Genomic DNA, 230,686 nt, shown 5'->3' with positions numbered 1-230,686 from the left:
AAAGACATGTTAAGAAACATTCTTCCGAGCAGTATCTTTGCTCTGTTTATCTTAAGTTCATGACGATTAAACGCTCTTCAGTCATCTCATCCACCGAATATTTTGGTCCCTCTTTCCCATTTCCACTATCCTTCAAACCACCATATGGCATTAAGTCTACACGATATTGGGACCCATCGTTGATCATAAATCCACCGACTTCAACTCGTTTAGCTGCATAGAAAGCTGTATCAATATTTTGGGTGAAAATTCCGGATTGCAAGCCATAATTTGTTGAATTAACCTCATCTATGCAATCATCCAAATGAGAAAACGTAAGGACACTTACCACAGGGGCAAAGATTTCTTCACAAACGACCCTCATGTCCTTTTTTACATTTGTTAACAAAGTAGGTTTGAGTAATGCTCCTTTCCTTTTCCCGCCATAAGCGATTTTGGCACCATCAGCAACGGCTTCTCCGATCCATTGTTCAGCACGTTCTGCTTCACTCTCAGAGATCATCGGACCAACATCTGTTGCTGGATCGGCAGGATCACCAACATTCAACTTCTTTATACTACTGATTAATTTCTCTAGAAATTGTGTTTGAATCGATTCATGAACATAAATTCTCTGCACTGAAATACATACTTGCCCTGCATAGGCAAAGCTTTGAGCGGCTAGTGTTTGAGCTGCATGGTCGAGGTCTGCTTCCTTATCAACAATAACCGGGGAGTTGTTTCCAAGTTCCAGAATCAATCGTTTTAGCCCTGTATCTTGTTTTAACTTTAACCCAGTATGGGCACTTCCTGTAAATGTGTAAAGTTGAATTCGGTCGTCTTTCATCATTTGCTTGCCAACTGTTGAGCCGGACCCGACAACTACTTGCAATAATCCTTTCGGCAAACCTGCTTCTTCTATGATTTCCGCTAATTTTATCGCGGAAATTGGTGTATTACTTGCAGGTTTTAATACGACAGCATTTCCTGCCGCAAGTGCTGGCGCCACTTTATGTGATACTAAATTTAACGGAAAGTTGAATGGACTAATTGCCCCGACAACACCTACTGGTACTTTGATCGTAAATGCCATACGATTTTCAGAACCTGGTGCGGCCTCGACCGGGACACCTTCACCATAAATGCGTTTTGCTTCTTCAGCTGCTAGTTCGAATGTTTGTGCAGAACGTTCAATTTCTGTTCTTGCTTGTTTTAGCGGTTTACCTGCCTCTTGTACAATAATCATCGCTAAGTCCTCTTGATTGTCCAATAGCAGTTGTGAGGTTTTATGTAAGATGGTGTATCGTTCGTATGGTGAGAGTTTGTTTTGTCTGAATGCTCTGGATGCACTTGAAATAGCATCATCAACATCTTGTTCACTTGCTTTGGATACGCTAGCAAAAACAGTCTGTGAGTATTTATTTAATACGTCTAATGTATCCTCTGTCTTACGCCATTTTCCATCTATATATAGTGAGTAGCTTTCCAACTTCTAACACCTCTTTTTCAACTGTTAGTTAACCTATTGCACTGGTCATTTGCTTTACACTTCAAGCTGTTGTTCCAATCGATCTAAAAGGATCGACGATTGTTCTTCCAAAATAGACAGTGGCCGAAATTGCTCTTTTAAAAATCCTTCTGTAACCATATGATCAAGCAATTTTGAAAGTGGTGCATAATAATTATTTACATTCAGTAACCCAATAGGTTTAGAGTGGATGCCGATTTGTGCCCATGTGATAATTTCAAACAATTCTTCAAGTGTGCCGGCACCGCCTGGCATTGCGATAAAGGCATCTGCTAAACTAGCCATTTTTGCTTTTCGCTCATGCATTGTATGAACAGTGTACAGTTGTGTTAATTTCTGATGGGCAATTTCCTTATCACTTAATACAGTTGGAATGACACCAATTACTTTGCCCCCCTCTGCTAACACAGTATCTGCAATCACTCCCATCAAACCAACACTTGAACCACCGTAAATCAATGTAATATCTCGTTTTGCCATTTCCTTCCCTAATTCAACCGTACCCGCTTTATATACGTCAGAATTACCTATACTTGAGCCACAGTAAACAGCAATTGATTGAATCATTCGTTCTCCTCCTTATAACCATCTATTACATTATATACAATTCGATAAAAGATAAAAAGCACAAGCTCATACGAGTTCTTGTGCTTTTATTTTACAGGAAGAGACCTGCCATTGTTGCGGAAAGGATAGAACCAAGTGTTGCACCAATCAATAATTTCAAACCGAACTTTGAAACAGTTGCCCCTTTTTTAGCATCAATGCCTTGAACCGTTCCTGCAATAATACCAATGGAAGAGAAGTTTGCAAAACTAGTTAAGAATACAGAGACAATGCCGACTGTTTTCTCTGATAATGTTCCTACTAATGGTTGTAATTGAGTCATCGCAACAAATTCATTTGTAATAATTTTCGTACCCATAATACCACCTGCTTCAATAAGCTCGCCTGGTGTAATACCCATAAGAAATCCAATTGGATACAGGACATATCCTAAAATTTGTTCTAACGTTATTCCAGCAAAAATGAACTGAATAATAAAATTTACTAAGTTAAGTGCTGCGATAAATGCAATTAACATTGCTCCAACAATTAAAGCAATTCTCCCGCCATCTAAAGCACCATTTCCCATTGCCTCAAAAAGACTGTTAGCTTCCGAAACTTCCTTTACTTCAATTTCGTCATCTGTTGATTTAATGTCAACAGGAGCAATTATCGACGCAACAATGAGTGAACTGAACATATTTAATGGAATGGCAACCAACACATAATCTGCCGGTAACATTTGCATATATGCACCAATAATTGATGCAGATACAGATCCCATTGCCGATGCACTTACGATATATAAACGATTATTATTTAAATAATGAAACTGTGATTTAATGGCAATTAATGCTTCTGATTGACCAAAGAACATACTATTCACGGCATTAAAAGATTCCACTTTTGGCAGTCCAGTAATTTTAGAAATAATAAAGCCAATATATTTTATTATAAATGGTAAAACGCGTAAGTATGTTAAAACAGATAATAGTGTCGAGAAAAATATTATAATAAGCAAAACATTAAAGAAAAAGACCCCTTCTCCTTCAATTCCACCAACAACAAAATTGACACCTTCTGTCCCAAACTCGATTAACTTGTTAAAAATCGCCGAAACTCCGTTAATAATCGCATCACCAATAGGTGTCATAAACATAAACCATGTTGTAACAACTTGGGCAAGTAACATGATTCCTACGCCAAGAAAGTTAATCTTTTTCCTGTCATTACTCATAGCATAGGCGATTGCCAGAACAAGGATAATTGCTAATATCCCTAATATAATTCCCATATAGCTTCCTCCTTCTCTATTATATTTCCATTTATACCCTTCCCTTTTCTTGACGGATATAACCGCATTTCTATTTTTTCACGAACTTACCCATTTTATTATGATTTAATTAATTTTTCAATCATTTATTATGAAGGTTGAAAGGACTCAGCAACTTTTATTAAATCAACCTTAGATAAGGTGTGTTCCCCACTTCTGAATGTTAACTTATAAGTAATTCCATCTTTTTCCCATATTAAGGATTTTGAATAGGGCTGATCACTGTAATAAGCACTATTGCTGTCTGCTAACTCTACTTCTTGATTGGTTGCCGCACTATCTGTTTTGTCTGTATCAAAAATTTGAATGGAAAATATATCATTTTCTGTTGTAAACATCGTAATATCGAACGCCTCTTGCTCTGAGTGAATATCTACAAACCGATCTGTTACAACAATTTCCGCAGAAATAGGGACATATTGAGGCAATTCTGGTGTGAAATGTAATTGTTCCATAGCTGTTTTTACTTCACCTTTTTCATAACTGTGAAATCCATCTGGAATGGCTGCCTGATTGCTGCATCCCATAACCGTTAAACTAAGCATCAAAGACATCATCATCAGTATTTTCCTCATTTTCTTTCCCCCATTCGTCCATATATCATATTAGACGCTTGAACAGTGGAAAAGTTTCACCATTTATCTGCCAATTTTTACTTTTTTCTGCTTTCTTATATAAAAAAAAAGCTACCCTATAGAGTAGCTTTTTTCTTGAAAAAAATGTTTCATTGCATAGAAAACATCTTCTTTATTCCGAAGCACAAATTGCTGGAATTTTGGGTGGTCAATATCTTTAAAAGCTTGGGTTAAGGTGGAGTATCGATTGTATTGATTTACTTCTCCATAGCCAAACATACTTGCATATTCCAGCAACTCATAAACAGCTTCTAGTGACCTTCGATTATCTGATGTTAAATTGTCACCATCCGAGATATGAAAAGGATATATATTGTACCGACTTGCTGGATACTTCTCTTTAATCAACTCTAATGCTTTTCTGTAGGCTGAAGAACAAATTGTTCCACCACTTTCGCCTTTTGTAAAAAAGGACTCTTCATCAACAACTTTAGCTTCTGTATGATGAGCGATAAATTCAACATCTACTGTCTCATATTTTTTTCTCAAAAATCGCATTGTCCAAAAATAAAAACTTCTTGCAACATATTTCTCAAATTGTCCCATACTTCCACTTGTATCCATCATTGCAAGTACTACTGCCTTAGATTCTGGTTTGATCACATTATCCCAGGTCTTATATCGTAAGTCATCCGGGTATATTGGAGTGAAAGATGGATTTCCTTCCAATGCGTTTCTGCGGTAAGAGGCAAGCATCGTTCTTTTTTTGTCAATATTCCCTGTCAGACCTTTTTTTCTAATATCTTTAAACTCTACATCTGTAATGGTAATATTATCTTTCTCTTTCTCTTCTAAATTCGGCAAAGTCAACTCAGAAAAAAATGCTTCTTCAAGGGTTTCAAAGTCGACTTCAGCCTCATAATAATCCACACCTGGCTTATTGCCTGCTTTGTCTCCGCTTTCACTCTTTTTAGACTTCCCGTCTTTCGCGATGACATCACCTACCTTACTGTCACCATTTCCTTGGCCAACATGTTTATTTTTAGACTGGCTGTATCGAATCTTGTACTCATCCAATGAACGAATCGGAATTCTAACAATTTCTTTCCCTCTCGACATAATGATGCTTTCTTCACTAATGATATCGGGCAGACGTTTTTTTATCGCATCCTTTATTTTATCCTGGTGTCTTTTTTGATCATCGTACCCTTTTCTATGGAGGGACCAATCTTCCTCAGCAATTACAAAATTAAAATCAGTCATCCTATCCCCTCCTCTGCTTGTATTATTTTATTGTATGCAAGCAAAGATAAAAAGATAAATAAATGGGCAGAATTTTTACAATTAGATTGATTCACTTGCGGGGCATTTTTGTGATCGAATGAAACAGGCATTTCTCCTTTGCATTGCAAGTTGATATTTTTCCTTGCCGGTATTTCCAACTCTCTGGTTCGTTTTAATGGCATGCTGTTTTCATCGCTGTATATCTTCAAAAAATTTCCCTCACATGTACGAATTATGAGGTAGAGACAAAGAAAACACCCGCCAACATTTTCAATGTCAATGGGTGTTCCTGGTTTATTAGCCTTCTAACAATAAATCGTATGGATCTTCTAGTAATTGTTTAATTCTTACAAGGAATTGTACAGCATCTTTACCATCTACAATTCTATGATCATATGATAGAGCAATATACATCATTGGTCGAACTTCAATAGAATCGTCCGGCATCACAATTGGCCGTTTCTGGATCGTGTGCATTCCTAATATACCGACTTGTGGTGTATTAATGATCGGAGTTGATAGCAATGAACCAAAAATACCACCATTTGTAATGGTAAATGATCCGCCTTGCAAATCTGCAAGCTGTAATTCTTTATTACGAGCTTTCGTACCAAGTCTTGTAATCTCTGACTCTATACCTGCAAAGTCAAGTCTGTCTGCATCACGCACAACTGGTACAACTAATCCATCATCAGTCGAAACAGCAATTCCGATATCATAGTATTTCTTCAAGATAATTTCATTTTCTTGAACCTCTGCATTAATATAAGGGAATTCCTTTAATGCACCGACAACAGCTTTTGTGAAAAATGACATAAAACCAAGCTTCACGCCATGCTTATCTGCAAACTTCTCTTTCCTTTCACTGCGCAGCTTCATTACTGCCGTCATATCCACTTCATTAAATGTTGTAAGCATTGCAGCAGTATGCTGTGCTTCAACTAAGCGATTCGCAATAGTTTGACGTCGGCGAGTCATTTTTTCTCTTTCTACAGGTTTATCAAACTCCTGAGAATTACTAGAACCTTTGGATTTTGAATTAGTTTCTGCTTTTGAATCTTTTTTCTCTGCTTTCGCAGCTTTTGATAGATTCTCTACGTCTTCTGGACGGATACGACCTAAAGGATCACTTGGAACAACCTGCTTCAGATCAATGCCCAGCTCTCTTGCTCGTTTTCTAGCTGCAGGTGATGCTACGACTTTTTGATCTTTCCCTGCAGTTTTAGGTTCTGATTCTTCCACTTTTTCCTGTTTAGCAGCAGACTCAGGTGCCTCTTCTTTTTTCTCTTCTTCTTTAGGTGCCGGCGCTTCGTTCTTACTACCGCTTGCTTCGCCATTTTCATCTATTTTAGCAATGACCTCGCCAACTTCTACGTCATCGCCTGTAACTCTCACTAATTCTGCTACAATACCAGCATAGTCAGCATTTACTTCTACATTTACCTTATCTGTTTCCAGTTCACAGATAGGATCACCTTTTTCGACCGAGTCACCCTCATTCACTAACCATTCCGCAATTGTACCTTCTGTAATAGATTCTGCTAATTCTGGGACCTTAATTTCCTTCATTGGATTCTCCTCCTTCAGACAGCTCTAATGCTCTTTTTACTAGGCGTCTTTGCTCCGCTTTATGGATATGTGGGTCACCTACGGATGGTGATGAGCGCTCGCATCGACCAACATAATGCAATTCAATCGATTTATCTTCCATCATATGGAAAAACAATTCTTTGACAAAATTCCAGCAACCCATATTTCGTGGTTCTTCTTGGACCCAAACTACTTCTTTTAAGTTTGGACATTCTTCTATTACTTTCATTATTTCCTCTTCAGGGAAAGGATAAATCTGCTCTAAACGCATAACATGGATATCTTCATAAGCTTCTAGATTCTCACTCATTTTCTCTTCAATGTCGACCATAACTTTTCCAGTACCAATTACTAAGCGCTTCGCTTTCTTGGAGGACCACGCTAATCCCGGCTGCTGCATCAATGGCTTAAACTTTCCTGAGGTAAACTCATCGATAGTTGACACAACTCGTGGACTTCTTAATAAACTTTTCGGTGTTAGTACAATTAATGGACGAGCTGCTTCACTATCCACTAAAGCCGCTTGACGTCTCATTAAATGGAAAAATTGCGCACTTGATGTTACGTTTGCAACAATCCAGTTATTTTCTGCGGCCATCGTCAAGAAACGTTCCACTCTTGCACTAGAGTGTTCTGGACCTTGGCCTTCATAACCATGCGGCAACAGAATAACCATATTAGAACGTTCATCCCATTTTGCCCTGCCAGAAGAAATAAATTGATCAAAAATAACTTGACCAGCATTGGCAAAATCACCAAACTGTGCTTCCCATATAACTAGTGTCTTTGGTGCTTTTACACTATAGCCATACTCAAATCCCAGCACAGCCGCTTCAGATAACGGGCTGTTATGCACATCAAACGTTGCTTTTGCCTCATCTAATCCATGTAATGGGCAATATGTTTTATTTGTCTCTACATCATGCAGCATTAGATGACGGTGTGCAAATGTTCCACGCTCTGAGTCTTGGCCCGACAGACGAATAGGTATGCCGTCTTGTAAAATAGACGCATATGCTAACGCTTCACCTACTGCCCAATCTGCTTTTAACTCTTTTTCAAATGTACTGTGACGCTTCTGCAGGATTTTTTCAAGTTTTTTGAATGCTTGAAAACCTTCTGGTCGCTGTAGCATGCCCTTATTTAAAGCTAATAATAATTCTTTGGACACAGCTGTTTCTATATCACCTAAACCATTACGCAATGCCTGAGGTACTGGCAATGCTTCCGGGTTTTCATTAACATTTTCAGTCATTTGATCGTAAATACCTTGTAATTTATTAAAAACAGCTTCATTCATTTCTTCTAACGTATTCTCACTAATCACACCTTGCTCTTGAAGACGCTCTGCATAAATAGCGGCACATGTTTTATGTTCATCTATTGCTTTATATAATTTAGGTTGTGTCGCCCTTGGTTCATCCATTTCATTATGACCATAACGACGGTAACCAACCAAATCGATCAATATATCTTTTTCGAATTTATTACGATAGTCATATGCTAATAATGCTGCTGAAATACAAGCTTCCGGATCATCCGCATTTACGTGAATAATTGGCACTTCAAATCCTTTTGCTAAATCACTGGCATATCGGGTGGAACGGCCTTGTTCTTGCCCTGTTGTAAAACCAACCAGGTTATTTGCAATAATATGCAATGAACCACCAGTTTTGTATCCAGGTAAAGCACTTAAGTTAAAGGTTTCTGCTACAACTCCTTCACCAATAAAGGCGGCATCTCCATGAATTAAAATACTGAATGCTTTTTTGGTATCTTGTACCGGCTTGCCTTTTTGAAAACGGAAATCCTGTGCTGCTCTTGTAAAACCTTCCACTACAGGATTAACAAATTCCAGGTGTGAAGGGTTATGTGCCAATGTTATTTTAGTTGGTGATGGTTTTTCTTCGCCAAGCTCACGTTTGGCACCAAAATGATACTTCACATCTCCGGTCCATCCATATGTTATCGCACGTGAACCTGGTGAAGTAGGTATTAATTCCTTATCTGCTGATGGGTGAAATTCAGAAAACAATTTATCATATGGTTTACCTAAGATACTTGTCAATACACTTAGTCGTCCACGGTGCGCCATACCCATCAGTATCTCTTCTGTTTCATCATAGAAAGATTTCTGGACAATGCGGTCAAGTATTGGAACCATCATTTCCAGCCCTTCAATTGAAAATCGCTTTTGTGCGACAAAAGTTTTAGCAAGGAAGTTTTCAAAGCCTTCTACATCTACAATTTTCCCGAGTAATTGTCTTTTCTCTTCATCACTGAAGTTAAAACGATATTCCCCGGATTCAATGTTGCTTTGGAACCAGTGACGTTCATCGTCATTGTGCACATGATCATATTCAAACGATATTGTCCCTGCATATTGTGACATTAAATAATCAACCACATCTTGTGCAGTAGTGATTCCTTCTACTGATCTATCCCAAATCCAATCAGCCGGAATCGCTTCCAAAATCTCTTTGTTGAGTCCGTAATGCTCTGGATCTACTAGAGTTGTGTCACTGGACTTCCCTTCTCCGACTGGGTAAATAGTAGCTTTCAAATGACCATAACGTCTAATAGCCTCAACAAGTTTGATTGCTGAGGTTAAATGTTTTGCACTTATTTGAGACGACAGTCCACTTCCATTTGCGACCTCTTTTGCATCATTACTTGATAATTTTGGAGCTCCATGTTGATCAAACAACTCTTGAAGTGTCGAATCAACAGAATTCCTGTCTTCTAAATAAAGCTCATATTGTTCTTCTAAGTATCCCATATTAGGACCGTAAAATTTTTTCCAGAATATTTCACTGGATCCCTGCTGTATCACGTCTTATACCCCCATTAGAAGTCACTTTCTTCCGCTTAACTTAACTCCCATCCAAATATCTGTAACAATAAATCATTACATCCATAAATATAACCTATTTTACTATGGGAAACAACAGAAAAGTGAGGATTATTTTATATTTTTTCCAATTATTTTTGTTAGAAATAAAACGCTTTAAAAAGCCTTGTTCTTTTCAATAAAAAGTACGTTTTTAATCTTTATTAAGAACATTTTCCCATATCATAATTCCTATTACGGCAGCCAAATATAATCATACATAGGATTCATAAAAAAGACCTCTAAAAATAGAGATCTTTTATCTATTCAATAAACTTCCAACATATCTTAATAAGTCATTGGCTGATTGTGTATTATAGCCATATTCATCTACTAATGTCGCAACAACCTCATTCATCTTTTTTAATTGCTGTTCATCCGGTGTTTTTGTTGATGTGGTAATCTTCACAACATCTTTCAAATCTGCGAACAACTTCTTTTGAATCGCTTCACGTAAACGTTCGTGTGATTGGTAATCAAACTTCTTCCCTTTACGCGCATATGCGGAAATACGAATTAATATTTCCTCTCTAAACGGCTTTTTCGCATTCTCAGAAATACCAATTTGTTCTTCAATCGAACGCATCAGCTTTTCATCTGGCTGCATTTCTTCACCAGTTAGCGGATCTTCCAATTTAGTTTTATTACAAAACGCTTCAACGTTATCAAGATAATTGTTCATAAGTGTTTTTGCAGACTCTTCATAAGAATAAACGAAAGCTTTTTGTACTTCTTTCTTCGCCAGTTCATCATATTCTTTCCTTGCAACAGAAATAAAATCAAGGTAATCTTCTTTTTGCTCTTTCGTTATAGAAGGATGATCGTCTAAACCATCTTTCAATGAACGTAATACATCTAAAGCATTTATCGCTTGCATCTCTTTACGAATAATAGTTGATGAAATGCGATTAATGACATAACGAGGATCAATTCCTGACATTCCCTCATCTGAGAATTCTTTTTTCAGTGCAACAACATCTTGATCACTAAATCCTTCTACATCTTGATCATTATACAGATATAATTTTTTCAATAAGCTTATATTACTTTGTTTCGAATCTTTTAATCTCGTTAAAATTGTAAACATTGCAGCAATTTTTAAGGTGTGTGGCGCAATATGAACATCTTTCATATCACTCTCTTCAATCATTTTGCGATAAATGCGTTCCTCTTCATCTACTTTCAGATTGTAAGGAATCGGCATAACAATCATTCTTGAATGGAGTGCTTCGTTTTTCTTATTGGAAATAAAAGAGCGGTATTCTGTTTCATTTGTATGTGCGACAATCATCTCATCTGCTGATATTAAAGCAAACCTTCCTGCTTTAAAATTCCCTTCTTGTGTCAAGGAAAGTAAGTGCCACAGAAATTTCTCATCACATTTCAACATCTCTTGAAATTCCATTAGTCCTCGATTCGCTTTATTTAATTCCCCATCAAACCGGTAAGCACGAGGATCAGACTCCGATCCGTATGTCGCAATTGTAGAAAAATCGATCGAACCAGTTAAGTCTGCGATATCTTGAGATTTCGGATCAGATGGGCTAAATGTCCCTATTCCGACTCGTTTGTCTTCTGAGAAGAATATCCTTTCAACCATAACATCCTCAATTTTCCCATGATAGTCTTCTTCTAATCGAAGCTGGTTTAATGGTGACAAGTTCCCCTCAATTTTTATCTTGTATTCATCCTCAAAGTCTGCGCGTAAATGTTGTGGAATGAGATGCAATGGATTTTCATGCATTGGACAATTTTTTATTGCAAAAACCGCCCCCCGGTCTGTTAATGTATATTTCTCGAGACCCCTTTTGAGCATTGTTACTAACGTGGATTTACCACCACTAACAGGACCCATAAGCAATAAAATTCTTTTCTTTACATCTAGTCTTCTTGCCGCAGGATGAAAATACTCTTCGACAAGCTTCTCCAAAGCCTCTTCCAATCCAAATAATTGTCCACTAAAGAAATTATATTTCCTCACACCATCTGTATCCTCTATTCCTTCATCCTTAATCATTTGATAAATTCGGGAATGCGCCGATTGTGCTAAATATGGACGTTCTTTTACTAAATCTAAATACTCCGCAAATGTTCCTTCCCACTTTAAAGCATCTTGTTTTTCGCGGTAGTGCTGAACTTTTCTTAATATATCCATGAGATAACCTCCCAATAGCGAACGAGATTTTCGTATGCTTTCTCTATATGTATGTAAATCATTAATAAAAAATGATTCAGAATTTGCTATTGGGCTAAAGATAAAATTTAGAACAGAACTTCACAAATAGAGTGACATTCGTTATAATAAATAAAAGCATGTAATCGGCAATTACTTATAAGGGGGATCATTCATGGGCATTGCATTAGTTATTGGTGTATGTATAACATTTTTCGCAGCAATTTTCGCTTCAGGTTACGAATCTAAATAAGTAAAAGAAGAAAAGCGAGTGATTATTATCCACTCGCTTTTCTTTATCTTTCGTTATGTACTTTTTTATACGACTTCATACGAATTTCCTGCTTCGGCCAGCTCAGCTTCTCCCCCAAAATGGTTCTTTGCTTCCTGTAATAGATCTTCTAAGTTACCAAAGTGGGGCAGGTGTGTAAGAATCATTCTTTTGACATCAGCCTTTTCTGCAAGTTTCCCAGCTTGTCTCCCACTCATGTGTCCTGAAATTTGCCCTTCAAGATTTCTGTATAAATTGGCTTCACAAATGAATATATCCGCATCTTGAGCAAAAGAAACCAATTCATTTTTCCAGCCGGAATCCGCTGTAAACACAATCCTCTTTCCACTCGCCTCTAACCTTACTGCTAAGCAATAAGCTGGATGATTTGTTCTTAATGTATGTACGGTGAAGGGGCCTATCTTTAATTTTTCATCTTCTGTTAAAGCAATTCCTTTGGTATGTTGTTGAAAAGTTAATTGATCAAAAGCTTGTTTATCCTGGTTATGTGCGTAAATTGGCAGTAATTTATCCGTTTCATTTAATTGGTTCTGGATTAATTTTGCATACTGTAATGGACCGATATCTGCAATATGGTCATGATGATAATGGGATAGGATAACTGCATCCAATTCTTGAACGGATAAATAATTTTGTAAGGAAGCTAATACCCCGCTGCCGCAATCAAACAATAAACGAAATCCCATATGTTCAACTAAAAAGGAAGATGTAGCACTGTTTGCTTTCGGATAGCCACCCCAAATTCCAAGAGCAGTCACTTTCATTCTCAAACTTGGCCTCCTTTTTCTAACTCTATCTCCTACTACTTATTCACTATTAACCTTACCATGATTAAATAATACAACTAAAAGCTGTCAAAAACACATGGTAGCCTGACATAAAATTCCGTTTCAGCGGCTTCTCTTTTCTATACTCGCCATTTACGTACTTCGGTAATCTTCTGGTCAAAAAATGTCATTACATCTTCGACTTCCTGCCGTAATAACTTTATATCTTTGGACAACCAGCGAATCAGGAGCCCTTTTCCATCTAAATCGGTCATACCTGCACGATGATGTTTTGCTTGAGATAATCTTTGCTGTACATCCCATTCGTCAAATGGGAATTTCTCTGCAATATACCAGATGGAAGCTGTGTATTCAAAATCCTCAATCATCCCATGATGATGAATTAAGTCATTTGTTGATGAAAATGTTAATGGATCAAATGCTACGCATTCTTCATCCACCCAAATTTCCATTAATGAGGAATAAAAGAAATCCTGCTTCTTTGAAAGATGCGTAATCTCCGCCCAGAGAAACTCCCCGTCCCCTTCTAACGATACTTTAATCTGTTGTGTGAAATTAGAATCGGGGTTAAGAATGATTTCCTGATTGTTCCACATAAGTAATGCTTCTTCTTCAATATGAAGAGAAATATGCTGTGAATGTTTCTGTTTATGTTCTAACTGTATTGGTTCTTCAGTAGAAATTGCAGTATTAGAACCTTTCATCACAATAAATTCTAGTTCTACAGGTTCCTTTTCCCCTAGTTTATTTAGACCTGTTACATGATAGTTTGTGAATACCCGATGAGTTTGGTCTGTCTTTTCCAGTTTCAAAGGATCCGTTCCACTGTATTCGATTAGGTTTACTTTTTGAAACCTTCCCTTTAATTTACTTATTGAATTCACCCATGCACCTCCCCATATTATAGAAAAAGTTTCGATAATAAGTACTTATGTTGCATTGCAGAAATTTCTAACCCTACTGCAGCATTGATCGAATCTTTAAACTCTAGATCGATGGCAGTGTTCGTTGTCTCATTTATTTCTTCAAGTAATTCAAAAATAACCATTTCGCCATCTTTAGGTGCCAATGGAATCACACGAGTTGCATGCTCAACAAGATTGGTTAAAGCAACGTATAAATATGACTGAATTGTCAAAAAGAGATCAAATTCGTTTTCATATGCATATATACTATAAACAAATAAATAATGATTTAAATGTTTCTTTTCCTTAATTATCTTCGCCCATTTTTCAAGGAGCGGTGATTTGATAATGGACTGCATTCGTTCTAAGAGACGATTCCCTGCTTGTCTGCTTGATTTTTTCATTTCTAACACGTTTTTTCTTGCATTATAAATACTTGATAAGTAGATGATCCTATTCCAATCTTGCTTTCTTAATCCAAGGAAAATTTCCTTTATAATAATTGCATCATTATATAATAGATAGTTACCTGTATAACTTTTACAAAAGGATGCTAAATCTTCTTTTGAATTGATTTGCTTGGATCGGATATACATTTCCATTCCAATAGCATGTGCTACTTGGCTTTTTAAAAAAGATGAATGGTGTATATGTGATAATTGCAATAAATTATTCGAATTTCCTAGACTCATCCAATCCCCCCACTTCCATGTTATTATATCATAGCAATATGGGCAGAATTTATGATAACTTTCGATAGGTTTATTGCTGATTCTAGATAAAGAAATATCTGCATCAATAACTTTTGCTATCAATGCAGAAAGATCTTATACCGCCACTGTATGTTCCAATAGAGATTTTTTCATATATTTCTTTAGTAAAGTAGCCTCTAACCCAATAATATATTGCCTATCCTAATAATACCTTAGACCATGCGATCCTTAGCTACAATCAAAGTACTGCCAAATAATGCTTCACAAACATCTTCTCATTAGAGATGGTATATATAGCAGCATAAAAGAGAACCAATAATTCGCTTATCAGCCGTAATATAAAATGGCGTATGGAGGGTACTAACATTTCTGACTAATCGTTCGCATTAAATATCGTTTAACGTAACATAAAAGAAAAAAAGGAGAAAACAGCACTTGCTATTTTCTCCTTTCCACCGAACAACAATTATTTTTTTAGATAGTTCATTATTAAAAATCCCCTATAGCATAAAACTTCTCGACATGTAAAGGTTCTAAAAGAGCGTTGTGGGTGTAATCTATAAACTGGGTAAGATGTGAAGTTCGTTTATGTGCTTCTATAGCTTCTTCTCCCATCCATTTTTCAATCATAATAAATAAATTCGCTTGGTTAACATCCTGGTATAGAGAATAACTAATATTGCCTTTTTCTTCTTGAGATGCTTTTATTAAAAAATTTATATTCTCTCTGAAATCGTTTAAATACAGCGGATCTACTTGCATCCGAGCAATTATAACTATCATCATTTCACACTCTCTTTTTTTTTTGTTAAATAAATTTAGAAACCTTCTAATACCACCTTACCGATCATATTCCCTTTTTCCACCATAGCGTGTGCTTTACGTAAGTTTTCGGCATTGATCGGAGAGATGCATTCTTTTAACGTTGTACGAACTTTACCCTCATCAATTAACTGGCTGAGTTTTGTTAAAAGTTCATGCTGTTTTACCATATCTGGTGTATGGTACATAGAACGCGTAAACATAAATTCCCACACAAATGTGATACTTTTGCTTTTTAATACATTAAGATCTAAGGGATCACTATTTTCCACTATGGAGCAAATCTTTCCTTGTGGTACTATGGCCTCGCCCATGCTTTCCCAATGTTGATCCGTGTTATTTAGACAGAAAATATAATCTACATGGTCGATGCCAAATTCCTTCATTTGTGGAAGAAAAGATAAATGGTGGTTAATAACATAATCTGCTCCTAGTTCTTTAACCCATTTTTTACTTTCATCTCTAGAAGCTGTTGCAATTACAGTAAGACCTGCTATTTTTGCTAATTGAATAGCAATTGATCCTACTCCCCCTGCTCCTCCAATAATAAGAATCGATTTTTTTCCATTTTCTTTTTTATTATTTAAGTCAATTTGTAATCGATCAAATAGACCTTCCCATGCAGTAATTGCAGTTAGTGGCAAAGCAGCTGCTTCCGCATAAGATAATGACTGAGGTTTCTTTCCTGCAATTTTTTCATCCACTAAATGGTACTCACTATAAGTACCTGGTTTTGTGATACTTCCAGAATAATAAACTTCATCACCTGGTTTGAATAAAGTACAGTTTGATCCTACCGCTTCCACTACACCGCAAGCATCCCATCCGAGGATTTTTGGGGCAGTTTCCTGTTTTTCTTTCGGTGACCGAACTTTAACATCAACAGGGTTTATGGAGACAGCCATAATTTTTACGAGTAAATCATTTTCACTCGGGACTGGTTTTTCAAGGTTAACCTCAACCAGACTTTCCTTGTGTTCAATTGGTAAATATCTGTATAATCCTATTGCTTTCATTCCAATCTCCTCCTACAAAATTTATTGTACATAATGTATTATAAACAGTAATAATAAATATGGTAAGTAGGCACATTCTTGTAATTAAGAACCATTTATGTTATTTATATTGAGTATGATTACAATAAATTTACAGTTAGGTGGTTAATCAATGAGAAACAGAAAAAGTGGATACGGGTGCCCGGAAGGTTGTCCAGTAGAAGGTACTCTGGACGTTATTGGCGGGAAATGGAAAGGAGTTATTTTATTTTATTTAATTGATGGAAAAAAGAGATTCAGCCAACTTAGAAAATTAATGCCTGGAGTTACTCAAAGAATGTTGACACTTCAATTAAGGGAACTAGAAGATGATGGTATTATTCAGCGACATGTGTATGCTGAAGTTCCACCAAAAGTAGAATATTCCATGACTGAATTTGGAAGTACTCTCGAGCCTATCATTCTCTTAATGAGGGATTGGGGAGAAAACTATAAAAAGTTCGTTAAAAAGGAAACATCAGAAATGAATTAATGCACTAAATCCCTATATTATAGGCCTTCTCTCTAAATATCTTACTTTTCTTTTATTTTTTCACACAAATTAACATGGGTTGCTAAAAGCATGGATTGTAAACCAGGAGACGAATTTCAGGGAACCAAGCAAGCATACCATCCATGCTCAGACCTACTTGTTAAAATTATTGGGTTATTCCCTTTTCTCTGTAACGATAAATATATATTGCTAATTTTCATGAAGTCCACAAATAATGTTATTAAGTCTTCTCTTTTAATTCTCCCACTTATCTCCCCAATTTTGCATTTCCTCAAAGAGAATCTGTAATTCATATCCTTTCTTAGTTAGTTCATATTCAACATGTGCCGGAACTACAGGATAAATTGTTTTCTTAACAATGCCTTTTTTTTCTAATTTTTTTAAACAGTACGTAAGGGTTTTTGCGCTAATTCCATTAAGGCACTCTAATAATTCACCAAATCTTTTAGATCCATCATTTAAACGAAGGATAACTTTATAGTTCCATTTTCCTCCTATCACTTCTAACACACTGTTAATAGGACATTTGTCTTTCCCCCTAACTGGTTCAAAGATTTCCTTTTCTACACACATAAAGTGCCTCCTTTAAAAATTTATGAAAATAGACAACACACCAGAAAACCATATATCTAATAAACATTAGTTCATCACAAATGTCTAGTTACTCATAAGTAACTAGGTATAACAATTGTAATTATAGTAGAAGAATGTACCTACTTTTCAAAATATTACAATAGAACTATAATAAACATGTATTTTCTAATAAGGAAAAATTTCCAAGAAAGGTGGTGCTGATGAAAAAAACTATTTAAGAGGAGGGATGATCATATTAAAGGGTTTTAAGGAAAAAATAGAATGTGTCGTTACCTTCAAATGTTTGGCCGCATAAGAGATAACGACTAAGAATACGCTTTCTTTCATTCTGTTTAACATCATTCTATTATTTTTGAGATTCATTTGCAAGGTTTTTGCTGTTAGATTTATTTTAAAATATTAGGAGGGTTTTCATGAATACAAAAAAATATGCTTTCAATGGTTTACAAAGTAACTCATTGAAAGCAGGATATTTACAGTTTAACGAGGGTTTATTAAAACGAGCAATTTGTGCCGATCTTTTGGATGCTATGGAAGAACTAAGGATAAAAAAAATAAAAGATTTATCACCCACAGATGAACAGTTCATAAAGAATACTCCATATTCTATTAGTGAATATTGTACACTAAATGATTTTTATATAAGAATTCAAAGTGAATTAAAATCATTAGTACAGGAATTTCCTGAATTAGAGACATTTCAGACGCTTTTTCTCCATGAAATAAATCAAATACTGGAACAAAATCAAGATTCGAAGACTTTATTAAATAACATTTTTCACATCTATTCATTACTTAACCTCCACTTAGAAGCATGGGAAGAAAGACAAAATTCCAGTAAGCTATATATGAAAGATGGCAGATTCTATATACACATAGAACTAGAAGGTGATTTAGATAACATTGAACCGCCAGAGCTAACAAATTCTCAATATTTACATGTAATCAGTAATCTTATTACAGACTTACGGAAGCAAAATCGCTTACCAACTATTGATGAACGAATGGCAATTCGCTTTGCCTATGTACTATTAGAAAAAGGGCATCGTTATAATGGTCCTATTATTCCTTGGGGAAATTCAGGCTTCCGTGATGTTCAAACTTATGCTTCCATTACTGATCCAGGATTAGGACATTTGTATGGAACCTTAAAGTCCAACGATAATTTAAAAGGGGTGATTGTTCACATTGAACACCTGGAAAGAGGTAGTGATCAAGACCGTGAATTAGTTGAGCCGTACCGCATACCCAATTTCAACATTATTGGGAGAGTTAAGTTGAATGTTGGTGGTGATGCACCATCCTCATCATATGTCGGGAGACCATTATTTGAAAGTGATTTTAAACCTTCTGCTGTAAAAACTGTACATACATGGTCTGCAGCATGTTCAGCTATTTTTATGGATGGTTTAACCGAATGCAAATTAGCAATTGAGAGGATGACAGCAACTGAGGCAATACGATTCATGAAATACATGGCGGGTAATGTTCGAAGAGATCCACATACCCAAGCATTAGCGGCAGCTTTCAACATAAACACGCCTATTTTAGATGACCGTGAGAAAACTATAAAAGAAAATAACGGCAAACCGAAGCTAATTACAGATCGCTTTGAAATTGGAATGTTAGGCATTGAAATAGTTAAAGAAGGCGGATTTGATAAAGTTACTTGGGATGGAACAGCTAATACGTATCCAAGTAAGTGTGTAATTGAGCAACTTACCTTCTCCGAAGCACTTACAATGGTTCATAAAGCACATGAAGAAGGTTTACTTACTTATTTTTCTGCTGGATTCAGGTTCAAGCACTTACCTCAAGTCATCTATACAGGTACGGATGGTATCGGATTGGGCGGCGCTCAAATTCTTCGTTACATGGACTCAAATACAGGATTCCATGGGCCTTTTAAAGAAGAGAACATATCTAAAATTATTGATATCAGAGAGAAAGCAACCAAAGATACGAAAGGAAAAGCTGCTATTTTATTAAGTAGATTAGACCGTTTGTATTTTGAAAAGAGCATTACACCTAATGACAACAAGAAACGTCAATTACTCTTTACCCAATTAAAGAACAATGAAGTAGCTGAACTAGCAGAGACTATTCAAAAGTTGGCTCATATTGATGCATTACCTCATGATACTTCACATCCGTTATACAGCTGGGCACAACGCTTGATTTCAGCTAATACTACGTGTATGGCTGCGCAAATTTTCGAAGAAACAAAACAATGGGGAGAATTTCTGGATTCTCTAAGTACTGCTATGGATAACCAAGATTACGAAAAGCTGTCTGAACTTTTGTTCTCCATAGAAAAAGTGGAAAAATCCAATACAGGAGAACTAGTAACTGTTTAATGTAACTTTAAAAGCGGAGGGTTTCCTTAGCGATATACTTACTCTAATCACCATTTTCTCATCATTGTTTTTCCCTTCTTTTCATTTTTATTTAGAAGAAATGAGTGCAGTAATGAATACATTGATGAACAGTAATGAAGAGTAAGCATACGTACTTGATGGAACAGTGAACATGCATTTCCAGAAAATGAAAAGACTATCACTCTGTTGAGCGATAGTCTTCTATTATTTTATCCCCAAATCTCTTTTGATACATCAACAATAAATTTTAATTTCTTCCATTGCTCTTCTTCTGTCAGGATATTTCCATGATGTGTTGATGCAAAGCCACATTGTGGACTTAAGCAAAGTTGATCAAGAGGAATATATTCGGACGCTTCTTTAATTTTTGCTTTTATTGCTTCCTTATCTTCCAGTTCACCTGTTTTAGAAGTCACAGCACCCACAACCACTCTCGCTCCACCTTTTGGAATTTCAGCCAGTGGTTCGAATCCGCCTGATCTTTCATCATCATACTCTAAGAAGAAACCATTTACCTTTTCTTTTGCAAATAAAGTTGGTGCAATTAACTCATAACTGCCCTTAAATGCCCATGATGATTGATAGTTCCCGCGACATAAATGTGTTGTAACAATTAAATCTTCCGGCTTGTCTTCCAGGACACCATTTACCACCCTTAGTGCCAGATCGATATATTGTTCCCGATTATAGATATCTCCTTCAAAACTCATGTCTGGTGAAGAAAGTCCAGCAATATATACATCATCAAATTGTAAATAACGGCAACCTGCATCATAAAATGCTTTCACAGCATCCTTGTATGCTTGAATGATATCTTTAGTGAATTCTTCCATATCGGGATAGAAATCATGGTTTCTTAAATTAGGATAAAAGAATTGGTTTGGACTAGGTATTGTTTGCTTAGCTACAGCCCTGTTGCCAACAATCTCCTTGAAATCTTTAAAGTGTTGAATAAAAGGATGATCTGGATTAAAAGAAATCTTCCCAATGTTTCTAACATTATATGGTTCTGTTTCTAAGTCAGCAAATTGATACCCATGGTCTGGTACATACCCCTCGTAACCATTCAAGTTTTCCATAAAATCAGTATGCCACCACAGCCTTCTAAACTCTCCATCAGTAACAAGCTCTAAACCAGCTTCAATTTGCTTGTCTACAATTCTTTTTACCTCTTCTATTTGAATCTCATTTAACTGATCCTCTGTTATTTTTCCTGCTTTAAAATCAGCTTGTGCTTGCTTTAATCTTTCAGGTCTTAATAAACTTCCTACATGGTCTGCTCGAAATGGTGCTACATTTGTAATTGTTGTCATAATTATCCTACTCTCAATATGTATTTATCTATTCTTATGATAACATGAGAAAATGAGAAAAAACCTCTTCTTACAAATAAGAAGAGGTTGAATGCCGTTTCACTGCTCTTCTTATCTTCAGCAAACGCTACTGGAATTAGCACAGTACAATATGTCTGTTGCTGAGGCTTCAAAGGGCCAGTCCCTCCACCTCTCTGGATAAGAATAGATATGTAATTATTAACTATGGTAATCTAGCAATTGGAAAATGTCAACAATATTATTCGTTTTATCACTTTTTTATCATGTCTGTGCTATATTATTGAAAAGAAGGTGGTGAATCAGGATGTCGTCCATATTGATTGTTGAAGATGAAGAGAAACTTGCAAGAGTATTGGAATTGGAATTAAGTTATGAGGGATATGAAACAGAAACAGCTTTAGATGGACAACATGCTTTTCAGTTATTGCATTCAAATACTTACCAATTGGTATTATTAGATATTATGTTACCAGGAATGAGTGGTCTCGAAGTGTTAAGAAGATTTCGCAAAATAAATAAAGATACACCTATTATTCTATTAACAGCAAGAGACGAAGTGCATGATAAAGTATCAGGTTTAGATCTTGGTGCAAATGATTATGTAACAAAGCCGTTCCAAATCGAAGAACTGCTGGCTAGAATTAGAGTACATTTAAGAACAAATACTAATCAACAACAGGAAACAGACATGCTGCTATTTGATGATCTTCTGATTGATTTGAAATCGAGAAGTGTAAAAAGAGGCACACAGTCAATTGAACTGACACCAAGGGAATATGATTTACTAACATTTTTACTTAAAAATAAAAACCAAGTCTTCCAAAGAGAGCAACTGCTCGATAAAGTTTGGGGATATAACTATGCTGGTGATACAAATGTAGTAGATGTATATATTCGTTATGTCCGAAATAAAATCGACAAACCATTTAATAAGTCTACCATCCAGACGATTCGCGGTGTTGGTTATACTATAAAGGACATAAAGATATGAAACTGGGGACAAAAGTACAGTTATTTTTAAGTATAGGAATGGTAATTGTTGTTGTGTTCGTCAACAGTGTTGTCTATTTTTTATATGAAAGCAGAGTTAGTGAGAACGAGATAGCTCGTGTGAAGGAAGATGCGCTATCCATTATGGAGGCTATTGCTCAGCAAGATGAAATCAATGTAGACAGTTCGCGCCTATTAAAGGCATTCTTACCTGCTAATGGAATGATTCGTATTATTGATGAAACAAACCATCCGATCCATAACTATGCCAAAGACGCAAGCTACCATAATTGGCCAGTTCAATATACCGACAAAGAGATGACAACACTAAACCATTCATCAGATGATATACCATATGTACAGGTAGCCATCCCTGTTATTTGGAATGATGGATCCATTGTTACTCTTCAAGTAAGTGAAGCTTTATATTCCATGAAAGATGCACTCAACAGACTCCAAGTTGTTTTATTGATCACTTCATTATTTATGATCATACCAGCTATTTTAGCAGGCATCATGATCGCTCACTATGTTACTAAACCGATAAAGAGGCTAACAAGGGAGATCAACAGTAATCCAAAGAATGGAAAATGGGAAAAAATATCGATAACAGCAAATGGGAAAGATGAGATTGCTGAAATGCAACTAGCATATAATCAAATGATTGATCGAATTGACGAGAATATGGCTAAACAAGCCCGATTTGTTTCAGATGCGTCTCATGAGTTAAAAACACCACTATCTGTGATAACCAGCTATACAGAGTTACTACAGAGACGAGGTAAAGAAAGAACAGAAATATTTGATGAAGCTGTTGATGCCATTCTTTCAGAAGCTGGTAGAATGAAGCATATAACAGAGCAAATGCTCATGTTGGCAAAGAATGAAACGATCGAGAATGTCCGCTTTGCACCAGTTAATATTACTGATTTGATTCGTGAAGTGGTTCGCTCATTATCTATTGCATACAATCGTGATATCCACTTATATGAGGAATCCCCTTTGTCTCGAATGGTTAGTGCAGACAAGCAAAAACTATACCAGGCAATCTATATATTAGTTGATAATGCCTGTAAATATAGTGATAAAGAAATTAACATCTATTTAGTAGATAAAGAGGAGCATGTGCTTATTTCTGTTCATGACTTTGGTGATGGTTTAAGTGAAAACGATCAAAAACTAGTTTTCGATCGTTTTTATCGAGTAGATAAAGCAAGAAGCAGAAAAGCTGGCGGGAGTGGCTTAGGCTTGGCGATTTGCAAAGCCATAATCGATGCACATGGCGGTTATATTACGATAGACAGTCAACTTAAAAAAGGCTCTACTTTCTCCATCCATATCCCAAAATAAGAAAGATGAGAGGATTTCTCATCCATTTCTCATTTTTCTCTCATGAGGTACTCATTATCGAAGTCTACAATAAAAGTATCGAATAGAAAGGAGTACTTTTCATGAAAAATAAAACATTTTTTATTGTATTAACAAGTTTACTTGTTGTCGGAGGAATTTTAGCAATTCTGCAGTTTTCACCAAATAAAGCAAGTGCTTATTTATCTGAACAAGAGGCTGAGGATAAAGTAAAGAGTCAATTTTCAGGTGAAATCGTTGAAATTGAATTAGAAGAAAATGATAATCGCAGAGTCTATGAAGTGGAGATAAAAGGAACAGAATCACACTATGAACTTGAACTGCATGCTGAAACTGGGGAAATTTTAAAATTAGAGGAAAAGGTCATCGTAAAAGCTGCTTCTGATAATAATGAAACAGATGATGACAGGAAAACTGACCAATCTAACAGTGCACAACAAACCACTTCTACAAAATCAGCAAGTAATTCAAACCATACTGTAAATTCAAATGAGAGTAATGCAGATGACCGCAATGAAACTACTTCAACAAACACAAACCAGGTTGATGACGGTACTAGTAAACAAAGCCAAACAAAAACCACAACGAAAACGTTAATTTCATCTGAGAAAGCGAAGTCGATTGCGTTAGATCAACATAGTGGAACAGTTAAAGAATTGGAGTTAGATGAAGATGACGGTCATATGGTATATGAAATAGAAATCCATACAACAACTAATGAAATTGAGATAGAAATTGATGGATATACTGGTTCTGTTATTTCTGTTTCTAAAGATGATTTAGATGACGATGATGAAGATTAATCCTCCTATCATATAAGACTTGAAATGGAAAAGCAACGCAGCATATTAGTGCGTTGCTTTTTCTGTATTTGCATGCATATGTTCCTTTGCTTCATGCCATGGGACAGAATAACTCTCCCCTTTGGCGCAAAAAACGGATGAAGACCGGTAAATTGGATCCTGATTTTTATCATAAGCTAGCTTCTCCATAACCTCTATTGGATTATGGCACTCATAATAGCCTGCATAACGCAGCTGTAACGAGCCTTTACCTTTTGTAAAGGAAGCGAAGGTTATCGGATAATCCCGAAATGTTGAGACAGGGACTTTACCAGTTAAAATTGCTTTTTCTCCCTCTGTTACCGGGGCATCAAATAAACCGTTAGCCTTCTCAATATCTGCGATTACCCGGCCAATTAAATGGGAAGGTACCTTTATTTTCACCTCATAATAAGGTTCAAGAAGTAACTTTTCTGCTTGCTCTAAACCTTGGCGTATTGCTCGATAGGTAGCTTCTCGAAAGTCCCCGCCTGATGTGTGTTTTTCATGTGCACGGCCATTTATCAGAATTATATGAATATCTGCCAACACAGCCCCTGTCAGTATCCCTGTATGAGCCCTTTCAAAAACATGCTGTTCTACTAATCTTTGATAATTTAATGGTAAATCATCAACATGGCATCTATTTTCAAATGTTACTCCATTTCCTCTTTCTGCTGGTTTTAATTGCAGATGAACTTCTGCATAATGTCTTAACGGTTCAAAGTGCCCATACCCCATGACTGGAAATTTAATCGTTTCCTTATAAAGAATTTCAGGGGGAGTAAAATCGATCAACTTATTAAAACGCTCAAATACCAATTGTTTTAACACTTCTAACTGAATTACACCTAAAATATGCAAATGAATCTCTTTTAATTCATTATCCCACTCTACCTGTAAGGAAGGGTCTTCTGCATCTAGCAACTCAAACAATTGCAACATATCTCTGTCACTTTCTTCCTTACCATATTCCACTTTCACTCTCATTGTTGGCACCATCGTATAAGTTGCAGATTTCTTACCTTCTCCTGCCGTATCCCCGATTGATAATGTACTAGAACCGGCAACAGCGAATAATTGGCCTGCCTCCACTTTATCAACAGATGAAAAATTTTGGCCGTCATAAATTCTTAATTCATTCACTTTTTCGCCATTTAATTGTTCACGAACAGACATTTGCCCTTGTAATGCTTTTATAAATGTTAATTTATGGCCATCTTTATCATGTCTGATTTTATATACAGTTCCAATAAATTGTCTGGAATTATCCCATGTTTTACCTGCCCACTCATCTAGCGCCTTAATAACATGATCAATTCCTATACCTTGTAAGGCGGATCCGCAGAAACACGGGAATAGGGTCCTTGATTGAACCATTGCAGCAACCCTTGCCCTCCATAACTTTTCATCAGAATTCCCTTCTAAATATTGTTCTAATAAAAAATCATCCTTTTCGGCAATTTTCTCCTTTAAATCATCATCTAGGCAATCTGATTGAAAGAACTTCATTGCATCAAAAATGGAACCAGCAAAATCCTTTTCTATTTCTTGCATAACGGCTTCCTTATCCGCGCCTTCTCTATCCATTTTATTAATATAGAAGAAAACAGGTTTATCGTGCTCTCTTAATAACTGCCAAACTGTCTCGGTGTGACCCTGAATCCCTTCCACTGCACTGACAATAATTATCCCATAATCAATCACATGGACCATCCGTTCCATCTCAGCAGAGAAATCTACATGGCCTGGTGTATCAATTAATTGATACATAGATTTGTCCGTTTCCATTAATGCTTGTTCACTGAATACAGTAATGCCGCGTTCCCGTTCTACTGTATGATGGTCAAGGTACGTATTTTGATGATCGACACGTCCCGGCTGATGAATATGATTAGTATGGAATAGAAGTTGTTCGGCAAAAGTTGTCTTACCTGCATCCACATGTGCAAATAATCCAATTGTACTTGTCATATATAAACTACCTACTTTACTAAACGAAAATGAGATACAATGTATATACGCCCATTAAATAAATTAATGAACTAATAAATAATTGATCTGCCCAGCTTTTCATTTTTTTTGTTTGAAAGCCTTTCAGACTAATAATAAACCATGCTAGGTTTAATATACTTATCAATAGATAAAACATGACACTAAGATGATTGATCATAAATGGAACAAAGAAAAGTAATGCAATGTAAATACTTGTTCTGCGAATAGTTGTTTGATACCCTTTTACAACTGGCAGCATTTTCAGACCTGCTCTAGCATAATCATCATACTTTCTAATAGCAATAGCATAAGTGTGCGGCATTTGCCATAAGAACATAATCAAAAATAAAGAGAGCGGTATGACATGAAATGCTGGTTCAATAACGGCCCAGCCCATCAGTGGTGTTACCGCTCCGGATAAACTTCCAATATGCGTATTCCACGTTACACGTCTTTTCGTCCAAATTGTGTACACAACAACATAAGTAAACCAGCCAATCCAGCCGTATAAGGCTACTTCAAAATTGATAAAAAGCAGGATAAGCTGACCGGAAATACTTAAAGTTAGTCCAATGCCAAGAACTGTTTTTAACGACATGGTTCCAGTAACTGTTGGGCGGTTTTTTGTACGCTCCATTAATTTATCCACATCTGCTTCCAGCCAATTATTACATGCCAAAGCTCCCGCAACTAGCATCCCGCTCCCAATAATAAGTAAGAGGAATGAAGGAAAATAATTAGTAAAAGACACTTCGTAATATTTCCATGCTAGCAAAAAACCAAATAATGTTGGCAGCACGTTTGCAATTAATACAAAACGTTTAAATAAATATTTTAAATCTTTGAAAAAATTAATCTTGATCACTTCCTCTAATTAAAACCGGTAAAACTTCAATGCTGCATGTATATATGCATTAACTTTTTCTCATTGTAATTCTCCAACTGGCACCTGTTCCGATATTATAAGCTTTTGCAAATGAACCTTGGTTTATAGCAATTGCCATATTGTCTAATGAATTAACATAGACTAGTGGCTCTCCGATATGAATCGAAGCAAATGAACGTCCAAATGTCATCACATTATTATATACTTGACGACTTTCATTTTGAATCGTAACTTCTACATGGTCTCCATATTCACATTCCAACGCCAGGAACATTTCACGACTTATATTTGTCCAAAGGTTTCCAAACCGAATATCAAGTATGTCGATTGAACCTTCTATTTTGTTCTCTGTTAACACTGGCTCGTAGAATGGAGATACCACAACCTCTTCTGTATTCAATGCAGGTCCTACCTCTTCAAACATTATTACACCGGCTGCTAATCTTGAACCAGTATATGCATAAACATCTCTGCCATGAAAAGTATGGGACGCTCCTGACTGCGGTAAACGATTGATCTTTTCATCAATTTCCCGCATTGCTTTAATGCCGACTTTCTTGGCGATATGTGTAAGTGTGCCATTATCTGGTGTCACAATATATTGGTCATCATTCGTCTTTACTACAACACTTTTTCGATTGGTCCCGACACCAGGATCAACAATGGAAACAAAAACGGTTCCTTTGGGCCAATATGCTACTGTCTGCCATAGTCGATAAGATGCTGCCCAAATATCAAATGGCGGGATATCATGGGTATTATCATAAATTGGAATTACTCTGCTGACAGAATGTGCTACACCTTTCATTGCACTCACCGCACCATCTTCTATGCCAAAGTCAGATTGTAATACCAATGCATTCATCATCATACATACCCCCTTGATTTCTTTTCATATATTATACTATTTAACTCAAATGAATACTATTTTAAATAATTATCTCATTTGAAAAAGGAAAAGAAGCAAATCCTTTAAAAACAGATTTTGCTTCTTCTACTGGAAGGCAATTCCTCACTTCCCGTCCACTACCTCTTTTAATATTTGATAAGATCGTTTCTGTTTGTCTGTATCATAAATGTACGATACAGCCATTATTTCATCTACATGGTATTTCTCTTGGAAATTTGTTAACTGTTCCCGAATGGATGCTTTACTTCCAAGCAGTGTAACACTGGACATAGAAGACGCTACATGTTTCTCTTGCATTGTCCACAACTCCTCCATATCCTCAACTGGGGGACTTAATGGATTTCTGGTACCACGAACAATATTTAAAAAGAACTGTTGCATTGTCGTTAGTTCAAATTGTGCTTCTTCATCAGTCTCTGCAGCAATCACATTCAAACACACCATCATATAAGGCTTATCTAAATAGGAAGATGGTTGAAACTCCTTCCGATATATAGAGATTGCTTCTTCCATATGTGCTGGAGCAAAATGTGATGCAAATACGTAAGGCAAACCTAATTTTGCTGCTAAATGGGCAGAATCTGTTGATGAGCCAAGAATATATACAGGAATATTTGTACCAATCCCCGGGAATGCTTTGACATAGCCTTGTTCCTCTTCAGGTCCGAAGTAGGTTAGTAATGATTGAACATCTTTTGGAAATGTATAGACAGGATCATCTTTTGATCGCCTTAACGCACTAGCTGTTAATTGGTCTGTACCGGGTGCTCTGCCTAATCCCAGATCTAATCGTTCAGGGTAAAGTGTTGCCATTGTACCAAATTGTTCTGCTACCGCTAATGGTGCATGATTTGGAAGCATTACCCCGCCAGAACCTACACGGATATTTTTCGTATTCTCAAGTGTATGTTTCATTAGAATGGTTGTTGCAGAACTGACTAATGTTGTTGTATTATGGTGCTCTGCAATCCAATACCTTTCATAGCCCATTTCATCCACTGCCTGGGCAAGATCAACCATCTGGTCAATTGCCTCTTTCGGACCAGACCCTTTTCTAATTGGAACTAAATTAAGAACGGAAACAGGTATATTTATATTTGTCATATGTCAATTCCTTTCTTCTTTCACTTTCTGTTCTATCGTAACAATTTCTGTTAAACAAAAAAATTTATTTGCTTACATTAAGTCATATTGGGAATTATAATTCATGTTCGAGCAAATAAATGTACATTTCCCAACAAATTAACTAACATATTCTCTACATTCATTAAAAAGGTGGTATTCAAATGACAAATGACTTATTATCTTCCTATACATTACCTAATGGTGTAACATTGAAAAATCGCATCATTATGGCGCCAATGACGAACTTTTCGTCAAATGATGATGGTACCGTATCAGAGGCAGAAGTAAACTATTATTCAAGAAGATCACATGGTGTTAGTATGGTTATTACTGCATGTACTTATGTAACACCTGATGGAAAAGGATTTCCTGGCGAATTCGGCGCTGACAATGATGCTATGATACCCAGTTTAAAGAAATTAGCTGATGGTATTAAAAAACAAGGAGCAAAAGCAATTTTGCAGATTTTCCATGGAGGGAGAATGTGCCCGGCAGACCTTGTACCAAACGAAGATGTGGTGAGTGCAAGCAATATTCCGGCTAGTGGTGAAGGCAATCCTGTTCCTAGACCGTTAACGGAAAACGAAATTGAAGAAATCATTCATGCGTTTGGAGAAACTACTCGTCGAGCAATAGAAGCAGGATTTGACGGGGTAGAGATCCATGGAGCAAATGGGTACTTAATCCAGCAGTTCTTTTCACCACATTCTAACAGAAGAGAAGACCGCTTTGGTGGCAGCCTTGAGAAGCGAATGACTTTTCCGCTGGCTGTAGTAGAGAAGGTTACGGAAACGGTTAAGAAACATGCTACTGTCCCGTTTATCGTCGGTTACCGTTTCTCACCAGAAGAGGCCGAAACACCTGGAATTACGATGGATGAAACTTTACAATTAGTCAATACCCTTGCTGATAAAGAGCTTGATTACTTACATGTATCATTAAATGATTATAACTCTAAACCACGCAGAGGTGTAGGAGATTTGGATAAATCCCGGCTTGAATATTTACTTGAAATGATTAATAACCGGATTCCTTTAATTGGAGTCGGCTCAATTTATTCAGCAGAAGATGCCGAAAAAGCATTCGCAACAGGTGTGCCACTGCTTGCACTTGGCAGAGAATTAATCATGGATCCAGATTGGGTAGAAAAACTAGAAGCTGGAAAAGAAGAAGAGATTATTACAGAATTAAATACAAACAGGCAACAAGAATTAGTTATTCCAGATCCATTATGGAATATAATTACTAACACTCCAGGGTGGTTCCCGGGTATTGATTAAATAGACAGGAAGAGAGCTTTATGCTCTTTTCCTGTTTTTGCTTATTCAGGCTTATAACCAATTTCTGAAATCGCATTCGATAGATCCCAAGGTTTACCTTTATTATCAGAAACACCATAATAAGTTCCATACTTTCTATCTGTCTCAATTGCCGCTTCGAATAGATTAATCAGATCACTTTCTGATAGTAACGTCCTTTTTAACCGGTCATCTTTTTCTAAAGCATCTTTCTCATTGGATGGGACTGAACCAATTCGAATATTGATCACAGAGAGGTTTGTATTATATGAGAAAATGAAACCCGCATGCTCAGAGGCTAATTTTAACACACCATACAATCCTTTCGGTGCGGGATAATCGGTGGTTGTAATTTCGCGGTCTAATTTAGAGAAGCCATTCTCTTCATAATAATCTGTTACATGATTTGTACTTGCAAAGATTACCCTTGATATATTATAGTTTTTTGCTATCAGCATGAGATAATAGCTTGCCTTGAAGAAAACATCCGTCATTTTATTAAAAACATCTGCTTCCTCGATCGCATTGTTCGTCTCTATTCTTAGTAAATTAATTAAAACATCTGTATCTTGCGGGATCTTATCCAGAAGTTGATCGTAATCCGTTGCATCAACATAACGATAGGTAGATGTTTCCTCCTGTATGGAGTTGTCTAACACCAATACCTGATAGTTCTTTTCCAAAGCAGTAAATAACTTTTTCCCAACAGTTCCACCGCCGCCAATGATCACTAATTTCTTCATTTGTTTTTCGAACCCCTTCCATTTAATGAATAGTTTTACCAATCTATTTATAAATATAAGATAAGCCGTAAAGTGGATCTCTGACTAATTAATTTGCATTCAATAATACCCTAAATATGGATAGAATAAACAAGTTCAAATTCTTAACATTCGCAAAAAAAAAAGAGCTAAGTTTTCACCTAACCCTCTAATCTTTTCCCTTTATTATTAGAATGTCGGCCAATCATCTTCCCAGTTAATTTTTCTAATTTGCATCCGGATGGTTCCGTTTGCATCTCCGTCATAATAGTGATAAATCATATAATAATTTCCCGACACTTCAATCACATCTTGTCCACCAGGTCCAACTTGGTTATCTTCTGCTTCTAGAATAATGTCGCCGCCGCCATCTAATAATGCAACACCATTCGAATCTACATACGGGCCAATGATTGACTCTGAGCGCCCAACAGCAACCTTGTAAGTACTGTTTACACCTTGACAGCATTGATCCCATGATGTAAGTAAATAATAATAATCATCCTTCTTAAAAATGGTCGGCCCTTCAATAGCGTTATGCTCGGTTGTTGCTTGTCTGGAGGCCAGAACGTATTCTTCCCCTCTAGTTTCCGTCATATTAACTAATTCTTTTAAGACGATTCCACCAAAATGTGAGCCATATAAAATCCACCATTTTCCCTCATCTTCAATTACCATTGGGTCAATCGCATTAAAACTATCTCTACTTGTTGTTTGCAAGATTGGCCCATGATCTTCCCAGCTTTCTGTGTCTTCTGGGGTTACAGTTGATGCCACACCAATCGCTGAATTATTTGTACCGAACATGGAGGCAGCATAATATAAATAATAGGTATCATTATTTTCTATAACGTATGGTGCCCATAGATGAGTTATCTTATATTCTTTCACCCATTCAGGTACAGGTATTTCACCAATTGACTCCCAGGGACCTTCCAGATTTTCTTCTGATTTCCGTATAAAGATACCGCCAGGATTTTCTTGATCTCTTGAAATTCCAGTCGATACAACATAATACGTATTATCTGCTTGGAAAATGGAAGGGTCATGTGTTGGATCATCTATTGCTTTTTCAGCATCAAATCCCCCTGTATCTCCCGACATTTCTAATTTTGTTTCCTTTACACTTTCTGTTGTTCCACCAGTTACTTTTGCGATCGGTTCATAAAATACAATTGTACTTACAAGTAATGCAACTGAAAATAGTAGTGCTACTATACCGCCTAAGTTTTTCATCATATTCCCCCTTTTACTTGTACGTACATTATACCATAACCATAATCGTATTATCTATCTTCAAATTAAATTAGCTACAGAAGCAGTTCAGTTTGAGATCTGCTTAACTTTTCTCTCACCAACGAGAACAGCGGAAATATCTTCGCTGATATTTCCGCTGTTCTATACTGCTTAACCTCTTGCTCAAATAATTATTTATTTCTAATTACTTTCACTATCTCCATTAAAATGACACTGCCAAGTGCTAATCCGGCTGCAATTAACCCTTGATTCCAGCCAAAGTCTGACGGGATATGAAAGATATCTCGTGCGAAAGGCAAAATGGTAATGATATAAAGGACAAAGCCAACAAATACTGCGCCGAGCACATATTTATTGCTAAAGAAACCTGCCCCAAATGCTGTTTGGACATTAGATCTCGCAGGGAATGTTTGCAATGTGCGTGACAAAATTAATGTCGTAAAGGCCATTGCTACCCCCATTTCATCCGAATGCTGTAAACCGATATAATGTGCTGTGATAACTGCTATACCAATCAATAGTCCGCGGATAATCACAGACTTTAATGTACCACCGGCAAAGATACCTTCGCCAATATCTCTAGGTTTGCGCTTCATTACATTCGGTTCTGATTTTTCCACACCTAAAGCGATCGCTGGTAAAGAATCATTAACCAGGTTTATAAATAGTAGTTGCAGTGCTGTAAATGGGTTGGCCCAATTCATAATAACTGCGAATAATATCGCAATGATCGCACCTAAGTTTCCTGCAAATAAATAAGCGATTGATTTCTTAATATTATCAAAAACGGTACGGCCAACACTGACTGCTTTGACAATGGAAACGAAATTATCATCTGTTAAAATCATAGCTGCCGAATCTTTGGCAACATCTGTTCCACTGCCCATACCTATACCAATGTCTGCTTGTTTCAATGCTGGTGCATCATTCACACCATCACCTGTCATTGCCGTAATTCGATCTTTTTTCTGCCATGCCTTTACAATCCTAATTTTATTTTCTGGTGAAACTCTGGCATATACAGAAATTTTTTCGAGTTTTTCGTCTAATTCCTGCTCAGACATTCTATCTAATTCTTTACCTGTTACTGCTAAATCCCCTTCATTCATCAGTCCAATTTCTTTACCAATCGCCTCTGCAGTTGTTTTATGATCCCCTGTAATCATCACAGGTTTAATACCCGCTTTCTTTGCTTCTTCAATTGAATCATAAACGGCATCACGTGGCGGATCCATCATTGCTGTAAGACCAATTAACGTAAAGTCTTTTTCATCATCTAAAGATATCTGGTGATCATCGTCAACCTCTTTGAAACCAAACGCTAATACTCGTAATGCTTGCCTGGAATAGTCTTCATTCTGATTTTTCAATTTCTCTAACCATTCTTGATCTAATCTCTTCGCTTCACCATTTACTAATATCGATGAAGCACGGTCAAGCATCACATCAGGACCGCCCTTAATGAGCATCACACGTTTGTCATCGATTGTATGGACTGTTGACATCATTTTGCGATCAGAATCAAATGGTAACTCCGCTTCTCGTTTAAATTTATTTCGTAATTCTTTATATGATTCTTTTTGTTTTTCCGCAAAGTGAATTAACGCGATCTCAGTTGGATCACCAATCTCATTTTTATCCTGATTAATATAGGAATCGTTACAAAGTACAGCTGTTTGGATTAACAGCTGTTCACTTTTCCCCCATTTATCCGTAAAAGGATCCTCCACACCTGGTAAATAAAAATCCGTTACTGTCATTTGATTTTTCGTTAATGTACCTGTTTTGTCTGTACAGATTACACTTGTGGATCCTAATGTTTCAACTGCTGGAAGTCTGCGGATAATGGCATGTTGTTTCGCCATTTTATTCGTTCCAACAGATAATACGATAGTTACTATGGAAGATAATGCTTCAGGTATTGCTGCAACTGCAATGGCGACAGAAAACATCAATGCATCAAGCACTGCTGTTGTCATATCAACATCTGCTCCAGTAAACCATAACCTTCCAACTTGGACAGCAAAAATGATGATACAAATTAGCAAAATGGCAATCCCTAACTTTTTACTAAATGCATCTAACTTTCGCTGTAATGGTGTTTGTTTTTGTTCAGCTGTTTCGATCATTTCTGCAATTTTGCCTATTTCTGCTTTTTCACCAGTTGCTGTCACAACAAATGTTCCACGCCCATTGACAACAAGTGAACTGCTGAATACCATGTTTCGTTGATCCCCGATTGATACTTCGTCAGTGATTGGTTCTGTTATTTTTTCCACAGCATCAGACTCACCTGTCAGCATACCTTCATTGATTTTGAGAGATTCTGCTTCTAACAAACGGCCATCTGCTGGTATGTAATCGCCTGCCTCGAGTTTAACAATATCTCCAGGCACCAATTCTCTTGCCATTACTGTTAATGTCGTACCATTTCTTATAACTTTTGCTTCTGGGGCAGACATGTCACGCAAAGCATCCAGAGAACTTTCTGCTTTTTTTGTTTGGACTACACTTATTACAGCGTTCAGTAATATTACGAGGAAAATAATAGTAGACTCGATTACCTCACCAAGCACTAACTGTACAATTGCTGCAATGAGCAGAACAATAACCATGGCATCTTTAAATGTCTCAAGGAATAACTTCCATGTTGGAACTTTTTCTTTATCGGCAATTTCATTATATCCTTCTTCTTCCAACCTTTTTTTTACAATAGCATCTGATAATCCTTCTTCTGATCCCTCTAAATATTTGAGCACATCTTCTTTCGTTTGTTGATAATTATTCATTGTCATTTGCCCCCTCCACATCTTTTTGTAATGCAACATGTACTTTTTCAATTCTCAAATCTGATACTTCCGTTACTTTGAAAACAACAGACTCATAAGTAATTGTTGGATACTCATTTATTTTAGGGATATAACCTAATTGATGAATAAGAAAACCATTGACTGTTTCAAATTCTTCTGCAGGCAGTTGGATATGAAATGCCTCTTCTAACAAGTAAAGATGGGTTGTTCCTTCCACTTCGTACTTGTTTGCGGTAATTTGCTTTAATGGTGTTTCTTCCTGTTCACCTGGCAAGTGATGTTCACTTAAGATTTCTCCAACAATCTCTTCAATCATATCTTCTATTGTAATTAGACCATCAATCCCGCCATATTCATCCACTACCATTGCAATATGAACATTATTCTTTTTCATATCCTGAAAGGCAACATCAATCGGCTGTGATTCCATGACATAATATGGCTTTCTCAGAATGGGTTCAATCGACTGGTCTTTCCCTCTATCTGTTAACAGTGGTACCATATCTTTCATATGTAGAATTCCAACAATCTGGTCGATATTTTCTTTGTAAACAGGGAACCTGGTAAAACGTTTTTGGTTAATTTTATCGATAATTTCAGTTAGTGATGTACCAAGCTCTATTGCACTTATTTCCGTGCGATGTGTCATAATATCAGAAACAGTCTTATTATTAAGTTCAAATATATTGTGGATCATTTGTTTCTCATCCTGCTCAATTGTACCTCTTTCCCCACCAATATCGACAAGCATTCGAATTTCTTCTTCATTTGCCTCCTCTTGTTTTGCATGAGGATCTACTCCTAATAACCGTACAATTAAATTTGTAGAAAGATTCAGTATTTTTACAAAAGGGGCACTGATTTTAAATAATATGGTTAATGGTGATACAACGCCGTATGCAATTGTTTCTGCTTTTTGCAAAGCTAACTGTTTTGGTACTAACTCACCAATTACTAATGTGAAATAGGATAAAAGAATGGTAATAAGAACAACTGAAATTGTATTCAGGAGAGAAGCAGATAACGGTACGCCTATTGCGATGAGCCATTCTGCTAGTGGTGTTGCAAAACTATCTGCAGCAAAAGCACTCGCTAAAAATCCTGCTAATGTAATTCCAATTTGAATTGTTGCAAGAAACCGGCCTGGTTCTGATAGCAGTGCTTGAAGTTTGATTGACTTTTTATCCTTTTGTTTTGCTTTTCTCTTAACTTTATTATCATTAAGTGCAACTAAAGAGATTTCTGATGCTGCAAAAAATGCATTTATAAAAATCAGAAGGATTAGAACAGAAATTTCCAATAACACTCATATCACCTTTTCCATATAATCTCTTACCATTGGTATACCCTAAAATACATAATGCAACCATATATCAAAACAAATAATAAAACCCTAGGCAGTAAGCTTTACATTAGATTACATTATCATGCTATCGCTTTATAAATGTACGCAGCGGCTGTAATCGTGACATCGGTGTTAGAAAACTCATATTACTCTGCCGTTCCTTTGTCATATTGTTATGGATTATATTTATCCAAACTATAATTTTTTATTACATGAAAGGAATTATTGACGTTAATTAATGTATTAGTTAATTTTATTCTTAAATAAAAGAAATTCTCCATTTTACCTTAACTTCAACTATCTCTTTCACTAGATAAAGTGGTATAATAGATTAATAAAAACTATCTATATCAAAACATATTTTGTCACTGTAACTTTATAATTATTAAATGATTATTTGAGAGAAAGTAGTTGATCAGATTGCAATTAGAAGTGGACAAGTCGTCATTACCAGTATATGAAGCTTTAGCAAGCGAAGTAAGAATACATATTATTAACCTGCTATCTAAAAATAAAATGAATATAAAAGAATTATCTGCAGCTCTGGGAATTAGTAGTCCCATTGTGACAAAACATGTTGAAAAGCTTGAGAAGGCAGGAATTATCCGTACAGAGAAAATTCCCGGCAAATCCGGTTTACAAAGAATCTCTATCTTAAAAGTTGACCATATTGAAATTAATTTCCCGAAGAAAATCTACCATTCATTTGCGACATATGATACATCTGTACCAGTTGGTCATTATACTGATTACCATGTATTGCCTACATGTGGTCTTGCCACAAGCAAGGATTTTATCGGGCCAGTTGATGATGTGAAATACTTTATGGATCCGCAGAGAATGGATGCCAGAATTCTCTGGTTCACACAAGGGTTTATAGAGTATAAGACACCGAACTTTCTAAGAGAGGAAGATGAATTACAGCAGCTGGATATAAGTTTCGAAATCTCTTCTGAATTCCCTTTTTCAAATGAAATATGGCCCTCTGATATTACGTTCACCTTAAATGATATTGAGTTAGGAACATGGATAAGCCCGGGTGACTTCGCAGACACAAGAGGTAAATATACACCAGAATGGTGGCCGAACAATATAAATCAATATGGTTTATTGAAGACAATTCGAATTACTTCCCACGGGACATACATGGGTGGTGATCCGCTTTCTGATGTTACTATCCATGATTTAGATACGACGACAGATGGCTGGAAACTGCGTATTGAAGTAAAAGAGAATGCAGAACATGTCGGTGGCGTTACATTGTTTGGCCGCGGATTTGGTAATCATGATCAAGATATTAACTTTAAGCTATATTATATATAACTCAGTAAGAATGGAGCCTGTTTTTACAGGCTCCTTACCGTTTTAAAAGGAGTGATGAGAAAATTGTAATATTTTATCGAATTTTCTTCACACTTAACTGAAATTGAAGTAAAATAGTAATACAACACGAAGACAGGAATGTGAATAAAGGGAGTTTATCAAAATGAAGACAGTTCTTATTGCTGATGACTCAACATTTATGCGTAAGTGGTTAAAGCAAATTATTGAGAAACATCCATATAAAGTCATCGGTGAAGCAAAAAATGGATTAGAAGCTGTTATGCAATATCAAAAACTCCGACCAAACATTATTTTAATGGACATTGTCATGCCAAAAGTCAACGGATTAGATGCATTGAGGAAAATTATTGAGTTAGACCCTTGTGCGAATGTTATTATTTCTTCATCTCTTGCAACGAAAAACAATGTGACTTCGGCTTTGCAATATGGTGCTAAAGATTTTATTGTAAAACCCCATTTTAGCGGATTAATCAAAGTACTCGATAAAATAGAATCAGAGAAAAATATGCCTCCTTTATAAAAGAGGCAATAAAATACGAACATTTCACTTGAAATAAGTACAGTTACTTTTTACTGGATAGTGGAGTAATTCGCTCGTCAAAACACTTCACTTTCCGCGGACACAGCTTTCACTTCCTCAGAAAGCAAAAATCACTTACTGAGGAACTTCAGCCCGCGCTGTTTCCATCTGTACTATGTGTTTGGACTACGCAAACTATCGGCGTTTCATTCATATTTTTTGACTAAGCTGTTCAATTATGACGCAATCTCTTAGTTTAGCAGAAAAAATTCTTCTTTTCCCAGGTGCTGTACATAAGTTTCCGCTAATTTCTTTAAATCATTTGATTCCTCAAGAAACAACCATTGATCATCTTTCTCGCCTCTATATGATCTTCTTTCAAGCTGAAATTTTCTGGAAGTTTTATCAGTTAGTGTAAAACACAACTGTGCTTCATATGTTTTATATTTTGGATCAGATAATGCCTCTACAACAAGCGGAAGTTCATGTGCAGAGACTGGGTTTTCGTATGTGAAAATGTAAATACTTTTCTGCTTTACATCTAATTTAAAGTCTCTTATTGGACTAAGCCTATCCAACGCATTTTCAATTATTTTTAATTCCTCTTTTGTAATTCCTTTTTCCGTTGTTTTTGTTAAGAAAACTCTGCCATTTGGGTGTTCATACACTTCATACCCTGCAGGAATTTCCTCTACGTTCGTGTTATCATCATTTTTTTTAAAATAATAGCTTGGGTTTCCTCTACTAGTTTTCCTCACGTGCAGGAAGTATTCATCTCCACGGAAATTTGTGTATTTAATCGCCATAAGCACACCACCTTCAGACTAATTATTCGATTCGTAACTACTTATATCCCATATTAGTATAACAAAAACAGGAGTAAATGAAAACTTCCTCCATTATTCAAAGGATAGAGGTTCCAATCAAAAAGTGTATCCTGTTAACAGCAAAAACTATTTAGGTTTTAAAACAAATTATTACACATTCACTTCATAAAGAGTTATTGTAATGTTAGGAAACATAAAAAACATCTGTGTTGATACGAATACGAATGGGTATGTTTTAAAGAGAATACTTTCTGGAAGGAGTGGAATATATGGAAATAAAGGTAACAGATAAAGCTCTTCAATGGTTTAAGGATGAGGTAGAATTAAATGAAGGGGAAACTGTAAAATTCCAGGCGAAGTACGGTGGTTCAAGCCCAATTCATGAAGGTTTTTCATTAGCATTTCAAGTAAAAGTGGAACCGGACGAAGTAATTGCTTCAACAGAAAAAGGTGGCATAACCTTCTTTATTGATTCAACAGACGCTTGGTATTTTAAAGGGTACCATCTGATTGTTAATTATGATGAAGAATTAGAAGAAGTGTCCTATGAATATGAAAAAGAATCATAAACATTATGCTAAGTATTGGAACATTTTTATATTACTAGGAGGAAGATGACAATGAGTTCTCAGCAATTCCGCAAAGCAATGAGCAAGTTTGCTACTGGAATTACCGTTGTTACCACAACATTTGATAATAACATTCAAGGGATGACAGTAAATGCATTTATGTCTGTATCCCTTGATCCACAATTAATAACAATATCACTTGATCAAAGCAGCAATTTCTATAAGAATGCAAACGAAATACATCGATTTGGGATTAGTTTTCTAAGGGAAGAGCAACAAGATATCTCCATGATTTTTGCAAAACAAATAGATAAAGAATTCGATGACTTTTCTGTATTAGACGATGTTCCTGTAATCCCTGGTGCACTAACCACTCTTGCTTGCACAGTTGTTAATCAAGTCGAAGCAGGTGATCATCTTCTTTTGATTGCTAATGTTGATAAAATTGAACTGTCTGAAGATGAAGGCAACCCTATTCTCTATTACAATAGCAGCTACCGAAAGATCGATAAAGGTTAGTCAAATAATGGAGGATGCCAATGAATCTTATTTCCATTATTAAATCATGTGCAAAATTACCACAGAAAAAAGCACTTTTTCAATTAAATCGTGTTAGTATGAGAGATACTTTAGTTTATCTCTTTTTACTGTTTTTCATCTCCTTTTTGCCGAATGTCATATTAAATATTATAACATTTGAAGCAGATGAATCCGTATTATCCTACACACAGTTTTTATTACAAATGATCGTATCATATCCTTTTCTCATGATGTTTTTGGTCATTACAAGTATTTCTGTTTTCGCTTTTTTTGCTCTTATTATACGGACTGTGCTGAAACGGAAACTTGCTTATCAACAACTGTGGAAGATGACAGGTTTTGCTATGTTATTTCCGCTGATTTTTTATCATATACTTTTTTTTACACCATTGTCTAATAATATTGGATTCATTATAAGCTTAGTCTGGCTTTATGTTCTTATCTATCGAATGATTGTTATTTTTCCAAAGAAAACAATGAGGTGAGAATTTCAGGAAGTTACTTTAGGAGTTGAAATTAATGTTGGCGACAAAACAGCCTATATACACGTCACCGCAACGATGTCACCATGAAATTTCCGGAACTTCATAATATAGATATTCCAAATGGAACGATAATAGATGGAGAAATCATTGTGCCTGGTTCTAATGGAAAACCGGATTTTGAAGCGATGATGTCTCGATTCCATTCAAAGAAATCCCCACATTCTATACAATATGCTGTATTTGACGTTATGTATTATCAGGGAAATAGAGTCACCTAGCTTCCGCTTATTGAAAGAAAAGAATTATTATCTACATTTTTACCTGTTTCAAAGCATATAATTCCTGTTCAATGGATAAATGGAAATGGGATAGCGTATTTCAACCTGGTCAAGCAAAATCAGCTGGAAGGAATTGTTTTAAAAAAGGCAAACTCATCTTATCAAGTTAATAAACGTTCATCTAATTGGTTAAAAGTGATCAATTACCAATTTGCAGAGGTATCTATCATTGGACTGAGAAAAAAGGATTTTGGGGTATTGTTAGGGAAGGTAGAAGAAAAGGTTGAGCCTGTTGGAATTATGGAATTTATGACTCCTTCAGCTAAAAAAATGTTATATAAAGAATATCCAAAGTGGGTAACGAAGGAAAATAAACAGTTTATTTATATTGATCCAGATAAAGTTAAATGCCAAGTGAAATTTAGAAATTATACAAATAGCGGAAAATTACGAATTCCTTCATTTGTTAAATATATATCGTGAAGAAGTGGCAAAAAGCCCCATAATACCTTCTAAAGTGATTTCATATTTCTTAATTTTTGATATGCTTAACTTCAGGTATTGCTAGCATCCTTTCATTTCCCCCACCATTAATTGATTAGACACCATTAACGGTAGGTTAATTTGAGAGGACTGGCAAGCCTTCTTTTATAACTGCAACCTTCTAACATTTTGGTTGCAATATTCTATACTTTTATTTTGCATTAAACAGTTCCTTCACCTATGAGACCAGCAAGCGTAGTGCGGTAGGTACTTGACTAAAATTAAACATTATTAGTGTCCAATTTATTGACATAGATCCATAAATACCAGTAGAGGATATCTAAATTGATAAGAGCATGATTAATGACAGTGAAATTATAATGAAGAGAAAGGCAAAAAAACCAAATTAAAATGAGGCTAGTTATGTCCCAGCCTCTAATTTTTTTATCAAAAAAAATGAACTTAACTCATAAACAATTATAATATGAGCAAAAAACAAATTAATAGAATAATAACCATCACCAAATTAGAGATAGACTTTCAAATTTTAATTATTGTATTTCAAGTTGACTATTATCATTCGCTCCATCCAAAGAATTTCCGTTTTCTAGAAAGTTCAGCAATGCTTGCCTATTTATATCTTCGTCTATCTCTAATACTTCACCTAATAAGCTATGTGTTTCTGGTGAAAATGCTCCTGGAAGATCAACGGGTATTCGCATTGTTTCAATCTGATCAGGTGGATCAGATAGGAATGAGAATGCATATCTTCCAATATCTTTTTCGGACATATTAGTATTAACATATGGCATTACTGTTCCGACAACTTTAGGGACTTTTAGAATATTCTTAAATGACAATAATTCATCTTTTATTCTAGATATTACTTGCTGTTGCCGGCGTACACGTCCAAAGTCACTTTCTCCATCATATCTGAAGCGGGCATACCCAAGCACATCTGCACCGTTCAGATTCTGTACACCTGATTGCAGATTTATCTGTAAACCGCCAGCATTGTCGGTATAAGTCATCTGCTTTTCAACATCAATTTCGATTCCTTCTGGGGCAATAGTATCGATAATATGTTCAAATCCTTCAAAGTTGACAATCACATAATAATTGATATCTATATCGAAATTACTTCTTATCGTTTGACGTAAAAGTTCTGGACCACCTTTGGCATAAGCGGCATTAATTCTATTATATCCGTAGCCAGGTATATTCACATACGTATCCCTCATAATTGAGACTAACTTCGCCCGCCCATTATCTACATCATATTGTCCAATCATAATCGTATCTGTTCTTGAGTTACCTTGCTCAGTCGAGTCTTCCCCAAGAAGTAGCAAGTTTAATTTTCCATCAACAGGGTTAGTTGATTTAAATTCATTATCATATTTTTCCAATCCAGGATCTTGTTTAGGATTGTTGATTCGTTCTTCCGCAGCTCTCTTTCCGCTCCAATATTGAAAGAATGAGAATATGATTACAATTAAAAACAGCAGAAGTATCAAACATAGAATTAGCCGCAGGTTTCTCTTCTTCATTCTTTTAATAATAACTCTTTTACCTTCAACCATAATTTTCCCACTCTCACCAAATATTACTTAACATCCAAGTTACACAACTTTTCTTTAAAAGTAAATAGTAAATTTTAAGAATACTCTATCTATATAATCACCCATAATTTTAAGCTTTGTGAGATTAAGTTAATGAGTTATTCATATATCATTTAATTTTCGGGTGGTAAATCCTATAATTTTTGGGTGGTAAATCCTATTATACTATATAAATAGTAATTTGACTTGCGATAACAATTATGGTAATATTTAGGTAGTTTTTATGGGTTCGATAGCTTTTATAAGCGGAAAGTAAGAGAAAAGATCTTTAAAAACGAGAGGATGGAAAAAATGAAAAGAAAAAAATTTTTTCAAAAACTTGCAACTAGCATGGTAATTGTTGGACTTATGTTTTCGAGCATACCGGTTTTTGCAACTCAATCACCAGAATCTCCGGAATTGCCAGAGTCAATTACAAAGGATGGCAAAGTGTTCACTTTGGATAAGTCTTACGGCGGTGGTCCCGGGACTGCGACACCAGACAAGACATTAGACAACAGTATGAATCTTCTTTCTTCTTATAGAGTTACAGGTAGTGATGTTGCATTATATATTGATTACAGCCATGGACACGGTGGTGATCATTATGCACATGGATTTGTAGAAGCAACTGCACCACGTTTCACTGCAAGAGCAGAAGTTTGGGAAAATGGTCGACTTAACACCGCAGGTACAAATAATTTGAATAGAGGAAATATTGCTTATGGAACTTCTCATCTAGCTGTGGGCGTTAGCTCGGCTCATTATCCGCGAATTTTTTATAATTGGTAATAACGTAAGATGAAAGCGCTATTGTTGTTTCGCTTTATAAAACCTATTTACACCATTGTCGTAATTATGTTTCTCGTCGTTTTGACAGCATGTAGTTCAGTGGAGGATGATAATGCATCTGATGTACAACAAAATAACATCAATCCAGTTGTACCGGAAAAGCCAAAATCAACTGAATCTGAACCTACATCGTTTGAAAATTACGAAGAGTACATAAGTTATATCTCCGAAGTTCCTGATTTTGAACCGTACTATAAAACCGTGTTTGCTTTTGAAGAGCTTCCAAACGGCATAACAAGTGTGCCGATTGAAGAAGTAAAGGCTATGTATAATGAAATGAAGGCGACTTTCGATTATGTTCTAGTGAATGAACACTCTTTAGTCCATAGGGGAAATTATGAGGGCGACACAAGCTTTGTGGAAGGATACGAACCGTCTCAGACTACCGATATTAGCATGGAATCTTCAAGTCCTATTAATACTGTTTCACGCGATTGGCAAGGAAATGAGATTTTGACAACGCCATTAAAGACGGTTATATTAGGTGAGAGTGTTTCCACTCGCTTCGATAGCAGCATTGATGAGGGCAGAAATCTTCAAGTGGCTGATTTTACGCTTAAATCTCCGAACGAACCAATCAGTGTTGTGTTAGGAAATGCATATAAGGATATTTATGCAATCGGTGATATTTTCTCATTGGAATTGATTTCTGAAGTAATGGATTTTAAAGTAGTGGGCTTTTATAAGTCGGGCGTTGGTTTATCAAAAGACGTTGGTGCGCTAGATCATGTGAACTTTGATCACACCATCGTTATGCCACATTTTATACCTGATTACGAACCTGTTGGTGAGGCTGCTGTTTTTCAACATGCTTTTCTTGTTGCTGAATTGATGTCGGGGCATATCCGTATTCAAAAGTCGGTCGAGGATATAGAAGATGCTACCTATGAACAAACAGTGGAAATTATGGAAGAGATTGCGGAGCGACACAATCTTTCCTCTCTCTATAAAGTTCCATATTGGCCGGTCGGTTTTGTTTGGTAAATTAGCTATCAATATGAATAAAATATTTGTAACTAGCTAATTAAAAAACTAAATCAAAACGTCAGCTATATTTAATCGTCTCATCTAATGATGGGGCGATTTTTCTTTGTTAGTTTAATATAAAAACACATTAATCAAAGGTTTGTATATCGGTTTAGAAAAAGTACCAAATTTACTTTTATCCACGATTTAGACCATGACCGGGAAAATGCAACCTGTATGGTATAGCAGAAGGTTCACCAGTCAAAAAGCACAATAGATTTGTCGCCAAATCGTTTGGCAGCATTCGAACTATTTCCGCTAACGGTCAGTATATATACATTTTTCTTAAAGAGGTGAATTTATTTAATTTTAACCCAGCTTCTTTCTTCTGTTGATTTTTCAATTGCTTCTAATAAGACTTGATTCCTTACCCCATCTTCGAAATTGGGAGCTGGCTGATAATCCTCTGCAATACCACGCAAAAATTCATCAATTAAATGGATAAATGTATGCTCGTAACCGATGATATGTCCTGCTGGCCAATATGCACCGGCATATGGATGAACCTCTTCCGTACAGTTTATCAGTCGAAAACCTTGTTCTCCTTCATTATCGTCAGCAAAATAGACTTCCATATTATTCATATTCTCCATATCCCATCTAATTGAGCCTTTTTCCCCATTGATTTCGAATTTGTTCTTATTTCGGTTTCCACCAGCAAATCGAGTCGCCTCAAATGTACCAAGTGCTCCATTTTCAAATCGCGCGATAATTGCCACCGCATCATCTACCGTCACTTCCCCCATTTTACTCGAATCACCTTTTGCACTTAAACCGCCAGTCATTTCACCAATCGGTCTTTGTTTAACAAATGTTTCCATTGTTGCAGTAACTTCGCTAAATTCACCAATCAAAAAACGGGCCAAATCAAGGCTGTGGGCACCAATATCACCTAATGCGCCTGAACCGGAAATTTCCTTTTTTAAGCGCCATACAAGCGGAAAGTTTGGGTCGATAATAAAATCTTGTAAATAATTCGCACGATAATGGAAAATCCGCCCTATTTTCCCTTGATCAATTAATTTCTTGGCAAATTGAACAGCAGGAACAAAGCGATAATTATGGCATATCATATGTTTTACACCATTTTTCTCTACTGCTGAAAGCATTTGCTTCGCTTCATCAACCGTCATCGCGAGCGGCTTTTCTGTAATAATATGCTTACCTGCCTCTGCTGCTGCGATCGCTATTTCTGCATGGGTATGATTTGGTGTGACAATATCCACAATGTCCACATCATCACGTTCTATTACTTTCCGCCAATCTGTTTCATATGCTTCCCAGCCGAATTTTTCTTTTGCCACTTTGACAGCATCTTCATTTCTGCCTGTGATTACTTTTAATTCTGGTGTTAATGGATTATCAAAATAAAAAGGAAGATCCCGATATGCATGACTATGTGCCTTACCCATAAACTGGTAGCCGATCATTCCAATACGAATCGAGTTGTTTCTTTTCGTCATAACGTTCAACCCTTTCATTTATTTAGTTACCTTCAGGAAATAATCTAGTTATCACTGTTTCTCAGTTTACTAGTGAAATTGCTCTCCTCTATACCTATTGGCAATGATTCTGGTTGAGTACAAGTGCTTTTTGTATAATAATGCTTTTCATTCATTGAAGCATCATGGATACCATGCATAATATCAAGGACATGATAGGCAAGTTCACCATCAGTCCGTGCTTTTCTTTTGCTAAGGATAGCGTCAGCCATTTCTGCAACACCGAGGCCGCGACTATTGTTAGCAAATCCATGTGTGAAGGCAATTTCTTGCCATTCTTTATCATCTTTTTTCCGAAGATAAACGGGACCGCCAAATGTGTTTGGATCTGGAACAGCTATACTTCCTTTCGTGCCATATATTTCAATGTGGGGCAGCCTGTGATGCCATGTGTCAAAACTTGTGATAATGGAACCGACTGCACCATTTTTAAAATCTAGTACACCGTTAATCTGTGTCGGTACCTCTACTCTTATTTTCTCCCCGTATTTTTCTTTACTTGTAATCGTTCTTTCTTGGTATGTTGTTTGGGCCGATCCTGTTACACGTTTTACAGGTCCCATGAGGGCAATAAGTGCTGTTAAGTAATATGGCCCCATATCAAACATTGGTCCACCTCCAGCTTGATAGTAAAATGCTGGGTCTGGATGCCAGCGTTCATGACCTGGAATCATCATGAAAGCAGTTGCTGAAATTGGCTCACCAATTAATCCATCTTCTATGAGTCTTTTACATGTTTGTATACCTGCTCCTAAAAAAGTATCTGGTGCATTACCGACGTATAATCCCTTTTCTTGTGCAAAATCCAATATTTCTTTGCCTTCTTCTCTTGTAACAGCTAATGGTTTTTCTCCGTAAACATGTTTCCCATTCTCTAATGCGCTCATCGCGATTTCTTTATGAACCGCAGGTATGGTTAGATTGATAACTATATCAATTGTCGGATCCTTTAATAAGTCTTCCGTTGAATATGCTTTTGGTATATCAAATTCTTCTGCTCTTGCTTGCGCTCTTTCTAATACAATGTCAGATACAGCTTGAATGCGATAATTATCGAAGCGACTTGCATTCTCCAAATATATCTTGCTAATATTCCCACACCCGATAATCCCAACATTTAACTTATTCATACCAGTACTCCTTCCTATTATCTACTTGCCCAAACCATTCCCCGTTGCATTAATTTCAATACTTCTGGCATTTCGACTATTTCAGCCACATGGCCCAAACCGCAATAATATACTTTTCCTTTTCCCCATTTCTTTGTCCAAACAACAGGCATATCTACCTCCCCATTTGTTTCATAAGGACCTTCTGCTATAGGAAAGCGAGTTGTAGCGTGAACTTGTACTGCTGGATCCACATGCATGTAATATTGTTCAGAAATAACATCGAAATCTTCCATGCCTTCTGTCAATGGATGACTAGGATCTACAATGTTTACACGATATTCTACACCGTCATCACCCGGATGAGCGACCCATTGGCCACCGACCATGAATTGATATTCCACTTCCATCCGAAAAGAATCTCCCATTCCACCATGCAATCCAGCAAGCCCAGTTCCTGTTTCAACAGCTTTTAATAATGGTTGTAATTGTTCTTGTTCAATCGTCCCTTGTGTCCAGTTAGGTATAATTAAATCGTATTGTGTTAAATCATTTTCTTTTAATGTATCCAATGTATCTGTAATTTCCACCTCAAAGTCTTCTTCCATAAGTAATCGTGCTAATATCTTCGCGACTTTTTCCGGTTCATGCCCTTGCCAGCCACCTTGGAATATGAGTGCTTGTTTCATTCTATCTCACCTTTCTATTAAACTATTAGTTGATAAACAATATAATTGATGTCAGCTTTTTTCCCTTTGAGCCCATAAATCTGTGCAGAGCTTCCCATCAAAAAGTTCCAGGTAATCTTACAATTCCAGAACTATCACCTGCCACACCATCGAATGTTCTGGATGATACGATGCTGAACGTTAAAACAGGATTAATTGTATTTTCTCCTTTCTATCGTTAAAACCATTATATGAATGCGCTAACAATAAATACATTTTTATTATAACTAAGTTTGTATAAAGAACAAACTAATTATGCCGAATATTATAAATATTTTTTTCTTTACTATAGTGTTGGCATGTTTGCAATCTTTTCTTAAAAGGAAGATAATAAAGTGAGACCTCTGTCAGTAAATGTCTTACGTGCGGCTAGCACTATGATACATCAGAACTTAATTTTAAAGAATGAATGAAAGGAAGCTAGTTTATGGGTTCAACACATGAATTTTCTAAAGATGAAGAGTTAGCAAATTCCATTACACATGGAATTGGAGTTGTTTTAAGTCTAGCTGGATTAGTTGTTTTGATTGTTTATGCTTCTCTTTACGGCTCAATTTGGCATATAGTAAGTTTCACTTTATTTGGGATTACAATGGTAGTCCTTTACACTTCCTCTACGCTGCTGCACAGTCTCCCGAAAGGAAGAGCAAAGAATGTCTTCGAAATTCTGGATCATTCATCGATCTATTTCTTTATCGCCGGGACATATACACCGTTTTTATTTCTAGCCATTAAAGGCTGGTTAGGATGGACACTTTTCGGAGTTATTTGGGGACTAGCAATTGGCGGTTCCATTTTCAAGGCATTTTTCGTGAAGAAATTTCTCTTCTTCTCGACAATATTATATGTGCTAATGGGCTGGCTAATCGTATTAGCATGGCAGCCACTTGTAGCTCATATGCATTCAAATGGTATCGTCCTGCTAGTGTTAGGCGGATTGTTCTATACAGTGGGGGCAGTTTTTTATGTCTGGCGCGGATTTAAGTATCACCACGCACTATGGCATTTATTTGTATTAGCTGGTTCCATCGCTCATTTCTTTTGTGTGTTATTTTATTTATTACCCCGTTAGTCGGGTCTGTTAGAGTAAAAAAGGAGACTGTTCTTAACAGTCTCCTTTTTCTGAGCTTTTTTATACTGCCTGTTCAAAGTTTGCTAAATAAATCTCTCTTCATATTTGCTCCTGATATGCTTCCTTTTTAATCAGGCCAATACTTTGTAATAGTGTTATTGAATCAGATGTTAACAGATTCAAAGCTTCTCTTTCCATTAACAAATCCGGCATTTCTTTTGTTACCATTTTAATCCCTCTAATGTCGAATCTTTCCGCATACAGATTTATTGCTCTAATGATTGCATGTTCTTTTTTACTCAAATTATGATAGCCTGATTGCTGGCGACTTACGATAAAATCTAATATTTCACGTGCGTTATGATTTAACAAGTGTTTTTTTTGTTTTAATAGTATCACATTTTCCTCAATATATCTTCTTGCTGTTGCTAATTCTGATCTTTCCGTCGCACGGTTTATATTTTTGATAAGTTCGCTAAATTCCATTTTAAATCCTCCGTTCAAAAGCCCCTAATTCAGTAGGTAATATAACCCATTAAATATAACATAAATACAACTTTTTGACCATTAATATTTAAAATAATTATCACCTTTTGTCGAAAAGTAATAATTAACGGGCTTTTAACCTAACATCTTAAGACCTATAACTGATAAAATGATTAATGATAAAAAGAAGATTCTTTTTATATTTTTAGATTCATGGAAAAACAGAATACCAATGATCGCACTGCCTGCTGCTCCTATACCTGTCCAGATCGCGTAGGCAGTTCCCATAGCGATATAATTCAATGCATATGACAGGCCGACAAAGCTCATACTAAATGAAAAAATCAGAAGTAATAAATCACTTATTTTTTTAGTTTGATGCCATCTGCTAATCATAATAACACCGAACATTTCAAATAACCCTGACAAAATTAATACAAACCATTCCATTATACGACACCATCTTTCTTTCCATCATCTGTTGTCATTTTTAACCCAATAACCCCTACCAGTAATAAGACAATAAATAATATTTTCCATATATTAAAAGGTTCTTGAAATAGGAGTATATCTACTAATACAGTTCCAGCAGTTCCTAAACCAACAAATACAGTATATACAGTACCTGTTGGTAATTTCCTCCCTCCCATAATTAAGAAATAAAAACTTACTGTAATGGCAATAACAGTAAGACACCACTCCAATATGTTGTCAGCGTGAGTTAATCCGACTACCCACAGCACTTCAAATAATGCCGCAAACACAATCTTCAGCCATTCTTTATACATTACTGTTCTCCTTTCGATAATCCGCAATTTGTTTACAGATTACGCGCAAAAACTATTTTCAATTAAAATAGCCCAAGAGATAGTTTTATCTCCCAGGCTTTTGTCCCTCCGTGTCACAGTTCCATTTAACAAAGTAAAACTTCCATTAGGGGCTGTTGATCCTCAATCGCCAGGCGGAAACTTCAGGAAGTTAGCGTGGTTTTTAAACTGTGTGTTTTCTCTCGGACCTGTCCAATAAATTTCTTATCGCGGAACCCTAGAAAACTTGTTTTTATTTAATTAAGACAAGTCTACATAATTCTAGATTCCTTTGTCAAATACTTCATCATATGCGAGCATTTTCGGGGATAATGTCACTTTTCAGTTACCCGAATTAATCACGTTGGTAAAGGTCTCTAGTATATACCTTATACAATATATCCTCTATTTCCTCTGTAATTCGATTGGCAATTATTAACTGAGATTGTTCCTTCAATTCCGCTAAATTATTTACTACTTTCGCTCCATGAAAACTTTCTTCATTTATAGTAGGTTCATATATCATAACCTCTATACCATTATCCAATAATCGATCCATAACCCCCAACACAGCTGATTCTCTGAAATTATCTGCATTCGCTTTCATCACTAATCGATAGATACCCACTTTCCTATAGGATTGCTTCAATATTTGATTGGCTATATGATCTTTTCTCGTTTGATTGGCCTCTACGATTGCTTTTATCATATTGTTTGGAACATCAGAGTAATTAGCCAGTAGCTGTTTTGTATCTTTTGGCAAACAATAACCGCCATAACCAAAGGATGGATTATTGTAATGGGTGCCAATTCTCGGATCTAAACCTACACCTTCGACGATTTGCTTTGCATCCATCCCTCTTACTTCTGCATAGGTATCCAGCTCATTGAAAAAAGCAACCCGCATTGCTAAATATGTATTCGCAAATAACTTAATTGCTTCCGCTTCCGTAGAATTTGTATGTAATACAGGGATATCCTCTTTCAATGCACCTTCCACCATTAAATCAGCAAAAATTTTCGCTTCTATTGATTGATCACCAACGACAATTCTCGATGGATATAAATTATCGTATAATGCCCTGCCTTCGCGAAGAAACTCTGGTGAAAAAATGATCCGGTCTGTTTGATACTTATCTCTTAATCCTAAAGTAAAACCAACTGGCACGGTTGATTTGATAATAATACATGGTGCATGTTCCAACTGAATTACTTGATCCACTATGTTCTCCACTGATTTGGTATCAAAGAAATTTCGTTCCGTATCGTAATTTGTTGGTGTAGCAATAATAACATAATCTGCTTTTTCCATTGCTTCTTCAAAATTAGTTGTAGCCCTTAATGATAATTCTTCTTCCTTCAGATATCTTTCTAACTCAGCGTCTAGAACAGGGGATATCCGTTCATTGATCATAGCCACTTTTTCCTCTAATATATCCAATGCTAAAACCTGATGCTTTTGTGCTAATATCACTGCATTCGATAATCCGACATATCCCGTACCAACAACTGTAATATTCAATGATATCACCTCCCCATCAACCTATGATTATTATATCAATACATATGTGGTGTTTTCCTTTTCCATACGGAAACTTCACAAAAAGTTATCAAAAAATCAACGAAAAAAAACACACCATATTTGATGTGCTATTTCTCCACTATATTCTTCTTACCAATCGAACGAAAAATAATGACTATAATGACTACTGCTAACATTGTCAGAATTAATGCACTAGAAGGGCTTCCTGTAAAACCTAATATAAAATAGCCGATACCGGCAGCCAGTGCGCTTATAAATGCATATGGCAATTGTGTCATAACATGATCCATATGATCAGAGCCTGCCCCAGTTGAAGATAAAATAGAGGTGTCCGAAATTGGTGAACAGTGATCACCAAAAACAGCTCCTGCTAGTACCGCAGACATTGCTGGAAGGACTAACTCCACATCATAAATAACAGCAATCTGTGCTGCTATTGGAAGCATAATTCCGAATGTTCCCCAAGACGTCCCTGTCGCCAACGCCATAAATCCTGCAAGAAGGAATAACAATAAAGCTAAATAATCTACATTGAATGAATACTTGTCTACCAATGAAGCTAAATAACCACCTGTATCAATTGTTTCAATAATTGATCCGATCATCCATGCCAACACTAGTATATAGATAGCTGGAAGCATAGAAAGCGAGCCATCCTTCAACACTTTCAATACAGATATCTTTCTGCCAGGCAACAAAATATATAAACATGCAGCAACAACTACAGACAATAAGCCGCCAATAAACAGAGAGAGATTTACATTTGTATTCTCAAACATAGAAAGAATAGTTGCTTCTCCTTCTACTGCCATCTTCCCAGTAATAAGCATTGCAGCAATTGTGGCGATAATCAGTATGCCTATCGGAATCAAAAGGTGATAGATTGTCCCATTTTGGTTCACCAGTCCATTTTCTTTTGCCATCATTGCTTTGCTCCGCTTATTCGGATCAAGAACTTGTCCTGTTTCCAAAGCTCTTTGCTCATGTCTTTTCATTGATCCAATATTAATATTAAAAACAGCTACAAGAAAAACAAGTAATAATGCAGCAAATGCATAAAAATTAAATGGAATCATTTTGACAAATGCCTCTAATGGTTGATATTCATTTATTTGCAATGATACGAATATTGTACCAATAGTCCCGATTATATATGCACCCCAACTAGAGATTGGCGTAATTACAGTAATCGGAGCAGAAGTTGAATCAATAAAATAAGCGAGCTTAGCCCTAGAGACTTTATTTCGATCAGTAATCGGTCTTGCTATTTGCCCTACGGCTAGACTGTTAAAATAATCATCGATAAAAATTAGCACACCTAAAAAAGATGGAATAAGCTGTGCCCCTCTTCTCGTTTTCACTTTTCCTATTGCCCAATCACCAAATGATTTACTCCCACCAGATGCTGTCATAAAAACAGTCATTATCCCCAGTAAAAGCAAGAAAACGAGTAAATAAATACTTCCCACATTCCAGCCATCTGTTGTATAGAATATATCTCTAAACACTAGCCATATTTGTTCCACACTGTTAAGCACATGAAAATCATGGACTAATAAAGCCCCAACTATAATACCTGTACCTAAAGAAAGTAATAGCTTTCTCGTAAAAAGCACTAATACCAGCATCAATATTGCCGGGATTAGTGAATATATCGTTCCTTCCATCACATAACCTCCACAAATTTATCTTGCCCAATTTCCCATAGAAAAAAACAGCAATAGTAATTCTATTACTGCATTTTTCGACATTTTTTTCTTTTCATAGTTTACCAAGATTCGTGAGAAATGTCATGGTTTTTATTTAAACTTTTACCGAATAAACTAATTTTATTGTAAAAAAGTGAGTTGTTATCATTGGCGTTCCATAAGTTGTTCTTTAAATTGCTCCTGATTGACAGGCAATGCTGTTTCTTTCTTCAACCAATCTGATAAATACAATCCATTAATAATCTCCATACTTTTTATCCCTTCGTTCCCTGTCGCAATAAGTGGTTCACCAGTTAAAATATTTGCAGCAAAATTTTCTAAAATTCTCACATATGGATCACTCGGCTCATCCCGGTAATCTTCTACTGTTTCTGAATAATAACTTGGATTACGATGCGCAGCTTTCATTTCATCCAATGTAAGAGCACTACTCCAGTCCTGCTCAGACTGATCAAATGTCTTTAAGACAATTTTCTCACTATCTTCCACAAGGATCTTTCCCTTATCTCCCAGTATCTCTAACTGATCTGTGCCAAAGTAATCATGCGTCCTTGATTGGAATATACCACTTTCGCCATTACGATAGCGGAAAAATGCTGTCACATCATCATCTACCTCTATATCACGTTTGGAACCATATTTCAGATTGGCATATACTTGATCAGGCATGCCAAACAGCCATTGAATTAAATCAATCTGATGTGATGCCTGATTAATTAAAACACCGCCACCCTCTCCTTTCCATGTTGCACGCCAATCATTTTGGTCAAAATATGCTTGCGTTCGCCAAACCGTACTCATCGTCCAATTCCAATTCCTTATCCCGCCTATCACTCGATGATCAAGCAAGTTTTTTAACCTTTGATGAACGGTATTGGCACGTTGATTGAAAAGCATCGCAAACGTTAGGTGATTGTTTTCTTCTGCTGTTCTCATCAATGAGTCCACTTGACTTACATACACTGATAGTGGTTTCTCCACTAATACATGTTTCTGATGTTTCAGTGCAAATTCTGACACTTCTGCATGGTGATAATGTGGAACACAAACGATTACTGCATCAACTTGGTCAGAATGAATTAATTCCTGAAAGTCCTGAAAAAATAGCACACCAGGATATTCTTGTTCAACAAACTCTTTCTTTGATGCCGATCTAGAACAAATTGCGGTAAGTTCCATCCCCTCCACTTTCTGGTCGAAAATCATTGAGGCATATTTCTTCCCTTGAATCCCTAGCCCAATAATTCCTGCTTTGACTTTTTTCATTATTCCTCACCTCTTCAATATTTTTTCGATTGTTTCTTTTCTGTTTTCCTGTTTCTCCATTCGTAATCGCTACAGAGAATCGTGTATATGCATTGTAATGCGCTTTCATTTTTACCGCATCAAAATATATAGCTGCCGTGTGACTAATTTCTTTCTAGACAAGTTTTTAATCAGTTTCTTTTCAAGTATAATCTTCTCCCGGTAAACATCTATGCCTCAATATGTAGAGAGATATGGGTGACTTTCCCAGCAGCCAGGAACCGGAAGCTTATATGTGTAATAATCAACATTCTGGACTCTTTCGGTTATAGGTTCAAAATCCCACGCTCCCTTTAAGTCGAATCATTTTATCACCTCATCGTTTAATTTTAGCGTACCTTTCATTTAAATAGCAAAAGAATCGCTTTCATATAGGAATTTTAATTATCTGAACATGTCTATAACATGGGTGCTATGAATAAGAATAATTTATTCATTTTTATCATCCACATTATAAAGAGCATCAGGAACTGACCGATGTTCCACTGATGCTCTTAAAACAGCGCGAATAATTCCTTGTTTTGTGCCTTAATAATGTACCAACTTATACAGAATCGATTTCACTTTCAAAAGAAATACTGCGAAATATCTTTAATGAGTAAAACTGAACTAAGCATACAAAAACACTAATACCTGTAAACAGAAATAAACCCGGTACTGACTTTAATAAAAGAAGAAATATAACAACACTGCCTAATAACAAAGCAGTTATGAATGGCCGGACAAATAATAATAAAAAGGAATGTTTTAGCAGGGAGAAGAATGTGACTTGATAGTGCAATGAAATAGGGATGATTAATAAACTGCAAGAGAGAAAGATTAGTAAAATTGTATAAATTGGATAGTAGCTTAAATGGACAAGGTCATTCGGTGTTACTTCTGCAATGGATAAGTTAATATATAATAAACTGCCAATCAAGACGAATAATACTCCCAGCAAGTTACTTTTTATAAAACTCTTCTTATACATTATTATAAACGTTCTTGTAATCGGCAGATCACTTTCGCCCATTAACCATTTCCGCATCAAATGGAAGGTTGCTACTAAAGCAGGAAAGAAACCGAAAATGACCAACCCAGCAAATGAAAAAACAATCGCTAGTAAATTTATATAAACAAGCCTCAAAATTGAATCGGCTACATAATAAATGCGCTCCATTGTATCACCACCATTATTCTTTTACTGATCCCAAAGTAATTCCATGGATAAAATACTTCTGCAAAAAGGGATAGACAATCAATACTGGAATCATTGCAATGAATATTTTCGCTGCATCAAGTGTTCGATTGGATAATTCACTCATACGTTTATACTGATCTTCCGTCATAGTAGACGGATCAACAGATACAACTAATTGCTGGATATACGTTTGTAATGGGTAGAACTCTTCTCTTGTCATAAAAATCAGCCCATATAAAAATTCATTCCAGTGATACACAATACTAAATAAGGAGATTGTCGCCAATACAGGAATGGACAATGGAATATATAATTTGAACAAGATATACCATGGGCCAGCTCCATCAACTAATGCAGCCTCCTCTAATGATTTTGGCAAATTTCTGAAAAAGTTGATCGTCAAAATAATGTTAAATACAATCGTCTGTGCCCCGCCTACTAAAACTAGTGCCCAAATACTGTTCATAAGCCCATAGCTTTTTATTGTCAAGTAAAGCGGAATCAACCCTCCATTAAATAACATCGTGAAAATTAGTGTCCACATCAGAACATTTCTGCCTTTAAAGTCTTTTACCGTTTTGGATAAAGGATATGCCATCAATGGGACAATAATAAAATTCAGCCCCGCTCCCAATACTACACGCTGGATGGATATCCAGAATGATTGGAAAAATTGACTATCCTGCAGCAACTGTTTATACGAATCAAAATTCAAATCCACTGGCCATAAAGCAACAGCTCCAGCTGCTGCTGCCGTCTTGGAGCTTAATGACAAGGAAAGTGTATACCATAATGGTAGAATACACGTCAGTGCAACTAACACTAGTATGCTAATTAAGATCACATCCGCCATTTTGGAAGATAACGATTTGCTTCTTAACATGGATTTATCCCCCTTTTAGAAAATTCGATAATTGGTAAACTTATATGCCAGATAATAAGAAAGACTAATTAATATAAATCCAACGACTGACTTTAATAAACCGACAGCTGTCGCTAATTCATACTGCAGATTTAACAGTCCTGCCCGATATACCCATGTATCAATAATATCCCCAGTAGAATATACGAGAGGATTATATAAATTGAAAATCTGATCAAAGCCTGCATTCAACACATTCCCCAGACTTAATACAGCTAATAAAACAGCTGTTGTACGAATACCGGATAACGTTACATGCCATAACATTTTTAATCGATTGGCACCATCAATACCTGCAGCCTCATATAATGCTGGATTAATTCCAGTTAATGCAGCTAAATATATAATGGTATTAAAACCAAACTCCTTCCAAATATCACTCCCAACAACTAAAAAAGGGAATAGATCAGCACGGCCGAAGAATAAGATGGGATCAACACCAAATGCTCCAATCAACTGATTTATGGGCCCTTGATAGGCGAATATATCTAACAAAACCCCACCTAAAATAACCCATGAAAGGAAATGCGGTAAATATACAATTGTCTGGATCGATCTTTTCAGTCCAATATAACGTAACTCATTTAACATTAATGCAAAGACTAGTGGAACAATTAAATTTCCAATTATCTTCATAATGGCAATAAATATTGTATTATAGAAAACATTCATTGTATCGTTAAGTGTAAACATATACCTAAATGTTTCTAAACCAATAAATTCTGATCCAAATACTCCTTTACCAGGATTATAATTCTGGAAGGCAATAACAATGCCAAACATTGGTACAATACTAAATAAAGTTAACCAAACAAAGCCAGGTACAAGCATTAAATAATAATGCTTAGCAAAACCTTTTGTTCTCATCAAATTAAGCTCCTTTCTCTGCGAACAGTAATCCTGCCTATCAAATCTTCCTTTTTCCTTATTCGATTTGATGGTTAGAGCCGGTTTTCTTATCACATCTTTATCTTTAAGGAAGGCGCCGAACGATGTCGACGCCCTTCCTACTAAAGAAGAAGTTATTTAACCTGTTCAGCAACTTCTTCTGTTATTTGATCTCCGCCTTGCTGCTTCCAATCCTCCACAAACTGATCGAAGGTATCCAGTGGCTCTGTACCCATGATAATTTTAAGGAACGTTTCATCCTCCAGCTTCTTCAAGTTAACCCATCTGTCTTCCATTGTTTTCGTCTGAGAATAGATCAAGCTTTTTACCCCTTTAATTTCTGTATCAACTAATGGCGCAGTACCAACTAATGCTGAATATGCTCTTGTCCATTGCCCCAAATGGTTTTCGATATCCCAATACTCGATATCCATATTATCGTAAGGTTCTAATTTCACATCAAAGATAGTGTCAACATCTGATTTCAAAAGTTTATATGCAGGCATATCATAGAAATCCTCTGGCTGTTTCGTTCCTGCAAGCACTTCACGAAGTGCTACTGTTGTCACTTCCATTTCATCTGCGGGAGCATATACAAGGCGTAATGGATAATAACCTGGCCCCCCAATACTTGGATCAAATTCTGATTCATTGTCTAATAAGTTATTTAATATTTTCATTGCAGCTTCCGGATGTTCATAATCTTTTCTAACAACAACATATTGCGTTGTTGTTGTACTTAAGTGTGGGGTATATTCACCATTTGCATCTAACGGTAAAGCGTATGATTGCCAGTTCGCATCAGGATTAGTTTTTACTGCATCGGTTAATGGGCCATATGGCATCCAAAAAGGACCAAAGAACATTCCAGTATTTCCACTTATTATTGATTCCCCTGAATCTTCTCTAACACCCATTTCCTGGTCAATTAGTCCTTGACTATACATATCTCTCAATACAGACAGCGCCTCTTTCGTTTCAGGTAAAATAGATCCATAAACAGGTTTTCCGTCATCTCCCTCTAACCAATATCCTGGATATGCGTGTAATGCGGAGAAAACCCCATCAAATCCGTATAAATTATTCGTTGATTCAATAAAATTAGCATATAATTTATTGCTCGTATCAGGACCTGCTAGACCAATTGTGTCGTCTGCACCGTTTCCGTCAGGATCTTCTTCAACAAACGCCCTTGCCACTTCTTCCAGTTCTTCGACAGATTTCGGTGGCTCCAGTCCTAACTTATCTAACCAATCTTTTCGGATCCATAAATTGTGTACACCATCTGCTCCAGCTTGCGAGTTAGGAATCGCCATAATTCTCCCATCAAATGTTACATTCTCTAAAGCAACCCCATCCGAACTATCGATAATCTCTTTAATTGCAGGGGAAGCATAATTTTCATACACTTCAGTTAAGTCAGCTATTTGGTCTGCTTCTACCAACTGTCTTAATTCAACAGGTCCTACTACCATCGCGTCAGGTAAATCGTTACTAGCAATAGCCAGACTCACCTTTTGATCATAATTGGACGGGGATGCAGTGAAGGCATGCTCTACTTCAATATTTAAGTTGTCTTTTACATGACGTGTGTACTGGTTGTCTAGAGGCGTGTCGCCATTCTGTAAACTGGTATCACTTGGATCAACCTCTTGACCAATTGCAATTGTAATTGTTTCTTCATACTTTCCAAAGGGATCAGCAGGTTCTGTCGTTGTTTTCGGTGATTCTTCTTCCTCTCCTTCATCCTTACTAGTAGAAGACTCATTATTCGTACAAGCTGTAAGGAGTATGAAAAAAATAAGTACGAAAAAACTCCACCATTTCGTTTTTTTAATCATTTTACTTCCCCTTTTCTTTTCGATATTTTATACAAATTAATCATACCATTTTTATGAAAGCGCATTCAATAAGGGCTATGTTCTGAATTTAGCAGGGGTAAATGTTAGATTTTATAACCATAAATTTTAGATAACTCCATCTATAAAACATTTATCATACTTCAACCATACAATTTTATTCCTTTTTATGTTTCTTTCGGTATTCGCTAGGCAGAATTCCTGTTTCCTGTTTAAATAATTTACTAAAATATTTTACATCTTTATAACCAACTTTTTCTGCAACTATTGATACTTTCTCTAATGTATTTTCTAAATAGTGCTTCGCTTTATTAATCCTTGATACTTTTACATATTCATGAAAAGTTACACCAGTCACTTGCTTAAAACAAATACAGAAGTAACTTCTGCTCATATTGATTTGCTTGGATATTTCCGTTGCCGTAATATTCTCACCTAACTGTTTTTCAATTAAATGAATGGACTTAAGAATAGATTTGCTTGTTTCATTGGATATATTTTTTTTATGAATGGTTTGGTATATGTTTGTTTTTGTTTCAGTTAGCCATTCCTCCACTTCATACCAATATTTAAAGGTTTCTGGCAGAAATAGATTTACAGGTAGCATTTCTGCAAAGATTCGGTGACATTCATTCACTGTCATCATTAATATTTCATTTAATTTGTTCTTTGTTAATTTCATTTGCTTCAATTCGTAAAGAATATCGTCTAACATTTTTTGTGAATATATCCATTTAAGTGATAGAAGGGTTTCTTTCATATTTTTTACTTCACCATCTTGTAAATCGGTAACAGTCATTTCCATATGTTCCATTTTCCTACTATTAAATGGCTTTTGGGGGCTTGTTTCATAAAACAAAATACTATCCTTGAATTGCTGGACCAACTGTTGTAACTGTTTAAAAGTATATGACTGATTTTCTATCTCAATTATTAGTAAAGCACCGTCCCATCCACTGATTGCTGCCATTTCCTGAAGGGATTGTTTTTTCTCTATATCACTTGCTAAAGGGATTAAGATAACATCAGAAGTTAAAAAAATAATTTCACCTTCTTTGAGAACAGTTGTTAGTAACTTTCTATTATCATCTGTTAACTTCTCAAATATAACAATTAATCCATTAGAAACATTTTGTATCAATGGCTGTTGTGTCTTATTGACTTCCTCATTAATCCGTTTTTTTATGCGGTCTAATGTCTGGTCCATATTATCACTATCTAACTCAACTTTTGCAATGTAATCAATTGCACCAAGGCGCATTGCTTCTTGTATATATTCAAAATCTCTGTGTAATGACAAAACAACTATGAAAATACCAGGGTATCTATCTTTTACTAAACGAATTAATTCAATTCCCGACATGATTGGCATAGCTAGATCGGTAATAAGCAGATCAACATTATATTTTTCCAGAAATTCTGCTGCTTTTTCACCATTTTTCGCTTCACCAACGACTTCCATGTTAAATCTCTTCCAATTAAATGAAGCGATTAAACTCTTTCTTACCAGCTTGTCATCTTCCACGAGTAAGACTTTAATCATCAGTAATGCCTCCTTTCAAATAAGGAATGCTTAAAATTACTCTCGTACCCTTCCCTAATCCACTCTCCATTCTAATTATTGCTTCATTGGCGTATGTTCTTTCCAATATTCTCTTAACATAATTTAACCCTATTCCCATTCCGTTTTTCGATTGCTGATAGCTCTCTCCAGATAAAATAGACTGAATCTTTTGCTCTGTCATTCCACGTCCATTATCTTCTACTTCCAGGATAATCATTTCACCATTTTGATAAATCTGTATTTCAAGTTTCCCTTCATCTACTAATCCATGGTAAATGGCATTCTCAACGATTGGCTGGAGGATAAACCTCGGTACAGGTGATTGCAATGCCTCTTCTCCTGCATTCACTTGAAGATGATATTCAAAGTCATAACGAATTTGCTGTAACTTAATATATTGTTCCATCGCATCCAGTTCATCCTCTAATGTTGAAAGGAAACCTAATCTACCCATATTATAGTAAAGTATCTTATTCAGTGATGTTAACAGATTCGTTGCTTCCTTCTTATCCCCACTAACAACTAACCATCTTGCTGTATCCAATGTATTCATTAAGAAATGCGGATTTATTTGATGCACAAGCTTTTCAACTTCCAAATCTGCTCGTTTTCTTTCCTTTTGTTCAATTTCCTTGATTAAACTGGCAATCTGTTTTTTCATATGACGAAACTGTATGGTCAATTCCTTAAATTCTGGTATATTTGTTTTTACAACTTCTGAAGTAAAGTTATTATTTTTCATTAACCGTATTTCATAATTAAACTGGTTCAATGGTTTATATAATGTTTTCCATAATAACAATGCAATAATTAAGCTAACTACTAAAAACAAAATAGCAAAATAAGTCATTAGTTGAACCCAGTGATTTACTTCTTCCTGATATTCCGCAATTGGTATCAAAGCGATAATACTCCAGCCTCGACTGGTTACTTCCCTAAACCAGTAATATCCGGATTCTTTCCCAGCTTCTACATCGCCATTTGCAAAAAAAGGCGAGCCATATTGAAATTGTGGAATATCACTATAAATAATATTATTGGCATCATCAACAAGCAGATAACTTGTCTTATCTATATTCCGTGCTTCATCCAACAAATTTTCAGTAAGATCAAAGTTTCCCTCAAGATATACGTAAATATCATCACGGTCAGTGATATTAAGCTGTCTGACTGTTGACAGGACATAACCACTATTATATCTTTCCATACTGATATGTGGACCGAAATTATGCATTTCATATCCTTCAATTAAAAGCGGGGTATTAATTAATGTAAATCCTTCTTTGACTCCATGACTATTAAATATATAGTGATTGGCATCCTCCATATATACAAGAGATAAACCGATATTAGGGTTGCTAAATGTGATTAAGTTTAATTCCTTTTTCACATCATCATAGTACTTAGCCCGTTGATACCCTTGTTCCATCATTAAATAGGCATTTAATTTAAAAATGATATTTTCAGAGTAGGCAATTTGTTGTGAAACATAATTCAAATCATCAATTGTACTTTCCATTGACAAACGTACTTGCTGCAGACTGCTTTGAATCGATTCATGCAGTTTCTTAGTTAAAATATCTGACATGGAATAATATGAAAAAATGACAGTAAACATAATTGGAATAAATGTGCTTATGGCAAAAATGAATGCAATCCTGCTCTTTAAACTTAATGTGTCGAAAAATGTAAGCAACCTTTGAATATACCGCTTTACTCTTAAAATTAGGAATACCTCCTTTACACTGAGTATATTCTCCGAGTCTAAATGGGGAAGATTCGAAAAAGAAAAACCACAGGAAACCGCTTTCCTTTTCTAGAAAGTATAATGAATTCTGTAGTAATTAGCAATGTTACCGTAAAATATTATATGATCCCAACCATAATTTTTGCTAAAATTCTCTCAATAGCAAAAAAAAAAGAAGACCCTCTTATCAAGATCTTCTTCCAGCGTTTTCTTAACAAAAGAAATCTTGCTAAGATGATGCTCATACTGCAAGGAATCTGCTATTTATCCAAATTCACGGAGCACGATAATCTATCATGAGTCAGAAGAATTCGTTATAGTATTTTTACCTATTGAACCTTGTATAACTTTTTCATAAATTCTTTCTTAGAATAATAGCAGTAAGTGGCTCAATTTTAATGTGTTCTTCTGTAAGAGTAACACCAACTGGGCTTTCAATCCGCGTTGGACCGGCCGCTGCCCCATCCGTTATTATTTCGGTCATTGTTAAGTCTTCAGACAGTGTAAATGTGCGAGGTATCTGATCAGCATTAACAAAGACATAGTACATTTCAAGTTGATTAAAACTAAGAATGCAATAGGCAATCGCTACATCTTGTTGTTCTATTTCCGGTATCGGAAGCAATTGCACATATTTCTCCACTTCGTCCATTGTTCCATAGTGAAATGCATCAGTTGAACGTCGTAATTGAATAAGCCCTTTTATATAGGCAAAGGTTCTTGTGTGAATGGGGTATTTCTCTTGATCGGTTACTTTTACCCAATCAAATTTATTAATGGAGTCACTCGCATTATATGAATCATGGATAAAATATGGATAAGGAATTGGATCCCCTTTTTCATCGGAGACAAAAGTTGATTTGTAAGGCGGTTCCATCACTTTCTGATTAAAATCAGGGTGGAGAAATTGCTTAGTACGTCCATACTCACTTCCTGCATGGATGAACACTGTCCCTTGTGCTGTCAGTAACAGAACATGCCCAAGCCTGATCCTTTTGTGAATTTCTTCTGCATGGTGCAATGGATCTTTTCTCATGGAATAAACAATCACATCATGTAAGGTAAGGTTGTCATGTGCTTCAATGTATTGAACGACATCTCCAGGATCGTCTGTCTTAAAGTTGCCTGGCTTTGCCATAATATTTCTGAAAATCCCCGCAATATTCCTAGCTCCATTCGTAATAAACCGGTGTTCCCCTTCACATCCATAGCCTGATCTTAATTCATTACGAAATTCATCTGAGAAACATGCAACACTGTTGGTAATATACATCCAATCCTGGTCTGCCGCTACTACACCTGTTTCCGTTTCATCCCCTGCATACGTTCGCCAGCCTTCCCCAAGCATTAAAACATTCGGATTCAATTCCTTCGCTTCTTCATATGCCAGTTGTATCGTTTCCGCATCATGGTCACCCATCATATCAAATCGAAATCCATCAACCTTGAATTCTTCCGTCCAATATTTTATCGAATCTAGCACCAAACGACGAGCCATCTTGTGGGTTGTTCCAAGCCTGCCACCGCCAAAACTTCTTCTTGTCGTACCATCTTTATTCATGAAATGATAATAACCTGGTTCAAGATTTTCTAATACGCGTACCTTAGCTGTATGATTAAACACAACATCTAAAATAACTCCCATTCCGCGTTGGTGTATCTCCGCAATTAATTGCTTCATTTCTTTGATTCTTTTTGCAGGGTCCCTCGGATTTTCAGAATACATACCACTTATGGAAAAATAACTGTGCGGGTCATAACCCCAATTATAATTCTGGTCTGTCGAAGCATAATCTACTAATCGTTCGCCGCTTTTTGTTTCATCACAATAGAAATAACTCATCACAGGCATGAATTGAACATGTGTTACACCAAGATTTTTTATATAATCGAGTTTGTCAATAAATGCAGAAAAAGTACCAAACCTCCCATTCAGATCCTTCTCAATATATGGATCTGACGTAAAATCTCGAATATGGACCTCATAAATAATCGCATCTTCTCTTTTTTCATAACCGTCAATATTAGCATAATTTAACCAAGGTCCTATTATCGAAGGATTTACTATTGCTGCTTTACCTATAAAATTGTTCGGATCACTATGATCCCATGGTGCCATGGATTTTGCATAAGGATCAAGTGCAACTAGCCTCTTCTTCTCACGATCGATCAGAAGATGATAATAATAACCTGTTAATTCATTCAATCCTGTATTCTCCTGATTCAAATGCAGGCTCCATATTCCATGTCCTGTATGCTCCATATGAACACAATTTTGAATGACTGCATCTGAATTATGCTTATCATATATTCTGACAGCAACACGATCAGCACTTGGTGACCAGACATTTAATAATGCCGTTCCGTCCTTGTAAAAAGTTAACCCTAACTCCCCATCATAACCATATTCTTTATCTTTAAGCTTCCAATCCAATAAGGTACCTATCATTTGACCGAAGTGAAGAAGCTTTAATGGTTCTTCTAGTGGAAAATTACCGAGTAGTGTTAAACAGTAGCGGCTTGATTGCGTAACATTGTAAAATGGATGGATATTTCCGTCACTATCCATAAGTTTGACATTCGCTCTTACAACGTACTCCTTATAATCAACTGGGGTAGTGTAATGTATCTCTACTTTTTCATTTGAAATTACTTTTGCAGAGATTATATTTTCTCCATGAATATAGTAGGGATTTGTATAGATGCATAGACAATCGTTTTTTATAAAAAGTTGCGAATGGTTATAGGGAGGAATAGCTAATTCACCTGACTTCCACCCGGTGAGAGGATTTTCAATGACTAAATGAACAGTAATATTTAGTGGAGAATGATCAATGTCTACATAATTCCTTTCACCAAATTGGTACTTTTCCACACTGTTGTCCTCATTCTTTACATTCAACCAATATGTGTTGTTTGTTCCTTTATCCGGATTAAAATGAATTCGCAAGTGTGGTAATGGCTGATAATAATACAGCCGGAAATCTGAAGTTAACCAAACTTCTTTCATTTTCCTTGATAGGATCTTTACGTATAAATCGCCAGATAAATTATTTCCACTGTTATTATTAATAAGTAACCCAACAGTTTGTGCATCATCAGCAAGTTCTATTTCGGCAAAACGGCCATAATCAGTTGTATGTATGGATAAGAATCTTAAAGCAGCATGCGGCCAAACACCTGCAGACTCTGAAGGATATTCCACATCTCGCCAAATCCATAAACCTATTTCGTCAAAATCAACATTATTCCCCGGGAAATGGACACGTAACTTCTGTTTCTTTACTACTTCCATCATACCAATCACCTGCCAAGTTAGAAATAACATACCCTTTTCTATAAAACTACTTTGTTATTATATGTATCCCATCTTTTATCTACGACATTTATTGTGAAGAAGAAACAAAAAGCCTGGCTGCACGCCAAGCTCTCATCTTATGATTATTTAACTTTTAAAACGATCTTTCCTGTATTTCGGTTCTCTTCCATCATTTTGTGTGCTTCTTGAACTTCTTCAATGGCAAATACTGTATCGACAATAGGTTTTAATTGGCCAATTTTAAAAAGTTCATATGTTTTATTAGAAAAATCTGTTGTTAATTCCGCTTTATACTGGTCACTTCTTGGGGTTAGTAACGTTCCAGTCAATTGAATTCTTTTTGCCATCAGGTCCATTAATCGTACTTTATCGACAGTGCTTCCACCTAGCACACCTATTAAAACCCAGCGCCCATCCATTGCGATGCTTTGTAAATTACCTTGCCAATATTGTGCTCCGATAAAATCCAATATAACGGAAACTCCTTTTCCTTCTGTTACCTTTTCAACTTGTTCAGCGAAATTCTGCTCCTTATAGTTCACTAAAACATCTGCCCCAAGTTCTTTACATTTATTCAATTTGTTATCACTACCAGCTGTTGTAATAACAAACGCTTCGCTTAATACTTTAGCAAGTTGGATTGCAGCTGTACCAACACCACTTCCCCCAGCGTGGATCAGGACAGATTCTTTGTCAGATAATCTGCCAATCCAATACAATGTCTGAAATGCTGTTAAGAAAACTTCCGGAATAGCAGCAGCCTCTGTAAAGTCAAGGTTATCTGGAATCTTCATCGCCCGATTTGCAGGCATTGTGACATATTCTGCATAGGCTCCTCCATTTACTAATCCCATCACTCGATCACCAACTGAAAACGAATGGTGACCATTTGTGTCTGTAACAACTCCTGCCACCTCTACACCAATAATCGGGTTACTGGCATAACCTGTTTTCCCTTCCCTGTTAAGGATATCTGTACGGTTCACTGCTGCTGCATGTACTTCTATTAATAATTCCCCTTTATTCAAGATGGGATCAGGCATTTCTGTATAGACAAGCTGTTCCCGCCCACCTGGTTCTTTTGCTATAATTCCTTTCATTGTTGTGTCTCCTTTCTGATTTGTTGTTACATCTTGCATCATTTCTTTCGGTAACTATCACTTACATGCTGATAGCTTTCCAATGTGCCAATATCATAACATTTCCCTGTAACAAAATGGGCATAGACGTTCTGCCGTCCAATCAGCCATGGAATGAAATTACCGGGTGCATCAGGGTTATTGCCAGACTTTACATACTCGGTAAATAAGTGTAAAGTACTCCTTTTATATAAATAAAGTGGTGGTACAGCAAAATGAGATCGTGGTTTGATGGGTTTTTCTTCGAATGATAGCACCAATCCTTTTTGATCAACTTCCACTACACCAGTTCTCTGGAGTTCTTTCGTATCATATATATTTTGAACAGTAATACAATCGGATTTTTTCTTATAGAAAAAATCGACAAATGGTTGCAAATCAAATGTAAACAAATTATCTGCAGCTACAACCATTATATCTTCATCAATACCCATTTTATTGATAACATAGGATATATCGCCGATAGCACCTAGCCTGTTATCATTGGAAGTTGTTCCATCATTAAGAATGATAAGATCTACTATCTCTTGATAACTTCTAGACCATTCCATAAAGTCATCATAGAACTTGTTATTTGTTATGACATAAATTTGACTAATGTTCTCCACTTTTCTTACTTTATCCAAAATATATTCTATCAAAGGTTTGTCTGCAATTTCTAATAAGGCTTTCGCAGTACTTTTCGTTAAAGGATATAATCTTGTTGCATATCCCGCAGCCAGGATAATTACCTTCATATCACTCACCCTCATCTCATTCCATTTAGTGAAATTTAATTATTCACATGCGGTGAACCTGGTATTAATTGCATAAATTCAATCGGATTACCATCGGGATCTTTTATCCAGCATTGATAATTCCCGTCTATACCCTTTTTTGGTCCTGATTCTAAGCTTAACCCTTTCGCCTTCACATGTTGAGCAATTTGATCAATATCATTCACCTCTAAACAGAGATGGTGATAACCAACTGCACGATCCACCTTGTTACTCCCTTCTTGGCCATCGTAAAACAGTTCGATAGATTGGCGTTCTGCGACTTTAATATATACGATCCAAGGTTCGCCATTCTCTTTATGTAATTCAAACGCTTTCTCAAAACCCAGAATATTACAATAAAACGTTAAAGACTTGTTCATATCCTTTACATAATATGCCGTATGCCCGATTCTTTTAATCATTTCTTCTCCTCCTTATTCTCTACTACTATTGAGCATATCATAATCCATGCAACTGCACATATCTTAAAATCTTAACGTAATTAGCAGTAAAGCAGTAAAATTAGCAGTATTTATAAGAAAACAAGCTCTAAATACTTTATAAAGAACGATTTTGATTATATTTTCTTTAAAAAGGACATTATTGAACGTTTATATTCTTATTAAGTAAATATATACTGAATTTATGTTCATTATAAAGAACATTATTTTTGGCTTTTTTGTTCTTTATAAAGAATATTAAAGGTAGAAATGGGGGAAGCTATGGCTAAAATGTTGAAATATCCCGCTTTAATTTTTTTTATATTAGCAATTATTTATTTTGGCGGAAAGGAATTCTATATGAACCAAGCAACCATCAATTCAAATAGTTTTCCTGTACAGTTATCAAATAAACAAAATAATGAAAAAGGTTTTATTCAAAACAAGGAAATCTTTGAAACTTATTTAGATGATGGCTGGTCTCTCGTATGGAATGATGAGTTCGATAACCCTCAATTGGATCAAGCGAAATGGAATATCGAAAATTGGGCAGCTGAAAAAAATGAAGAACTTCAATTTTATACACCAGGCAATGTGAAGGTACAAGATGGAAAGTTGGAGCTAATTAGTGAAATGGAGAAGTATCAAGGCAGAAATTATACATCTGGTGCCATTCATTCAAAAGATAAGTTCTTTTTTGAATACGGAAAAGTGGAAATTCGTGCAAAATTACCACATGGGAAAGGAATTTTCCCTGCCTTTTGGATGATGCCCAATCAAGACAATGTCTGGCTTCCAGAAATTGATATCTTGGAGATGCTGGGACATGAGCCTGACAGAATTTGGATGGTTCAACATCAATTAGACGAAAATGGCAACTTGCAGAGTGAATCTAATTCCTTCAAAGGTGCCGACTACTCCAAGGATTTTCACTTATTTGGAATCGAGTGGACCCCTTCCGAAATTGTTTGGTTAATAGATGGAAAAGAACAATTCAGAACGAACACTTTTCAATCACCAGGAAATATGTATCTTTATATTAATACCGCTGTAGGGGGAGTCTGGCCGGGAAATCCTGATGCTTCAACCATTTTTCCTCAATCCTTTTTCGTAGATTATGTTAGAGTTTTTCAAAGAATAGGAGAGATCAGATAGTGTTATTAGCCTCACTATTATTATTCGCTTGTCATGTATGTATTCAAATCATCTATATGTTCTATCCTTTATTTGCAGTAAATAAGAAAGAAAAACTCCCCATATTACCCTATCAAAAAGGTATCAGCATAATTATTCCTGCTTATAATGAAGAGAAAATCATCCTAAACTGTTTAGAAGGAATTGTTAAATTAAACTATGATAAATATGAAGTAATTATTGTTAACGATGGTTCGACTGACAGAACACTTCAATTATTAGAAAACCATTTACAGCTTAAGCCTGACATCCATACTGCTCCAGCACTAAAAATTCCTCATCAGCCTATTAAAGATATATATTGTTCCAGGTTATTGCCAAAAGTGAAAGTCATTGATAAAAAAAATGGTGGAAAAGCGGATGCCTTAAATGCCGGAACTGAGTATTCTAAATACCAGATAGTAGTCACACTCGATGCAGATAGTGTGCTTGACCCCAATTCCTTACACGCTATCAATACAACATTCGAAGATGAAAAAATTGCCGCAGCTGGTGGAATGGTGCAGATTCGCCAAGGGTTTAAAGGAAAATTACCTTTGCTGCAGCCTCATTTCCAATTAAAAGGACTTGTTCGCTATCAAATTCTGCAATATTTATCAGATTTTCATTTACATAAGCTAACACAGTCTAAAATAAATACCATGTCAGTTATTGCAGGAGCATTTGGTGCATTTCGCAAACAGGTACTATTTGACGTAGATGGTTATCGTAAAACAGTTGGTGAAGATATGGATATTACTTTAAAAATCCATTTACTCTTAAAATCTAACCCTAAGTATAAAGGGAAAAGACTAAAATTTGTTCCACATGCTATTTGTTATACAGAATGTCCAGAGGCTTTTACTGATTTATTACAACAGCGAATCCGCTGGCAAAAAGGATTTCTTGACTGTATTTTACATTACAAAAATAAATATTTCAGAAAACTTGGCTTTCGAATTTCATTTTTCTTTTTGTTTGAATCATTTTTCTTAGGTACCATTAATGCTTTTCCTACTGCTATATTGCCTGTCATTATCTTATTAAGTACAGAAAATTACATGGTTGCCCTCGCATTGTTATCAATCAGTGTTTTCCTGTCATTCTATCGCAGTATCATCACATTAATTGTAATTCATCGCTATGGAATCCACTATACAACCAACCAATTAACGAAATTTGTTTTGTTTTTACTTCTTGAAATTTTCACTTATAAACTACTCGGGTTAGTTTTTGTTATTGCTGGCACCTTTATGTACTTTAAAAATAAAGATAGCTGGTATGTGTCTAAACGCATTGGAGATAAATCTGTACCATTTGAAACAACAGAAAATGCACTACCTGACAATCAAGCCGTTTAATAAAAGAGAGGGATTCATTTGCTTAAAACACATGGATTTAACATACTTTTTACTATTATTTTTATTAGTTTATTCACATCCATTTTGCTTTTCTATAGGGCAGAAGTAGGGAACGCACTCCTTCGCGATCATTTATTTCCAAGGCATGATACATTTAACTTAGCCTCTTGCCAAGCCTGGGCGAAAGAAGTCAGAGATTTTAATGTAAGGGCTGATACGATGGCGAATAAAGTAACCGTGTTAGTCTATCATCGGGTAATTCAAGAGAAAGATATTAAATCAAATCTTCTTCATAATGATGGGTCTATTGTTGATACAGTAATAAAAAAGTCAAACTTTGAGCAACAAATGGATTGGTTGTACACAGAAGGCTATACTACGCTAACGTTGAAGGAATTAGAACTGTTTATGAAAGGCGAGTTAAATGTACCTGAAAAAAGTGTTGTGATAACATTTGATGATGGCTTCAAAGATAACGCATATGAAGCTTACCCGTTATTGAAGGAATATGGATTTAATGCAGTCAATTTCTTAATAACAGGGTTGATTGAAAAACATGATCATCATTACGAACCTGGCAGCTTTCAATATTTAAGCCTTGATGATTTACATAATAGCTGTGACGTATTTGAATATGGCAGTCATACTTATAATTTTCACAAGCGTACACCAGACGGGGACTCATTTCTCATTTCAAATAATACAAAAGTAGTTCAAAGCGATATAGAGGTTAGTATCCGTCATTTGGATGGGAGCCATTATTCTTTTGCTTTTCCCTATGGTGAATACAATGACACTTCTATCCAGCTTCTTAGAAAATTAGGGTTTAATATGATTTTTACTAGTAACTATGATGATGTCCATGTAGGTTACCCTACAAACGAAATTCCTAGAAAAGAAATTTTCCCTGACGATGGGATGAAGGAATTCAAAGCGAAACTAGGACATAGACGTTGAAGGCTATCGGGGCTTATCTTTATGTTCTTTTTTAAGAACAAAAACCGTCACATACTTGTTCTTATAATAGCCTTTTATTTTCCTATAGTATTTTAAAGAAGAAAAAGCCTTATGGATATCTATTTCCAAAAGGCTTATTATATCTATCATCCTAAACTTTCGATTTGATTTAACCATTCTTAGGCTTCATTTATTTTCTAATTGATCAATAGCAATATGACCATTTTTCAATACATTATTTAATTCATTTAATCGTTCTTCATTTGCAGTCATTAAACTATGATGAATTTCTGTTGGTTCAATTGATTAAAACTCTCTATAGTTGTCTTCATACCGCTTAGATGAACAGTATGAATGAGCAAAAATAATGATGTTTAAATTTTGCTAATTAGTGTATCACTTTAATAAGGAGGGATGCTATTTGGCTAAATTACTTGTTATTATTGGTATTCTATTTATTGCCATCAATATTTATTATTTTTTTTCAAATAAAGCATATCGAAAGAGTTATTTAAGTACAGTATTATTTCAAAAACTATTTCTTGCATTTGTAGGTTTAACAATCGGTTTTGCTATTATTTACTATGCACTATCATTTAATGAAACGATTATTATGGAGAGTTCACCGAGCAATAAACCAATGGAACCAACATTTCCGAATCTATTATACTTCAGTGGGGTGACATTACTTTCTATTGGTTATGGTGATATCGTTCCGGTTGGTTCGGCACGCTTCTTCTCCTTAATTCAAGCAGCAATCGGTTTATTACTTCCAACTGCATACTTTCTTAAAGTATTAGACCGTTCAAACAATGAAGAAAAATAAACTGGGATGGCAGTATTGTATTGCCATCCCAGTTTATTCGTGACACCTCTGCTATTCTCGCCACAACTGTTCCAATACAATGACAATCGCTGTCCCCACAAGTAAACCGTTACTTAATAAATTCTGTAAGTATGATGGAAACTCTGCGAATACTTCTGTAGGTAAGAACATTGTCCCCATTCCAAACAAATATGCAACACCGACAATCGTCATTTTCCTTGTATCTAAATTCTCCAATGTGACATTATTGACAGCAAGTCCTACCAATTGAACAAATGACGCCATTAATGCTGCATTTGCAATTGGGCTAGGTATGCTTGAAATTAATGCAACAACCGGCGGAAATAATGCAATTATAACTAACAGAATAGATGCATAGATAAAAGGCATCTTACGCTTCTGACCTGTTAACCCTATGAATCCGGCTGATGTTGCAAGCGGAACATTTGCAATAGATGAGAATATACCTGCTAAACTATGATTAATGCCGGAAAAAATCGTGCCCTGATTTACCTCTTTTCGAAAATCTTTTTTCTGTGAACCAAGGGTCTGACTAACCGCAACAATCGAAGCAACAACATTTGATATTAAAATTAATGCCGTTATAAACGCAATTGGTATGACACTCAAATCGAACTTAGGCATCCCGAAAGCAAACCATTCAGGTAATGCAAAAACGGCTACTTCTCCAATAGAATGTTCACTTCCCAGCATGAGACCATACACGGACCATCCTACGGCAATCCCTATCAGCACAGCATAGCTGCTTAGCCATCCTTTACCAAAAATCGATAGACCTAGTACGATGAAAAAAGTAAAGAAAGCCAAGCCTGCCCCACCCATTTGAATCGTCTCAGAGCCACCTTGTAATCCAAGCATTCCTTGCAAAAATGTACCACTCAATTGAACCGTTAACAGAAAGAAAAATACCCCTGTTACAAGTGGTGTGAAAATCGGTAATATTAGCTGTGAAATTTTCAAAACACCAAATAAAAATAAAAAGATACCAGTGAATATCATGGTTGTTTCTAAGATCCGTAATGAATCATCTAATGATGTTCCATGTTGTAAACCAGTAACAGCCATTACTGTGAATATACTAATCCAGATACCCGCAGGTCCTTCCATAATTGGCAGCTTATGTCCGAATAACCCTTGTAATAATGAGGCTATACCGACTATAAAGAATGTTCGTTGCATCAAGCCGGATACTTCCGCAAAGTTCATTTCAAAAATGGCGCCAATAACAATTGGCAAAGCAACAGAACTTGCTAATAAGAATACAAACCATTGGATTGTTTCCATTGTTGTATTTGCGATGGATTGGTTTTTCAAAAAAAACGCTCCTTACATATATGTATAATCCTCAAAACATGTATATTATAACACGAGCTTTTTTTTCTATCTGTAAAAATGACTTAACTGGACGGTTACTATATTAGTTTAAGGAGATAGCTGGTTGCTATTTATTTTAATAGTTATTATGCCATTATTCTTCATGACTCAGCATGTTTCTCCTATGGATCTCTAAATATGCTGCTTTTCATCCAATCAATAAAAAGCCCCACACCGAATAAAGTGTGAGGCTCCTTAACTATTAATTCTCGATTAATTCCCAACTGTCCATTTCACTATTGTGGAAGTAAAATTTCTCCTTATCACTGGACGGGTGTCCTTCTCGCCGGATCAATTCATACTCACCGACATACTCTTCTTCCCCTTCAGGGAAAGTGAAATGTAATTTAAATACTTTATCTCCTGGTGATGCTATCTCTCTAGCTTCTTTTCCTGTAATTCGTTCTATATTCAAAATGGTGCCTTTTGGTAAATCATTTGGTAAAAGAAGTTTGGTTTGGGCACTTAAAATGCTAAGTTCTGTATTTGCCTCCACTTCTGTATCTTTGTTAACATGGATGTTCCTTTCTTTAGGTGTCTCATCTTCTGCCGGCTCTTCTTCATCATCCTCATTCAATGCTTGAGCATCCCAGCCATTTAACACATTTTCCACTGTCCAATTCGCTGCTTCTGCATCTGTTAACTGCCGGCGGGAATCATTAATGACTGCACCAGGTCCATAATTTTTATATTCATATAGTCTCGCATCTTCCGGTGCAAGTCCGCTCATTGATGTCCAGCCTTCTTCCTTAATATGTGCGCCTAACTCACTATTCATATAGACAACACTTCCTCTTGCTTCAGGATTTCCACCAGCAGGCCATGGTCTGCCTAAATATACTGTTCCGTCAGCAGCATTACTCGTTAATTTACTATCTAAGATCAACATACCATACTCATCAGAGAGCAATGTACTTGCTGCTGTAATATACCCATTATTGGAATCTGAGCCTCGATCTAATGAATGAATGACAGAGTCTTCGATTACAACTTGCGCTCCGCCAAAGATGAAATCAACATCTCCTTCGACATACACTTGGTAATAATATTGACTGCCAGAATGTGTATAAAGTGTATCCTGGTTACCGATGAAACGTACATTCCTATAATATTGACGATCACCACGCGCATACACAGCAACCGCCTGTTTACCTTCTGCATCTGTTGAACTCTCGTCAAATGAATTCTCTAATGTCATATTTTCAATGCGAAGATCATCTGCACGTAAATAAACACTTGCGCTTCCACTTGTACCGAGTGTGCCGCCAACACCATTATCTCTTCCTGCATAGTTATCATAAGTGATGACAGTACCTGTTTCACTTTCACCTATCAATGATAGGAACGGCTTATTGTCTGGAACTGTCACAACTTCTTTATATGTCCCATTTTTTATAAAAATTGTTACAGGTTTTGTGTTATTATCCGGAATGGCATCAATCGCTGCTTGAACGGTATCATAATCACCTGATCCATCTTTTGCAACAACAATACGACTATCTATCTCTCCCATTTGTTCCGATTGTGGTTCAAGTTGGTGAATCATTCCTGCCTCTAATGTTCTGCCTAATGTATCAGCTGAGCTCTCACCTTTTACTCGAACATACACTTTGTCCGTGTAATTACCTGTAGTACTTGCTATTTCTAATAATTGAGTACCCCAATGTCCGCCCCAAGCATATCCATTACGTCTCTCTTCCTCAATTTCCATAATATCGTGTTTAATCACCCCGTCACGACCAGAGAAAATCGGTTGATTCGTACCTATTTCATAGAAACGGTACCATGCTGTCGAATTTGGATCTTCCACAAAATATTCATTGTTTGGATCACCACTAACATATCGAGTATTTTCTAACTTTACCTCATCCAACCACTCTAAGGCACCTTCCACAGCTTGATTAATCTCTTCTGTTTGCGGCCTTGACATTAGGTAGCGAATAATTCCAATCGATTCAGAACCTGAAATGGATGGGTGTTCGTATGATCTTGCTTCGCGCGGTTCATATGTTACCGGATCATGTTGGGCTCCCCATGCAGTCAGCTTGCCGTCCACTTCAATTTGTGCATGTAAAATATACTCAACTGCTTGATCAATCGATTGTTTTGATTTATTGACATATTCTTCACTGATTAAATCTGAATCGAATGGATAGCGTCTTTCAACAATTAGGTCTAACATCTCTAATACATTAATCATCGCTTCGTCATTAAATGTAACATAATCAGAATAGTTACCTCTTCTTGGATAAACTTGGGCAAATCCACCTGATTCATATTGCAAGTCGAATAAAAATTCCAACCCTTTTTCAATACTTTCTTTATAACGAGGATCCTTCGTTTCCTGATACACTTGCGCTAAATACAGCATTTCGGAAATCGTTGCATCATTATCAATTGTTCCTAATTCTACGCCATCATTCACCCATTCTGAGCGTGGTTCTTCACCATCCCATGGGCGTGTGTAAATGTGAGGCCAATTCTTTGTCCATCCGCCATTCTCCATTTGCCATGTTAATAGATTGTTAGCTTCAGCTACAGCGGTATCTAAATCACCGGAAAATCTCGTTTCTTCTATTTCCTGGATATATTCTGCTGCTTCATTCCATTCGTCTAAACTATGAAGTACAATTACTGTTTGACCGAATTTATTGACAGATTGTGCTGCTTTATCAATTGCCAGATTTTTAAAACCTGGTGATAATAACTCCCATTCTCTTGTTGGTACAACCACTTCCAGATCCGTTACATCAAATGAATCAAAGTAACTGTTTAAAGTAACTGCAATGATATTATTTGCTACAGCATGTACACCAACTATATCTACTGTTTCCGATTGATTTTCATTCTGTAATGGTGCAACTAGTTCTTTTGCTTCGCCCCATGTTAACAAACTGGTATCTCTAATTTCGGAAGTTTCCCCTTTCGCATTGGCAATCATTTGTGCTGCTTCTTGCCTTGTCAGTTCTTTATTGGGAGAAATTTTACCATCTTCCACTAAGTGATCAGCATAACCTGCTTCATGCGCCGCCTCTAAAACATAACTGTACCACTCGTCAAGCGATACTTCCCAAACACTAGTCTCATTGTTTAAATTCTTATATTTATCTTCTTTCACAAAGCCGAATGCATCATTTAAAAGTGCCATAAATTCGATTCTTGTTATTTCTGTGTCATCCGCTATTTCCGTGTTTGACACGATGCCAAGTTCTTGCATATTCTTCAACAGTAATCCGCTAACAACTTCGTTCAATTCTGCTGGTTCTGTTTCTATAACTCCACCACCAGACTCTTCTGTCAAATTATGGACACGTAAATGGTCAATGTTTGCACCACCACTTGCTCCTACACCGGTTGCACGAATCACATTCTCTCCTGCAGTTAAATTGGCCTTCATGGAAGTATATACCCAATTTGCCCAGCCACCAGATGGATCAAAAGCTAATTCTGGTTCTACAACCTCACCGTTTACGCGGATTTCCGCAGGTCTTGCATCTGTCCCGCCATGACCGTACCGGAAATCTAAGTAATACTCGCCATCTGCAGGCACTTCTACTGTCCATTCTACCCAGCTGCCTGGTGCATTGGGACTATAATCAATAAATCCTGTTCCGGTAAACCCTGTATGTTTGTTGTCAATAATGACCGTACCCTCTTCCAGTACCGCATCTTCAGCTTCATAGATAGTATCCACTTCCATATATACTCTTAAGTGATCGATATTCGCACCACCACTTGGTGCAATGCCTGTTGCACGAATAACATTTTCTCCTGCTGTCAGGTTTGCTGTCATTGATGTATTTTTCCAAACAGCAAAACCACCTGTCGGATCAAATGGAAGTTCAGCTTCCACCACTTCACCATTAACAGAAACCTCTGCAGGTCGTAAGTCTGTACCCCCATGTGCATAACGGAAGTCTAACGTATATTCACCATCTGCTGGTACATTGACTGTCCATTCTATCCAGCCACCTGGTGCATTGGGGTTGTAATCAACAAAACCAGTTCCCGTAAATCCTGCATGTTTATTATCAATAATGGCATCACTTATTACGGCATTCTCCGCTTCATAAATACCGTTTACACCATCTTCTGTTGGTTCAGCAGGTTGCTCCGGTTCTTCCGCCGGTTCCTCCTCCTCTGCAGGTAATGATCCACTTATTTTCAAATCATCAATATAGTGACCTATTGCACTGCTGTTCGGTGTAAAACTTTCGATAAAATTGACTTTTGTTGCCGCTCCATTAAGTGCGGCACCTTCTAATTTTAATTCCCCATCAATATAAACGTTTGCTGTACTATTATCTAAGTCGATCTCTACTTTAATGTCATACCATTGATTTTCCACTACTTCTACCAGTGGCTCATAATGGTCTCCTGTACGATAGGTGAGATTCCCATCCTTTGTTTCGATAATAACTGGCGTACCATCCCCTTTGATTCGCATTACTTTCGAGGAACTTGTATATGTTTCCTGCATAAATTTTAGTTCGGCAGTTACTATACCAACCAAATCATCAAAGGATTTACTAACGATAACATTCGTATCCTCACTCGTATCTTCTAAAAAAACACTCTTATTATCTTCTGAAGGCACATCAGCTACTCGAACGGTTCCACCACCCTCTGACACGGTTACATTACTAGGTACCTCTCCTGTCCCCTCATCATTAAAGTTTTCTTCGACAATAACAACGTTGTTAAAATCTTCATCAGCTTTAACAACAGTATGTGGCATTGTTGGCAATACAGTAGTAAATATAAGTAAAAAAATAACAACAGAATAGGCGAAACGTTTACATTTATTCATACCATGATCCCCTTTCGTTCTAATATTATTGGACAACTGCCTTTTCCCTCCCTGTAAAATGATTTTCACATACCCCCTACATATTAGCCATATCCGTGTTTCTATGGTCTCTGAATTGCTTTGGAGTCATGTGAACATATTTCTTAAAGCATCTGATAAAGTTAGATGCTGTAGAAAAACCAACCTGTGATGCCATATCATTAATAGAAATATTTGTGTCGATCAGCATCCTTTGCGCTTCAAAGATTCTTCTTTGTAAAATGTACTGGTGTATGGTCATACCAAACTCCTTTTTAAAAAAGTGGCATAAATAATATTTGTTAAAATGCAGACGGTCTGCCAAATCTTCTAATTGCCAGTTCGTATCCCATATGTTATTAATTTCTTTCAATATCCGTTCTTGTAACACCACATCTTGTGTTTTATTCATTGAATGGTTATAGGTTAACTCCTGGTTAAACGATGAATGCATTTCACGACTTAAATAGAGAAGTAACTCGGTTAAATATAATTCCATTGCATCTTTTTGTCCCCATACGTGCCTATCACCATCTTCCAGAAGAAGCTGATCAACAATATGCTCAAACGGCGATTTGCGCCAAATAAACAAATGGAGTAAACCATGATGTGATGGCAAGTCATCAAGCATTTGTTTAAATTTTGTAAAAACTGGTTGTTCCACTGAGAAGAAGTCATCAGTAAACATAATCACTACCCGATCATATTTTGTGTTTTCTGGCAGACTAACTTTATGAAATTCGGTGCTTTTAAAAAATAACACATGATCTTTCTTTAAATGGTATACTTTTTCTGGAAAAATAAATTTCGCTTCACCGTTTTTTATCCAGACAATTTCATAGCCATCATGTGAATGAAAGTCTCTGACCGATTTCTTGTCTTGTTTATGCTGTATCTTAAATACAGGAATTGGAACCATTTCATTCTGCATATTCTGATCGTTCACTCCCTTTCTTTTAGAATTGGATTCATTTAGAAAGCGATTACATTTCGTATTATAACACAAGATAAATTCGTGACCATATGTAAATATTGTTGAAAAAATATTCCTGGATTGCTATTGGAAATCTTGTTTTTCCTCATAGGTAATTAGGCAGGGTATTATAAACAGGCCATCACTACGCCTTTATTGGTAACTTTTGTTATCACCTTATACAAATGTAGGAAAAAAAGAGGAAACGGTTTCTTTCTCTTCCATTCCCCCCCTCTATTTGCCTATACAGTTCTATCATGCATTTCAGGTAACTTTCCTTCCGAACTTTCATTCTGACGATAAATATCTGTAAAGACCTTGCTGTATAGAGGTCGTTTTTTACCTTTTGGCCATTCTTACATATTGTCTTTTCCCATTATCCCGAATTACTACCCCCAGCTTAGCCAAATCCTTACGCAGTATTTTCGCTTCTTTTGTTTCTTCATCAATCAACGCTTGCTCCCTTGCAGCCAGCAAGGCATTGACATACTGCGGCAAGCCTGGATGACCAGGAACCCAGCGCTGGTACTCGTCCTCGAAAGGGTCCTCTTCTTTCCAAGGATAATGATGTTCTTTAAAAGCCTCGATGATTAACTGTCTTTTATAATCCGGATGCCCTCGAAACAATTCCATTCCTTCCCTATTTAAGAACACTAGTTGTTTTCCTTCCATATAAATGCTGGAAATTTCTCTTTTCTTAAAAATCTCCACACTTTTTCTAATGTTAAGTTTCACTTCTTCGTCTGTGACGATAATTTTAAGTATTTCATGAAAGACAAAGTTTGAAAAAAATATCCCGGCAACTCCGCCTAAAATGGTTGAAATAATAGGAATCCAATTGCTTTCCAATGTGGCAAGCCACTCTAATATTCCTTGAAAAGGGATAAAAGGCAACTTGATTATCCATTCTAAAATTGTCGGGATATACCATCCAAGTATTGCTCCAATTATCGGTGGTATAATGGTAATTAGAGCTTTTTCACTGGCAGTTACATCGAGAACTGTTTCATTATTATTCACTATCCCTTTCCCCCTGTTCCCAAATTTAATGCTCCTGCACCATTTCTGGTACTCTTTTCACTTTTGGCTTCGATTTAAAATTCCAATATACAAACATTCGCATGATTCGTTCCAAAGGACCTTGTTTAAAGTGGTTCATATACCAATTACTTAATAATACCTGTCCTGTGCAGATAACTATTCCCATCAATGCAGCAAGCCAGATTCCTATTTTTGCAAACAGGCCAAGTCCATACCCATAGAATATCAATGTGAAAATAACAGACTGCATAATATAATTGGTAAGAGACAGCTTGCCAAATTGTTCAAATGCTGATACGATCCGGCTTTCATTATACTTCTGGTATAAATGTGCAAACAGGAATATATAACCAATCGCCAGTATATTTCCACCTATGATACTAAAATCAAAGAATGAAATAAAATATGGCGAAATTTTAAATAGTAATCCAATTGGGACTATAAAGATTGCGAATCTCTTAAAATATTGCGGTTTCTCTAACCATTTTCGATGAGCTGCATACATGCCAATTAAGAACATTGGTAAAATCATTAATGGGGTCATTAGCATTATTGCGATCACTTCCCCATCACTTAACTCCATCGGCATGTCATTCATACGATGATCCAATATTTCCGTGTAACTTCCTGTTTGGTATATTGCTGTTGATTCTTCTAAAAATGTCGTAATCGTTTCTTCACTATATAAATAATCAGTTTCTTCCCCTGTACCGCCAAATCCAAGCAGAAATATTATACTTGTTAAAATGATAAACCAAACAAGCAATGTTTTCGGTTTTCTTTTTATAAACAGGAGTAAAATCAAACCCATTGTCCCATATGTCAGCAGTATATCACCCTCCCAGATAAAATAACTATGGATAAAACCCAGGATTATTAATGCAATAAACCGTCTAAAGAAATATCGTTTAATCGGTAATTGCTTAGCTTGGAGTTTATTTGCCATAAGGATTAAAGCATAACCAAAGATAAAGGTGAATATTGGCATAAAGGATGTCTCAATAAATATTTCCGTGAAATAATACCCTGTTATATCCCATTTTGGTACATCAAAAAAAGCAATTTCATCTTTTCCATATATGCCAAATTGAAAAATTAATAGATTTGCCAATAATATCCCCAGCAAACTGAATCCTCGTAATCCATCGATTAATGTAATTCTTTTTGTATTCATGTCATAACTCCTTTTTGTTATCAAATATTTCCATTCCAATATAAACCATAAAATTTTAAAAAGCAATATATTTTTATTGTTTTTCGATAAATATATGTTGTATAATAGAATTAACATAATGATATTTGGGGTGTTAAAATGAAGTTAAAAGCACTTTTTAAATTTGCTTATATTTTTTGTTCAATCGGTTTTTATTTGGCTTTACTGATCACTTTATTCAGTATTCTGTATCATAGTGCATTTTTATGGTATCCGAATAGTGATTTCACACAAACATTCGGGTCATTTGAGCCATTCTACAGTTACTTGCTGATTTATTTTAAAGAAGTTCCTGCCGTTTACCAGGAGAAGAATATCATCATCCTTTCTTTTATTTCGTCCACTTTATTCTCCATGTGGATTTTAGTCGGATTGCGAATACTGCATAAATTATTTAAAAATATTTACAAAGAAAGCTTGTTTATTGAGCAAAATGTTAAATTGTTGTATATATTAGGTGGAGTAGATCTTGTGATAGGTTCATTATTCATCTATTTTGATGGATTATTATTTGAGAAAGCATTAAATGCATTGGATATTACAAATGCAATGGTTGAATTTACTAATATTGATTATGTGGAAACAATTGTAAGCGGGGTAATTTTCATGATGATTGGTGCAGCACTAAAAGTAGCCGTTAGAGCAATTGAAGAGAACAAATACACGATTTAAAGTAGGCGATGAAAAATGATACGAATTCGATTAGATGTAATGATGGCCGAGCGTAAAATGTCCTTAAATGAATTATCAGAGAAAGTCGGCATCACTCCTGCGAACTTATCGATATTAAAAAATGAAAAAGGAAAAGCAATTCGATTCAGTACATTGGATGCTTTGTGCAAAGTGTTGGAATGCCAACCTGGTGATTTGCTGGAGTACATCGAAGAAGATAAGGATTAATTAGACTAACTGCTTCTCCTTCCACAGAAACAGCATGTAGAATCGAATAGATTACATTCAAATAATAAATAAATCCTCGGAAATCACTCATTCCCGAGGATTTACTACTCTATGGGCTAAGAAGGAGTACTTACTCCATATCTTTCTTCTTCAATTTGTTCCAATGTCTTTCCACGTGTGTTTGGTGTCATAGCAATACCGATAACAAGATGAATAACCAAGAATATAATCATGACAACACCTGCAACAGTAAAACTTAGTGCATCCATAAGAATCGGCAAAATAAAGGACCAAACTGCAATCCCGCTTCGCACAATAAAATACATTAATCCTTGCGCAGTTGCACGGTATCTTGTGATAAACAGTTCACTCGTCCATAAAGCATAAAAAGCTTGCGCACCAATACCAGCAGCAGAACCCCAAAGCACGACAAATAGGATTAACGTCACCCAATTCATTGGCATGAAAGTCAGGATCAGCCATGCAACAACACCCATTACCGCACCTAAACCGAATAAAAATCGCTGATTAACCTTATCCCCAAGCTTCATAAAACCAAAATAGGTTGTTAGTACAGTAAGCATCCATAGAAATGCCTGCAGTAAATTCGCTTGGCCATTACTTAGACCACCAACATTCTCATAAATATATGGCATAAAATAGCCCATAGCCCCTGATGTTAGATTCCAAAACAGATAAATCCCGATAAGTAAATAAATCGCTTGTCGATTTACTTTTAATGAAAAGAGATCCTTTACAGAACTTTTCTGAACATTGGCTTCTTTCATTTCTAATTGTTTCTTCTCTTTATCATCAGACCATATTTGTGACTCTGGTAAATCCTTTCTTAAAAACCATGTAACAAATGCTACAATAAACAAATGCAGAAAAATTAACCGTGAGCCGAATAACCCTAACGGCTCTAGTAATACCGCTAGGAAAAAGGTAATCATTGGGCCAATGGACCATGCTAGTTGGGCAGCACCTACGCGAGCAGCTCTTTGTTTAGATGGTGCTTCTTCTGCAATATATGTCCAGGAAACGGGTACAGCTACCCCAACCGCAATACCTGTGATGATTGTTCCTGCCAGAAGCATCGGAAAATTAAAAGATAACATGATGAAGAGGATACCAAACATATAGACCAGCAAATCATAATGAAAGACAATTTTTCTGCCAAATCTATCTGTAATATATCCACCGATTAATGCCCCTACAGCTGCACCTAACGCATTAGCACTCAATGAACTGAGCAATCCCACCCCAACACTATCGATATTCAAGTACGCTTGCCACAATGTTAAACTGCTTGCTGCTGCAATGATAGCCCCTGCTTCAATGTAATTAGCCATCGCAATGGCAATCGTTGCTTTCCAGCCGGTTGTTTTCTTTCTCCCATCTTCCATTATTGGACCTCCTATTAAAAATATTCGTTATACCCTCACTCTGTAAGCGTTTCATTTTTTGTATAGGGGGAAATATACTTAAGAATTTTTTGCATTTTTTCATAAACTAACTTCCCTGAAAATGTAAGAAATAAACTTTTGTTAGTAATACTAGATAATAACCAATAGATTGGAGGATATGGAATGAGAAATGAAGCGATTAAAGCACTCGCGGGGAAAATTGCCATCATTACAGGAGGAAGTTCGGGAATTGGCCGGGCATCTGCCTTAGCATTAGCAAAAGATGGAGCAAAGGTTTGCTTAATGGATATTAAAGAGGATGCAGCAAAAAAAGTAAAAGGGGAAATTGAAGACTTTGGAGGTGAAGCGATCGTTGTTGATGTCGATTTATCAGATCCTGTTCGTGTACAGCAAGGTATAGATGAAGTAAAAAGCAAATGGGGTTCATTAGACATTGTCTTTGCGAATGGCGGGATTAATGGGGTACTTGCTCCGATTGAAGATTTAACACCAGAAGATTGGGACAAAACAATCAACACCAATTTAAAAGGGACATTTCATACAATTAAATATGCCATTCCTTTAATGAAATCAAGTGGTGGCAGTATCATTATTACTAGTTCTGTTAATGGAAATCGTGTCTTCTCTAATTTCGGGATGTCTGCTTACAGTACATCAAAAGCTGGGCAGATGGCCTTTGGTAAAATGGCTGCACTGGAACTAGCAAAATATAAGATTAGGGTAAATATAATTTGTCCAGGCGCAATCGAAACAAATATTGGTAAAAATACGGATAAAACCCCCGAACTTGAAAAAATCAATATTCCTGTTCAGTATCCAGAAGGAGATAAACCATTAGAGGAAGGTCCGGGAAAACCAGAGCAAGTAGCAAAGCTGGTAAAATTTTTAGCCTCAGATGAATCGAGTCATATTACCGGAACTGAGTTATTTATTGATGGTGCTGAGTCGCTGTTGTAAAGGATAAATATTAAAGATAGGATCGTATATTCTAAAGACTGAATATACGATACCTTTTTTAACAGTGAATTCCAGACTCAGTTCTTCCTCTAAACATCCTGAAAATTTTCAGCTTTAGTATTGACATGGTACTAATTTCCTTTTATTCTAAACATAGCTTCTATGAAAACGCTATCAATTTTACATTTAGTTTTTTAAGGAGGTGGTCATTCATTTAATAATAAGCAGTACTGTATCAAAGTATCTTCAAAAAGTACCTTCACTCTCCACAATGGCTCACAGCGAGTAAAACAATTTGATGTCTATTACCCTTAAATCAGAACGAATCTTTTGAAAATTCCACAAAAAAAATGGAGGTTTAACTATTTATGAAAAAAGTTTCCCTATTACTAATAGTACTCTTACTTGTTGGACAATTTTATCCTATTTCTATCTCAAAATCTCTTCAAGCAGCTTCTGATAACTCTTTCTTATTTGATTTCGGTTCAGAAACAAGTCCTGTTGCAGATGGTTATACCAGAATATCCAATACGTTACTATATACGGAAGAACTAGGCTACGGGTTAAGCAAAACAGTGGATAGCCGTGACAGAGGTGGTCCAGATGACTTACGTCGTGATTTTACCAATGGCTCTGACTATTCTTTCACACTGGATATCCCAAACGGTGATTATTTTGTCAGAATTATATCAGGAGATGAAATTGCATTTAACCGGACCAGTTTTGTTATTAACGGTGAAGACTATGGAAATGTGACAGCGAATGCCGAGGAATATGCCGAGTTATTAGCAAATGTCTCTGTAACAGATGAAAAATTAACAATCGATATAGGTGAAAATGGCAGAATTAACGCAATAGAAATTATTCCAATGGTACAAATTGATTCACTAAAAGTAGATTCCGTTGACTATTCCTCACCATCCGTTACATTAAGCTGGGAAGAAGAGGAGTCAGCTAGCCATTATAACATCTACCGTAAAACAGAAGATGGAGACACATTAGATAAAATGGCAGAAGCAGCAGACGGAACTTATGTCGATGCAGATGTTGAAATTGGGACTACCTACCATTATGCTGTTACTCTCGTCCATCATTCCGGTATAGAATCTGACAAAAGTAATCAAGTAACTATAGAGATGATAAATAAACAAGTCGCACCACCTTCCATACCAACAAATGTAACAATCAGTAATACAGAAGCAGAAGGCGTCACATTAAATTGGAATCAAGTAAGCGGTGCCAACAGTTATTATATTTACCGTGCCAATGATAATCCAGCTGAATATCCATCTGCTACCTTTGAAAAAATTGGCTCAACCACTGAAACTAATTTTACTGATGACTCCGTCCTGACAACCCGCCAATATTATTATCAAATTAAGGCAGTAAATGAGGGCGGATTGTCTGAGCCATCTGCTACGGTAGAATCTTCTATTACACAAATAATGAAACGGCAAATGGAGCGGCTGGACCGTGCACTCGTTGCTGTTCAGTCAAATGGCGGTGTCTATCTCGGCTGGAAAGTACTGGGGACTGATCCGACAGATGTGAAATTCAATGTGTTCCGTGATGGAAGGAAAATTAATAAAAAGCCGATTGAAAACAGTTCCAATTATTTTGATCCAGATGGGACAGCAGATTCTACTTATCAGGTAAAAGTAATTAAAGGCAGCGGTGAAAAAGTTACAAAAGAAGTGAATGTTCTAACAGAAAACTATATGAGTGTAGCCCTTGATAAACCAGAAGGCGGAACAACCCCTGATGGCGTTCCATATACTTATAGTGCCAATGATGCCAGTGTAGGAGATTTAGATGGAGACGGTGAGTATGAAATTATTTTAAAATGGGACCCCTCCAATTCTAAAGACAACTCCCAATCAGGTTATACAGGAAATGTTTATCTGGACGCATACAAACTGGACGGGACAAAATTGTGGCGAATAGATCTTGGGAAAAATATCAGGGCAGGTGCTCACTACACACAATTCCTTGTTTACGACTTTGACGGGAATGGAAAATCAGAAGTGGCACTTAAAACGGCTGATGGAACAGTAGATGGAGCAGGTAATGTTATAGGGGATGAAAATGCTGACTGGAGAAACAGCAGTGGATATATATTACAGGGGCCCGAATTCCTGACTGTTTTTGAAGGAGAAACAGGTAAAGCATTATCCACTGTGGACTATATCCCGCCTCGTGGTAATGTAAATGACTGGGGCGATGGTTATGGTAATCGAGTCGATCGTTTTCTAGCTGGAGTTGCCTATTTAGACGGGGAACGTCCGAGTATTATAATGGCGCGTGGTTACTATACAAGAGCAGTTCTTGCTGCCTATAATTGGCGAGATGGTGAATTGACACTCGAATGGACGTTTGACAGTGACGCAAAAGGGAACGAAGCATATGCCGGTCAAGGAAATCACAGTCTGGCAGTTGCTGATGTGGACCGCGATGGAAAAGATGAGATAATCTACGGTGCTGCTGTTATTGATCATGATGGTACAGGACTCTACTCTACAAGATGGGGACATGGTGATGCCCTACATGTTGGTAACTTAGATCCAAATCGACCTGGTCTGGAAATTTTCCAAGTGCACGAAAATGCTTCTATCCCAATCGGATATGGTATTCGTGATGCGGAAACCGGTGAGAAAATATTCGGTGTAGATATGAGAGCAGACGTTGGTCGAGGATTAGCAGCAGATATTGATCCACGATATGACGGAGCAGAATTCTGGGCATCTACTAGTTGGGATGGCAGTGTCGGAAATGGTCTTCACGCAGTTGACGGTCAATTGATTTCCCAGAATAAACCTAAATCGATCAACCATGCGGTTTGGTGGGATGGTGATTTAGGGCGGGAACTTCTTGATCACACATTCGATCCGAGCTCTGACCCTCACGGTGTTGGGAAAATTGACAAATGGGATTATGAAAATGAGCAGTTAGTCAATTTATTAACAGCTGAAGGAACACGTACAAATAACTGGACAAAAGGAAATCCATCTCTACAAGCGGACATTTTAGGGGACTGGCGTGAAGAAGTAATTTGGCCATCTGCTGATAGTGAGGAATTAAGGATCTACACAACAACAGACATTACCGAAGAGAAAATCTATACATTAATGCACGATCCGGTTTATCGATTATCAGTCGCTTGGCAAAATGCGGGCTATAACCAGCCACCTCACACTGGTTTCTTTTTAGGATATAATATGAGCGAACCACCTAGACCTGCAATTGTAACAGGTGATAAATTATTCGGATCAGATAAAGAAAAACCGAAACAAAAATAAAGCTAAATCCTACCCATTAATAATGATGGGTAGGATTTTTAGGTCAACAAAGTTAATTTGAATTAGTCCAAATGAAATACTTCTTGCAATGGGATAGTGACAGGACTGCTGTCTGGATTTGTCTCCATTAATGGCTGCATATATTTCCACCATTTCTGGTTTACTTCTGTAAGTGCCATTCGATTCCACTTCTCTTCATCCTCAATTTCCAAATATCCAAAAAGTGTACTCGTCTGTTTATCTAAGAAAATAGAATAATTGCTAGCACCATGGCGTTTCAATTCCTCCACCATTTCCGGCCAGATATCATTATGTTTCTGCTCATACTCTTCATGTTTATCCGGATAAACTTTCATGATAAAACCTTTACGAATCATCTTAACCACCCCTCCTCATTATAGCGCTTACATAAACTTAGCATAAAACTTAATCCATAGTTAGTCAACTAGAGTGATGGCTGGATTATATTTTCTTTTTGCGCTTGAAAAGGGTTGAGTTCGGTTAAACTACCTATCTAACTTCCTCTTCCTCTGCTTGTTTTGCAGGTATGATGCCTTCTTAACTGCATAACTTCCTCTTCCTCTGCTTGTTTTGCAGGTATGATGCCTTCTTAACTGCATAACTTCCTCTTCCTCTGCTTGTTTTGCAGGTATGATGCCTTCTTAACTGCATAACTTCCTCTTCCTCTGCTTGATTTGCAGGTATGATGCCTTCTTAACTGCATAACTTCCTCTTCCTCTGCTTGTTTTGCAGGTATGATGCCTTCTTAACTGCATAACTCCCTCTTCCTCTGCTTGATTTGCAGGTATGACACCTTCTTAACTGCATAACTTCCTCTTCCTCTGCTTGTTTTGCAGGTATGACGCCTTCTTAACTGCATAACTTCCTCTTCCTCTGCTTGTTTTGCAGGTATGACGCCTTCTTAACTGCATAACTTCCTCTTCCTCTGCTTGTTTTGCAGGTATGACGCCTTCTTAACTGCATAACTCCCTCTTTCCCTGCTTGTTTTGCAGGTATGACACCTTCTTATTGCAGCATAAGAAAATCCTATACTGAACTTGTCAGATAGGATTTTTTTGTGTTTTTTTATCCTTTCACTGAACCCATCATCCCTGCAACAAAGTGGCGTTGCATCATGAAGAAAACAATTGCAGTCGGAAGTGTTGCGATAACTATCGCTGTCATAATTACACCATAATCTGGTGTGTAACCAGCGCCTAAGTTAGAGATTAATAATGGAATGGTTTGGTTCTCTGGTGACTGGAGGACAACCAATGGCCATAAATAATTGTTCCAGCTGTTCATGAATGCAATGATCGCTGCAGCAGCATATGTTGTCTTCATTGTCGGCAAATAGATTCTGAAAAAGATACCAAGTTCACTTAAACCGTCAATTCGTCCAGCTTCCACTAGTTCCTTAGCAAACATTTTCGTGTTTTGTCTAAAGAAAAAGATAAAGAATGCTGTAATAATTGTTGGTAAAATGGCTGCCGCTAATGTATCAATCCCAATTAGAGGGGAGACTGATGACACTTGCCCAAAGAAACGATATAAAGGAATCATAATCGCTGCAAAAGGAATCATCATTGATAATAGTAAAATATTAAAAATCATGTCTTTCCCTTTACTGCGATAAATCTCAAAGCCATAACCCGCTAACGATCCAATTAACAATGTCAAAAATGTTGTAATGATCGCGATAATAAAGGAATTCATTAAAGCTGTTCCAATATCAACCGTAGCAAACAGGTTTTGCAAGTTTTCTATCAAGTGTGTTCCAGGTAATAACTTCCCTGCCGTAACATCAACGGACTTGTTTGTCATGCTTACTAACATCCATAAGAATGGAAAAATGGACACAATTGCTGCAACAGTTAACAATAAATAGATGAGAAATCTTTTTATCTTTTTCAATCTCGATCACCTGCCACTCTAAATTGAATGAATGATAGAATTACAACTAAAACAACTATTACATAAGAAACGGTCGCTGCATAACCGAAGTCTGGAGTATATTCAAATGATAGGTTATAAATATACATAGAAATCGATAATGTGGAATTCCCTGGTCCACCGTTCGTAATGTTCATAACTTCATCAAATAATTGAAGGGTACCAATTGTTGATACAATGGATGTGAATAAAATAATCGGCTTCAACATCGGTATTGTTATAAAGAAAAACTGTTGAATACTTGAAGCACCATCAATTCTTGCCGCCTCATACATTGATTTATCGACATTCTGCAATGCTGATAAATAGAAGATCATATTATAACCAGTCCATCTCCATGTTATGGCAATAATAATCGTTATTTTAGCCAAGAATGGATCTGACAGCCAATTAAGGGGAGCAGATATTAAGTTTAAATTTACTAACATATCATTAACTAATCCGTCATTTCCAAATAAATATTTAAAAATTACCGCATATGCTACAAGTGATGTTACAGCAGGTAAGAATATAGCTGTCCGAAAAAACCCACGGAATTTTAATTTCGGATCATTTAATAGAACGGAAAAAAACAGTGCCAAGAGAATCATGACAGGAACTTGTACCAGCAAGTATATAAACGTATTTTTCAATGAAGTGATAAATGTTGGATCACTAAACAATCTAACATAGTTGTCGAAACCAACGAATTCAAGATTTGCTCCCATCCCTGATTTCAAGGATAGCAGGAAAGCTTGAACCATTGGATAAAAGTAAAACAAACCAATGCCAAACACTGATAAAAGAATAAAAATCCAACCAATATAATTCTTCTTCAAACGTGTAAAGAATGTACTTTGTCTATTCCGGTTATTGGCACTTTCGGTAGCTTGACTCATGTTTATCCTCCTCTTCCGTAGAACTGCTTTAACCAACTATTTTCTCTTTGGAATAAATAATGCCCTTTTGGGAGGGTAACCTTTTCTATGGTTACCCTTTGGGCATATGCATATTTTTGATTATTTAAATTGCGCTTCAGCTTGTGCCTGTGCGTCTGCAAGTACATCTTCCAGGCTCTTGCCACTCAAGTATTGCTGAATTTCTGCACTTAAAATATCCTCAATACCATACGTATTCATCCCATAATCAACTTGCGGAATCTCTTCCATCCATTGCGAAATCTCATAGATTACTTGCTGACCGCCGAAGAATTCATTTTCATACTGGTATGCATCACCTTCAGATGCTGGGGTATACGTACCGATTGCACCTACATCTGTCAGCAAGCTTTGATAAAAGTCACTATTAGAACCAAATGTGTTTCCAAGGAATTCTGCTGCTGCCTCTTTCCCATCAACGTTTAATACATACCATGAACTTCCACCCTGGTTAGATGCATTCACAGCACCTTCCATATCTAGGCGCGGTGTTGGTGCGACTGCCCAAAGACCTGCTTGAGATTCTTCTGCTTCAATACTTGGTGCAATCCAGTTACCTGCAGGAACGGATGCTACATCACCACTGTTAAATGCAGCTAAGTATTGGCTCCAGTCAGAAACTAATTTCACTAAATCATTTTCCATTAATTCTTTATAATGTTGCAATGCTACTTTCAATGGTTCGTTATCTACTAGATTGATTGTCCCATCTTCTGTCGTATACCATGTTCCAGTTGTTTGCATCATGACACGTAAAATACCTAAATCGTTCGGATCAAGTGCAAGCATTTGATGACCAGTTTTCTCTTTTACTGCTTTAGCGATTTCAACAAACTCCGCCCATGTGATATCAACTAGATCGTCATGAGTATAACCAGCTTCTTCTAAATAATCTGTACGATAGAAGAAACCTGTTGCGCCAGTATCAAAAGGAAGACCATATTGTTTTCCATCTAAACTTGTTGGTGCTAATTTATAATCTGCGAAATCCTCTGTATTAAAATAATCGCCAATGGGATAAAATGCATCCGGATACGATTGCAAGAAACTTTGTGCACGCTGGTCTTCAATTAAAACTAAATTAGGCATACCTTTCATTGTTCCAGAGCTTAAACCTGTGTTTAATTTTTGTACAATATCTTCTTGTGCATTTTCAATAACTTCCAGTTCAATCTCTGTTTCACCATTGTAATTTTCATCTGCTAAATTTAATGCAGCAATATTGAAGTGTGGATCCCATGCCCATGCTGTAATTTTAGTAGCACCATCAGCAGTCGTTTCGCCACCTTCATTTGATGAAGTATCTTCTGAATTGTCTCCACCACATGCCGCTAATACCGTCAATGTAAGTAGTGCCACGATTAATAACCACATTTTTTCAGAAATTTTCTTACGCAATGCAATAACCCCCTAATGTTATTTATTAGTGTTGTATGCGCTTTCAACACTGTAACAGAAGTGTAACATGAAAATACTAAAGACCGTTAGAACGATCTTTAGTACTTATTATGAATATTTTTAGATTTACTAACCATGCCATGCGATCTCTTGGATTATTTTTAGATTCTGGACTATTTTTGGATGATTGGTAAGATTACTATTACATTCGTGCCTTTATTAGGTTGACTTGTTATTGTAACACCATAATCTTTCCCATATAATAATTGGATTCTTTCATGAACATTTTTCACACCAATCCCGCTGAATAATTGCCGCTTTCCTTTTGTAACCAGATTTTCTTGTATCATTCCATCCCCATTATCAACAATTTCACAAATTAATCGCTGATCCTTTTCAGCAATTAAAATTTGAATATAACCTGTTTTCTTTTGCGTAAAAGCATGGAAAAAGGCGTTTTCGATAAATGGCTGGAGAACCAGTTTCGGTAAATGATAGGATAAGCAATCTGGTGTGATCAAATAATTCACTTTAATTCTGTCCCCGTACCTTGCTTGGTTAATCAGCACATAATTTTTTAAGTTCTTCACTTCTTGTTCAACAGTAACCGTTTCATCCACATCTCCTAATGCATTTTGCAGTAAGGAAATAAATGCATCAATTGTCTCAAAAGCAACTTCTTTCTTCTCTTGTTTGATCATAAATTTAATAGATGCGAGTGTGTTATAGATAAAATGTGGATTTATTTGATGCTGTAATGCTTCTAATTCAGCTTTTCGCTGCTTTTCCTGGGTCTTTAACAATATCTCAACATAATCATGTAATTCGTTAAGCATGTAATTAAATGCTTCGGCTATTTTCTTTGATTCATATCCACCTGTCTCTTCTAATGGTTTGCTGAATTTATATCTCGCCATATCTGAAATTTGGCTGACCAATTGACTGATTGATACAGTCATTCTTCTCAGGATTAAGAAAATAATGAATACAGTAACAAGAACTATAGCAGTACTTATCATGACAATTTCTTTTGTGTCGATTAAGTTCTTCTGCAATAATTCCCGATTGACTAGATTAACTAAATACATATCCAATCCAGGCAAGTACTCTGCCATCAATACTTGATTATGGCCAAACACATGAACATTCTTATATTCAGTGGAAGACTGTTCCAACTCCTTTACATAATGAAGGAGTTCCTCGGATTCTGTGCCAATCATGTCCTGCCTATCACTTGATATAATTTGTCCGGAGTTTTGTAATAAGAAAATATTATTGCCCTCACTTGTATAACCTTCATAAAAACTTCTTAAATCACGCTCTCGAATGGATACATATAGATAACCGTAAATCTCATCTGATGATCGGTCTACTAACGCTTTTGATGCAATAATCATCGGAATTCTCTTTGTTAGCGATGAAGAATCGAACTGATAGAGGATATCATCAGGGTTTTCTCTTGATCTATTCGTGATTGGATGTTCTGCTAATCGTTCTGCATCAACAGACCAGCTAACATAATTCATGTTAAATACATCGTTATCCGGACTCATTATGATCATATTTGCTTCATTTGGATCAAGTTCCGCATAAATTCTTTCCATATTGCTTTTCATATGGTAGTAATATTGGGATTTCTTAATCGATGTATCTTTCTCCCCTTGCAATAAACCCTTTAAGATACCATTCTCATCGACTTTCACATACGTGGAAACAACAGAAAAACTAAACAGATCAAACTGTTCCTTAATCTGATTAATAACCTTTGTATTCGTGATGCTAAAACGTTCCATGTACAGATCGCCCGACATCCGAATCGTGCTGAATGTAATAGAAACAGATACTGTTACAATACTTATCAGCATAATAATAAATATTTTAAAGAAAAGATTATTTGCTTGAATAATATGAATGAATTTTCTCATAAAATATGGCCTCAGTCCGTTTTATGTAATTCCTTGCGATAATTACTTGGAGACTTACCAATCATTTTTTTAAACACCCTGTTAAAATAACTCGGATCAGAATAACCAACCATTTCACTGATGGTGGAAATCGCCATACTACTTGTTTCTAACATCTCTCTCGCTTTATTTATTCTCACATTGTTTAAATAATCAATAAAACCTGTCTTATGATGTGTACGAAAGTAACTCGATAAATAGGATGGATTAAAATGAAAATGGTTAGCTAACGTTGTCAGTGTAAGATGCTCATTGTAATTTTCTTCAATATAGTTTAATAACTGGTGAATTTTTGGTGATTGGCCGTCAGTTGACAGGACAAGCTCTTCCACTTTTGTTAAGAAATTATAAAAGCTTGTGAGCGCATCTTTTATATGAAAAGCATCATTAATCTCCGAAAAAAATTGATACTTTTGTGAATCTAATTCTTCTGTTTCATATTTCATATTGTTTAATAACACGGTAATGTTAAAAATGATGTTTTCCAGCCATGATTTGAATTCAAAAACATCTGTATTATATTGCTTCGATAATGAGTGAATGTGTTCATTTAAATAATTGAATGCGTCTTCAAATTGTTTATGCTTAAATAAAAAGATAAATTGATTTAGGTCAAACTGGGTCTGTTTTTGCTTTATTTCTGGTAATTCGTCATACATCAGCAATGATTGGTCTGGAAAATAAAAAGATATCTGTTTCAATTTCTGATGCTCTTCCTCAAATATTTGTTTCATTTCCTCTATTGAGTGGAAAGGCGGGCTAAAAATAACTCGTACGTTCGGATCCATTTCTTTAACGAGTTGGTTTACGTTCTTTTTCAAGAGATTGATTGTATCCCGCGGGTAGTTATATAAGTATAGCTGCCCTGTTGAATTGCAGGGGATATTGTAATAAACAAATTTATCAAACTGTTTCCTGTATTTCTCGAGCAACTGCTGAAAAGATGCGGAAGTACTTATTTTTTCATCCCAAATAAATTCAATAAAATTCGATTGGCTGTATGGAAAAATCCCTTTCAGCTTCTCTAAATTTCTTGTGGATTGATAACCTTGCAAGTATTTCTTAAGCATATCTTCCTCTGATACACATTGTTTTTCAAGTGTTTTGGGATCAACCCGTTTAACCGTTACCCTGCTCAATGTAGATAAAAGTTCAGCAGCGTTTAATTTAGGCTTGAGAATATAATCAGCCACACCACTCTGGAATGTTGATTTAACATAATGGAAATCCTCAAAACTGCTTAGCACAATTATTTCAATGTCTGGGTATATTTCTTTCACTGTTTTAACTAATTCAATCCCATCCATTTCCGGCATTACAATGTCTGTAATTATAATATGTGGTTTGGTCTGTTCTATCATAGCAAGTGCTTCTTTTCCATTAGATGCTTCACCTATAATTTGGTATCCTTCTTTCTCCCAATCCACATAATTAATGATTCCTTGCCTAATCAATAATTCATCATCAACAATAAGCAGTTTAAATGATTCATTTGTCATGGCTTGCCCTCCTTAAACGTTCCATACTCTGCTTACTTTTTCTATTGAGATTTTAACACATGAGGAGACAGGAGGACAGGCTCTGTGTGTCCAACCTTGCTGTAATAATCATAAGACTCGCTGTTTTGCCAAATTTATTTTATATGAATAATTTGTTGGTTTTATTTGCATTTTAATAAAAGAGAAGGAGGGATTTTAGTGGAAAAAGGGAATAATATTTCAAGCTTACAAGCTCAAAATCAGTTAGCGCAGGCACAGCAATCGATTCTGCATTTACAACGGGCGATAAACCAAGCGAAAAGCCACCCAAACGAAGAAATCTTTACTCAAATTCATCATTCAATAGAGCGGGCAGAAAGATCTTTAATTCAAGCAGCACATGTAACAGATGATCCTAATGCGATGGATTTAGTGCAAAGGGAATTAGAGCAGCAGAAACAAGTTTATAAGGAAATGGTTGATCAAAACATATAGGAAGCAATACCAAGTACCAAATTAACGGTACTTGGTGATTTTCTTCCCAGCATCTTTATTGTGCTAAAAGGTATCCTTCTAATTCTTCAAATGGGATTGGTTTGCTAAATAAGTATCCTTGAAATAAATTTGCATCCAACTCAATTAATAATTCGAATTGGTCAGGGGTCTCTATACCTTCTGTTATAACTTGTATATTTAAATTTTTCGCAAGATGTATAATCGTTTCATAAATTTCCTTATCAATAAAGTTTTGTGTGATATCTTCCATAAATGAACGGTCAATCTTTATTGAACTTACAGGGAACTTTTTTAAGTAGTGCAGGGAAGAGTATGCAATTCCAAAGTCATCAAGATATATTCTTACACCTAATTCCTTTAAATATAAAAGTTTATTGGAAACAGATTCCATATCACTAATTAAATGTGTTTCTGTAATCTCTAAACAGAGATGATGATACACAAAACCAGTCTCATCGATGGTTTGTTCAATAAATGAAACAAAATCATGTAAGGCTAAATGCTTTGCAGACACATTAACAGATAAGTATAATGGTTTTTCACGTCCTTCATTTAGTTTTACTACTTTTTCACAGGCTTTTCTAATAATTAACTTATCAATTTCATCAATAATATCGTATTCCTCGGCAAATTCCACAAAGTGTGGTGGAGAAAGAATACCCTTCATGGGATGATTCCAGCGAGCCAAAGCCTCCACACCATAAATGGATCGATCTTTATTTACAATCGGTTGAAAATATGGTTCAAACTCTTGATCATTAATTCCGTTCCTTATTGATGCCACACTCATTTCAGAATTTGTTCCTAAAATATTTGGAACAGAACCATCATTTAACACTTCCGTGCTGAAAAGGTATTGAGAAATCACCAATGAAATAAGATCATGGTAACCATTTATCATTTCCAGTTCTTTTTTCGTTGGATCTCTCTCCTCTTTTGTATACATGGCAAATGTTGCAACAACCCTATTGTTAATTGCTGAATAAATCGGTTTGGACCAGCATGATGAAATAGGGTACTGTTTTATAATATGTCGATAAGCCTTCCACTTAGTGTCGCTTTTAATATCCTTTGTCACAACTAATTGGTTTGTAGCTACAGCTGTTCCGCAAGTACCGGAGCCTTCATATATTTTTACAGCTTTGAACAAATCAGCCAAATCTTCCGGGAACGTTGTGGAAATTATGTTTAAGAACCTCGTTTGGTCTTTATTAACCACCATAATCGTACAGAGCGTATCAGTAAATTCACTTTCGAAATATGCCAATATTTTCTCCAATACTTGCTCCATTGTATGGCCTTTTTTCATATCTTCAGTAATTTGTATGTATCGTGCAAAAAAATCATCGGAATTTATAACAGACTGATTATCCATTTTTCTCTCGGGCCACCTCATATAATAATGTGATTTAACCAATTGATTACAATAAGTAGTAATAAACAAGATTAAATGATACTAATTGAATGTATTATACAATTTAATACTGCTCATATCTACACATTGCCTAAATTATAATCATTACTTTACAAAAAATTTATAATCCATTAATGATTCGCGAGCAAGAAAAAAACGGGGATGAGACAATAAATATATAACCGCTGGGGGCTTCCATGGGCAATACTTAGAGCCTCCTCAGAAACTATCATCCTGTAAAGACAGCATCACATAAGGGGAGTTTAGGTACGATCATCCATTCCATAGAAAGTCTATCTTCCAAACAGTAACCTTGCATAAAGTAGTGGATCTTCTGAAAGCAAAAGCCGGACAGATTCAGTCGATGAACCGTCCGGCTTACAGAGTATGGATAAGCTATTTTGTCCCAGCCTCGGGAAGCTATTTATCTAATCTATTTAATACAATATCTATCAATTGTGTACCTGATCCATTAACTCTTCTAGCATCTTACGTACATCTGCACTAATCTCTTCATTTTGAAGTGCAAATTCTAAAGTTGTCCGCACAAAACCTAATTTTTCTCCTACATCGTATCTTTTCCCATCAAAGTCATAAGCAAATACTCTTTGTGTTTCATTTAACTGCTGAATGGCATCAGTTAATTGTATTTCTCCTCCGGCACCTAATTGCATCTGGCCAAGGAACTGAAATATTTCCGGTGATAAAACATAGCGTCCCATAATTGCTAAATTAGACGGAGCTGTTCCTTTTTCCGGTTTTTCAACAAATCGATGGACAGAATAACATTTCCCGTTTTGCTCAACAGGATCAACAATTCCATAACGATAAGTAATATCTTCAGGGACTTGCTGTACACCAATGATGGAACTGCCCTTTTCCTCGTATTGGCTTATTAATTGTTTCAAACAGGGAACGTCTGCCTGAACTATATCATCCCCTAACAAAACCGCAAATGGTTCATCACCGATAAACTTTCTTGCACACCATACAGCATGTCCAAGTCCTAATGGTTCTTTTTGACGTATGTAATGGATCTCTACAGAGGCAGGCTGCTTTACTTTTTCTAACAATTCCAATTTCCCTTTTTTAAATAAATTGTCTTCTAACTCAAAGTTATTATCAAAGTGATCCTCAATTGCACGTTTCCCTTTCCCTGTAACGATAATGATGTCTTCTATACCAGAAGCAATGGCTTCTTCTACAATATATTGGATCGTTGGCTTATCGACAATCGGAAGCATTTCTTTCGGCATCGCTTTTGTTGCAGGCAAGAACCTTGTTCCTAATCCTGCAGCTGGTATTATCGCTTTCCTAACTTTTTTCATCATCAATAGTCCTCCATAATGGTGATTTTCTATATCATATCAATTTAATAAATGATTTATGATAAGTATAACAAGGAAATGCGGAAAAACGTTAAAAAGCCCTGTTTTTTTTTAGAAACTTCCTTTAATAATTGTTTCTGATAATGAGCGACGTTCTGAAGGTTTTTCTCGTTCTTGATAAGCTTCTTCCAGCACACTCACATCATCCTGATAACCGATTGCTACAACGGCATGAATGGTATATTTTTCTGGAATGTTCAATAGTTCACGCGCTTTATCCTTATATATCCCCCCCATTGCATGTGTAATAAGTCCATTTTTCATTGCCTGGAGAGATAGGAATCCCCATGCCGCCCCTGCATCAAATACATGGGAAGGACTTGCTTCAGAGTCTGAAATAATAAGAGCATATACCGGAGCAATTTTACACCAGACTAAATTGCCTTCCATAATAAATTGGTTGAATTTCTCGCGCTCTTCTTTTTCACTTGCGACAACAAAGCGCCATGGTTGTTTATTACTCCCCGACGGCGCCCAGCGAGCTGCTTCCAATATACTCATCAACACTTCTTCTTCTACTGCTTTCCCTGAAAAAGCTCTAGGTGACCAACGGTTTAAAAACATTTCATCAATTGGGTAATTTGCTTTACGAAAATCATTTACATTAATCTTATTCATATCGAGTTCCTCCTCTTTCATTTTCATTATAAGAGATGGACAATACAAGTTCAAAAAATTGGTTTTTATCACCTATTTAGGCGAATGACATACATTGTATTAAAAAAGGGGAATTTGTTATGCGGACATTTTTTTCTCTATTTTTCATTATGCTGATTGGATTTCTTATCTTTATTCCTACTTTAGTTTTCGTCATCCCTTTTATAGGTCTCAAGGCATTCGTAATTATTATCACATTTTTTATATTGGGTTTTTTCGTCGAATTTATTAGGTCAATATTATAAAAAACAGGAAAATATTATTAAACAAAGAAGGAAATAGAACTATTATGTCGAATTAATTCATGAGTAAAATTATCTAATGAGGAAAAGAGGATGATGAAGTGTTTCATTATGGTAAGTTAATTAGAAATTACCGCAGGAGAAAGCAAATGACACAGAAAAAGCTAGCATTAGAGAGCGATTGTTCTGATTCGTACATTAGTAAAATTGAAGCAGGAAAGGCCGAACCGCAAGAAGAACTCCTAACAAAAATATCCGTTATTTTAGACATCAAAGAATTACAAGGCAATTATACAACCTATCCTCCGTTTGATAAAAAACTTGATGAATGGCATAACGCGATTACCGAGCACAAAAGACCTGTCGCGGACAAGCTGTACAATGAGCTGAAAACCCACTTTCCCTTACAACGAATAGAATTTAATACTCGCTATTATATTTTCCTTTTCCGTTATTTCTTATTAAGATTTGACCTCCCGCAAGCAAAACCTATTCTTCCTAAAATCGTTGAATATACTAATACATTAAATGAAAAAGAATCTTATCTTTGTTATAAATCATTAGGATATTACTTTATTCTGGAAAATGACCTTAAAAATGCTTTGTATTATTTACAATCTGCACGAAATGTAAAGAACTCACCTGTTCAAGATGACCCTGAAATCCATATTTATTTTGCTCTTATTCATATTCATTCAGATAACCCCATCCACGCCGGGAAAGAACTTCAGAAAGCTTACCAGCTATATGATAAACGAATCGATTCGATAAACCTTCTTCTTTGTAAATATTTACTCACCATCCCTGATATAATGCTTCAGAAATATGAGGATGCCATTCGATCATTAAATAAAATTTTAGAACAATCATTTCACCAAGCATTTCAGATTAAACGTGAATGGATTCATTTTACTTTAGGATATATTTATCTTAAACTAAGGGAATACAATAAAGCCTTACATGCTTTAAGAGAGGCGATTATTAAAGAGGAAGTCCCCATCTATAAAGTAATGTATGTTTACTTCATCGCAATCGTCTATGCCTGTAATGGCCAAAAACAGCAATGTATGGACTATATTCACACAGGCAGAAAATTAAAAGTGAATAAAAAATACCAGCACAGGCTTTACCTATTAAAACAAATTATAACAAGCAATCTCTATTCTACACATACCTTACAATACTTAGAAAACCACATGTTACCATACTTCACAAGCAAGGGTGATCAGATCCAACGAGATGAATGTCATTTAATGATTGCAGCAATTTATAACAAATCATTCCAATACAAAAAAGCAAACTCTCACCTTCGTTATGTTGTTAGAAATTTCCAACTTGCAGAATTATCTGAAATGTATACAATCTAATTACATTGCCAGTAATCTCCACACATGAAACCTTTCATCTGGACGATACTGTTAACGTAGGAGGTGTGGAAGATGGCAAAAGATGTGAAATGTGAAGTGAATAACTGTAAATATTGGATGACAGGCAACAGATGTGACGCTGACAGCATTTATGTTGTTAGCCACACAGGCAACAGAGCTTCAAATGAGCAAGAGACTGATTGTCATACATTTGAAGCGAAAGTCTAATAGCGGGAAATACACCCATCACTCATTATTTACCTTGCAAAAGTAACCTGCAAAGGTTAGGTTCTTTACCATCATTCTGTCCTTCTTTATCGGCCAAAGCTAACCTGTTTTTTTTGGTTAGTTTTGGTTTTCATCTGGTGCTATTTACTACAGTAGTTTTATGGCGCTCTCATCAAGAAAAGGGTGCCTATTTTTATGCCAGTATTTTTAATTGATACTCTCAAGCATTTTCTTCATTAATTTTTTTTCTGTGGAATCCTTAACGGTTTGATACTCATCATAGATAGCTTGTGCTTTTTCACTGCTATAGCCATTATTCTCTAATTCATTAACTAATTGTCCATACACTTGATTAAACACGCTATCTGTTTTATCTTCTAGTCGTGCTGCCGCAGACTTATATTTCTGAAATAAATAAGTGTAGGAAATATTTTCGCCTGCTTCTCTTTCCTCTTTGTATTCAGAATAGGCATATTCCGCCAATTCGTTCAATCTTGCTTCAGCCTGACTATGGAGCGAAGAAAATGTCGGTTTATATTTAGCGATAATTTCTTGTGCGGTAGCTTTTTCTCCTTGACTTCCATCATACTCAACACCCGTTTGTTCATCTGCCATAGCCTTGGTAGAGGAAGTACTGTTACTATTCCGTTCATTGGATTCTTCATGAGAATCTCCAGTTGTCAGCTCTTCAGACTCATTATTATTACTAATTGAACTCTCATCAGGTCTATTTTCTGGAATACTATTACTTTCTTCCTTATCAGTCGGCTCTATGGTCGATTCCTGAGGTATCGTTAGATCATATTCATTTTCCAATATCTTGTCGACTTGCTCATCTTCAATGTCATAATCTTTAATAAAAAAGAAATAACTAAAAAAACCTGCTCCTATCACGACTAACCCTAACAGAGAAAATAAAACTTTTTTCCACATAATTTATCACCCGCATCTCTGAAGTTATACTGCATTTCAACTCAAAAATAATATATGAGAATTTAGCAGTATAGTTAGTTGACTATAATTTATTTATACTAGTAAATAAATGCCTTCTTTATACCTTCAACTTAAAGATCCACTTGACATCTCTAGAATGTAATTTGGAAAGTATGGTAAGTTACGTCGGTTCCGTTCTTGCTGTAATTATCTTATTAGAAAAAATACAGATACTAATCTTCAGATTCACTAAATCTAACTATACTGTCTACTTATCCTGACTAACCTTTTCTAACAAAAAAACTTACCACTCTGAAGTATAAATATTAAGAGTGATAAGTTTTTTCTTTTAAGGACTGCTTTTTAATTCAGTATAAACAATATAACGATCTGGTGCATCACCAATGAAATCAAAAGGATAGCATGTTGTAAGTGTTAATGTCTCATAATCCTTCGGCACTGCGACGGACCGATCGTCTGCACTCACAATTTCAAAGCCAACTGCTTCATAAATAAAATCACCATACTTGGTCGTAAAAGTAATTTCATCACCTGTTTCCAAATGCTCTAACTCTCGAAAAACGGTATCACGGTGACCACTTAAGATTACATGTCCACCTTGTCCCGGAAGCATTGTACCCATCATATGGCCAATGCCTTCCTTCAGCTCATTTTCACGTGTGCCTTGCACGACAGGATAACTTAAGTCGAGTGATTCAATTTTTAGCGCTCCAAGGCTTTCACCCGGTTTTGGTATTGTCTCCCAATAGTCAGTTTTAAACACTTTAGGCGTATCATCCGGTTTATATGGCATAACTACCGTTTTAGAAAGATAGACTGTTGATTTCGTCATCTCCCAGCCAAAGATTGCTACAACGGAAATTCCTGCTATTATTAAGGAAATGGGTATACCAATTAATACCCATTTCAACGCTTTGCGTTTTTTTGACTTTGCTTGTCCTCTTTTTTTCATTCCCATTTTAAACAGCCCTATCTCCATTTATTTCTTAAAATTTGCGAGCTAATCTTACTGCAGGGAATAACGCTATCAAACCAAATGCCAATAATCCACCGCCAATAGCAATCGCCAGAGGCATATCTGTTGCAGTATTAGGCAATTGTGATTCCGGCATAGGAACAAAAGATTCTGATTCCTGTAATTCTTTTGCAGCTTCTACTGCTTCTTTTAAAGCACTTATCTTAGCTGCTAAGCTATCTGCACTGATATCTTCGATAGATGGATCATATGACACTAATTCATTTCCATTAAGATCTGTAACTGATAAACGTAAGCTAGATGTATCAATATTTGCTAGATCTGCTGTAAAATCAATTTCATTTTCATTTCCGTCAACTAAATTAATTACTAAATGTGCTTTCTGCGCACTGTCATTTAAAAGAGCAGCGACTGTGTTACGGTCTGCGTCTGATAACTCTTCAGGGGAGTTAACTCCCGCTAGGATATTTTGCGCTTCCTCGGCATTTGTTACGATGCTTTCCAATTCAGAATCTGTAATTCCCGCCGTTTGAAAGTGTGTGTAAAGATAGCTGATTTCCTGATCATCTGCAATATTCATAGATGCGACTGCATCTACAAGTTCCTGTGCTACCTCTTGTTCTTCGGCAGAAACACTGGCAAGCGGACTAAATAAAGAGATTACGAGCGCTGCAAGAGCCACCATTAGGCCTTTTTTCATTGTGTTCATACTTCAAATCATCTCCTCTTTTTTAGTTTTTTACATTATATCAAAATAATAATGTAATTTCATCCATCTGGGGCAAAAAAAACTACTAATTCACTATTATGGCTATTGAATTTAAATATGTATAGTATGAACCACACCTTCCCTTTTTAAATTTCCTCTCCATAAATAGCTACCCATTCACATAGAATATGAAACTTATTTTTTATACAAATTTTCATAGCAATAGACCAGATTTACATTTAATATTAGTCCTAATCCTTTTTTTCTATGATCCTCTCCCCATTTTAATGGAGAAAACCTCTAATTTTTTATGTTTTTTTCATTGGTTTCCTATGTTAATTTAGTTTTGAAGCGGTTTAATCAAATATTCAGGAGGGATCTATTTGAAGAATTATCTAGCGAAAGTAATGATCATGATCATTGTACTGCTTGTTGTCGGAACAATTACCTCATATGGTAAAGAAGATCGAAACACTTCTATTAATATCGAAGAATATGCACAAAATATGCAGCCTGGCTGGAACCTTGGCAACACGTATGATGCAGTTGGCGAGGATGAAACAGCATGGGGAAATCCCTATGTGACAAAAGAACTGATTGAGAAGATTGCTACAGATGGATTCAAAAGTATCCGTATTCCTCTTACATTTGACCAACGAATGGAAACAGCTGATAATTATCAAATTAATCAAGATTATCTGAACCGTATTGATCAGACTGTACGATGGGCATTAGAGGAAGGTCTATATGTGATGATCAATGTTCATCATGATTCGTGGCTATGGATCGAGACAGGCATGCAAGAAAACCATGATCAGACTGTTACCCGGTTCAATGCAATCTGGAGACAATTAGCGGATCACTTCAAAGATTACTCAACCAACCTAATGTTTGAGAGTATTAATGAACCTAGATTTTCAGGAACAGAAGAAGAAAGTTTGCAATATTTAGATGAACTAAATGAAAGCTTTTATCGAATTGTTAGAGAGTCTGGCGGTAGCAATGATGTTCGTCCATTAGTATTACCTACCCTTCACACAGGTTCAGAGCGTAAATACTTGGATAGATTAGACAGCTTCATTCAAACACTGAATGATCCAAATATCATGGCAACCGTTCATTATTATGGTTTCTGGCCATTTAGTGTGAATATTGATGGGTATACTAGGTTTAATGATGAGGTGAAGAATGACATTATTCAGGTTTTTAACCGAGTACATGATACTTTCACTGCAAATGGTATTCCTGTCGTTATTGGGGAATATGGTTTGCTAGGTTTCGATACTTCTATTGGGACAATTCAACAAGGGGAGAAATTGAAATTCTTTGAGTTTATGACATATTATGCACAACAAAAAAATTTAGTTCACATGCTGTGGGACAATGGTCAACACCTTCATCGAAATTCACTCGAATGGTCTGACCCGGAATTTTTTGATATGCTGCAAACAAGCTGGGATACAAGATCTGCTGTTCCAAATGATAATTATATTTATTTAGAAAAAGGAAAAGAAATAACAGATAAAGAACTATCTTTTGACTTAAACGGAAATGATTTTGAAGGCATTTACTTAGACGATCAATTACTCAGAGAAAGTAGTGACTATACGATCAATGGCAGTACAATTACTTTTTCACAAACCTTCCTTAAGTCACTCATTGCATCTAATAAAACAGGTACGATTGCTACCATTACTATTACATTCTCAAGTGGTGTTGACTGGAAGATCGATGTCCGTCAATTCAGCACGCCAAAGCTTTCTGATGCAGAAGGGACAACAGCAAGTTTCCGAATACCTGCTGAGTTTCATGGTGATCAGTTAGCAACAATGGAAGCATATTATCCAGATGGGACGATCGCAGGTCCACAGAATTGGACATCATTTAAAGAGTTTGGCTATACTTTTACCCCGAATTATGAAGAGGGATATATTGAATTAAAGGAAAATTTCTTTAATGAAACGAACGATGGCAATGTCCACCTAACTTTCCACTTTTGGAGTGGGAAAAAGGTAGAATACTTGATTGAAAAATCTGGGGATATTGTTGAAACAGCCGATGAAGATATCATATCTAAAGAATTTACAGACATCTCTGGCCATTGGGCTAAGGACTCTGTTCAACTATTAGCGAAAAATCATATCTTACATGGTTATCCTGATGGGGCTTTTCGTCCAAATGCCACAATCAGCCGAGCGGAAATTGCCCGAATTGTTGCAACTGCTCTAGGCATAGAAGATGGTACACCTGCTTCCGATTTCAGTGATGTGACAGGCAAGGAATGGTATGCCAATGATTTATACGCATTAGCAGATATCAAAGTTATTGCTGGCTTTACTGATGGAACATTTCGTCCGAAAGCTAAAGTAACTCGTGCTGAGCTAGCTGCAATATTAGGACGCGCATTAAAATATACAGAAATGACATTGCAGGAAAATAATCAAACAACCGAAGACTTTTCAGATGCCGAAGAATTTCCCAAGTGGGCAATGGAAGATATCCAAACAATGGTTCAGCATAATATTATGCAAGGATTTCCGGATAACAGGTTTGGAGCAGCTAATTTTACCACACGTGCAGAAGCAGCAAAAGCACTGGGGAATTTTTTAGAAGAGATTGGTTTTTTGAAGTAAGCAGAAAGATCGGGATGATACCCGATCTTTTTTTGGCTCATATTGATTAATAAGTGAGAGCCCAAAAAGGGACAGGCTCCATCCTGTCCCTTTGTCTCCTTTTATTTCACTGATCCACTAACTAATCCTTCTACTAAATGTTTTTGCAGGAGGACAAAGATAATAATCACTGGCAGAACAGAGATAGTTGCGAATGCCATTAGGTTGTTCCACTCGATTCCGTAGCGGCCAACCGCATTAAATATACCAGCTGTTAATGGCCATAGTTCCTGATCGCGGTTAAATGTGATACTGAATATCAAATCTCCCCATGCGAAGAAGAAGGAAATGGCACCACATACAACAATACTCGGTAAAGAAATCGGAACAATTACCTGCAAGAAGGCACGTAAACGACTGCAGCCATCAATTTTCGCTGCTTCTTCCAGTTCTTTTGGTATTCCAATAAAAAAAGTCCTTAATAACAAGACAGAAAAAGGAACTCCCAATGTCGCAGTTGCTAAAACTGGTGCAATATACGTGTTTAACAAACCAAGATTGTTAAACACAATAAATAATGGTGTTAATACAACCGTTGCTGGTAACATTTGTGTGACCAAATAGATTAGAAGCATCGATTTTATCCCTTTAATTCGAAACCTTGCCAAACCATATGCAGAAGGAACGGACAGAATCAATACAAGAACAGTTGCTAAAGATGAAATAATCACACTGTTTAAAAAGTACTGACCTACATCCCCTTGAATTACGGTTATGAAACTATCAAGCTGAAATTCCTGAGGGAAGAATGTCGGCGGTGTCTGGAATATCTCTGTTTGTGTTTTAAAAGCTGTAATAATCATCCAATAAACAGGGAACAAGAATGCACCAACAATGATAATACCCAGAATACTTAAAAACCAATTTTTCCGATTACTCATCTTATATCGCCTCATCTTTCCTGATCATTCGCAAGTATACTAAACTAATAGCGAATAGAATGAAGAATAGAACATTCGCGACAGCTGCACCTAAACTAAAGTCGAAATCAGAGAAGGAATACCGGAAGGCTAAGGTTGACAACACTTCTGTCGAGTTAATTGGTCCTCCACCTGTCATGACATAGACAATATCAAAAACTTTAAAGGTATAGATGAAACCTAGCATTAATACAACCATAATTACCGGGCGTAACAAGGGTACGGTAATATGGACTAATTTCTGCCACCAGTTTGCCCCATCTAAACTAGCACTCTCATAAACATCCTGTGGCAAACTGCTCAAGCCTGTGGACAATAGCAGCATGTTAAATGGAATACCTACCCATATGTTCGCAATAATAACACTCCATAACGCTACATTAGGACTTGATAACCAGCCAATCGGCTCGTTTATCAAATTTAAGGAAAGCAGCATCTGATTAAATATTCCTTCATTTGATCCCATAATAAACTTAAACAACAATGCTGTTACTGTCATTGGAATCAACCAGCTGATCATCATGATTCCTCTGAGAAAACCTGCCAGACGGAACTTCATACTGAAAAAGGATGCTAAGAAAAAGCCAATAATCACTTGAAAGAATACACTGCCAATTGTATAAATCAATGTATTCTTAATCGATATTCCAAAGGCCTCTTCCTCAGCCACAGTTCGAAAGTTTTCAAAGCCGACAAATGTCCTGTCACCTGTTCCTAAATTGCTTAAGTCTACATTCTGAAAACTTAGTATTATATTATAAATAAGGGGATAACCAATCAGCAGCAGCATGAAAATAACTGCCGGCAATACAAACAAATACCCCTCTACTTTATCACCAAATTTCTTCCACACTGGAAGCACCTCATTCCTTTCATTCTGTTTGTCATGCTATGAAACTTGAGTTAGTTAACAATAGGTAACTTTGCATCATCTTTTAAAAATAATGGTATGGTATCTAAAGCTGCCTCACACTCAATCACTGCTCCACCTTGATAAACTTCCCCTGTATTGGCATTTGTCCACTGGGCACCTTCTGGTAAATATACCTTCCGTCTGCGTTGCCCTTGATGCAATACTGGCGCAACAAGCAAATCAGGACCAAACATATAAGCATCTTCTATTTCCCACGCCTTTTGATCTTGCGGGAAATCATAGAACAGTGGACGCATAAGAGGCGTGCCTTTTTCATGTGCTTCATGCATTAATTCTCTAATATAAGGTCTTAGTCGCTCACGCATAAGCATATATTTTTTGAAAATTTCGTATGCTTCTTCCCCATAACTCCAAACTTCATTAGGTGCCCCGCTTGGACATAATCCTCCACCACTAGTGCCTAATGGTTCAGAATGTGGTTCACGATCACCATGAAGACGGAATACTGGACAAAATGCTCCATATTGGAACCAGCGTATCATACATTCTTTAAAATCAGGATCTTCGGTATAAGCACCTTGGAATCCGCCGATATCCGTTGTCCACCAAGGTATTCCAGCCAGTCCCATATTCAGACCTGTATTGAATTGATTTCTTAACGATTCAAAGCTAGAATCAATATCACCAGACCAGACAAGCGCACCGTAACGCTGGCTTCCGGCCCATGCACAACGTACAAGGTTCACAATATTTTCTTGCCCTTCTTCCTTCATACCGTCATAAAAACCTTTCGAAAACATCGCCGGATAAATATTACCTACTTGAGCATTTGAACCAATATGATAACGATAGTTCTCAAAGTCGTACACGTTATATTCCGGCTCTGCTTCGTCTAACCAAAATAATTTAATTCCCATATCATAATAGTTTTTCTTTGCTTTTTGCCAAACGAAATCTCTTGCACCAGGGTGTGTCGTATCAAAATATACGGTATTTCCTAAAAAGTCATGCGTGATACGTATCCCTTTTTCGGTACGTGTCAAATAACCTTTTTGCAGCATTTCTGCATAATTTTCACTTTGCTTATCCACAGTCGGCCAGATCGAAACCATTAATTCGATTCCCATTTCTTTCAGTTCTTTGACCATAGCTTCTGGATCTGGCCAATAATCGCGGTCAAATTTCCAATCACCTTGCATCGGCCAGTGAAAATAGTCAACAACAATAACATCAATTGGCAAGCCTCTTCGTTTATATTCTCTCGCTACTTCTAACAGTTCATCTTGTGTCTGATAGCGGAGCTTACATTGCCAAAAGCCTAAGCCATACTCCGGCATTTCTGGAACAGTTCCTGTTGCCTTTGCATAAGCTTCTTCAATCTCAGCAGGTGAATCACCTGCAGTCACCCAGAAATCAAGCTGCTTGGTAGATTTAGCTACCCATTCTGTTATATTTTTCCCGAATGTAACCTGTCCAATGGCAGGGTTGTTCCAAAGAAGGCCATAGCCTAGGCTGGAAAGTGCAAAAGGTACACTAGCTTGCGAGTTTCTGTGGGCTAACTCCAAAGTACAGTTTTTCAGATCTAAAAAAGGCTGCTGGTATTGTCCCATACCATAAATTTTCTCCTTGGGATTGGATTCAAAACGGTAAGTTAATTGAAAATCCCCACCTAAGTTCGCTTTAAATTCACGAGCATCAATTTTCAGCGCACTTGTAAATTCTTTAAGGTTTTTACGATTTCGAACATATTCTTCTAGAAGAATTTCTCCCTTTTGATTGTAAAACGTCATTTTTCCTGAGGCGGCAGCAGAAACAACTGCCTTTATTTTTCCATTTTCGATCGTTGCCTGCCCTTCGTCAATTTCAATCGTAGTTTTTATATCTTCCTGAGGCAGAAGTGCCCAATCTTCTTCTATAATTGTTTCTAAATAGGTAGAGCGAATACGTAAACTATTCTCCCCCCATGGTTCAATCCATAACTTCTCTCCATCATATTGACGTACTAGACGATTTCCATCCTTTTGAAAAACACTATCCATTCTGTCAACTCCTCCAATATTACCGTGTAGTTATTGTTGAGATGTGACAGTTTATTCAATTGATAAAACTGTCATCAAACATTCTTACTCAGCTGCTTCTATCTCTGAAACTTCAGCAGCAGCTTCCGCTAATGCTTCTTCTGCTGAAGACTCATTTGTTAGCGCTTTCTGAACCGCTAACTGGATTGCTTCAGAAACACTTGGCCAGTCAGCAGAAGGTCCTCGAGCTTCAGCTACTTCCATGATAGGAATAAATTCTTTGACATACTCTTCATTTTTCCAATAATCCGCTTCATTCAGCACATCAGATCTTGTTGGATAATATCCTGTTTCTTTTGCGAAACGTTCATTTTGTTCTGGCTCAAATAGCCATTGAAGAAAACTCCAGGCAGCATCCACATTTCCATCCTTGGTAATGGCAATATTATCTCCGCCTGTAACAGACTTGAATTCTTTGTCTTTCGGAATATAAGTGATGCCAAAATCAAGGTTTTCGTTTTCTTGAATTCTTTCAATCATCCACGGACCATTGATCATCATAGCAAGACTGCCTTCTGAGAACATTCTTGTTAAATCATCTTGTGTAGCGGTTAAAACATCTTGACTCATATAATCCTGTTCTAGTAAACCATGAATAAACGAAAGAGCTTTATTTGCCTCTGGTGAATCTAAATTCTCGTAAGTAGCACCTGCTGATAGAAGAAACGGATAAAATTGAAAGGTTGCTTCTTCTGATCGAACTGCTGACATTCCAAACCCTTTAACACCATCAGTTGTTAAATTTGCTGCAGCCTCTTCTAACTCTTCCCAAGTTGTTGGCGGCTCTTCAATGCCAGCTTCTTCAAATAGTTTTTTGTTATAAAATAACCCCAAAGAATTTGTTGTTAATGGCAAGCCATAATTCTTTTCCTGATAGATGGTAGAGCTCATCGGCCCATTTAGAAACTTATCAGCCATACCCCGTTCATTAATCTTGTCCGTAAGATCTTCCAAAATCCCCATTGATGCCATTGATGCATTATTTACTGTATCGGATATAACAATATCAGGTAATGAATCACCTGCAGTTCCAACCGACAACTGTCTATTCATTTCATCAAATGGTACATATTCCGCAACCACCTCATATTCATCTTGTGATGCATTATAATCTGCTAATATTTGATTCAGCGCATCTTCAGATCCTGTATAATAATGCCATAATAGAATTTCCTGTTTCCCGTTGCTGTTATCTCCAGACTGTGATTTTTCCTCACTATTTCCGCAAGCAGCTATAAGTAGTAATGCGATGATACTTACAGACAACATGATAACTTTTTTCATGGATAACACTCCTTTTTATTTGATTACGCTTTCAAATACACTTTCAATTCACTATACCAATTTTTTTATCACCTAAATGGAATACCGTATCATGCCCCCTTTCATTTTTTGAGGAACGTTCATCATTTTATTTTTAAAAAAATTTGCTGCTAATATATGAACTTGACAAATCAATAGAGGGACGTACCTTCTATTGATTTGTTAATTTTTATTGCAGATAATATTTAGCATTTCCTTTTGTTACAATCTCTAATTTCACAATATGCTCTTCCCTGTCAGGCGCTTTATTTAGCATTAAATAATTAAAAGCTAGACGTAATGCGAGATTACCTTGATAATATGGATCCTGGCAAATAGTTGCTGTCACAATATCTTCTTGTAAATACTGATATATAGAATTACTCATATCATGACCAATCAGGATGGGACGGTTTTCTCCTAATTCTTTTACTATAACGGATATTTCCGCTAATGCTCCACAAGCAACATAAACTCCATCAACATCAGTAATGTTAGACTTAATACGCGCTAATGACTCTTCCGCATTTTGATTATCATATCTAAGTAATTTAACAAAATCGATGGTATTATTCTCAAGTGAAAATGCTTCAAATCCTCTTCGTTTTTGCTTCATTTGAAAAGTATCCTGCTCATCTGTTATAACAGCAAATTTTTTTGAAGCACCAGTAAATTTTACTAGTAACTCTCCTGCCAATCTTCCTGCATCATCATAATTAGCACCAACATATGAGATCCTTTTACTCGTTGGTGAATCATTGTTAAAGGTAAAAATCGGGAATTCCTTTTTAATGCCTGTCTCAATAATATTTGTTAATGGTATGCCATCTGTCGGACAAATTACTAAACCATCATATCTTTCTGAATTAATTATCTGCTGCACCACTTCCATTTGCTTTTCAATTGTGTGAGGTGGTTTCAATATTTCAATATGGAAGCCATAATGCTGCATATCTTCTAAGGCTGCCTTTATTCCCATTTCGATTTCCTTCCAAAAATACTGCGGATACTCTGGAAATACAAATGCAACATTTACTTGCTTCTTTTTAGCTAAAAAGCTTGCTGATTTATTGGGTGTATAGTTTAATTCCTTTGCCTTTTCCATTACTTTTTTAATTGTTTTCGGGCTTACACCGCCTCTATTATGTAAGACTCTATCCACCGTTGCGGGCGATATATTCAGTTGTTCTGCAATTGTTTTTGCTGTCACTTTCATTCTCTTCACCATATCCCTTAGTATCCAAGTTGAAATTAAATTAAAATGATGAGCGTTCATCATTTTGAAACAAAAAAGTATATGCGCTTTCATTTTATCTGACTCTCATTCTAAGACCTTATATTGTTTTTGTCAAGAGGACGTTCAGGAGAAGTGTAAATATAGGTGTACAAGCATACTGCCCCATTTTAAAGGAAAATACCCTTCTTTAATTATGTATTGAATGGAATTTATCTATGTTAACTAATGAAGGAAAGTATTTTTAATTTTTTGGTACTGATCAAATGCGGTACTATTGTAAAGAATAGAAGAAGAACTATCATGATAGAAAAATGACGTCAACAATAGAATCAAGAGGGGATTATTAAATCGACCAGGATTACATACGTTTACTATCACCGTTTTGATAAGGGGCACAGTACCTGTGTCCCCGTGTTCCAAAACTTTATCCCCATTTAAAATAAAATCACATTCATAAATCGCTAAAAATATTAATTCCTAATGTTCAAATAATGGACTTAAGGGACACCATGACTGTCATTGCCTCATACTAATTCAGCTTCTTTCCCGAAAAGATTCACTTTCTCCATACGGATTACTGGCATATGAATGCTGGCACTTATGGTAAACATTTTATCTGCAGAAAGAATGACTATGTCTTCGTCTTTTTGATACTCGTACAAATAATCTGCGATGATTTTTTCATCATTTTCATCCGTTCTCAAGTTGTTATCCTTCATAAATTGAGAATTCCACTTCTTGACAATAAAATCACACGGTTTACTGGTCTGTTTACCATTTTCAACTAGCTCGTCTAACCTGTCCCTAGCTCGAAGGCCCTTTGATTTTTTCTCCGGATCATTCCCCTTTATATTATAATCCCATTCTCCTTGTACCGTTTTGCTGATCAACAGCTTATGACGTTTCAGCTCTTCGATGAGATAGTCATCACACTCCATCAAAATATTCGTATCGATGGCGATTCTCACATTTTTATCATCCCAATTTCTTAAACGATTAATGTTAGAGCTGACTGTTCGGAGTATTTCTTTATATGACTCCAGATGGTCCACTAATTCAGTATGTATTTTATTTGAAAAAGCATAAATTTGCTTATTTCGCATGCTTACGGATTGGATCTCCTTTTCAAGATTGGCAGCTTCTTTCTTTTCCTTTTTAATATCGTTCGTAAGATCCCCCATCTTCTCTTCAGCATCTGCAATCTCTTGTTCGATGTCCTCTACTTTTTTCCTTACTTTTAAAAGCCGATAAACCTGGTATACCGCCCATCCTCTTTGAACAACACCAAAAGCCAGAATGGTAATAAGAATTTGTTTTAATGGCAAACTCCAATTCCAGCCACTGGTATAATTGGCTACAAGGATAAAACCAATAGTTAGAAAAAATAACAAAGAAGAAACAAGTATTTTGAATTTGCTTTCATTATTTACACTTAATCGCCAAATATTTAATTCCGGAAAAATAATCGTTGCCAGCATATGGTCCAATAAGTTCGAATCAAATTTTTCATCCGTATCTTTACTGACTGAATCATGCAATAACATTGCGTAAATACCAAATAGAACGAATCCAATAAGGACAGGAAAACCGATCCAATAGCCAATATATTTAATTATTTCCATAATACAACATCCTCTCTAATACTCATTCGGGTCATGATAGCCAATATTATCCAAATCGTTATAGTCATCCATTGTGTCAAAATCATCCATCATATCGTAGTCGTCATGCGTGGAATCAAGATCATCATACGCGCTGCTGTTTCCATAATCATCCGGGTGGAAACCCATTCCGTTTACCTGGCCTTCTTCCATTTCTGCACGAATCATATCCCTGTGATTATTATTCATATCCTCATCCATCTGCCTCTGCTGTTCTGCCATCAGTTGCTGCTGCTCTTCCAGCTGCAACTCTTCATCCAGTTGTTGCTGTTGTTCCTCTATCTGTCTTTGAGTTTCTTCGACCTGTATTTGCTGTTCTTCGTATTCCCGCTCACGCTCGTCTTCCCATTCCTGTTCCTCTGTAATAAGTCGTTCTTCCTCTATCAAGTCCTCCTCCTGTCCTAAATCCAGTTCATCTTCCATAAAATACTGATTTGCTAAAAAGCTTTCCTTTTCGTCCAGTGCCGCTTTATAGCTTTTAATTCCTTCATCATATCCACTGAACAAATCCAGATGATCGATTTGATCAATTTCGTTTTGATTATATGTACTCAGAATGCTGACTGCCTGTTGTTCTGTTAAGCTGGTTTTCAATAGTGCGTTTCGCTTTGCTAAAAACTGATCTTTTAAGTGAAGCCATTTTTCCTGATCCTGTTGTGACTTGTTCAGTGTATCCTGCAGTTCTTCTCTCTTTTGAACAAATGATTCATGAGCTAATAACAAACCGTTTAGCTTCTCTAGTTTTTCTTCCAGCTCTTCTTTTGTAGCTACCAATTGGTCCTTCATTCCTTCCAGATCATGTTCTTTAATAAAAAATACGACTAATCCGAAAATTAAAATGCTAATAACAAGAACAATTATTTCCATTTCATGCTCCTCCTCTTGATTTTCTTTCCATTTCATGCTAAATTTTAATTATGGCTAAAATCCGATAACTATTGTAAAGTTATCTTAGATGGTATTAATCATATAACGAATAAATCAGGATTTCAATACTATTTTTATTAAATTTCGAAAAGGAGGAAATAGATTGGACTTATTTCAGGTTTATACAATAAGGGGAAGCAGATTGTGGCCAGTAGCAATTTATAGAAAAGAACAAGATGGGGATCTTTCACGATTGCACCATTTAGATGAGATCAAACAAGCTTTAATAGAAAATGAAGAAATGGGAGTATCTGATTATTCACCGCTTGGGGAACATTCCACTGATAATGTGATGTTCTATAAGAAGCATACCATCGGCTCGATTGTTGGTCCTGTCCCCTTCACACCTATTAATCAGATGTCTTTGGACAACGTTTTATCGATTAAGGAAGCGGCAGAAATCTGGAACCTGTCGGATGGAAATATTATTCGAAAAGCAATTGATCGCGGAAACTTCCAGGATGGCGAAGTAAGGAAGTCAGGCTCCACCTGGTTAATTTCCTACGCTGGAATGCAACGTATGTATGAGGCAGTACCGGAGACAAAAGAAGCTGAATTCCCCCGACTTCGCGTTCATAAAATGGAATTCGATTTCGAAAAAGGCAAAATGAAGCCGATCGCCTTATTTTAAACTTACCGGGACAGTATGCCTGTCCCGAAATCACAAGGAGGCAATGTAAATGTTTGGTATTCCTTCTAAGTATCCTTTAGATAATATCGCTTGTTATGGTTGTGATAATCCAGAGGTTATTCGACTAATAAGACACCGTGTTTGTTTTAACCAATTTGTACTCATGATATGGCTCATGATTCCTATTGTTTATATCTATACGAGAAGTAATAGCTTCGCCTGGTACCTTTATACTTCTGTCACGCTATTTTGCATCCTGGCAATCATCCAGCTTTACAGGATCATTACGTTTCGAAGCAGAGAAAAGGAAGAATGGTATCTGTTTTGTTTATCCTGTAAGCATATGGGGACAGCTCCTGCTAAGGATGTTATGGATATTTATATGGAAGATAGAGAAACGGGATACTGAGCCTGATTCTCTCCCGCCTCTCCCCATAACATTTTATTTTCTAGTTATAAATATGTTATAGAAACACACCATCATCCAGCAATAGAGATCATGTATTATGGTAAATGGCAGGAGCAAAATTGAAGTCAACAACCATTTATCCTGAAACAAAAAAATTCTTCTTAGTTAATAAAAAAAGTGCTGCTAATAAATATTAACAACACTTTTCTCATAACGAAAGCGATCCTTAAACAATCTCCGCCTATATACCTTCCTCTAACCCGTCCATATAAGGCATCCGTTCATCTGTATTTATCCGACCTTTAACTTTTTTAACCCAGTTGTTTTTACCTTGCAGCCAATTTCCAAACGAGAAAATTGTTGGGACACGATTCGGTCCCAAGCCAACACCCACATCCAGTGAATCTGTATCATATACAGTGGTATGCAGGGTTCCTGCTGATTGCAAATATTTCTCTGCAAACAACTCGTTTTCTTTATTATTCAATAATTGGTATCCTTCACTTTTAGATATCGCCTTCGATTGATCTCTTAAAATAGCCATCCTTCGTTTCGAATCTGCCAAATGATGGCGATTTGCTTCTGTCAGCAGATCAAAATGATTGGTGCTTACTGTATCTTCTTTTACACGAACTGCTTGGGAAGTTGCTTCAACTACATGTCTATTTCCAAATCGATCTGCCAAGACATAATTAAAGGCCACACGGTGCGGCACCTCTTTCAATAACGCGATCGCTTCTTCATTGGACTGACATTTTTCTAGAAGCATTCTTGTGATAATCGTTGGAATAAAACCATCCCCGTCATTTCGGCGATTAACAAAATTGTAACCTGTCATGAATCCTTTTTCATTCATTCCGTCCGCTCTGCCAACAATTCGTTGCGAGGGGCCGATGGTTGCATAGCCATTATCCGGTTGATACAAAACAAACCTGCCTTCATACGTTTTCGGATGGTAATCATAATTCCGCACAAGGAAATGATCACCAGTTAAAATGGTACAGCCAGAACGTTTCCATTCCTGCTGATAACCGCTGAAATGCAATATAGCCTGATCCAGCGAGAGTTCCAAGCCCTCCGCCAACCCTTTAAGCTCTTCCAAAAATGAAGGGAATAGTGCTTGAATCCATTCCATCGCTTCCCCGTGATTAATAGAGAATCGCAATTTTTTGGCCATTGCCGGGTTCGTGTAAATCGGATGCAATGGGGATTGTTTCAGCCAGTTACCTTGTTCAAAACCAAAGGAGGCGTAATCTCCTCTAAATTGAATCACATCTATATAATAATTTTTCATTTTGATTTCCCTTATTTCATTATAATGATAAGGACATTGAGACATCGTTCATTCGTGGCTCGTTTGTCCGCTAACAAAGCTGCTATGCTTTGCTATAGAATGATAGCACGAATCATCTTGAATCCAAAGTGAATTGCATCCTAATTAAAATGTACATAAAAAAAATATATTTCGCCTTGCGCCCTCCGTTACGTTATATGCTAATCTAAGTTTATAAAAATGACGAGGGGAAGGATTGTATGGGAAATCAAGAACCTGTATTCACAATTAGCGAGTTTGGAAAACGGGCAAAGATAACGGTAAGGACATTACGGTTTTATGAGGAATTGGGTCTATTGGTACCAGAACAGAAAAATAGTTCTGGCCACAGGTTATATGGACTAGCCGAACTGGTAAAACTGCAGCAAATTCAGTCATTAAAATTCATCGGCTATTCTCTGCAGGAAATAAAAAATTTAATGGAGAATGATACGAATGCCCTTACTCAGCTGGAAAAGTCATTACCTTTGCAGCATAAACTTTTGACAGAAAAACGAAACGAATTAAATCGAGCGATTGAAGCAATAGAAAGAGTTCAATTCATTATTAAGGAAGGGAGGCCTATTACGTGGACTGTTATAAGTTCTCTGTTATTTCAGATAGAGCATGAAGAAGAGCAAATAGAGTGGGTCAAAGAATATTTTTCAGATGAAATTGCAAATCAATTCTTTTCTCTTCCAAAAGAACAGCGAAAACAAATGGATGTCGAAATGTTAGACTGGTTAGCCAGGGTGAAAGATTTAATGAAAAGAGGCGTTTCTCCACAATCACCGGAAGCTTTTGATGTTCTCTTAGCAGTGACGGAATTGGCAACAAAACATGTCGATGATGTTGAAGAACTAGCGGAACAGCTAGAAAAAGCGCAAGAATTAATGGAGCCAGATGTGGCGGATTTTAAGTTCCCTACCTTTCTAACACCGGAAGAAGAAGCTTTTTTATTGGAAATAGGAGAAGCTATGGAAGCGTTATATGGTGAAAATGAAGAATGATATCTATACTGAGCCAAAGTTAACGTAATAGGAGGAAGAGATTTTCAAACGAGAACGTTATAAACTTTCTGCCATTTGAGATAAACATCAGGTTTTTTTGAATAAAGAGGGACAGTGATCCTGTCCCCTGTTATCTATCCCTCTTTATTTCTGTTTAAATGGATCGAAGATACAAACTTCTCTAACCACAACTTCTCTAATATAAAAGTCTTAGCCATAATTCCTCTATACGGAACAATTTTCTGCTTATTGACGTACCACAAATTCTCTCTGAGTTTCAATCCGTGTCATCGCTCTATAAGCAAACCACATCGTAATCAAACTTGTCGCACTCCCCGCAAACAAAAAGAATACACCTGGAAAAACCAGCGTAATTAAGAAAAAACCAAGGACATTAACGATAATTAAAATAGTTTGTAAAGGGGCAGATAACGCAATAATAAATGAGAATATAATCGTCTCGATCAAACGAACATCATAATGGGTAAAGGTTGGAAACACATATAAAAATACAATAATTAGCAAAAAGCATAATGAGAATAAAAAGAACAGCAAAACATTACCAATAAACGGACTCATATATTCGGTAATTTGAAGGTTTATCCAGATTAAACTACAAATTAAAAGGAATGGTAACCCAATGAAATTGGAATCTTTAAAGTTCTTTTTGTATACAGACCAAAAGTAAGGCAGTATGGCGAAAGAAGTATTTCCCCTTATCCACTTTCTCTCTACAGCATACATAGCAGTTGTCGCAGGAAACAAGCCAAAAATTATAAATCCAACGATACTAAAGATAATCCATAACATATTTAAGTACGCTAAACGTGTTATCCATACCATCGTTCGATAGATATAACCATCTTGATGCATATTTATCAGCCCTTAGAAACAGATTTAAAAACGAACCTTATGGAAGAGAAAAAAGGAAGGTGTGTGCCTCCCTTTTTGTTTAAATCTAACATTAATTAACGATTTTCTAACCATTCCACACTTTCCTTTTGAGCTTTTTCTAATGCTTCTTTTCCTGATCTTTCACCAGTTAAAGCTGCCTCAATTTCTGAGGTAAGGATAAAACGGGGCTGTGAAGATGCCCACGGATACCGAGGTGTCCATGGAGTACTCATGGCCTCAACCGTTGGCTCCATTAGATCTTTAACTTCAGCGTAACTATCCCATGTTTCTACTGAGCTTACTGACGGCATTGCGTTAGCCTCTTCAAATACATATTGTTGAACCGTATCACTTGTTGCAAATTTCATCCATTCCCATGCTAACTCTTTGTTTTCACTATCCTTAGCCATAGTTATTGGAGATCCCGCAAACAAACCACCTATACCCTCATCATTTTTAAATTCTTGAACAATCCCAATTCTGTCATCCAATCCTTGTGCATATGCTGGCATGATCGTATCACCAGGACCTTGGTTAAGCATAATGGCAATATTATTATCTTTTGTTAACCATTTTTCATTCCCTTGATTTGTTACCAGACCTTCTGGAGCGAAATTTTGCATCTCTAGTAACCAATCAATCCCTGAGATCATTTCAGGACTGTCGAATTCAAACTCAATTTCATCCCATGCAAAGCCTGTTCCCCACTGTCCTCCTTGGCCTTCAGCAATGTTAATTAGTGTAAAGGCTGAGGACCAATCGCCCCGAAACCATATACCATAATTCTGCTCACCAGTTTCTGGATTCGTACCAGTCATTTGTTTTGCTTTTTCGGCAACTTCTTCCATCGTAGGATAATCTGATAAATATTCAACACCCCACTCATCAAATAGCTGTTTGTCATACATAATAAAGCGGGCATCACCTAGGAATGGTAAACCATAGACTTCTAATTCATTACTGTCAGGACCTAACGCCATCCAACCTTCTACCTGATTATCGATAAAAATGTCTGTTGAGAACTCGTCATCTTTATCGATCCAAGGTTGTATCGGTTCAAGCACTCCTTGTGCGGCAAAATCTGCAATACCTGGCATTTGATACACATCTGCTTCACCTGAAGTTAACATTGCTTGGGTTTTTTCCGTGTATCCTTCCCATGGCATAATCGTAAATTCTACAGTAGCACCTGGGTGTTCTGATTCAAACTGGTCTTTTATATCCTGTAAACCTTTTGTGGTTTCCCCTGTGATTGGATCTGTTGTGTCTTCCATATTAAAATCCCCAATCAGCTGAACATTGATTGATTGACCATCCCACTCTCCACCTTCATTTGAACTGGAATCATTACCTGTATCCGTTTCATTGGAACTACAAGCTGCCATAGCAATCAAGAACCATAATGATAACGCTACCAATAGAGACAATTTAAATTTTTTCATTCTTATACCCTCCTAATTGATTTAACCTAACTTTTATTACCAGATAACCAGACAAATTACTCCCCCTTTACCCCACTTAAAGCAATACTTTGAATAATGTACCTTTGTAAGAAAAGATACAATAACACAATTGGTAATATACTGACAGTGGCTAATGCCATGGTTAAGCCACCTAAACTAGTACCATTCTCTAATGAGAAACTCGCCAGATATAATGGTACGGTGTGTAGTTGTTGATTATTAAGTACAACCAACGGCCACATAAAATCATTCCAACTCCATATAAAAGAGAGAATAACCATGGTTGCAGCAATAGGTCCGGCAAGTGGTAAATAAACTGTAAAGAAAATTCGAAACTCGCCAGCACCATCTATTTGTGCTGCCTCTCTTAATGTAGTTGGTAATTGATCAAAAAACTGTTTGCACAAAAATATTAGCATTCCATTAATAACACTCGGCAGAATTAATGGCCAAAAAGTGTTTAGTAAACCGAAGGAGTTAAACAATGTATATAATGGGATTAATCGCGGCTCCATAGGAATCATTAACGTACACAATACTAAGATAAATAGTAATCTTTTGAATTTAAATGTTCCTTTTGAGAATGCGTAACCCGCTAATAAAGAGGCACCTACTTGCAATGCTACAGAGCTTGTAGTTACAATCCCTGAATTAATGTAAGATTGAATTAACCGACCATTCTCAAAAACTATCCCATAATTAAATGGTGAGATTTCTTCCGGGATTAATTTTGGTGGAAATGGCATGGTAATATTCGCTGTACGATCAAAGCCTACACTTACCATCCAAATAAATGGCATCATGAGTAATATCCCGAAAAAAAGAAGGATAAGGAATTTAAAAGTGCCAGTAATTTTATCCATCGATTTTTGATTCATTTTTCAACCTCCTTTTTCAATTACAAGTTCATTTTGGATACTTTTAAATTAATAAAAGTAAATAGTAAAATAATGATAAACATAATATAAGTGGCCGCTGAAGCAATACCGAACTCAAACCCGGTAAAACCACGTTCGTAAATAAATGCACCCATCGTTTGAATAGACCGTGCAGGACTACCATTCGGTCCACCTAATACATAGACCTCATTAAACCTCTGTAAACCGCCGATCCATCCAGTGATCAACAAGAAAGCAAAAGTACCAGACATATTTGGAATCGTAATGAATAACCATTGCTGTATTTTGCTTGCCCCATCAATTCTTGCTGCTTCATACATTTCTGAGGAAATAGCCTGCAAATTGGCTAAACAAATAATGATTACAAACCCAAGCCAATGCCATACTGCTAAAAGAATGACACCCCATTTAGAAGTGGAAGGACTTGAAAACCATTTGAATGTTGGTAATCCAATGGAATCTAATGCGTAATTTACAACTCCCATCTCGGGATGTAATACAAATTGGAATATCATAGCAGCTGCAACGATAGAGGTTACATTCGGTAAGAAATAAATAACCTTGAAGAAGTTTTGCCCTCTTCTAACTGAATTGATCATCGAAGCAAAAATAAATCCTAATGGAATGGTTATTGCAATCTGAAAAAATGCAATAAAGAAAGTATTCCAAACGGTATTCCAGAATGTACTCGAGGTCAAAACAAGTTGAAAATTCTTAAGTCCTATAAAGTTTTCAATCGTACCATTCGATTGGAAAAAACTTAATCGAAATGATTCTACTATGGGATATACCATAAACAGTAAAATCCCTATTAAACTAGGCAATAAAAACACATACCATGAAAATTCTACTTTTCTCTTTTCCTTCCTAATTGTGTCAACTTTCTTATTAGGTAACTGCATTGTACCCGCTTGTGCTTTCTGTTTCGCTTTATTCACATCTTTCCCTCCCTTTCTCTATCAGGTTTTCTCTAATTAATCAGCTTATGAGCTTACCGCAAAAAACCAGCTATCGCTTCTAAATACTCCCCGCTCATTAATAAAGCGTTTTCATAAAATGGATCATTTAACTTGATAAACATCAGGTATTGATCTTTCTCTCATTTTATTGCGATAATTGGATGGTGACACTCCATAACATTCTCGAAACTTTCGACTAAAATGTGATGAACTATCAAAACCAGCTTCCAGCGCAACCTCTAAAATAGTTTTATGTGATTGCATTTCTAATAGATATTTTGCACGTATCAGTCGACGTCGCATTAAATATTGCATAATAGTGAGGCTGGTAATATCCTTGAAAATTCTCGACATATAATATTTACTAATATGAAGGGAACTTGCTATATCGTCTAATGAGATTTCTTGTTGAAAATGCTGGTCAATCCATGAAGTAATGCGATTTACATGGCAACTCTTCTCATTGTTTTGAAGCATAATACTATTTAATTTCCCCTTACTTAACTCATATATAATAAATAACAATTCTATTAATAATGTCGTTGTTTCAGCTTCCAGCAACCGCTTTTGAACTTCTGACTTATTACTGTCTTTTTGTTGAATTTGCTTAATTTGCATTTTTTTCACTAATTCCAGTAAGCTTTGGTATAGTACTTTATCTACTTTTCTAATTAGCGAGTTGGATAATTCATCAAATGGGGTTAAAAGCTCTGGTACATTTAACTTATTGATAATCGGACGAATCCACTCTGCAGAAAATTCAATTACACTTCGTTCATATGGGCAATTCTCTTCAGGGGAAGGCCCGTGCAGACTCGAACCATTCATAATAATGATGTCACTTTCCTGCAAATCAATCATGTCATCATTAATTAAATAGTTGCAATTACCTTTATGAAAAATATAGATTTCATAAAAATTATGTGAGTGTACATGAAAATCCTTTTTCTTAAAATTACGATCAACATTTCGATACACAATGTTAAATTTCTCAAGCGATTCATTCATTTTCTTCACCATCCAATCCCCCTCGTAAAACGAGTTCTATTGAGCATGAAAGATACGAAATAAAAAAGGTTTTTTGCCTGTTTCCCCTCATTTTGAAAACCAGCTTGCGGCCTCTTTATTGTCTCGCTTTTCGGTTTCGTTAGAGGGAATTCCCACTAATTTGTAAATGTTTTCTCTATTTTGTAGTTATAAGATTAACAGCTTTATTCATTTAGTTCTTCATTCTTGTTGCTGTTCATTTGACTGAGATTGCTCTCCTGTGTAAAAAAGCTAAACAAAATCATGATTGTGAACACTGCTTATCTTGCCGGCTTGTTTCTCTTGGCTTTTTCCGCAAGGATTGCCTCATTATATGCTATATAAAAGATTGCTGTGTCTTATAAAGAGAGAATGAATAGTATAGAAACAGCTTAAAAATTACACATACAGAGTATTATATCTAAATTCATGAAATTGCTGTTAGCATCAATCCTAAAGGGATATTTTTTGGCTATATTGTAACAATGAAAGGGTACTCTTTTTTTATAATGATAATATCCAATCGCCCCTCTAATTGGGGCGATTGGGACAATTAAATTCGATTCTTTGTGTACCAATGTTCAGGAAGAACATCCTTCTCCCGTTCTATTAGCTCCTTTATGATTTGATCCGCATCTGCAATTGAATTGACAAGAGGGTCTGTTAACATGGCCCTTCTAAGTTTCTTGCGATCGGATTCAATGACAGCTTCCACTGTCAATTCATGTGTATCCAGGACTAACTCCTGCATCCCGCGAATCCCTCGTGGCATCTCACCTACAGGTAACGGTTTCACCCCATCCATCGTGACCTCGCACAACAGCTCCAGGAAGGAATCATTGTTCATATTCGTGACAGCACCCTGGTTGAAGGTGTTTACGTAGAAAGTTTTACCTAAATCCCCCACCATGTTTTCAATAATATCTGTTGCATGGTCTGGACCAAAAGTGGTCATATACTCTTCAATTGGTGTTTTACCGTTTAGGAAATTATCTATCTGCTGCCACATCTCGTCATGCCGTTTATACCGCTCTTCTGTTTCCCAGATCGATAACGGGGGAACCGTATCTTCCAGCTTACCGATCCCCTGCCAATAAGGGACATACTCTTTTGTGTGAGCAGTACAGGTGGGAACATACCCAAAGATGTCATACAATTGGTAGCTTATTGCGTCATTAAAGAGAGCCTTAGCCCCAGTGTCGCCGCCTACTGTTTCCGTCTCAGCGGATTTCTTCATCGATTTAGCAATCAAAGGAAGAACTTCTTTTCCTTCATACTCTGCTTTTAACAACCAGGTAAAGTGATTTACTCCTGCAATGCGTAAATCGAATTTACGGTCAATCTCATCGTTGTATTCTCTTTTATCGTTAATAATCCCTGCCCGTTCGGCATAGATGATTTTCTTTTGTGGCATATGATGCGAATCACAAAGTGCAAAACTCTTTAATTTAGGCGCAAATCGTTTTAGAGCTATTCCATGAACGGCTGATGGATTAATATAATTGATAACCCATGCCTCGGGACAAATTTCCTCTATATCCTTAGCACATCCCATGATCACAGGAAGCTCGCGCATCGCCCGAAAAACCCCTCCCGGTCCAATTGTATCTCCAGAGCACATTCTTATACCATATTTCTCAGATACCTCGCAATCGATCCCTCTGTATTTTACCGTATCCTTAGCAAAACTAAGTACAACAAAGTCTGCATCTTGAAGCACCTGCTTTCGGTCCACTGAACCCTCAATCTTCAAATCTACTTGATTGGCTTTTACAACCATTCGGGCTAAATCAACCAGCTTGTTCAATCGTTCTTCGTTTACATCTACTAAAGCTAATGTACCTTTATTTAAATACTTAGAATGCACCATCTGCCAAATACACTGACGACCGAAAAATAAACTTCCAGCTCCTAACACCACTACCTTAGGATTTTGAATAGTAATCGTAATCCCCTCCAAAATATTCGTTTTTTTCATTATAGAAAACGGATACAAAATTGGAATGCTAGAGAGTATGCATTTCATGTCAAAAAGTAAGATTAACTAAAACAAGTGATATTTACTGCTATAGCAGATTAAGTATAATATGTCTAAAAGTATGGAGGTGATTATCCGTGGATAGTTTAAGTATCTTTAATGAACTTTCAGAACTTGTCATGCTGCGAATAAATTCCTGCAGTGAAATTGTCCATCCTAACAGTTGGATGGAGAGCAAACAACATAAAGATTACGACTTATGGTACATTCAGGCAGGGCAGATAGAAATTCGAGTCCAAGAAGAAGTGTACTTGGCCTCCGAAGGGGATATGATTCTCTTTCGCCCTAAATTGGCCTACACTGCGACAACCCGAAGCAATGAATGCCATTTTATTTTCACACACTTTGATTTTGGATTGGGAAATCACTTTGGAATTCTTGATAATTTTCAGTTGTCAGGAATTATTGAGAGAACTTTAGTTGAAGAGGAAATACGCTTATTTTTGGAGGCATATGACCAATACAAACAGATTGCACCGATGTCAGGGTTCCGATTGAAAGGTTGCTTGACGATCTTGATCGCCAAAATTTTGGAACATTATGGTCAGGGGCATTACCGAGGGGAATTTATAAATAATCCCTCTAACCGGATACAAAACATAGATTTAGAGAAGCTTCAGCCTATTTTTGATTTTATCCATGAGCATCTCCACCAAACACTTCGCGTCGGAGAACTTGCTGAAGTTGCGGGCATGTCAGAGAAATATTTCATCACTTATTTTAAAAAAGGCCTCGGAGTGACACCAGGTCGGTACATTTATCAATTAAAAATGAACCGGGCCCGGGATCTATTATACAGTAAACAATTTAGCATCCAGCAAATTGCAAATATGCTCGGGTATCCTGATCCCTATACCTTCTCGAAGGCATTTAAGAAGTATTATAAAGTGCCACCGTCTAAGTTTGGTTGGTGAGTTTTGCATTTCATATGGGTGCGGGGCCGGGTACATGACATGAAGATCTTCGTATTTAAACCACAAGATTCACATGCAGATAATATGAAGCAAATGCTGGATCGAGTTAATTCTTGGAGTGCTGCTTTAAAAACGGTAAGGAATAACGTATTCCTTAATTTTAATGTGCTTTTGACAGATCCATTTAACCAATCACTTTCGAATTGCCAGGTGCTAAAAATAAGGGGGGAATGTTTTCTGATTCTAACAAACCCCCTTGTTTTTTTGCCTCTATAAAAATTTGATTGCTTTATCGATTAAATAGCAGTATAACCGCCATCAATTGGTACAACGGCACCATTTATATATGCTGCTTCTTCACCTAACAGGAAAGCGACTATGTTTGCCGCTTCTTCTGGTTGACCTAAACGTTTCTGAGGAACTGGATCTACTGCATTTTTTGCGGCGTCCGGATCTCTTTCCATAAAATGAGCTGCCATAGGGCTTTCTGTTGCACCTGGAGCTACTGTTTGGTTTAGACAATATAAAAGTAAGTGGATTGCAAGTAAGGAAAAGGGAATGCTTCCAGCAATAGCAACCATTTACTATCCATCCACCATTAAAATATGATGATATGCCCATAAATGAACAAAAATAAAATTCCCCAGTCTGTCATATTCGACAAACTCGGGAAGTGAGGTACACCATAAACATACTACCCTTCAATAGTTGGTAGCATTTTCTTACCCTTCTTCCATACTTGGATGGCGTTATCTAAGTTATCTAATGATCTTGTAAGGTCTCCTTTAAAGATAGCGATATTGGCTATTTTTCCTTCTTCAATTAATCCTAAGTCCGGACGACGTGCAATTTTTGCAGCTGTACCTGTTGCATGTGCCAATGCTTCTACAGGGCTTTCCTCAAGCACTTTACCTAATTCTCTAATCTCATCTGCTAAATATCCAGAAGTATCTGTTCCCGCACCAATTGGTATGTTAGCTTCTTTTGCTAGTCGTATTGCTTTTTGTTGAGGCAATAGCAATTGTTCTTTTAATTCCGTTTCATAGATAGTCCATGGGCCTTTAATTGTAGAAATATGTGTAGGAACAAATACCGTTCCGTTTTTGACCATTAATTCGATACATTCCTCATCCAAATGTGCCCCATGTTCTACAGAATCTATCCCAGCACGTAATATTCTCATAATCGCTTCTTTAGGATAAGCGTGGGCAGCAGTCTGAGCTCCCAAGTCATGAGCGGCATCAATACCAGCTTTTAATTCTTCCTCTGAAAATTCTACGTTAAATGTCTCAGGGCGTGGAAAGGTATTAAGACCACCACTTGCCATAAATTTTATCACATCTGCTCCACTTTTGATCTGTTCCCTGACTGCTCTTCTAACATCATCGACGCCATCAGCTTCTCTAGCCTGTTTATGGGTATGCCCACCAGTTTGGCATATTGGGAATCCACATGTACTAATCTCAGGTCCCTCAATTAAACCTTCTTCAATTCCGCGCTTTAAATGAATAGAAGTTAAGTCTCCTAGACCATAATCCCTAATCCAAGTAATTCCTTCATTTAAAGCTAATTTCGAGTTTCTTACAGAATGTAACATGATATAGCTTGGATCTGATTCCATTAGAGCCTTGGTTCGAAATTTTCTTGGTATATCCTGATCCGGTTCTCTTAAAGCTTTACGACAAATGTGATCATGAACATTCATTAAACCGGGTGTAATGGTAACATCACCATAATCTTCTATCACATCGTTCTCATTGATAGTTGGCTTCTCAGATGTGACCGTTAATATTTTATCATTTTCTACACCAACCCATGCAGGTGATACTACTTTTTTTCCATCTCCTACAATCGCTCTATCTCCATGTATCCACTTCATTCTTATACACTCTCCTAAATTAATCTAGTATTGATATGTTTATCTTCCCGTTAACAATTCTGGCAACCATAAGGAAATTTGAGGCACAAAGGTTAGAATAAGCAGCATGATAACTAAAGGCACATACAGAGGCAGTGTCTCCTTTATTATACTTTCAACCGGGACTTTCCCGACAGAGCTCATTACATATAGTCCGATACCCATCGGAGGAGTTATCATACCTATTAAAAGGTTAAATGTTATTACTATTCCAAAATGTATAGGATCAATACCTACAGAGGTTATAATCGGCAATAAGACTGGCAATAAAATTAACTTGACAGGAACACTTTCCATTAAAGATCCCAATATTAACAATACTATATTTATCAATAACAAAATAATATATTTATTATCAGTAATCTGTAATAAACTGTTAGAAAGCAATAAAGGTAACTGCTCTATTGATACAACCCACCCCATTGCTGTACTAACACCCGTTAGAAACATGATTAAAGAAATGGAAAGTATGCTTGATTTTAGAGCTTTCGTAACTAAAGATAATTTAAATTCCCTGTATATAAAGGCACAGAAAATAGAGTATATAATTGCTATTACCCCAGCCTCCGTTGGTGTAAATATTCCTCCAATAAATCCTAACAAAATAATCAGTGGTGCAAGCAATGCAAAAAAGCCCTTTTTAAATGTAACGATTATTTTTTTCATATCAAATGGTTCTTCAGGAGGGGAAGTAATTAACCCTTTTTTCGCTGTTATATAGACATGTATCATTAATACCAATGCTGTCAGTACACCTGGCACAATGCCTGCGACAAACATATCAGACAGAGATACTTCCGCTAAATAAGAATAGATAATCAAGGCTACACTTGGGGGTATCAGTGCTCCTAGTATGGAGCTTACAGCTGAAAGTGCCGCACTAAAGGATTTATCATACCCCTTTTCAACCATTGCTCTCATTTCTATCGCACCTAACCCTCCTTGATCAGCAATAGAGGACCCAGAAATGCCTGCAAAAATCATGCTTGCAAAAATATTTACATGAGCTAATCCACCTCGTATAAATCCTATAACGGCATTGGAAAAGTCGAAAATTCTTTTGGTTATTCCTGCACTGTTCATTAAATTACCAGCTGTAATAAAGAATGGGATGGCTAAAAGGATATAACTCTTGACACCTTCTACTATGGTAAGGGGAAGTACCTCCAGGTTGTATCCACCCATGAATAGCGCTATTATTGTTGCTATCAACATCGAGAATGAAATGGAAACACCCGAGAAAATTAATAACAAAAGCACACCAAACATTACTATGCCTATTATCATACCTTCTCCCCTCCCGCCATTTTAATTAGTTCATTAAATAAGAATACTGTAATAACGACAAAAGCTAGAGGAAGCGGCAGTATATATAATCCCTTCGGTAGTCCCATAATGGAAGTAGTAAAATTCATTTCCTGTAAGGTTAATCCAACACCTAAAAAAATCACAAAACAAGAAGGGACTAGTAGTAAAATATGGTTTATGACTTTCACTAATTTCTTTGCCTTTATTTTTTTTACTAGAAAGGTAACTGAAATATCTTCTTTTTTTATGACTACCCTTGTAAATCCCATGAAAATAACCCAGCATACTAAAAGCAGGCTAATTTCCTGAACTCCCATAAAAGAATAATCCAATACTAACCTTGTGAATATTTCGATGGCATTTAATAGAACCAATAACACTAGACACGTAATTGAAATAAAGAAACAAATATTGGAAGATAATTTAATTATTTTATTTATAGTATGTATAGTCATCATCCCCTTCGCGATCTTATCCCTCTCTTTAATGAACCAATTATCAAAAACCGGTAGGAACGTTAGAAATATTAGGGCCCCTTAAAGGCCCGTTCATCTCAATAATAGCTAGATATTTAGTTATTTAGCAGACCTAATGCTATTTATCAGACTCTCTTCATATTTACCTTCTTCTACCAATTTGTCGTAATAGGAAGACATAGCTTCGGTCCATGTTTCATTATCTATTTCAAATACTTGCAGATCATTTTCTTCCTTCATTATCTCAATATCTTTTTCAGCTGCTTCCATTACAAGTTCTTCTGCTTTTATCCCAGATTCATTTGCAGAATCAATCAGGATTTGTTGGTGTTCTTCTGATAGAGATTGAAATGTTTCTTCGTTTATTACCGTAATTACATCCTGAGGATATTCATCTATAATGGTCATATATGGTGCTACTTCAGCAAAGTTCATTGACTTCACCTGAGAAATAGGAGCAGTGACTGCATCCGCCATTCCCTGGTTTAATGCCAAATAAGTTTCAGTCCATGCAATTACTGTTGGATTAGCGCCTAAATGTGACCAACCCCCTGTGTAAATAGGAGAGTCAAAAACACGGAGTTTCAAACCTTTCACATCTTCCAAAGACTTAACAGGCTTGGTTGAAAGAAGAACTCTGTAAGGACCTCTAACAAAGCTACGTTCAGTATTCAAGTTTCTAATACCGCCATCAATTAAATTCTGATTTATTTCCTTACCAATATCACCTGTAAAGAAATTTTGGAATTGATTGTAATCTTCAAATAAAAATGGAGAAGTAGATAATTCTAATCTCTGATCATAGTCCTTGAAAAATGTAGATGAAATCGCAAGCATATCTTGTGTACCCATATTCACATTAGTTATTTGCGTATCTGCAGCTCCAAGTTGTTCGGAAGGATAAACTTCTACTTTTAATTGTCCGTTACTTTTTTCTTCTACTAAATCAGCGAAATACTGATGTGCTTCCCCTTCAGGTGAAGTATTCGTCATAAGTGTTCCTAACTTTAATACAGTAGGCTCTTGCCCTTCTTCCTCTGAACTACTCTTATTCTCTGTCTGCCCACAAGCTCCGAGTATTAACGCTATAGATAAAACCATTATTAAACTAACTATTTTTTTCATTTTTTCCACCGCCTTATGTCATTTATTATCTTTCTTAATAAAGAAAAAATGCTCTTTATATAATTTTTTTAAAATTCAAAATTTTATATACAAATCTGGCCAACAGTAAAAAATTTACTCTTGTTTCCATATAAACTTACCTCTATGCTTAATACCTGGTTTCCAACGGGCCACTATGTATATGTTTCTACTGTTACAATAAAAGTGCTATCAGAATCTTCATTGAGGGTTTCTATGTTTTATAATCCTCTTCCCTTTAGTAGGTTGTCGTTCTCGTGGTGCCATTCATCTCCCTTCAACTTATATAAAGAATGAGTAGTTCTAGATAAAATGCATTTCCTGTAGAGTTTTCACATAATTCCACCCAAATTAATTGGTTTTGGAGTTAAAAAAAAGCGGAAAATATAATTTAACTCTAGGTATGACATGTGTAAAACTTACTATTCATTCTCAGCAAAAATAGGATATCGATAAAAAATTTCTCTTTTGACTTAGGTACAAATTTAATGTAAGTCTCTTTTCAAGTCATCTTGATAAATTTTTATACTCTCCCTAAAATAGTTGCTTATGAGAAATTTGTCAAGAAAAGTGTACGTTTTTTGGGATAATGTGTCGAATGTTGCGATATAATAGTTTAGAACAATTCAACCAATATCCACTGTACTCTATTTAAGTTATCTAGCCATATTAGTTATCCTTGAAAAAACGCTCCAAAGAGAATGTAGTTCACTATCATTTACAATTCCGACTAACATCGTATATATTAAACTTATCAATAGTCAAAAAGGTGGAATATATATGGCAACATCGATAAAAAATGACCATTTAAAAATTGGCAAAAATGATGCACCGGTAAAATTAGAAGCATTCATAAATGTAGCTTGTAAAGGAACTGCTAACATATATCATTTAGGGAAACAAGCTTTACCAGAATATATTGAAAGCGGAAAGTTACAAATCATTATCAAGTTGTATGATAAACCCCGAGAAGAACTCCTTCTTGGATCCCTTGTGCACTGGTCATTGGATCATTCCAACCCAGAACAAACCTTACATGTTATAACGGATCTTTTAGAGAAGCACCCATCATGGATGGAGCTCTCTGACAAAGAATTAAAACAGCAAATTGTAAAAGATTATGGTTTATCACCAGAAGAACGCTTAGAAAATGTTGACATAAGCCTGGCCATTACTAAAGAGGCAATTGAACGAGATATCAGCAAAGTACCAACACTATTTTTCAACGGAAAAAGACTTCATGGCTACACATATGAACTAGAACCTGAAGACTTAAAAAATGCAGTTGAACAAGCATTATCACAAGTAAATAATTGAAGCCTCCAAGAATGTAGTCACATCCCTAATTATGTTGTCCAAAAGCTTTATTAATTTGCAGCATAATTCTGTTTTAATGAGAAATAATAAATTTGTTCTTACCTTAATTACAGTAGGAGGTTAGACAAATGGGCAAAGCGTTTCAACCGAAAGATACGGGAAAATTAACGAATGAAGAATATGGTACTAAGAAAGACAGAAGAAGAGAAGAAGCATTAACTTCTCATGGTACAGAACCGATTAGAAACTTAAAGAAATAGTGATTACAACTTAACTGTTGTATGGCAAGCTTACTTTTAACAAAAAAATCCCACCAAGCAGTCATTTCATTCCATGCATGCTTAGTGGGTTTTTGCTTACTTGATAAAGGAAATGCCCTGTCACTCCCACTACAATATTGCCCAGGAAATAACAGAGTCTTTCATTATTCGATAATTTGCAGATCTTTCGGGAATTTGGTTAGTGTCTCACAACCATCGTTTGTAACGAGCACATCATCTTCAATTCGAACCCCGCCAATTCCCGGGAGATAAACACCTGGTTCAATCGTATAAACCATTCCTTCTTGTAAGAGACCACCGTTTAAATGACTCATTGATGGAAACTCGTGTACATTAATCCCCAATCCATGGCCAAGCCGATGAGGAAAGTAGTCGCCATAGCCGGCTTCGGTGATAATATCTCTTGCTGTGATGTCTAAATCCCCAATACGAGTACCTGGCTTACTTGCCTCTATGGCAGCAAGTTCTGCTTTTAATACCGTTTCATAGATATCTCTCTGTTTGACGGTGAGCGATCGATAGGCAACTGTTCTTGTGATGTCTGAGCAATAACCGTCAAGAACTACACCTAGATCAAACAACACCAAATCTCCTGATTTCAGCTCGCGGTTTCCAGGATTGCCATGTGGGTCACTAGTCTTCTCCCCGAACAAAACCATTGTAGAGAAGGACATATCGCGTACGCCTTTTTTCTTGAGTTCATACTCAATTTTGGCTAATACCTCCATCTCAGTCACACCTTCCTGAAGTGCATTCACGCCTATTTGCACACCATAATCAGCCATTTCAGCTGCCCGCTTCATAATAGCAATTTCATTACTATCTTTGACAACCCGCATTTCATTTAATTGGTCTTCTGCAGCTATCACCTCAGCATCCGCAAACAGATCAAGAAAAGCGGTGGCACGTTGAAAAGTAAGAACCCCATCTTCAAAAGACACTTTTTTCGCCTTGGTCAGATCCCTTGCTTCTATTACTTCTTCTATGTTGTCCCATGGATTTTCATGGTCTGCGTATCCGATAATCTCGTATTGCCAGCCCGCATCTTTTAGTTGACTCACTTCCATTGCAGGTAAAATAAAGATTGGTTCAGACTGCTTAAATAAAAGCACCCCCATCAACCGTTCATGCGGGTCTGTATAGAAGTTGGAAAAATAATATACATTCTCGGTTGAGTTAATAAATAAAACGTCAATATCTTCCCCTTTTAACCAATTCGTTACTGTTTCTAACCGTTTATTCATTTTTGAATACTCCTAACTGATCATTATGTTCATTGGAACTGCTTATTCCATCATATTCTAGATCTTTTATGAGATATAATGCTATCTTATTGTTATTAGCTTGTCTAACTTATTGTTTGCTGTTCAAAACCTATAGCAGCATATGTAGCTGTTAGCGACACAGGGACAGAAAAAATTTGCTAACTAATATCTCCCTCTTATAAAGTAACTCTGTTAAAATCTTCGTTTATCAATCCATATACATAATGATCAACGTATCTATTATATAAAAATTCCGAACTTCGGATACAGCCTTCTTTTTGAAAACCAAGCTTTTCAGGAATAGCTTGACTTTTGTGATTCTCTGTTGCTGCACGAATCTCTATTCTTTTTAAGTTGAGTTCATTAAAGCAGTATTCAATAACTGATTTACAAGCATTTGTCATTAAACCTTTCCCCTGAAATTCTTCACCTAACCAATAACCTAATGAAGTTGATTTATTAGCCCAGTTTATACCATGTAAGCCTATGACCCCTGCTAGTTCACCTTTATACCAAATTCCCGCTTGAAAGCCATTATTATTACTAAATTGCTTCATTGTCCCTTCTATAAACTCTTTTGAATTGCTTTTCTCTTTTATAACATCAACCCAAGGCAACCATTCTCTAAGATAATTTCTTGATCTATCCGTTAAATGGAATAGGTTTTCTGCATGTCTTAGTTCTAGCAATCGCAATTCAGCGTCCTCATTAAGTTTAAAATAAAACACACTTTCTCCCCCTCATATTTTTATCGAGTAATCGGCCATGTTATTTCAAGTGTAATTATTTACATAATTTTTTAATATAAACCTTCTTTATCAATATAGTAACCTCTAGGTATGGGAATATCTGTGTCTTTTGTACCAAACTGGTCCCCCAAAATGTTAGATATTTGCTTTTACAAATTCATATGTCATCTCAGCGACTTTTTTATTACCAGCTTCTGAAAAACCATGACCTTCTCCCGAAAATACCTCCATTCTAGCGTGTGGATATAACATTTCTGCTTTCTTCCCATATTCAAGTGGGACAATTTCATCCTGATCTCCATGAAAAATTAGAACATTTTTATCGAATTGCCCAATATGGTCGAAGACATCATAGTCATGAATCGATTCAAAAAATATTCTACCTAATCGAACTCCCCATAACTCATGTATATCGGGGATTACCGAAAGTGTTGGAAACCTTTTATTCCAGTCCTCCGCAATACATAGTGCTGGAAATAACAATAAGAGTCCTTTAATCTCCTCTATATATTCTTCAGCTACTAATGATGACACTAATCCTCCCTGACTTCCTCCAAATAAAAAGATATTATCAGAATCAACATTTCCCCAATTTTTTATTGTTTCCATAACAGCAGACAGATCTTCTTTTTCTGTAAATATAGACATTTCCTCAGTCTTAAGGTCACTCTTTGAATGGATGGAACCACCACAAAAGTCAAAGCAAAATGCGCCCACATCATTTTTTGCTAAAAAGTCACTATTCATAGCAAAATCTGCATTTGTTCCATTAAAACCGTGGCTGAAGATTACGACAGGGCACTTTTTCTTACGAGTAGGCATGTAAGAGACACCATGAATTTCCCTCCCGTGATGGTTGATCTTCACTATTTCTTTTTGATAACTGGTCATTTTTATACCTCCATGTCTTAGAAAATTCCAATTATATATCCAGTTGACCCCATTCAATAAAACAAGCAGAACTTTATTTTATATTATTTAATATTGAAACCAGACTCTGTTGATAGACCTTCTGCAATTAAAATATTATCATTTTTTTTCATGACTTTTGAATATGATCTAAATAATGCATTTACCAATTTGTTGTTTGCATTGCCATTATACTCAATATAAATTTTGTAAAGTTCCCCTGTATAATCCTTCCCTTTAAGGATATACCTGCTGATAACGACTGTCGATCACAAACAATAATTTGCGTATGCACTCCTCCGTCAAGAATCTCTCCTTTATGGCGTTGTTTGGTGTTTATTTTGATAGGGATTAGGAATGAATATTAAATTAGAAAAAAAATAGGTATATAAGAGATTTTGTCGTATTCTACCAAATAAAGAAAATCTCTGTTTCATCCTGTAACTGCTAAGGTTAATAGGATCTTACGCAATGCTAGGTAATTCATTGTTATTCCTATTTGACTTTTATAATGTTAGGTATTTTCGAGAAATTCCCTTTTTCATAAGCCTACTGTTTCATCTTGGTAAAGAAATTTCTCCAAATGGGAAAAAATACGAAATGTTTTTCAAAAGAAATCCTATATTACTTCGGTTTTTATTGTTAAATCTGAATGGGGCAAAATATGAAAAGAAGAGATCCAGCAAACTGGTAATATCCTCGAGGATTGGAACAAGCGTCCCATGGTTCATGAAGGGGAATTAGTAATCCTGTCATTATACAACTGTTCTTAATTTTCAAGAATGAAAGTGTTCAAATTAGTAAAACGGTTCATTTTTACTTGTCGGTTATAGGAATTGAATAGAAACGATTTAGATAAAACAAACAGTCACTAGAACGATCTATGTTCTAGTGACTCTTCTTCTCGCACTAACTGGCTCTATTTTCAGCGCTGGTTCAGTCTATCCTCACAAGAAGTAAGGGAAGTGCAAGCACCTCAAACTAACCATCAAGACTTTGTAATTGATCATATAGGTTAATTAGCTTTTTGCTCTCTGCTTCCCAGTTAAATTTACTTTGAACAGCCATTTTGCCATTCTCCCCCATTTTTCTGGCTTCTTCGGGATTGTTTATCACCCACTGAATCGCACTGCTAATTTCATTTACATTTAATGGATCAACAGTTAGTCCACATTTGTTCCCTTCGATGATCTCTTTCCATAATGGAAAATTGGAAGCAATCACGGGAAGTCCAGTTGCCATATATTCAAACATCTTTATTGGCAAAGAATCTATATAATTTATCTTTGGCTCTAACACCACCAGCCCTGCCATCGATGTCTCAAGCTCTTTTTTGATTTGTTTTCTGTTAAGAAAGCCTAGGAAATTCACCTTTTGCCACCCTGGCAATTCCTCTATCATTGTTTTCTCTCGCTCATTTGCAAATTTTCCAGCGAGCTTGAAGACAGCGTCAGTATTGGCAATCGATTTTACACAATTTACACTTCCACGGTCTTTTGAAATACCACCAATATAGATGACACTTTTTTCCTTCTGAATATCCTTAGTGGAACTAGGATCATACAATTCCCCTAAGATTGGATAATTATTTACATTTACCACACAATTATTTAACTTTTGGAATCTTTCTTTGATATGTGGTGTAGCGGTAACCAAGGCACTGAATTTTTTAACTGCCCGGTTCTCATATTTCTCAAAAACGAAAGATACCAATTTCTTTAAATAGTTCGGAATCCAATGTTTTGATAATATTTGTCTAGGAACATCTTCATGAATATCGTAAATGACTTTTTTCCCTTTTTTTCTAAGCTTTAAACCAATAGGAATCAGTTCTGGATCATGAAAATGATAGATTTCTGCATTTACGTCTAGTGCTTTGCGGTAGATATCTCTAGTTAAATTCTTGGCCCTTTTAATTCTCCCATTATACGGATTCTTTACACCGTGAACATGAATGCCATTCAAACTTGTTTCATCCGTATTTGGAGCGATTAAATGAACTTCAAAATCAGCTTTTACTAGGAATGAACACTCTTTTATAGAGATACGTATATCATCATATCGGTGCACAGAAGTAATGTGACATATTTTCATTAAGAAATTTTCCTTTCTTCCTTTATAAAATCATTCTTTTTCCTAAATAAACTAGTTGTCAGCCAAGTTACAAAGATGGCAAACAAAATCCCATGTGTCGCAAAGCTAGTAAACATAGCCGAATTAACGAGAGACATTGAAGGGATAGCCATAATGGATGCAGCAAGTATGAATGGTGCTGGCCTTGCTAAACTATCCAGCAATACAAGTACAAATCCTAAAATAATTAAAAAGATAAAAATACCGATAAATCCAAAGTTTAAAAACGCATCCCCGAATATACCGACATTTGGACTGAAGTCCTCCCCATAAACATCCCTCGCTATTAGACTAACTGGTGTTAGTCCATAAGGGTTTTCAGTCACCCTGGAAAGAATAGAGTGGGATAACATATACTTGTCTGCCTGATTAAAATATTCATAATAAACAAAATGCAAATTAGAAGGCGCAAAGAATAAACGTCTCAGAAAAATAGATAACATCAGGATATCTCCCGTTATTTTATATAGGAAAAACATGCTGGACATAAAGATAGACAGCAATAAGGACATGAACATGAGTAATCCATTTTTATAACCTTTTTTTGTAAGAAAGTGTAATGCGAGCACCACTAATGGCGCGAAAAGAAAACTTTTAAAATTTGTCATCGAAAATAAAAACACTTGTAAGAATAGCGTGATAAAAATAATAGATTTTTTATTTTTCAACAAACCATAAGTTAAAGAAGTTAAATTGATGACGTGCGCCTGCCAAGGAAGCAAGTAAGTAATAAGTGTATTACTGCTATTCACATAGCCTTGTCTTGTGCTGTATACATCTAATAAATTGAGATTTATTCTAGTCAAACCACCAGTAGCAATGAGATACCCATAAACAAACAGACTAATTCCTATAAGAATACTAATTGCTAAATTACTACCTTCTTTCAATTGAAAGTTGTTAATAGGCTTGAATTTACTAATGATTAGATATAAAAGCAATATAGAGGCAGAAATGACCCAAAAATACATTCTGGAATGATTCTCAAGCCAATACAGTGAAGAAATTGGCAAATATAAATTTAAATATAGAATGTACACGACGATCTTGCTTGGTTTATCATAATCATCCAGTTTTGATAAAAGAAATGATAAAAAAATTACGAAAAGATAGGATTCCAGCATCTTTATTCCATTAACATCCACGGTGAAACCGGAATACTCAAACAATGGGTGAACAAATGTAAGGTATCCGTACTCAAGTAAACCTTTAAACAGCAAGATGAATAGGATGGTGAAAATATATTTTTTCTTTATTGCAAAGTTACTTATCATATAAATTCCTCTTTACTAGCTACTTGTTTTTTTTGTAAATAATGTAGAGATAAAAAAAATAGAACAGTATATAACAGGAACATACTGATTGAAAAAATCAATAATGTCCTCTCAGCTTCCAAATAGAAGAACTTAGACGGAATAATAATCGTTGCTAAGGATACGAGAACTCTTCCTATATCCCACACCAATTGTACATGCTGCTTTCCTAAAATATTCAATGTCTGTGATAATGGTACAACCGTAAACTGTCCGATAAATAACAGCGCTAAAATTTGCATATAAACACCTGAGTCAGACCACTCTTCACCAAAGATGAATGAAAAGGCAGGTTCGCCAAAAACAGCTAGTAAAATAATTGGTATTCCACCAAATAACAGTAAATTTTTAGCTGTCTTAAGATATAAATTGCGAACATGCCTTATATCTTCTTTTAATAGTTTCGGTGCTTCGTGTAAATATACTTGTGAAATGGATTGACTTACCAAAGAACTTGGAAGTCCAAGCACACGTTGGGTTAAAGCATAAAACCCAGCAACCACTGGATCATAAGCAAATGTCAACATAATTGGTGTTAAGTGAGTGGAAAGACTATTAATCAATCCAGCAGGCATGGAATACATTGGAAATTTTTTAAAGTTTGCAGCAGCTGTTTTCATACTTTCAATAGACAAATACCTTTTTACCACTTGATAAGACTGTTTCAGATTAGTCTTTACCATTAAATAAGATCCGATCAAAGCACCAATAATTCTCCCAATGATATCTCCTACAATCAAACCGAAACTGAAGTTTGAAATCCCCCCAAGTAATAGCTGGGATACAACTTTCCCTATACTAGTGCTCACTTTTATGTTGGTAATCGATTTGAATCTTTCTATCCTTATAAAAAAGTAGATGATATTATTGGTAAAACCTAAGAATAGAACTGTAAATGGGATTAGCCAGATTAGTAGGTTTATAAAAGCTTCTACTTCTAAAAGGGAGAAAATATACTCCCCAAAACAAACAAAAAGGATCCAATAGACGAAAGCTACAACACAAATTAGCAGCATGTTAAAACCAAATAGATTAATGAGTTCCTTCTTTGTTCTTGTTAACGGTAGTGCCAATTCATATCGCAATGACACCACTGAATTTAAAATCGAAATAATTGAAATAAATGTTGCTAATATCCCGAATGCTTCGGGTGTATACATCCTTGTTAAGATAGGCGAAGATAGAACGATCAATCCTTGGGCGAATACTGTTCCTCCAACCAATATAAAAACGTTTTTCAAAAATTTATTTTGCAGCAGTTTATCCCTGAACTTTTTCATCTAATGCAAATCTCCATCTCCACTAAGTCTTACAATAATTTGTAATAGTTTATCTATTATTACATTTGCTTTTAGGCAATTTCTCGTATCAATCCTAACCTGTGGGGCTTCCAGAATTTACCTGCAGACACTATTCCTTTGTATTGGTGGATTAATCCATTAGTAACAATACCAATGCAGTAGATATAACCAAGAACCTCCACATCGATTCTACTGTTATGTTATGTAACTTATAGATTTTCAGTTAACTCACAACATGGTAATTCTGTTGTCAACTATTCCATCTTCCCTTCCAATTGAATGGGCTGATTTTTTTGTGCTGATTCATAAAAGCTTAAAACAAGTTCAAGTGCTCTTCTTCCATCTTTTCCGGTTACAGCAGGTTTCCTTCCTTCTTTAATTGCATTCACCATATCTTCAATAATCCACTGGTGACCTGGAGTGCCCCACGGATCTGCTTTAATACTTTCTTTCAAATCATTTATTTCCCTTTCTGACATATCTTTTATGTCGAGATGTTCGAAATAAATGGCATTTGGACCTCCAATTTTAACTGTACCTTTCTCACCGAATATTGTAATAGACTCTTCATAGTTTTTAGGATACACAGTAGTTGAAGCTTCTACTGTTCCAAGTGCACCTGAATCAAACTTTATTGTTCCGATAGAGACGTCTTCAGCTTCTATATTTCTAAATCTTGTTGCTTCCATACTAAACACTTGTTCAGGAGAGCCCATAAACCATAACAATAAATCAAGATTATGGATTGCTTGATTCATTAAAACTCCACCATCATGCTGTTTAGTTCCTCTCCAAGATGCTTGGTCATAGTATTCCTGATTTCTGTTCCAATTCACAATACAGCTTGCATGGCTAATCTTTCCTAATAGACCTTGGTCTATTATTTTTCTCAGCTCTTGAACAACCGGTCTAAAACGGTTCGGATGAACAACAGCTAGTTTTATATTATTAGTGTTACAAGCATTTATAATTGTGTCAGTATCTTCGACTGTCATAGCAATCGGCTTCTCCACAATAATATGTTTTTTTGCTTCTGCCACTTGCACTGCAATAGAAGCATGGAAACCACTTGGAGTACAAATACACACTATATCAATATCCTCTTTTTCCAACATATGTTCTAATTCAGTATAAGGTCTTGCATCATATTCTTCTTTGTAAAAGTCCATTACAGTTGGAACTTTATCACAGACTGCAACGAGCTTAGCAGCATCAATTTTCTCAATTGCTGCTGCATGCTTTTTTGCTATAAAGCCACATCCAACAATTGCAAAATTCATTTCGAAACCTCTTCCTTTTTCATATATTTGAGCTTAATCACTCATAAAATCTTGTATTACATCACATACTCTTGTAATTTCTCCCTCCTTTAGATATGGATGCATTGGGAGTGACAGAACGGTATCACAAAGTTTGTTTGTAACAGGAAAATCTCTCTCATCAAATGGTAAATCAGAAAATGCCTGTTGTCGATGCATCGGTTTAGTATAATAAATCATACTAGGAATATTATTTTCATTTAGCTTAACTTGTAAGGCGTCCCGCTGTTCTTTTGAAACCAGTTTAATAGTATATTGAGCAAAGCTTGAATAATAACCTTCTGGAATAAAAGGTGTTTCTACAATATTTTGCAGTCTTTCACTATAAAGTTGATAAGCTCTATTTACTCCATCTAGCTCATGTTCTTTAAATGCATGTAATTTTACTTGCAAGATGGCCGCCTGCATGGTATCTAATCTGGAATTAATACCAATTCTTACATTATCATATTTGTTTTCACCTTTCCCATGCGTTTTATAGGAACGAACCATTTCAGCTGTTTCATCATTATCGGTAAAGACTGCCCCGCCGTCTCCATAACAACCTAAAGGCTTAGCAGGGAAAAAGGAAGTTGTGGCAGCGTCACCGAAACTGCATGCCATTTCGCCATTAATGTTTCCACCAAACCCTTGAGCACCATCTTCCAAAACAAGCAGATTGTAACCTTTAGCAACTTTTTCTATTTCATTATAGTTAGCTGGTAATCCAAACAGATCAACCGGTATAACTACTTTAGGATTTAATTTTCCTTCTTTATTTACTTTTTCAATGGATTGTGTAAGTTTATCAGGATCCATATTGAAAGTCTTCTCATCCACATCTACAAAAACTGGCGTTGCTCCGTTAAATGAAACTACTTCTCCCGTTGAGAAGAATGTAAAATCAGGTACAAAAACAGCATCGCCTTCTTTTACATCCCATGCCATCAAAACCAATGACAAAGCATCCGTGCCATTAGCACATGTAATACAGTGCTTAACACCAACGTATTCAGCTAAATCTTTTTCTAGCTCATTTACTGGTTTGCCGCCTATATATTGGCCAGTATTTAGTACATGTTGAATAGCATCATCAATAGCAGACTTATACTGAGTATATTGAGCTTTTAAGTCACGAAACTGCATACTTTACCTCTTTCCTCTTATTTAATTTCTGTTAAGCTATCTTCCATTAATTCATAAGCTCTGTCACATTCTTTACAATGATAATCTTCTTTTATTGGAAGACCGCATTCACAAACCCAACCAATTTGTTTTGCCGGTACTCCAGCCACTAATGCATAGTCTGGAACATCTTTTGTTACAACGGCTCCTGAAGCAATCATGGCCCAGGAACCGATGGTATTTCCACATACAATCGTTGCGTTTGCTCCTATAGATGCACCATATTTGACTAGCGTTTTTTTATATGCAGCACTACCTTTAGGGTATTTACTTCTTGGCGTTAAGTCATTGGTAAATACCATAGACGGACCACAGAACACATAATCTTCTAATTCCACACCCTCATAGACAGACACGTTATTTTGAATCTTTACTCCATTACCAACTTTAACGTTGTTAGATATATTTACATTCTGTCCTATTGAACATTTCTCTCCAATTTCTGCACCCGAATGAATATGACTAAAATGCCAAACCTTTGTCCCTGCTCCTATCTTTACGTGCTCATCAATATAACTACTTTCATGTACAAAATATTGCATTGAAATGTCTCCTTATCTAGCCCTATTGAGAAGTGGTCCTTTTGGACAACTTTCTTATAGCAATTCAATATTGTCTCTATTTGTTATATCCTTCATTGCATTTTTTGTATCAAAAATAGCTTTTGCATGCTCTTGGACTAGCATGTAATCTACCATTGTATGGTCAGTTGTTATCATAACCAGATCCGCAGATTCAATTAATTCAACTGTTAATTCACGTTCCCCCTTTTTAACTTTTCCATGAGCTTTGTATTCTGATACATAAGGGTCATAGAAAATAACTTCTGCTCCTTCTTTTTCTAATTCATTAATTACTCTAATTGCTGCACTTTCCCTGTAGTCATCAATATCTTTTTTATATGCCACACCAAGCACAAGTACTATTGAGCCGTTCATTGCTTTTTTGTGTTTATTCAAAATTTTGCTTGCTCTCTCCACACAGTATTCAGGCATTCTATCATTTACCATCATTGAGGATTCAATCATTAATGTATGAAAATCAAATTCCCTCGCCTTCCAAGAAAGGTAATATGGATCTAGGGGAATACAGTGCCCCCCAAGTCCCGGTCCTGGATAAAATGCTTGAAAACCATATGGTTTTGATTTTGCAGCTTCTATAACCTCCCAAAAATTTATTCCCATTTTTTCACTAAGAATTGCTAGTTCATTGACTAATCCTATATTAATATTTCTGTATATATTCTCTAAAATCTTCTCCATCTCTGCTATCGCTGGTGAGGAAACACGATGGATAGGGGCTTCTAAAATACTTTCATACAGAGCTGCAGCTACATCCGTACATTTTGATGTAGATCCACCTACAACTTTTGGTGTATTTTTGGTTTTAAAAGTTAGATTACCAGGATCTACTCGTTCTGGTGAATACGCTAAGTAGAAGTCCTCTCCACATTTCAATCCGGATTCTTCAAGTATTGGCTTCAAAAGTTCTTCAGTTGTTCCTGGATAGGTTGTGGATTCTAATACGATTAACATGTCCTTATGCATGTACGGTACGATGCTCTTTGCTGAGGCTTTCACATAGCTAATATCAGGCTGTTGATACTTATCCAGAGGTGTAGGAACACAAATGCTTACACAATCCGCTTGTGCTACTTTCGCAAAATCCGCCGTTGCTAATAAATTCCCTGAATTGACAAGTTCTGCCAGGTCTTCGTTAACTACATCACCAATGTAGTTTTCCCCATGATTAACCATTTCCACTTTCGATTCTTGAATATCGAATCCAATTGTTTTATATCCAGCTTTCGCTTTTTCAACAGCCAGTGGAAGACCAACATAGCCAAGACCGATGACTCCAAGGGTTGCAGTTTTATTTAGTAACTTATCCTTTAAATTACTTGTTGAGGTAGCAGTATTCATTAGATTCGTTTCCTCCCTTTACTATAGCATTGCATATATTCTCAGCTAGTTTATTAATCAATTTTCTTGTTCTTCGGTGAATTAGCAGGATTATAGACTTGTCTATTCTCTCTCGAAAGCAGAAAAAATCTCGAATAACTTCGAATGATCATCAGTCTTTTCTGCTCAATGGATTATTGTATTTGCATCATAGCGCTGACCGGTATGTACCAATATCTCGTTGTGATCTTTTTAAAAACATCAAAAAATGGTGCGGCTTTAATGAATGGAGGACGTGCGCCAATTATTGTTAACAATTTCATTTGCAATTTTTATCTTTACTATTTTTGGAAAAATAAGCGGAATCCTAAACAAAACCTAAAAACAACCTTATAATATATTTTCTAGTTTGCTTGTTAACTTTTTAAAATCAAACTCATGTGATGCCTTAAGGGCATTATTACAATATTTCAAATAATCTTCTTTTGGCAATTCGGATACCTTCATTATGCTCTCAGCTAATTGTTTTTCATTTGCATTATCTATTACTACTCCACAATTATATTTCTTTATTAGATCGTATCCAAACTCACAATCTGATATGGTAGGTTTTCCACTAGCAAAATATTCAAACATTTTATTTAGACTCGCACCATACTTTTTTATATTATTTTGCTCAAAGTGCATAATATTTAAATTCGACTTACTTAAGATGTATGGTATTTTATTCTTATTTACAAAACCTTTGAACTTAATGTTCTGTATGTTTTTATTGCTACAATACTGTTCTAACCTTTCTTTTTCTGGCCCATCCCCAAAAATTAAAAACTTAATATCTTTCCGACCCGTTCTTTCTATATATTCTGCTGCTTTCACAATTTTCATAATATTATTCGCTTTTCTAATAGAACCAGTGTATATAACTTTAAATTGCTTTAAATTATTTAAGTCACTATCATCGAATACATGATTTTTTCTATTATAGTGAAAACTTTTTAAATCTACGCCATTATTAATATGGTGAATTTTACTGATATCGATTGGACCACCATTTTCTTTATCCCATCCTTTTTCAATTATATAATCTTTTCCCCCCTCCATCGTAAATATTAATTTATCTGCTCTTTTATATATCCATTTTTCCCCAAGATATAATAAATTGGATACTATACTATTTCTTTTTAAAGAGCCGTATTCCACTATAGTTTCTGGCCACAAATCTCTAACCTCACTAATACATGGGATATTTAACTTTTTCGCCATCTTTATCCCAGCTACTAATGTAAGAGGATGAACACTTGAAGCTAAAATTACATCTGGCTTACCATATTGTTCTGCATACTCTTTTGAGACAGAAGAAATATTTTTATAAAAGGAAAACATATTTATAATCCTCTGTTTCCCATTACCAATATATTTAGGTGTTTTCACGAATACAAAGGGTATACCATTAATATCATCTGATGTATATAATTTACTGCCAGTATCAATCGCTTCGCTTGAATTGTGAACTGTAGAAGCACAAAAAATAGTCGTCTTATAACCCTGTTTCACTAAATTCTCTGCAAACCAATAATGTCTACCAGCTTGGTCCTTATACATATTAGTGGCATAGTGATTCCAAATCCAAATATTTTTTTTCATTCTATATTCTCCTAACTGGTACACCGACATAGACCCCTGATTCAGTTATATCATTTACCACCACAGCACCTGCTCCAATTTTGCATCCTTTAGTAATTTTTATATTATTACTTACGACACTGCCGATACCTAACCAGGATCCATTTCCAACTTGGACCGTACCTGCTAAGTGTGCCCCAGGTGATAAGTGAACAAAATCCTCTATATAATTATCATGGTCTATTGTAGCCCCGGTATTGATAATGCAGCCTTTCCCAATTTTCGTACAGCAATTAACAACTGCACCAGCCATAACAGTTGTCCCAATCTCTATATCCACTTGTGCTCCTATTACAGCATCTGGGTGAATTAATATCGGAATACTAGCACCAGCTTTTTCAAGCTTTTCAAGAACCTTTTGTCTGATAGCATTGTCACCAATACCAACAAATATATCGTACTCATCTATATGTGAAAAAACTTCGTTGGTAGTGCCTATGACCTCTAAACCTATTGATGATTTAATACTTTCGTCATCATCTAAAAATGCCATTTCCTTCCATTTATTCATTTTTATTGCAATATCTGCCACAACCTTGCCATGTCCACTGGCACCTATTATAAGAAGTTTATTATTCATGATTCCATTCTTCTTTCTTTTTTTGTTCCCGTAAAGGGTTCCATTGTAGGTGCACTTTCAGAAGTAATACCTTCTCTGACAAAAACTTTCTTCATTGTCAGGAGAATTATTTTCCAATCCATAATAAAACTTACATTGTCCACATATTCCACATCGAGGTGAAACTTATCTTCCCAATTGATTGCATTTCTTCCACTAATCTGTGCCAAACCAGATAGTCCCGGCCTTACCTCATGGCGTCGTTTCTGATGCTCATTGTACAATGATAAATATTGCACCAATAATGGCCTGGGACCAACGATGGACATATCACCTTTAAGAATATTAAAAAGTTCCGGTAGTTCGTCAAGAGAGGAAGAGCGTAGCAATCTGCCGAACATCGTCAATCTCCTATCATCAGGTAAAAGGTTACCTTTTTCGTCTTTCTCATCTGTCATTGTCCTAAACTTATACATCATAAAAACTTCTTCATTCAATCCTGGCCGTTTCTGTTTAAATAACACAGGGCTGCCTAAATTTATTCTCACGAGTAAAGCAACGATAAGAAATACCGGACTAAGTATTAGTATAGCGACGAAAGAAAGTACGATATCCATCGGTCTTTTGACAAATCTTCTGTATATGCCACCATTGAAATTCATCATTATTCTGCCCACAACCCCTTAATAATCTTAACTACTTTCTCAAGATCCTCATCCGTCATCTTCGTATCTGAAGGTAAACATACACCATTTTCAAACAATTTCTCCGATATATCACTTCCGACCAAATCATATCCCGTAAAGTAAGGCTGTAGATGCATCGGCTTCCATAAAGGTCTGGATTCAATATTTTCTTTTTCCAGAGCCTTTATTACGTCAATCGGTCTAACATTACCGGTTAGTGTCATACAACTTAACCAATAATTCGGTTTATCCCACTCATTGTCCGGCATGAATTCAATGCCTTCAAGTCTATTAAGCTCTCTCTTATAAAACTCGAAAATATATCTCTTCTTCGCAACTCTCTGATCCAATATTTTAAGCTGTCCTCTCCCAATCCCGGCAACGACATTGCTCATTCGATAATTAAAGCCTAATTCACTATGCTGGTAATGTCTGGCTCGATCTCTTGATTGAGTAGCCCAAAATCTCACTTTCGCAATTCTTTCTTCATTATTCGAAACAAGCATTCCACCACCAGAAGTAGTAATAATTTTGTTTCCATTAAAAGAGAAGATGCCATAATCACCAATAGTCCCAGTATGCTTATCTTTATAGAAAGTACCTAAAGACTCAGCAGCATCTTCAATAACTACTATATTATGTTTCTTGCAAATCTCCATTATCCTATCCATATCAGCAGATAAACCATATAAATGAACAACTATGACTGCCTTTACTTCTGGGTACTTTTCAATCGCTTCTTCCAATGCTTGCGGGCTCATGTTCCAAGTTTTATAATCACTATCTATAAACACTGGAATGGCATTCTGATAGATAATAGGGTTTACTGTAGCCGAAAAGGTGAGTGTCGGACAGAAAACAATATCACCTTCTCCAACCCCTGCTGCCTTTAGCGCCAAATGAATAGCTGCAGTACCTGAAGTAAGTGCTGCAGCGGCTTTAGAACCAACTTTCTCGGCAAGCTCTTTTTCAAATCCATTTACGTTTTCGCCAAGGGGTGCAATCCAGTTTGTATCAAAGGCTTCCTGAATATATTCCATTTCATAACCTTCATCACTCATATGTGGAGAAGAGAGGTATATTCTTTCTTTCACTTTTGTCAGCTCCATCTGCCAGCCTTCCTTCCGTAGTTATTTTTAGTAGATTAGTACTTTCTTGGAGTTCACGTCCATTCCAACCAACTGCTAAGCTACTAAAATTGAAATCATTGCGTTTAATGCCGAACAGTCAAATAAATCTGACTGCTCTACATATCATTCTAAACAGGGCATCTAACCCCACCTCACATCATACTCCTGACAATAACTGTCTAAGGTGTCTTGTACCCACAGCATGACCGAGTGCCTCCATTGATAAAGGTGAAGGAGACATTACCTTACCATCTACGCACGAAAAGTAACACGTATTCTTCTAATGAACATCTTTATTCAAAGTCACTCTACTTCCGTTAATGGAAAGTTCTTTAACCTTCTACCAATTCTAGTTTTCGTTTATCGTAAACGATTGCCATTAATTGTTCTTTTAATCCTTCTTTAGAATAATCGTTAAAAGAATTAAGTAAATCAAATAGACAGCCTTTGTTAACCTCTACCGTTTTGCCGACATAAATCTTCTCATAAACCGCTTCCGGATGTACTTCATTCTCCCAAAGCAATTCCTCATACATCTTCTCACCAGGCCTGATTCCAGTAAACTCTATCGGAATCTCATTTTCTGAATAGCCAGATAATTTAATCAAATTCTTTGCAAGGTCAACAATTTTTACAGGCTCGCCCATATCTAATACAAAAATTTCACCACCCCTTGCCAATGTACCTGCTTGTATGACTAGTCTTGATGCTTCTGGTATGGTCATGAAGAACCTAGTCATTTCAGGGTGTGTTACTGTTACAGGACCACCTTTTTCAATTTGTTTCTTAAATAAAGGAATAACGCTGCCGCGACTTCCGAGTACGTTTCCGAACCTTACTGTAACAAACCTTGTCTCACTTCTTGCGGCCAATCCCTGGACAACCATTTCTGCAACACGCTTTGTTGCCCCCATTACATTTGTCGGATTCACTGCTTTGTCTGTAGAAACCAGAACAAAAGTGTGAATACCGAACGCATCCGCTGCCTCTGCAACGTTCTTCGTTCCGATTATATTGTTCTTGACCGCTTCATGCGGATTATACTCCATTAATGGTACATGCTTATGCGCTGCTGCGTGGTAGATAATCTCAGGCTTGTACTCATTGACAATTTCAAACATCCGACTGCGATCCTGTACATCAGCAATAATTGGAATGATTTCTATTTCGGTATGACAAAATTTCTGTCGCAGTTCGATATCAATCGAGTAAATACTATATTCTCCATGCCCAACCAGTAAGATTCTGCTTGGATTAAACCGCATTAACTGTCTGCAAATTTCTGAACCGATGGATCCCCCAGCACCTGTTACCATCACCGTTCTGTTCATTACATATTCGGTGATTGAATTAATATCCAGCTCTACTGGTTCCCGTCCAAGTACATCCTCAGCATCCACATTCTTTAATGTGCTAACTGAAACTTTCCCTGAAACAATGTCTTCAATTTTCGGCACCATTTGCACTTTTGCGCTGGTACTATTACAAATTGTAACCATTTCAGTTAATGCACCGTTTGTTAAAGATGGAATGGCTATAATAATATGTTCAATTTCTAACTTTTTCACCAAATCAGGAATATCTTTCGTGCTTCCTGCAACCGGTAAATCATACAATTGCATTTTGTGCTTCGTTATATCATCATCAACAAACGCAACCGGCAAGAGCCCATTGTGGTTTGTCTCATTTTTTAACTGTCTTGCAATCATGGCTCCTGCTGATCCGGCACCAACAATCAATGTCCTTTTCATGTTCTTTTGATCTTTAATACACTTATCACGTAAGACTCTCCAAACGAACCGTGATCCACCAATCAGTATAATATGTAATAACCATGTTACTATTAAGGCTCGCTTATAAATAGAAAAGTCATTGATGAGAAGCTGAACCATCGCTGTAGTTACAATGGAGAAAGAGATCGCTTTGACAATTGCGATCATCTCACCAATACTAGCGTAAGACCACACTTTATGATAAAGCTTATACTTTGCCGCAAATAAATGATGAAGCGCCAGCAAAGCGAAAGCACTTATCCACAATTTATTGAGAGAGTCAAAATCGTTATTAGGATATACGATCCATGTAGCGATGAAAATTGCCGTACTAACAATAATAGAATCCATTAACACTAATAGAAATATTCTTAGTTTGTAGTTCATAAGGGTCCCAACCTCTCTATTATTAATAGATATGTTACAATGCTTGACCCCCTTACTTTATCTGTGATAAGGGAAGTAGTCTTTTTCTGTTAACTATTGAATCTGCTATCACTCTGAAGGGCAGATTCTACTATCGTTTTTAAATGTTCTTTACCCCGACACCAAACCTTTCCCGATAAATTGAGAAACCAAACAACTTTATGAGTTTTTTAATTGAATCTTTTAGTTCTACCCACCAGCACCTGAGTGCCCGTTGATTAATATAAATTAATTTTTTTGCTTATACTACATAGTGAATCGCTAAAGTGAATTTCAATAATCTTCTTTCATGATAGACAGTCACCTGTAAATAATCTTAGTTTCCTATATGTTGGATAAGTGGAAAATCATATATTAGAAGAGACCCATAAATTTTTTTCGTTTAATTTCTTCTGGTGATCCTCCCACGATCAATTGATTATGAACAACAGCATAAGCATTGTCCATAAAGTAGGAAATGGCTTCCGGGCCAAATTCGCTTGTCAAAACACGATGTGAATATTCTGTAACAAAGCCTCTTGTCTTTACATTATGAGCATCCGATGCAATAAAGTGAGTTAGGTTGGCTTCAATTAACTGCAAACTGAATTTCTTAATCTTTTTCCCGAAATGGCCAGCAATACTTGCTTCTGTCAGTTGCGTTAACGCGCCATCCCTGACAAACTCAAATAATATATTCGGGTGTTCTATCAACTCTTTGTTTCTTTCAGGATGAACAATGATCGGTTTGACTCCGTGAACTTGCAAGTCAAATAGAAGTTGTTTCGTATAACGCGGAACATGATTGGAAGGCAGTTCCACGAATAAATACCCGCTTGTTTCATTTAAGGGTAAAAGATGTCCATTTTCTAAATCTGTAATTATTTCTCCATTTATTCGTGTTTCTTGTCCAGGCAGAATCGTAAGGGGAATACCTGCTTCGTTTAATAATTTATTTAATTGCTTAACTGCTTCAATTATTTCAATTTTATAGTTATTATAGCTGCCATTTAAATGATGTGGTGTGGCAATTATCGTGTCAATCCCTTGCAAAACAGCGTTTCTCGCCATTTGGAGGCTATCCTCTGTATGCTTCGCACCATCATCTACTCCAGGCAGGATATGACAATGTATGTCTATCATTATGCTTCAACACCTTTTATGTCATTATTATTGTTGATATTTCAGTATAGAAGTATTTGCTATTTAGTTAATTTTGATAGAGGAAGAGTATTATATATCCTATCCATTTCTCTTCCCTCACCCTTACAAACTATCAGAAATGTTCATCAGTCGCCAATTCTTACATCATGAAGAGTGATTACAAACCAATATATCAACTTATCTTATCAAAAAGGTATCATTACCGAAAAATCATTTAGTCTTTTTTATATGTTCAGTAGTTAGAGTCGCCTAAATAATACTAATTTTTCTTTCCTTCCTAATATACTTCGTAGATATTTACCCTATTTCAGAGGTTCTAACACATAAAATACCGATTTTAATTTTTTTCTTTTATGGGGAATGAGCATGACTACACACACTTCCATGTTAGGGAAAGGAGAAGGCGGTATTTCTCTCTTATTCTGAGGTAACCTGCAAAAATAAATCTAATCTTATTTCCATTTCAATGATTGGGTCTGTTTATAATATACTCATTGATTAAGGAATGGGAGAGGAAAAGAATTTTTTTAGGGCAATTAATTAAATTGCCTGTCCCTCATAAGAAGGACAGGAATTTATTAATTAGTACCATAATAGTAATATTGGGAGCCTCGTTTAATCTTTTTATCATTTAATACGACACCTAGTAGTTTTGCGTTTCCTTTATCTAATAATTCCTTCGCCCTTTGTGCCGATTCATACTCTGTCTCTTTACTGCGCACAACCATCACAACACCTTGGCAGAGGTTACCTAGAATCTGGGCATCTGTTACAGCCAGTACCGGTGGAGTATCAAAAATCACCAGATCATAATGTCCTACAGCTTCTTCTACTAATTGTTCCATCTTCTTCGAACCTAATAACTCGGAAGGGTTGGGCGGTATGGGCCCGCATGCCAGTAAATCCAATCCAGGTATATCGCTGTTAACAATAGATTTCTCCAAGGTGTGCCCACCTGCAAGGACAGTGCTTAATCCGTGGAGATTATCCATTCGAAACGTATAATGTAATGTTGGTTTTCGCATATCCGCATCAATTAGCAGAACTTTCTTTCCTTGCTGTGCAAAAACAACAGCTAAATTTGCAGTAATAGTAGACTTCCCTTCTGAAGGACCAGAAGACGTAATTAATAAAGAATTTAATTCTCCGTCCACTGAAGCAAATTGGAGATTTGTCCGGACTGTTTTGTACTGCTCTGAAATGGGAGAACGCGGATTAAACTTTGTGATCAATTGACGCATCTTTCCATCTTTTTTAAACGGTTTTCTTCCTTTGGCCATTCATTCTCCCCCTCTCTGAACTTCTTAACTGATCCTGAGTCGCTCGTGAAGAATGAGTATCCTCATCTGATACATGAGCAATCACTCCAAGAATTGGTAATCCTAACCTCACTTCAATATCCTGTTCGTCTTTAATGGTGTTATCTAAGTATTCCAATAAGAAGGAAAGTCCGACCCCAGTCATTAAGCCCACAACCAAGGCGATCGCAATGTTTAGCATTGGCTTCGGACTGACCGGAGATGGATTAGCTGCCGTCATCGCCTCTGTAAGTACATTTACATTATTCACATTCATTAATACAGGTAAATCATTTTGAAAAATTTGCACGGTGGTATTTGCAATTTCCACTGCAAGGTCAGGATCAGTGTCACTTGCGGTTAGTGTAACAACCTGTGAATTCTGTCGGCTTGAAACCGAAATTTTCTGCCCTAACTGATAGGGGGAAATAGCCAAATCCAGTTCATCGACCACTTGACTAAGTATCCGATTACTTTTAATAATATCATTATACGTATTGATAATTTCTACATTCGAGCGAATTTGATTGTAATCTACAATATTTCCTTCATTTGTATCTTGGTTCACGATAAACTGAGTACTAGACTCATAGGTTGGAGTAATCATAAAAAAACTAACCAATGCACTAATTAACACTGCTCCAATTGTTAATCCGATAATGAGTAACATCCGCTTCTTTAGGACACTAAATATTTCTTTCAGTGATATCGTTTCCTCCATGTCTCGTTACCTCCAAGTATAGTGTAGTGTGATTGTAATGATTGAAGTAATGCTCCGTGCATTATACCATAACTTAAGGAAAGACGACACTCATAAGCCATACAGGAAAAAACAGGCATTAGGACAGAGAATCTCTTCGGTCCTATCCCCACCTTTAACGCATCTTTTCCGGCAATGCCACAATGGATTCTATTAATGTATTTAATTTCGTTTCAATTCGATGTAACAGATAAAATGTTACAGCAACAGGAAACCCTAAATCGGTGATTAATGCCATCCATGTTTGTTCCATCACTATGCTCCTTTCCGATTATTTAAGAAAAGGGAGCTGCGAACAGAACCGCAACTCCTCTCCTTTATTTATTAAAGTTCAATGTCTGTAACATTTCGTTCAACAACACGTGCGCTTTTCTTTCCAACTAAATCCCCGCCAGTTGAGAAGAGTGCATTTTGTGCAATGATTTCATCCATCGCTGTATGAACGGCTTGCGGATCAACTGGTTCAACTGGCTGATCTAATGAAATAGTTACCGTTTTTCCTTCTTCATTTTCGAATTTCAATTCGATTGTTTTCACAGCGAACACCTCCTTTCTTCCTGATTATTCAAACTTACTCTGCTGTAATTATTTCCGCATCGTTACGCTTAATCTGGAATAATACTTGTTGTTGAAGCGGCACCAGTACGTCTGTAATTGCCAACAGCTGATCTGCTGTAGCATTTACCTTTACATTGTTAAAAGATTTCGTTTTGTAAGTCATGTCGCCACTTACAGGATCCATACCATTTTCGAAAACTAACTGTAATCTTGAATCAACTCTTTCAGCAACTGCCATTTTTATCACCTCCCTTCACTTCTATAATCAATTTCCAGAAGGAAAAGGAGGCATCGAATTTCAAAAAATTTTTATAAAGGAAGATTTGATTAAAACGAATGTACGCCATTCCCCTTCATATACTGAAAGAGATGGTTTTTTTTCTTTTCCAATCTAGTAATGTTCTGATTATTAATAGGAAATCAAGTGAGAATCTATCACTTGTCGTAAAAATGTAATAGAATCGTCATCTAAACACTGGTGACAGTTTTTAGATTTCATAGTAAAATGTAAATTGATGCTAAATTTTTTGTTTAAGGAGCATATAAAATGTCGGAATCGCGAAATGAATTTAGAAAAATTGCCAAAAAGCGAAAAAGAATGAGAAGACTTGTTTTTGCTTTAGTATTAGTAGTTTTCCTGGCTGGTGGAGTTGGGGTATATGCGATGAATCTTATCAATAAAGCAGAAGAAGTAGTCAAGGATTCCTATGAAGATGATGGGAGAGATGATGGATCTCTGTTAAGAGATGGTGCAGTAAATCCTGAACAAGACAATATTTCCATTCTTTTCATCGGAATTGATGAAAGTGATAAAAGATTAGAGACAAATCAAACGAATCAATTGTCTGATGCTCTAATTTTAGCAACATTGAATAGTGAGGATCATAGTGTGAAATTATTAAGTATTCCTCGTGACACGTATACGTACGTTCCGGAGCGTGACAGATATACAAAAATAAACCACGCCCATTCCTATGGAGGACCGAAAGCAACGATCGAAACGGTGGAGAATTTCCTCGATGTGCCTGTGGATTACTATGTACGTGTGAATTTCAATGCATTCATGGATGTTGTCGATACATTGGGCGGCATTACTGTTGATGTACCTGTGGAAATCTATGAACAGGATTCCCGTGATGTGGCAAATGCCATTCATTTAACACCAGGTGTCCAGCAATTAGATGGGGAAGAAGCATTGGCCCTTGCCAGAACTAGAAAAATTGACAATGATATTGAACGAGGAAAACGTCAGCAGGAAATTTTTAAGGCCATTGTGAAACGTGCCTTATCCGTTGATTCTGTTTTAAAGTATGATGATATACTTGAAGCAGTAGGAAATAATATGAAAACAAACATGACTTTCAATGAAATGCAAAGCTTGATTGCGTATGCTAAAACAGGAAATATAAATATGGAAACATATACACTGGATGGCCAGGATTCCTATATTAATAACATCTACTATTATCAGGTGGATGAAACTAGCCTTGCTAATATGTCGGATACGTTAAATACACATTTATCAATGGAGACAACAACAAGTGTTCAAGCACCCAATCAATCTACAAGTTCGCTATCAGCACAACCGGGTACTGAGTAAGTTTTCATAAAAGTGATGGACCTTATTTCCACTAAGGAACCATCACTTTTTTTTATGGATGGATATTAAATGATTCCTATTCATGTTATACTATTTTAGTAGTTATTTGTGATAGTTTACAAGGAGCGTTAAACGATGAATTTACTAGCAAAATGGAAAGATTCTCAACAATATAGAGTATATAAGAAATACCAGAAAACGGTAGAAGAAATAAATCAACTAGAAGATACGTACTCCCATTTATCTGACAGTCAATTAAAAAATAAAACGATCGAATTCAAAAAATACTTAGAAAGCGGCGGCACCGTGGAACAAATAAAAATTGAAGCATTCGCAACCGTCCGCGAAGCTTCTAAAAGAGTTCTAGGATTGCGCCATTATGATGTACAACTGATTGGCGGATTAGTCTTATTAGAGGGAAATATCGCTGAAATGCCGACAGGTGAAGGGAAAACGTTAGTAGCTTCTCTTCCAAGTTATTTGCGTGCACTGGAAGGAAAAGGTGTTCATGTTATTACGGTAAACGAATATTTAGCAAAACGTGACCGTGACTTGATTGGCCAAATCCATTCCTTTTTAGGTTTAACTGTTGGTATTAACATACCAGGAATGGATCCGAATCAAAAAGTAAAAGCATACCAAGCAGATATCACTTACGGAATTGGGACAGAATTCGGTTTTGATTTTTTACGTGATAATATGACCTATTCTGCTTCGCAAAAAGTCCAGCGCCCCTATCACTATGCGATCATTGATGAAGTGGACAGTGTTTTAATTGATGAAGCAAAAACACCACTGATCGTTGCTGGCAAAGCAAGATTAAGCGAAAATCTTCATCAGGTATGTTCTAAAGTTGTGAGAACATTAAAAGAAGGCAAAGACTATCAATATGACCTAGAGTTAAAAACAGTCAACTTTAAGGAAGAGGGAATTAATAAAATAGAAAAGATCTTCGCCATCGATAACTTCTATGATTTAGAACACCGTGCACTAAATCATTATATGAATCAGGCATTAAGAGCGAAAGTTCTTTTCGAACGCGATGTGGATTATATTGTGGAAGATGGAGAGATCAAGCTTGTTGATATGAATACAGGCCGTATTATGGATGGAAGAAGTTTAAGTGATGGTCTGCATCAGGCAATTGAAGCAAAAGAAGGATTAAAAGTAACTGAAGAGAATAAAGCACAAGCTTCTATTACTATCCAGAATTATTACTATATGTATCCGATTGTCGGTGGTATGACAGGTACAGCCAAAACTGAGGAACAAGAATTCCAGAAAGTATACCGAATGGACGTTATCCCAATCCCAACGAATAAGCCAATCATTCGTGAGGATATGGCAGATCTGGTTTTTAAAACAAAGGAACAAAAATATCAATACTTAGTAGCCGAAGTGAAGAAACGCCATGCGATTGGACAGCCGATTCTTATTGGGACAACTTCTATTATCCAATCGGAAATCGTTGCAGATTATTTAGACAAAGAAAAACTGCAGTATCAATTATTAAATGCCAAAAGTGTAGAGAAAGAAGTTCATCTTATTTCACTTGCCGGACAAAAATCACAAATAACGATTGCTACGAACATGGCAGGTCGCGGTACAGATATTATGTTAGGTGAAGGAGTTGCCGAACTTGGAGGTCTTCATGTTATTGGAACAGAACGACATGAAAGCAGAAGAATTGATAACCAGTTAAAGGGACGCTCAGGCCGTCAAGGGGATCCCGGTTCTTCGCAATTTATTATTTCATTAGAGGATGAATTAATAAAACGATTCGGTCATGATTTAATGGAACGAATGGAAGGTAAAATTACGACAGATGACAAAGGGTTAGTGACAAACAAACAGGTGAACGAATGGGTCGATACGATTCAGAAGATTAGTGAAGGGCAACACTTCCAGTTCCGCGAATTCAATTTTCAGTTAGAACAAGTTATTAATGACCAGCGGAAAGTGATTTATCAATTACGTGACTCTATCCTGCTAACAGACCAGGTTATTGAGAAAATTAGTGGATATGCAGAAGATGTTGTTCAATACCAACTGGACCGCCTGATCGATCCAGAACTTTTACCAGATCAATGGGAGCAGGATAAATTATTAGGATGGTTAAACGAAGCATTATTTGTCGATATACCAACTGATACACAGTTTGAAGAATATGAAGCAATCCCTGCATTTGTTAATAAGTTATTAGAACAGCATTTTGAAAAATTAACAAGCATGAAAGATGACCCAGAAGTAGCCGAACATGTACGAAAAGGTGCCTTATCCATTATTGACAGAAATTGGACAACACATCTAGAGGAAATGGGACGACTTAAAGATGGCATTGGTATGCGTTCCTATCAGCAAGAAGATCCAATCCAGATTTATACGAAAGAAGGTTACCAGATCTTTGAGTGGATGTATAAACAGACGGAGAGCCAAATTCACCAGTTTTTTGTTAGTTCCTATAAAGCAAGCATGCCCAAATTAACAAAGGAAGAGGAGGAGTGATCGTGATATGTTTCCTTTTTTAGATAAAAATCGTAAAAATAAAAGCACCGGAAATGAACAAGAAGTAAATGCAGCAGATGTACTTGGTAATGATATGGAGGCAAATGAAAGTAATGAGGATTTAGTTGAGCCAACATTATCTATTCATCCGAGCTGGAACCTGCCAGAGGAAGAAAAGTATGTATTTGCCTTTCATAATACGGAAGCAAAAGCTCTAAAGCCGAATCAATTATCAATCACAACAGTTGATTCAATTGAACGGAAAAATGAATTTCAATTTATCGCTTTAATCAGACATAGTGTCAATAAACCAATTAATTTAGGTGAAGCAAATATTGTCTTATTAAATGAAGAAAAACGTATCATTCTTAAAAAGAAATTTGATCTGACCACTATCGGAAAACTCCCAGCCAACAGCAGCCGGCCGTGGAAATTTTCTTTTACAAAGAAAGAATTAGCAGCTGTAGATGCTGAACCTAACAATAATTGGACGATCGCATTTGAGTTAAAAAGAAAACACAAATTAGATCTTGAAGACTCATGGAAGGAATCTCTTGCTCAGGAAAGTATCGAACAACTTGAGAAAATTGTGGAGTCTGCTAAACCTTTAAAAGCTGGCGAGGTTAACTTCATGGGGATTGAAGCTAAAGTAATGGAAGATCATCAATTATCTGTAACCATTTTAATAAGAAACGGTGCTGAACGCGACCTTATTGTTGAGAATTTGCCACTAGTGGTCACCGATGCATCCAATGAAGTTATTGCCAAAGGTGGTTTCCAGTTTGACAAATTAACGATTAAAGCAAACACCAGCAAGCCATGGCGATTTATTTTCCCATCTTCTCTATTATTGAAAGAGGCAGAGAATATTGATTTAAGCAGATGGCAAGCTCAGGTTATTCAAAAGTAGAAGTCCTTTACAAGAATGATAGTTTCACACAAAAAAAAACCTCTCTGTAATGAAACAGAGAGTTTTTTTTGTGTATGTTAATTTCTAAACTCTTCATTTAAAACTTTACCAAGGATTACTGAAAACTCTGCACGTGTAATTTGGTTCTTTGGCATAAATTTGCCGTTAGGGTAGCCAGAGATAATGTCTAATGATGCTAAATCATTAATGGCATCATAATAAAACTGGTTATCCTCTACATCTTCAAATTGTGAATTACTATTCACTCGTAAGTTAAATGCAGATTGAACAATTACTGCGGCTTCACCTCTTGTGATGGCTTTTCTTGGCATAAATGTTTGATTAGGATAACCTGAAATAATGTTAGACTCTGATAAAGAACTAATATAACCAGATGCAAAGTAAGTTTGGCTTACATCAGCAAAAGCTGTCGTTCGATTTGTTCCATCTAAACCTAACGCTTTTCCTACAATTGTTGCCACTTCACCTCGGGTGATATTATTCCCTGATTGATATGTCCCATCAGGATATCCGCCTATATAATCCGCTTTACGCAGATAATAGACATAATCAGCAAACCATATTGATGAATCTACATCCAAAAACCATGTTTCAGGTGCCTGGATCAGACCATATCCATACTGATCATCTCTTCCTATTACACCTAAGTCAATTGCATTTTCCTTTACGATTTCCAGTAACGCTTCTTTGCTCATATTTGGATATACTTCTTTATAGAGCGCTAATATCCCTGACACATATGGTGCAGCCATTGATGTGCCGCTCATTTCTACATAATAGGGATCTTCGAAATACGTACTTAATATATCCTCACCAGGTGCGACAAACTGTAAGGATGGACCTTGATAAGAAAAGGAAGATCGCTTTAGCTGTTCATTGACCGATCCCACACTAATGACACTTTCAAACCGTGCCGGGAACAGAACATCGTCCGTAACTTGTCCGTCTTCATCCGCATTACCTGACGATGCTACAACTAAAACCCCTGCTTCAGCAGCTGCATCAACTGCCAATTTCAGCGAAATGGAAGGTATTGGTGTAGTTACACTTAAATTAATAATATCTAAGTCTTGTTCAATTGCCCACTCTATTCCAGCGATAATATCTGCTTGGCGGCCTTCGCCATTCATATTCAATGATTTAATCGCATAGAGGCTTGCATCAGGTGCAACCCCCCGCACACCTATATCATTATCCAATCCGCCGATTATCCCAGCAACATGTGTGCCATGGCCATTGTTATCATCATAGGAAGAATTTCCTTCTATGAAACTCACACCACCTGTTACCTCTAAATCTGGATGGTTCTGTTTAATACCTGTATCAATGACACCAATTTTTATATCTTTTCCTGTAATATCATTTTGCTCATAAAATCGATTGCTGATAACTGCATTACCCCAACTGAGTGATTGGATATTTGTTTTAATCAGTTCGTCCTTTTCAACCCAATTAACCTCTTCTATCTCAGCAAGAGCATCCAGATAGTCTGATGATATGGAGAGTGAGACTGCCTGTATACTCTCATGCACATGATTTATCTCATAAGGGATTTCCTCTAAAACAGACAGATCAATTGTTTCATCAAAGCCTATAATCACTCTGTCCTGTGGAGTTGTATTCAGTTCTTCACTTGCTGTAACTTCTACGCTATAGCTGGCTATTAAAACCAATAGCAACAGATTAATAATTAAATGTAATTTTTTCATTATTATTCCTTCCAGTTTAAGTAATCCATGATGCCTTGTGCTATTGCTTTTCCTGCTTCATCTTTTTTAGCGAGCAAGATCTTAACATCACCTTTATTTGTTAAAAACCCTAATTCAACAAGCGTTGCTGGCAATTTATTATATTTGATTACCTGGAAGCTGCCAGTCTTAACTCCACGATCGTTTGTACCTAAAGCTTTCACTAATCTTGTTTGAATAAATTCAGCTAGTTTCTTGCTATCTGTTGCTCTGCTTGCAGTTGAGTAAAATGTTTCTGTACCATTTGCGGCTGCAGTAGCTGCATTTGCATGAATACTGACAAAGGCATCAGAATTAGCACCTTCTGCTATTTGCACTCGTCTTCCTAATGTTAAGAAAGTATCGTCAGTTCTAGTCATCACAACTTGAATGCCTTCTGCCTCTAAGTATTTTTTCACATATTTAGCAACTTCTAAATTAATCACTTTCTCCTGTACACCGTTGGCAACAGCCCCAGGATCACTACCGCCATGGCCGGCATCTATTGTAATAATACCGTTGGATTGCTTTGGCTTATCTATTAAATAATCTGCATGAACATACCCTTTCAAATTACCAGATACGATTTGAGCCCAACTTCCAACATACTTATAAACTTTCACTTCATCATTTGGATATAAACTGCCTACTTTTGGATTAGTTGTACCTGGCCCACTGCGTACATTAAGTGATGTTGTCACATTTACATATTTAGTTGCAATAGGTTCTGGACTTGGAGTAGGTGCAGGCTGCGGTTTATCTGCAACTGGATTAAGCGCCCTGTATACCATGATTGAAAACTCTGCTCGGGTAATTGGATTATTCGTTCTAAATGTTCCATCAGGGTATCCTGTTACAATACCTGCTGCGTATACTCTACTCACAACGGACTCATAATTCGTTCCAACAACGTCCGTGAAACCTACCTTAACTGATTCTCTCAGATTAAACGCTCTGGTAACGATAATGGCCATTTCGCCTCTTGTAATTGATTTACTCGGTTTGAATGTTCCATCAGGATACCCTGACACAATTCCTTCGTTAACTGCAGATTGGATATAACCTGAAGCGAAGTGGGACGCTTCCACATCAGAAAATAAAGTCGAAGGCTTCTGCTCCCCATTAAGATCTAATACTTTTCCAATCATTGTTGCTGCCTCTGCTCTTGTTACATTATTATTCGGCTTGAATGTACCATCTGTATATCCATTAATAATTCCTTCTTTAATTAAAGGGTTAATCATATCGGCATACTTTCCTGGGACATCTGGTAACGTATTTGCAGAAACAATTGAACTTAGACTAAGGAGGCTGACCATCATTATAAATATTGAGGAGGATAGAATCTTTTTAAACATTTGCTATTTTCCTTTCTTATGTAAATTTAATTAATATAGTTATATAGGAAAAACTAGTATTCTCTCAATAAAAAATGTGCTAGAAATTAGTTGCAACAGACTCTTTACCAAATGGAGAAAGTAATGTATGCTTGTGCTTGTAGGAGATTAATGTTTTTCAATGAAAGACTACTGGACTACTGTCTGACAATCTAGTATCGTTCTACTCATTACAATATATCACACTATGCAATATTTTCAATAGACTATTGGAAATAATTGCTGAAGATTTATATAGATAAATTTACATAACATATAAGGAGGAGAAGTAACAAAATGAGAAAGCTTTTTGCCTATCTATTAAGTGTTACATTAATTCTTGGTTTTGTTTCACCAAAAGTCACCCATGCAGCAGATGATATTACGGGACACTTCTTCGAAAGTTCCATGAGAACATTGATTAATCAGGGAATATACAGCGGGTATGCTGATGGTACATACAAACCTGATCGAGAAGTGACACGTGCTGAATTTACGTCATTACTAGTAAGAGCTCTTAATCTGTCAGTAAATGGCCAGACGACGAAATTCTCTGATGTTAGTGAAGACGATTGGCACCATTACGCTATTTCAATTGGAACCAGTCATGGTCTCATATCAGGGTATCCTGGCGGGGTGTTTAAGCCAAATGCGAAAATTACCAGACAAGAGATGGCATCAATTATTCATCGTGCCGCAATTGCACAAGGAATTGTTTACGGAGAAGAGCCGTTAAGTTTCTCAGATAATCATCAAATTAACCCTGTTTTCCATTCATCTGTTAAGTACATGTTATACTTGAACATTATGGCTGGAAAAGGCAACAACCGCTTTGCACCAAGAGATGTTACGACAAGAGGAGAAACATCTGCAGTTCTTGTCCGTTTGTTAAACAGAATTGAGAATCCAACAGTTGTTATAAATAAAACAAACTACAATTACCCTTTCTCACGTATGGTAGATGTACAAATGACAAGAACACCTAAGGTAGATGGTGCGGGTATCTACATAGCTAGTCGTTCAATGATAGAATACTATGCTAATCCAAGCAATTTTACTCCGAGCTCTAGTGAATACTACCAATTTCTAGATCTGTCCAAAAGCGCTGGAGTAAACGCAACGGAAATTAACCAGAAAGTATTAGCAAATAAAGGTGTATTAACAGGACAGGCTAGCGCCTTTATCCAAGCCGGTAAAGCAAACAATGTGAATGAAGTTTACTTAATTGCCCATGCTTTACACGAAACAGGCAATGGGACATCTAGCTTAGCTAAAGGAATTCCTGTTGATGATAAAGGGAATATCGTTTCAGAAAAAGAAGCAAAACATACTGTTTATAATGTTTACGGCTATGGTGCGAAAGACAGTAACCCGCTTAGAGGTGGGGCAAAATACGCTTTTGATAACAAGTGGTTCACTGTAAAAGATGCAATTATTGGCGGTGCTGCTGATATTGCGAATAACTATATTAACGATGGACAAAATACATTGTACAAAATGAGATGGAACCCTGATAGTCCAGGATATCCTCAGTATGCGACACATGTTATGTGGGCAACGATACAAGCACAGAAAATGGATAACATGTATAGTTTAATAGATAATAAAGTCCTTAATTATGATGTTCCTGTATTTACAAATCAGCCAGGTAAGACAGCAAAACCTTCAGGTGCAGCACAATACTTTGTTGATACTAGTGTAGCTGGCCAAATCAGGTTCACAACTGCTGATTATCTGAACTTCCGGACTGGACCTACTACAAGCTTTGATGTAATTAGCCGACTGCCACAGGGTACTAAAGTAACCTTAGTTGGACATAATGGCGGATGGTACAAAATCACTGCAAATGGTAAAACAGGCTGGGTTGACGGAAGCTATCTTGCAACAGAAGCAGCATTCAAGACCCAACAACACACACAATCACCCAGCACAGAACAAGGTGACAGTACAGAAGAAAAAGATGCACAAAACAATCAAGAATCTACGGAATTAGGTACAGAGAATGAGTCACGTATGGAAATTTTAAGTGAAGAAGACGGCAATGCAACGGTGAATAAAGACGATGTAGCCCTAAGATCCGAACCACTTAAAGAAGGCTATGAGGTTATTGCAGAACTTAAACAGGATGCTAAAGTCACTACCATCTTCCAGCAAGGTGAATGGTATTATGTATCTGTAAATGACAGAGAAGGCTTTATCCATCAGGATGACCTGAACTTACAATAGAAAATGAGTGAAAATAGAAGGAGACTTATATGTTTCCTTCTATTTTTATGGTAATATTTATTAGTGTGTTCAAATAATATGAACCTCTAATAGTATCGATCTTTAAACGAAGGAGTAATTAGGAATGAAAACAGTAAATATAATGGATGTTCCTTTTCTGCATACGGATCAATCCAGTTTTGTTTCATTAATAGATCAACATATCCAATCAAAACAAAAGACATTTGTCATTACTGCAAACCCAGAGATTGTCATGAAAGCCCAGGAAGATTCTAGTTTTAAACAATATATTGATAAAGCAACATATGTTACTGCAGATGGTATTGGCATCGTAATCGGTGCAAAACTATTAAATGATCCACTGCCAGAAAGAGTAACAGGTTACGATACAATGATTCAATTGCTAGAGAAAGCGAATGAGCACCACTACTCTGTTTATCTTCTCGGTGCTCAAAAGGAAACATTGGAAAAAACAAAAGCAAATATAGCTAAAGATTATCCAAATGTATCGATTGTCGGCTCACATGACGGATTTTTTGACTGGGACGATAATCACATTGCTGAGGAGATTAATGAGCTGAAACCTGACATGACATTTGTCGCTCTTGGTGTGCCAAGACAAGAGAAATGGATTGCAGAAAATATCGATCGTTTTACTCACGGTATTTTCATGGGTATTGGCGGTTCATTTGATGTGATCGCTGGAACGGTGAAACGAGCTCCAGCCATTTGGCAAAAGTTGAACCTTGAATGGCTTTACCGTTTGCTAAAACAACCGAGCCGTTGGAAAAGGATGCTTGCTCTCCCCCACTTCGGATTAAAAGTGCTTGCACTAAAAATTAAAGGAAAAGGGAAAAATTCATGAGTGCATCTACATTTGTTAAAAGTACTTTAATTTTAACGATTGCAACATTATTGTCCAAAGTGTTAGGCAGTGTTTTTCGAATTCCATTGCAGAATATTGCGGGAGATGAAGTATTCGGGATATTCAGTTTAGTTTACCCTGTATATATGGTCGCTTTAATTCTATCAGTCGCAGGCTTACCACTCGCCATATCAAAACTGATTTCTGAAGCGAAAGCGAAACAAAATAACCATTCCGTCAGAGAAATATATCTCACAGCAAGTATTCTGGCGATTTTGTTCGGAATTGTTAGTTTTACAGTTATTTATACCTTTTCGGGGATGATCACCAATAATATTTGGGGAAGTCCTTCTGCTAAAATCGCATTAATTGTGGTGGCAGGAACATTACTTGTTGCCCCATATATGGCGGTATATCGCGGGTATTTCCAAGGAATTGGTGACATGAAACCAACTGCTTTTTCGCAAGTATTAGAGCAGCTGATTCGTGTCGGGCTCATTCTTGTTATTGCCTATTATCTGGTCGAGAAAGGCTATTCCGACGAGATAGTTGCTGGAGGCGTGATGGTAGGTTCAATCGTTGGGGCCTTAGCGTCTTTATTATACCTTCGTATCAAGTATCAACGCGCGCATATTAGGAAACCAGAGGGGCGCAAGTATTCCTTCACACTTTTTAAAAAATGGTTGAAAGTCATCCTTTCGATTTCGATTCCGATTGCGATTGGTTCACTGACGATGGCGTTGTTTAATTTTGTTGATTCTTTTACTGTTTCCTATGGATTACGTACTACGGGTGTGGCCGGGAGCGATATTGAGTATTTATTTGGGGTATACAGTCGCGGTTTGACACTTGTACAGATTGCGACGGTTTTTGCAACGTCGATTGTGCTTCCGTTAGTGCCTTTGATTACGCAAAAGTTGGTAAACAAAGATATCAGCGGCACGCGTGGAATTATTGAGAAAACACATTGGATGACCCATCTTTTATCATGGCCTGCTGCTGTTGGTTTACTTGTTTTAACCGCGCCACTCAACCTTTCCCTGTTTACAAATATGGAAGGTAACTCGATGCTAGCTATTATAAATGCAAGCTCTGTGTTCACATCATTTACATTGCTGAGTACGGGAATTCTGCAAGGCATGAATTTAGCTCGTATAGCTGCATTTGTTATTTTGTTTGGCGTTATTTTGAAGACAGTGTCTAACATATTGTTTATTCAATGGTTTGGACTCGATGGCGCTGCATGGGCGACATTATTGGTTTATGTTGTCATTGCTGTATTAAATGCTGTGATTATATATAAGCATATCCCTTATCGTCTTTTTGATATGCGGGTATTTAAAGTATTGTTTGCATCTGTTGTCATGGGTGCTGTTGTTGGTTTACCGACGATGTTTTTTGATATAGAGAGCTGGTCAAGAGTTATTGCTCTGGGATATGTCCTTGCTGCAATCGCTATTGGCGCAGTAGTTTATGGGTTGTTATTGACTTTATTAAAGGCAGTTAATTTATCAGAATTACCTGTTATCGGAAAAATGATAAAGAATAACTGAGGGGGCAGGCGCACTGCCTCTTTTTTATTTCCTATACTTATTGTAAAATATAGATAAATTACCCAGGAAGGAAGATGATATTGAGAAAAAAATCTGAAGAACTTCTTGTCTATGAATACCTGACCCTTCGGAAGTCTTTGTCAGAAGAGGAAAGAAGAAGATATAAAAAGTTAAAAAGAGGATATGAAGGGGAGCTCCTGTTTGATACGTTTATTGAAAAACTGGAGCAAGATTATAGGCTTCTCCGTGATGTATGGCTTTCCTATAACAACAAAATATTTCAAATCGACCATGCTCTCATGTTGAATAACTCTATCTACCTGTACGAAGTAAAGAACTATATTGGCGAATATTATTATTCGAATGAAAAGCTATATCATTTTTCGGAAAAGGAAATTGACGATCCATTAACACAATTAAAAAGGACCGAATCATTACTGAGACAATTACTCCAGCAATTAGGTTATCAAGCCCCCCTTCAAGGAGCTGTCGTCTTCATCAACCCCGAATGCACGATCTTCCAAGCACCACGAACTAAGAAAATCTTGCTGCCAACACAATTAAACCGCTATTTCCGCTCATTCCACCACCCTTCAACTGTAAATCCCATCTTCCGTCAATTAGCAAACAAGCTCAATTCTATCAGACTAGAAAAATCACCCTATGAAAAACTGCCAGACTATCATTACGGCGAGTTGAATAAAGGAATCCCTTGTGGAAAGTGCAATAAATTTTACAAAATAGTGAAAGGAAAAAAGTGTATTTGTCAAAATTGTGGCGAGCAAGAACTTGTCCAATCAGCAATTTTACGAAATGTCGAGGAATTTATGATTCTGTTTCCTGAAGAGAGAGTAACCAGTGAAAGAATAAAGGAGTGATGCAATATACCAGTGACATTAAGGCGAATTTGGCACACACTACAGAAATATTTTGAAATGAGAGGAAACAAAAAAGGTGCCTATTATATAAGAAAAATTCGATAAAAAGGCTGCGTATAAGCGGGAATTGATTTAAGAGGGGGGATTGGGCTGCTAATTAAGAATAAATGTTGCGATGCTTAACTTGGGATTTGGTATTATTTTGAGGATTAAAGACAAATCTCGCGATGACATGCTTGGGATTTGGCGTTATTTTGAGGATTAAGTATAAATCCCGTGCCGCTCCTCTTGGGATTCGGTATTATTATGTGAATTAAGGACAAATCTCACGATGACACGCTTGGGATTTGATATTATTTTGAGGATTAAGTATAAATCCCGTGCCGCTCCTCCTGGGATTCGGTATTATTATGTGAATTAAAGACAAATCTCACGATGACACGCTTGGGATTTGGTATTATTTTGAGGATTAAGTATAAATCCCATGCCGCTCCTCTTGGGATTTGGCTTTATTATGAGAATTAAGGACAAATCTCACGATGACACGCTTGGGATTTGGTATTTTGAGGATTAAGTATAAATCCCGTGCCGCTCCTCTTGGGATTCGGTATTATTATGTGAATTAAGGACAAATCTCACGATGACACGCTTGGGATTTGGTATTATTTTGAGGATTAAGTATAAATCCCATGCCGCTCCGCTTGGGATTTGGCTTTATTATGAGAATTAAGGACAAATCTCACGATGACATGCTTGGGATTTGGTATTATTTTAAGGATTAAGTATAAATCCCGTGCCGCTCCTCTTGGGATTTAGCGTTGTTATGAGAATTAAAGACAAATCTCGTGCCGTTCCTCTTGGAATTCCGTATTGTTATGAGGAATGAGTACAAATCTCACCCCTCTCTTCATGAGATTTCGCCATTAACATGGGGATTAAGTACAAATCTGTACCGCTCCCCTTAATATTTCGTATGCCGTGGAGGCTAGCGTTATAGTAATCTTTCCCTATTGTATTTCTTCTTCCCCTACGTGTTCGGTTAAATAAATTCCGAAATCGTCCGGTACACCTGTTGGATTGTCTGCACTGATTCGCTTTGCAATCATTTCACCTACATGCGGATAATAGTGATGTCCATCGAAGTAATTTAAAATATCAGATGTAACAGTGTTAACACCCATAAAATTATAGACTCCACCAAACACGTCAATAATTTCATTTAACCAGTGATGATAATCATCTAAATTCCCTTCATCTACTATTGCTTCAAATAATGGAGCGGAAATCGGTGAGGTAAAAATAACGAACTCCGTATTAGGATTATCCTCTTTTATCTGCTGCAATACTTCTTTAAACTCTGGATTATATTCATAGTTGTCACCATAGAATAATTTACGGAATTTTACTACTTTTGCTTCTGTTTCCTTTCTAATCGTCTCAGGCTGAAATTCTCTAGCAAATGTCATGTTGTAACGATTATAACTTCGCAATAGGATTATTTTGTCATCTTTTGATAAACGATAGTTCTTCTTTGCATAATTTAATACATCCAATGAAAGTAAGTTTTTATAACGGTAAAATGGTGATGTTGCATTATCAATATATTCGTCCAATGTTAAATCTTCTGCGCTTTGCTCCATGCTTGATTTATTAAAGTCGACCCCTATGATAATTCGTTCAAACTCACTGCCTTTTTCTTTTTTGGCGAAGTCAATCATACTTTTATACTCTTTAAAGGAAAGATCACTTGCTGCAAAATTATAGACATCCATGTTTTCAAAATCTCCTGGATGAATATACGTTGTTCGGCTGCTGCCAAGTAATAATGTATCATAATCAAAATCTTTGCTGAAGTGGATTTGGTTTACCTTCAGCTGTCTTTCATTTATATTTACCTGCACATCATTATATTTATGGTTATGCTGAAAAGTCCAAAGTGGATCAATAAAAAAATTAAATCCAGCGACACTTCCTAATCCTAGCAAAATAATGACTAGGAAGATGATATTAAATGATTTATAGGACATGTTAATCACCCATCCTTAAAAGTTAAAATAAAGAAATTCGGTTACCTGGTCTAACCTTAATGCCGCGTAAATAAATAATGCAGCTGCATAAATCGAGTATAACGGATTTGGTTTTAAACGCTCCATTAGTTGGATAGAATTTTTTAAGAAGACCGTTAGTAATAGTGCACCAACTAAGAGGTATATTGTCATCCATAAATCATCTGAAATCTGATAAACATATTCGTATCCTTTAAGCCAGTCCCATTGTAAAATATTTGAAATTTGTTCAGGTACCGCAAATCCTTTTAGTCCGAACATAGCTTTCAATACTTCGAAGGCTGTTGCCATATCTGGGGAGCGGAAAAACACACGAGTTATATTAATAAAGTGAAAAGTAACAAACCATGCGAGGATAAGATTCATCTTAAATCCTGCTTTATACCACATTCGGTTAATGACCATTGCTACACCGTGCAAAAATCCCCACATAATATAAGTCCAGCCGGCACCATGCCAGAATCCACTAATTGATAAAACTAAGATTAAGTTAATATACGTCCTTCTCCTGGAAATCCGGTTACCACCTAACGGGATATAAATATATTTGCTTAAAAAGCGGGACAATGTGATATGCCATCTTTGCCAATACTCTCTGACTGATAAAGCTTTATATGGAGAATTGAAGTTTGTTGGCAGCTTAATATTAAACAATAAAGCAATCCCTAATGCCATATCCGTATAGCCGCTAAAATCAAAATAAAGCTGGAATGTGTATGATAAAGAAGTGATCCAGCTGTCAAAGAAGTTTAGTGCATAAGCATCCGAATACCCATTATTTACCCATACAGCAAACGTATCAGCAATAGCCACTTTTTTGAAAAGCCCGATCGAAAATATAAATAACCCTTTTGAAACATTTTCCCAATTAATTTTTGTTTTAGTTATATCTTTATATTGGCCCATTACCTCATTATGCTGGACAATCGGCCCTGCAATTAGTTGCGGGAAAAAGGATATAAAAAGGATATAATTGATGAAACTATTATCTTTTGCTTCATTTCTGTATACATCTACTAGATAAGCAATCTGTTGAAAGGTGTAAAAACTGATAGCTAGAGGTAGTATGATATGCAAGAAATTAAAGTTCTGCTGCAGAATAAAATTGATATTCTCTATAAAAAAATCTGCATATTTAAAGAAACCTAATAATCCAACATTAAACAGGATTCCAACCGTTAATGTCACTTTCCTCCTCATTTTGGACTCGGAATTTGCTATTTGTTTACTAATAAAGAAGTTTACTAGTAGAGAGCCTAGCAATAATGGCAGGTACGCAGGATTCCACCAAGCGTAAAAAAAGAAAGAACAGACAATTAGCCATACCTTTCCTAAATTAGGGTTTATTTTATTTATCGTAAAATAACCAATAAACGCTATTGGTAAAAAAACAAAAATAAATTCGAATGAATTAAACAACATGATTGTATTGTCCTCCACTTATACAAGCTAAAAATTACTTATATATCATACTACAATTTTCATAATGAAACAATGGAACTTACATTGCACGACATCTATTAATGATATAATTTTGTCAGCCTATTAAGTTAATTGCTTCCGGGTTTTTGCTGACAAATTTTATGAGAAGTGATAAACTTACATAATGTTCAGAGCAAATAACTTCGTATTTGTTCCTAATCAAAGTTTGATAGAAATGGAGAAAATGGTGATAAAAATGAATCCTATTAAAAGGAATAGTTTAGATGAAATTCAACTGGCAAGGGCTTTTGCTATTATTGCTGTCTTACTTGTCCATTCTTCCTCAAGCGGGATAACAGCAGTGGAGCCAAGCTCTATTCTTTACCCAATTTATAATTTCTTTAATATTGCTGGCAAACTGGGAACACCAACTTTCATTATGTTGAGCAGTTTCGTCCTATTCTATAATTATTATCCAAGAGCAACAACATGGGATTTGATGAAACGATTTTATGTGAAAAGGTTAAAATTTATCCTTGTTCCATACCTGGTATTTTCAGCACTTTACTTCTGTATTAAATGGTACATTTATTATGACTATCCCACTATCGGTGATGCATTTGCCCGATTCGCAGAACTTACTGCACTCGGGAAAGCCCACCCACACTTATACTTTGTATTTATTAGTGTACAACTCTATATACTGTTTCCATTGTTGTTACTGCTATTTAAGAAGTCATCCTTCCTACGCAAAAATGCGATCTGGATCGGTTTATTATTGCAATGGGGTTGGGTCATTTTAAACAAGAATTATTTCGGTATTGTAATGAAAGGATCGATTTCGTTATCTTACCTGTCATTCTATTTCGTTGGGGCATATCTAGGGATTTATTATAATGAAATTCGTGCAAAAATGAAAAATATTCTTTATAAAGACAAAATTATCCTTCCAATATTTGTCGGATATGGTATAATGGTTGTATTGTATACAGGATATATGTATCTTGTCAGGATTGGTGTATATAGCTCGATCGTTCCATATTTACCTCCAACTGTGAACAGCTATATTGCTGAATTTACTTGGGCTACTCATGCTTTATTGGCAGGGCTTGTTTTATTTTATATTGCTCATATTGCTAATAAGAAATTTAGTACCCGGACGAAATTGCTCTTTATGGAAATTGGAGCAACATCTTTCGGAATTTACTTAATTCATCCATTGTTATTAATGGGCTTCCGTGCTATTTATAACTCGGGATCACCCCTGCTTTATCATGGATGGCAACTAGTTACACTAATCTTAATAACTGTACTCAGCTGGGCAATTGTACGGTTTACAACAAGATTTATTCCGCAATACTGGATGATCTTTGGACAAATGCAGCCAATGCAACGAAATGAAAAGAAATAGAAATAGTAAACCTCTATTAGTTGCCAAAGCTAATAGAGGGTTTTTTTAGGGCAATACCCTAAAATTATTGGTTATTTTACCCATACTAAAAAGACATCGCTTATAGAAAGAGGCTTGTTATGCAACTAAATCTAGCAAATGAAACATTGAAATTTATCATTGTTGGTTTTTTTAATACTTTTCATTATTATGTTTGGTATTTATTATTTACAGAGCTTTTTCATATTTATTATCTTGCAGGACACTGGCTTGCATTTCTTATCAGTATGATAGGATCATTTTACTTGAATACGTATTTTACCTATAAATCAAAACCCAGCTGGAGAAAGTTTTTTCAATTTCCATTAACTTATATTGTAAACATTGCTGTTTCTACTATTGCATTATATATCTTTAAGGAATGGTTAGATTTTGATAACAAAATTGCACCACTTCTTGCATCTGGAATGGCAATTCCGTTTACCTTTTTTATATCGCGGAAAATTTTAAAATCATAAAGAGGGCTAAAGCCCCAAAAGGAGTATGGTAGTGAAGAAGTTAAGTATTGTTGTTCCTTGCTACAATGAAGAGTTAAGTATAGAACATTTTTTTCGGGAAGCTGAAAAGCAGGTAGAACAAGTACCTGCTGTGATTGAATATATTATGGTGGATGATGGAAGTAAGGACCGTACATTATCTTTATTACGGAACTTAGCAGACAAACAAGAAAATGTACATTACATTTCCTTTAGCCGTAATTTTGGTAAAGAGGCTGCAATTATTGCTGGATTACAGTATGCCTCAGGTGATGCTGTTGTACTAATGGATGCGGACTTACAGCACCCGCCATCCATCATCCCGGAAATGTGGAAATATTTCGAGGAAGGTTATGATCAAGTCATCGCTAAACGAAACCGTAATGGAGAGAACTTTATGAGAAAGAAAGTTTCTAAACTCTTTTACCGGTTGGCAAACAGATTAGTAGATGTGGAAATGACTGACGGTGTCGGTGATTTCCGCCTTCTAAGCAGACAAGCCTTGAATGCTTTATTATCCTTAACGGAATATAATCGTTTCTCGAAAGGATTATTCTCCTGGATCGGATTTAAAGAGAAGATAATCGAATTCGAAAACCAAGTCCGGGCGGAAGGGGAAGGTAAATGGAACTTTACCAGTCTCCTCAACTATGGTATTGATGGTATTCTCTCTTTTAATAACAAGCCACTCCGGGTCGCCATTTACAGTGGTCTATGCATCACCTTTCTGGGCATTGTCTACCTGATGATAATATTTGTGAATTATTTCATTAACGGAATAAGTACACCAGGATATTTTACTACGATTTCGGCAATTATCTTGCTTGGAGGAGTACAGCTTATTTTCCTGGGAGTTATTGGCGAATATATTGGCAGGATCTATTATGAGACAAAGAACCGTCCACATTATTTAATTAAGGAAAAAAGCCAAAAGGAGAAAGATGATGATGCCTGAGAAAGTACTTGAAAAGTTGAGAAGCTCAATAAAAGCTGAATGGAAAGTTGCTTTTTTCAGTGCCCTTATTATCGGGTTCTTCACACATATTTTTATATTTACGAACCTGATTCCAAACCATGATGGTTTGTTTAATTTGTACAGTGAGCAGGAGCGGTATTCATCAGGCAGATTCTTTTTAGGTATTTTTAGCGGAATTAGCTCGTATTTTTATTTACCTTGGGTGAACGGTACTTTATCGGTTTTGTATTTATCGCTTAGTGCTGTTTGTATTACCGAACTCTTTCAATTGAAGAAAAAGCTATCCATTATTTTATGTGCCGGAATTTTGGTAACATTCCCTACAGTTGCTGCTACTTTCACCTATATGTTTACAGCTGATGGATATATTCTAAGTATTCTGGCAGCACTTCTAGCATTGGTAATCACGAAAAAATATAGATTTGGATTTATCCCAGGAGCACTTGTTTTCTATCTAAGTGTAGGTGTATACCAAGCTAATTTAACCATTGTGCTGACAATTGCCTCCATCTGGTTTATTACAGAATTATTAAAACAACAGGATAAACTAAGTTCAATCATAATAAAACTAGTTCATTTTATTATGATGACCGTTGGCGGTATGGGGCTGTATGCCATCACTTTTATATCCTACCAGAAATTCTTCAGTGGTGATATTACGTCCTATCAGGGATTAGATGAAATTGGACAAGGATCAGGAAATATAAAAGAAAAGCTACTGGAAATTTACGAAGAGAACAAGGAATTTTTCTTTAATGGGTTTATTTCGGATGCGCCGGTTAATTTATGGGAGATTCTAAATCTCGTCTTCCTTATTATTATTGTTATCGGTATAGTCATCACTATTGTTCAGAATAAAGTGTACAGATCACCTATCAAGCTGGTCTTTATTGCCGTAAGTATTTTCTTGACCCCAATCTTTGCATACAGCTTATTTTTTGTTTCACCTAGTGTAGACTATCATATGTTAATGGTCATGGGTCATTCGGCGGTCTACTTGTTGCCTGTTATCATTTATGATCGGCTGAATAAGCCTGTCTTTTCCATAAAAGCCATTGGTTGGAGTACGGTTATTGTGAGCAGTTTGATCATATTCAATTTTGCTGTGATTAGCAACATTGCTTACTTTAATGCTTCCCTAAAATATGAAAAATCTTATGCCGTATTAAACCGAATAGTTGATCGTATTGAACAGTTAGAAGGGTATGACAGGGAAACATCTAAAATTGCACTGATTGGGAAACTCCGTTTTAAATCAGAAGTTAGCTCAGCGAATGTGCGGGATAGTATACCAAACATGACAGGCGCAATGGGAGAACTGCTTCTAGGCGGGAGAGCCCACTATTTTTATTTTTCTGCTAATTTCCTTGGATCAAGTTTTAACACAGTTTCAGCAGAAGAGCTAGAAGAAATCAGCAACAGTGAAACAGTCGAGAATATGGAACCATGGCCATCAAAAGAATCGGTCGTGATGCAAGACGACGTTGTTGTAATAAAATTGAGTAAATAAAAAAAGAGGGTTGCCCCTCTTTTTTTTTATTGCTTATTCGCACGATATATAAATGTGGTAAATTCTGCTCTTGTTACAGGTCTGTCTGGTCTGTAAGTTCCATCAGTGTAACCACCAGCTAAGTCATTTGCCGCAAGGGCATTAATATAATCATATCCCCAATGACTGCTTTTTACATCTGGAAAATAACTTTTATCTGCACTTGGAATTTCAAATGCCTTCTGCAATAGAACTGCCATTTCTGCTCTTGTCAATTGTGCATCTTTATCAAATTTATTATTCCCTTTACCTTCTAGTAAACCTGCATTTGCTGCTGCTGCTATAAACTTATAATACTTATCAGATGTTTTTACATCCCTAAATCCTGGATTTGTTACATTTTCAGTATCTAAGTTAAGTTCATTTACTAATAAAACAGCTGCATGACTCCTGGATATTGATAAATTTGGACGGAATGTTCCGTCAGGATATCCTGATATGGTTCCATTGCCTACAAGACTCTCAATCTGCGTATATGCCCAGAAATCATGTCTTACATCACTAAAGGTGGACGGTGGTGCTGTAGAAATTGCAAGTAACGTTGTAGATACAGCTCTTTCATACCCATCAGAAGGTGAATTAGCTAATGTTGCATATTGTTTGCCTGGATATCTTACAGCCATTGTTGTAGAACCCCCGCCATCAAGGTTCAATGCTGTATCGACACCTAAATCAACCAGATAATTTGCAAATTCCCGTAAGCTCATTCCATTACTGTAGCCGCTCTGACGACCATCAACGGTGACATAATATACTCTATCACCATTTTTACTGATAGCTACTGCTGTTCTTGGCGCTCTTGTTCTTGCATTCGCACTATTCGGGTCCATTGTCATGGAAACTTTGCCGTTTTTCACTAGTAACGGACCACTGGCTAACATAAACTGCGAATTCTTCCATTTACTGTCCACATCAACTGATAATGTAATAGAATCTCCGACCTTAATATTCTCTAAATCGTCTCTTCCTTTACCAATACCTGAAATAACAAATCCATTTTTCGGAATTTCCGTTTTCGTTTGATCACCGAATGCACGGACCTTTGATACTTGTCCCGTAACAGTTGATCCGAATTCATAGCTAGGTTTCGAAGGTAATGTAACGACAATTTCCCTTCCATATTGATTCGTATCGGTATAGCTGCTAGTATAATCGGATGTGTACAAAATCGTTTCATTTTCATACCTTATTTTGTTTGTACTCGATATCTCATATGTACTTCCATTATGGGTATAGGTCATATCGATATTGTAATAGTCGATAATCCCTTTCCCGCTGCTATTCACACCAAAAGCAATCGGCTGATTTACATATTTATCAGATCCCGGGAATATTTCACCAGCATGGATCAATCTATTATCCTTTGATACAAGGTTCATTGCAGTACCTAAGTGGAAAAAGGATGCATTAATTGCGCCTACAACAGCATGTCCTTGTGTCGTGTGACGTCTCGCCTGTGAAGTGGTCCGTTCCAATGCATTCAGCGCGACTGGCACCCCAACATCAATATGTGCGTATTTATTTGGCAAATAGATTCCCATCACACGGACAGCCTGGTTGTAACGATTATCTGATAAACGATAGTCTTTATAGGTAATACCTTCAGATACCGAGAATTGTTCTTTAATATAGGCGGCATCTACCCTAACCATTGGCTCAAACACTAATACTAAGACAACTAAAACTACTAAACTACTTAAAATTTTTTTCCCCAGTTGCTTCACTTCATAACTCTCCTTCTTATGTTGTCATCCTCTCATATTATAAACCTATTAGCCTTCAAATAATAGATTTATTTTAATATTTTGGATAAATTAGGTACTTATCCCTGTAAAATAAAAAAATCTCCCCCCTTTTTCTAACAGGAAGAGATTTATCTTCATATTTTTTATTTAGTGCGTATAGATACGACTAATTGTAACTTTATTTTCCTTATGATTCCAGTCCACTTTTGCTCCTAACCCTTCAGAAATAAATCGAACCGGGACAAATGTAACCCCATTAATAATTTGTGGCTCCACATCAAGATGATAGAGTTGATCATTAATAAATGCCTGTTCCGAATTTGCTTGCAGTTTTATAATTGTATTGCCCTCAGTAATCTCAATCTCTCCACTTTCTTGATCCCAACTTACGTTCATCTTTAAATATTCAGTAATTAACCTTAGGGGAACCATTGTATGATTCCGATAAATAAACGGTCTATCATGATATAATTCTATCTGGTCCTCTTGATTAAACAGGTAGGCATAATCAGACTCTAAGATAATACCTATTTTAATCAGCTCTTTCTCCCCTTTTGAGAAGTAATTATCCATCGAAAAGAAGTCAACTTCATATTCTACAGGAACTGGTTCCCCATTTAAATTCCTGATCCCTGTAATCTTCACTTTATATTTCCCAACATAACGGGAAATGCCTTTAGGACGGAAAATAATCGCATTGTTTATTCCGAAATTCTGATTATCAACCGTAAAGTAATTATTCATGCTGCTAATATTATTGTCCTCATGATCAAAAACCCATTGTTTATTATCATATTCTCTTGCTAATACAACTTGCACGTCGTTTACGTCAGGTGCCTGATATTTATCCGGATTTAAAGAAACAGACCACGGGTGGTCCCCTTTGAAGATTTCAGATGGGAAGCTGGAGACAGGCCATGCAATATAATCATATTCCACCTGTTCTTGACGACTTTGATCAAACACTTGCATTGTTCCATTTCCTGCAACTAATCCAAAGCCTGTCTTTTGCAATGGTGGATTTAAAATCCAGCGACGGTGTCCAACTTCATCGATATTATGCCCAGTGTCCGGCATATAACCATCTCTTATATTAGCCCATAAATTATCTCTTCCATAAGATATATTACTGCTGGAAGTAGATTGATAGCCTTTCTTATATAGTTCCTCATCCATATCAGCAGGTCTTTTTGGATTATGCGAGAAATCCTGTGATGCTGCCAGTAATAATGCACCGTGTTGTGCCAAATCATTTAAGTCCTGATTAATAATAACATCCCCTGGCAAACCGGCCAGCCTCCGGACAAAGTTCGTCCCTTGTATGGCTTGGTGTAATAAGCTTTCATCAACCTTACCTAGTTGATAAGGGTAAGATATACTTGGTGCTTCCTCATGTGTTTTCCTTATTTGGATCTTCTCTACTTCTTGCCCCATTTTCTTAATTTCCTCTTTACTTAAAAAATCCAATTCCACTGCTGCTATATTTTCGGTTGGTAACAAACAAAATAATAATAGGATAACAATTATTCCTTTTTGTAATCCATTAGACATTATGTCCACCTCTTTAACTCTTATTCTATTATTATATTACCCTAATATTACAAATATATTACCGTGATATTACTAATATAACAGACTTTATTATATAATTAGCTGGTTTCTTTAAGATTTGTTGTCAAATTGCTAAATGGAAGTTAAAAAGAGGAACTCATAAGAGCTTTATTCAGATAATTTTCCATCCAAAAAAAAACATTGCTGCAATGCAGCAATGCTTTTCATTCTATTACATAGCTTCTTCTAATTCAAAATCTTCGAAATCACCGTATGCTTCTTCAAAAGGAATAGCATTATCAATAACTTCTTGTGGAATAGTAATTTTCTCAATTTCATTTACGTTAGAATAAGTATTTTCCATGCTTTGAACAATCTTAATTTCTTCACCTTCAACACTAATGACCATGTCTGTATTCATTTTATCAGATACAGGATAAAGCGTTTCTTTGTCTAATACAGATACAATGTCCATTTGATTAATTGTGATATCTAATTCTCCGAACATTTCTTCCAGGTCTTCCGTATTCTCTCCTAAACCTAACTCAGGAAGGCTAAGGATTTCATTTAATAAATCTTCGAATCCGTCCCCGGAAACACTGATGTGTAATTCATAAGTATCATCATTTTCAACAACTTCAACTTTGTCGTAGAAACGTTTCATTAATTCAAACTGTGCAGTTGGATCTAATTGGAAATCACCAAGATTTGCAAATTCTTCTGCTAACTCATCCTCATACTTAACCCATTGATCTGAAAATGAATCATATTCATAATATCCTTGCTCCGTCATGTAAGACTCAGTTTTGATCGTTTCACCAAGTTGTTCCATGGACATAGACATTGCCTGATACATTCCGAATGGATCAAGTACTGCATCCATTTGAATATCCATATTCATGCTGATTTCTTCACCCATCATTGTCATTGTCTGGTCAAGTTTCATATCTGCAGAGAAACTATTTAATTCAACTTCTAACAATTTTTCTAAAAACGCTTTTGTAGCTGCATCGATTTCATCTTCTTCAGCTGTAATGGTTACTGTTTTGCTTTCATGATCCCATGCTACATCTGCTCCTGCATTTTCCCCAACAAAACTTAATGGTACAAACATTCTAGCATTCTTAATTGAAAGAGGTGCATCAATTTTAACAGTCTCACCATTTAATACAACAGAAGTTGCATCAATTGTCATTTCCATTGTAGTCTCATCTTTTACTAGAGTAGCTGTTTTGGTTTTGGCATTCCAAGTAATTTCCAAACCAAGTTTTTCAAAGATATTACGTACTGGTACCAGTACTCGATCTTCCTGGATAAAAGGAGCTACTTCAAAGTCAACTTCCTCATTATTAAATACTACTGTCACTTCTTTTTCTCCGGCTAACGCTTGGAATGGCGAAACTACCATAAACAGACAAGCAGCCAGCATCATACTAATTACTAAACGCTTCAAAAAATCTCCTCCTAGAAAAGTTTTCGTACGATTCTAGTATACTATAAATTTCTATAAATTTCCTCTGCAAAATTGGGAAAGATTAATTTTTTTGGCATATTAGGGTTAAAGGGTAAATATTAACTATTTATCTTTCACTCGTTAAAACATGTAAATGCCCCGGCAGTATGGATAAATGTAAAGGAGTGGCAGCGCCCTCGTCCCCATCCACGTTAGCGACCTTTGTTTCTTCTGTGTAAATACTCGCCTTTTTCACTTTAAAATACTCTACCTGCTCTTGATCTTTCAGCGAACCATTCATCATTCTTGTCAGCATTGCCACACCTTCAAAATTGGTTAATTGCTTGATGGCGAAAATATGTAGAAAACCATCATCAACCTCTGCCTCTTTCAATATATTTTTCCAGCTGGCAAATGTATCCGTGACAGCAATGAGAACAAGCATTGCCTCTGTTTCCACAGTAATTTCGGCAGTTTCAATCGTGACAGGAAATACATCCTTCTCTCTGAATTTCTTTAAACCTTCGAAGAAATATGCCAATGACCCTAATTTTGATTTTTGCTCTGGTGTGACTTGATACGTAGCTTCCGCTATTGCACCAATATTCACTAGATTGCTGAAATATTGCTGATTTACTTCCCCTATATCCACTTGCATCGTTGTACCATTCTCTATAAGTTGCAAAGCATCTTCCACCTGCAATGGAACACCAACTGCACGGGCAAAATTATTAACAGTGCCTAATGGGATCACTTGCAATAATGGCCGATGAGCTTTGTTCACTAACCCGTTGATGACTTCATTTATCGTACCATCACCACCCATGACCACTAATAAATCAATCCCTTCCCCAGATGCCTCCTCAGCAAATCTTCGAGCATCGTTTTCTTTTTCCGTTCGTCTAATCTTAAACTGATAATTGTTTGTCATTAATATCTGTTCTATCATTTCTTTATATTTAACACTTTCTTTTGAGCCTGAGCTTGGATTTAATATAACAATTGCTTTGTTCACAAGCTTCCCTCCTCTACTGTCTCTCTATATTATTTACCACTAAAATACAAATGATATCAAATATTATCAATTTTTTTATGATATAGTATGACAGTTTCAATAAATTCTATTACAATATTACTTATGACATTGTAAATTAAAGGATGGAGAAGATGAAAAGAAATACACTAATTGAATGGATATTTTCACCAAACAAGCAATTAGAAAGAATCAAACATGCTGAACATATCAGCAACATATGGAAGACTATGATTCTCTTGATTGCAGCTAGTTTTCTAATTTACGGATGGATGGCTGGCCTTGGCATGGGGTCTAATCTCCTGTCTTCTTCCATAACAGATATTCCGAATTCCCTGTATAATGCGGATAAATTTTGGTTTGTCATTGGAAGAGCCCTGTTTGGTCTGCTTTTTTCAGTAATCATCCTTTTTCTAGTCAGTTACTATTTCTATTTAGTAACAGAACTTCCTTACCGGATGATATTAGTGATGCAGCAAGTTGTGTTCTTTGTCATGTTAATGGAAAGAATCATATGGATTCCACTCTATACATATATGGGGCTGGATTGGTATGTTTCGCCATTTTCATTTGGGATCATCGCTTCCTATTTCACTGAAATAACATGGATTCAAACATTCTTTGGTTCCATTTCATTATTTCAGATCTGGATTCTTTTCTTCCAGGTAAAATTTATCCTGAAGTTATCGATTATGGAGAAATATAAAGTTTGGATTGCTGTCATTGCCCTTCATCTTATCGGTTATGTGATTGTTACACTATTGTCCTTCTTTGATACCATGCTAATGGATGGGTGGTTTAATTAATGGAAAAGAAAAAAGTTATAATAACAGGGATTCTGCTCTTTATTCTAATAAATATAACCTTACTAGTCTTAGATGAAGATGGGAAAATTGACCGGGTTTCACATGTGAAGGAATGGACCCAGACTACTACAATGGATATGAGAGAACAACTCGAAAAAGACGGAATAGTCTCAGCTGAGGAGAATAAGCTGTACTTCGATAAATCAATTGGCAGTTTTCAAGAATTCGTTATAGAACAAGGTGACCGGATTAATGAAGGTGATCCACTATATACGTATACTGTCAATGACTATAATACCACATGGGATATGATTAATAATAATATAGTGAAAATAAACGAAGAAATTATGGCACTTGAAAATATTATTCAGCAAATGCAAAGTTATTCTATCCCAAGCAGCAGAAATACTTCATCCAGATTTTCAGTCAATGATGATGAATATGAATTAGACTTACCAGCAAATGAAGGTATTGACTCACAATTGCAAAAACAGCAATTTATATTAGAGAAAGAGAAAGAATTAGCACAAAAAGAGGCAGAACTGACTAGTTTACAGAACCAGTTAGATGAATTACAGGACACTGGTGATACGATTACTGTAACTAGTCCTTATGATGGTGTTGTCAGTCAACTGCTTTATACATTGGAAGATCCGTTTATCACCATAATAAATGATGATTTATATGTTAAAAGTGAGTTATCAGAAGAAGAGCGGACACTAGTGACGGAAGGAATGGAAGCAGATATAATCTCAGAAGAAACTCCAGATATATGGTCAGGCTCTGTTTCAAAAGTCCATGAAACACCTCAATCAATTGAGTTAAACAGAAAAAGTGTCTATCCGCTTGAAATTGAATTTATGGAAGAAGAAGTGGAAGAAGAAGTGGAAGTTGAGGAAGTAGAGGAAGTAGAGGACACTACAGTAGATCTGCTTCCAGGTTATCACGTGGATCTTGCCATCACCCTTAAAGAATCATTAAATGCAGTGGTTCTTTCAGAAGAAAAAGTCGATAACCATTCTATTTGGATCATGAATGAAAATGGCATCCTCCAAAAACAAGTGATCGAAAAAGGGATCGAGTCTGCGAGCTTAATTGAAATAGTTACAGGTTTAAACGAAGGACAAATTGTAGCATATAATAATTTTGAGCAATTTCGGAACAACACACCATTTACCACACCATTAGAAATTGACAAAATCACTTGGCGAACCGTGAAACCGGAAAACACGAATTGGAAAGAGCATCTTGTGATGGGACTACTCGTACGATAGAGTTTGAAGAATATGAGAAAAAGCCAGAACTTCCTCTAGAGTTCTGGCTTTTTCCTATTCTTTGCGGATAGGTTTACTAGCTGCTCGAATCATATCAAATGTCTCTATTCTATAAATTCCGGAGGATCAGTTTTTCTAACAAACTCCATGGTAACAGCCGCTTGGCTGTTGATAACAATTTGGACCCTTTCCCAATCGGGTAGCGGAATTTAACTTTTTCCTTATCGCAAATTCTGGAAATCAATCGTGCCACTTCTATCGGGTCAGGGCTGGAATGGGCAGATTTCTTCGCATAAGATAATACTGCTTGCTTTAAATCGGTATCCATTTCGTCTGTATCGATACTGGAAAGGCTCTTTTCCCATATCTTCGTTTGATAAGATCCAGGCTCAATCAATGATACAAAAATATTTTCCTGTAATAATTCCAATCTCAAGCTTTCACTAAAGCCTTCTAAGGCAAACTTGGAGGAGCAATAGGCAGAAAGTCCAGGAAAACCTATCATGCCGCTAACACTACTAATATTAATTATATTTGCTTTAACTGGTCTTTGAAGTAATGGGAGCATTTCACTGGTTACGCGAAGAACCCCATGAACATTCACATCAAACTGGTTCTGCCACTCTTCGAGAGCGAGATCTGAGACAAAGCCACCTTGGCAGTATCCAGCATTGTTTATTAAAACATCTAATTTCCCGTAGCAGCTCTCTATATTGGCTTTGACTAATTGAATTTCTGCTAAGTTTGTCACATCCAGTTGATAGACTGATAATCTATCATAGGCGCCTAGTTTTTCTGCCTCTTCAATGAGTTCATCTTTATTCACTATATTACGCATTGTCGCAATGACGTGATGACCCTTTTTTAGTAATTCAATTGCGGTTAACAGGCCGAAACCACTGTTTGCCCCTGTAATTAAAACTGTCTTCACACCCTTCACCTCTCCATTCATTCTATTTGGTCCTCTAAGATACAAATAGTGATAGTAAGATTATGCTAGCATACAGTATCATACTTTAAGCAAATTATTCGTGAATTCTATGCAATAAACTGCCAATTAATGAATGGAAAGGCTAAAATCTGGATAATCATTTTAACGGAATACTTCGCAGAGTCTTTCTCTTATTTTATGGTACTTTTCGATAAGAGATATTCAGCAGTATCCCTGCAGATATCATCATAATAACTAAGGATGAACCGCCATAACTGACAAATGGTAATGGAATACCTGTTATCGGTAAAAATCCTAACACCGCTCCCAAATTAATGAAAGCCTGTGTGATAATTTGAAAGGTAATACCAAATGCTAACAATTTCCCAAATGAATCTGCTGCCCTCCTTGCAATAAGCAATCCTCTAGTGAAAAAGAAGAAATAAAAGCCTATGACAAGCAATACGCCTATAAAACCTAATTCTTCTGCAATGATAGACATGATAAAGTCAGTATGTGCTTCCGGTAAATAACCTAATTTTTGAACACTATTGCCTAAACCTAAGCCTGTGATACCACCAGTACTTATTGAAATATAAGAGTTGATTAATTGATAACCTGAGTCTTCCATATCATCAAAAGGAGCGATAAATGATGTAATTCTCTCCAGCCTGTATGGTGATGTAATGGCAAAAAATAAAACCCCTATGACCGCCGTCATCATTAATAGAAACAAATGACGGAATGGTATTTTTGTAAAAAATAAGATCATCCCGCAAGAAAACACAATTAAGATGGATGAGCCTAAATCAGGCTGTTTCAGTATCAATGCAAAGACAATTGCCAAAATAATTAATGGTGGTGCGACTCCTTTTTTGAAATTATCGATATATTCTTCCTTCCGACTATAAAAATAGGCGAAATATATCAACATTGTTACTTTTGCCAGTTCAACAGGCTGAAATAATATTCCTCCAATTGATATCCATCTTGTTGAGAAGTTACGTTCTACCCCAACATGAGGTACTAATACAAGGAATAACAGGATCATTGTTAACATAATTAAGATCGGAACTAACTTTCTGTAAACTTTATATGGGATTATCATTGCTAAGATGAGAAGCAGGAAGCCAAGACCTGCCCAGAATAACTGCCGGTGAAAATAGTATTCTGTATCTTCAAACCTGATAGTTGCATATGGGAAACTGGCACTGTAAACCATCATAATGCCAAATGAAATAAAAAAAGCTAACCCGATTAATAAGGAAAGGTCTATTCGTTTAAAAAATCGCAAGTCTGACTCCTTTCTATCTTCTTATACCTACTCAGAAGAAAACATATAACCTTTTGATCTTGCGCTTATACTATGTACGAGTCCCATTGCGAACATATTAGTCACTAGGGCACTTCCGCCATAGCTTATAAATGGCAGTGCTATACCTGTTACCGGCATCAACCCTATTGTCATGCCAACATTCTGGAATACTTGGAAAGCAATTAATATAGTAATCCCTGCACAAATATATGTACCAAATAGATTGTCGGCTCTCAGTCCTATCGTGATAATCCGGGAAATTAACAGAAAGTACAAGAGAATTAGTAAGCTCGCGCCAATGAATCCGAATTCTTCACCAATAACTGCAAACACAAAATCTGTATGTGCTTCAGGTACACGTCCACTTTGCACTTGAAACCCCTGATTGAATCCGGAACCAGTTAATTGACCTGCACCAATGCCGAGAATTGCCTGTTTTAGCTGGTAACCATAATCCATCGAATACTCGGATGGATTAATCCAACTGTAAATACGGCCTAATTGATGCGGCTTAAAGACAAGCGAAACTATCTCTTGGTGGTACTTAAACAAATAGAGTAGAAAACCAGTACCCACTGATATGACAGCCAAGAGAATCATATTCATTCTGGAGCTGATGTTTGTTAATAATAATAAACCTAAAGCAGATACTGCAATTAAGAGAGCAGAACCTAAATCAGGCTGTTTTAAAATAAAGACGAACGGAATAATTGTGATTAATAGTGTTTTCAAAACAACAGGAATGCTTTTCATAAATGAGAGTTTCTCTGCACCATTTTTTTTATAAATGGCAGCTAAATAGATTACGATAAAAATTTTCATAAACTCAGACGGCTGTAAATCCATAAAGCCGAGGTCAATCCAACGCTGAGAACCATTCATATATTTCCCAAAAAATTGGACATAAACAAGCATCATTATGCCAGACATGTATAAATACAGGGCCAATCTTTCCAGCAGGTCATATTCAAATTGTGTAACAGCAATCATAATGACGAGACTGATGATATACCAAATCAGCTGGCGACTGGCGAAATAGAAGGACTGCCCATCCGTATACTGACCAGTTCCACTATATACTGCAATCACACTGACAATAAACAATCCTAAGAGAATTAACATTAAAATGACATCAATCGAACTTTTCCTGAACATGGATTATCTCACTGCTTCATATTCAAAGATTGCGTGACATATTGAATAACTAAAGCATCGTCTAGAAATCCAACGGGAAATAGATAGTCTGGAATCATATCCACTGAGGCAATAAAGTAAAATAGTGCACTGCCAATCAATAATAGTTCCTTCTTCGTTGCGTTCTGTTCTTTAAATAATGTAAACATTCTCTTTAATTGTTGTATAAGTGGACCTTTACCGCCCAGCTCTGAGAGTTTTGTGTGAAAACTATTAAGAATAGTTTCCCTTCCCTTTGCTTTGGCACTCTCTGTCTGGTATTCTTGCAAATTATTTTTTAATGCAGCTAATGTGAAATTCTCAACAGGTATCTGCATAGTTTTGATAATGGAACGAACATGTTGGAAAGTAGAGGAAATGTCTTCCCCATACTCTTCTGAATCCATTAGATCTGATAAGGGAATCTGAAGTGCATGAGAAATTCTTTTTAAATGATCTAATGTCGCTTTTCTCTTTCCATTAAAAATTCTTGATATTGTAGAAACATTAATGTCTGTTTCTTTCGCTAATTGACGTATGCTTTTATTTTGCTCTTGTAACTTTTCTTTAATAATAGCAATATTTAACTCTGACACGGGACTCACCTCTTTATCTAAAAGCCTTTCTTCGTCTGCTATCTACCACATTAAAGATAGCGAAGTGTTGACAAATTGTCAACACTTCGCTGCTAATTTACCTATTATAATTTCATATGGGTTAAATTGGTTCAAAATCAGGAAAGATAATCCACTAGAAGGATCTATCATTCTATTTTTTATCTATAATGCCTTATACATATTCTTGTTGGATTAACAGCTGCTGAATTTTGGATCTAGCGCTTCTTGCCCAGCTTTTGACGGCATGGTCTGTCACACAGTAATGTCTTGCTATATCCCGAGCGGGTTGATCATGTAAAACAAAGTGATAAAACCAACACCATTGCCGATCGGAAAGGACCTTGCGAATGTCTCTCAACAGCTGTTTATCCAGTTCATCCCTGTCTTCTATGAGAAGATCCTCTGCCTTTATATTTATCAGCCATGTTTTTAACTGTTCCTTCTCGCGATTTTCTTTCTTTATTTTGTTCAGAAATCTGCTGGAAATGCAGTTGTAAATATGGGTAGACAGTTTCGATCTCGATTCATCATAAGTTTGCACCGCTTCCCATAATGCAATCAATCCCTCTTGATAGAAATCCCCCTCCCGATCACGAATCCGATATTTATGAATCAAGTGATGAATGATTCGTTCATTCTCCTGAAGCACATCTTCAAATTGCACTTTCTCCCATACTCCTAATGGATAAGTACTTATCAAGTATTCCGCGGTGACTTCATCATATCGGACAGGCTTCAAACAGACACGTGCTGCTATTTATATGAAAGGATAAGAATTTCATATATTCAAAAACACTTAGCTAGTTTGTTAATGGAAATCAGGAGAATTAGTCAGTTTATTTACGTATGGGATGAATTTGAAAAGGACTGGATGTTGATCTCATCCAGTCTTTTCTGCACTATTTTTGTTAATTATGAGGTTTTCACATTGAGTTTATATGTTTAATATTTTCTTTAAGAAAACTAGAGAAGAATGGATTGAGATAGGTTATTACATGTAAGCAATAGTGGCCGGAGGGGCATTCAGCCGGTTTTTGGAGGGATCTTAAATGTCTTTTAACCGATTAAAAGTGAACGAAAACAAGCGTAAGAACTCAATCTTACGCCTGGTTGTTTATTGGTTTTTTCACCCATTATATACTCTACTCGGTTTGTCTAAAGGGAAGTCATATCTATTCTCTCTTGATAAGCCCATTTAAAATAATTTGTACTGTCTCTTCGGTAATTTCTTCGTCGGTTTTTTGATTTGTCCATAAATGGGTTACTGTTAGACGTTCCATCGTACTTACTACTATTTCAGCTGCAATCCTTATATCTAAATCGGAACGAAAGTAACCATAACTTTGCTCCACAAGTAAATTCTCTTCAATTTGTGTTGCAAGCTGTTCCTTTATTTTGCATGCATAATCGGAATTAATAAAAGCTATTTTTGTTAAATATTCGTTCTGTTTGAAGAAAGTAAAAATCGCTCCTAATCCTTCTTCTATACGTTCAGGTAAGGAATCAAAAGTAAGATCTGATTCAAGCCTGCTGTCTCCAATGAGTTCTTCTAATTTATATATAAACTGGTCGATTAATTCCTGAAAAATCGCTTCCTTACTAGGAAAGTATAAATAAAATGCTGGTTGAGTAACACCTGCCCGCTTCACGATTGTACTGATTTTGGTATGATGAAATCCATTTTTTGCAAATTCCTCTGCGGCAATTTGCAGCATTAATTTTCTGCTTTTTTCACCGTCTGCTCCTTTTTTCCTGCCTCTTGCCCCCACAATACACACCCCAAAAGTAATCTTAGATAGTGTAAATTATAATACAAAGAGTGTGGAAGGTCAAAATAACCTTATGGGGGCACGGTTAAGAAACGTATCATGTAAACAAACCAAGCGGCTGTTTTTCTAACGTTCGCTGTATAACCGCCTTACATCCTGCCGCTAATCCATCTCAGTTTTTGTTGAAACGGGAAAATACTGCTGCGTTTCTTTTTCAGTTTTAAAGGGACATATGGCTCATATTGATCGGCTATAATATTCCGGGCAATGTGGCGGAATCGCAACCCATTTTCCTCTTGGGGGCTTAAGGCAATGGGGCAGCCTCTCTCAATAGAGCGGATAACCTCTGAATCATTAAGTACAACTCCTAATTCTTCTAACTGTAAAATGCTCATAATATTTTCTTTACTGGCCATTTTTAAAGATTGGGCCTTCCTTTCATCTTCCTCTATCATATTTAAGATTACTTTTGGGGAAAATGACATGGTGTCTTCCAATATTCCAATCACTCTGTCCGCATCGTGTATGGAAGATAGATATGGAGTCACAACGACAATAGCTTCATCCGCAGCATTTGCTGCATTTTGAAAACCACTTTCGATCCCTGCTGGAGAATCTATTAGTACGTAGTCATAGCTGTTTGCTAAATTTTCGACAATATTCTTGAATGCTTCCGGCGTATGGGTATGTCCATGACTTTTACTGCAAGGAATAAGTGATAGATTTGGCAAATATTTATCTTTAATTTCTACATGGTGTAATTCACAGCGCTCATTCATATAATCAGAGAGATCAAACACTATTCTGTTACTTAATCCAAGCGGAATGTCTAGATTACTTAAACCGAAATCAGCATCAATAAGACAAACTTGTTTTCCTAGCAGTGCCAGCGCTGTACCTAAGTTCGCAGTAATGGTAGTCTTTCCTACACCGCCTTTTCCAGAAGTGATGGTAATAATTTTAGCCATAGTCATTCCTCCTAAAAATCCATCTTCCTCGATGCTTTCCGGATCAAGGAGTCAGGTATATCTACTAATTGCAAGGAAACCATCCCTAATTAATAAATCACACTAAAAAAAGGAAACGTTTATATTACAGGAAAACATGACTGTTAACTATAGAAAGGTAAGTTGGAAAATCTGCCTTATCAAGAATAATTTCATAAATTGTATGTGTCTGTAAGTAGCCTTTCCAGTATCTTCTTTGGAATTATTTCCGCTATCAGTTTGTGGAACACATTTTTAAAAAAGATATTTAGTCATTATCAATATACCCGATAAAACTATACAAAAACTTGACAACCACATTATTAATAATATTATTTGATATTGCCAGACGTAAAGCTTTATAGACAGTGCTGTTCCCATAAATTATCCGATTGCAGTTCTTTTCTATAGCGTCCAAAAACCGGGGATTATATTTCGTATCTTACCTATCTTTCCATCTGCATTCCAAACTTATATATCCTTCATCTGCAATATTTACTTTCCTTGCTTCACTTTCTATCATAACCCATTCCTTTCCAAACATCAAGAACATTTGTTCTGTTTTAGAGTGGTGATATAAAAGGAAACAGTATCACAGTAAAAGAAAGAACCAATTTTTCGTGATAGTCACGTGCTTATAAGTTCGGTATGAGTTGGTAATGTGAAGCTCACCTTTTTGCTCGCTTAAAAATATATTGACAAACTCCTCTCCTATTTGAGATAATAACCTCAATTAAATATTGGTACCTTTAATTCAGTCCCGTGAGGCTGACAAGGAAAACGGATTTCAGAAGGGGCATCTTTATGCACATATAGACACCCTTTTGTCTAAAGCTTCTTGTCAGTTGGGCAAGAAGCTTTTTTTGTTGTTGGACGATCGTGTTGGTTGATAGATAATTTAACAGCCTATTAGAGAAAGTAAACGAACAACCTTACAATAGAGTTAACTTGCTCAACACAGGTACCAGCCAAACAGACAAGGGGGAAATACAGATGGATAAAGAATTTTCATTGCAAGCAGTACCGCAATCACATAGAAATGGTTTTTGGAAGATGTTTGTTGTCATGTTAGGTTTTGCATTCTTCTCAGCTAGTATGCTTTCTGGCGGGGAATTAGGGCTTGGTCTTTCGATGCAGGAAATCTTATGGATGGTATTACTTGGGAACTTAATATTAGGTTTATATACTGGTGGATTGGCTTATATAGCGGCAAAAACAGGTTTGTCTACTCATTTATTAGCACGATACGCGTTCGGTGAAAAAGGATCTTATTTGGCATCATTTTTATTAGGTGCTACTCAAGTAGGCTGGTTTGGTGTAGGCTTAGCAATGTTCGCAGTACCTGTTAATAAAGTTACAGGAATTGATATGATGACATTAATTATTGTATCAGGAATTGTGATGACATTCTCAGCATTTTTCGGCATGAAGGCATTAGCTATCCTGAGTTTTATCGCAGTACCAGCCATTGCCGTATTAGGAAGTGTTTCCGTTGGTATGGCAGTAGAGGATATGGGCGGCTTGTCAGGCTTATTCACATATGAACCTGAGGCAACAATCGGCTTAGCAGCAGCATTAACGATTTGTGTCGGCTCGTTTGCTAGTGGTGGTACACTAACACCAGATTTCGCCCGCTTTGCCAAAACGAAAAAAACAGCAGTCATTACAACACTGATCGCCTTCTTTATCGGAAACTCATTAATGTTTTTGTTTGGTGCAGTTGGTGCCATATCAACAGGGTTAGGTGACATTTCGGAAGTAATGTTTGTCCAGGGATTAGTTGTTCCGGCAATTATTGTGTTAGGGCTGAATATTTGGACGACCAATGATAATTCACTCTATGCATCAGGATTAGGGTTTTCCAACATCACGAAAATTAAGAAAAGCAAGCTTGTTATCTTCAATGGATTAGTTGGAACAATATTGGCGATGTGGCTTTATAACAATTTTGTTGGCTGGTTGACTTTATTAGGTGCGGCTCTCCCGCCAATTGGTGCGATTTTATTAGCTGATTTCTTTATTTTAAGAAAAGCCAACTATCCGGCATTAGAAGAAATGACTTTCCAAGCGGTTCGCTGGCCTGCAATTATCGCATGGGTTGGCGGATTTGCTGCAGCACAGTTTTTACCTGGTATCCCGCCTTTGAATGGAATTATTGGTGCTAGTGTGATATATGTAGGATTAACACTTCTTTCAGAAAAAGTGTTCGCAACAGAAAAAAGCTTGGAATTAGGAAAAGAGGTATAAAGTTTTGATTATTCAGAACGCATCATTAGCAAAACAAGAAGGACGATTTACTATTCATATTGAGAATGGTATTTTTACCAAGATAGAAAAAGCACAGCCTGTCGAAGGGGCAATTGATGTCGAAGGGAAATTAGTCAGTGCCCCTTTTATTGAACCACATTGCCATCTTGATACAACACTGACAGCTGGTGAGCCGAAATGGAATGAAAGTGGTACATTATTTGAAGGCATTTCTACTTGGGCAGAACGAAAAAAAACGTTAACAGTAGATGATGTCAAAACAAGAGCAACAAAAGCGTTGAAGTGGCAAATCGCTCAAGGTATTCAGCATGTCCGCACACATGTAGATGTCTGTGATCCTTCCTTAACAGCGATGAAAGCTTTATTAGAAGTGAAAGAAGAATTGAAGGATTATGTTGATCTTCAATTAGTTGCTTTTCCACAAGATGGCTACCTTTCTTTTCCGAATGGGACTGCGCTGGTCGAAGAAGCAATAAAAATGGGAGCAGATGTTGTTGGCGGTATTCCTCACTTTGAATTTACTCGTGAAGATGGCGTGGAATCGTTGAAAATAGCGTTTGATTTAGCTGAAAAATATGATCGCTTAGTTGATATTCACTGTGATGAAATTGATGATGAACAATCTCGCTTTGTTGAGGTGGTTGCAGCTGAAGCCTATAAACGCGGTTTAGGCAACAAAGTAACGGCAAGCCATACAACAGCAATGCACTCTTACAATGGGGCATATGTTTCTAAATTAATGAAAATTCTTGGATTATCTGAAATCAATTTTGTTGCAAACCCGTTAGTGAATATCCACTTGCAGGGCCGATTTGATGATTATCCGAAACGCCGCGGGATTACCCGAGTGAAAGGATTGTCCGAGGCTGGCTTAAATGTATGCTTCGGCCATGATGATATCTTTGATCCATGGTATCCATTAGGAACTGGCAACATGCTGCAAGTACTTCATATGGGAATTCACTTAACTCATTTAATGGGATATAAACAAATTATTGACTCATTTGATTTTATTACGAATAATAGTGCTGTTACCCTGAATATCCAAGACCAGTACGGTATAGAAACTGGCAAGCCGGCGAATTTCATTATCTTAAATGCAACGAATGAATATGATGCCATTCGCAAACAGGCAGAAGTGATTGCATCCTATCGTAATGGTGTAAAAATCGCGGAAACGAAACCGAAAGAAGCACAATTAATGATTTCGGATCAGATGGAGAGAATTGATTTTGAAAGATAGAGCAGATGCTCTGTCTTTTTTTATTGTTGTGGGATTTATGTTTGGGGCTTTGATGTCGAATTCCATGCTATACTCTCTCATTTTATTAAATACGTGATGTTATTCTTCCAATCTCTAATGGTGTGGGAGGTGGGATATATCCAAATCTCTGTTGCGAGCGCGGTGATTTCGTGTTTATTTTGCTTTTTCTTCCAAATCTTTGTTAGTGAGTGCGATGATTTGGTGTTTATTTTGCTTTTACTTTCAAATCTCTGTTAGTTAGTGCGATGATTTGGTGTTTATTTTGCTTTTTCTTTCAAATCTCTGTTAGTTAGCGCGATGATTTGGTGTTTATTTTGCTTTTACTTCCAAATCTCTCTATGTGAGTGCGATGATTTGGTGTTTATTTTGCTTTTACTTCCAAATCTCTGTTAGTTAGTGCGATGATTTGGTGTTTATTTTGCTTTTTCTTTCAAATCTCTGTTAGTTAGTGCGATGATTTGGTATTTATTTTGCTTTTACTTTCAAATCTCTCTATGTGAGCGCGGTGATTTGGTGTTTTTACTGCTTTTTCTTTCAAATCTCTCTATGTGAGCGCGGTGATTTGGTATTTATTTTGCTTTTACTTTCAAATCTCTCTATGTGAGTGCGGTGATTTGGTGTTTATACTGCTTTTACTTCCAAATCTCTGTTAGTGAGCACGTGATTTGGTGTTTATTTTGCTTTTACTTCCAAATCTTTCTATGTGAGTGCGGTGATTTGGTATTTATACTGCTTTTACTTCCAAACCTCTGTTAGTGAGCACGGTGATTTGGTATTTATTTTGCTTTTACTTCCATATCTCTTCAAGTAGAGAGAAGATTTTATGTTTATACTGCTAAGCTTCATCTCAGACCACTCATCATCTTTTTAAGGACACTTCTAGTACGTTTAACAAGCTGAAGTATAATCCATAGCCTATATGATTTTTCATACAGATTTCTTAAGCAAAAATTTGGGTGTACAGAGTTCGCACAGTAATTGTAAAACTTACTGTGCAAATAATCCATACACCCATTCTAATCAAATACCCTCTATCTAGGCAAACCTAAAATCGTCTTCGGCTCTAAAAACTCTTCAATACCATAGTCTCCCCATTCACGGCCAATACCTGATTGCTTAAATCCGCCGAAAGGTGCGGTAAAGTCTGGATCAGTATTGTTAATAACAATTCTTCCGGCACGAATACTTTTTGCTACTTTAGCTAATTTTTCCGGGTCTTCCCCGACAACATAGCCAGCAAGTCCATAAATGACATCATTCGCAAGTTCGATCGCTTCTTCAATCGTCTCATAGGTGAACACAGTCATCACAGGACCAAATATTTCTTCCTGCGCAATCTGACTATCATGATCTACATTCGTAAACATCGTAATTCGGGAATAATAGCCAGTGTCTAATCCCTCTGGTTTTCCTTTTCCGCCGACAATTAAATCAGCTCCACTGTCTATCCCTTTTTGGATATAATCTTGAACTGTTTCCCACTGATCTTTGGCTACCTGTGGTCCCATAAATGTGTTCTTATCTTGGGGATCCCCAATAGGATATTCATCCACTAGCCTTTTCACAGCATCCACAAATTTATCATGCATGTTTTTCGGTACAAAAGTTCGTGTACCTGCACTGCAGACCTGTCCTGTATTTCCAGCAATGTTAGAAATCGCTGTACGGGCCGCTGTTTCCACATCCGCATCTTCCAGAACCACAATAGGAGATTTTCCACCTAACTCAAGTGCCACTTTTTTAATATCTTCTGCTGCATTTTGCATAATGTTTTTACCGACTTTTCCTGATCCGGTGAAAGATACAAAATCAATATCCGGATGTGAACTGATTCCATCTCCAATTATCGATCCGCTACCATTAACCAAGTTAACCACACCTTTTGGTACACCGGCTTTCTCTAGTATTTCTACCAGAAGAATAGAAGCAAATGGTGTTTTGGATGCTGGTTTAAATACTACCGTACTGCCAGAGGCTAAAGCACTGGCTAATTTTGTGCAAATCTGGTTGGTAGGAAAATTCCATGGTGTAATTAATCCTGCTACACCAATCGCGTCTTTTTGAATATAGGAATCCCCTCTATCTTCTGTAAACTCAAAATCGCGAAGAACTTTTGCGGTTGCTTTAAAATGATTCAATCCCATTTCATATTGTACTTCTTCCGAAAAAGATAAGGGAGAACCCAGCTCTTCCGTGATGATTTTAATAAGATCATCTTTTCTTTTTTCATATTCACTAACTATATTATCCAATAATTGAACACGTTCCTCTTTTGTTGTTTGAGAAAAAGAAGGGAATGCTTCTTTGGCTGCTTTGACAGCTTTATCTAAATCTTCCTTGGTCCCTGAACTGATTTCACCTATTTTTTCCTCTGTTGCTGGATTGATGACATCAATTGTTTCACTTCCTGTAGATTCAACCCATTCACCATTAATATAGTGTCTTGTGTAGTTATACATTTGATATCCAACCCTTTCTTTTCTTTGATGTAGATGATTAATGTTGCCTTATAAAACAATTCCCTTTATTTGGGTTTCTAAACGTGAAGGAGTGTGGAGTTACGGAGAGGATTCTGCCTTTAAGAATACTTGCGTAATGAGGCATGTGCTTTCCTGCTGTTTTAATTTTTCGCTTATCGGGTATTTGGATAGAAGATGAGTTCATGAAGAATGTCCCGGAAAGGAGTTTATGTATGCTTGATACCCTTTTATTTAATAACACGAAAAGTCTCGTACGGGCGTTCCTTATGTGTCTATTGGCATATCCCTTCCTTGTTTTACTATTAAGATTATTCGGTAAACGTACCCTTACTCAAGTAAATTTGTTCGATTTTATCATCACCATTACATATGGTGCCACTTTATCAAGTATCCTTACAAGTAACTCAGTCTCACTTGCAGAAGGGGCAGTTATCCTGTTTATGCTTACTTTCCTGCAATTTTTGGTGGCAAAACTCTCTGTCAAATCAAAAAGGAATGAACTCATCCCTTGTTTCCGGACCTCTGCTCGCAAGTCCTCCATGCGTATTTGATGTTTATCCATCTTCTCTTCATAAAATACTCCTTCATAGTAAAGAAAGTAGGGGGATGCCCTTATAATATCGGCGATTCGCATTACATAATGTCATCAATAAACATGGAGGCAGATGAGAATTTTTCGCATAGGTTCCCTATTCTTGCTTTCCATTTAATCTGATTAGATAGAATATTTATTTTTTCGTAATGCCTCATGTATTTCAACCATTTTATTCTGTATGTTCCACTTGACATATTCAGGTTCTAAGGCTAGGATCATTAATTCTTCTATTATCTTTCTATAAACAATTAAGTGTTGCGGCAATGACCAATAATAAATGGAAAGCCGCCCCTGATGTTCTTCCACTTTAAAAAAATCTGCCCGTCGGTCTTGTCTGATAAAAATCTTATCTAAATGCCTTTCCAGTCTAGCTCGTATGTTACATTTACTTTCTCCTATATATAGCACCATTTCCTCATTGGAAATGATATAGATCCCGCTTGCTCTCTTAGGAATTTTTTCTTGAATTCTTCTCTTTGCTGATAAATATTCATTATTCGTTGAATTTTCACACAAATAAATATCAATATTTTTCCAATTCTGATTGGAGACCGGTAAAATATGATGGGAATATAAAAGATCTTTAATCTCTTCTTTCATCATAGAATATCACTCCTTCTTCTAAAAGATGGAAAGAATTCCTTTACTATTTAATTTCTAGAGAAATGCTAAAATTCCTGCTAAAATCCATTAATTTATTCTCGATTGATCCCTCAACTGTGTGTATAGCACCATTTTTATGCACATTCACTCCTTGTAATTTCAGGAAGTTCCTGCTATATTTTTGTAAGCGGTGTCTTTCCAGAGATAAAGGAGGTTTCTTAACATCACTTCTGCTCAGTATTGTTGGCTTTAACCGTCCTATTATTCTATTATTCAGCCTTCTCTGCTGTATTATAATGGAAGGACCGGGAAGCCGGTCTTTAATTGGACAGGCCAGAGTGTAAGGTTCCATTTAATATCTTATTCCTTGACTAGTATTCTTCGCTTTATGTACTTATCTTCATCCAACTTCGCTTACATTTGGTATCAATCCTTGCTTTAATTACATATCTTCATCCTGCCTCACTCACATTTAGTATTAATCCTCTGTTCAAGGACAAATCTTCTGCCTGCCTCACTCACATTTGGTATTAATCCTCACTTTAAGTACATATCCCTACACTGCCTTTCTTACATTTAGTATTAATCTTCACTCTCAGGCAGGGTCATGTCATGTAAAATGAACCTTAGCATAAATCTATACCAATCACCTTATCAATTACATTCATGTAAAGATCCAATTAGGTTCATGGAAACGTCATTTCCACACACTCCTCCGCTCTGACCGCTTAACAAATTTACCTGACATTGCACGCATTCTCGCTTTCAACAGCAATTTGCGTCCTTCCGGTGTTCTTGTAAAAATGGCATCTGCTTTCCCGACTCGTTTATTCCACTTTTTCATAAAGATTTCTATATATTCTTTCTTACGTCCAATTTCTTCAGGTATGACATGATAGTCATGTCGCACCCACAAGTGTTTACCTGACTGACGATGGAGTAAGTATCTGGGGTTATCAATTGGATCTAACAGCTGCTGCACTGCCTGGAGAAAGACTTTTTGTTCTTGTGTACTGCCTTGTTCCAAATAGCCATACAGACTGCCTTCCCCACCTTTATTGATGATGATTTTGTTCTCTTTTAACGATGTCTGCAATAAGCCGATTTCGAATAATGTCTGATAGATCGCTTCACTCACCTGCTTCATCCTTGACTCAATCGATGAATTGAATATGAAAATTCGCAATGCGCGCCACCAGAATGGGCTGGATATCGTGACACCAAACAGGAGGCCCCATATTAATGCCGCACGTATTTCATCGATTGATTCATAATAATAGCCATATTCTCCTATCGCATATAAAATGTTAAGAAAAATCGCCAGACATATAATTACCAGAGATTTCAGGGTATTGCGAAAGACAAAAATCGGTGGCAGCTGTTTGGCACTTATTTCTATCTCTTCTCTTTTCTTTTCCCCTTTATGGACAGCATCTTGCCATTTCTCAAATAACCGCCCGCGATCCACTGCTCTTTCTGACATGGTATCATTTGTTTCATTAATCACTTCCTGCTTGAAGGGCGGTTTTGCTATTCGCAATCGATCAATGCCTGATTGAATAACAGGGAGCTCTGCATCCACGCCTGTTAACGATTGGAAACGCCGTGTCAATGATTCGTAATCATAACCTCCATCATGCGTTTTTTTATCCACACAAACTAAGTGCCAGATATTCGCTACCTTCTGCTCATTTCCCTGCTCAGATCTGATAGCTCGACCACGCATTTGATTTGTCAGCATAAAACTGCCTACATAGGAAGCAAGGATTAATGTATTTACACTAGGTGCATCCCAGCCTTCTCCTAATAATGCCGTTGTGCCGACTAATACATCAATTTCACCGCTTGCAAATATCTCTGTCATCACTCTGACCATTTCTTGTCTTGATGTGCCTCTCCATGTAATCATGCTATAGCGTTCATCATGTTCCAGCTTTTTAGCAGTAAATTGTAAGTGATATTTTTCAAGTAATGAAACAGCCCGATTAGGAACAATAACGACAGATCCTGTCAAAACACCTAAACGACAATGATCGGCAGCATTTCTGCGCAGTTTTTCAAAAATCGGCACAACACCTAATCGAATCAGCGGCTTTTTTTCTTCTTCTTTTTGCGGAAGGTCATCTTTATAAATGTAATCCGCCAAAACGACTAACCTTAAGGTATCCTTTTGCGAATTTTTCTCTAGTTTGACTATTTCCACGATACTATCCAATTTCGATACACTATGTAAAAGTGTTCTTTGCATCGATCTTGTTGCCATCAGTTTTACTCTTCGCCGTTCGATTGCACGGATCGATGATAATTGCTTTCTGATCGATTTTAACGGCTCCTCTTTCGAATCCAAATGCTTATCACGATATAATAAGAAACTTAACAATTCTTCAGCCCATTCCAAGTCAAAGGAAGGAAGCTCTGAGGCTTTTTCTTCCATGATTTGAAATGGTTTTTCCCATGATGAACTGCCAATTTCCTTTAAATAAACAATCATACTAATAAAATATCGATAGTTTGCCAGTTTCTCCTCAACGGCCTCTTCTGATAAGATCCATGGATGATTCTCGATTAGTACTTGGAAAGCTTGATTTTCCAATAAATCTGTTCTGATTTTCTCTGCTTCCCTATGAAAGATCTCGACAGGTTCCTGTTCCTTCGGTGTAAGTGGCGACATCCAGACATAGTCTTGATGGGGACAGAGATCTCCTTCTTTTACAAGGGCAGCTATTTCAATTTCTTCATCAATTGGACCACACAGTTCAATATACTTATCCCATTCTGCTTTCCCGACATCATAAGGCGGTGTTGCTGTTAAGGCAATCACTGTGGGATTATCTAACTGGTTACGAACATGCATTGTTGTTTTCCACCAGTTTGTGCGCAAATGATGGGCTTCATCTAATACGAATGTTTGGAAATTTTGCTGGAAAAGCCGCTCAATCGCAGCATGCTTCGCCTCATTCTCAAGCGGAATATCTTCATCCTCAAAATCGTCAAGTTCAGAATTTTCTGTTGCCTGTAATGTATCATGAAATAATGCATATAAGCCTTGGTATGTTGTAATCGTTAAGAAGGAAGGTTTTTTAATATCTGTAGAGATCCAGTCAGGCTGCTCGTTTTGCTGTAAAAAGAGCTCAGTAAAGCGATCTGCCCACTGATTGCGTATTGCAAGCGTCGGTGCAACAATTAATGTGGCTTTATCTAGTCTTTTAATAACTTCTAATCCGAGAACGGTTTTTCCTGAACCGGGCGGTGCTACAAGGTGCAGGTGCTGGTTTTCTAAATGCTTATCCAGATGATGTAATACCTCTCTTTGATAACTGCGCCACGGGAAGCAAAATTGAATATCTTTAGGAAAACTTTTCATAAAAAAACATCCTATCCTTTTGATTGAAGTAGAAAATATGTAAAAAGTTTGCAGTGTGTTTTTGCGATTATGTTCTCTATCTATTTTATCTTAATATATGATCATGACAACTGCTTGCTAAAGAAATATTCCGTTTGCAAATGCCTTGAGCCTGATTCGTTTGTTTTTTGAATAATCCCGTAATAAATTTCCTTCAAAACAAAAAATGCCTCAAAAGAGGTTCCTCTTTATTAGGCATTTCTTTTCAAAAACTCATTTGAATCGCCCTGACACCCTTTTCCAATTTTTATTCCATTTTTGTGCTTTCCGCCTCCTCCCAAAATTGTCTGTCTATCTCATCTACATTGAAATCCGTAATATTGCCAGATCGAAAATCGATAGCTACTACGATTCTGTAAACTATTTCCTCACCCTTTGCATAGAATGGAAGATGCCAGCTTCCTGTTGATAGAATGGCTTCTTCAGCTTCCACTTTTAATCCAGCTTGCTGTTGTTCTTGATACCAATGAGTTACTTTTTCATCCTCCAACGCCAATGCTTTCGCTTCTTCTATTGTTATCATGTCTGGCTCTGCATTATCCAACAATGTAATCGGATACTGTGCTGTAATTTGATCCACATTATGTGGCTGAAACGAAAAATACACCTTATAATCTCCGTTATGAGCAGTGGAATGATTCTCTTTATTCACACCAGGAAAAGTGAATTCCCTAGCAAACGTAACCGCTCTTTCAATTGTTTCACCTGCCCGAAATTCCTCTAAGTCATTTGGATCAAAGATATCTTCACAAGCAGTTGATTCAATATTGCTATTAAGCGCAGCATTGGAACCATCCATTTCCACAAAAATACGAAAAGGTATCCCGCATCTTCCATTATAGAGAATCGTTTGATCACTAGTATTTTCAAGCACAGCATCTACATGTATGGATTCACCAACTGTTATTTCCGCTGAAAGCTTCATCCCATTCTCTTTATGATTCAGTTGCATTTGTACAGGTTCTTCTACTCCCACAGCAGGTGAATTTTCAGTTGTCCCACAACCTGTAAGAAAAAGAAATATGCCGATTGTTGGTAAGATTCTCCTCATTTGATCACCTCCTGTTGGCTTTAACCCATTAGACGAACAGAACTGGAAAAGGTTTCGAAGGAAGAGTACTTATTTGTTGTCGATCCCTTTCCAAAGTTACAATAAAAATGCCCTGCAGAGACTTCTCTACAAGGCATCTTCCTTAGGGGGACGCGAGAGCCTCCCCCTGTATCTGTCAATCAACTTTCTTCCTGTTAGATTTAATCCAGGAATATACCAATACTGCCATAATAATCATTGTTGGTAATATAAACAGAACAGCATCCCAGAAATATGGATTGCCAGAAGGTGACCCCAATGCAGGTATAAGCTTGGAAAAAATATAAAGGAATTGCGGTATTACATAAAATATAAATAAAGCCAATGTAACGGATACTCCAATTACATAGAATATGGCATATAATCGAACATATACTTTTTCTTCTTTAAAGGCTTCTGTCTGATTGTTGCCTTTAATAAAAGGAAGCCATCTGCTAAGTATCTGCTGGCTATTTTCCATAATATTATAACACCCTGTCAGATTCTCAAACAGGTAATACAAATCTGTCTTCATGTAAAAACAGCATTGATAAATTGTTTTGATAAAAATATCTAATACAATAATCGATAAGATACTATTCAACATTGTGCCTTCTATTGGCAGGAAGAACTTACATGTCAGTGCAATGGCCAGAATCCATTGGTCAAAATATATTCCGCCCAAATACAAGAGATTACGCTCTTTTGGCGGCAATTTCCAAGCTGTAGCCATATCTGTTTCAAAAACTAATAAAATGTAAAGACGATGGCAAATACCTAAATTTGTTGGGAGATTATGTGCCCTTAGTGCAAGAATATGGCCCAATTCATGGATAAGGATAATGATTAATGAAATAAACATGAAAAATAGTATACTTAAAACTAATGAATCAAAAATAAATATATCCTGATAGTTTGGAATATACTCTGGTTGCATGAAAATATATAGAATATTGATAAATATAACCAAGAAAAGAATGAAAACAGACCCACGATGAAAAAAGAATTTCCCCAGTTTTGCTGGTAACCAGGAGAACCCTTGTGGCGTCGTATCGGCTTTTTCATGTTTTACTTCATTGCCATCTATTTCTTTTACCAATCCAAAATCAAGCAGTTGCTCTGCAAATGCTGAAATATCGACATCTTCTTCCGGATAAATTGCTTGAAGCGTTTTTTCTATTTGGTCTAATGGAATTCTATCATTTATTAATTTAATTGCATCGATACAAACCTCCGGCATTTCAAAAAATTCACCAGAAGTTGTGTCTTCTACAATGTAATGTTTTTTATCCTCTCGTATTGTGAGAGGATAGAGGGTTATATTAGAATTTTGTGAGATCATTCTATCACCTACTGGTTATTTTCCTAAAAAGAAAAGAGGTAGTCCGAAAACTACCTATGCTAACTTATTTCCAACTTCCCCAAGCGCACCACCAGCAAGTTGTTTTTACCTTTTTTAATTTACGGATTTTCATTTATTTCACCTCTATTCCTATTATATTTATTATGAAACTCGACCCATTTTGGATAGACTTCTACAAACTGTTTAACTATAACAGGGTCAAATTGGGTCCCGCTACCATCAACAATTCGTTGATAGGCAACCTCTAATGGCAGTGCTGCACGATAAGATCTGGAAGATGTCATAGCATCAAAAGCATCTGCCACTGAAGTAATCCTGGTTAATAATGATATTTGCTCACCTTTTAAACGATCTGGATAACCATTTCCATCCCATCGTTCATGATGATGCTCTATCACATCTATATATTCAGCAATTCCTTCCACATTTTGAACCGCTTTTGCTCCAACAGTCGGATGCTCCTTAATTATTTCAAATTCCTCTTCTGTCAATCTGCCTTTTTTTGTCAAAATATGATCCGGAATATGCACTTTCCCAATATCGTGTAAAAGACATGCATAATAATATAACTTTAATTCTTCTGCTTTAAATCGCTTGGTAGAATTGGCAAGTAACCTCGCATAACCTGCAACCCTCTCACTATGTCCTTTGGTGTATGGGTCCTTCAGTTCTAGTGTGGCAATAACACCTTTTACAATTCCTTCCAGTTGGTTATCATAAGAAGTTTCAATTGCCTTTACATATGCTATAAAGCGGTAAAGAATAATACTGGCAACTATAACCAAAATTATCGTAATGATAGCAGGCAAAATAGCTACTGGCTCCCATAAAAACAACCCAACAATAAGATATTTCACTAAAGTTCCGACTGATACCAAATAGAAGAAAAATATATTAACAAAAATAGGAGAAAATAAAATAATAACAATTTCCGATATATTTCCACTTCTGTATACAGCATCAGTATTCGAATAATAAATGATCTCTGTAATAATATTCACAGTCGTAAAAACAATAAAAAGCAAGTATTTTACCTTTTTTGTTTTTCCAGTACGAATCAAGTAAAGGGTAATCGGAAGTAAAATTAGTAAGACTATGTAGACTGGAATGCTACTTCTTTCTCCATTATAAAGGCTATCAGTAAAGTAGACTGTTAAATAGTAATAGAAAAAATCATAAAGAAAGAAAATTGCGTAAAACAACCATAAAAACCAAATAGTTGTCCGTTTTTCTTCGTTTGCTAGATTAGCGTATTTCTCTGAATATCGCATTCTTTTCCCTTTCTTTTCCTTAAAAAGATTATTTGACTTAATTTTACTATAATTTTCTTGAAATAGAAAGATAATAGTAGATAATAGTAGATTTTTTTTGATATTTGTTACAGTTTGTAAAAAGGCGCGCCTCTTTAGGGTTTGATTTTTTTCCTAAATAAAGAAAAAGCCCGCCATCCCCTTGAACAGGCAGGTTGGGCGGCTGGCTTTTCTATCTGAGAATGGAGAATTTATTTACAATTCCAACGTTCCATTTATGCGGGATAATAACCACTCCTAAACGCTTTATCAGGCGATTGTGTTTCCTTAATGCTTCATTAAACGTTTGCTCATCATATGTACTTAATGGAAAACTTTATTTACAATTAGGACAACGATGAAAATCCCTGCCAAAGCCAATGCAGTATACCAAAAAGTTTTTAGAGTTACACCTCCTGTTTTTTCTCTATACTTAACAAAAAAGCTAAAAGCACCACAAAATAATATTATTCCTATTAAAGATTTTCCTGCAGTAGTACCCCTCATCTGTCCTACTGTATCGAAAAAGATTAATAACACAGCAGCGGCAAACAAACCAACAGTCATACCTATTCTATCTAGTATTTTCCATGTTTTTTCTGACATACTATATTCCCCTAACTATTTATAAAAACACTTTAAATAATTAGCCAATGCTTTAAGAATTTTCACAAAGCTAGTTTATCATCTGCCTATCTATCAGAAAAATCTGTCGACAACTCTGGTCACTGCATATGCCGCTATCATATAGCAGACAGTATACCATAAGGCTTTATAAACATCTCCTTCTGTTTTTTCTCTATAGTTAACGAATATCAGGAATGCAGCACAAAAAATAAGTATTCCTATTAAGACAATACCTATTGGAGTAGTTTTTATTTCATATGGGTTATCATAATAAAATACAAGCATTACTCCAATTATTAAAAAACCTATAACATTACTTACTCTACGCAATTTCTTCCAAGTGTTTTCGGACATTTCAATCTCTCCTAACTATTTATAAAAGCCGTAACCTCCATAAATGTTTCTTCTCCATAATTCCAGAAGACTATCCCACCCTTTCTCCCACCACGGTTTCTCAGCATCCCCAGGGGGAACGACATAACTAGTATCATCACCTATTCGAATTCCCCGAGCTCTGTGAAACAAGTGAGATGGTGAGATTCACAAGAAACATAAATAGTAAAAGATATAAAAATCCACCCGTCCCTTCCATAATATAACATTCGTGCTTTTCTTGCACGCATCATATTCCCTGGCAACAGATAGCATGATACATGCACGAAAGGAAAGATTAGTTACAAAAAAGTTCACCCCGGTTGGCTTATGCTGGTTCTGTATCGACATCATTTGCATCCCCCATTTGCACGCACCTATTATTGAACACGATGCTTCCGTTTTCCGTTACCAAAAACCTTACATGCGTCTTGAGAAGAAAAAACCAATTCGAAATGCCCTTCGCCACATTTTTATCTCAAGTCTTTTTTCCACCCTTTGCCGGCAGATCGCAAAGTCATCCGGAATATTATTTAACCACTTCTCTGCATATACGTCCCTCGTTTCCCTGGGCTGTTGCTAAAACAATTATATTTATCGCACAAAATATCATGGAGTTTTCTTGATCCAGCACAAAGGAGCACAACAAAAAAAGGTATAACAGCTATCCCCATTTCAAACTAATTATTAATACTAAAGATTTAGACAGTGGCGGTAAATTAATTGGTAATAATTGAATTAGTTGTAACGTCACATGGAAAGAAAAATGGACTCGGTCAACAAAATTGATGACCGAATCCATTTTTTATTAGTCATGTCCCAGCCTATTTTGTGATACCATCAGGTCACTCTATTCTTCCGCTTCACTAGGTACATTTTCCAGTAATGCAGCATATTCTTCCTGTGTAATTGGTAAAACGGTACCATGACGTGGGTGACTAGGTAAATCGTAATCTTCGGCTAATGTCCATTCCCCGGAATCTAAATCAGTTGTTTCAAAAGGTACATAGCCCTGGCCACCAAACTCGTCAATAAATAAGTACCATTTTTCTTCTGTATTGGACTTAAATATTGCTGGTCCTTCTCCTTGGTTAATCGTTCCTTTACCAATTCCTTCTGTAATCATTTCAAAATCAGGGGCAAGTACAGAATCTCCTGCTTCCTGGAAAATAAATTTACCATTTGGGGACGTTTCTTTATTATTTACTCGTTCATCCTTTGTAAAACGATAAATCTTGTCATTATGTTCAACCATGGTTGTATCAATAATCGAGTAACCATAATCGAGGTAAACTTCAGGTTCACTAAATGTATGAAAGTCTCTTGTTGTCGTATACATCATACGTTGATAACTATCACCTGAGTTTCTATTTTCTTCACTGTCATACAGTTTGGATGCCCAGAATACGACATACTTACCGATCGTATCATCATAAAAGATCTCGGGAGCCCATGTGTTTCCTGCCTCTACTGGTGCTACCTCTACCAATCGTTGTTCAGACCAATTCACAAGATCCGTCGACTCCCATACCATGATTGACCTGCTTCCTTCTGTTTGCGCTCTATTCCAGTCCCAATTCCCATGAATTTTTAAGTCAGTCGCAATCATGTAAAATTTATCGCCTTCTGGAGAACGAATAATAAACGGATCTCTTAACCCTTTTTCACCTAATTCAGAAGTGATGACAGGTTCCCCATTATTAAGCTGTTGCCAGTGAAGAGGGTCATTTCCTTCACTCAAGGCAAAATAAATTTGTTCCCCATTTTCAAATCCTTCGCCCGTAAAATAACTAAACAAATATCCTTGATAATCGAGCGGTTGCGGCATTTCTTTTACCTTTGCGATATATTCATTAGTTTCTTTTTTCCCATTGAGTTCTAAAGTTGCTGTTAATGTTACTTCTATGTCGCCTTCACCATGTCGGGGGCGTGTCACTTCACCTGTTGTTGTGATAACCGAAGGATCCTCTGAAGTCCAAGTGATCGTTGTTTCGTGCTCTCCTTCCGTTGGTAATGTCAAATTACCTCGGACATCATCAATATTATAAACCTTTAACGCCGCTACTGCTTCTTTCACTAAATCTTTGTCTTTGTTCTTGTCTTTTTTGCTTTTGTCCTTGTCTCTATCCTTTTCTTTTTCTTTCATCTTATTTTTTTCTGCTGGACTGGCACCTGTAATAATATCAATCCCATCCAGCACATAGTTTCCAGCTTTTACTACTATTTTGGCTGAATGTTTCTGCTTTTTCAGACCTCGAATATGATAAGAGGTTTGTCTGTCACCCTTTGGATATACACGATAGTCCTCATCTACTAACTGATCATCAATATACACATCTATAAGTGCATCTGATGTTGCACCAAACAGATTAAAGCCAGTTCCTTTAAAGTCAAATAATATCATGTGTTCACTTTCTTCAGGTGTGCCGTAAATATGGACACCGCGATAATCCATATACTGTTCTTTTGCTTCATTGTCACCTAAAGAAACTTTTAACGTATGGGCTTTATCTTCTAATCCTCTGACAGAATATCTGATTCCATCATCCTCTACATCAAAATTACCGACACTTTCGCCATCCAATTCCACATGATAAGTGGTTTTATTTTCTGTACCTGCAAGATAATCAATTCCCGTACCTGTAAAGTTGATGAAAATATATGGGTTATCATTAAAGTCAGCCCAGGCATTATTGCTGTTCGCTCCCCAGGCGTTGCCATTCTCACGGTAAGCATACACTGTATTTTCCTCATTTCCAATTTCTGAATCATCCGTTATTGAAGTAAAGTCATTGGGAGCTAAAGTTGTCACAGTTTCAAAGTCAACCGGATCATCCGTCTCTATTTCCGCTCGAACAAAACTTGTATAAGCTTTTTTTGCAACCACTTTAAGTGTGTGTTCTGTTTCTTCCAGATCTGTCGCTTCCCAGACCTTTTTCACGATTGAACTATTATTCAAATAATCCGCTTCACCGACAAGTTCACCGTCTAAATAAATATCTGCCGTCCCATTCGAAGGATTCGCTTCCCCATATAATCGGATCGCATTTCCTTTAAAAGTAATCTCAAAAGAATCACCATCACTTCCCCACGCATTTCGACTATTGGAGCCCCAATCTCCGGAATAATACACCTTGTTTACTGTTCCTTGCTCATTAGTCGTATCTGTATGCTCCACTGTTATACCATTCCAAACCGGATAGTCACTTGATGCGCTCATTTGTGTACGATTATAGTGGGCATATCCTGCCTGGATATATTCCCAATCACCTACATATCCAATGGGATTCCACTCACCATCATTATTTAATGCTTCTTTTTCTGTCTCGTAAATTTTACCTTGAGCATTATCCAGTTTCCATGATTCATAGGCATAACCCTTAATCGGCTCAATTTTCAAATTATCGATAAGTGTTTCGTAGTAACCTGAGCCTAACGTCACTCTACCAGACATGACAGTTGAATCCTCATCCGTGTAAGAGGCAATTTCTTCATTATCCAGATAAAGGGTGAACATATTCCCTTTTGCTTCGAATGATAAGTTGTGCCATTTGGTATGATCAAATGTTTCTACTGTTCCTTCTTCTACTACATCACCAAGCTTCAAAATTTCGTACTTCCCATTTTTGTAAAACCGTGCATTATAAGGTGCCTGCGAATCAGACCAGTCAGCTTTTACTTGGCGAACACCAATTAATGCATAATTCTCCCTGCCTTCTACTTCTGGAGTATGGGTATCTAATAAAAAGTCATAAGATACTTTATAATTGACCCAACGGAAATCCCCGATATTTGTGTGAGGATTAACATTGGCTTCAGAGCCGTCCGTACCACCCCAAACAGCCCACTCTGCTCCGATAATATCTGGTGTCATTTTTTGTTGGAGCATGTTGCCATGTTCTTCTGCGTCCGGAATTTCGCGTACTGTTCTTTCAAAGCTACCACTTTTCACTGGTTTTGTTGCTTCTTTCACTACCTCAAAAGCACCGATTTGATCTGTTGTATACCTTGGTGTACCTCCACGTCGTTCTATATAGTCTCTTCCTTTTTCATCTTCAGGATATTCCTCATACTCAAAATCATCTGTGTATGGTAAAGGCATAATCGTATCTGCAGATAAATCTACAGGGTTTGATTCATATGCAAAATCATCTATCTCCGCTTCTTTGTTTAACGTAGAGATGGTCACGATCGAATAAGGTTTTACCTCGATCTCATACGTCCCATCTTTAGGTTGAATGGTTTCTATATGTTGAAACCAATTTTCATCATAATCTTCTCCTTCTTCAGGTCCGCGGGTCTCCCAAACAAATACTTCCGCATCCTCTTTTCCATTCAAATTTTCTAACTCTATCGTATATTTCCGTGTGTCTTTCGTGTTGTTAGCAAATACTGTGGTGTAATCGTCTGTTTCCGGGTCTTTCAATGTCATATAATTATGGGTACTTGTATCGACATCTACTCCTCCATCAAAGAAGTTCCCATCACTGTAAGTAGCATTCTTTATATACTGCCATCTTTCATTTTCAGCTGTTGAAGGATCATCATAGCCTACAAAATTCATGACATGTCTGACACCCTGAAGACCACCATCTACTTCATAGAAACCTGACCAAGGATCAAATGCACTAATTAAATGCTTCGGATTGTATTGTGCACCTTGGTAAAAGGCAGCAACAGATGGCTGGAAATCAAAAGAAACTGCATGTAATGGCAGGTTGCCTGCTCCTTCCCACGAATAAACAGAAATGATCCGTGATGTCACATCAATAATACCAGCACGTCCACCAATACCATTGTAATGTGGTTCCATGTTCTCACGGTATCTGGCATTAATCATTGGTGCGATCCCTTCTGAAACCCAAACCTCTTTTGGTTCTTTCCCTTCTGCAATTAATTGATCTTGTAACTCTGAAAGTTCATTAGAACCTGTCAGCCCATAATGAGAACTAATTACATCAATTTCGTCTATTAAATCTGGATGATCGAGTAACGTACGACTAATTGTTGCTGTATCCCGGTAACCATCAGCCGCAACTAGTTTAATATCTTGATAATCTTCTTCATAATTTGGTTCTTCTTTTATCCTAGAAGTAAAATATTTGAGCCATTCCACTTCATTTCTCCCGTTACCATTTTGTGCTCTCTCATTTTGCGATATGCCAATATAATCTAATTGGAAGCCGTACTCTTCATTAACGGCATCAATCGTTTGTTTATACCATTGATAGCGATTTTCATAATCTTGATCAGCCGCACCATTCCAAGTCCAACGAGGTTCACCCCATCGTAAAATCTCGGTTGTTATCGCAGGATTAATAGATTTCGCGTCAGCAGCAAATTGAAAGCCTGCACCTCTTAATACATTAGCGGATTCATCTTCATAACGCATTGTTGCCGGTTCAGTACCAGAGGAAGAATTGATATCTCCACCTAATTCTACTTTTACATGAGTTAATCCTGCCCCTGTCTCTTTATTAAATAGTTGGTTCATAATCTCCCAGTATTTATCGGGATGCTCTTCTTTGTAATCGAGCAATAACCGGGAAGTATTATTGCCTGATACCGTACCAAAACCTTTAAACCGATTGTGTTCATCAATATCATTACCATCGATCGTAATCGTTTTTGTTATATCTTCTGCTTTCGACTGATTGATTTCGGTAAGTGTCCCAAAACCTAGTAATATCAACATGATTGCTGAAATTCCAACAGCTCGTTTCAAAGATCTGCAACTACCTGTCATGTTTACCACCATCCCTTTCTAAGGTTTAAAGCCTAACCACATTTTCCCCAATACACCTTCAGCTATTGGATTGTATGTTGTGAAAGAACCTCCCTCCTTTCACGGTTGTGGATACGCTTACATTGTTTCATAATAGCGTCCTGCTTTATGATAAAATATTTACTATTTTTATTGTTAATTTTACTTAATTAATGGAAGGAGCTGAAAGAACGAATGGTTACACGGGGGAAGTTCTGTTGTTTCTTCAAGCTTAGTCTGGTATGCAAAGATGGAATCATAACTAACTTATGCTGGATAACAAATACAATCCTGATCCTTGATGCAGTGTTAAAAAGAATTGGGATAGGATTATTATATTGCTTGAAATAGCCAACAGCAATGTGGTGATTGAAGATATATCACCTTAATGACAGTCATTAGTAATTAGCCAGCCTTTCCTGATGAATTTTTCACGGGGTTCTGTGTTTCTACTTTTGTGTCATGGCATGGAGAGAGCTTTTGAATGCCTTGCGCTCTTACTTTTTTCTGCGTCATGGCATGGAGAGCACTCCCTAATGCCTTGCGCTCTTCTTTTTTTCTGCGTCATGGCATGGAGAGCACTCCTGAATGCCTTGCGCTCTTCTTTTTTTCTGCGTCATGGCATTGAGAGAGCTCCTGAATGCCTTGCGCTCTTATTTTTTCGGCGTCATGGTATTGAGAGCACTCCTGAATGCCTTGCGCTCTTACTTTTTTCTGCGTCATGGCATGGAGAGCACTCCTGAATGCTTTGCGCTCTTACTTTTTTCTGCGTCATGGCATGGAGAGCACTCCCTAATGCTTTGCGCTCTTCTTTTCGTCTCGGAAATATAAAATATTCTCACAAATTTTATTAAAGCATTATCAAACTTTTCTAAATCCCTTTCAGTGCTTCCTGATCATCTAAGTGGTCACTTGTGAAAAGTTCATATTCCTGAGAAACATAGGGGCGGGAACGCTCACTTCTTTTTATGTTCTACTGTCCAACAAGCTGATAAATGTCACTTGGATGAATTTGAAACAGATGTAAATGACTGTTTCTCAGCACCTAAAAATCTTGATATAACATTGATTTTTATTTTTTTCAGATAGTCAAAATTCACCTGTTTTAACAGGGTTACTAAATCTTCATAGCCAACTGCCCGGAAATCTTGATGCGCCAGTGCTTGTCTTATATATTTCGTTGTATCCATATGATCACCTATTTCCTATAATCCGGTTGATATCCTTTACTGGTGGCATGCCGAACATTCGGGAATATTCTCGGCTGAACTGAGAAGGACTTTCATAACCAACGGAAAAACCAGCATTTGCTGCATCTAATTCCCCAAGCAGCATAAGTCGGCGTGCTTCTTGTAACCTTAATTGTTTCTGATATTGGATCGGACTAAGTCTTGTTACCTTCTTGAAGTGATAATGAAGCGAGGAAGCACTCATATTTGCTGTCTTAGCTAGTTCCTCTATTCTTAATGTTTTATCATAGTCCTTTTTTATATGTTCAATCACTTCTCCAATCCGCTGTGCGGGCCCACCAGTTACTGCTATTTGCTTAACAGAATCACCTTGTTTGTCCTGGAGAATTCGGTAAAGGATTTCACGGATAATTAAAGGGGAAAGTATGGCAAGATCCTCTGGTGTATCTAAAAGTTGAACAAGCCTCAACACAGGATCTAATAATGATGATTGCATTTTGTTTACAAATAAGCCCGGTTTGGATTCTGTCTTTTCTGCGAATGTCTGCTCAGACGCTGAGATAATGTTAAAAATTTGTTGTGGTTCAAAATCCAAGCGCAGACACAAATATGGTTTGTCTGGTGTTGCCTCTATTATCTCTCCTGTAATAGGCAGATCGATCGACACAACGAGATAATGAGCAGGATCGTATTGGTAAACATCCTGTGCGAGCATCACTAGTTTACTTCCTTGGGCGACAATACATATGGCAGGTTCATGGATGGAATGGATCGGGTCAGATCGGTCAGAAGCACGAATGAAATGCAATGAAGGAATAGCGGTAGGATGAATGCCATCTTCCTCACAAAATCGTTCAATGCGTTGGGCTAATTCGTTTTGCTGATCAATGAGTCTAGTATCTATCATTTTTTCTCCCAATAGATTCGCTCCTATCTGAAAATAGTAAAATTTATCCTTTTCGATTAGTTCTATTTTATGGAAGTCTGGAGGATTAGGCAAGGCTTCCGTATGATTGGTCTACCTTGGATTGTTTTGATTATGTAATAATGAGTCTGTGTTAAGAACAATCATAGTCAGGAAGGAGAATCATCGGTTCAAAAGATAGCTATAAAAATAGGAGAGAAAAAAATGACAAAACAATCAAGCACAGGTCTCCATCCATATGTTGGTCTGTGGGTCACAGAAGATCGGTATATTCGGCATGAGCTCCTGCCAAATGGCCGGTACGATGAGGCTCGTGGCAACAAAGAAAGTGCATATCAGGGCAGTTACACTATTACAGGAAATCATATTGATTATGTGGATGATACAGGTTTTACAGCAGATGGTGTTTTTCGCAACGGAATTCTTTATCATGCAGGAATGGTTTTATATCGAGAATAGAATTAATACGAATGGGAGGATCTAACAATGTCTAATATAGCCGGGAAAGTTGTTGTAATAACAGGAGCAAGTAGTGGTATAGGGGAAGCGACCTCTCGTCTGCTTGCCCAAAAAGGGGCACATGTAGTGTTAGGAGCTAGACGGATCGATCGATTAGAAGCAATTACATCTGCTATAGGTGGAACAGCTGAATTCATGCAGTTGGATGTAACGAAAAGAGAACAAATGGAGGAAATTGTGAATTTTGCGAGAGAAAAATTTGGCCATGTTGATGTTATTGTTAATAACGCTGGCATAATGCCGCTTTCTAAACTGGAAGCATTGAAAGTAAACGAATGGGATCAGATGATTGATGTTAATATTCGAGGCGTCTTACATGGAATTTCGGCAGGATTGCCTGTAATGAAAGAACAAGGATTTGGTCAGTTCATTAACATTGCCTCTATTGGTGCATACACTGTCTCACCAACCGCCGCTGTTTATTGCGCAACCAAGTTCGCCGTTCGTGCGATTACGGATGGGCTGAGACAAGAAGCTGGAAATGATATCAGGGTAACGCTCGTATCACCTGGGGTAACAGAATCAGAATTAGCGGACAGTATCTCCGATGAACTTGCACGTGCAGCCATGAAGGAATACCGCCAAATCAGCATTCCCTCCTCCGCTATTGCAAGTAGCATATTATTTGCTATTGAACAGCCTGCTGAAGTAGATGTTAGTGAAATGGTTGTAAGGCCTACTGGAAGTCTGAGTTGATTTTCAGTGGGAAACTGTAAAACACGAGAAAAGAGACAAGAGGTTCAAGATCAGAGAAAAAGTCTTGAACCTTCCAGTGTTTCTCTGCCTCCCATACTTTTAGCTATGATGATTTCATATTCGCCTCCTAAAAAGTGAGTAAACACTCATTGACACCTACAGGAATAACATGTTATAAAATAAGTGAGTATTCACTCACTTATTCAATATTTAGGAGGAATGAATAATGAACGAAAGTATTTCCATCCGGCAGATATGCAAACGTTTTGGTGATAAGACCGTGCTTCATAATATTGATCTATCGATGAAGGAAGGCCGCATTTATGGCTTTATTGGCCCGTCAGGCGCAGGTAAAACAACACTAGTCAAAATGATGGTAGGGATGGATAAACCAGATCGAGGATCCATTCACGTGCTTAATAAAACAGTACCGAATTTACATTTACTGCAAGAGATTGGCTATATGGCACAATCGGACGCACTCTATACAGAATTAACAGGCAAAGAAAACCTCACCTTTTTCGCTTCCCTCTATAAATTAAAGAAAGCAGAAATGAAAGAGCGCATCACCTACGCAGCAAATCTAGTCAACCTTACAGAACAGCTTTCTAAAAAGGTGTCGGCATATTCAGGCGGGATGAAAAGACGACTATCCCTTGCCATTGCACTCATTCAAGATCCAAAAGTATTGATTTTAGATGAACCAACTGTCGGGATCGACCCAGAATTAAGGTTTAGTATCTGGCAGGAGCTTATCCGATTAAAAGCAGAAGGAAAAACAATTATTGTTACAACACATGTGATGGATGAAGCGGAAAGGTGCGATTATATTGCCATGATCAGGAACGGGTCCATTATTACCAGAGGGACACCTGATGAACTAAAAGAGCAATACAATGCAACGAGTTTTGATGAAGTTTTCTTAAACGCAGGGAGGGAAAAACAATGAGAATAGCAGCACTGGTAAGACGAATCTTTCAGCAAATGTTTCGCGATAAACGCACATTAGCCCTCCTGTTTGCAGCACCTTTACTAGTATTAACACTCATGTATTTAGTATTTAACGGAGAAACTATTGATCCAGTAATAGGGGTCGAATATATAAATGAGCAATTAATCGACCAGCTTGAAAATGCCAGTATAATAATAGAAGAATACGAGGAAACAACCGATATAGAAAAAACCGTTATCGAGCAGGAATTAGATGGTTATTTAAAAGCTGGAGAGAATGAATGGACACTCACAGTATTAAACAGTGATCCCAGTGCAGCACAGGGTTTACAAATGAAAATAAAACAAATAGTAAATAATGCCTTACAATCACAACTCATGGAAAGAAATAGGCACGTAAAGATGCTTTCCGATGATCCGGTAGAAGTGGAGTTTATATATGGAGATAGCGACACAGAGTTCTTTGATGTGCTAAGCCCTATCCTGATCGGTTTTTTTGTCTTCTTTTTCGTATTTTTAATTGCAGGGATCGGTCTATTAAAAGAACGAACATCTGGTACGTTAGAACGATTAATGGCAACACCGATTCGCAGAGGTGAAATTGTGACAGCTTATTTAATCGGCTTTGGTGTGTTTGCTGTTCTGCAAACCGCTGTCATCGTTTTTTATGCAATAACTGTTTTGGATATGGTTCTTGTGGGTTCGATATGGAATGTGATTCTGATCAATTTATTACTAGCTTTAGTTGCCTTGTCCCTGGGAATCTTACTCTCTTCATTTGCTTCATCAGAATTTCAAATGGTTCAGTTTATTCCAGTGGCAGTTATCCCGCAAATTTTCTTCTCAGGTGTTTTACCATTGGAAGGGATGGCAGATTGGTTACAGGTTATTGCCAAAGTTATGCCATTGTATTATGCTGCAGACGCTTTGAAAGGGGTTATGTACAAAGGCTTGGGATTTGCTGAAATAAGCGGAGACCTCCTCATCCTCGTTATCTTTGCGATCATTTTCATTTTATTGAATTTAGTTGCCCTGAAAAAGTATCGTAAGCTATAATGGTGGGAGAATGAAGGGGCGTGTATGAAGTGTCTGAAAGTAAGTTGTTGGATGTATTAATTGCTCAAGCAAAATTATCCAAAAAACAAACAGAAAAGCAACAGAAAATAGTCGAAGCAGCCATCCATATTTTTGCTGAAAAAGGTTATGCCAATACTTCTACCAGTGAGATCGCTAAAGTTGCCGGAGTCGCAGAAGGAACTATTTTTAGGCATTATGGAACAAAAGATAACTTACTCCTATCCATTATTCTGCCGTTTTTCAAGGAAACGTTTCCGATGATGGCAGAGGAAGTATTCACAGAAATTGCCTCAAATGTTGATTCATTTGAAGAATTTCTTAAAGCCTTTCTAAAAAACAGAATCCATTTCTTTTTAGAAAACAAACAGATAGCAAAAGTTGTTGTAAAGGAACTTATCTATAATGAAGAATTAAAAAAAGATTTATTGCCGTATTTGTCTGAGAATTTCCTCGTTCGTGTTAATAAAGCTGTAGAATTTTTTAAAGAACGCGGTGAATTTATTGACATACCAACAGATAGAATAGGAAGAATGCTGTTAACGTTTATTGGAGGATTTCTAGTATCACGCTTAGTTTTATTACATGATTATACTGTTACGGATGAAGACATTGATGATGCCGTCAGTCTTGTTATAAATGGGATTGGGAGGAGAGAGGACGGAACAGAGTGATAGGTTAGCTTATCACTCTGTTCCGTAGATACGTAAAACCATTTAGATATGGAAGAGGAGATTTGTAGTTTAGAATAATAGGTTAAGTAAACTGATAATGCCAGATATAATGATTGTGACACCATAGATAACTAAGAAAATCTGAGAAAGAATAACACCTATCTTTGCAAACAGATGCGTTTTATATTTCCTTCCAATGATGACAGCTGCAATCATAAATAAAATAGAGAACAAAACAACTGGCAAACTAATATTAAAATAATCTAGTATGACCTCTCCAAATAGCTTTCCTCCTTCTATATTAGAATGGTTAAATAACGCACCTAGGACAAATAAGAGTAATGACAAACTTCCCCATCCTAATGATTTCCGTTCTTGTTCTTTAATTTTAAACTGCCTCCTTAATTTTACTAAAATATACCAGAAAACGCTTGCAGATACCAGTTTAATATGTAAGTGTTTTCCATATAGGAAGAGAAATTGAAATGAATTTTTTTAGTATTATAATGGTTACTTTTTACTGATCACTGTATCCAGCATTTGCAGAGAGACAGGAGAGAACGAGATACTTGCTGAATTCGACTGAGATCTAGAATTTGGAAATCGTACAATTAAACTAACATAAGACACCCCTGGAACAGGATATTCTTCATGCAATTAAAAAAGAAGCACAACTTATTCTATATTTAATATCCCCGGGAGTTGGATTTAAATAGAATAAGTTTGTTGATATAGCTTCCCCATTTTCCCTGCTCCCCATCTTCCATCCATCGCCTGTCCTATTCTGATTCTTGTTTGAATTGATCGTATTCTTCGTTTATTTCATCTAGTTTCTCTCCCCATGATTCTCTATTCCTTTGAAAAAAATCTAAAGCATCATTTCTCACTTCACTGCTTATTTGCAGATAGTTATCTCGATATTCACTTTTAACATCAATGTATGGCCGAAATTCAATTCTTTCTTTATCGCGCAAGTATTCTAATACTTTTTCAAGATTGTGATATTCTCTGTTTTTTATCTCCTTTTGTTCTTTATTCCATTGAACAATTTGTTCATTTATATAGTTTTTCCAATTCGCGGCATTTTTCTTTTCATCTGTTGCCCACTCACTCCAAATCTTCGCATGATCTATTGTCAGTTCAAATTCAGCAATCAAATCCTCTTGGCTTTTGGCATCAATAAACTTTGCCTCTGCCACTTCTGCCATTTCTCTTAGTTGCTCGATTCCTTCATTATCTACTTGATAACCAATAATATTGATCAAAGGGTCGACATTCGATTCTTTCAATGATTGAATTGCCTCAACTGGATCACCATCACATGTCTCCATACCATCACTTACAATATAAATCGTATTGATGTTTTCTTCTCCTTGCAGTTCTTTCCAATCATTTTCCACATATTCTATCGCACTTGCCATTGGTGTCCATCCAGCTGGTTCAAACTGATCCAATGCTTTCGTAAACTTGTTACGATCAAATTTCCCTAATGGATAAACTTCTTCAATCGCTTCACAGGAGGCTGGCCGGTCACTTTCACTACTGGATCCTTTATGGCCATATACATATAAGGAGACATTCGCTGCTCCCGGCAACTCTTTGACAAAGTTCTCAATCGCGTCTTTGGCGAGGTGCATTCTTGTTTGGTCACCTTCTAAATTAGCCATACTGCCACTCGCATCAAGTAATATTGCCATATTGTAATTTTGTTTGACCGTCATCGTTGCTTCTCCGTCTCCTTCATTCACTTCATCAGGCGGGATAATCCCCATTGCTTCCCATTGATCGAGTGGAATGTCTGGAGCAGTCAGTTCCTCGCTAAACAAGGAAAACAAATAAAGTTTGAACTGATTAATTTCTTCTTCCGGTGTTTCCTCAGTTATTATTGGAAGCTGCTCAAGTCGATCCAGTAATTCATCCTGTCCTTCGAGATTTTCTGGAAGTTCGGCACCTGAAAATTCTCCGATGATAGGATATTCTACAGATTCCATAAAAGTTGTCGGGATTGGTGGATATGTATGTTTATCGTCTTTTTGGTTGTCTGCCGAGGCATCACTAACCTCTTCATTTATGTCACTCTCAGTATTTTCATTTTGTTGAGTAGTTTCGATTTCCTTACTCTCTGAACTTTCCTCCGAACATGCCATGAGAAAGATTAGGCAAAGTATGAATAGACTTATTTTTTTCACAATTATCCCCTTCCATCCAATTTTAAGATAGTAAACTTCCAAATTATAATATTTTATCCATTTTTTATTTTATCATAGTAAGGGGTTTATTTACCTAATAATGTATAAAAATACTTTTTAATATATCCTGCTCAAATACGTTCATCCTTCTTTGTTATGTTCCACAGCTGTTCCATCATTTCTTGTTCCCTTCTCTTAGTAAATCTTTTGCTATCTTTATGAATGAACCGGAATGGAATTCACTGTGAACGGCCTCGGGAAGCAGTGAATGGAGACGATAATTTGTGCAAGCATATCTGCCTTGTCTCAAACTGCCACGATTGTTAACAAAAAATGTTGCAGGAAGTTGATAGAGTTACAGTATTTCTTGCTATATAGTTAGATTTAGAAGGAGTTGGCGACATGATTGGTATGAATATTCGGATTTTACGTAAAAAAAATAAAATGAGTCAGGAAATACTGGCCGAGAAAGTATATGTCTCCCGTCAAACAATTGCAAAATGGGAAAACGGTGATGCTTTGCCTGATATTCATAAATGCAAAATGCTGGCTGATATTTTCCAGGTTACTCTCGATCAATTATCAAGTGACATAAATGAGGAAGATGTTCAACAGCTCGGCCCAAAAGGCAAACATTTCTTCGGTGTTGTGAAAGTCGGTGAAAGAGGACAAATTGTCATCCCAAAAGATGCGAGGGAAAGGTATGACATTCAGGCGGGGGATAAGCTTATTGTGCTTGGAGAAGATGAGACAAAAGGGATTGCTGTTTTAAAAAGTGATGCTTTCTTAGAATTTGCTGAAATGATTCGTAACGCCGAGAGCCAGGAGGAGTCAGAATGAGCAGAATTGTATTCTTTTCGCTTCCCGCACATGGACATACAAATCCTACTATTCCGGTTGTCGCTGAGTTAACAGCAAGAGGGCACGATGTCATTTACTACTCCTTCCATGCTTTCAAGGAGAGAATTGAAAATGCCGGAGCCGAGTTTATTGCTTGTGATGAATACCTGCCTGCCCTGTCAGAAAAGGAAATCAACCAAAAGGCCGGGAGAGATTTTGCTGCACTAATTGAAATGATGGTAGATACGACGATCGCGATGGAAGAAAAGATATGTGCAGCATTAGAAAAAAGGCAACCTGATTGTATTGTGTCAGACTCCTTATCTTTATGGGGCGAGTTATTTGCCAAAAAATTAAACATTCCATATGTTTGCTCAACCACCACTTTTGCAATGAATCAGCATACATCAAAGTTAATGAAACCAGGCATAAGAGAAATCATTCGGATGGTACTTGGTATGCCGCGAATCAATAAGAAAATACAGCTGCTTCATGCGCATGGATATCACGTAGACCATTTCACATCACTTATTCAGAATGATAACAATACCGATACCATTGTCTACACATCGAAAGCATTTCAGCCAATGACGGACACCTTTTCCAATAAATTTACGTTTGTTGGACCATCTATTCAGCAATCTCTTGCAAATCATGCAAAAGAGAAGAATAAAAGAAAAATGATATATATTTCATTAGGTACCGTCCTAAATCAGAATAGAGTTTTTTACCAGAATTGTATCCAGGCATTTTCGGGGAGCGATTTTGACATTGTGATGTCCGTTGGTGAAAAAATCGATTTGGCAAATCTAGGGCAGATACCAGAAAATTTCACTGTAAAAAAATCATTTGATCAAATATCGATTCTGCAACAGGCTGATGTATTTATTAGCCATAGCGGCATGAACAGTGTGAATGAAAGTCTCTATTTTGGCGTCCCATTGATTTTGTACCCGTTCCACAGTGAACAACGGCTGATTGCTGACCGTGTTGCAGAGCTTGGGGCAGGTCTTCTTCTGAAAAGTAGTAAACCAAAGCAGTTAGCAAAGGCAGTTACCGAGTTACTGGAAATTCCAAGCTATTTTAAAAATGCTCAGAAGCTTTCCGAAAACTTTCAACTGACGGGAGGAGAAGCAGAAGCAGTGAATGTGATTTTAGGGAAGATAGAGGAGGAGTGCTGACTTTTTTAGTAAACCTTTATGTGACAAGGCGATCTAATTAATCGATCGTCAGAAACAGTTACTGAATTGGCACAGGAACCAGACTATAAAATTTCTAACATACTTGCGAGTACTTAAGTGGGAATGAAGCACAAGAACCATCCCCATTCTTTGGCATTTAGAAGCAGTTTCAATGCCCCCCGGCGGTTGTTTTCCTCACGCAATAGCATCTATAAGCAGGCTCAATGCCTTCTGGCGGCTGTTTTCCTCCTCCTTTGGCATTGAGAAGCCATTTCTATGCCTCGCGCCGACTGTTTTCCTCACGCATTGGCATTGAGAAGCCATTTCTATGCCTCGCGCCGACTGTTTTCCTCACGCAATGGCATTGAGAAGCCATTTCTATGCCTCGCGCCGATTGCTTTCCTCACGCATTGGCATTGAGAAGCCATTTCTATGCCTCGCGCCGACTGTTTTCCTCACGCAATGGCATTGAGAAGCCATTTCAATGCCCCCCGGCGGTTGTTTTCCTCACGCATTGGCATTGAGAAGCCATTTCAATGCCCCCCGGCGGTTGTTTTCCTCACGCAATGGCATTGAGAAGCAGCCTCAATGCCTTCCGATGGTCTTTTTCCTCACGCATTGGCATTGAGAAGAAAAGCCGTTACTGAATTAGCGTAATATTCAATTTATATTAGAAATGTGAAGGAGCTACTCGAAAACTTGTCACATACTGGTGAATATAGAAGTGGAAATGGAACACAGAACCGTATCCCCTTCCCCTCAACCCCCCCCGGTATAGAAGGGGTGTTTTTTAGCTGATATTTCTATTTTTGATAGTGATCAATCAATTTCTCAAGTTTCTCCAAATGGAAGGAATAATCAATAATGGAAGAAGCAATGATCATATGACGAAGTTGTTGCTCTTTGTTCAGGTGATAAAACTCCAAAACCTGGTCATAAAATTTGTTTTTTTCTTTTAAAATGTCGCTATCTCTTCTCTCATGCTCCTGTTTAATCCTGCCTGAGTATTTTAATAACAAATATTCATGATATTTTATTAGTTCTTCCAGTTGATGATCGAATATTTTATTTTCATTTTTCAATGATCTATCTTGAAAATAGTGTTCCTCAATATTATCTAGCAACTGATCACCTTCCTGTAAAACCTTAAGCAGTTGTTTAAATAAAACGACTTCGCTCGTATTCAATCGTTTCGTCTTTCCAAACTTTTCGCTTTCTTCATCAAACATTTTAAACTGTTCTTCTAATTTTTTTAAGTTTTTTTTAAACGTTTCACCGATTTCGTGATAAGAAGTTTCCTTCATTTCATTAGAAATGCCCGTTCTTATTAGTAGGGACATGTTCTGAAAAGTGGTGTTCACATCCTGAATAAATTTCTTTTTGTAGTTTGGAGGAAATACTAATATATTTACTATTATTGCAGTACATGTCCCAATTAAAATGACGAGAAATCTTTCTAAAGCAAAATAAAAGTTTTCGCTGCCGGTTGCACTCATAACCGCTAAAACAGTAACTAGTGTTAAAGGTATCGTATTTTCCATCTTTAACTTAATATTCAAACCAATCATTAATGCAATGACAAATCCAATACTGATAGGATTTACGCCAAAGAAATAGATGAAAAACAATGCAATCGATGCACCTAATGAATTGGTAATAATCTGATCTAATAATTGCTTCCATGTACGATAAATGGAAGGCTGGACAGCCAGGATTGCAGCCACACCTGCAAATAAGAAGTTCTCCAACCTGAAAATCATACAAATATAAATCGATATGGTAACTGCTAAACCAGTTTTTAGAATTCTGGGACCAAAAATAATAGGAATCTCCCCCTTATACACGGAGCGGGCTCCGATGCGCCGAGTATGTGATTAGAATATAAATAATGCTATGGCTTTATCGTACGTAACATTATTAAAAATATCAAATAGATACTGATATAAAAACTATGAGATAGACCAGTACCAAACTGTAAACTTTTCATATAAGACATATTTTCTGGAAACAAAAACATGACACATTTCCTATCCAAAAAGTTTACTAAGTAAAGATTACGGGTATTTTGCATTAAGAATTATTTTTAGAGAGGTTGATAGAGTTGACAACCAAGAATGCAAAAAAGAAGAAAAAAGGTTCCACCAAGCTATTATTAGCATTATTTCTTATTTCCTGCTCTATACTAATTATCGGTGGAATAACAGCTTTTGCGCTTATTAAAGATGCGCCACAATTAAAATCGTCTGAATTGGAAAACGCAAAATCTTCTGTTATTTACGATATGAATGGAGAAAAAGTGGCAACTATTTCTGGTAACGAACACCGCTTACCGGTACAAATTGAAAATGTCCCTTTATTGGTTCAGCAAGCCTTTTTAGCCGTAGAAGATGCCAGATTCAGGGAACATAGCGGCATTGACATTAAAAGAATAGGTGGTGCCGTATTAGCAAATATAAAAGAAGGCTGGGGTGCTGAAGGCGGGAGTACGATCACACAACAGGTCGTTAAAAATACTTACCTCTCTGCAGAAAAAACATTAAAAAGAAAAGCACAGGAAGCCTATTTAGCTATTAAAATGGAAGAGAAATATACCAAAGATGAAATATTGGAAATCTACCTGAACAAAATTTATTTTGGCCATGGAGCTTACGGCATCGGGGCAGCGGCAGAGGTATACTTCCATAAAAAAGTGGAAGACTTAACCGTTGAAGAAGCAGCATTATTAGCAGGGCTCCCTCAACGTCCCAGTGGATATGATCCCTTTAATTATCCGGAAAATGCAAAGAAGCGGCGTGATATTGTTCTTTCTTTAATGGAAGAGCATAATTTTATTTCCCAACAAAAAAAGGAAGAAGCTCAAAGTATTAATATAGAAGATAGCTTGCATAACGAGGAGAAAAAGCAATCATACCAATATTTTATTGATTATGTAGTAGAGGAATTAATAGCAAAAGGCATCCCTGAAAATGAAATATTCTCTGGTGGATTAAAGATTCACACTACCCTCGATCCCAATGCACAGACATATACGGAAAAAGTAATGACAGGGACAGAAACAATCCCTTTTCCTGATGATAACTTCAAAGCTGGTGTCGTACTGTTAGATACTAAATCTGGTGCTATTCGGGCTATTGGTGGTAACCGCGACCCTAAAGAACAAGACGTAAAACGAGGTTTTAATTATGCAACACATATCAAAAGACAACCCGGTTCAACCATCAAACCTATCTTAGCTTATGGTCCTGCTATTGAATATCGCCAACGATCTACCTATCACCAAATAAAAGATGAAGAAATCGAAATTAACGGGAAAACGTTCAAAAACTATGATGATGAATTCCATGGAATGGTATCAATGAGAGAAGCCTTAGTGGAATCATATAATATACCTGCTATTAAAACGTTCTTAGAAACAGAGAGTGATCAAGCATTAGATTTTGCTAGTAAATTAGGAATTGACTTAGAACATGCTTATCCAGCTTATGCCATTGGTGGTTTCGGTGATGAAGATGGTGTCTCTCCATTAGATATGGCTGGTGCCTATGCAGCCTTTGGTAATCAAGGAACATATCATGAACCTTACAGTGTTACCAAAATAGAATATCCGAGTGGTGAATTTATCGAATATCAATCTGAAGCTACAAAAGCTATGGAAGCCCATACTGCTTACATGATTACCGATATGCTGGTAGACGTTGTTCAAAGAGGGACAGGCAGGATTGCCAATATTGAGGGGCTCCCACTTGCCGGAAAAACTGGTACAACGAACCCACCGGAAGGAATCGAGGAAGGCTCTACAGACTCCTGGTTCGTTGGCTATACCACGGAGTATACGGCAGCGGTTTGGTCAGGATACGCCTCAACGTCTGCTGAGCAGTATATAACAAAAGAGGATGCCCGCATACCTCGATTACTATTTAAAGAGATAATGGCAGAGGTCTCTCAACATGTGGACACACAACCTTTTAAGAAACCATCTACCGTTAAGGAAGTGAAAATAGACAAACGCAATGGTCGAAAAGCTTCGGCTTATACTCCCGAAAGCAGCATCATCACAGAATTATATGTAGAAGGAACAACTGTACCAACAGAATATGTACCTCTACAAAGGACAGAAGAAAATAAGAATGAGATAAACGAGACACAAGATCCGCAACCGAAGGAAGAGATGGAAAAAGAAGAACAGAATGAAGCAGAGAATGAAGGAACAGATAAGGATACCCAAGAAAAGAAAGAAAATGCAGAAGCTGATGAAAAGCAAAAGCAAGAAGAAACAGATAAAGAAGATACGGAAGCGAAAGACATAAATGATTCTAATCAAACCAACAATAACGGCGAACAACAAAAAGAGCAAGAGGACAAGAAAGAAACTTCCCAAGAACAGGAAGAGAATCCGAAAGAGAATCAAGAAAAGGAAGAAAGCCAGCAGAATACCCAAAATACAGAAAAGCAAGAGAATCAGGAGAACAAGGAAACATCTAATAGTAGTAACAAAGAAGCTGGCGTTAGTGAAGGAGCAGAAGAACAACAAGACAATCCCAAAGAGGATAACACCTCAGATGACCAGACTACCACAGACAGTGAAAGTTCTAAAAAATCGGAAGCTTCTTCCTAATGAATATGGCTGGGCAGATGACGGCTGGATCTCCTGCCCACTGGGTGAAATGGAAGAAGCATCTCGGTCACAGCGATATGTGGAAACAGTGTTGAGGAATAACATTAAGCGGAAGCTCTCATGATAAGATGGGCTTGTACGTACTATATAATTTGTTTAAACATCATATAGGACTTACAGGACCTATCTCTCCACTGATAATAATAAGTGGGTTCAATCGGTACTAGGTTACCCCTCAAAAAGGAAACCTTGAAAGGCAAATAGCCAATCAAGGTTTCAAATAAATTACATTATATCTTAGGTATGTCAATCCCTTTGCCTGGAGACTTGCTAATTAGAACGTCAGGAAGGTCTATGTTATTCTTTTTTAACTTATACTTTTGAAATTTTGTTAATTCAGGGTCAAAAGAAATGTTTTGTGATTTAAAGTCTAAGCTTACTAGTTTATTATAAATCTTCTTCAAAAAAACTTTCCATTCCTCTAACAAAGAACTTGAAATTTCCTCTGAACTTTCTAACCAACGATAGCCATCTGCGTAATGAAACATTAATAAACCTGTCCCTAAATCACAAACCTCATTATCTAAGATAACTGTTGGTACTTCAAACCCACTATTCCAATTATAATTGGCAGCAAAGGAATGGAGTATTAGTGGATTATCTACTTTTTTTAACTGGCTGATTAAAATATTTTTATTTGTATTATAAAGCAATCCTACCAGATAAGTAATTTCTGAGTTAACCATCAACTAAATCAATTCTCCATACCTTTAAGATTTCTCTTACTCATAATTTGTAGC

General features: G+C 36.6%; 191 protein-coding genes, 2 pseudogenes and 2 riboswitches (1 of these 195 cut by a window edge). Of the genes and pseudogenes, 58 read left to right on the top strand and 135 right to left on the bottom strand.

Annotation, left to right across the window (positions count from 1 at the left end):
- Nucleotides 1-46: 46 nt before the first annotated feature.
- The 14 genes from ACFOY7_RS08420 to ACFOY7_RS08355 all read right to left on the bottom strand — a co-directional run bounded on the left by ACFOY7_RS08420 (nucleotide 47) and on the right by ACFOY7_RS08355 (nucleotide 16,434).
- Nucleotides 47-1,468: an aldehyde dehydrogenase family protein gene (locus ACFOY7_RS08420; protein ID WP_390251314.1), complete on the bottom strand. Its 1,422-nt coding sequence runs from the start codon at nucleotides 1,466-1,468 to the stop codon at nucleotides 47-49.
- A 54-nt stretch (nucleotides 1,469-1,522) separates the two neighbouring features.
- Nucleotides 1,523-2,071 (bottom strand): LOG family protein, encoded by a 549-nt coding sequence (locus ACFOY7_RS08415; RefSeq protein ID WP_390252065.1) that lies wholly within the window; start codon nucleotides 2,069-2,071, stop codon nucleotides 1,523-1,525.
- 94 nt (nucleotides 2,072-2,165) lie between these two features.
- Nucleotides 2,166-3,347, bottom strand: a complete 1,182-nt coding sequence (locus ACFOY7_RS08410) for a NupC/NupG family nucleoside CNT transporter (protein ID WP_390251312.1) — start codon at nucleotides 3,345-3,347, stop codon at nucleotides 2,166-2,168.
- 128 nt (nucleotides 3,348-3,475) lie between these two features.
- Nucleotides 3,476-3,961 (bottom strand): DUF4367 domain-containing protein, encoded by a 486-nt coding sequence (locus ACFOY7_RS08405; RefSeq protein ID WP_390251309.1) that lies wholly within the window; start codon nucleotides 3,959-3,961, stop codon nucleotides 3,476-3,478.
- 111 nt (nucleotides 3,962-4,072) lie between these two features.
- Nucleotides 4,073-5,224, bottom strand: a complete 1,152-nt coding sequence (gene yhbH, locus ACFOY7_RS08400) for a sporulation protein YhbH (protein ID WP_390251308.1) — start codon at nucleotides 5,222-5,224, stop codon at nucleotides 4,073-4,075.
- Entirely contained in the window at nucleotides 5,221-5,454 is a 234-nt protein-coding gene (locus ACFOY7_RS08395) for a hypothetical protein (RefSeq protein ID WP_390251306.1), read from the bottom strand. Before ACFOY7_RS08395 ends, yhbH begins: the two co-directional genes overlap by 4 nt.
- A gap of 88 nt (nucleotides 5,455-5,542) precedes the next feature.
- Entirely contained in the window at nucleotides 5,543-6,814 is a 1,272-nt protein-coding gene (gene odhB / locus ACFOY7_RS08390) for a 2-oxoglutarate dehydrogenase complex dihydrolipoyllysine-residue succinyltransferase (protein WP_390251304.1), read from the bottom strand.
- On the bottom strand, nucleotides 6,801-9,668 hold the full coding sequence (locus ACFOY7_RS08385; protein ID WP_390251302.1) for a 2-oxoglutarate dehydrogenase E1 component: 2,868 nt from the start codon (nucleotides 9,666-9,668) through the stop codon (nucleotides 6,801-6,803). Before ACFOY7_RS08385 ends, odhB begins: the two co-directional genes overlap by 14 nt.
- A gap of 316 nt (nucleotides 9,669-9,984) precedes the next feature.
- Nucleotides 9,985-11,880: a PrkA family serine protein kinase gene (locus ACFOY7_RS08380; RefSeq protein WP_390251300.1), complete on the bottom strand. Its 1,896-nt coding sequence runs from the start codon at nucleotides 11,878-11,880 to the stop codon at nucleotides 9,985-9,987.
- 336 nt (nucleotides 11,881-12,216) lie between these two features.
- Nucleotides 12,217-12,954: an MBL fold metallo-hydrolase gene (locus ACFOY7_RS08375; RefSeq protein ID WP_390252064.1), complete on the bottom strand. Its 738-nt coding sequence runs from the start codon at nucleotides 12,952-12,954 to the stop codon at nucleotides 12,217-12,219.
- Nucleotides 12,955-13,097: 143 nt separating this feature from the next.
- A complete protein-coding gene (locus ACFOY7_RS08370) occupies nucleotides 13,098-13,862 on the bottom strand; it encodes an urease accessory protein UreD (protein WP_390251298.1) in 765 nt (254 codons plus the stop codon).
- 17 nt (nucleotides 13,863-13,879) lie between these two features.
- Nucleotides 13,880-14,575 (bottom strand): urease accessory protein UreF, encoded by a 696-nt coding sequence (locus ACFOY7_RS08365; protein ID WP_390251296.1) that lies wholly within the window; start codon nucleotides 14,573-14,575, stop codon nucleotides 13,880-13,882.
- A gap of 510 nt (nucleotides 14,576-15,085) precedes the next feature.
- Nucleotides 15,086-15,382, bottom strand: coding sequence for a putative quinol monooxygenase (locus tag ACFOY7_RS08360; protein ID WP_390251294.1), 297 nt, complete (start codon nucleotides 15,380-15,382; stop codon nucleotides 15,086-15,088).
- A 32-nt stretch (nucleotides 15,383-15,414) separates the two neighbouring features.
- Nucleotides 15,415-16,434, bottom strand: coding sequence for a zinc-binding alcohol dehydrogenase family protein (locus ACFOY7_RS08355; protein ID WP_390251292.1), 1,020 nt, complete (start codon nucleotides 16,432-16,434; stop codon nucleotides 15,415-15,417).
- 151 nt (nucleotides 16,435-16,585) lie between these two features.
- On the opposite strand from ACFOY7_RS08355, the gene ACFOY7_RS08350 reads away from it, so the two are divergent.
- Nucleotides 16,586-16,945, top strand: a complete 360-nt coding sequence (locus tag ACFOY7_RS08350) for a winged helix-turn-helix transcriptional regulator (RefSeq protein WP_390251290.1) — start codon at nucleotides 16,586-16,588, stop codon at nucleotides 16,943-16,945.
- A gap of 255 nt (nucleotides 16,946-17,200) precedes the next feature.
- On the opposite strand, the gene ACFOY7_RS08345 is transcribed toward ACFOY7_RS08350, so the two are convergent.
- Nucleotides 17,201-17,539, bottom strand: coding sequence for a winged helix-turn-helix transcriptional regulator (locus ACFOY7_RS08345; RefSeq protein ID WP_390251288.1), 339 nt, complete (start codon nucleotides 17,537-17,539; stop codon nucleotides 17,201-17,203).
- A 434-nt stretch (nucleotides 17,540-17,973) separates the two neighbouring features.
- On the opposite strand from ACFOY7_RS08345, the gene ACFOY7_RS08340 reads away from it, so the two are divergent.
- Nucleotides 17,974-19,917: a hypothetical protein gene (locus tag ACFOY7_RS08340; protein ID WP_390251286.1), complete on the top strand. Its 1,944-nt coding sequence runs from the start codon at nucleotides 17,974-17,976 to the stop codon at nucleotides 19,915-19,917.
- 230 nt (nucleotides 19,918-20,147) lie between these two features.
- Here ACFOY7_RS08340 and ACFOY7_RS08335 read toward each other — a convergent pair whose 3' ends face one another.
- Nucleotides 20,148-21,251 (bottom strand): 5-methyltetrahydropteroyltriglutamate--homocysteine S-methyltransferase, encoded by a 1,104-nt coding sequence (locus ACFOY7_RS08335; protein ID WP_390251284.1) that lies wholly within the window; start codon nucleotides 21,249-21,251, stop codon nucleotides 20,148-20,150.
- 108 nt (nucleotides 21,252-21,359) lie between these two features.
- Nucleotides 21,360-21,456: riboswitch (SAM riboswitch) on the bottom strand.
- 120 nt (nucleotides 21,457-21,576) lie between these two features.
- Here ACFOY7_RS08335 and ACFOY7_RS08330 point away from each other — a divergent pair.
- From ACFOY7_RS08330 to ACFOY7_RS08320, 3 genes are all read left to right on the top strand, one after another.
- Nucleotides 21,577-22,263 carry a response regulator transcription factor gene (locus tag ACFOY7_RS08330; protein WP_390251282.1) on the top strand — a complete coding sequence of 229 codons (687 nt, stop codon included), beginning with the start codon at nucleotides 21,577-21,579 and terminating at the stop codon, nucleotides 22,261-22,263.
- Nucleotides 22,260-23,612, top strand: coding sequence for a sensor histidine kinase (locus tag ACFOY7_RS08325; protein ID WP_390251280.1), 1,353 nt, complete (start codon nucleotides 22,260-22,262; stop codon nucleotides 23,610-23,612). Before ACFOY7_RS08330 ends, ACFOY7_RS08325 begins: the two co-directional genes overlap by 4 nt.
- A gap of 101 nt (nucleotides 23,613-23,713) precedes the next feature.
- A complete protein-coding gene (locus ACFOY7_RS08320; protein WP_390251278.1) occupies nucleotides 23,714-24,433 on the top strand; it encodes a PepSY domain-containing protein in 720 nt (239 codons plus the stop codon).
- A gap of 45 nt (nucleotides 24,434-24,478) precedes the next feature.
- On the opposite strand, the gene ACFOY7_RS08315 is transcribed toward ACFOY7_RS08320, so the two are convergent.
- From ACFOY7_RS08315 to ACFOY7_RS08300, 4 genes are all read right to left on the bottom strand, one after another.
- On the bottom strand, nucleotides 24,479-26,425 hold the full coding sequence (locus ACFOY7_RS08315) for a GTP-binding protein (RefSeq protein WP_390251276.1): 1,947 nt from the start codon (nucleotides 26,423-26,425) through the stop codon (nucleotides 24,479-24,481).
- Between the two features lie 19 nt (nucleotides 26,426-26,444).
- Nucleotides 26,445-27,311 carry a heme o synthase gene (cyoE, locus tag ACFOY7_RS08310; protein ID WP_390251274.1) on the bottom strand — a complete coding sequence of 289 codons (867 nt, stop codon included), beginning with the start codon at nucleotides 27,309-27,311 and terminating at the stop codon, nucleotides 26,445-26,447.
- Between the two features lie 49 nt (nucleotides 27,312-27,360).
- Entirely contained in the window at nucleotides 27,361-28,203 is an 843-nt protein-coding gene (locus ACFOY7_RS08305) for an SAM hydrolase/SAM-dependent halogenase family protein (RefSeq protein ID WP_390251272.1), read from the bottom strand.
- A gap of 141 nt (nucleotides 28,204-28,344) precedes the next feature.
- Nucleotides 28,345-29,346, bottom strand: a complete 1,002-nt coding sequence (locus tag ACFOY7_RS08300; RefSeq protein ID WP_390251270.1) for an LLM class flavin-dependent oxidoreductase — start codon at nucleotides 29,344-29,346, stop codon at nucleotides 28,345-28,347.
- A gap of 182 nt (nucleotides 29,347-29,528) precedes the next feature.
- Between ACFOY7_RS08300 and ACFOY7_RS08295 the strand changes: the two genes are divergently transcribed.
- The gene (locus ACFOY7_RS08295; RefSeq protein WP_390251268.1) at nucleotides 29,529-30,647 is read left to right on the top strand and encodes an NADH-dependent flavin oxidoreductase; all 1,119 of its coding nucleotides are present in this window, start codon (nucleotides 29,529-29,531) and stop codon (nucleotides 30,645-30,647) included.
- 41 nt (nucleotides 30,648-30,688) lie between these two features.
- On the opposite strand, the gene ACFOY7_RS08290 is transcribed toward ACFOY7_RS08295, so the two are convergent.
- From ACFOY7_RS08290 to ACFOY7_RS08275, 4 genes are all read right to left on the bottom strand, one after another.
- The gene (locus ACFOY7_RS08290; protein WP_390251266.1) at nucleotides 30,689-31,408 is read right to left on the bottom strand and encodes an NAD-dependent epimerase/dehydratase family protein; all 720 of its coding nucleotides are present in this window, start codon (nucleotides 31,406-31,408) and stop codon (nucleotides 30,689-30,691) included.
- Between the two features lie 207 nt (nucleotides 31,409-31,615).
- On the bottom strand, nucleotides 31,616-32,662 hold the full coding sequence (locus ACFOY7_RS08285) for an arabinan endo-1,5-alpha-L-arabinosidase (RefSeq protein WP_390251264.1): 1,047 nt from the start codon (nucleotides 32,660-32,662) through the stop codon (nucleotides 31,616-31,618).
- Nucleotides 32,663-32,853: 191 nt separating this feature from the next.
- Nucleotides 32,854-35,472, bottom strand: coding sequence for a cation-translocating P-type ATPase (locus tag ACFOY7_RS08280; RefSeq protein ID WP_390251262.1), 2,619 nt, complete (start codon nucleotides 35,470-35,472; stop codon nucleotides 32,854-32,856).
- The gene (locus ACFOY7_RS08275) at nucleotides 35,465-36,799 is read right to left on the bottom strand and encodes a hemolysin family protein (RefSeq protein ID WP_390251259.1); all 1,335 of its coding nucleotides are present in this window, start codon (nucleotides 36,797-36,799) and stop codon (nucleotides 35,465-35,467) included. Before ACFOY7_RS08275 ends, ACFOY7_RS08280 begins: the two co-directional genes overlap by 8 nt.
- Nucleotides 36,800-37,258: 459 nt before the next feature.
- Between ACFOY7_RS08275 and ACFOY7_RS08270 the strand changes: the two genes are divergently transcribed.
- Complete coding sequence (locus ACFOY7_RS08270; RefSeq protein WP_390252063.1) at nucleotides 37,259-38,161, top strand: ArsR/SmtB family transcription factor; 903 nt, start codon at nucleotides 37,259-37,261, stop codon at nucleotides 38,159-38,161.
- Nucleotides 38,162-38,324: 163 nt separating this feature from the next.
- Nucleotides 38,325-38,702, top strand: coding sequence for a response regulator (locus ACFOY7_RS08265; RefSeq protein WP_390251257.1), 378 nt, complete (start codon nucleotides 38,325-38,327; stop codon nucleotides 38,700-38,702).
- Nucleotides 38,703-38,953: 251 nt separating this feature from the next.
- Here ACFOY7_RS08265 and ACFOY7_RS08260 read toward each other — a convergent pair whose 3' ends face one another.
- On the bottom strand, nucleotides 38,954-39,508 hold the full coding sequence (locus tag ACFOY7_RS08260; protein WP_390251255.1) for a hypothetical protein: 555 nt from the start codon (nucleotides 39,506-39,508) through the stop codon (nucleotides 38,954-38,956).
- 290 nt (nucleotides 39,509-39,798) lie between these two features.
- Here ACFOY7_RS08260 and ACFOY7_RS08255 point away from each other — a divergent pair, with 290 nt between their 5' ends.
- The 5 genes and pseudogenes from ACFOY7_RS08255 to ACFOY7_RS08235 all read left to right on the top strand — a co-directional run bounded on the left by ACFOY7_RS08255 (nucleotide 39,799) and on the right by ACFOY7_RS08235 (nucleotide 41,884).
- Nucleotides 39,799-40,098: a HesB/YadR/YfhF family protein gene (locus ACFOY7_RS08255; RefSeq protein ID WP_390251253.1), complete on the top strand. Its 300-nt coding sequence runs from the start codon at nucleotides 39,799-39,801 to the stop codon at nucleotides 40,096-40,098.
- A 51-nt stretch (nucleotides 40,099-40,149) separates the two neighbouring features.
- Complete coding sequence (locus tag ACFOY7_RS08250) at nucleotides 40,150-40,617, top strand: flavin reductase family protein (protein WP_390251251.1); 468 nt, start codon at nucleotides 40,150-40,152, stop codon at nucleotides 40,615-40,617.
- A 20-nt stretch (nucleotides 40,618-40,637) separates the two neighbouring features.
- On the top strand, nucleotides 40,638-41,123 hold the full coding sequence (locus tag ACFOY7_RS08245) for a DUF1189 family protein (protein ID WP_390251249.1): 486 nt from the start codon (nucleotides 40,638-40,640) through the stop codon (nucleotides 41,121-41,123).
- 62 nt (nucleotides 41,124-41,185) lie between these two features.
- Nucleotides 41,186-41,587: pseudogene (locus ACFOY7_RS08240) on the top strand (ATP-dependent DNA ligase); the annotation flags it as partial.
- A gap of 9 nt (nucleotides 41,588-41,596) precedes the next feature.
- The gene (locus tag ACFOY7_RS08235; protein WP_390252081.1) at nucleotides 41,597-41,884 is read left to right on the top strand and encodes a hypothetical protein; all 288 of its coding nucleotides are present in this window, start codon (nucleotides 41,597-41,599) and stop codon (nucleotides 41,882-41,884) included.
- A gap of 551 nt (nucleotides 41,885-42,435) precedes the next feature.
- On the opposite strand, the gene ACFOY7_RS08230 is transcribed toward ACFOY7_RS08235, so the two are convergent.
- Entirely contained in the window at nucleotides 42,436-43,431 is a 996-nt protein-coding gene (locus ACFOY7_RS08230) for an LCP family protein (RefSeq protein WP_390251247.1), read from the bottom strand.
- Nucleotides 43,432-43,833: 402 nt separating this feature from the next.
- Here ACFOY7_RS08230 and ACFOY7_RS08225 point away from each other — a divergent pair, with 402 nt between their 5' ends.
- Together ACFOY7_RS08225 and ACFOY7_RS08220 are read left to right on the top strand one after the other, a co-directional pair.
- On the top strand, nucleotides 43,834-44,274 hold the full coding sequence (locus ACFOY7_RS08225) for a hypothetical protein (RefSeq protein ID WP_390251245.1): 441 nt from the start codon (nucleotides 43,834-43,836) through the stop codon (nucleotides 44,272-44,274).
- Between the two features lie 9 nt (nucleotides 44,275-44,283).
- Nucleotides 44,284-45,318, top strand: coding sequence for a hypothetical protein (locus ACFOY7_RS08220; RefSeq protein ID WP_390251242.1), 1,035 nt, complete (start codon nucleotides 44,284-44,286; stop codon nucleotides 45,316-45,318).
- Between the two features lie 341 nt (nucleotides 45,319-45,659).
- On the opposite strand, the gene ACFOY7_RS08215 is transcribed toward ACFOY7_RS08220, so the two are convergent.
- From ACFOY7_RS08215 to ACFOY7_RS08205, 3 genes are read right to left on the bottom strand one after another with little or no spacing between them, the layout of a single operon-like run.
- Nucleotides 45,660-46,823 (bottom strand): Gfo/Idh/MocA family protein, encoded by a 1,164-nt coding sequence (locus ACFOY7_RS08215; protein WP_390251240.1) that lies wholly within the window; start codon nucleotides 46,821-46,823, stop codon nucleotides 45,660-45,662.
- A 44-nt stretch (nucleotides 46,824-46,867) separates the two neighbouring features.
- Complete coding sequence (locus tag ACFOY7_RS08210) at nucleotides 46,868-47,992, bottom strand: Gfo/Idh/MocA family protein (protein ID WP_390251238.1); 1,125 nt, start codon at nucleotides 47,990-47,992, stop codon at nucleotides 46,868-46,870.
- 17 nt (nucleotides 47,993-48,009) lie between these two features.
- Entirely contained in the window at nucleotides 48,010-48,660 is a 651-nt protein-coding gene (locus tag ACFOY7_RS08205; protein ID WP_390251236.1) for a ThuA domain-containing protein, read from the bottom strand.
- Between the two features lie 466 nt (nucleotides 48,661-49,126).
- Here ACFOY7_RS08205 and trhA point away from each other — a divergent pair, with 466 nt between their 5' ends.
- The gene (gene trhA, locus ACFOY7_RS08200; protein WP_390251234.1) at nucleotides 49,127-49,771 is read left to right on the top strand and encodes a PAQR family membrane homeostasis protein TrhA; all 645 of its coding nucleotides are present in this window, start codon (nucleotides 49,127-49,129) and stop codon (nucleotides 49,769-49,771) included.
- A gap of 99 nt (nucleotides 49,772-49,870) precedes the next feature.
- Here trhA and ACFOY7_RS08195 read toward each other — a convergent pair whose 3' ends face one another.
- From ACFOY7_RS08195 to ACFOY7_RS08120, 16 genes are all read right to left on the bottom strand, one after another.
- Complete coding sequence (locus ACFOY7_RS08195) at nucleotides 49,871-50,257, bottom strand: hypothetical protein (RefSeq protein ID WP_390251232.1); 387 nt, start codon at nucleotides 50,255-50,257, stop codon at nucleotides 49,871-49,873.
- Between the two features lie 135 nt (nucleotides 50,258-50,392).
- On the bottom strand, nucleotides 50,393-50,707 hold the full coding sequence (locus ACFOY7_RS08190; protein WP_390251230.1) for a DMT family transporter: 315 nt from the start codon (nucleotides 50,705-50,707) through the stop codon (nucleotides 50,393-50,395).
- Nucleotides 50,707-51,045: a DMT family transporter gene (locus ACFOY7_RS08185; RefSeq protein WP_390251228.1), complete on the bottom strand. Its 339-nt coding sequence runs from the start codon at nucleotides 51,043-51,045 to the stop codon at nucleotides 50,707-50,709. Before ACFOY7_RS08185 ends, ACFOY7_RS08190 begins: the two co-directional genes overlap by 1 nt.
- Nucleotides 51,046-51,132: 87 nt before the next feature.
- Nucleotides 51,133-51,316: riboswitch (guanidine-I (ykkC/yxkD leader) on the bottom strand.
- A gap of 102 nt (nucleotides 51,317-51,418) precedes the next feature.
- The gene (locus ACFOY7_RS08180) at nucleotides 51,419-52,585 is read right to left on the bottom strand and encodes a nucleotide sugar dehydrogenase (protein WP_390251226.1); all 1,167 of its coding nucleotides are present in this window, start codon (nucleotides 52,583-52,585) and stop codon (nucleotides 51,419-51,421) included.
- Between the two features lie 128 nt (nucleotides 52,586-52,713).
- Nucleotides 52,714-54,273 (bottom strand): Na+/H+ antiporter NhaC family protein, encoded by a 1,560-nt coding sequence (locus ACFOY7_RS08175; RefSeq protein ID WP_390251224.1) that lies wholly within the window; start codon nucleotides 54,271-54,273, stop codon nucleotides 52,714-52,716.
- A 186-nt stretch (nucleotides 54,274-54,459) separates the two neighbouring features.
- The gene (locus tag ACFOY7_RS08170) at nucleotides 54,460-55,581 is read right to left on the bottom strand and encodes a Gfo/Idh/MocA family protein (protein ID WP_390251221.1); all 1,122 of its coding nucleotides are present in this window, start codon (nucleotides 55,579-55,581) and stop codon (nucleotides 54,460-54,462) included.
- A gap of 583 nt (nucleotides 55,582-56,164) precedes the next feature.
- Nucleotides 56,165-56,779 carry a YesL family protein gene (locus ACFOY7_RS08165; RefSeq protein WP_390251218.1) on the bottom strand — a complete coding sequence of 205 codons (615 nt, stop codon included), beginning with the start codon at nucleotides 56,777-56,779 and terminating at the stop codon, nucleotides 56,165-56,167.
- A gap of 13 nt (nucleotides 56,780-56,792) precedes the next feature.
- A complete protein-coding gene (locus ACFOY7_RS08160) occupies nucleotides 56,793-57,683 on the bottom strand; it encodes a carbohydrate ABC transporter permease (protein ID WP_390251216.1) in 891 nt (296 codons plus the stop codon).
- A gap of 15 nt (nucleotides 57,684-57,698) precedes the next feature.
- A complete protein-coding gene (locus ACFOY7_RS08155) occupies nucleotides 57,699-58,589 on the bottom strand; it encodes an ABC transporter permease (RefSeq protein ID WP_390251214.1) in 891 nt (296 codons plus the stop codon).
- 155 nt (nucleotides 58,590-58,744) lie between these two features.
- Nucleotides 58,745-60,451, bottom strand: a complete 1,707-nt coding sequence (locus ACFOY7_RS08150) for an extracellular solute-binding protein (protein ID WP_390251212.1) — start codon at nucleotides 60,449-60,451, stop codon at nucleotides 58,745-58,747.
- 175 nt (nucleotides 60,452-60,626) lie between these two features.
- The gene (locus tag ACFOY7_RS08145; protein ID WP_390251210.1) at nucleotides 60,627-62,012 is read right to left on the bottom strand and encodes a response regulator transcription factor; all 1,386 of its coding nucleotides are present in this window, start codon (nucleotides 62,010-62,012) and stop codon (nucleotides 60,627-60,629) included.
- Complete coding sequence (locus ACFOY7_RS08140) at nucleotides 62,005-63,621, bottom strand: sensor histidine kinase (protein WP_390251208.1); 1,617 nt, start codon at nucleotides 63,619-63,621, stop codon at nucleotides 62,005-62,007. The genes ACFOY7_RS08145 and ACFOY7_RS08140 overlap by 8 nt, the downstream gene beginning before the upstream one ends.
- A 511-nt stretch (nucleotides 63,622-64,132) precedes the next feature.
- Nucleotides 64,133-67,078, bottom strand: coding sequence for a pullulanase (locus ACFOY7_RS08135; RefSeq protein WP_390251206.1), 2,946 nt, complete (start codon nucleotides 67,076-67,078; stop codon nucleotides 64,133-64,135).
- Between the two features lie 143 nt (nucleotides 67,079-67,221).
- Nucleotides 67,222-68,199, bottom strand: a complete 978-nt coding sequence (locus ACFOY7_RS08130; RefSeq protein WP_390251204.1) for an NAD(P)H-quinone oxidoreductase — start codon at nucleotides 68,197-68,199, stop codon at nucleotides 67,222-67,224.
- 38 nt (nucleotides 68,200-68,237) lie between these two features.
- Nucleotides 68,238-68,975: a nucleotidyltransferase family protein gene (locus ACFOY7_RS08125; RefSeq protein WP_390251202.1), complete on the bottom strand. Its 738-nt coding sequence runs from the start codon at nucleotides 68,973-68,975 to the stop codon at nucleotides 68,238-68,240.
- Nucleotides 68,976-69,010: 35 nt separating this feature from the next.
- On the bottom strand, nucleotides 69,011-69,418 hold the full coding sequence (locus ACFOY7_RS08120; protein ID WP_390251200.1) for a VOC family protein: 408 nt from the start codon (nucleotides 69,416-69,418) through the stop codon (nucleotides 69,011-69,013).
- 300 nt (nucleotides 69,419-69,718) lie between these two features.
- Between ACFOY7_RS08120 and ACFOY7_RS08115 the strand changes: the two genes are divergently transcribed.
- From ACFOY7_RS08115 to ACFOY7_RS08100, 4 genes are all read left to right on the top strand, one after another.
- A complete protein-coding gene (locus tag ACFOY7_RS08115; protein ID WP_390251198.1) occupies nucleotides 69,719-70,591 on the top strand; it encodes a glycoside hydrolase family 16 protein in 873 nt (290 codons plus the stop codon).
- Nucleotides 70,591-71,970, top strand: a complete 1,380-nt coding sequence (locus ACFOY7_RS08110; protein ID WP_390251196.1) for a glycosyltransferase family 2 protein — start codon at nucleotides 70,591-70,593, stop codon at nucleotides 71,968-71,970. The genes ACFOY7_RS08115 and ACFOY7_RS08110 overlap by 1 nt, the downstream gene beginning before the upstream one ends.
- Nucleotides 71,971-71,988: 18 nt before the next feature.
- Nucleotides 71,989-72,927: a polysaccharide deacetylase family protein gene (locus ACFOY7_RS08105; RefSeq protein WP_390251194.1), complete on the top strand. Its 939-nt coding sequence runs from the start codon at nucleotides 71,989-71,991 to the stop codon at nucleotides 72,925-72,927.
- A gap of 421 nt (nucleotides 72,928-73,348) precedes the next feature.
- The gene (locus tag ACFOY7_RS08100) at nucleotides 73,349-73,753 is read left to right on the top strand and encodes a potassium channel family protein (RefSeq protein WP_390251192.1); all 405 of its coding nucleotides are present in this window, start codon (nucleotides 73,349-73,351) and stop codon (nucleotides 73,751-73,753) included.
- A 51-nt stretch (nucleotides 73,754-73,804) separates the two neighbouring features.
- Here ACFOY7_RS08100 and ACFOY7_RS08095 read toward each other — a convergent pair whose 3' ends face one another.
- From ACFOY7_RS08095 to ACFOY7_RS08075, 5 genes are all read right to left on the bottom strand, one after another.
- A complete protein-coding gene (locus ACFOY7_RS08095) occupies nucleotides 73,805-75,088 on the bottom strand; it encodes a purine/pyrimidine permease (RefSeq protein WP_390251190.1) in 1,284 nt (427 codons plus the stop codon).
- A 262-nt stretch (nucleotides 75,089-75,350) separates the two neighbouring features.
- Nucleotides 75,351-79,958, bottom strand: coding sequence for a pectate lyase (gene pelA, locus ACFOY7_RS08090; protein WP_390251188.1), 4,608 nt, complete (start codon nucleotides 79,956-79,958; stop codon nucleotides 75,351-75,353).
- Between the two features lie 76 nt (nucleotides 79,959-80,034).
- The gene (locus ACFOY7_RS08085) at nucleotides 80,035-80,907 is read right to left on the bottom strand and encodes a helix-turn-helix domain-containing protein (protein WP_390251186.1); all 873 of its coding nucleotides are present in this window, start codon (nucleotides 80,905-80,907) and stop codon (nucleotides 80,035-80,037) included.
- Between the two features lie 381 nt (nucleotides 80,908-81,288).
- Nucleotides 81,289-81,969, bottom strand: a complete 681-nt coding sequence (locus tag ACFOY7_RS08080; RefSeq protein WP_390251184.1) for a YqeB family protein — start codon at nucleotides 81,967-81,969, stop codon at nucleotides 81,289-81,291.
- A gap of 25 nt (nucleotides 81,970-81,994) precedes the next feature.
- The gene (locus tag ACFOY7_RS08075; RefSeq protein WP_390251182.1) at nucleotides 81,995-83,164 is read right to left on the bottom strand and encodes a DUF418 domain-containing protein; all 1,170 of its coding nucleotides are present in this window, start codon (nucleotides 83,162-83,164) and stop codon (nucleotides 81,995-81,997) included.
- 138 nt (nucleotides 83,165-83,302) lie between these two features.
- Between ACFOY7_RS08075 and ACFOY7_RS08070 the strand changes: the two genes are divergently transcribed.
- Entirely contained in the window at nucleotides 83,303-83,875 is a 573-nt protein-coding gene (locus ACFOY7_RS08070; protein WP_390251180.1) for a DUF2975 domain-containing protein, read from the top strand.
- A gap of 15 nt (nucleotides 83,876-83,890) precedes the next feature.
- Nucleotides 83,891-84,103, top strand: a complete 213-nt coding sequence (locus ACFOY7_RS08065) for a helix-turn-helix domain-containing protein (protein WP_390251178.1) — start codon at nucleotides 83,891-83,893, stop codon at nucleotides 84,101-84,103.
- 116 nt (nucleotides 84,104-84,219) lie between these two features.
- Here the strand turns inward: ACFOY7_RS08065 and ACFOY7_RS08060 are convergent, their stop codons facing one another.
- Nucleotides 84,220-85,509 (bottom strand): MFS transporter, encoded by a 1,290-nt coding sequence (locus ACFOY7_RS08060; RefSeq protein ID WP_390251176.1) that lies wholly within the window; start codon nucleotides 85,507-85,509, stop codon nucleotides 84,220-84,222.
- A 183-nt stretch (nucleotides 85,510-85,692) separates the two neighbouring features.
- Here ACFOY7_RS08060 and ACFOY7_RS08055 point away from each other — a divergent pair, with 183 nt between their 5' ends.
- Nucleotides 85,693-86,487 (top strand): SDR family oxidoreductase, encoded by a 795-nt coding sequence (locus ACFOY7_RS08055; RefSeq protein ID WP_390251174.1) that lies wholly within the window; start codon nucleotides 85,693-85,695, stop codon nucleotides 86,485-86,487.
- A 368-nt stretch (nucleotides 86,488-86,855) separates the two neighbouring features.
- The gene (locus tag ACFOY7_RS08050; protein WP_390251172.1) at nucleotides 86,856-89,783 is read left to right on the top strand and encodes a rhamnogalacturonan lyase family protein; all 2,928 of its coding nucleotides are present in this window, start codon (nucleotides 86,856-86,858) and stop codon (nucleotides 89,781-89,783) included.
- A gap of 62 nt (nucleotides 89,784-89,845) precedes the next feature.
- Here the strand turns inward: ACFOY7_RS08050 and rhaM are convergent, their stop codons facing one another.
- From rhaM to ACFOY7_RS08020, 6 genes are all read right to left on the bottom strand, one after another.
- Nucleotides 89,846-90,160 carry an L-rhamnose mutarotase gene (gene rhaM, locus ACFOY7_RS08045; protein WP_390251170.1) on the bottom strand — a complete coding sequence of 105 codons (315 nt, stop codon included), beginning with the start codon at nucleotides 90,158-90,160 and terminating at the stop codon, nucleotides 89,846-89,848.
- Between the two features lie 709 nt (nucleotides 90,161-90,869).
- The gene (locus ACFOY7_RS08040) at nucleotides 90,870-91,697 is read right to left on the bottom strand and encodes a carbohydrate ABC transporter permease (protein ID WP_390251168.1); all 828 of its coding nucleotides are present in this window, start codon (nucleotides 91,695-91,697) and stop codon (nucleotides 90,870-90,872) included.
- Nucleotides 91,694-92,614, bottom strand: coding sequence for a carbohydrate ABC transporter permease (locus ACFOY7_RS08035; protein WP_390251166.1), 921 nt, complete (start codon nucleotides 92,612-92,614; stop codon nucleotides 91,694-91,696). The genes ACFOY7_RS08040 and ACFOY7_RS08035 overlap by 4 nt, the downstream gene beginning before the upstream one ends.
- A gap of 120 nt (nucleotides 92,615-92,734) precedes the next feature.
- Nucleotides 92,735-94,051, bottom strand: a complete 1,317-nt coding sequence (locus ACFOY7_RS08030) for an ABC transporter substrate-binding protein (RefSeq protein ID WP_390251164.1) — start codon at nucleotides 94,049-94,051, stop codon at nucleotides 92,735-92,737.
- 173 nt (nucleotides 94,052-94,224) lie between these two features.
- Nucleotides 94,225-95,976: a sensor histidine kinase gene (locus tag ACFOY7_RS08025; RefSeq protein WP_390251162.1), complete on the bottom strand. Its 1,752-nt coding sequence runs from the start codon at nucleotides 95,974-95,976 to the stop codon at nucleotides 94,225-94,227.
- Nucleotides 95,977-95,987: 11 nt separating this feature from the next.
- Complete coding sequence (locus ACFOY7_RS08020; RefSeq protein ID WP_390251160.1) at nucleotides 95,988-97,514, bottom strand: response regulator transcription factor; 1,527 nt, start codon at nucleotides 97,512-97,514, stop codon at nucleotides 95,988-95,990.
- Between the two features lie 198 nt (nucleotides 97,515-97,712).
- On the opposite strand from ACFOY7_RS08020, the gene ACFOY7_RS08015 reads away from it, so the two are divergent.
- Nucleotides 97,713-97,988 carry a hypothetical protein gene (locus ACFOY7_RS08015; protein ID WP_390251158.1) on the top strand — a complete coding sequence of 92 codons (276 nt, stop codon included), beginning with the start codon at nucleotides 97,713-97,715 and terminating at the stop codon, nucleotides 97,986-97,988.
- Nucleotides 97,989-98,043: 55 nt separating this feature from the next.
- On the opposite strand, the gene ACFOY7_RS08010 is transcribed toward ACFOY7_RS08015, so the two are convergent.
- The 3 genes from ACFOY7_RS08010 to ACFOY7_RS08000 form a co-directional block, all read right to left on the bottom strand.
- Nucleotides 98,044-99,384: a sensor domain-containing phosphodiesterase gene (locus tag ACFOY7_RS08010; protein WP_390251156.1), complete on the bottom strand. Its 1,341-nt coding sequence runs from the start codon at nucleotides 99,382-99,384 to the stop codon at nucleotides 98,044-98,046.
- A gap of 491 nt (nucleotides 99,385-99,875) precedes the next feature.
- Entirely contained in the window at nucleotides 99,876-100,751 is an 876-nt protein-coding gene (gene galU, locus ACFOY7_RS08005) for a UTP--glucose-1-phosphate uridylyltransferase GalU (protein ID WP_390252062.1), read from the bottom strand.
- 111 nt (nucleotides 100,752-100,862) lie between these two features.
- Complete coding sequence (locus ACFOY7_RS08000; protein ID WP_390251154.1) at nucleotides 100,863-101,429, bottom strand: nitroreductase family protein; 567 nt, start codon at nucleotides 101,427-101,429, stop codon at nucleotides 100,863-100,865.
- Nucleotides 101,430-101,811: 382 nt separating this feature from the next.
- Between ACFOY7_RS08000 and ACFOY7_RS07995 the strand changes: the two genes are divergently transcribed.
- Together ACFOY7_RS07995 and ACFOY7_RS07990 are read left to right on the top strand one after the other, a co-directional pair.
- On the top strand, nucleotides 101,812-103,077 hold the full coding sequence (locus ACFOY7_RS07995; RefSeq protein WP_390251152.1) for a helix-turn-helix domain-containing protein: 1,266 nt from the start codon (nucleotides 101,812-101,814) through the stop codon (nucleotides 103,075-103,077).
- A gap of 72 nt (nucleotides 103,078-103,149) precedes the next feature.
- Nucleotides 103,150-103,305, top strand: coding sequence for a DUF1540 domain-containing protein (locus ACFOY7_RS07990; RefSeq protein WP_390251150.1), 156 nt, complete (start codon nucleotides 103,150-103,152; stop codon nucleotides 103,303-103,305).
- Between the two features lie 207 nt (nucleotides 103,306-103,512).
- On the opposite strand, the gene ACFOY7_RS07985 is transcribed toward ACFOY7_RS07990, so the two are convergent.
- From ACFOY7_RS07985 to ACFOY7_RS07975, 3 genes are all read right to left on the bottom strand, one after another.
- On the bottom strand, nucleotides 103,513-104,238 hold the full coding sequence (locus tag ACFOY7_RS07985; protein ID WP_390251148.1) for a hypothetical protein: 726 nt from the start codon (nucleotides 104,236-104,238) through the stop codon (nucleotides 103,513-103,515).
- A gap of 349 nt (nucleotides 104,239-104,587) precedes the next feature.
- Nucleotides 104,588-105,211 carry a class D sortase gene (locus ACFOY7_RS07980; RefSeq protein ID WP_390251146.1) on the bottom strand — a complete coding sequence of 208 codons (624 nt, stop codon included), beginning with the start codon at nucleotides 105,209-105,211 and terminating at the stop codon, nucleotides 104,588-104,590.
- Nucleotides 105,212-105,245: 34 nt separating this feature from the next.
- Nucleotides 105,246-105,935, bottom strand: coding sequence for a hypothetical protein (locus ACFOY7_RS07975; RefSeq protein WP_390251144.1), 690 nt, complete (start codon nucleotides 105,933-105,935; stop codon nucleotides 105,246-105,248).
- A 392-nt stretch (nucleotides 105,936-106,327) separates the two neighbouring features.
- Between ACFOY7_RS07975 and ACFOY7_RS07970 the strand changes: the two genes are divergently transcribed.
- Complete coding sequence (locus tag ACFOY7_RS07970; RefSeq protein WP_390251142.1) at nucleotides 106,328-108,577, top strand: cellulase family glycosylhydrolase; 2,250 nt, start codon at nucleotides 106,328-106,330, stop codon at nucleotides 108,575-108,577.
- Between the two features lie 101 nt (nucleotides 108,578-108,678).
- Here ACFOY7_RS07970 and ACFOY7_RS07965 read toward each other — a convergent pair whose 3' ends face one another.
- From ACFOY7_RS07965 to ACFOY7_RS07935, 7 genes are all read right to left on the bottom strand, one after another.
- Nucleotides 108,679-109,497, bottom strand: a complete 819-nt coding sequence (locus ACFOY7_RS07965) for a carbohydrate ABC transporter permease (RefSeq protein WP_390251140.1) — start codon at nucleotides 109,495-109,497, stop codon at nucleotides 108,679-108,681.
- A gap of 1 nt (nucleotide 109,498) precedes the next feature.
- Complete coding sequence (locus ACFOY7_RS07960; RefSeq protein ID WP_390251138.1) at nucleotides 109,499-110,389, bottom strand: carbohydrate ABC transporter permease; 891 nt, start codon at nucleotides 110,387-110,389, stop codon at nucleotides 109,499-109,501.
- A gap of 50 nt (nucleotides 110,390-110,439) precedes the next feature.
- Nucleotides 110,440-112,449, bottom strand: a complete 2,010-nt coding sequence (locus ACFOY7_RS07955; protein ID WP_390251136.1) for a glycoside hydrolase family 31 protein — start codon at nucleotides 112,447-112,449, stop codon at nucleotides 110,440-110,442.
- Between the two features lie 84 nt (nucleotides 112,450-112,533).
- Nucleotides 112,534-113,772, bottom strand: coding sequence for an extracellular solute-binding protein (locus ACFOY7_RS07950; protein WP_390251134.1), 1,239 nt, complete (start codon nucleotides 113,770-113,772; stop codon nucleotides 112,534-112,536).
- 208 nt (nucleotides 113,773-113,980) lie between these two features.
- A complete protein-coding gene (locus ACFOY7_RS07945; RefSeq protein ID WP_390251132.1) occupies nucleotides 113,981-115,069 on the bottom strand; it encodes a substrate-binding domain-containing protein in 1,089 nt (362 codons plus the stop codon).
- A 482-nt stretch (nucleotides 115,070-115,551) separates the two neighbouring features.
- Nucleotides 115,552-116,649 carry a PIN domain-containing protein gene (locus ACFOY7_RS07940; protein ID WP_390251130.1) on the bottom strand — a complete coding sequence of 366 codons (1,098 nt, stop codon included), beginning with the start codon at nucleotides 116,647-116,649 and terminating at the stop codon, nucleotides 115,552-115,554.
- Between the two features lie 15 nt (nucleotides 116,650-116,664).
- A complete protein-coding gene (locus ACFOY7_RS07935) occupies nucleotides 116,665-117,555 on the bottom strand; it encodes a hypothetical protein (RefSeq protein WP_390251128.1) in 891 nt (296 codons plus the stop codon).
- Between the two features lie 163 nt (nucleotides 117,556-117,718).
- Here ACFOY7_RS07935 and ACFOY7_RS07930 point away from each other — a divergent pair, with 163 nt between their 5' ends.
- The gene (locus tag ACFOY7_RS07930) at nucleotides 117,719-118,246 is read left to right on the top strand and encodes a helix-turn-helix domain-containing protein (protein WP_390251126.1); all 528 of its coding nucleotides are present in this window, start codon (nucleotides 117,719-117,721) and stop codon (nucleotides 118,244-118,246) included.
- A 49-nt stretch (nucleotides 118,247-118,295) separates the two neighbouring features.
- Complete coding sequence (locus ACFOY7_RS07925; protein ID WP_390251124.1) at nucleotides 118,296-118,655, top strand: hypothetical protein; 360 nt, start codon at nucleotides 118,296-118,298, stop codon at nucleotides 118,653-118,655.
- A 241-nt stretch (nucleotides 118,656-118,896) separates the two neighbouring features.
- Here ACFOY7_RS07925 and ACFOY7_RS07920 read toward each other — a convergent pair whose 3' ends face one another.
- Nucleotides 118,897-119,949 carry a C45 family autoproteolytic acyltransferase/hydolase gene (locus ACFOY7_RS07920; protein WP_390251122.1) on the bottom strand — a complete coding sequence of 351 codons (1,053 nt, stop codon included), beginning with the start codon at nucleotides 119,947-119,949 and terminating at the stop codon, nucleotides 118,897-118,899.
- A gap of 239 nt (nucleotides 119,950-120,188) precedes the next feature.
- On the opposite strand from ACFOY7_RS07920, the gene ACFOY7_RS07915 reads away from it, so the two are divergent.
- Nucleotides 120,189-120,977, top strand: a complete 789-nt coding sequence (locus ACFOY7_RS07915; protein ID WP_390251120.1) for a MerR family transcriptional regulator — start codon at nucleotides 120,189-120,191, stop codon at nucleotides 120,975-120,977.
- Between the two features lie 246 nt (nucleotides 120,978-121,223).
- On the opposite strand, the gene ACFOY7_RS07910 is transcribed toward ACFOY7_RS07915, so the two are convergent.
- From ACFOY7_RS07910 to ACFOY7_RS07885, 6 genes are all read right to left on the bottom strand, one after another.
- Complete coding sequence (locus ACFOY7_RS07910) at nucleotides 121,224-121,850, bottom strand: YesL family protein (protein ID WP_390251118.1); 627 nt, start codon at nucleotides 121,848-121,850, stop codon at nucleotides 121,224-121,226.
- Nucleotides 121,851-121,945: 95 nt separating this feature from the next.
- Nucleotides 121,946-123,313 (bottom strand): extracellular solute-binding protein, encoded by a 1,368-nt coding sequence (locus tag ACFOY7_RS07905; protein WP_390251116.1) that lies wholly within the window; start codon nucleotides 123,311-123,313, stop codon nucleotides 121,946-121,948.
- A gap of 56 nt (nucleotides 123,314-123,369) precedes the next feature.
- On the bottom strand, nucleotides 123,370-124,212 hold the full coding sequence (locus ACFOY7_RS07900; RefSeq protein ID WP_390251113.1) for a carbohydrate ABC transporter permease: 843 nt from the start codon (nucleotides 124,210-124,212) through the stop codon (nucleotides 123,370-123,372).
- A 20-nt stretch (nucleotides 124,213-124,232) separates the two neighbouring features.
- Entirely contained in the window at nucleotides 124,233-125,171 is a 939-nt protein-coding gene (locus ACFOY7_RS07895) for a carbohydrate ABC transporter permease (protein ID WP_390251110.1), read from the bottom strand.
- A 123-nt stretch (nucleotides 125,172-125,294) separates the two neighbouring features.
- A complete protein-coding gene (locus tag ACFOY7_RS07890; RefSeq protein ID WP_390252061.1) occupies nucleotides 125,295-126,200 on the bottom strand; it encodes an AraC family transcriptional regulator in 906 nt (301 codons plus the stop codon).
- Between the two features lie 571 nt (nucleotides 126,201-126,771).
- A complete protein-coding gene (locus ACFOY7_RS07885) occupies nucleotides 126,772-128,196 on the bottom strand; it encodes a family 4 glycosyl hydrolase (RefSeq protein WP_390251108.1) in 1,425 nt (474 codons plus the stop codon).
- A gap of 137 nt (nucleotides 128,197-128,333) precedes the next feature.
- Here ACFOY7_RS07885 and ACFOY7_RS07880 point away from each other — a divergent pair, with 137 nt between their 5' ends.
- The gene (locus ACFOY7_RS07880; RefSeq protein ID WP_390251106.1) at nucleotides 128,334-129,170 is read left to right on the top strand and encodes an AraC family transcriptional regulator; all 837 of its coding nucleotides are present in this window, start codon (nucleotides 128,334-128,336) and stop codon (nucleotides 129,168-129,170) included.
- A 296-nt stretch (nucleotides 129,171-129,466) separates the two neighbouring features.
- Here the strand turns inward: ACFOY7_RS07880 and ACFOY7_RS07875 are convergent, their stop codons facing one another.
- From ACFOY7_RS07875 to ACFOY7_RS07855, 5 genes are all read right to left on the bottom strand, one after another.
- Nucleotides 129,467-129,751, bottom strand: coding sequence for an SDR family oxidoreductase (locus tag ACFOY7_RS07875; RefSeq protein ID WP_390251103.1), 285 nt, complete (start codon nucleotides 129,749-129,751; stop codon nucleotides 129,467-129,469).
- 113 nt (nucleotides 129,752-129,864) lie between these two features.
- Nucleotides 129,865-131,049 carry a metal-dependent hydrolase family protein gene (locus tag ACFOY7_RS07870; RefSeq protein ID WP_390251101.1) on the bottom strand — a complete coding sequence of 395 codons (1,185 nt, stop codon included), beginning with the start codon at nucleotides 131,047-131,049 and terminating at the stop codon, nucleotides 129,865-129,867.
- A 39-nt stretch (nucleotides 131,050-131,088) separates the two neighbouring features.
- Nucleotides 131,089-132,375 carry a TRAP transporter large permease gene (locus ACFOY7_RS07865; RefSeq protein WP_390251099.1) on the bottom strand — a complete coding sequence of 429 codons (1,287 nt, stop codon included), beginning with the start codon at nucleotides 132,373-132,375 and terminating at the stop codon, nucleotides 131,089-131,091.
- Nucleotides 132,372-132,851 (bottom strand): TRAP transporter small permease, encoded by a 480-nt coding sequence (locus ACFOY7_RS07860; RefSeq protein WP_390251097.1) that lies wholly within the window; start codon nucleotides 132,849-132,851, stop codon nucleotides 132,372-132,374. The genes ACFOY7_RS07865 and ACFOY7_RS07860 overlap by 4 nt, the downstream gene beginning before the upstream one ends.
- A 120-nt stretch (nucleotides 132,852-132,971) precedes the next feature.
- Nucleotides 132,972-133,997: a TRAP transporter substrate-binding protein gene (locus tag ACFOY7_RS07855; RefSeq protein WP_390251095.1), complete on the bottom strand. Its 1,026-nt coding sequence runs from the start codon at nucleotides 133,995-133,997 to the stop codon at nucleotides 132,972-132,974.
- 798 nt (nucleotides 133,998-134,795) lie between these two features.
- Here ACFOY7_RS07855 and ACFOY7_RS07850 point away from each other — a divergent pair.
- Together ACFOY7_RS07850 and ACFOY7_RS07845 are read left to right on the top strand one after the other, a co-directional pair.
- A complete protein-coding gene (locus ACFOY7_RS07850; protein WP_390251093.1) occupies nucleotides 134,796-135,332 on the top strand; it encodes a thioredoxin domain-containing protein in 537 nt (178 codons plus the stop codon).
- 128 nt (nucleotides 135,333-135,460) lie between these two features.
- Nucleotides 135,461-135,592, top strand: coding sequence for a hypothetical protein (locus ACFOY7_RS07845; RefSeq protein ID WP_390251091.1), 132 nt, complete (start codon nucleotides 135,461-135,463; stop codon nucleotides 135,590-135,592).
- 164 nt (nucleotides 135,593-135,756) lie between these two features.
- Here ACFOY7_RS07845 and ACFOY7_RS07840 read toward each other — a convergent pair whose 3' ends face one another.
- The 21 genes from ACFOY7_RS07840 to ACFOY7_RS07740 form a co-directional block, all read right to left on the bottom strand.
- Nucleotides 135,757-136,857: a M24 family metallopeptidase gene (locus ACFOY7_RS07840; RefSeq protein ID WP_390251089.1), complete on the bottom strand. Its 1,101-nt coding sequence runs from the start codon at nucleotides 136,855-136,857 to the stop codon at nucleotides 135,757-135,759.
- Between the two features lie 197 nt (nucleotides 136,858-137,054).
- A complete protein-coding gene (locus ACFOY7_RS07835; RefSeq protein WP_390251087.1) occupies nucleotides 137,055-137,606 on the bottom strand; it encodes a GNAT family N-acetyltransferase in 552 nt (183 codons plus the stop codon).
- Between the two features lie 156 nt (nucleotides 137,607-137,762).
- Complete coding sequence (locus ACFOY7_RS07830; RefSeq protein ID WP_390251085.1) at nucleotides 137,763-138,518, bottom strand: alpha/beta hydrolase family protein; 756 nt, start codon at nucleotides 138,516-138,518, stop codon at nucleotides 137,763-137,765.
- Nucleotides 138,519-139,517: 999 nt separating this feature from the next.
- A complete protein-coding gene (locus tag ACFOY7_RS07825) occupies nucleotides 139,518-140,630 on the bottom strand; it encodes a glycosyltransferase family 4 protein (RefSeq protein WP_390251083.1) in 1,113 nt (370 codons plus the stop codon).
- Nucleotides 140,630-141,943, bottom strand: a complete 1,314-nt coding sequence (locus tag ACFOY7_RS07820) for an oligosaccharide repeat unit polymerase (protein ID WP_390251081.1) — start codon at nucleotides 141,941-141,943, stop codon at nucleotides 140,630-140,632. The genes ACFOY7_RS07825 and ACFOY7_RS07820 overlap by 1 nt, the downstream gene beginning before the upstream one ends.
- Nucleotides 141,940-143,223, bottom strand: coding sequence for a lipopolysaccharide biosynthesis protein (locus ACFOY7_RS07815; RefSeq protein WP_390251079.1), 1,284 nt, complete (start codon nucleotides 143,221-143,223; stop codon nucleotides 141,940-141,942). Before ACFOY7_RS07815 ends, ACFOY7_RS07820 begins: the two co-directional genes overlap by 4 nt.
- Before the next feature lie 314 nt (nucleotides 143,224-143,537).
- Nucleotides 143,538-144,563: a Gfo/Idh/MocA family protein gene (locus ACFOY7_RS07810; protein ID WP_390251077.1), complete on the bottom strand. Its 1,026-nt coding sequence runs from the start codon at nucleotides 144,561-144,563 to the stop codon at nucleotides 143,538-143,540.
- A gap of 33 nt (nucleotides 144,564-144,596) precedes the next feature.
- Nucleotides 144,597-145,727 carry a DegT/DnrJ/EryC1/StrS family aminotransferase gene (locus tag ACFOY7_RS07805; protein WP_390251075.1) on the bottom strand — a complete coding sequence of 377 codons (1,131 nt, stop codon included), beginning with the start codon at nucleotides 145,725-145,727 and terminating at the stop codon, nucleotides 144,597-144,599.
- 17 nt (nucleotides 145,728-145,744) lie between these two features.
- Nucleotides 145,745-146,308, bottom strand: a complete 564-nt coding sequence (locus ACFOY7_RS07800) for an acyltransferase (RefSeq protein WP_390251073.1) — start codon at nucleotides 146,306-146,308, stop codon at nucleotides 145,745-145,747.
- A 54-nt stretch (nucleotides 146,309-146,362) separates the two neighbouring features.
- Nucleotides 146,363-147,688, bottom strand: a complete 1,326-nt coding sequence (locus tag ACFOY7_RS07795; RefSeq protein ID WP_390251071.1) for a nucleotide sugar dehydrogenase — start codon at nucleotides 147,686-147,688, stop codon at nucleotides 146,363-146,365.
- A 369-nt stretch (nucleotides 147,689-148,057) separates the two neighbouring features.
- Nucleotides 148,058-149,311 (bottom strand): glycosyltransferase family 4 protein, encoded by a 1,254-nt coding sequence (locus ACFOY7_RS07790; RefSeq protein WP_390251069.1) that lies wholly within the window; start codon nucleotides 149,309-149,311, stop codon nucleotides 148,058-148,060.
- Nucleotide 149,312: 1 nt separating this feature from the next.
- Complete coding sequence (locus ACFOY7_RS07785; protein ID WP_390251067.1) at nucleotides 149,313-149,930, bottom strand: acetyltransferase; 618 nt, start codon at nucleotides 149,928-149,930, stop codon at nucleotides 149,313-149,315.
- Complete coding sequence (locus ACFOY7_RS07780) at nucleotides 149,927-150,574, bottom strand: sugar transferase (protein ID WP_390251065.1); 648 nt, start codon at nucleotides 150,572-150,574, stop codon at nucleotides 149,927-149,929. Before ACFOY7_RS07780 ends, ACFOY7_RS07785 begins: the two co-directional genes overlap by 4 nt.
- Nucleotides 150,574-151,689 (bottom strand): DegT/DnrJ/EryC1/StrS family aminotransferase, encoded by a 1,116-nt coding sequence (locus tag ACFOY7_RS07775; RefSeq protein WP_390252060.1) that lies wholly within the window; start codon nucleotides 151,687-151,689, stop codon nucleotides 150,574-150,576. The genes ACFOY7_RS07780 and ACFOY7_RS07775 overlap by 1 nt, the downstream gene beginning before the upstream one ends.
- Nucleotides 151,690-152,057: 368 nt before the next feature.
- Nucleotides 152,058-153,884: a polysaccharide biosynthesis protein gene (locus tag ACFOY7_RS07770; protein WP_390251063.1), complete on the bottom strand. Its 1,827-nt coding sequence runs from the start codon at nucleotides 153,882-153,884 to the stop codon at nucleotides 152,058-152,060.
- A gap of 393 nt (nucleotides 153,885-154,277) precedes the next feature.
- Nucleotides 154,278-155,045 carry a tyrosine-protein phosphatase gene (locus tag ACFOY7_RS07765; protein WP_390251061.1) on the bottom strand — a complete coding sequence of 256 codons (768 nt, stop codon included), beginning with the start codon at nucleotides 155,043-155,045 and terminating at the stop codon, nucleotides 154,278-154,280.
- A gap of 599 nt (nucleotides 155,046-155,644) precedes the next feature.
- Nucleotides 155,645-156,346 (bottom strand): CpsD/CapB family tyrosine-protein kinase, encoded by a 702-nt coding sequence (locus ACFOY7_RS07760; RefSeq protein ID WP_390251059.1) that lies wholly within the window; start codon nucleotides 156,344-156,346, stop codon nucleotides 155,645-155,647.
- Complete coding sequence (locus ACFOY7_RS07755) at nucleotides 156,321-157,085, bottom strand: YveK family protein (RefSeq protein ID WP_390251057.1); 765 nt, start codon at nucleotides 157,083-157,085, stop codon at nucleotides 156,321-156,323. Before ACFOY7_RS07755 ends, ACFOY7_RS07760 begins: the two co-directional genes overlap by 26 nt.
- A gap of 154 nt (nucleotides 157,086-157,239) precedes the next feature.
- A complete protein-coding gene (locus ACFOY7_RS07750) occupies nucleotides 157,240-157,377 on the bottom strand; it encodes a YvrJ family protein (protein ID WP_390251055.1) in 138 nt (45 codons plus the stop codon).
- 71 nt (nucleotides 157,378-157,448) lie between these two features.
- A complete protein-coding gene (locus tag ACFOY7_RS07745; RefSeq protein WP_390251053.1) occupies nucleotides 157,449-157,661 on the bottom strand; it encodes a DUF2922 domain-containing protein in 213 nt (70 codons plus the stop codon).
- Nucleotides 157,662-157,695: 34 nt separating this feature from the next.
- Entirely contained in the window at nucleotides 157,696-157,920 is a 225-nt protein-coding gene (locus tag ACFOY7_RS07740; RefSeq protein ID WP_390251051.1) for a DUF1659 domain-containing protein, read from the bottom strand.
- Between the two features lie 309 nt (nucleotides 157,921-158,229).
- On the opposite strand from ACFOY7_RS07740, the gene ACFOY7_RS07735 reads away from it, so the two are divergent.
- From ACFOY7_RS07735 to ACFOY7_RS07725, 3 genes are all read left to right on the top strand, one after another.
- Nucleotides 158,230-159,282, top strand: a complete 1,053-nt coding sequence (locus ACFOY7_RS07735) for an LCP family protein (RefSeq protein WP_390251049.1) — start codon at nucleotides 158,230-158,232, stop codon at nucleotides 159,280-159,282.
- A gap of 135 nt (nucleotides 159,283-159,417) precedes the next feature.
- Nucleotides 159,418-161,787, top strand: a complete 2,370-nt coding sequence (secA2, locus tag ACFOY7_RS07730) for an accessory Sec system translocase SecA2 (protein ID WP_390251047.1) — start codon at nucleotides 159,418-159,420, stop codon at nucleotides 161,785-161,787.
- Nucleotides 161,788-161,794: 7 nt separating this feature from the next.
- Nucleotides 161,795-162,697, top strand: a complete 903-nt coding sequence (locus ACFOY7_RS07725) for an accessory Sec system S-layer assembly protein (RefSeq protein ID WP_390251045.1) — start codon at nucleotides 161,795-161,797, stop codon at nucleotides 162,695-162,697.
- A 77-nt stretch (nucleotides 162,698-162,774) separates the two neighbouring features.
- Here ACFOY7_RS07725 and ACFOY7_RS07720 read toward each other — a convergent pair whose 3' ends face one another.
- Both ACFOY7_RS07720 and ACFOY7_RS07715 read right to left on the bottom strand, forming a co-directional pair.
- The gene (locus ACFOY7_RS07720; protein WP_390251043.1) at nucleotides 162,775-164,427 is read right to left on the bottom strand and encodes a S8 family peptidase; all 1,653 of its coding nucleotides are present in this window, start codon (nucleotides 164,425-164,427) and stop codon (nucleotides 162,775-162,777) included.
- Nucleotides 164,428-164,429: 2 nt separating this feature from the next.
- Nucleotides 164,430-165,767 (bottom strand): N-acetylmuramoyl-L-alanine amidase, encoded by a 1,338-nt coding sequence (locus tag ACFOY7_RS07715; protein ID WP_390251041.1) that lies wholly within the window; start codon nucleotides 165,765-165,767, stop codon nucleotides 164,430-164,432.
- A gap of 351 nt (nucleotides 165,768-166,118) precedes the next feature.
- Between ACFOY7_RS07715 and ACFOY7_RS07710 the strand changes: the two genes are divergently transcribed.
- The 4 genes from ACFOY7_RS07710 (at nucleotide 166,119) to ACFOY7_RS07695 (ending at nucleotide 171,343) form a co-directional block, all read left to right on the top strand.
- Complete coding sequence (locus ACFOY7_RS07710) at nucleotides 166,119-168,047, top strand: S-layer homology domain-containing protein (RefSeq protein WP_390251039.1); 1,929 nt, start codon at nucleotides 166,119-166,121, stop codon at nucleotides 168,045-168,047.
- Nucleotides 168,048-168,171: 124 nt separating this feature from the next.
- Entirely contained in the window at nucleotides 168,172-168,912 is a 741-nt protein-coding gene (locus ACFOY7_RS07705; RefSeq protein ID WP_390251038.1) for a WecB/TagA/CpsF family glycosyltransferase, read from the top strand.
- On the top strand, nucleotides 168,909-170,465 hold the full coding sequence (locus ACFOY7_RS07700; protein WP_390251036.1) for a putative polysaccharide biosynthesis protein: 1,557 nt from the start codon (nucleotides 168,909-168,911) through the stop codon (nucleotides 170,463-170,465). Before ACFOY7_RS07705 ends, ACFOY7_RS07700 begins: the two co-directional genes overlap by 4 nt.
- A gap of 80 nt (nucleotides 170,466-170,545) precedes the next feature.
- Nucleotides 170,546-171,343 carry a nuclease-related domain-containing protein gene (locus ACFOY7_RS07695; RefSeq protein ID WP_390251034.1) on the top strand — a complete coding sequence of 266 codons (798 nt, stop codon included), beginning with the start codon at nucleotides 170,546-170,548 and terminating at the stop codon, nucleotides 171,341-171,343.
- A gap of 1,007 nt (nucleotides 171,344-172,350) precedes the next feature.
- On the opposite strand, the gene ACFOY7_RS07690 is transcribed toward ACFOY7_RS07695, so the two are convergent.
- Nucleotides 172,351-173,370, bottom strand: a complete 1,020-nt coding sequence (locus ACFOY7_RS07690; RefSeq protein ID WP_390251032.1) for a hypothetical protein — start codon at nucleotides 173,368-173,370, stop codon at nucleotides 172,351-172,353.
- A gap of 15 nt (nucleotides 173,371-173,385) precedes the next feature.
- Nucleotides 173,386-174,831, bottom strand: coding sequence for an MBOAT family O-acyltransferase (locus ACFOY7_RS07685; RefSeq protein ID WP_390251030.1), 1,446 nt, complete (start codon nucleotides 174,829-174,831; stop codon nucleotides 173,386-173,388).
- Nucleotides 174,832-175,015: 184 nt separating this feature from the next.
- Here ACFOY7_RS07685 and ACFOY7_RS07680 point away from each other — a divergent pair, with 184 nt between their 5' ends.
- The 4 genes from ACFOY7_RS07680 (at nucleotide 175,016) to ACFOY7_RS07665 (ending at nucleotide 179,243) form a co-directional block, all read left to right on the top strand.
- Nucleotides 175,016-176,242, top strand: coding sequence for an acyltransferase (locus ACFOY7_RS07680; RefSeq protein ID WP_390251028.1), 1,227 nt, complete (start codon nucleotides 175,016-175,018; stop codon nucleotides 176,240-176,242).
- A 119-nt stretch (nucleotides 176,243-176,361) separates the two neighbouring features.
- The gene (locus tag ACFOY7_RS07675) at nucleotides 176,362-176,739 is read left to right on the top strand and encodes a GtrA family protein (protein ID WP_390251026.1); all 378 of its coding nucleotides are present in this window, start codon (nucleotides 176,362-176,364) and stop codon (nucleotides 176,737-176,739) included.
- A gap of 31 nt (nucleotides 176,740-176,770) precedes the next feature.
- On the top strand, nucleotides 176,771-177,712 hold the full coding sequence (locus ACFOY7_RS07670) for a glycosyltransferase family 2 protein (protein ID WP_390251024.1): 942 nt from the start codon (nucleotides 176,771-176,773) through the stop codon (nucleotides 177,710-177,712).
- Nucleotides 177,705-179,243: a glucosyltransferase domain-containing protein gene (locus ACFOY7_RS07665; protein WP_390251022.1), complete on the top strand. Its 1,539-nt coding sequence runs from the start codon at nucleotides 177,705-177,707 to the stop codon at nucleotides 179,241-179,243. Before ACFOY7_RS07670 ends, ACFOY7_RS07665 begins: the two co-directional genes overlap by 8 nt.
- A 26-nt stretch (nucleotides 179,244-179,269) precedes the next feature.
- Here the strand turns inward: ACFOY7_RS07665 and ACFOY7_RS07660 are convergent, their stop codons facing one another.
- The 4 genes from ACFOY7_RS07660 to ACFOY7_RS07645 form a co-directional block, all read right to left on the bottom strand.
- Complete coding sequence (locus tag ACFOY7_RS07660) at nucleotides 179,270-181,006, bottom strand: S-layer homology domain-containing protein (RefSeq protein WP_390251020.1); 1,737 nt, start codon at nucleotides 181,004-181,006, stop codon at nucleotides 179,270-179,272.
- Nucleotides 181,007-181,174: 168 nt separating this feature from the next.
- Nucleotides 181,175-182,578 (bottom strand): stalk domain-containing protein, encoded by a 1,404-nt coding sequence (locus ACFOY7_RS07655; RefSeq protein WP_390251018.1) that lies wholly within the window; start codon nucleotides 182,576-182,578, stop codon nucleotides 181,175-181,177.
- Between the two features lie 232 nt (nucleotides 182,579-182,810).
- The gene (locus ACFOY7_RS07650; protein WP_390251016.1) at nucleotides 182,811-184,031 is read right to left on the bottom strand and encodes a DUF6612 family protein; all 1,221 of its coding nucleotides are present in this window, start codon (nucleotides 184,029-184,031) and stop codon (nucleotides 182,811-182,813) included.
- A gap of 127 nt (nucleotides 184,032-184,158) precedes the next feature.
- On the bottom strand, nucleotides 184,159-185,046 hold the full coding sequence (locus tag ACFOY7_RS07645; RefSeq protein WP_390251014.1) for a diacylglycerol/lipid kinase family protein: 888 nt from the start codon (nucleotides 185,044-185,046) through the stop codon (nucleotides 184,159-184,161).
- 152 nt (nucleotides 185,047-185,198) lie between these two features.
- Here ACFOY7_RS07645 and ACFOY7_RS07640 point away from each other — a divergent pair, with 152 nt between their 5' ends.
- Together ACFOY7_RS07640 and ACFOY7_RS07635 are read left to right on the top strand one after the other, a co-directional pair.
- Entirely contained in the window at nucleotides 185,199-185,870 is a 672-nt protein-coding gene (locus tag ACFOY7_RS07640) for a hypothetical protein (protein ID WP_390251012.1), read from the top strand.
- Nucleotides 185,870-187,144 carry an efflux RND transporter periplasmic adaptor subunit gene (locus tag ACFOY7_RS07635; RefSeq protein ID WP_390251010.1) on the top strand — a complete coding sequence of 425 codons (1,275 nt, stop codon included), beginning with the start codon at nucleotides 185,870-185,872 and terminating at the stop codon, nucleotides 187,142-187,144. The genes ACFOY7_RS07640 and ACFOY7_RS07635 overlap by 1 nt, the downstream gene beginning before the upstream one ends.
- Nucleotides 187,145-187,253: 109 nt before the next feature.
- On the opposite strand, the gene ACFOY7_RS07630 is transcribed toward ACFOY7_RS07635, so the two are convergent.
- The 7 genes from ACFOY7_RS07630 to minD all read right to left on the bottom strand — a co-directional run bounded on the left by ACFOY7_RS07630 (nucleotide 187,254) and on the right by minD (nucleotide 193,917).
- Nucleotides 187,254-188,075, bottom strand: coding sequence for an SDR family oxidoreductase (locus tag ACFOY7_RS07630; protein ID WP_390251008.1), 822 nt, complete (start codon nucleotides 188,073-188,075; stop codon nucleotides 187,254-187,256).
- A gap of 196 nt (nucleotides 188,076-188,271) precedes the next feature.
- Nucleotides 188,272-189,369: a putative lipid II flippase FtsW gene (gene ftsW / locus ACFOY7_RS07625; RefSeq protein WP_390251006.1), complete on the bottom strand. Its 1,098-nt coding sequence runs from the start codon at nucleotides 189,367-189,369 to the stop codon at nucleotides 188,272-188,274.
- Nucleotides 189,370-189,396: 27 nt separating this feature from the next.
- Entirely contained in the window at nucleotides 189,397-190,545 is a 1,149-nt protein-coding gene (rodA, locus tag ACFOY7_RS07620) for a rod shape-determining protein RodA (protein ID WP_390251004.1), read from the bottom strand.
- Between the two features lie 8 nt (nucleotides 190,546-190,553).
- Nucleotides 190,554-191,159, bottom strand: coding sequence for a helix-turn-helix domain-containing protein (locus ACFOY7_RS07615; protein ID WP_390251002.1), 606 nt, complete (start codon nucleotides 191,157-191,159; stop codon nucleotides 190,554-190,556).
- 193 nt (nucleotides 191,160-191,352) lie between these two features.
- A complete protein-coding gene (locus tag ACFOY7_RS07610; RefSeq protein WP_390251000.1) occupies nucleotides 191,353-191,844 on the bottom strand; it encodes a sigma-70 family RNA polymerase sigma factor in 492 nt (163 codons plus the stop codon).
- A gap of 508 nt (nucleotides 191,845-192,352) precedes the next feature.
- On the bottom strand, nucleotides 192,353-192,949 hold the full coding sequence (locus ACFOY7_RS07605; RefSeq protein ID WP_390250998.1) for a TetR/AcrR family transcriptional regulator: 597 nt from the start codon (nucleotides 192,947-192,949) through the stop codon (nucleotides 192,353-192,355).
- Between the two features lie 149 nt (nucleotides 192,950-193,098).
- Nucleotides 193,099-193,917, bottom strand: coding sequence for a septum site-determining protein MinD (gene minD, locus ACFOY7_RS07600; protein WP_390250996.1), 819 nt, complete (start codon nucleotides 193,915-193,917; stop codon nucleotides 193,099-193,101).
- 1,011 nt (nucleotides 193,918-194,928) lie between these two features.
- On the opposite strand from minD, the gene codB reads away from it, so the two are divergent.
- Nucleotides 194,929-196,182: a cytosine permease gene (gene codB, locus ACFOY7_RS07595; protein ID WP_390250994.1), complete on the top strand. Its 1,254-nt coding sequence runs from the start codon at nucleotides 194,929-194,931 to the stop codon at nucleotides 196,180-196,182.
- A gap of 4 nt (nucleotides 196,183-196,186) precedes the next feature.
- Complete coding sequence (gene codA / locus ACFOY7_RS07590) at nucleotides 196,187-197,446, top strand: cytosine deaminase (protein WP_390250992.1); 1,260 nt, start codon at nucleotides 196,187-196,189, stop codon at nucleotides 197,444-197,446.
- 1,052 nt (nucleotides 197,447-198,498) lie between these two features.
- Here codA and ACFOY7_RS07585 read toward each other — a convergent pair.
- Nucleotides 198,499-199,926 carry an aldehyde dehydrogenase family protein gene (locus ACFOY7_RS07585; RefSeq protein ID WP_390250990.1) on the bottom strand — a complete coding sequence of 476 codons (1,428 nt, stop codon included), beginning with the start codon at nucleotides 199,924-199,926 and terminating at the stop codon, nucleotides 198,499-198,501.
- Between the two features lie 143 nt (nucleotides 199,927-200,069).
- Between ACFOY7_RS07585 and ACFOY7_RS07580 the strand changes: the two are divergent.
- Nucleotides 200,070-200,354, top strand: a pseudogene (locus ACFOY7_RS07580) (hypothetical protein); the annotation flags it as partial.
- Here the strand turns inward: ACFOY7_RS07580 and ACFOY7_RS07575 are convergent.
- The 11 genes from ACFOY7_RS07575 to ACFOY7_RS07525 form a co-directional block, all read right to left on the bottom strand.
- On the bottom strand, nucleotides 200,279-200,581 hold the full coding sequence (locus ACFOY7_RS07575; RefSeq protein ID WP_390250988.1) for a YetF domain-containing protein: 303 nt from the start codon (nucleotides 200,579-200,581) through the stop codon (nucleotides 200,279-200,281). The pseudogene ACFOY7_RS07580 and the gene ACFOY7_RS07575 overlap by 76 nt on opposite strands.
- A gap of 81 nt (nucleotides 200,582-200,662) precedes the next feature.
- Complete coding sequence (locus tag ACFOY7_RS07570) at nucleotides 200,663-201,145, bottom strand: GIY-YIG nuclease family protein (RefSeq protein WP_390250986.1); 483 nt, start codon at nucleotides 201,143-201,145, stop codon at nucleotides 200,663-200,665.
- Nucleotides 201,146-201,842: 697 nt separating this feature from the next.
- Complete coding sequence (locus ACFOY7_RS07565; protein WP_390250984.1) at nucleotides 201,843-204,509, bottom strand: DEAD/DEAH box helicase family protein; 2,667 nt, start codon at nucleotides 204,507-204,509, stop codon at nucleotides 201,843-201,845.
- A gap of 286 nt (nucleotides 204,510-204,795) precedes the next feature.
- Entirely contained in the window at nucleotides 204,796-205,599 is an 804-nt protein-coding gene (locus ACFOY7_RS07560; RefSeq protein WP_390250982.1) for a putative periplasmic lipoprotein, read from the bottom strand.
- A gap of 175 nt (nucleotides 205,600-205,774) precedes the next feature.
- Nucleotides 205,775-206,959 carry a peptidase gene (locus tag ACFOY7_RS07555; RefSeq protein ID WP_390250980.1) on the bottom strand — a complete coding sequence of 395 codons (1,185 nt, stop codon included), beginning with the start codon at nucleotides 206,957-206,959 and terminating at the stop codon, nucleotides 205,775-205,777.
- 119 nt (nucleotides 206,960-207,078) lie between these two features.
- Nucleotides 207,079-208,251, bottom strand: coding sequence for an HD-GYP domain-containing protein (locus tag ACFOY7_RS07550; protein WP_390250978.1), 1,173 nt, complete (start codon nucleotides 208,249-208,251; stop codon nucleotides 207,079-207,081).
- A 342-nt stretch (nucleotides 208,252-208,593) separates the two neighbouring features.
- The gene (locus ACFOY7_RS07545) at nucleotides 208,594-208,875 is read right to left on the bottom strand and encodes a hypothetical protein (RefSeq protein WP_390250976.1); all 282 of its coding nucleotides are present in this window, start codon (nucleotides 208,873-208,875) and stop codon (nucleotides 208,594-208,596) included.
- Nucleotides 208,876-208,968: 93 nt separating this feature from the next.
- Nucleotides 208,969-209,250: a hypothetical protein gene (locus tag ACFOY7_RS07540; protein WP_390250974.1), complete on the bottom strand. Its 282-nt coding sequence runs from the start codon at nucleotides 209,248-209,250 to the stop codon at nucleotides 208,969-208,971.
- 868 nt (nucleotides 209,251-210,118) lie between these two features.
- Nucleotides 210,119-214,993 (bottom strand): immunoglobulin-like domain-containing protein, encoded by a 4,875-nt coding sequence (locus ACFOY7_RS07535; protein ID WP_390250972.1) that lies wholly within the window; start codon nucleotides 214,991-214,993, stop codon nucleotides 210,119-210,121.
- 1,037 nt (nucleotides 214,994-216,030) lie between these two features.
- Nucleotides 216,031-216,222, bottom strand: coding sequence for a hypothetical protein (locus tag ACFOY7_RS07530; protein WP_390250970.1), 192 nt, complete (start codon nucleotides 216,220-216,222; stop codon nucleotides 216,031-216,033).
- Between the two features lie 4 nt (nucleotides 216,223-216,226).
- The gene (locus tag ACFOY7_RS07525) at nucleotides 216,227-217,129 is read right to left on the bottom strand and encodes an AraC family transcriptional regulator (protein WP_390252059.1); all 903 of its coding nucleotides are present in this window, start codon (nucleotides 217,127-217,129) and stop codon (nucleotides 216,227-216,229) included.
- A gap of 222 nt (nucleotides 217,130-217,351) precedes the next feature.
- Here ACFOY7_RS07525 and ACFOY7_RS07520 point away from each other — a divergent pair, with 222 nt between their 5' ends.
- The 5 genes from ACFOY7_RS07520 (at nucleotide 217,352) to ACFOY7_RS07500 (ending at nucleotide 221,061) form a co-directional block, all read left to right on the top strand.
- Nucleotides 217,352-217,606, top strand: a complete 255-nt coding sequence (locus tag ACFOY7_RS07520) for an Atu4866 domain-containing protein (RefSeq protein WP_390250968.1) — start codon at nucleotides 217,352-217,354, stop codon at nucleotides 217,604-217,606.
- A 27-nt stretch (nucleotides 217,607-217,633) separates the two neighbouring features.
- The gene (locus ACFOY7_RS07515; RefSeq protein ID WP_390250966.1) at nucleotides 217,634-218,362 is read left to right on the top strand and encodes an SDR family oxidoreductase; all 729 of its coding nucleotides are present in this window, start codon (nucleotides 217,634-217,636) and stop codon (nucleotides 218,360-218,362) included.
- A 226-nt stretch (nucleotides 218,363-218,588) separates the two neighbouring features.
- Nucleotides 218,589-219,311, top strand: coding sequence for an ABC transporter ATP-binding protein (locus ACFOY7_RS07510; RefSeq protein WP_390250964.1), 723 nt, complete (start codon nucleotides 218,589-218,591; stop codon nucleotides 219,309-219,311).
- On the top strand, nucleotides 219,308-220,369 hold the full coding sequence (locus tag ACFOY7_RS07505; protein WP_390250962.1) for an ABC transporter permease: 1,062 nt from the start codon (nucleotides 219,308-219,310) through the stop codon (nucleotides 220,367-220,369). Before ACFOY7_RS07510 ends, ACFOY7_RS07505 begins: the two co-directional genes overlap by 4 nt.
- A gap of 29 nt (nucleotides 220,370-220,398) precedes the next feature.
- On the top strand, nucleotides 220,399-221,061 hold the full coding sequence (locus ACFOY7_RS07500) for a TetR/AcrR family transcriptional regulator (protein ID WP_390250960.1): 663 nt from the start codon (nucleotides 220,399-220,401) through the stop codon (nucleotides 221,059-221,061).
- A 69-nt stretch (nucleotides 221,062-221,130) separates the two neighbouring features.
- Here ACFOY7_RS07500 and ACFOY7_RS07495 read toward each other — a convergent pair whose 3' ends face one another.
- Together ACFOY7_RS07495 and ACFOY7_RS07490 are read right to left on the bottom strand one after the other, a co-directional pair.
- Nucleotides 221,131-221,409 (bottom strand): hypothetical protein, encoded by a 279-nt coding sequence (locus ACFOY7_RS07495; protein ID WP_390250958.1) that lies wholly within the window; start codon nucleotides 221,407-221,409, stop codon nucleotides 221,131-221,133.
- Between the two features lie 431 nt (nucleotides 221,410-221,840).
- Nucleotides 221,841-223,208 (bottom strand): vWA domain-containing protein, encoded by a 1,368-nt coding sequence (locus tag ACFOY7_RS07490; protein WP_390250956.1) that lies wholly within the window; start codon nucleotides 223,206-223,208, stop codon nucleotides 221,841-221,843.
- A gap of 444 nt (nucleotides 223,209-223,652) precedes the next feature.
- Between ACFOY7_RS07490 and ACFOY7_RS07485 the strand changes: the two genes are divergently transcribed.
- Both ACFOY7_RS07485 and ACFOY7_RS07480 read left to right on the top strand, forming a co-directional pair.
- Complete coding sequence (locus ACFOY7_RS07485) at nucleotides 223,653-224,090, top strand: helix-turn-helix domain-containing protein (protein ID WP_390250954.1); 438 nt, start codon at nucleotides 223,653-223,655, stop codon at nucleotides 224,088-224,090.
- Nucleotides 224,087-225,271, top strand: a complete 1,185-nt coding sequence (locus ACFOY7_RS07480; protein WP_390250952.1) for a macrolide family glycosyltransferase — start codon at nucleotides 224,087-224,089, stop codon at nucleotides 225,269-225,271. The genes ACFOY7_RS07485 and ACFOY7_RS07480 overlap by 4 nt, the downstream gene beginning before the upstream one ends.
- Before the next feature lie 803 nt (nucleotides 225,272-226,074).
- On the opposite strand, the gene ACFOY7_RS07475 is transcribed toward ACFOY7_RS07480, so the two are convergent.
- Nucleotides 226,075-227,115, bottom strand: a complete 1,041-nt coding sequence (locus ACFOY7_RS07475) for an FUSC family protein (protein WP_390250950.1) — start codon at nucleotides 227,113-227,115, stop codon at nucleotides 226,075-226,077.
- 257 nt (nucleotides 227,116-227,372) lie between these two features.
- Here ACFOY7_RS07475 and ACFOY7_RS07470 point away from each other — a divergent pair, with 257 nt between their 5' ends.
- Nucleotides 227,373-229,886, top strand: a complete 2,514-nt coding sequence (locus ACFOY7_RS07470; RefSeq protein ID WP_390250948.1) for a transglycosylase domain-containing protein — start codon at nucleotides 227,373-227,375, stop codon at nucleotides 229,884-229,886.
- Between the two features lie 290 nt (nucleotides 229,887-230,176).
- Here the strand turns inward: ACFOY7_RS07470 and ACFOY7_RS07465 are convergent, their stop codons facing one another.
- Together ACFOY7_RS07465 and ACFOY7_RS07460 are read right to left on the bottom strand one after the other, a co-directional pair.
- Complete coding sequence (locus ACFOY7_RS07465) at nucleotides 230,177-230,632, bottom strand: DUF4274 domain-containing protein (protein ID WP_390250946.1); 456 nt, start codon at nucleotides 230,630-230,632, stop codon at nucleotides 230,177-230,179.
- 36 nt (nucleotides 230,633-230,668) lie between these two features.
- On the bottom strand, nucleotides 230,669-230,686 hold the final stretch of the coding sequence (locus ACFOY7_RS07460) for an immunity 22 family protein (RefSeq protein WP_390250944.1). The gene runs 357 nt beyond the window's last position; the window shows 18 of its 375 coding nt (coding positions 358-375); the start codon falls outside the window, past its right edge; the stop codon is at nucleotides 230,669-230,671.

Source organism: Gracilibacillus xinjiangensis (assembly GCF_042651765.1).
Lineage (GTDB): Bacteria > Bacillota > Bacilli > Bacillales > Amphibacillaceae > Gracilibacillus > Gracilibacillus xinjiangensis.
The sequence above is the reverse complement of the archived record's forward strand: the minus strand, read 5'-3'. Positions and strand labels throughout refer to the sequence as shown.

Coding starts and splice junctions, on each gene's coding strand:
- ACFOY7_RS08410 (WP_390251312.1), bottom strand. CDS start 3,347: ATGGGAATTATATTAGGGATATTAGCAATTATCCTTGTTCTGGCAATC.
- ACFOY7_RS08405 (WP_390251309.1), bottom strand. CDS start 3,961: ATGAGGAAAATACTGATGATGATGTCTTTGATGCTTAGTTTAACGGTT.
- yhbH (WP_390251308.1), bottom strand. CDS start 5,224: ATGACTGATTTTAATTTTGTAATTGCTGAGGAAGATTGGTCCCTCCAT.
- odhB (WP_390251304.1), bottom strand. CDS start 6,814: ATGAAGGAAATTAAGGTCCCAGAATTAGCAGAATCTATTACAGAAGGT.
- ACFOY7_RS08380 (WP_390251300.1), bottom strand. CDS start 11,880: ATGGATATATTAAGAAAAGTTCAGCACTACCGCGAAAAACAAGATGCT.
- ACFOY7_RS08375 (WP_390252064.1), bottom strand. CDS start 12,954: ATGAAAGTGACTGCTCTTGGAATTTGGGGTGGCTATCCGAAAGCAAAC.
- ACFOY7_RS08365 (WP_390251296.1), bottom strand. CDS start 14,575: ATGAGTCTAGGAAATTCGAATAATTTATTGCAATTATCACATATACAC.
- ACFOY7_RS08360 (WP_390251294.1), bottom strand. CDS start 15,382: ATGATGATAGTTATAATTGCTCGGATGCAAGTAGATCCGCTGTATTTA.
- ACFOY7_RS08355 (WP_390251292.1), bottom strand. CDS start 16,434: ATGAAAGCAATAGGATTATACAGATATTTACCAATTGAACACAAGGAA.
- ACFOY7_RS08350 (WP_390251290.1), top strand. CDS start 16,586: ATGAGAAACAGAAAAAGTGGATACGGGTGCCCGGAAGGTTGTCCAGTA.
- ACFOY7_RS08345 (WP_390251288.1), bottom strand. CDS start 17,539: ATGTGTGTAGAAAAGGAAATCTTTGAACCAGTTAGGGGGAAAGACAAA.
- ACFOY7_RS08340 (WP_390251286.1), top strand. CDS start 17,974: ATGAATACAAAAAAATATGCTTTCAATGGTTTACAAAGTAACTCATTG.
- ACFOY7_RS08335 (WP_390251284.1), bottom strand. CDS start 21,251: ATGACAACAATTACAAATGTAGCACCATTTCGAGCAGACCATGTAGGA.
- ACFOY7_RS08330 (WP_390251282.1), top strand. CDS start 21,577: ATGTCGTCCATATTGATTGTTGAAGATGAAGAGAAACTTGCAAGAGTA.
- ACFOY7_RS08325 (WP_390251280.1), top strand. CDS start 22,260: ATGAAACTGGGGACAAAAGTACAGTTATTTTTAAGTATAGGAATGGTA.
- ACFOY7_RS08320 (WP_390251278.1), top strand. CDS start 23,714: ATGAAAAATAAAACATTTTTTATTGTATTAACAAGTTTACTTGTTGTC.
- ACFOY7_RS08315 (WP_390251276.1), bottom strand. CDS start 26,425: ATGACAAGTACAATTGGATTATTTGCACATGTGGATGCAGGTAAGACA.
- ACFOY7_RS08305 (WP_390251272.1), bottom strand. CDS start 28,203: ATGATGATGAATGCATTGGTATTACAATCTGACTTTGGCATAGAAGAT.
- ACFOY7_RS08300 (WP_390251270.1), bottom strand. CDS start 29,346: ATGACAAATATAAATATACCTGTTTCCGTTCTTAATTTAGTTCCAATT.
- ACFOY7_RS08295 (WP_390251268.1), top strand. CDS start 29,529: ATGACAAATGACTTATTATCTTCCTATACATTACCTAATGGTGTAACA.
- ACFOY7_RS08290 (WP_390251266.1), bottom strand. CDS start 31,408: ATGAAGAAATTAGTGATCATTGGCGGCGGTGGAACTGTTGGGAAAAAG.
- ACFOY7_RS08285 (WP_390251264.1), bottom strand. CDS start 32,662: ATGAAAAACTTAGGCGGTATAGTAGCACTACTATTTTCAGTTGCATTA.
- ACFOY7_RS08280 (WP_390251262.1), bottom strand. CDS start 35,472: ATGAATAATTATCAACAAACGAAAGAAGATGTGCTCAAATATTTAGAG.
- ACFOY7_RS08265 (WP_390251257.1), top strand. CDS start 38,325: ATGAAGACAGTTCTTATTGCTGATGACTCAACATTTATGCGTAAGTGG.
- ACFOY7_RS08260 (WP_390251255.1), bottom strand. CDS start 39,508: ATGGCGATTAAATACACAAATTTCCGTGGAGATGAATACTTCCTGCAC.
- ACFOY7_RS08255 (WP_390251253.1), top strand. CDS start 39,799: ATGGAAATAAAGGTAACAGATAAAGCTCTTCAATGGTTTAAGGATGAG.
- ACFOY7_RS08250 (WP_390251251.1), top strand. CDS start 40,150: ATGAGTTCTCAGCAATTCCGCAAAGCAATGAGCAAGTTTGCTACTGGA.
- ACFOY7_RS08245 (WP_390251249.1), top strand. CDS start 40,638: ATGAATCTTATTTCCATTATTAAATCATGTGCAAAATTACCACAGAAA.
- ACFOY7_RS08230 (WP_390251247.1), bottom strand. CDS start 43,431: ATGAAGAAGAGAAACCTGCGGCTAATTCTATGTTTGATACTTCTGCTG.
- ACFOY7_RS08225 (WP_390251245.1), top strand. CDS start 43,834: ATGGTAATTGTTGGACTTATGTTTTCGAGCATACCGGTTTTTGCAACT.
- ACFOY7_RS08220 (WP_390251242.1), top strand. CDS start 44,284: ATGAAAGCGCTATTGTTGTTTCGCTTTATAAAACCTATTTACACCATT.
- ACFOY7_RS08215 (WP_390251240.1), bottom strand. CDS start 46,823: ATGACGAAAAGAAACAACTCGATTCGTATTGGAATGATCGGCTACCAG.
- ACFOY7_RS08210 (WP_390251238.1), bottom strand. CDS start 47,992: ATGAATAAGTTAAATGTTGGGATTATCGGGTGTGGGAATATTAGCAAG.
- ACFOY7_RS08205 (WP_390251236.1), bottom strand. CDS start 48,660: ATGAAACAAGCACTCATATTCCAAGGTGGCTGGCAAGGGCATGAACCG.
- trhA (WP_390251234.1), top strand. CDS start 49,127: ATGGGTTCAACACATGAATTTTCTAAAGATGAAGAGTTAGCAAATTCC.
- ACFOY7_RS08195 (WP_390251232.1), bottom strand. CDS start 50,257: ATGGAATTTAGCGAACTTATCAAAAATATAAACCGTGCGACGGAAAGA.
- ACFOY7_RS08190 (WP_390251230.1), bottom strand. CDS start 50,707: ATGGAATGGTTTGTATTAATTTTGTCAGGGTTATTTGAAATGTTCGGT.
- ACFOY7_RS08185 (WP_390251228.1), bottom strand. CDS start 51,045: ATGTATAAAGAATGGCTGAAGATTGTGTTTGCGGCATTATTTGAAGTG.
- ACFOY7_RS08175 (WP_390251224.1), bottom strand. CDS start 54,273: ATGGAAGGAACGATATATTCACTAATCCCGGCAATATTGATGCTGGTA.
- ACFOY7_RS08170 (WP_390251221.1), bottom strand. CDS start 55,581: ATGAAAAAAGTCAAAGCAGGAATTATTGGGCTAGGGATTCAAGGGAAG.
- ACFOY7_RS08165 (WP_390251218.1), bottom strand. CDS start 56,779: ATGGAGCGCATTTATTATGTAGCCGATTCAATTTTGAGGCTTGTTTAT.
- ACFOY7_RS08160 (WP_390251216.1), bottom strand. CDS start 57,683: ATGTTAAGAAGCAAATCGTTATCTTCCAAAATGGCGGATGTGATCTTA.
- ACFOY7_RS08155 (WP_390251214.1), bottom strand. CDS start 58,589: ATGAGAACAAAAGGTTTTGCTAAGCATTATTATTTAATGCTTGTACCT.
- ACFOY7_RS08150 (WP_390251212.1), bottom strand. CDS start 60,451: ATGATTAAAAAAACGAAATGGTGGAGTTTTTTCGTACTTATTTTTTTC.
- ACFOY7_RS08145 (WP_390251210.1), bottom strand. CDS start 62,012: ATGATTAAAGTCTTACTCGTGGAAGATGACAAGCTGGTAAGAAAGAGT.
- ACFOY7_RS08140 (WP_390251208.1), bottom strand. CDS start 63,621: ATGTCAGATATTTTAACTAAGAAACTGCATGAATCGATTCAAAGCAGT.
- ACFOY7_RS08135 (WP_390251206.1), bottom strand. CDS start 67,078: ATGATGGAAGTAGTAAAGAAACAGAAGTTACGTGTCCATTTCCCGGGG.
- ACFOY7_RS08130 (WP_390251204.1), bottom strand. CDS start 68,199: ATGAAAGGAATTATAGCAAAAGAACCAGGTGGGCGGGAACAGCTTGTC.
- ACFOY7_RS08125 (WP_390251202.1), bottom strand. CDS start 68,975: ATGAAGGTAATTATCCTGGCTGCGGGATATGCAACAAGATTATATCCT.
- ACFOY7_RS08120 (WP_390251200.1), bottom strand. CDS start 69,418: ATGATTAAAAGAATCGGGCATACGGCATATTATGTAAAGGATATGAAC.
- ACFOY7_RS08115 (WP_390251198.1), top strand. CDS start 69,719: ATGGCTAAAATGTTGAAATATCCCGCTTTAATTTTTTTTATATTAGCA.
- pelA (WP_390251188.1), bottom strand. CDS start 79,958: ATGAATAAATGTAAACGTTTCGCCTATTCTGTTGTTATTTTTTTACTT.
- ACFOY7_RS08085 (WP_390251186.1), bottom strand. CDS start 80,907: ATGCAGAATGAAATGGTTCCAATTCCTGTATTTAAGATACAGCATAAA.
- ACFOY7_RS08075 (WP_390251182.1), bottom strand. CDS start 83,164: ATGAATACAAAAAGAATTACATTAATCGATGGATTACGAGGATTCAGT.
- ACFOY7_RS08070 (WP_390251180.1), top strand. CDS start 83,303: ATGAAGTTAAAAGCACTTTTTAAATTTGCTTATATTTTTTGTTCAATC.
- ACFOY7_RS08065 (WP_390251178.1), top strand. CDS start 83,891: ATGATACGAATTCGATTAGATGTAATGATGGCCGAGCGTAAAATGTCC.
- ACFOY7_RS08060 (WP_390251176.1), bottom strand. CDS start 85,509: ATGGAAGATGGGAGAAAGAAAACAACCGGCTGGAAAGCAACGATTGCC.
- ACFOY7_RS08055 (WP_390251174.1), top strand. CDS start 85,693: ATGAGAAATGAAGCGATTAAAGCACTCGCGGGGAAAATTGCCATCATT.
- ACFOY7_RS08050 (WP_390251172.1), top strand. CDS start 86,856: ATGAAAAAAGTTTCCCTATTACTAATAGTACTCTTACTTGTTGGACAA.
- rhaM (WP_390251170.1), bottom strand. CDS start 90,160: ATGATTCGTAAAGGTTTTATCATGAAAGTTTATCCGGATAAACATGAA.
- ACFOY7_RS08035 (WP_390251166.1), bottom strand. CDS start 92,614: ATGAGTCAAGCTACCGAAAGTGCCAATAACCGGAATAGACAAAGTACA.
- ACFOY7_RS08025 (WP_390251162.1), bottom strand. CDS start 95,976: ATGAGAAAATTCATTCATATTATTCAAGCAAATAATCTTTTCTTTAAA.
- ACFOY7_RS08020 (WP_390251160.1), bottom strand. CDS start 97,514: ATGACAAATGAATCATTTAAACTGCTTATTGTTGATGATGAATTATTG.
- ACFOY7_RS08010 (WP_390251156.1), bottom strand. CDS start 99,384: ATGGATAATCAGTCTGTTATAAATTCCGATGATTTTTTTGCACGATAC.
- galU (WP_390252062.1), bottom strand. CDS start 100,751: ATGAAAAAAGTTAGGAAAGCGATAATACCAGCTGCAGGATTAGGAACA.
- ACFOY7_RS08000 (WP_390251154.1), bottom strand. CDS start 101,429: ATGAATAAGATTAATGTAAATGATTTTCGTAAAGCAAATTACCCAATT.
- ACFOY7_RS07990 (WP_390251150.1), top strand. CDS start 103,150: ATGGCAAAAGATGTGAAATGTGAAGTGAATAACTGTAAATATTGGATG.
- ACFOY7_RS07985 (WP_390251148.1), bottom strand. CDS start 104,238: ATGTGGAAAAAAGTTTTATTTTCTCTGTTAGGGTTAGTCGTGATAGGA.
- ACFOY7_RS07980 (WP_390251146.1), bottom strand. CDS start 105,211: ATGAAAAAAAGAGGACAAGCAAAGTCAAAAAAACGCAAAGCGTTGAAA.
- ACFOY7_RS07975 (WP_390251144.1), bottom strand. CDS start 105,935: ATGAAAAAAGGCCTAATGGTGGCTCTTGCAGCGCTCGTAATCTCTTTA.
- ACFOY7_RS07965 (WP_390251140.1), bottom strand. CDS start 109,497: ATGAGTAATCGGAAAAATTGGTTTTTAAGTATTCTGGGTATTATCATT.
- ACFOY7_RS07955 (WP_390251136.1), bottom strand. CDS start 112,449: ATGGATAGTGTTTTTCAAAAGGATGGAAATCGTCTAGTACGTCAATAT.
- ACFOY7_RS07950 (WP_390251134.1), bottom strand. CDS start 113,772: ATGAAAAAAGTTATCATGTTGTCTGTAAGTATCATCGCATTACTACTT.
- ACFOY7_RS07945 (WP_390251132.1), bottom strand. CDS start 115,069: ATGATGAACGCTCATCATTTTAATTTAATTTCAACTTGGATACTAAGG.
- ACFOY7_RS07940 (WP_390251130.1), bottom strand. CDS start 116,649: ATGGAAATAATTAAATATATTGGCTATTGGATCGGTTTTCCTGTCCTT.
- ACFOY7_RS07935 (WP_390251128.1), bottom strand. CDS start 117,555: ATGGAAATAATTGTTCTTGTTATTAGCATTTTAATTTTCGGATTAGTC.
- ACFOY7_RS07925 (WP_390251124.1), top strand. CDS start 118,296: ATGTTTGGTATTCCTTCTAAGTATCCTTTAGATAATATCGCTTGTTAT.
- ACFOY7_RS07920 (WP_390251122.1), bottom strand. CDS start 119,949: ATGAAAAATTATTATATAGATGTGATTCAATTTAGAGGAGATTACGCC.
- ACFOY7_RS07915 (WP_390251120.1), top strand. CDS start 120,189: ATGGGAAATCAAGAACCTGTATTCACAATTAGCGAGTTTGGAAAACGG.
- ACFOY7_RS07910 (WP_390251118.1), bottom strand. CDS start 121,850: ATGCATCAAGATGGTTATATCTATCGAACGATGGTATGGATAACACGT.
- ACFOY7_RS07905 (WP_390251116.1), bottom strand. CDS start 123,313: ATGAAAAAATTTAAATTGTCTCTATTGGTAGCGTTATCATTATGGTTC.
- ACFOY7_RS07900 (WP_390251113.1), bottom strand. CDS start 124,212: ATGAATCAAAAATCGATGGATAAAATTACTGGCACTTTTAAATTCCTT.
- ACFOY7_RS07890 (WP_390252061.1), bottom strand. CDS start 126,200: ATGAATGAATCGCTTGAGAAATTTAACATTGTGTATCGAAATGTTGAT.
- ACFOY7_RS07885 (WP_390251108.1), bottom strand. CDS start 128,196: ATGAAAAAAACGAATATTTTGGAGGGGATTACGATTACTATTCAAAAT.
- ACFOY7_RS07875 (WP_390251103.1), bottom strand. CDS start 129,751: ATGGTTGCTATTGCTGGAAGCATTCCCTTTTCCTTACTTGCAATCCAC.
- ACFOY7_RS07870 (WP_390251101.1), bottom strand. CDS start 131,049: ATGAAGTGGATACATGGAGATAGAGCGATTGTAGGAGATGGAAAAAAA.
- ACFOY7_RS07865 (WP_390251099.1), bottom strand. CDS start 132,375: ATGATAATAGGCATAGTAATGTTTGGTGTGCTTTTGTTATTAATTTTC.
- ACFOY7_RS07860 (WP_390251097.1), bottom strand. CDS start 132,851: ATGACTATACATACTATAAATAAAATAATTAAATTATCTTCCAATATT.
- ACFOY7_RS07855 (WP_390251095.1), bottom strand. CDS start 133,997: ATGAAAAAAATAGTTAGTTTAATAATGGTTTTATCTATAGCGTTAATA.
- ACFOY7_RS07850 (WP_390251093.1), top strand. CDS start 134,796: ATGGCAACATCGATAAAAAATGACCATTTAAAAATTGGCAAAAATGAT.
- ACFOY7_RS07845 (WP_390251091.1), top strand. CDS start 135,461: ATGGGCAAAGCGTTTCAACCGAAAGATACGGGAAAATTAACGAATGAA.
- ACFOY7_RS07840 (WP_390251089.1), bottom strand. CDS start 136,857: ATGAATAAACGGTTAGAAACAGTAACGAATTGGTTAAAAGGGGAAGAT.
- ACFOY7_RS07830 (WP_390251085.1), bottom strand. CDS start 138,518: ATGACCAGTTATCAAAAAGAAATAGTGAAGATCAACCATCACGGGAGG.
- ACFOY7_RS07825 (WP_390251083.1), bottom strand. CDS start 140,630: ATGAAAATATGTCACATTACTTCTGTGCACCGATATGATGATATACGT.
- ACFOY7_RS07820 (WP_390251081.1), bottom strand. CDS start 141,943: ATGATAAGTAACTTTGCAATAAAGAAAAAATATATTTTCACCATCCTA.
- ACFOY7_RS07810 (WP_390251077.1), bottom strand. CDS start 144,563: ATGAATTTTGCAATTGTTGGATGTGGCTTTATAGCAAAAAAGCATGCA.
- ACFOY7_RS07805 (WP_390251075.1), bottom strand. CDS start 145,727: ATGCAGTTTCGTGACTTAAAAGCTCAATATACTCAGTATAAGTCTGCT.
- ACFOY7_RS07800 (WP_390251073.1), bottom strand. CDS start 146,308: ATGCAATATTTTGTACATGAAAGTAGTTATATTGATGAGCACGTAAAG.
- ACFOY7_RS07795 (WP_390251071.1), bottom strand. CDS start 147,688: ATGAATACTGCTACCTCAACAAGTAATTTAAAGGATAAGTTACTAAAT.
- ACFOY7_RS07790 (WP_390251069.1), bottom strand. CDS start 149,311: ATGAAAAAAAATATTTGGATTTGGAATCACTATGCCACTAATATGTAT.
- ACFOY7_RS07785 (WP_390251067.1), bottom strand. CDS start 149,930: ATGAATAATAAACTTCTTATAATAGGTGCCAGTGGACATGGCAAGGTT.
- ACFOY7_RS07780 (WP_390251065.1), bottom strand. CDS start 150,574: ATGATGAATTTCAATGGTGGCATATACAGAAGATTTGTCAAAAGACCG.
- ACFOY7_RS07770 (WP_390251063.1), bottom strand. CDS start 153,884: ATGAACTACAAACTAAGAATATTTCTATTAGTGTTAATGGATTCTATT.
- ACFOY7_RS07765 (WP_390251061.1), bottom strand. CDS start 155,045: ATGATAGACATACATTGTCATATCCTGCCTGGAGTAGATGATGGTGCG.
- ACFOY7_RS07760 (WP_390251059.1), bottom strand. CDS start 156,346: ATGGCCAAAGGAAGAAAACCGTTTAAAAAAGATGGAAAGATGCGTCAA.
- ACFOY7_RS07755 (WP_390251057.1), bottom strand. CDS start 157,085: ATGGAGGAAACGATATCACTGAAAGAAATATTTAGTGTCCTAAAGAAG.
- ACFOY7_RS07750 (WP_390251055.1), bottom strand. CDS start 157,377: ATGGAACAAACATGGATGGCATTAATCACCGATTTAGGGTTTCCTGTT.
- ACFOY7_RS07740 (WP_390251051.1), bottom strand. CDS start 157,920: ATGGCAGTTGCTGAAAGAGTTGATTCAAGATTACAGTTAGTTTTCGAA.
- ACFOY7_RS07735 (WP_390251049.1), top strand. CDS start 158,230: ATGTCGGAATCGCGAAATGAATTTAGAAAAATTGCCAAAAAGCGAAAA.
- secA2 (WP_390251047.1), top strand. CDS start 159,418: ATGAATTTACTAGCAAAATGGAAAGATTCTCAACAATATAGAGTATAT.
- ACFOY7_RS07725 (WP_390251045.1), top strand. CDS start 161,795: ATGTTTCCTTTTTTAGATAAAAATCGTAAAAATAAAAGCACCGGAAAT.
- ACFOY7_RS07720 (WP_390251043.1), bottom strand. CDS start 164,427: ATGAAAAAATTACATTTAATTATTAATCTGTTGCTATTGGTTTTAATA.
- ACFOY7_RS07715 (WP_390251041.1), bottom strand. CDS start 165,767: ATGATGGTCAGCCTCCTTAGTCTAAGTTCAATTGTTTCTGCAAATACG.
- ACFOY7_RS07710 (WP_390251039.1), top strand. CDS start 166,119: ATGAGAAAGCTTTTTGCCTATCTATTAAGTGTTACATTAATTCTTGGT.
- ACFOY7_RS07705 (WP_390251038.1), top strand. CDS start 168,172: ATGAAAACAGTAAATATAATGGATGTTCCTTTTCTGCATACGGATCAA.
- ACFOY7_RS07700 (WP_390251036.1), top strand. CDS start 168,909: ATGAGTGCATCTACATTTGTTAAAAGTACTTTAATTTTAACGATTGCA.
- ACFOY7_RS07690 (WP_390251032.1), bottom strand. CDS start 173,370: ATGTCCTATAAATCATTTAATATCATCTTCCTAGTCATTATTTTGCTA.
- ACFOY7_RS07685 (WP_390251030.1), bottom strand. CDS start 174,831: ATGTTGTTTAATTCATTCGAATTTATTTTTGTTTTTTTACCAATAGCG.
- ACFOY7_RS07680 (WP_390251028.1), top strand. CDS start 175,016: ATGTTCAGAGCAAATAACTTCGTATTTGTTCCTAATCAAAGTTTGATA.
- ACFOY7_RS07675 (WP_390251026.1), top strand. CDS start 176,362: ATGCAACTAAATCTAGCAAATGAAACATTGAAATTTATCATTGTTGGT.
- ACFOY7_RS07665 (WP_390251022.1), top strand. CDS start 177,705: ATGCCTGAGAAAGTACTTGAAAAGTTGAGAAGCTCAATAAAAGCTGAA.
- ACFOY7_RS07655 (WP_390251018.1), bottom strand. CDS start 182,578: ATGTCTAATGGATTACAAAAAGGAATAATTGTTATCCTATTATTATTT.
- ACFOY7_RS07640 (WP_390251012.1), top strand. CDS start 185,199: ATGAAAAGAAATACACTAATTGAATGGATATTTTCACCAAACAAGCAA.
- ACFOY7_RS07635 (WP_390251010.1), top strand. CDS start 185,870: ATGGAAAAGAAAAAAGTTATAATAACAGGGATTCTGCTCTTTATTCTA.
- rodA (WP_390251004.1), bottom strand. CDS start 190,545: ATGTTCAGGAAAAGTTCGATTGATGTCATTTTAATGTTAATTCTCTTA.
- minD (WP_390250996.1), bottom strand. CDS start 193,917: ATGGCTAAAATTATTACCATCACTTCTGGAAAAGGCGGTGTAGGAAAG.
- codB (WP_390250994.1), top strand. CDS start 194,929: ATGGATAAAGAATTTTCATTGCAAGCAGTACCGCAATCACATAGAAAT.
- ACFOY7_RS07585 (WP_390250990.1), bottom strand. CDS start 199,926: ATGTATAACTACACAAGACACTATATTAATGGTGAATGGGTTGAATCT.
- ACFOY7_RS07575 (WP_390250988.1), bottom strand. CDS start 200,581: ATGCGAATCGCCGATATTATAAGGGCATCCCCCTACTTTCTTTACTAT.
- ACFOY7_RS07570 (WP_390250986.1), bottom strand. CDS start 201,145: ATGATGAAAGAAGAGATTAAAGATCTTTTATATTCCCATCATATTTTA.
- ACFOY7_RS07565 (WP_390250984.1), bottom strand. CDS start 204,509: ATGAAAAGTTTTCCTAAAGATATTCAATTTTGCTTCCCGTGGCGCAGT.
- ACFOY7_RS07560 (WP_390250982.1), bottom strand. CDS start 205,599: ATGAGGAGAATCTTACCAACAATCGGCATATTTCTTTTTCTTACAGGT.
- ACFOY7_RS07555 (WP_390250980.1), bottom strand. CDS start 206,959: ATGATCTCACAAAATTCTAATATAACCCTCTATCCTCTCACAATACGA.
- ACFOY7_RS07550 (WP_390250978.1), bottom strand. CDS start 208,251: ATGCGATATTCAGAGAAATACGCTAATCTAGCAAACGAAGAAAAACGG.
- ACFOY7_RS07545 (WP_390250976.1), bottom strand. CDS start 208,875: ATGTCAGAAAAAACATGGAAAATACTAGATAGAATAGGTATGACTGTT.
- ACFOY7_RS07540 (WP_390250974.1), bottom strand. CDS start 209,250: ATGTCCGAAAACACTTGGAAGAAATTGCGTAGAGTAAGTAATGTTATA.
- ACFOY7_RS07530 (WP_390250970.1), bottom strand. CDS start 216,222: ATGGATACAACGAAATATATAAGACAAGCACTGGCGCATCAAGATTTC.
- ACFOY7_RS07525 (WP_390252059.1), bottom strand. CDS start 217,129: ATGATAGATACTAGACTCATTGATCAGCAAAACGAATTAGCCCAACGC.
- ACFOY7_RS07520 (WP_390250968.1), top strand. CDS start 217,352: ATGACAAAACAATCAAGCACAGGTCTCCATCCATATGTTGGTCTGTGG.
- ACFOY7_RS07515 (WP_390250966.1), top strand. CDS start 217,634: ATGTCTAATATAGCCGGGAAAGTTGTTGTAATAACAGGAGCAAGTAGT.
- ACFOY7_RS07510 (WP_390250964.1), top strand. CDS start 218,589: ATGAACGAAAGTATTTCCATCCGGCAGATATGCAAACGTTTTGGTGAT.
- ACFOY7_RS07505 (WP_390250962.1), top strand. CDS start 219,308: ATGAGAATAGCAGCACTGGTAAGACGAATCTTTCAGCAAATGTTTCGC.
- ACFOY7_RS07490 (WP_390250956.1), bottom strand. CDS start 223,208: ATGGCATGTTCGGAGGAAAGTTCAGAGAGTAAGGAAATCGAAACTACT.
- ACFOY7_RS07485 (WP_390250954.1), top strand. CDS start 223,653: ATGATTGGTATGAATATTCGGATTTTACGTAAAAAAAATAAAATGAGT.
- ACFOY7_RS07480 (WP_390250952.1), top strand. CDS start 224,087: ATGAGCAGAATTGTATTCTTTTCGCTTCCCGCACATGGACATACAAAT.
- ACFOY7_RS07465 (WP_390250946.1), bottom strand. CDS start 230,632: ATGGTTAACTCAGAAATTACTTATCTGGTAGGATTGCTTTATAATACA.